Below are 230,686 nucleotides of genomic sequence, written 5' to 3' on the forward strand. Positions count from 1 at the left end.
TCTGCAGCAGGTCGGCGGAGGCAAGGCCGCCGGGATTAAAACTGGTGCGGCTGATCTCACCGGCAGCGGCGATCAGCTGGCGCAGCATGGAGCGCTCACGCACGATCTTGGCGTAGGCGACGATATTCGCTGCGGAGGGAGTGTTTTCGGCCAATTCCGCCAGGTAGGCAGGGCCACCCACTTCACCGAGTAGGTCGCGGCTGGCGAGGCCTTCGGCGAGGGTAACGATATCCAGGGGCTGTTCGCCATTACTCAGCTCACCCATAACCGCAAAGATCTTGCGGTGACTGGCGCTGAAGAAATCCTCTTCACTCAGCTGTTCGGCAACGGCATCAATACGGCCCGGGTCCAGCATCAGGCCGCCGAGCACAGACTGCTCCGCCTCTACCGAATGCGGCAGGGGTGAACTCTCTTCGCTGTGGATCTCTTCTTCAGGGGCGGCGTATTCGTCGATCATGGAACTTTACTGGATAGTAAAAACAAAACAGGCGCTGGACCCGATAGGGTGCAGCGCCCGATTGTAGCGCGGCTGGCGCCCGAAGCACCAACCGTTCGTCAACAAAACCTTACTCGGCTTCGATAACGACTTTAACTGCAGCAATTACGTCGGAGTGCAGCTGTACGTCTACGTCGTACTCGCCCACTTCGCGCAGCGCGCCTTCCGGCAGCTTAACTTCAGCTTTAGCTACTTCAACGCCACCAGCAGAGATCGCTTCAGCGATGTCGCGAGTGCCGATAGAACCGAACAGCTTGCCTTCGTCGCCAGCGTTAGCAGCGATGGTAACAACCAGGTCGGCCAGCTTGGTAGCGCGGCTCTCAGCTTCAGCCAGCTTAGCGGCAGCAGCGGCTTCCAGTTCAGCGCGCTTAGCTTCGAACTCAGCAATGTTAGCGGCGGTAGCAGCAATTGCCTTACCAGTCGGCAGCAGGAAATTGCGGCCAAAACCGGCTTTAACATCAACGCGGTCACCCACGTTGCCCAGTTTGCCTACTTTATCGAGCAGAATAACTTCCATCTCGGTTTCCTCAATTTCTGTATTGTGCGGGCGCGCTTATTTGGAAGAGCGTCCGCGAATATCTATCCAGCTATCTACCAGGGCCAGGCCGCAGAGGAAGCCCGCCAGGGGCAGCCCTCCAATCACCAGCATGATGTACATCGCCACCAGGGGACCTACCCCCCAACCGCGACTGGCAACCAACCAGTGGACCAGGGCAATACCAGCTACCACCATCGGGAACGCAATCACCGCTCCCCAAAATGCGTAGCCTGGGGTTACCAAGCTGACTACCCACAACAACATGCTTGTCGCTGACAGCCACAGGGGCAGGCGCAGCTGGTGGAACTCCTGGCGGAAACCGCCGGGGTTGTACAGCAGGGCCTGCCAGTAACGCCCCAGTACCAGAGCCAATGTGGCACTTATCGCCGAAATCAGGCTCAGGTAACCGGTAATTTGCAATTCACCCGCAAATATCTGCTTCAGTTCATCCATTGGAACAGTATTGGGCTGTTCCGCTGCATTCTCGACTGCCTGCAAGAACCCTTGCATCAGTCCTCCACTGAAGAGAGAGGTCAGCAATATGCCTGCTGCCGATACCGCCGTTACAGCCACCAGGCCAGTGGCCCAGGAGCGACTGCTGCGCAATGCCATGGCGCCGCAAAAAACTGCAACAAAATGGCCTGCGGATATACCAGTCACCAGTGGTGGTACATGACCACTCATACCCATAACGACAATCGGCAACAGAGCCCAGGCCAAAACCATCAGGCCGTCACTGCCGCCTCGACGCAAACTCACCAGAGCGAGAATTGCCGGGCTTATCAGCGGAATCCCCAACATGGTGAGGATTACCGCCCTGACGCGTCCGCGCATAATAAATTCAGCTACGGCGCGCATATCTAGATAGCTTCTCTATTAATGAGTCTAAGCAAACTGCGGCTTAGGCTTCGTGGCTGTCCGTGTACGGCAGCAGGGCCAGGTAGCGAGCGCGCTTGACCGCAGAGGCCAGCTGACGCTGATACTTGGCTTTGGTACCGGTAATACGGCTAGGAACAATTTTGCCAGTCTCGGAGATGTAGGCTTTCAGGGTATCGAGATCTTTGTAGTCGATACGCTTAACACCTTCAGCGGTGAAACGGCAGAACTTGCGACGACGGAAAAAACGTGCCATCTGATAATCCCCTTACTCTTCGCTTTCAGCGTTATCGGAAGAAGCTTCTGCAGCGTCGGAAGAAGCTTTCTCTTCTCCGGCGCGCTCGCGACGCTCGGTGCGCTCTGCACGGGCAGCTTTGCGCTCACGGCTTTCTTTTTCCGCTTTCATGATCGGGCTCTCTTCAGTGATCGCCTCGTCTTCACGAATTACCAGATTACGGATAACCGCATCGTTGTAACGGAAGTTGGTAGTCAGTTCCTCAAGGGCTTCTTCAGAACATTCTACGTTCATCAGAATGTAGTGAGCCTTGTGGATCTTGTTGATCGGGTAAGCCAGACGGCGACGGCCCCAGTCTTCCAGACGGTGAACCTGCCCACCGCTCTCCTTGATGGACGCAGTGTAGCGCTCCACCATGCCAGGTACCTGCTCGCTCTGGTCCGGGTGAACCAGGAATACAATTTCGTAATGACGCATTTTAGCTCCTTACGGGTTAATCAGCCTCTCGGACAGTCCGATGAGGCAAGGAGTACAACGGGCACGGATAAACCGGGCCCATTGCGGGCGGCGTATTCTAGGCAGTTGTGGGATTGGTTGCAAGTTGATCAATTAATTCAAGCCCAGTGCCTTCGCCCACCCAGTTGCAAGTTGATCAAGATGACCACCCTGCCACCTTTTTGATTTCCCTGATTTGGCGGATTGGGACACAGCACTGCGCGGTCTGGTCATGGGTTTGGCAAGCTGGCTTCGCCTATGATGCCGGACTGCTAACGGGAGAAGTACCATGCCCCAACAAACCCACCAATTAGAATTTGGCGCCTTCCAGGTACCAGTAACCACAGTACACAACGGCGAAGGCCCCCTGGTATTGGTACTTCCCGCGATGGGCGTACCGGCCAACCGCTACCGCCTGCTCTTGGAAGAATTGCAAAAGCTCGGTTACAGCACCGCTATCAGCGAACTGCCCGGCACCGGGGAGAGCCTACCGCGCCCGCACCGAAATGCCGACTACGGTTACAACGATCTGGTGTTTTCATTTATCCCGCAGTTAATCCAACTGCTGGAACAGCAATTCCCCCAGGGGCCAGCGCTGATTCTCGGCCACAGTATCGGCGGCCAAACCAGTACCCTGGCGGCCCGCGCCGGCCTCACCGGTAACGCCAAGGTTGTCAGTATCGCCTCCGGCCATGTGGACCACCGCAGCTGGAGTGGCCTGCACAAGTACGCCATCCTGCTCTTCGCCTCAATTGCCAGTGTGACCTCAAGCCTGCTGGGTTATTTCCCCGGTGCGCGCATGGGATTCGGCTGGCGCGAAGCGCGCAGGCTGATGAAAGACTGGGCCCGCTCCATATTTAGCGGTCGCTTTGCACCGGAGGATCGCTTTGGGCAAATGGAAAAGACAAGCCAGCCCACCCTGCATATTGCGCTGGACGGCGACCCCTTCGCCCCTATTCAGGCCGCCCGCAAATTAGCGGCAATCGTCGGCGGTGAAACCCGGGAGATGCAACCGACCTACCCCAAAGGCAATCCTCACCTCAGCTGGATCAAGAATCCCGCCCCCGTAGTTGAGGCGGTGCAGCAGTGGCTGCATAAAGATCCCGCTCTCAACTGATTTTCCCTTTTTCCTTTTTCTGTCTCTTTCCTGCATGGCTAAGAAAGTAATTCACAGCTTTCTCGGCCATGCATTAATAACACTTGTCTGCTCCCCCCTCTCCCACATCGCAACCAACAACCTTAATTGCTTTCCCAGTTTTCACGGTTCAGTTCCGATTGTGGCCAGTGAACCAATCTCTTGAGCGGTAAATTCACCACTCAAACGACATCGCTCAAGTAGGTTATCCCCATGAACAACAGCCCATTCAATACCTTCACCAAGTTGCACCAAACTGATTCCCCATTGATCCTGCCAAATGCGTGGGATGCCGCCAGCGCATTAATCTGCCAAAACACAGGCGCCCAAGCAGTGGGCACCAGCAGTGCCGCCGTCGCCTGGTCGCTGGGTTATGCCGACGGCGGTACCCTGCCAGTTGAGGAACACTTAAGCGCTATCGCACGAATTGCCCGGGTAACCTCTTTACCTCTGAGTGTGGATATTGAAGGTGGATATTCCCAAAATCCCAAACAGGTAGCTGAGCTGGCCTGTAACATGGTTGCGCTGGGCGTTGCAGGCATCAATATTGAAGATGGTAATGACACCCCCGAATCTCTTGGCGAAAAAATCAGCGCTATTCGCCAAGCGCTTAACGGCCGCCCGCTTTTTATTAATGCCCGTACCGATGTTTATCTCAATGCACTCGCCAGCGGTGATAAAGCGGTAAATATGTGTGCAGAGAGGTTAGAGCTTTATCAGAGTGCCGGTGCTGACTGCGGCTTTGTGCCTGGGCTCTCTTCCATTGAGGAGGCAAGGAGTTTGGCAGCGGGTATCGACCTGCCAATCAATATTATGCTGCTTCCGGATATGGCCCCTCTATCGGATTTTTCTGCCGCAGGTATAAAACGTTTTAGTACCGGACCGGCTTTATTCCAGTCTGTCTACGGGCACTTAAGCGAATCATTAAAGCCGCTGACAGTGGTTAAAAGTGATAACGGTTTGTTTGGCAATGCGCTGGACTACGGTACATTGAATTCTGCATTTGTTGAGAGTATTTAGAGAGAAGCTTATAGCCAGGGTATATCAGTTTATGGCTTTTAGCTATTTACGGGGATTCTTTAGCTAACCTTCTGCACAAAACAAAAAGATAAAATAAGAAAGGGTCAGAAGAAAATATTGGGGGTATATGATTCTAATAGCGGACTGGAACAGAAATCCCAATAAAAGATCCATCAGAAAACTGCTGCCACGCAAATAGCTATTACCGGGATACCCCACTAAAAATATGAAGTAATCTTTTGAGCTGCAAATAAAATATTATTTGTACGAGGTATATTTAGCAAAGCAGATGGATGCTAGACAGCTAATATATTTATCTTGGCAAGCCGACAATCAATAGCTACCTGATTGTCGGCTTAAGGCATACCAGTCTGTAATATCCACCAGATCAACCGGCAGCATTACCATCAGAAGTCAGTAAACCGCTCCCAATTCCAGCAATATAATTTCTATTTAATAGAAATCAATCTCACTGCTGTCGCCAGCCCCTGTTTCATCGCCCCAAGTCACCACAGACTTGTCATCTTTTATTGCTGCAAAGGATGAATAATTGGTAAAAACCTCCAACACCCCACTCTCTAATTGATCACTGACACTGCTAGTATCAGTATAGTCACTGAGCCCCCAACTAATTACCGATCCATCAGCTTTTAGCGCGGCAAAACCCACATTACTCGCACCACTATAGGGATAAATCATTGCCACATCTCCAGTTAACTCAGCACTAACCTCGCTGCTATCGCCACCCCGGTCAGAAGAACCCCAGGTAACGACCGAACCATCTGATTTTAAAGCGGCATAAGCATAATTAGCAGTAAAGAGAGTTTCGACATCGCTCGCAATCTGATCACTCACTTCACTACTATCGCCACCATAGCCAGAACCACCCCAGGTAACCACCGAGCCATCTGATTTAAGGGCTGCTATAGCTCCGGCAGTTGCAAATACATCAACAACACCGCTGGAGAGTTCTGTGCTCACAGTACTGCTATCGCCACCATAGCCAGATGCACCCCAGGTAACGACCGAACCATCTGACTTAAGTGCGGCAAAGGAAACTTCCGATGCAAAGATAGTTTCGACTTCACTGGAGAGTTCCGCGCTAACGGCACTGCTATCACCACCGAGATCCTCGTCCCCCCAGGTTACAACAGAGCCATCTGACTTAAGTGCGGCAAAAGCATATCTATTCGGAAAGACAGTCACTACATCACTGGAGATTTCTGCACTAACGTCGGTGCTATCACCACCTTCATCTTCGTCTCCCCAGGTCACTACAGAACCATCAGATTTCAGTGCAGCAAAAGCATCTTTGCTTGAGACAATAGCCACTACATCACTGGAGATTTCCGTGCTAACGTCACTGCTATCGCCACCGACAGTTGCGCTTCCCCAGGTTATTACGGAACCATCGGATTTCAGCGCTGCAAATGCATATTCTGATGAATAAATATTAACAACATTATCAGCTAGGTCCGCACTCACAGAGCTGCTGTCTCCACCATAATCAGCAACTCCCCAGGTAACAACAGAACCATCAGATTTTAATGCCGCGAAAGCAGAATTCGCAGAAAAAATCTCAATAACATCTCCGGTTAAGTTGCCACTAACCTCACTAAAGCTGACATAATCATCATCTTCATCATCGGGCCATGACACAACCGAGCCATTATTTTTTAATGCCGCAAACTTATACCGGGACGAAAAAATTTCACGCACATAGACAAGGTGTTCAATTTCCATATCCGCCGTTTCACCGCTAAAGGAGGCGGTCAAGGTAGCTGAGCCACTCTCCAGTGCGGTGATAAGGCCAGCCTCTACCGTCGCCAAGTTGGTATCGCTTATCGACCACTCCGCTTCTTCTGTAACATCTTCTGAGGAGTCATCGTCATAGTAAGCGGTGAGATAATATTGATCAAAATTTGAGGTATCCCTGTCCAGCTGTACGCTTTCAAGGATAGGGGCCAACTCAACATCCACCTCAGTATCCACCCCTTCATAGGAGGCATACAGAGTAAATGACCCACTATGTAGCGGGGTGAGCAGCCCGGCATCCACCGTTGCCAGGTCAGTGTCACTCACGGACCAATCCGCATCACCCGTAACATCAACGGAAGAGTCATCACTGTAGTAAGCCGTTAAAAAATACTGGTATTCATTCGAGCTATCTTGTTCCAGCCCAATACTTTCCAATGTAACGGTTTCTGTGGTGCCGTTACCGCCACTACTGCTTCCGCCACCACCACAAGCACTGAGTAGACCAACCGTGAGCGTTAGTATTCCCAGGCGTAAAATGTGCAAAATGTGCAAATGCCAAGACTGATATTGGCCTTTAATTCCATTCATATAAACCCCCTCCAATAAAGCCGTCATAATAAAAAGCCAAGTGCCATATAGCAATTAAAATGGCTTTCGAATTGCAAATATTTCGACTCACTCCAACTATATAAGCATCATAAAAATCAAAACATTAAAGGATAAAGCCCTACCTTTATATTTGAATAAATACGAACAAGATATACAGATACAGGAGTACCACTTAAGGCACTCAACCCCAATACCCTGGAGGTTTCCACTTACTATTGCGATTAAAAAACAATTTTTTAACCTGCATTTAGATCTATATTTTTATTGGAAAGCTTAAGCTGCGGTAAATTAGAGATAATTAAATACGGGCATTTAAAAATTAAACTCCGCCTTCCCCAAGAGGAATTTCACGAAAACAATATCGCTGTATAAAACTGGCAATCCGCCGATTATTATTTATCAAAAAATATAACCATGGCGAATCTAAAACCGCTAAGTATATCCGTAAAGCACGGCAACTGCCGCTAACCTATGGTTACGTTAATGAAGTCAAGGTATAAGTTTTGTAAACGAGTCTCTGAATAGTTCGGTAAGGCCTCTGGCTTTCAGAGGCCCCATAAACTTTCCTCAGTCCGCACATCTCATACAGGCTACTTAGCCGTTGCGCTGACGCACAGCCTCAAACAGGCAAACACCCGTGGCAACAGAAACATTTAAGCTGCTGACCTCTCCCGCCATAGGAATTTTAATCAGGTGATCGCAGTGTTCCCGGGTCAAGCGTCTCAAGCCGCTGCCCTCGGCACCCATAACCAGTGCCAGGGGGCCGGTCAATTGGCTTTGGTATACATCCTGTGTCGCCTCACCGGCTGCGCCATATATCCACACTCCCGCCTGTTGCAGCTGCTGCAGTGCGCGAGCCAAGTTAGTCACGGTAACAAAGGGCAATACTTCGGCAGCGCCGCAGGCCACTTTGCGGGCTGTTGGTGTCAGTCCGGCGGATTTATCTTTCGGCGCAATCACCGCATGTACTCCGGCAGCCTCTGCCGAGCGCAGGCAGGCACCCAGGTTGTGGGGGTCAGTCACGCCATCCAGCACCAACAAGAAAGGCGCTTCGCCGCGCTGATCCAGTTGTTTTAGCAGGTCGAACAGGAATTTTTCATCGTGAACTTTTGTTTTGCCAGAACAGATAGCAACAACACCCTGGTGATTAGCGCCATCCTCAACTTTTTCATCCAGCGCTCGCCGGTCAATAAAGCGCACGGCAATATCATTTTTTTCCGCCTGCTGGATTATTTTTTGCAGGCGCTGATCCTTGCGGCCACGCAGTAACAGAAGCTCCGATACATTCTGCGGAGAACCTTTTAGGAGGGCCTGCACTGCGTGCAGGCCATAAATAACTTCCTGACTCAATTTATTCCTCGATCACTTTTTCTTTTTACTGCTAGAAGAAATCTTTTTCTTCTTTTTTAGTTTACCCGAACGGGTTTTGGCGTTTTCAGCCTTTTGCGCGGCTTTACGGGCAGCCACTGCAGGCCGCTTTCCGCCCTTGCGTGTCGGGGTACGCTTTTTAATCTTGCGTTTGGGCTGGGCATCTTCGCCTTGCCCGCCTTCACCTCGCCTATTGAGCGGCTCTTTTTCCGGTTTTGCTACAGGGGCTTCAACTCTGGCCTCTACTGGCACAGCCTCATCTGAGCCCACCTTGCGCTTGCGGAAAGGCGAGGACTTAGCTGTTGTCTCGGTATGCTTGGCCCAGGGGTTAGCACTGGTATTGCTGGGTTTTTCTTTTTTATCGCGGCCCCGGCGCTCGCGTTCTAATTGATGTTCTACTGCCATTTCCATAGCGCGGGCACTCACCCGCGTACTCTCTTTCTTTTTCTTCGACTCACGCTTGGCGCGTGGGACCAGTTCATTCAAGGTGAAATCCACCTTGCGCTCTTCGAGATCCACCCGTGCAACCTGCACGGTGACAGAGTCGCCCAAATGGTAACGTTTGCCACTGCGCTCCCCGATAAGACGCTGGTGCGCCTGCTCAAAGCGGTAATAGTCTTTGGGTAGGGCGGTGACATGAATCAGTCCCTCCACGTAGAGATCATCCAACTCCACAAATAATCCAAAGCCTGTGACCGCACTGATAACGCCGGAATAGGTTTCGCCCACATGATCCTGCAGGTATTCACATTTAAGCCAGCTGAGCACATCCCGAGTCGCATCGTCGGCTCGCCGCTCTGTCAGGGAACACTGCTCCCCAAGTTGCAACATGGCCGGCATGTCGTAGGGCAAAATCTGCTCACGAGCAATCGGTTTGGCGCCGGGCACAGAGTGAACTTTTTTTGCCACCGCAGCTTGGTTGGCGCTGCCATTGCGTATCAACCAGCGCAGCGCCCGGTGCAGGAGCAAATCCGGGTAGCGGCGAATCGGGGAGGTGAAATGGGCATAGGCCGGGTAATCCAAACCGAAGTGTCCGCGATTCTCCGGCTGGTAAACTGCCTGGTTCATAGAGCGCAGCAGCATCACCTGAATAATATGCGCATCTGCACGGCCCTCGATCTGCTCCATCAGGTCCTGGAAATCTTTGGGCTGTGGCTCACCACCACCGGGAAGGCGCAGCCCCAATTCACCCAGGTACTCGCGCAAATTACTGAGCTTTTCCTCTTTGGGTGCATCGTGTACCCGGTAGAGTGCGGGCAGTTCCGATAGCTCCATCAGACTCGCAGCGCAGACATTGGCCGCGAGCATACACTCTTCGATCAGCTTGTGAGCATCGTTGCGCACCACCGGAATAATTCGCTCAATTTTTCGCTGGGCGTCAAATATTATCCGGGTCTCAGTCGTTTCAAAATCAATAGCACCCCGGCGTTCCCGCGCTTCGCGCAACGCCAGGTAAAGATCGTGCAGGTTATCCAAGTGTGGGGTAAGAGTCGCAAATTGCTTGCGGGCACCACTATCGCGGTTATCCCGCTCATCGAGTATTTGCCCTACCTGGGTATAAGTCAGGCGCGCGTGGCTGCGCATAACCGCCTCAAAGAAACGGTAATCCTGAATTTCACCGCTTCGATTGATGTGCATTTCGCACACCATACACAGCCGATCGACATCGGGGTTCAGGGAGCAAAGGCCGTTGGACAATTTCTCCGGCAGCATGGGTACAACGAAATCCGGAAAATAAACCGAGTTTCCACGGCCGTGCGCTTCCTCATCCAACGCACTACCCGGGCGTACATAGTGGGAAACATCGGCAATGGCTACCAGCAATTTCCAATTGCCATCGGGTAAAAGTTCACAGTAGACCGCATCATCAAAATCCCGCGCATCTTCACCATCGATAGTAACCAGTGGTAACTGGCGAAGATCCACCCGGGATTTCTTGTGGTCCTCAAGCACTTCATCGGCAATTTCATTGACCTCGGCCGTCAGTGCACTGGGCCAGGTGTGAGGAATTCCGTAGTTGCGAATCGCAACATCAATCTCCATACCCGGGGCAAGGTGATCACCGAGAATTTCGCTGACCTCACCTTGCGGCACTTTATCCCGGCCCGGTTGGGTAACAATTTTTACTACGACATACTGGCCGTGATCAGCTCCGGCGGTATCCTCAGAGGCCACCATAATATCCAGGTTAATACGAGGATTGTCCGGGCGCACAAAACAAATACCGTTTTCCCGGTACAGGCGCCCAGCCAGCTGCTCGGTATTGTGCTTGATCACCCTGACAACAGCGCCCTCGCGTTTACCGCGAAAACCTCCGGGCGTTTCCCGCACTAATACTTCGTCACCATCAAAGACTTTGCGCATCTGTCGGTGGGATAAAAAAAGATCGGTGCCGCCATCACTGGGGATAACAAAACCAAAACCGTCCCGGTGCCCCATAACCCGGCCGCGTATCAGGCTCATTTTATCTAAAACACCAAAATCACCGGCGCGGTTGCTGGCAATCTGCCCATCCCGGGACATGGCGATCAAACGGCGCCGCACCCCTTCGCGGCGATCCTCATCAGTTATTTCCAGTAAATCGGCCACCGCTTCCCAGGGCACAGGTTCCGCCTGCTTCTCAAGGACTTGTAACAAGTACTCCCGACTGGGCACGGGCTTTTCATATTTTTCCGCCTCGCGCTGGGCATGAGGGTCAACATTGAAGGGGTCTGAGGTATTTTTTTGAGTCAAAACAGCATCCGTTGTTGGGCAGTTGCCAGGGTTGGCAACCTCCGGAGATTATCCGGCCATAAAGAGAGGCGGCGCTGATGGTGGATTCCTGGTCAATAATTCGCCGCTATTGCACGCATTATAAGCGATTTCGCCGATTTTCCCGACCCAATAAAAAAATGTTGAAAAAAGCGCAACGCAGTCGTTGACACAGGGAGGGCAGATCTCTATAGTTCGCGTCCTCAACGGAGCACACGTTGATTTGCCCAGGTGGCGGAATTGGTAGACGCGCTAGCTTCAGGTGCTAGTGACCTAACGGTCGTGGAGGTTCAAGTCCTCTCCTGGGCACCAATTCCAAAAAGGCTGACTCGCAAGAGTCGGCCTTTTTTCGTTTGGGCGATTAATTTTCCGGCCTTCACTTTTAGCTCTCTCCTTCTCAAATCCCTGCCAGGAAAATTCCGGGCACAAAAAAGCCGGCCTGAAGACCGGCTTTTTGCAAAGGAGGGTTTACTTTAGTGCCCTGCACTGCCTCCATTAAAGTCCCCAAGATCTACAGCGATATCGCTGGGTGCATCGCTGGTACCCAGCTCCAGCTCAGCATCAAACTGAGGTGTGGTTTCCGACTCCTCAGCAGCCGAAGCTACAGCGGGACTCAGCTCTCCAGACTTGAGACGCATCTCAGGGGAGTTCACCGCATCGACACCACTACTGTAAGGCTTCACAGCGCTAAAGATCGCAGGGTCTACATGACTGAAGTCTTCTACCGCATTTTGAACTGCTGACTTGAGGCCTTGGGATGCCTGGGCACCAGCAACGGACTGCAGCTCATCACCAGTACTGGTAACCGTCGGGATCTGTCCAATAAAGTCGGGCTCATAGTAACTGACAGAATAGATATCCAGTGTATTGGTGACATCCATACGGAGAGGGTTAGTCGCCTCACCAATAATGGTCCACAGCTCAGTTTCCGTTCCCAGGGTCACAGCGGATGCTGTGATATGGGTATCTCCGTAAGTTTCAGCGGTCAAAGTGCCAAAGCTGGAGCTGGCCAGGGAGACAGTGCCCCGCCCTGCATCGATCTCGTCAATCACAAGATCTCCAGCAGCGAGCACACTGATATCGATATCCGCGCCCGAAGTGGCAACACCCAGGACACTAACATCCGTCTCAATATCTACATCGCCACCAACAACCAGTTCGGCACGATCAGCGGTCAAGCTACCGCCGATTGTGTCTGTTGAGCTGCTGGTGACATAAATATCGCCCTCACCATCGTAGCCCAACCGCATATCGCTGAACTGGAGTCCGGCCCCGTTTTTATTGAAGCTTTCGGATCTATTTCCGCCATCTTCAAAATCAAATGCACGATCGGTCAGGACGGTAATACTGTCAGAGGTGTTATCCAGATATTCGAAGCCTGTGAAGCTAAAGTTACCTACCTGGTTGCCACTGCTATAAATCTCCCAGGTAGCACCGGACAGGTTGTATTGGAAATCATCAGATCCGCCACCACCAGCAAGCTCTACATCCTGGCCAATATCAGTTTCTACCGTCAGCAGGTCATTGCCAGCACCAAGGGAAATACTGTCAATCACAGTGCCGGAGAAGGTGACGGTGTCACTGCCTGCACCAGTATCAATCCCGGTGAGTTCACCACCGTTTAAATTAAACTCGTCAGCACCGGAACCGGCAGTAATAGACTCGATACCGGTAATCGTGAGTGATTCCCCACCACTGGAAACTGTGTGTTCAGAGTCATTGATATCCCAGACGGCATCAATATCTGCACCATAAACAGTATCTGTACCGGAACCTGCAGCAACACTATCCAGGTCGGCAAACGTTACTCCGCCAATCGTCATGGTATCCAGATCGCTAAACTCATACTCACCATCGATATCCTGGCCAATATAACTTCCCGCCCCTTCTACGAGTTCGAGGTTATCAAAATAGACGGTCAAGCCATTTACTTCAGCCTCTACACTGCCTTCGACAAGTGAGTTGCCGGAGCTCGTGGAGGTCCAGGTAGCGCCATCCGCACTAACGGTGTCGCTACCACCTGCGCCATCTACCGTTTCCAGCCCACTGAAGTCGATGCCCGCAACACTGATATCGCCATCGGAGCTAAGGGTAAAGTCATCGTCACTGTCAGTGGCCACCAGGGTGTCATTACTACCCGACGTATTTACTTCTTCAAGGCCGGTAAAACTGATGCCCGCAGTTTCCAGTGCCTGATCCCCCTGCAACTGGAACTCAGCAGAATCGTAGGTGTTTGTCAGGACGGAAGTGACCGCACTGGAAATGTTATAGAAGGACAGTGAGCCAGCAGCTACCTGGTTATCAGTACCCGTTAATGACAGGCCATCACTGTAGGCGCTGGCATCCAGGCTATCATCACCGCCATTGCCATCCACCGCAGACATGCCGGATACGGTCATGCTGTAAACTTCTACATCCGCATCAGACTGGAGCACAAATGCATCATCATTGGTTGTAGCAACCAAATCTGCATTTACGGCGGTGAGATTATCGATGTTGGTAAAAGTGATGCTGCTGTTAACGGCTTCGTTATCAGTTCCCGTGAGGCTCCAATCTGCACCGTCTGCACCAGTAGCAGTATCATCACCCGTTCGAGCGTTAATGGTACTCAATCCGGTAAAGGCGATACCGTAGCTGGTCGCGGCATTATCACCATCTATAGTGAAGCTATCCGCGCCAGTAGTGCCTATCAGCGCTGAAGTCACAGCACTGACGATGCCATCAAAAGTCAGGCCAGCCACCGTTACCTGATTATCGGTGCCGGTAAGCCTCAAGCTATCGCTATAGGCGCTGGCGTCCAGGCTGTCATCACCACCCTGACCATCGACAGCAGACATACCGGAAACGGTCATGCTGTAGACTTCGATATCACCAGTCGACTGCAGCGTAAAGGCATCTGCACTGCTGCTTCCCAACAGATCGGCATCGGTTACAGCAAGGCTATCGACACCGGCGAAGCTAATGCCACTGCTGCTGGCTTCATTATCATCCCCTTCCAGAGTCCAATCAGCACCGCTAGCGCCAATAACACTATCGCTGCCAGAGCCCGCCTCAACGGTATCCACCTCGGTAAAGTTAATTCCGGCGACCTCTAAGGCATTATCACCGGTGATGGTGAAGCTATCCGCATCACTGGTACCGGTCAGCACTAAGGTCTCTGCATCTGAAATGCCGGAAAACACTAAGGTGCCGGCGCTGACTTTTTTATCCGTGTCGGTGAGGGTCAGGCCATCGGTAAAGTTCGTGGCATCCAGGATGTCATCACCATTGCCAACCACCTCGGACATGCCGGAGACCGTCATATCATTGACTTCGACATCGCCGCCAGAGGTTAGGAGAAACGTTTCTGTACTGTTGCTGTAACCCTCAAGGTTGGCATTGACGGTAACCAGGGTTTCCACGCCGGTAAAGGTGATACCGTGATTGGTCGCCTCATTAGTATCGCTTCCCAGGACCCAGTTTTGACCGCTGGCCCCGGTGACACTGTCTGTGCCATCCATGGCGTTAACGCTGTCAATATCGCTGAAGGCTATCTGATTGGCCTTCAGGGCTTCATTGCCTGTTACCTCGAAGGTATCGTTCCCCGCCGAACCTTCCAGGTCACCGCCACTGACACTCTCAATATCGCTGAAGGTGATTGAGCTTGTAGTCGCCTCATAGTCATCACCAGTCAGGGTTACGGTGCTGATCGCAGTAACACTGTCACTGCCTGTTCCCGCATCCCCCGCATCGACCGTGTCCACACTGCTAAAGTTGATGCTATTGGCAGTTAGGCTGTTATCACCGGTTACGACGAAGCTATCTGCTGAATCAGAGCCTTCGAGGCTATCCGCAGTGACGCTTTCAATATCACTAAACGTAATTAAGTTCGTTTCGGCTTCATAGGCTGTGCCGGTCAGGGTTACGGTGCTGATCGCGGTAACACTGTCACTGCCGGTTCCCTCATCCCCGGCATCGACCGTGTCCACACTGCTAAAGTTGATGCTATTGGCAGTTAGGCTGTTATCACCGGTCACGACGAAGCTATCTGCTGAATCAGAGCCTTCGAGGCTATCCGCAGTGACGCTTTCAATATCACTAAACGTAATTAAGTTCGTTTCGGCTTCATTGGCTGTGCCGGTCAGGGATACGGTGCTGATCGCGGTAACACTGTCACTGCCTGTTCCCTCATCCCCCGCATCGACCGTGTCCACACTGCTAAAGTTGATGCTATTGGCAGTTAGGCTGTTATTACCGGTCACGACGAAGCTATCTGCTGAATCAGAGCCTTCGAGGCTATCCGCAGTGACGCTTTCAATATCACTAAACGTAATTAAGTTCGTTTCGGCTTCATAGGCTGTGCCGGTCAGGGTTACGGTGCTGATCGCGGTAACACTGTCACTGCCGGTTCCCTCATCCCCGGCATCGACCGTGTCCACACTGCTAAAGTTGATGCTATTGGCAGTTAGGCTGTTATCACCGGTTACGACGAAGCTATCTGCTGAATCAGAGCCTTCGAGGCTATCCGCAGTGACGCTTTCAATATCACTAAACGTAATTAAGTTCGTTTCGGCTTCATTGGCTGTGCCGGTCAGGGATACGGTGCTGATCGCGGTAACACTGTCACTGCCTGTTCCCTCATCCCCCGCATCGACCGTGTCCACACTGCTAAAGTTGATGCTATTGGCAGTTAGGCTGTTATTACCGGTCACGACGAAGCTATCTGCTGAATCAGAGCCTTCGAGGCTATCCGCCGTGACGCTTTCAATATTACTAAACGTAATTAAGTTCGTTTCGGCTTCATTGGCTGTGCCGGTCAGGGTGACGGTGCTGATCGCGGTAACGCTGTCACTGCCTGTTCCCGCATCCCCGGCATCGACCGTGTCCACACTGCTAAAGTTGATGCTATTGGCAGTTAGGCTGTTATCACCAGTTACGACAAAGCTATCTGCTGAATCAGAGCCTTCAAGGCTATCCGCAGTGACGCTTTCAATATCGCTGAAGGTGATTGAGTTTGTAGTCGCCTCATAGTCATCACCAGTCAGGGTTACGGTGCTGATCGCAGTAACACTGTCACTGCCGGTTCCCGCATCCCCCGCATCGACCGTGTCCACACTGCTAAAGTTGATGCTATTGGCAGTTAGGCTGTTATCACCGGTTACGACGAAGCTATCTGCTGAATCAGAGCCTTCAAGGCTATCCGCAGTGACGCTTTCAATATCACTAAACGTAATTAAGTTCGTTTCGGCTTCATTGGCTGTGCCGGTCAGGGATACGGTGCTGATCGCGGTAACACTGTCACTGCCTGTTCCCTCATCCCCGGCATCGACCGTGTCCACACTGCTAAAGTTGATGCTATTGGCAGTTAGGCTGTTATTACCGGTCACGACGAAGCTATCTGCTGAATCAGAGCCTTCGAGGCTATCCGCCGTGACGCTTTCAATATCACTAAACGTAATTAAGTTCGTTTCGGCTTCATAGGCTGTGCCGGTCAGGGTTACGGTGCTGATCGCGGTAACGCTGTCACTGCCTGTTCCCTCATCCCCCGCATCGACCGTGTCCACACTGCTAAAGTTGATGCTATTGGCAGTTAGGCTGTTATCACCGGTTACGACAAAGCTATCTGCTGAATCAGAGCCTTCAAGGCTATCCGCAGTGACGCTTTCAATATCACTAAACGTAATTAAGTTCGTTTCGGCTTCATTGGCTGTGCCGGTCAGGGATACGGTGCTGATCGCGGTAACACTGTCACTGCCTGTTCCCTCATCCCCGGCATCGACCGTCGTCACGCTGGTAAAGCTGATATTTGCAGCATCCAAGGCGTTATCACCGGTGATGGTGAAGCTATCCGCATCACTGGTACCGGTCAGGGCTAAGGTCTCTGCATCCGAAATGCCGGAAAATACTAGGGTGCCGGCGCTGACTTCATTAGTGCTACCGGTGAGGGTCAGGCCATCGGTAAAGTTCGTGGCATCCAGGCTGTCACTACCGTCGCCAACCACCTCTGACATGTCGTAAACCGTCATATCATTGACTTCGACATCGCCGTCGGAGGTCAGAACAAACGCATCCGCATTGCTGCTACCCTCAAGGTTGGCACTCACGGCAACCAGGCTTTCCACACCGCTGAAAGTAATACTGCTATTGGTTGCTTTGTTATCTTCAGTAGTCAGGGCCCAGTTTGCACCACTGGCACCAGTCACACTATCGTCACCGTCTGCCGCATCAATAGTCGTGCCAAATCCTGTCACAGTAATCTCATTGGCTGTGACTTCTGTAGCGCTCACTACGACAAAAGTATCGTTATTGCTAGAGCCGGCCAGGGTGCCGGCAGCCGTAATACTTTCAATATCGCTAAAGGTAATGGAGCTTGAGGTTGCTTCATTATCATTGCCGGTCAGGCTTACGGTGCTGGTCGCAGTAACACTGTCACTGCCTGTTCCCTCATCCCCAGCCTTAACTGTCGTCACGCTGGTAAAGCTGATATTTGCAGCATCCAGGGCGTTATCACCGGTGATGGTGAAGCTATCCGCATCACTGGTACCGGTCAGCACTAAGGTCTCTGCATCTGAAATGCCGGAAAACACTAAGGTGCCGGCGCTGACTTTTTTATCCGTGTCGGTGAGGGTCAGGCCATCGGTAAAGTTCGTGGCATCCAGGCTGTCACTACCATTGCCAACCACCTCTGACATGTCGTAAACCGTCATCTCATTGACTTCGACATCGCCGTCGGAGGTCAGAACAAACGCTTCTGCACTAGAGGTACTCACAAGGTTGGCATTGACGGCAACCAGGGTTTCTACGCCGGTAAAGGTGATACCGTAGTTGGTCGCCTCATAATCATCGCTTCCCAGGGTCCAATTTTGACCGCTAGCCCCGGTGACACTGTCTGTGCCAGCCATGGCGTTAACGCTGTCAATATTGCTGAAGGCAATCTGATTGGCCTTCAGGGCTTCATTGCCTGTTACCTCGAAGGTATCGCTCAACCCCGAACCTTCCAGGTCACCGCCACTGACACTCTCAATATCGCTGAAGGTGATTGAGTTTGTAGTCGCCTCATAGTCATCACCAGTCAGGGTTACGGTGCTGATCGCAGTAACGCTGTCACTGCCTGTTCCCTCATCCCCGGCATCGACCGTGTCCACACTGCTAAAGTTGATGCTATTGGCAGTTAGGCTGTTATCACCGGTCACGACGAAGCTATCTGCTGAATCAGAGCCTTCGAGGCTATCCGCCGTGACGCTTTCAATATCACTAAACGTAATTGAGTTCGTTTCGGCTTCATTGGCTGTGCCGGTCAGGGTTACGGTGTTGATCGCGGTAACGCTGTCACTGCCTGTTCCCTCATCCCCGGCATCGACCGTGTCCACACTGCTAAAGTTGATGCTATTGGCAGTTAGGCTGTTATCACCGGTTACGACAAAGCTATCTGCTGAATCAGAGCCTTCAAGGCTATCCGCAGTGACGCTTTCAATATCACTAAACGTAATTAAGTTCGTTTCGGCTTCATTGGCTGTGCCGGTCAGGGATACGGTGCTGATCGCGGTAACACTGTCACTGCCTGTTCCCTCATCCCCGGCATCGACCGTGTCCACACTGCTAAAGTTGATGCTATTGGCAGTTAGGCTGTTATTACCGGTCACGACGAAGCTATCTGCTGAATCAGAGCCTTCGAGGCTATCCGCAGTGACGCTTTCAATATCACTAAACGTAATTAAGTTCGTTTCGGCTTCATAGGCTGTGCCGGTCAGGGTGACGGTGCTGATCGCGGTAACGCTGTCACTGCCTGTTCCCGCATCCCCCGCATCGACCGTGTCCACACTGCTAAAGTTGATGCTATTGGCAGTTAGGCTGTTATCACCGGTTACGACGAAGCTATCTGCTGAATCAGAGCCTTCAAGGCTATCCGCAGTGACGCTTTCAATATTACTAAACGTAATTAAGTTCGTTTCGGCTTCATTGGCTGTGCCGGTCAGGGTGACGGTGTTGATCGCGGTAACGCTGTCACTGCCTGTTCCCTCATCCCCGGCATCGACCGTGTCCACACTGCTAAAGTTGATGCTATTGGCAGTTAGGCTGTTATCACCAGTTACGACAAAGCTATCTGCTGAATCAGAGCCTTCAAGGCTATCCGCAGTGACGCTTTCAATATCACTAAACGTAATTAAGTTCGTTTCGGCTTCATTGGCTGTGCCGGTCAGGGATACGGTGCTGATCGCGGTAACACTGTCACTGCCTGTTCCCTCATCCCCGGCATCGACCGTGTCCACACTGCTAAAGTTGATGCTATTGGCAGTTAGGCTGTTATTACCGGTCACGACGAAGCTATCTGCTGAATCAGAGCCTTCGAGGCTATCCGCCGTGACGCTTTCAATATCACTAAACGTAATTAAGTTCGTTTCGGCTTCATAGGCTGTGCCGGTCAGGGTTACGGTGCTGATCGCGGTAACGCTGTCACTGCCTGTTCCCTCATCCCCCGCATCGACCGTGTCCACACTGCTAAAGTTGATGCTATTGGCAGTTAGGCTGTTATCACCGGTTACGACAAAGCTATCTGCTGAATCAGAGCCTTCAAGGCTATCCGCAGTGACGCTTTCAATATCACTAAACGTAATTAAGTTCGTTTCGGCTTCATTGGCTGTGCCGGTCAGGGATACGGTGCTGATCGCGGTAACACTGTCACTGCCTGTTCCCTCATCCCCGGCATCGACCGTCGTCACGCTGGTAAAGCTGATATTTGCAGCATCCAAGGCGTTATCACCGGTGATGGTGAAGCTATCCGCATCACTGGTACCGGTCAGGGCTAAGGTCTCTGCATCCGAAATGCCGGAAAATACCAGGGTGCCGGCGCTGACTTCATTAGTGCTACCGGTGAGGGTCAGGCCATCGGTAAAGTTCGTGGCATCCAGGCTGTCACTACCGTCGCCAACCACCTCTGACATGTCGTAAACCGTCATATCATTGACTTCGACATCGCCGTCGGAGGTCAGAACAAACGCATCCGCATTGCTGCTACCCTCAAGGTTGGCACTCACGGCAACCAGGCTTTCCACACCGCTGAAAGTAATACTGCTATTGGTTGCTTTGTTATCTTCAGTAGTCAGGGCCCAGTTTGCACCACTGGCACCAGTCACACTATCGTCACCGTCTGCCGCATCAATAGTCGTGCCAAATCCTGTCACAGTAATCTCATTGGCTGTGACTTCTGTAGCGCTCACTACGACAAAAGTATCGTTATTGCTAGAGCCGGCCAGGGTGCCGGCAGCCGTAATACTTTCAATATCGCTAAAGGTAATGGAGCTTGAGGTTGCTTCATTATCATTGCCGGTCAGGCTTACGGTGCTGGTCGCAGTAACACTGTCACTGCCTGTTCCCTCATCCCCAGCCTTAACTGTCGTCACGCTGGTAAAGCTGATATTTGCAGCATCCAGGGCGTTATCACCGGTGATGGTGAAGCTATCCGCATCACTGGTACCGGTCAGCACTAAGGTCTCTGCATCTGAAATGCCGGAAAACACTAAGGTGCCGGCGCTGACTTTTTTATCCGTGTCGGTGAGGGTCAGGCCATCGGTAAAGTTCGTGGCATCCAGGCTGTCACTACCATTGCCAACCACCTCTGACATGTCGTAAACCGTCATCTCATTGACTTCGACATCGCCATCGGAGGTCAGAACAAACGCATCCGCATTGCTGCTACCCTCAAGGTTGGCACTCACGGCAACCAGGCTTTCCACACCGCTGAAAGTAATACTGCTATTGGTTGCTTTGTTATCTTCAGTAGTCAGGGCCCAGTTTGCACCACTGGCACCAGTCACACTATCGTCACCGTCTGCGGCATCAATAGTAGTGCCAAATCCTGTCACAGTAATCTCATTGGCTGTGACTTCTGTAGCGCTCACTACGACAAAAGTATCGTTATTGCTAGAGCCGGCCAGGGTGCCGGCAGCCGTAATACTTTCAATATCGCTAAAGGTAATGGAGCTTGAGGTTGCTTCATTATCATTGCCGGTCAGGCTTACGGTGCTGGTCGCAGTAACGCTGTCACTGCCTGTTCCCTCATCCCCGGCATCGACCGTGTCCACACTGCTAAAGTTGATGCTATTGGCAGTTAGGCTGTTATCACCGGTCACGACGAAGCTATCTGCTGAATCAGAGCCTTCGAGGCTATCCGCCGTGACGCTTTCAATATCACTAAACGTAATTGAGTTCGTTTCGGCTTCATTGGCTGTGCCGGTCAGGGTTACGGTGTTGATCGCGGTAACGCTGTCACTGCCTGTTCCCTCATCCCCGGCATCGACCGTGTCCACACTGCTAAAGTTGATGCTATTGGCAGTTAGGCTGCTATCACCGGTTACGACAAAGCTATCTGCTGAATCAGAGCCTTCAAGGCTATCCGCAGTGACGCTTTCAATATCACTAAACGTAATTAAGTTCGTTTCGGCTTCATTGGCTGTGCCGGTCAGGGATACGGTGCTGATCGCGGTAACACTGTCACTGCCTGTTCCCTCATCCCCGGCATCGACCGTGTCCACACTGCTAAAGTTGATGCTATTGGCAGTTAGGCTGTTATTACCGGTCACGACGAAGCTATCTGCTGAATCAGAGCCTTCGAGGCTATCCGCAGTGACGCTTTCAATATCACTAAACGTAATTAAGTTCGTTTCGGCTTCATAGGCTGTGCCGGTCAGGGTGACGGTGCTGATCGCGGTAACGCTGTCACTGCCTGTTCCCGCATCCCCCGCATCGACCGTGTCCACACTGCTAAAGTTGATGCTATTGGCAGTTAGGCTGTTATCACCGGTTACGACAAAGCTATCTGCTGAATCAGAGCCTTCAAGGCTATCCGCAGTGACGCTTTCAATATCGCTGAAGGTGATTGAGTTTGTAGTCGCCTCATAGTCATCACCAGTCAGGGTTACGGTGCTGATCGCAGTAACACTGTCACTGCCGGTTCCCGCATCCCCCGCATCGACCGTGTCCACACTGCTAAAGTTGATGCTATTGGCAGTTAGGCTGTTATCACCGGTCACGACAAAGCTATCTGCTGAATCAGAGCCTTCAAGGCTATCCGCAGTGACGCTTTCAATATCACTAAACGTAATTAAGTTCGTTTCGGCTTCATTGGCTGTGCCGGTCAGGGTTACGGTGTTGATCGCGGTAACGCTGTCACTGCCGGTTCCCTCATCCCCGGCATCGACCGTGTCCACACTGCTAAAGTTGATGCTATTGGCAGTTAGGCTGTTATCACCGGTTACGACGAAGCTATCTGCTGAATCAGAGCCTTCAAGGCTATCCGCAGTGACGCTTTCAATATCACTAAACGTAATTAAGTTCGTTTCGGCTTCATTGGCTGTGCCGGTCAGGGATACGGTGCTGATCGCGGTAACACTGTCACTGCCGGTTCCCTCATCCCCGGCATCGACCGTGTCCACACTGCTAAAGTTGATGCTATTGGCAGTTAGGCTGTTATTACCGGTCACGACGAAGCTATCTGCTGAATCAGAGCCTTCGAGGCTATCCGCCGTGACGCTTTCAATATCACTAAACGTAATTAAGTTCGTTTCGGCTTCATAGGCTGTGCCGGTCAGGGTTACGGTGCTGATCGCGGTAACGCTGTCACTGCCGGTTCCCTCATCCCCCGCATCAACCGTGTCCACACTGCTAAAGTTGATGCTATTGGCAGTTAGGCTGTTATCACCGGTTACGACGAAGCTATCTGCTGAATCAGAGCCTTCAAGGCTATCCGCCGTGACGCTTTCAATATCACTAAACGTAATTAAGTTCGTTTCGGCTTCATTGGCTGTGCCGGTCAGGGATACGGTGCTGATCGCGGTAACGCTGTCACTGCCTGTTCCCTCATCCCCGGCATCGACCGTGTCCACACTGCTAAAGTTGATGCTATTGGCAGTTAGGCTGTTATCACCGGTTACGACGAAGCTATCTGCTGAATCAGAGCCTTCAAGGCTATCCGCAGTGACGCTTTCAATATCACTAAACGTAATTAAGTTCGTTTCGGCTTCATTGGCTGTGCCGGTCAGGGATACGGTGTTGATCGCGGTAACGCTGTCACTGCCTGTTCCCTCATCCCCCGCATCGACCGTGTCCACACTGCTAAAGTTGATGCTATTGGCAGTTAGGCTGTTATTACCGGTCACGACGAAGCTATCTGCCGAATCAGAGCCTTCGAGGCTATCCGCCGTGACGCTTTCAATATAACTAAACGTAATTGAGTTCGTTTCGGCTTCATTGGCTGTGCCGGTCAGGGTTACGGTGCTGATCGCGGTAACGCTGTCACTGCCTGTTCCCTCATCCCCGGCATTAACCGTGTCCACACTGCTAAAGTTGATGCTATTGGCAGTTAGGCTGTTATCACCGGTCACGACAAAGCTATCTGCTGAATCAGAGCCTTCGAGGCTATCCGCCGTGACGCTTTCAATATCACTAAACGTAATTGAGTTCGTTTCGGCTTCATTGGCTGTGCCGGTCAGGGTTACGGTGCTGATCGCGGTAACGCTGTCACTGCCTGTTCCCTCATCCCCGGCATTAACCGTGTCCACACTGCTAAAGTTGATACTATTAGCAGTTAGGCTGTTATCACCGGTCACGACAAAGCTATCTGCTGAATCAGAGCCTTCGAGGCTATCCGCAGTGACGCTTTCAATATCACTAAACGTAATTGAGCTCGTTTCGGCTTCATTGGCTGTGCCGGTCAGGGATACGGTGCTGATCGCGGTAACACTGTCACTGCCTGTTCCCTCATCCCCGGCATCGACCTTGGTCACATCACTAAACCTGATGCCTTTGGCCGTTAGACTGTTATCACCGGTCACCTCGAAGCTATCTTCTGAATCAGAGCCTTCGAGGCTATCAACACTCATAGTGTCAATATTACTAAACGTAATTAAGTTTGTTTCGGCTTCATAGTCATTGCCAGTCAGGGTCGCAGTGCTGATTGCTGTGATATTGTTATCACCACCACCCAAATCAACTTCTTCAATGCCAGAGAAGGAAATGGTATCGAGGGAAAATTTGTTGTCACCAGTAATGGTTATATCATCGTTATCATCTGACAATATAAATTTATCTGAATCACTGCTGCCTGTAATAGTACCGGCATTACTTACAGTAAGGTCGCCCAGAGTATTTATTGTTGCATCAGATCCGGTATCACTATACGAGTCATAACCTACGGTTAAATCAAAATTGTAAACATCGATAGTGCCTGAGTTAGTAAAAGCTCCGCCGGCCTGAATAATCAGGTCACTACTACCAGTGGCCTTAATAGTGGCTTTTGAATCGACTGTCACATCACTGTAAGAAGTTAGCGTGAGTGTTGTATCCTCGCTCCAGCTAATACTTTCATTAACTAGGATCCCGTAGCCCCCATCATTTCTTGACTCTCCTGTATCAGTGACATTAATTACATAATTATTATTCTCTAGTCCTTCTTCAATTGATCCTGCGGTAATACAGTTCGACGCATCGCCACAGTCACCGTCACCCACGATATCCATCCAACCCGGGTCCAACAACCAGGTGCCTGTCTCCCCATCCCCATAAGCAAGGGTGGAAACAAACATGTTGTCTTCATCCAGATTCAGGTAAATCTTGCCGGAAGTTTCTACCAGGCCGCCATCACCGCCGTCTTCCCCTGACTCGGCGAGAATCGTACCGCCAAAATCAGTAGTGTCATCGGCCCAGACAATAACGGTGCCACCATCGCCATCGCCAACACCGCTGGCATCGATATTGGCTTCTGCCGTGACCATGGTGGTTTCGGCATTGCGAACATCTTCATTATTCCCCTGGTAGTCGCCGCCAATAAGGACTTCACCACCGGAGGAAGTGCCACGGGCATCAATATTCCCGCTGACAACAACTTCATCACCCAAAATAGCAACGTAACCGCCACTGCCAGAGTCAGCGGCTACCGAAATATCTCCGCTGTGCTCAGCAAAATCGCCCTCCAGGACAACCTCACCACCGGCGCTGCCGGATGCATCCAGAGTTCCACTATTGACGACCCCGGAACCCGATCCAAACAGGCGGATCTTGCCTCCGCTGGTATCAATACCACGAGCGGTTATTGTGCCTTCATTGTTTACTGCGGCAGTAAACAGGTCGCCGGAAACACTGGCTTCCATCACAACTTGGGCGCCGTCAATGGAGCCTTCGTTTAATACGGCACTATCGAGGCCGAGGTCATTTTCCATAACCTCTTTAGTTACTTTGAGGCCGATCAAGCCATCCGCATCAAAAGTTAATAAAGCTTCATCAGCTGCTGCCAGGGTAACAAGTTCTGCACTGATTAAACCGCTAGAGGCATTTGTTACCTGCTTACCAACCAGGACTGCGCTGGACGCATTAATTACACCCCGGTTAATAACAACCCCTGAGGAACCCGACTCGCCTTTAAAGGCAAAATCGCCGTTCATAAAGTCTTCAGGGCTCATATCGAGCCCGGACGCGGTTATCGCACCGACATTAACTGTGGCTGTTTCGGTAAAGAGAACTCCTCGCGGGTTCACCAGGATAACGTGGCCGTTGGCTTCTATCGCACCTTGGATCGTGGTGACATCCTGATCCAGGATTCGGTTCAGTACGATAGAGGAGGAGTCCGGCTGCAGGAATTGAACCAGTTCCTCTTCACTTAAATTAAAAGAATCCCAGTCGATTGATAACAGGTCTGTTACCTGGTCGACCGTTGTTGTGGCCCCATCGACATCGATGGTGCCGCTACCGCCGGTTACCACACCGCCTTCAGGTCCAGCATGAACCATCGGACTGATCAGCCCTGCAAACAGGCCTGCATAGGCAAAACTTGATACCTTAATGGCACTTGCTAATTTTCTTAACTCAAGCTTTTTGTCTTTGGCTTTCATACCAGCACCTTGCGAAGAGGAACCTTGCTACTTTTAAGTTTCGAGGAAACAGTATTTGTTCAGTTATAAAAAACGGAGAAATCAGCGTAGACGGTGGGTTCGTCTTCACCAATTGCAATATTCGTTATCGAGGAACTCGACATAATTGGCCAAGCGACAGAGACCTTACTTGAGAAGCTGTCACTCCAATTCATCTTAAACAGCATTCCGCCTCCGGAGAATCGAGCCCAGTCATCCTCCACAGTTTCCTCGTAGTTATTCACATAGCCATAGCCCACATCGGCAATCAGAGCTACTTGGAAAATGTCATTTAAACGCTGATTAAACAGGATCGGGTTCATGAATTCAGGGAAGTTGAGGTACCACTCTGCGGTAACCACTGCCCCAATATCTGCAGAGAAATCTCTTGCTGAGAACGCGCGCACGCCATTGGCGCCACCGAGGGATAATTGCTCAAACCCTGGCAGATTACTCTCACTGTATTGAGCTCTTCCTTTCACGATTAACCTTGAACGATCATCAGTAAAAGGCATGGGTAAAAAGAGCAGTGAGCTGGTGTTAATTGCCAGTTTATTAAAGTCGTCCCCTCTTCCCTCTTCAACCGTATTTTGATGCTCACCATATTGTGCTGTAGCACTCAAAACATTGAGCATTGGAATGAAGCCACTGGAAAGGCTATCCATATAAAAACCGACTTCACTGCCATAGACGTGGTCATTAGTGAATTCAATAATGCCATCAAGGTCTGATTTCTTTTCTGTCAGACCGAAAGAGCCAGTGAGATTGAAGTCCCTGGAGCGTCGGAATTTATGGTCTAAAGACAATGCATAACTTTTATTAACACCGGAAATTTCCAGTAAGTTAATTACGTTATCTTCATCGGTCTCATCGTAAAGACTAAATTCATTATGATCGGCAGATATTTCCAGGCGGGTGCGAGGGCCAAATAACGGGAAGCTATATCTGAACTGGCCGAGGTCAGAACCAAAATCGTCATCTGACTCAGGGTTTGATTTCAAATATCCCAGGGTCAATGCATCACCAAACCCAAGGGGGTTCAACCAGTCGACAGTTGCGTAAAGTCGCTCACTACCGGTATACAGTGAACCGTGGTTATCAGCCCTGAAAGTTGCACGCCAGGAGTCTGATTCGCGCACTTTTAAATTGAGCTTGGTTTCACCAGGGTTATCCCCCGCACTGAAATACCCAGTAACATTTAATCCGGGCAAGTCGTTAAGTAAATATAACCCTTCCTCGATATTCTCATGATTTACCAGGTGGCCGCGCTGCTCTTCGAAGGGCTCCGCCAGTTTTTCGTCTGAGTAATTTTCGTTATCTTCTGCAACAACCTGTCCGAGGAGTCCCTCTTGTACGGTAAGAGTGACCACCCCATTTTCTACATCTTGAGCGGGAATTTGCACTTGGGCCAAAAACAGCCCCTGGCGACGATAGAAACTTGTCAGTTCTGCGGCGATCTCTTCGAGATCTCCATAACTTAAGCCTCTTTCTCTATTTTGTTTTTCAATTACACCGACCAGTTTCTTGAGCTCCGCTGGCCCCAAGCCACCTGGATTAAACTGGGCGTTCATGTTGCCGAGCAATATTGCCAGCTCTTCAAGGTTATCTACGGTGTAACCGCTAGCGAGAATTTGATCCTCTTTCATGAATTTTGCCCGAAGATCCTCTGCCATTTCCTCTACAACTTCTCGGGAAATACCAAACTCTGGAAACTCTTCTAAGCGGTGAAACTTGAATTCTTTTACAGTGATCCGCGGTCCCTGGTTCCTCTCGGAGACCTCAGGGATTTCAGTGTTTAAGTTGGGATCTTCTGCTTCATAAGTACGCTGCAGGAAATCTTTAGTTACATCCACCTCAGTAATTGTGGAGGTATCCTGATTAAAGGCTTCCCGGACCCGGCTGCGAAAACTGGATCCATCATCCTGGGCAAAAACCGGTACTTGCGATACAAGAAAGCCAGCACCAATAAATAATGCCAACTTACTTTTTTCTAGCCCAAGCATATTTCCCCCAGTCTTAATCTCTAAATTTTTAATCTAACCAACTTGACTATCGTATCGACATTCGCTGGTAATTGTTTAACCTAGTTAACATCTCTAACGATACGGAAACCGGTGAATTCGTCGGGCTGGCCATTATGGAGTTTCTTGGTTGTTGCCAGGCAGCGGCTCATCGGGTCAATACGACTTCCCCCGAGAGCAAGTAATTCACCTTCTGTACCCAGCCCCCACTCCTGGACATTACCTACCGCATTCAGCAGCCCAAATCCGTTGGAGGACCCGGCCCGGGTGGGAACCATTTCAGCGCCTTTTTCGATGCCGCCATACTTCAAGTGGCAGTTTCGATCCGCCACCTCGTCCTCTCCCCTGGCACTGGCGGCTGCAAACCACTCCTGTTCCGAGGGCAAGCGGTAACGATAGCCTGTCTCATCACTGAGCCAGCTTAAATAAGCCTCCGCTGTTGCCAGGGATAGGTTATTGGCCGGCAGCCCTGATGCAGCCGGGGTCTGCTCCCCGCATTGACCAGCTATACGGCAGAATTGAGCCAACTCGGTGCTGCTGACCTCGTACTTACCCACTGCCAGCGACCTGCCACTCAACCCTTTGATCACGACCATTGTCGGCCCTCTGCTACCATCCGCTAAGCGATCGCGGCAGGTATAGCGGTCGCCTCTGCGACCACTTCCGGGGACTAAATGGCCGCAGAAGTCCAACTTGAAATCTTTCAATGGTTGGTATGCAGGCAGGAGAGCCCTGAACTGATCAACCAGGACCTCTGTTTGAATTGGGTCTTTCATACCCAGGTTGGTTGCGCAATTCACAAGCTCTTCACCCACTACAGGGCGTATCTGCAAGGCTTTTGCACTATCCAGTTTTGCCAGGCGGGCCAACTGGGAGCCTACTGAGGAGGCGCTCATTGTAAAACCACAGGTAAGCGCCACTTCCATATCATCAAGAACAGCGTCGATCTGCTTTTGCTTGAGGGCAGCCAGACGGCGGCGTTCCGCGCGCTCTTCAGCCAAACGGATGCGCTCGGCCTCACGCTCTTCTGCAATCCGCTCCGCCTCTAGGCGCGCACGCAAGCTCTCTCTATCATTCGCCAGCTGAGTCTTGATAGCTTCAGCTTCTTTTGACTCGCCATACCAGTTGGCTACACCCGCTAGCATGACATCGGCCTGATCGAGGTTACCCAGATTTAACTGACCCGTTGCAGCGGCGAGGAAAAGTTCTGAGACCTGGCGACGGGAAGAATCCAAAAATTCTTTATCCACAGGGTTCAGCTCGGAGTATTCCTCTAACTCCAGCTGAAGATCCCGCTCCCAGGCTGGGGTCAAAATACTCAAGCCAATCAGCCGGGTGATAGCCTCTTTCTTGTCGCTAATGCGCCGGGCCAATAACTCCTGCTCATGCTTAAGCTCAAGCTCAACCCTGACTCGCTCTTGCTCTGCAGCATTTTGCTGCTGCAGGTGGCCGTAACCTACAACTGCGCCCCCCAGAACCATCACAAACGCACTGCCGAGCACCCACTTCCAGGCATGGCTAACAAAAAATGCCTGAACGAATTTATCAACCGTACTTGTACGATTTTCCCGCTTCAGCTCAAGTGCTGACTCAAGCGCCCGCCACTGCCGGCGGTTGAGCCCTTTGATCCGCTTGGGCCGTAAGCCTTGCTCCAAGGCTTTGTCTGCTGGCGTTTTGTTGTAAGGGTGGCGACCGCAGAACAGCTCGTAGGCAACACACCCCAGTGCATATACATCATCACTCGGTGCCGGCTCTGCCCCCTTGAGCATCTCAAGGCTCGCATAGGCCGGGGTGAGAGCTCCGAGAGTACCTGCATCAAATACTGTGGTTTCACCAGCCTTATTAGCGATGCCACCCTCAGAAACTGCTCGGGCAATACCGAAATCAAATACCTTTGCACCCTTTTTATTGGTGACAAAGATATTGCCCGGTTTAAAGTCTGAGTGAACAATCTTGTGGGAGTGGGCGTATATCAGGGCCTGGGAGATATCCCAAAATACCGAGCGGGCACGCTCTGGCTCCAGCCCCACATCCGCATGATCGCGTAACAACTTGTCCAACGGAGCACCCTCAAGGAACTCCATTGTCATAAATACGCGATCCCCATCACGGTCAAAGTCGTAAACCGTTACGATATTAGGGTGCGCGAGGGTCTGAGACTTCCGTGCTTCCCTCTGGAGGGAGATAAATGCATCAGGGTGCTTTTGGAAGTCATCATTAAGCAGCTTGATAGCGACATAGGGCTCGCTGTCATTGGCTTCCAACTTCCGGCGGTCCAGAGCTTTGTAAACCGCTCCCATTCCCCCTACACCCAGAAGCTTATCCAGCTCAAACCGGCCTTTGATCACCGTTTTGGTCACGGCATTTGAGCCGGCCGCCTCCAGAGGCTCAGACAATATAGCTGAATCGGCAGAGACCCCACCCAAAACCTCATCAACCCCAGCTGCATCCCCTGTTCGTCTTGGGGTGGACACAAAAACTGTCGCATCAGAGCTAAAACCGGCGGCAGCCGAGGGGATTACAGGTTGCGCACCTTTAACAGGTTGAGCACCTTTAATGGGGGGGTGATCATTGGCTCCGGTCTTATCCTGCTGGACAATGACGGTGATATCACCATCTTCTGTCAGCCCACTGGTAGATTCGCTCGAGCCCGGCGGAGTGCCACTCGGCCGAACAATACGTGTCTTATCGTTCAATTCCGCCTCCATGGAAAACCATTACGACACATCCAAATTCGCAAAAGCTTTGTTATTGGTCGATTGGGTAAGGCAATAAAGTAGGGTGCGAAGTATATCGAACAGCCTATGGGGCAACAATGAATCAATATTCAAATAAATTTGCCTTAACGCGCCATCAAACTATTATTCGAATCCAGCCCCCGAAATCATTGAGCATTACCTCTTTAAAGGGATGGATTACATATTATTACATAGCGAGTTTATCAAAATAGTACGGTTAAATGCTTTCAAATAGATGTTCGCCTGTCAATCAATATCCATGACCAAAATCATCAACTTAGCCTCAACAATGAGTTGTTAATTTTTATAAGTAAAAAAATAGTGTCAGAGTCAATTAGAGCAAACAGGCAGAATCCGTAACAGCTGAAAACCGCTTCGCGAAATTAGTGCCAGAGTCGATTAAATAACTAGAAAATTAGTTTTTTTTTCGCGTTCTCTTTGTTTAAATCACCTCAGTTGCTACCGCGACAACAACCTAAACAACTGCAAGTCGCGATGGTACGGAATTAACCACCAACATCACACGCCAACCAATGAGGGACACCCCATGGCTATTTACATGAACTACAACGACAAAGCTGTAAAAGGTAATGTTACTGCTTCTGGCTACGAAGACTGGATTGAAATTGACAATCTGCACTTCGGCGTTGGCCGTGGCATCACCATGGAAGCCGGCGCTATGGCAAACCGTGAAGCTTCTCGCCCAAGCCTGAGTGAATTAACTTTCAGCAAGCGCTTGGACGCAGCTTCCGGCGGCCTGCTCAAAGCTTCTGTAACTGGTGACGAAGGCGTTAAAGTAGAGATCCACGTAGTTCAAACCGGTGCGAACTCTGTTGAGAAGTATGCTGTTTACAAACTGGAGAACGTCCTGATTTCTTCTTACAGCACTTCAGCTTCTGCTGGCGGTCCTCCCTCTGAGTCTGTTGCTCTGAGCTACGCCAAAATCGAAACTGAGCTCAACCACGCTGACAAGAGCAACAAGAACCCAACCAGCATGCGTGTTGGATACTGCCTGGAAACTGCCAAGGCCCTGTAAGCCAGATCAAAGTGCGATCTGCTTACAAAATGGTCTGCGGAAACCCCGCAGACCATTGTCTGGCAGTTCTTTAGCTGAGCGCTTACCGAGCTTTCAGCTAAAGAACTGAATACACAAAACTATTACTACTCTCAAGGCACCGTAGGGATAGTAGGGGCTGCCCATGACTACATTAAATCAAGATAGAAGACTAATTAAGGTCGACAGCCCGCTCGGTACCGATGCGGTAATCGCTACCAACTTACAAGGTGAAGAGCATATATCCAAACTCTTCCGCTACGAAGTTCAGCTTCTCTCTGATGATCATGCCATAGACCAGAAAGATATCGTTGGTAAGGCCATCACCATCTCTGTACATCACTCAGAAACCCCTCGTTATATCAATGGTTACGTAACTCAGCTATCTCTTCGCGATGTTACCGCAGAAGGAATACGTAGCTATAGCGCCACAGTTCAACCGGGCCTGTGGTTTACCAGCCTCGGGGGCTCCAACAGAATCTTCGAAAAGAAATCAGCAAAACAAATTCTTGAAGAAGTTTTGGGTGAATACAGTAAGGTTATCAAAGTAAGCACCAAGTTAAATGCTGAATATATAACCCGCGAATACTGTGTGCAGTTCGATGAAAGCGATTTTGAATTTATCAATCGCCTTATGGCTGAAGAGGGAATCTCTTACTACTTCAAACACTCAAACGGGCAACACGAGCTTGTTCTCTGTGATGATAGCCAGGACTTCTATGACTGCGACAGCGAGCAAATAGAATACGATGGTGGAGGTAGCCACCCAACAAAAAATACTATCAGTAGCTGGCAGCGAAACTTTAATTATCACGGTGGCGGTTTTGAGTTAAAAGATTACTGTGAATTTACCGCTACAAAAGACAATAAGCAGCAGGTTAAAACCACCAGCCAGCTAAATGATGTCAGCAATTATTTGCGCGGAATGTATGGGTTAAACCACTTCCAGGCAGATGGCGAAAATAAACATAAATTTACCGATAGCTACCACAAGGCGCTCGCGGAGCGCTCCATGGAAGCGCAGGAAGCTTTATTTGACGTAAGCCATGGCCGCAGCGATTGCCCTTCATTTACAGCTGGCGGCCGCTTTAATTTTGATCACACTGTATCTTCAGAGAAAGGTAAGTATCTAATTACCTCTGTACATATCTCTGCAAGCGATAGTAATAGCGACGCGACTCATTTCCACAATACATTTAGCTGTATTCCTGCAACAGTAACACCAAGGCCTGAGCCCTCTATCTTTGCGAAGAAAGTTCACTCTCCACAGGTCGCACGGGTTCTTGAAGTTAAGGCTACAACCTCAGATAACTCTCAGGACCCCTATACCCAAATCAAAGTGAAATTCCCATGGAACTCACAGCAAAACAGCTGCTGGGTACGGGTAATGCAATCTTTTGCTGGAAAAAACTGGGGGGCAAACTTTGTTCCCAGGGTAAATCAGGAAGTTATTGTAACTTACATAAATGGTGACCCAGATAGGCCGCTGATTACTGGGGCTGTATACAATGGTGACAACCCAGGACCCAATTACACAGCAACTCAAAGCGGCTGGAAAACCGAGTACGAAAGTAGCGCCTTTAATGAACTTCGCTTTGATGATAAAGGCGGGAGTGAAGAAATTTATATGGAGGCAGGTAAAGACCATAACTTTGTCGTCCATAATGACCAAACAGGCAAGATAGAAAACAAGCAGACCCTAGAGGTTAAGCAGGATCGCTCTATTACGGTTACCGATGGCAGTGAAGTTGTTACCATCGCAAAGGGTGATCAAAAACTTAATGTCAGCAAGGGTAATCAGGTTGTAACTATCGGGTCGGGAAATCATACGCTCAAAGTCAGTAAGGGCTCGCAAACTACCGATGCTATGGGAGCAATTAAGATTACTTCCAAAGCATCTATAGAATTGAAAGTTGGCAGCAGCAGTATCAAACTAACTCCAGCTGGCATCACCATCAAAGGAACAATGCTCTCCTGTAAGGGCGACGCTACTGCGGAAGTTAAAGGTGGTGGCATGCTGACGCTGAAAGGCGGCGTCACCATGATTAATTGATGGGGAGATAGCAATGACAGACCTCATTAAAGTAGAAGCATTAACAGCCGATGAGCTTCTCAAGAATTTTGAAGTTAGTGACGAGGCAGAAGAACACCTGGTGCCAGATACCGCACCAGAAGTCAGTATAAACCGCCTTGTAGATGCCGGTTTATTTCCAGATGCAATTAAGCTATTAGCTCACGGCCTCCCTAAGCGGGAAGCCGTATGGTGGGCCTGTCTCGCTGCTCGAGACATCCAGGGGCCACAAACTGATGAAGACAATGTTAATGCTTTGAATGCAGCGGAGACTTGGGCGAAAAAGCCTAGTGAGGAAGCTCGATTACGCTGCAAGCTGTTTGGTGAAAAAACTAAACATAAAACTCCTGCGAGCTGGGCCGCTACTGCAGCAAGCTGGTGTCATGGCAGTTTAGCTGCTGAGGGTGAGCCTGTGGTAGAGCCACCCGAGCATCTATATGCTCACGCGGTCGCCGGCAGTGTCACTCTTGCTGCCGTGTTATCTGACCCTGTTGATCCAAATAAGAGATTCATGCGCTATATGGAGCAAGGCCTTGACCTGGCCAGAGGCGGAAATGGTAGGGCTGAGGGATAAATCATGGGAAAACCAGCTTCTCGTGTTGGTGATATGCACGTATGCCCAATGGTCACTGGCACTGTTCCCCATGTAGGCGGCCCAGTACTTAGCCCAGGAGCCCCAACTGTTATTATCGGCGGAATGCCTTCAGCCACTGTGGGAAGCAGCTGTACCTGTGTCGGTCCACCAGATAGCGTCGCAATGGGAAGTACAACGGTAATGCTGCAGAAAAAACCTGCAGCGAGAATGGGCGACACTACCGGCCATGGTGGAAATATAGTTATTGGCTGCCCTACAGTGTTAATAGGCGGATAAACTGGGACTATCTTGGCTGATTACTAATTTCGGCGTAACGGCATAGATAAAATTGGAGACCAACTCTCCCCCCAGGCAAGATCACCTCATATCTATAGTGAAGAACATTGAAACGTGTCCGCTTTTTTAAGTGGACCGTTCCAACGCATCGCAACCGCTAAACAAAGATAGCGGCTAAAAAATTGACCTTAATCCGCAAGGTAATATTTCTCGCGATATAAAAATATCGCCTTCTTTATTAAGATGTTTCGCCACCTGCAATGGGTGAGCTATTTCCCCATCAAAAATAATTTATATCAAGAAGTCTTTGCCAAGTATATTAAAGCTTACTTAGACAGACCGAGAACAAGCAATTCAACAGTCAGGCACTCAGTCAAAGCAAGCGGAAGCTGTCTAGCCGCTAGAGATACTCTATCAACTAAAACCTCAACCTTAAAAGAGAGGCAAGCCAATCTTATTCCGTTAAAATTAGCACAAAAATACCAATTAAATATAAACAATATGTTTATAACAACCACAGCATAATAATTAAAATATTTCACACAAAGCAAATACAACATATTCCAAAAGCGGAATATTTGAATATTTTTGAAAACAACATTTACCCAAATTAACCTAAGGCAAACTTAGAGTTAACAATACAAGCAATCAAACAACAATTACCTTAATCAAAAAGGTTTGAGCATTTCAGCATGCATAAAAAATATATATTTAATTTATTTTCAATATTTTTTCTATTAATTCTTGTGTCACCTGGAGGAACTTACGCTATGGCTTCTTTTAATCCTTTTAAAGCTTGTACATTTTCAGAAATGAAAATCAAGCTAACCTTAAATGGTAAGCCTATATCAGGAGCCCAAATTACACGCTCAATCCAATGGCAAAAAGAATGGGTAGATACCTTCACATCAGATGAAGATGGGGTTGCTGTTCTCCCAGCTAAGTTTTCAAACTCCTTAACCCAGGTCTTACCTGTTGAATTTGTTGTCTCTCAGGCTATTGACGTCAACTATGAAGATAAAAATTATGAGATCTGGGTTTATGCAAAAAGAAACCCCGGGGAAAACTCCGAAATGGGGAAACCTTTTAACTTAACTTGCGAGCTAACTGACGAAACCAGACTGGAAGAAGTATTCGATTCCGCCCTATTGACTTCATGCCAATTTAATTGAATAAAAACAAAAGGAGTAGATATATTATGCTGAGTCCGAAATATACTGCAAAACTTGCTGCAGATACTTACCTGGTAAAAGAAAGCAGGACAAGGAAATTATTCTATGAATTGTATAAAAATGATTTTGACATAGATGAAAAAATAACAAACAAAATAGATGCCGAGGCCGGCGCTTTTATTTTCTTGAAAAGCACTGACGCAAGAGGCATAGCGACCCTAGGAAAAGGACAACATAAAGGACAGGCTTTCTTTAGTATTTTAGGTACTGATAGCCTGTACGATCTATTAACAGACCTAAATACTGGAGTTAGGCGATTCCATACTGGTGGCGCTGTACACCAGGGATTTTATTATACTTTCGAATCTCTATTACCTCAGCTCGAAAGATTTGTACAAAACCTGCCTAGTGATATTCACACCATTAATTGCCTTGGTCACAGCCTTGGCGGAGCGATAGCTACACTTGCTGCAGATTGGCTATCATCCAATACAGAAAAATCTATAAAACTGTATACGTTTGGTAGCCCAAGAGTTGGGCTTGACCACTTCGCAAGCGGCTGTAAACGCAAACTTAAATCCGAAAATATTTATCGCGTTTACCATCGCGCAGACCCCGTTCCTATGGTCCCCACATGGCCGTTTATTCATGTTCCAAATGGTGGTACCGGGGATTTTGAATTACCGACCCCCAGCCACAACCCTGGAACTAATCACAGCAGTAAAACTTATGTAAAGTCTGTTTCCCCCAACGGAACCAGTCTAGATTGGGACACAGTAAGACTTAGAAAACCCAAAGGCAATATAGAAAAAAGCGTTGAAGCATGGTTAAGATCAGATGGAGTCCTATCCTTAACCTTAAATACAGCATGGATAGCTGGTGAAGCACTACTGTGGGTTCTTAAAAAGATAGCTCACCTTGCAGGAATTTCTCTGGTAGTGGCAGGTGGTACTACCTTCACGCTTCTCGATAGACTTGCGATCTTCCTACACAAGGCTTATGAAATCAGCAAGGACATCTCTTTCTGGGTATTGCGGCTTATCCGCAGATTAGCTCAGCTTATTGGTATAGCTGTTGTGGAGGGTGCCGATATCACTGTCTCCTTTATACGCATGATATTTTTACGCATGCACCATATGGTATCGGAATTGGTAATGAGAGCAGGCAGAGGCAACCAGTAAATTTTCATTAAAACCAGTTGTATCTTTATGGTTATTAGTGGTAACTAGCCCAGCAGTAAAATCTAACAGCATTACTGCTGGGCTAATTCGCTCTACGTTATTCTACGGTGTAGCTGAAATCTCCCTCTTCTGTAGCAGAGACTTTAATTGCTTTAACTTCTTCACCCCTTGCCATTTTATCCAGGCATTCACTCGCTAATTCTGGCAACAAGGTTTTGTTCAGAATTACTTCAATATTTCGAGCACCTGTATCTGCTTCGTGACAACGAGCAACAATGTTAATTAGAACATCTTCATCGTAACTGAAGGAGGCTCCGTAATGCTCATGAACACGCTTCTCGATCTTGCGCATGTTAATTCTGCAAATTTCTACCAGGTTCTCATCATCGAGAGGGTAGTATGCGATTACATTCGCTCGCCCAAGGAATGCGGGCTTGAATTTCTGCAACAAGTGCGGACGGATATTATCCATTAACACATCAGGCTCAGGCTTTTCTTCAACTTGATTAAAGATAGCCCTGATTGCATCCTCTCCCGCGTTGGAAGTCATTATTATCACGGTATTCTTGAAGTCGATGTCCCTTCCCTCACCATCCTTAATAGTGCCCTTATCAAAGAGGTTATAGAAGACATCCTGTACGCCGGGGTGAGCTTTTTCCATCTCATCCAGCAGGATTACAGAATAAGGTTTGCGACGTGCGGCTTCCGTGAGTACACCACCTTCTCCATAACCGACATAACCGGGAGGAGAGCCCAGGAGCATAGATACTTTATGCTCTTCCTTAAATTCAGCCATATTAATGGTTGTGATATTTTGTTCACCACCAAATAACTCATCGGCCAGTGCAAGAGCAGTTTCTGTCTTACCTACACCACTCGTACCACAGAACATAAACACGCCTACTGGTTTACGTGGATCTGTCAGTCCCGCGCGAGAAGTACGAATCGCCTGAGCTACTGCTTCAATTGCATGAGGTTGGCCAATAACACGCTTGTTCAGGCGCCCTGCCAAAGTTTTAACGGCGACAATCTCATCACTAACCATCTTACCAACGGGAATCCCGGTCCAGTTAGCAACCACCGCAGCAATCGCCTGCTCATCAACAGCAGGTTGCATTAATGGGGTATCACCTTGAATGGCCTCAAGCTCAGCAGTTAATGATTTGAGCTGTTGCTGATAATCAGCTAGCAGGGCTTCGTCTGGGGTTTCTTCACCGCCATCCTGAGCCTTCATAAACTCAACATCAATTTGGTCGCGGAGCTGTTGAATCTGCCCAATTAATTCATTTTCTTTAAGCAGCTGCTGCTCAAGAACCTCTAAACGCTCTTCTTCAGAGGATTTAAATTCTTTAAGCTCAGCCAATTGCTCTTCATGCTCACCCATTGCTGCGTTTTCACGCTCTAGTTTTGCTAAGGTGGTATTAGTACGATCAATATTAATTCGAGCATCCTCAATCGCACCTGGAGTAGCAGACTGACTCAGAGCGACACGGGCACAAGCAGTATCCAGCAGACTGACGGACTTGTCTGGTAGCTGGCGCCCTGGGATATAACGATGGGATAGTTTGACTGAAGCTATAATTGCCTCATCTAAAATTCGTACTTTGTGGTGCTCCTCTAGTGAGGTTGCAATACCACGCATCATGTCAATCGCATTACTCTCATCGGGCTCCTCAACCTTTACTACCTGGAATCGACGAGTTAACGCGGGATCACGCTCAAAGTACTTTTTATATTCTGCCCAGGTTGTAGCGGCTAAAGTGCGAAGTTCACCGCGCGCCAAAGCTGGCTTCAGAAGGTTTGCCGCATCGCCTTGACCTTCCTTACCTCCCGCACCAATCATCGTATGCGCTTCATCAATAAACAAAATAATTGGTGTAGCAGATGCCCGCACTTCTGAAATTACAGATTTCAGGCGGTTTTCAAACTCTCCTTTTACACTTGCGCCAGCTTGCAGTAAGCCCAGATCTAGCGTGCGCACTGCAACACCACGAAGAGGTTCGGGCACATCACCACTAGCAATACGAAGTGCAAAACCTTCAACTACCGCAGTCTTACCAACACCCGCCTCACCAGTCAGGATGGGATTATTCTGGCGCCGGCGAGTAAGGATATCAATACATTGGCGAATTTCTTCATCACGCCCAAGTACAGGATCAATCTCACCTTTTTTTGCTCTCTCGGTCAAATTGATGGTGTATTTATCTAATGCCGGAGCTTTAGAAGCTGCCGCAGCGACTGCTGCTGCACCATCACCCATATCTGCAGCTGCACTAATATGGCTGGATTCACCACTTTGCCCAAACATTGCACGAGCAGTTTCACGAATAGATTCCGGGGCGATTTCTTTAAGTTCTGGGCAAGACTCTAAAATTTGGCGACGAGAAGTTTCTTCCAATAAAAGCGCTGCCAATAAATGCCCAGAACTAATTGCTTTATGACCATAGTCAATGGAAGCCAACATCCAGGCATTCTTTGCAGCTTCTACAATGGTAGGAGACAAAGAAGGGGGACGGCTGCTACCAGCACGGAACCCGGCAATTGCAGTAGCCAGTTGCTTGGCAAAATTCGCCGGATTACAGTCGTGCTTTTCGAGCAAGTGGTACAAGTCGGTATCAGACTGGTCCAGTAGTTTTAACAACCAATGCTCTAGTTCAACATTGTACTGGTTCTGCGATAAACATAGCCCCGCAGCCCCTTCAAGTGAATCCCGCATATGCGGTGTCATGGTATCAACCAATCTCTTCAAGTCGATATTGATCACGTTGATTATCCTTTCCTAAATAATAATGTTGTTAATTGTACTTATGCAGCAGGTAAAGCTTCATCAGGTGGAATATTGTCTGCACTCAAGGTAATCTGAACCAGCCTCTCTCCATCTTGCTCACTGGCCATATGAGTATTCCATCCCAATAATGGCTCATTCTCAGCTTTTCTATTTAACTGAATTGGTGCTACTTGGCTGGTTGAAAGTGTCACTGACAACTCGAAATCCATTTCAATGCCAGCACTAAAACGGATAAATTCCTTAAGTGACTCTAATTTCTTCGTACCAGGTGCAATAGTCATATATTGCTCATAAGGCATTGACTCGATAATTACCTGGAATTTATTTTGGGCCTGGAAACAGTGCGTACCCAAAATGGTGTTTACACCCAGGCAATTATTAACCCCATTGGGCGCCTGAACGCTCGGCAAACGACACAGAATATCATCGGGCAATTCATCCCACTGCCCTTGAAACTGCTCAATACTTACAGATAAATCAAAGAAGTGCTTAATCATGCTGGATAAAGCAGTTGCTGAGCAGCGTCCACTGGAGAGGTGCCCACCCATGCCCACAAGCGCTTCGTCTGGCATGGGCATACGATAGCGCATTTCACTGGTCCCAAGCCCAGCTAAAGAAGCAAGAGCTTGGGTAAACTTGTCTGGCTCTCGGGAATTCTGTAAACGCTGCCGCTCATAATTCACCGGTAACTGATACTTATGCCAAGCCTGGTAAAAAAGTGAAATACTGCGGTGATTAAACATATCAAGGAAATCACGCAGCGCGGTACTTTTTTCTCTGAGTTCCCTTTGCACAAGCTCTGTCAGGTAATAAGGCAATACCCCCTGACTACCGATTAACCCCGTGAACCCCACTTCCATTTGCCATTGGTGTGAATCGTCTTCATTAGGGTCTTCATGCTCAACAGCCTTTTTCTCTAGACGCAGGACATCTGAGCCTGTAAAAGACAAATTAGGTTGGGAGCTAAATTTTATCAATTCTTTAGCAGGTGGAGCCGCACTGGCTATTGGCTCCTTATTAAAATTAGCACCTGCTAAATGAACCGCCCGCTCGACTAACCTTACCGCTTGAAAAAAATCAAAGTTATAAGGCTCTCGACGCAAGCGCTCAATTACAGTAACGCTTTTTCGCCGGCTCGAGGTGGCCATCGCTTCAACTCCCCATCCCTATCACTCATAGTGGCAATCAGTTTTGTAAATGAATTAATCGAGCAATAAAGCCCAAGAAAACGCTCTATTATACTGGCAAATAGCAATGGGCTTGTTCCATTTAGCATCATAGAATCAAGCTCAATTTCAACTTCTGTACCACGACACAACACTACACTTTGGTCAATTTGAATTGGTGCAGTGACGGGCTTGGTATTAAGCTTTAACAATGATTCAATCAGGTTGCGAGTGCTCGCAGAATCACGAAAATCATAAAGCCTAAATATTTCTTTTAGAGCATTACACCCTTCTGGTCCGGATAAAGATAGGTGATTCAAGTTTAGATGAGAGATAAGCCTCCAATACCCCCTCTCCCGACGAGGAGGCCTCAACGTTGCTGTTGGGGAGACCACACAACTAATTCGACTTACCGGTAAATCGCCATCAACAACTTCCAAGTAAGGCTGGGCATTACCATTGGGTAGCTTTTTAGCCAGATTTCTATTACAACAGGTTAGTTTTATATCTAAAGTCTGATCACTAATTCTATGTGGATTGAAATCTAGATCGACTAAAGTAATATCGATCTCAGACGCCTGCTCGTTTCGATGCTCGCCTTCAATTACATCTCTACGACGGCTATACCAGAAAGCCGACTGATCTGCGTGGTGTTTACTATGCTGAATACCATAGAAGGGCCGGTAATTAGTTACTCCTCCATCACCATCAGTCGCTGCGACTTGATCAATTGAATATATTTCCAGGCCTTCGCTGCGACGAGCATCAGGAACCACATGGTAATTATATTGCGTGTGACTGAGTGGTATCGGGTCTGCACTTTGCTTAAATAGATTTACAGCCGGAGCACATCCCAAAGCAAACATACTTGGGCTAAGTTGCTTTTCTAATTCTTCATGAGTCTCAGACAAGTAAAAATATAAATTTAATGTGTCTTCAAAATTCTCATTTAGAGCCTCACCAACATCAAGCACATCCAAAAATAAGAACTTTTCTGGAAAAGCAAAATATTCTGTGAGTAACCTATACCCTACAAATGCGGTATCAGGATATGGCAACAAGCCTTCGTCCGGACTAAGGCCCACTTGCTGTATTTTATCTGATGAGATAAAGGTCGGCTTAGGATCACTCTCTCCACTAGCAACAACAAGCTGTACACATTTACTTAAAATTAAATCATATAAGCTATATATGTGAGACGGCTGTCCACGCAAGAAGAAGCGTAGATTCTTTAAGTCCAGGTCAGAAAATTTCAAACTTGGGCTAAACGTTTTTAGCGATAGTTTTAGAACTGCGTTAGCTCCCTGAACGTCATTACAACCTGGCGCTATGAAAGGCCTTGGCATAAGGCTGGCGCTTACAGCCTGAAAAGGACAAATCTCTGCTGGGTAACACGTTGTGAATCGACAGGTTTGCCCATGAAAACTATCACTCTCCAGTAGAGTTTCTTTTTCTACAGGAGTTATCGCATCCAAATCCTTCTCGGGTTCAAACTGAACAATTGCACAGGATGGAATTGGGCGAAGATAGTGGGGATAAAGAGTCTCCAGCATTGCATCTGTTAACTCTGGGAAATCATCGCTTAGCTTTTGCTGAACTCTGGCATTCATATAAGCAAAACCAGACAGCAAACGGCCCACTAGAGGGTCATCGACCGTATCTGCATTTAGCTGAAGCCTAGATGCAGCAGCAGGGTGCATTTTTGCAAATTCAGCAGATGTTTGCTGAATAAATGCAAGTTCACGCTCATAGAGATCTATTAATTTTTCACTCATCACATAATCTCTGAAACATCAACCAGCTGGGTAACCGGATTGAGTGCCGAGTCAAATACAATTACTTCTGATGCTGGATTAACGTGTAATACTGCTTCCACCCGAAAGCGAATGCTCGGATCTTCAACATCTACCTGATCTTGGGTAGTCACTTTGACCGAGCGTATTCTCGGTTCAAAATTTAGAATTGTTTTTTCAATATCCCGGCAAAATTGTTTTCGGCTAGTCGCTGAAGTCAGGTTTACTGTTGATAGGTCCGGCAATCCATAGTTAACATTAGACTTCTGTAAATTTTCATGAGTTGCCGGCGCGGAAATACATTTGTATCGTGTATTGAATAAGTATTCCAAATCACGGCGCACCCCTTCGCGGAGCTGTCTCAACACTTGGTGAGATTGATGCACATCCATTTTATTAGACGATTGCAACAGTCGATCAAGCACCGGAGCCAATAAACGCTTTTCTCTCACCATAATAATTAATTAGCTCCTGCGCCAATTGTTGCCAGAGCTGTTGTAAGCTTCAGTTCGGATACAAGATGATCAACGGTATAATGGCTCTTAAGGTGAATAACACTTTGATAGCTACCTGCCTTTCCTGGCTCATCCATTACTTGAACACGAGATTCCCGCAGTGGATATCTAGCCTGCATTTCCCAGGAAAGATCATCTCTACCTGTCGTATAGTCATTTAACCAGCTCTGTAACTTCCGCTCGCAGTCTGCTGCATTCAAATAGGAGCCGACCTTATCCCTGATCATTACCTTGATATACTGAGCAAAACGGGAGGCGCAAAGGATTTGCTGTAACATCGAGCTAATACGCGCATTAGCTGTTGCAGCCTTAGTGGAATATTGCTGTGGCCTTTGTAGTGACGGAACACTATTAAAAGCGCTGTACGGAGTATCATAACAGTGACTTAGGCAAACATAGCCCAGTTCACTTAATTCTCTCTCTGCAAAATCAGTAATCAAAATCGAGGTAGCCATCTGAATCATGCCAGGACTACTATCTACTCGATAAGGCATCATCGGTAATTGAGTCACGAGCCCTCCGCCCAGGTGGTCGCGAGCAACCCCCCTGACATGTGAAAACCACCCAACCTCACTAAATTCTCGAATTAATACAGCACCTAAAGCAAAGCAGGCATTACCCCATAGATAATTTTGGTTATGTGACGCTCTTACCTGTTCTTGAAATCTCAGACCTCGATAGCAAGAAAACTCTTGATTATAAGGTTCCCTCATCAGTATTTGGGGGAGAGTTATCGCAATAAAGCGACTATCTTCCAAATCTCTAAGTCCACTCCATCGAATATATTCTTTTTGACGAAAAACCTCAGAAAAATTAATGGGCTTTGCCAGGTCTGAATACTTGTCGACACCAAAAAGCTGTGGTGCCGAAGAACAAATAAAAGGAGCAAATGCTGCAGCCGCCGTATGAGCTATACCTTGTAAGGTAAAAACATCGTCATAAGGATGGTCAGGTAAAGGACGGTGAGATACGTAGTAATCCCCAAGTAAAAAGCCAAAAGGCTCGCCTCCAGGGGTACCAAATTCTTCATTGTATACAAGGTGAAATAAGCCAGATTGATCAAAGTCTGGAGCTCTCTCAATATCTTTAGCCAAGTCCTTCCAACTGGCATCCAGGACTTTGATCTTGATATTGTCAGCGTGTGGTGTATCAAACACCAACAGGGATAAACCTCTCCAACTTGCTTCCAGCCGCTGAAACTTCTCGTTATGAATTATACGATTTAACTGATCACAAATTAACTCGTCCAGCTCTGCGATAATTCTACTTAAGTATTGACGAACGGAGTAATTCTCTCTATTTGCACAAGAGCACAATTCCGTTAGCCAGTATTCAAATGCAAAAAAATCATCCGGTTCTTGCAGAAATTTTCTGAGTTCATTCTGCTGCCCTCTCGCCAATTTTTTCGACAGAATATCAGATTGATTTTCTGCTATTTGGTCATGTCCTGCACGGGGCACCGGTATACTCCAACTAGAATTATTGTTTGAATAAATGACGATATAACTTAGACCTTGAATAAGGTCCTGTGAAGAGAAGGCCCCACCCAGAAGGGTGAGGCCAGAACATTATCCCGCAGATGGGATATTTGCCACCATGCGCAGAGATGTCGTCAATTCTTCCATCTGCAGCCAAGGCCTCAGGTAGGCTACTGCACTGTAACATCCGGGCTGACCAGGAATTTCTTTAACTTCCACCCGAGCCTCAGACAGCGGATATTTCGCTTTCATTTCTGCACTGGCATCAGGGTTAGCATTTGTATACTGGGAGATCCACTTATTCAGCCAGCGCTCACAATCACTCGCTTCCATAAAGGAGCCCACTTTATCCCGTGCCATTACTTTTAAGTAGTGAGCGATACGAGAAGTTGCCATCAGGTAAGGCAGACGTGCAGAGATTTCCGCATTGGCAGTTGCATCGGGGTCGTCGTATGCCTTTGGCTTTTGGGCACTTTGAGCACCAAAGAATACAGAGTAATCGGTATTCTTGTAGTGACACAGAGGCAGGAAGCCCTGAGCACTGAGTTCAGCTTCTCGGCGATCGGTAATTCCGATCTCGGTGGGGCATTTCTGGTCGAGATCACCATCATCACTCTTGAATACGTGAGATGGAAGCCCTTCCACTTTACCGCCACCTTCAGCACCACGGATAGCGGTACACCAGGAATTCTCAGCAAATGCTTTAGTCATGGTGGTACCCATAACATAAGAAGCATTCATCCAGCAGTATTGATCGTGCTCTGCAGGGCGGGAAACACCGTCTTCATCCACCTCGAACTCTTCAAAGTCAAATGCTTCAATCGGCTTGGTGTTAGCACCATAGGGAGTACGGGCCAGAGTGCGGGGCATAACCAGCGATACGAATCGGGAGTCTTCACTATCACGGAAGCTACGCCATTTAATATATTCGGCAGACTCAAAAATACCACCCAAGTCTCTCGGCTTGGAAAGCTCTGTATAGTCATCAAAGCCAAACATGCCGGCACCTGCCGCAGCAACAAACGGACAGAAGCCTGCCGCAGCAACATTGGACATCTTACTTAGGAGCTCGATATCTTCTGGATGACTGGTGAACTCGAAATCACCAATCATTACACCGTAAGGCTCACCACCAGCAGTGCCAAACTCTTCTTCATAAATTTTCTTGAAGGTCTGGCTCTGATCGAACTCAACCGCTTTGTCCAAATCGCGGAACAACTCGCGCTTGCTCAGGTTGAGCATACGAATTTTCATGGTCGCACCGGTTTCGGAATTCATTACCAGGTGATTTAGACCACGCCACGACCCTTCCAGCTTCTGGAATTTCTCGTCATGTAAAATCGCAGACAACTGCTTAGACATAGCTTTGTCAATCGCGCTTACAGCGCTCTTGATAGTCTGAGTCAGGCTGCGGTCCCAGGTAACAGTCCCCTTCAGGACCTGCTCCGTCAGATTCGCAAGTAAATCTTGCGCTTCTTGGGGAGCAGTTTGCTTGGTTGCGGCAATAGCCTGGTCGAGAAGGCTTGCTGACTGTTCTTCAGCCTCACTGCCTGCAACATTTTCTACTTCTGTACTCATTCTGAATCCTCTCCTTTATCCTCACCCAAGCCCAGCTGCTCAGAAATTGCGCTGACATTTTCAGTACTCTGAAGGATATCCTCGAGCACTTTCTCAAGCTCTTCTGAACGATCGGCCTTACTCAGCAAATCGCGTAATTTACTGCGGGCTTCTAGTAACTGTTTGAGAGGCTCAACCTGCCCAACAATTTTTTCTGGTGAAAAGTCATCCATATGGTTGAAGTCGAGATCAACAGCCATTTTGCTGCCGTCATCAGATAGGGTGTTCTCCACCTGAAGATTCAGCTTGGGATTTACTTTGCCCATCACATCGTTGAAGTTGTCGCGGTCGATTTGGACAAATTTACGATCTTTCAGCGCCTTACGATTCTCTGCGTTATCACCAGAGTAATCACCCATAACGCCAGCCACAAAAGGAAGCTCCTTTTTGACTTCGGCTCCGTTAGTTTCAACATCGTAAGTGATATGTACACGAGGCTTACGCACACGCTTAAGTTTATTGTGGATGCTTTCAGACATCTAAGGTCTCCTTTCCGACTTTAGGGACTGCTGTTCTTAGTTAATTACCAACCAGTGCTGGCTTCTTCTTGCGGTTGCTCACCCCAACCTTCATCAGAGACTGGCGCGGATACACCTTCACTAGGTGTATCTGCGGCAACCGCAGGAGCTGATGAAGTGCCACTTGTAGTCACTGGTGGGGTTATATATTTTTGTGTATCCGTGCCATCGAGGCGAACTCCCGTCAACTGCGAGTAAAGCGCCTTCGAATGGTCATCGGGTAGCAATTCAGACATCAGTTCAGACACTGTCATTCGTCCCCAGCCTATCAACCTTTCTAGGCCAGGAGCCAGCGGCGTATGGGGCTCATAAGTACGGAAATACTTTGCCGCCTGCTCGAGCAACTTTAAAGCATCTTCCCTGGATACCACTGGACCTGAGGGAATAGCCACTGCACCTGTAGAGACAGTAGCAACTGCAGCACCCGCTGCCTGTTCCTCACCTGTAGGCTCCTCAGAAGATTGCGACTCCAGCTCAACTTGAGCCTGCTCTAGAGATTCCAATTTGGCTTTATAAACAAAGCGGCTTGTTCTCAACACCTCATCCAGCAGGGATGAAATATTAGTGGAGGGAGGTGCATCATGGCCACAGCTTTGTCTCAAACTGTCATTGATTGCCTTGAAGTGCTCAATCGCTCCCTCAATTGTCTGAATCAGGTTCTGAGCCCATTCCGCGCTCGCGCTACTTACACATTGATCGACCTGTTCGTAGCTATAACCCAGAGTCTCTATTCGAGCAGCCTTCGCATCCTCATCTGCGATCTTGTCAGCATCTCGGGCCTGCTGATATTGGAAGAATGAGAAATCTCCATAATCACCTTCTGGGGTAATAGCGGCGCTGCGAATGGGCATCATCAAGGTGCCATCTCCACCATCACCATTCAGGCCCGTAATGGGGGCAACCTTGGTCTCAAGACCATCCTCGTCTGGCAAGGGGTACAGGCCTTCCCAGTGCTGCTCGATCAATGAGTCAATCAGTTGCAGGCCATCTCTTAAGCCAATAAAACCGTGCAGGCGAATCAAGGCTTCGGTATACCAACTGGCAACCTCCAAATCCTTGCTCTTTTTCCCGAGGATGCCTTCAGCGGCCTTGGCCACATCTCTCCACGGCGCTAACAGATCTGTATCTACATCGTCGAACATCGCTGAGCGCTCAGCGGCCCGCGCGCTGTTGCGTGCATCTTTGATCGAGTAGTAATCAGAAGTCGGCGAACGATCCTCTCGGATATCATCCCCTACGGGGTTATCCTCTGAGATTGGAGCAACTAGTTCATCGATATTTATCGTGTTTGGGAATGCCATCAAAAAAGGCCCTTATACCGAATCAAATCCTTTAATCAGAATTCTGAGAAGAGTACACGTTGTAGATATCTAATCAAGGCAAATAATGCGCTTGGTACCTATTACTTTAAAAAACACGTGCGGTTGACTATTTTACGCTATTTATTTTTGTTAAATTTTGGCTTCTTATTCCAAGCCATTACATAGGAACTAGTGTTGATTCGCAACTGCTCGGACTAGTCATAACTTTAAATGTGGCAAAAATATGCAAGAATTCAGATCTACTGTTTTCAAAGTTCTCTAAGGATGACCACAAAAACACAGAATAAAAACTATCCTGACACTCAAAGAATGTGACTAAGTAGCGAACTGGCGTTTTTGTTACCTCGGCAGACATCTCATAGATATGGCCATTTTGAGTGTTACTTATCAATGGTTCCGGCCCGGATATAAGGGCTCCGTTATCAACCCGAGTCAGGCACTGTTCTATTTGAGCTTTACCGAAATGGTCGACCGATAATTCCTGAGGAAGCTGAGACCGATCTTGCTTCAGCACAATTAAATAGCGGTTTAATTCTGGATTCCCCGCCTGAATTACCGCCTCGCCATTCAAATTGTCAAACTTTTGCCAGCCAACCGGAATACCAATTGAAATTGTCCCCGCTGCATTGCCCATAAATTCAAGAGCAGGAGGCAAAGGAGAGCCACCACAATTACTGGACTTTGCAGTACAGTGTATTAAATGATCATCCAAATTGAGCTGCGTATGCCAACCGGCCTCCCAGAATTTTTGCATTAGCTGGCAGGCTTCCACCCTGTCGTCAGTAATTTTAATTTGAGATTTCGTGCCTGTAAGAAGTCCTTTAATCTGACTGAACCCCAGTCCAAATTCACGACCTAGTGCGGCTATTGCATAGCGCCGCTCTACAGAACTTCTTATCTCCCCGGTAAAAACTATTCCATAAGACATACCAGTAACCTTAGCTTCCTGCTCTGATAATTTTTTGAAAAACCAGAACCTCTGATACGCTTTTTCTGACTTTGATCAGATCTTATACGTTTTCTTTCTTAATCGTTCTGGATCAACAATCCTTAAATTAAAAACCAAGCTCCCATCAATGAAGAACTTTTGAATAATTTTTTTTATGCAGCGCCCTTAGATTTGATGATTGAAGTAGCGAAAACAAATGTGCATAAATAAATGGTAGGCAACCTATATCGCGTAATTTTAAGAATTCTGTAGCTCCAAGCTTTCGCACCTTATCTTCCGAAATACAGTAAACTCCTTTCAGTTTATGTTTTGTTTCACCGGGCAAATCTATATTTATTTCTTGCTCTTTAAGTAAATCAAACTTCTGCAGCGATTCAACAAACTTCCAGGTTTGTAGTTTTTTAAGGTGTATATTTTCCAACTCTCTTTGCGCTGCTAAAAGGTGTTTACTTGGCTCTCCATTATGCTCAAACAAAGCAACCCCTTGAGAGCTGTCTTTACTCGCGCACAAGAGAGAAGACTCAACACAAACATATGCATTGGATAAGTCATCCTTTTTGTATCTCAAGTAAAAAGGATGACTGCGAATAGAAACGGGAATATAGTCCCCTTGCCATCGACCTTCTTGCCAAAAAAGATTTTCCCCTGGAGTTACGCCAAGCAGCGCACAACTTTCAAGTTTTCCCGTCTCTTTTGACTTTGTAAATATAATGGGGCTTGTACGAGAGACCGATATAAACTCAGACAATAGAATTGGACAAATATGTAAATTCTTACTATGTGAAAGATCATGCTTAAGCAATCGATAGTTTCTGTGTTTCTTCTTATCTAGAACAACCAACTGTCTCACGTCACCCCCTAAATCCCATCATAATTGTTGCTGTTGTCGCACACCTAGCATTGAGCTATAGAGCTCGGGGCCCGGCAGTGAGGGAGAAAGTAAAGCCGTCGGCGCCAAATGTTGTGAGCCCTCACTCCACCAAAGACTATAGGTTGAAAAGGTATTCTTTCCCATTTGCCCCAGTAACCCAGCAAAACTTCTTTCCAAGTTGTTTGATTGTCCTGAAGAAATTATGAAACCCTCCTGCGCTGGAGGCAGGGAAATAATGCCTGCCCCCTCAGGAGGAGGACTAAATGCCTCACATAACTGATCTGCATGCAACATATTTTGCAGGGCTGTAATTGCTAACTCAGATAAACTCTGGAACCAATTTTTAGCATCTGACATAAAAGCAAATGCATCTATTACAGGGGAAAGGGGCGTAGCAAATGTTAAAGGGAAGTAGCGCCCAACACTATCTACGCTAGGCACTAAAATTCCTGCCCATGCATTGGCGTCAATAACCCCTTTGCAGTGAACAAATCGCCAAATAGGGCTGGTCAAGTAGTAGTCCAGCCACTCTTGACCTACCAATTCACGCGATCCAAAAACGGCACGCTGAAGCCACTCATCCCATACCGAGACAAAACTGCCGGGCAGCTGCCGCTGAACAAAGTCCCCATGCCCAGGCAACTTACCAAAAATACCTACTGTATTCTGCAAATCACGTACTCCGTCTACAGGCTCTCAGGGCATCGATATCCACGCAGCAAGCTACGATCAAAAGGATTGTTAACATTAGATGCGATTAATTTAAATTGAGCTTTGCGCCCTTCCTCTGAGAAGGTAACAAAGTGCTCCGCATTGCTGCGTCCTGCTTCCAAGTCGGAACTCGCCAGTAATCTGTACCACGCCCAATCCCCTTCAAAGTGCTTACGATGTACCGTCTCGTTTAAATCTTCGAAGATGATACGCACACGGTTACTTTCACCACCTTGCCAAGTCAGCTTTTTAGCAGTTTTCGGGCCATGGGAATAAGGTACTCGCTGCTCACCTAACTCAAGTTCAAACAAGCGCACACTTGAGTCCAGTTTCGTTGGTTCAATACGGAAAGAATATGAAGCTCCCTCACCGATACTAAAGAAGGTTTTGCGGATACGCTCTGCTCTCCGAAGCTGAGAGAGTGCCTCTCGAGAAAGACTGATTCCCTGCCCTTCAACATACTTAATTTTCCAGTTTCTGGTATCCACAAAGGGCTTCAGATACTGATTAACAAATTTCTCTTCAATGCCCCCCGGCTTGAAGTACTGGTTAAACTCCATTACCGGCACTTCCTGCTCTCGGTCACTTCGTAGGGGGTATCGATTAGCCAAGCTATTGCTATAGCTTTGATACACTTCTTCTCGCCAAACGCGATTGATATGTGCTTTCGTCTTGGCCATTACAAGCCCCCAAGCACTATCAGCGATATCAGTTAACCACTGATCAAATGGTGCTGGCGCATTAGCAGCTTTGACCCGGAGTTGCTTAATGGCATCACTACCGCCTGCGAAGCGCGCTTTTGCTCGACCAAAAGCGGCCTGATTAGAATCTGGGGCGCTATCAATCTCCGTTAGATACTCCTGAATTTGATTGATCGTCGTAAGGTACTCTTGGATCCTAGCCGGCCGACCTTTTTCACTCTGGGTGATTCTTTGAATTTCTTCAAACCTCACATCCACGATGTTGGGCTTATAGTGATCCTGTAAAGCGCTAGTGGCGCCACCTAATGCTGCTTGCCCGAGTTTTCGAGTGGTGCTCGATACTGGTAAAGGTACTCCTGAAGCACCAACAGGTACCTCAGGGCGCAGAGTTAAGCGCGTGTTATCAGAGGTAATCTCCGTAATCGCCAACAATGGCGAATAGATCGGATCAGACAGTTTTGACAGGACATCCAGAGCTTGGGAGGTACTACCAAATCTTTGGATCTTGAACCCACCAATAAAGCCCTGCCAGCGCTGTAAGTACTCACCCAAATAGATTCGCTTCACTTCCTCACCGAGTTTTTCCCGATCGGCTTCAGTAAAGTCCTCTCCACTCAGATCACCGCCATAAATCCAGCGCTCTTCAGCCATATTTGTCATTAGCTGAGAGTCTGCTCCAAAGTCCAATTCTTTATAGCCAGCTTTGGTGTAAAGGAATGGGATCGTAAAGCTTGGACTATTGGCCCCCATACCAAAAATTTGCTGGGTGTCACCTCCAATTTCCTGGTAGAGGTCTACAGGAGTCAATCCGAAATCACTATTTTGTAACTGAGCAAACAAACGCTGAGGTACTGGGATTCGACGTAATTGCTGTCTTGCTCGAGCCACTACTCTTTCATTTGCCTCAATTGAACTGGGCAAAGGTTGAGTAAATAGCTGGTCCAGATGGTAACGTAGCTCTTCCTGCCGAGCCGCTTCACCTGGCAGTTGCCGCTCCCACCTTGATGTGTAATAAGCTTCTATAGTTTTCAGGTCCAGCTTATCCTTGTTGAAGAACATCAAATAGGTTTTGAGTGTACTTACCAGCGCAGGATCATTACTACCGAGACGACTCAGGTCACTTTCAATATCACGCAGCAAGGCGGGCAGGTAAATAAACTCTAGCTTATGTCGATAAAGATCATTTGCTGCCGTATCTATTCTGGTGTCATATAGCCCCAAATTAGCAATCCAAGGGTGCTCCTCGCGGTCATATACTGCGCTGGCACGCTTGAGAGGCTCGAGCAAGTTCAATGCACTGATAGGCGTAATACTTTTGCCCTTCAGCTCATTTTCCGCACCTTGGTATTCACTTAGGTTCTCACTGACTTCACCCATGGATAATTTGTTCTGCGCAAGGCTTCCACTCCACAGGAAAATGGCTCCGACAAAGCCGGCCGTTAAGGTGGCAAATACCCCCCGGCGCAACCAAAGATTGGCCGACTCAATCCGGCGATTAACGCCTACAAGCTCTGCCTCAGGAAAAACTACATCCTTAAGCAGCCTGTTTAAGAAAAAGCTCTTCCCAACACCTTGGAATTTCGGCCCTACACTTCGCTCCAACCCAAAGTCAGCGGTTACAGAGGACATCATTCGGTCAACAGGGCTACCTTCCTGTGTGCCACTGGTAAAATAAACTCCCCTGACCATCGGTACTGTTTCATAGCGATTTGGGCCAAAAGTTTGTTTTACAAAATCTGCCAGGATATCCGTTAGGCTCTCCATTCGAGCAGGGAAACCTTGCAGTAATGCCCGCTTCTCTATATTTCGTTCCTGATGAACACGCCATAAAACTCGCTGGTTCAAACGCTCTATCAGTTGCTCAAATTCACCTTTAAAGTTATCGAGAGGGGCACCAACTGTTGCATTGGCTTCGCGGGGGAAGCTCATTCCCCAAACTTGTTCACGCTCAGCTTGTGAGAGATTGTCGAAAAATTCAGTAAAACCTGCCACCAAGTCACATTTTGTGAAAGTGAGGTAGATAGGAAAACGAATTCCCAGCTCTTGCTGAAGTTCATTTACTCGCTGACGAAGAACTTTTGCTTGGTGTTGTCGCTGCTCTTCTGTTTGCACCATTAAGTCTTGCAAACTAATTGCAACCAAAGCGCCGTTAATCGGACGTCTACGACGATACCTTTTTAACAAGCTCAAAAAAGCCTTCCAGGCACTATTATCGTAAACCCGGTGGCTATCTTGGGTTGTATAACGTCCAGCAGTATCAATTAATACTGCATCATTGGTGAACCACCAATCACAGTTACGGGTACCACCTACCCCACCGAGAGCTTCTTTCCCATGACTCTGAGCCAAGGGAAATTCCAACCCGGAGTTCACCAAGGCCGTTGTTTTACCACACCCGGGAGGACCAATAATGATGTACCAGGGAAGTTGATAAAGGGATACCTGTCCCTTGTCTGACTTGAACCGGGCACTGCGTAACACACTCATTGCTTCACGGAAGCGACCTGAAAGGGCTTCCATCTCCTCAAGAGAGCGCTCTTCGTCTGGATCTGCAGAATCAGCTTCTTGGGACTCTTCAATGCCTTTAATTAAAGCTTGATTTTGGCGCCGTTCCACCAGCCACTGACTAAGGTTCCACACCAGCCAAATAGCAAAAATAAAGACGATAATCGTTAGCCGGACAGAGTGCGAAAGCGTGGCATTATCGCTGCCAAACTTAATGTAATCAGCCGCAAACCAAATAAGAAGGGAAAGGGCTGACAACCCTATAAACCCCAGCACCCACTTATTGGTAAAAAAATTACGCAAGTGTTTCATGAATTGCTCCATCTTCCAGAGTATCTATCGCACCCCGGATCAATATCAGCCCGAGTGTTACCCTTCCCCTTGCGGAGACTCACTATCACTTTTGGACAAATCTAAAATTTGGTCTGCGACTGGTGTCGTCGTTTCATATAACCACCAGCGATAACCACTGTAAGTTGCAACTAACAAGCCCAGGACCACACTCATAATCACCCATAGGGGAATGTAGTGAATAAGCCGTGACTTTCGCTCTACACATCCCTCCCAGCGCGGCGAAAGATCTCTATCCATTGGCTGCTTGTGTTGCTCAATTGTTCTGTACAGCTCATCACGAATTTGTTCTATCTGCTCATGCCCACGTTGCACGAGTCGATATTTGCCCTGAAAACCTAGGCTTAAACACAGATAAAAGAGTTCGAGCAATTCCAGATGACTTGCGGGGGTTTCCAGCATTCGCTGTAATATGACAAAACACTTCTCCCCACCAAATGTCTCCTTGTGGAATAGACTGAGCAGGGAGTGCTGGCTCCAACCGCTGGCAGTCCCCCAAGGTGTTGTCAAAACTACCTCATCTACAACAGTGCAAAGCAGATAACGGGCAGTTAGTACTGACTCTGGCGTAAGGGCAAGCTGCTTTGCTTCCCTTTCGAAGCTTTGAATTTCCGTGGTAAGCCGTTTATGCAGATCAGGAACATTAGCGTGATTCATTGTTGTACGTAACTTAATGATTACGCCTAACAACTTTGAGGCCGCAGATACTAACGGGTTAAGGCTATTGCGCACCTGGGCCTCGACAGGGGCATCCTGGCTGGCAAAGAATTGTGGCTGGGCCTGAGCTGCTGTCGGTGCCGCCGCAGCACCGGGTGTTGGAATCAAAACTGTTCTATCACCGGCATTGGGCGCTCGCGGCGGAGTAAAACTATCATTACTCATATCAATTATTCCTTATAGCCCAGAGTTCCATGGTCAATCCAGGAAACTCAGCGCCAAGATGTACCGCAAAACCGCCCGAACGAGTCATGGCTTGCCACAGTTCTCCGCTACGCTCGACTTCAAAGTAAGTAAACCCAGCATGGTAAGGAATTTGTCGAGGAGCTACAGGCAGCGGACGCAGAGTCAAACCAGGCAGCTGTGCAGAGATTAGCTCTCTAATCGCTTCGACAGGGGCGACCTTCGCCTGTGTCGGGAATCGGCTACGCAATAGGTCGCCAGGCATATCGGCTTTAGCAGCCATAATAAAGCTGGCCGACTTTAATAATGATGGGTCCGTAACGGGCGCAACATAAATTCCAAACTTGCGCTGAACCAACTCCATTGCGATCGCTGTTTGCTCCAGTACAGTGGACAGAGACTGCCTAAGCGCCGAAAACAATCCGGCAAAGCTAACCTGTAAATCTTCATGGGCATAAGCAGGAATTTCTGGAGGACGTTTGGACTGAGAAGTAAAAGTCGAAAGCTCACCGGCCAACTGGAGCAATTCAAGAAACAAGCTATGCGGATGCAAGCGAGGCTGAGCCGTAATTTGTTTCAAAAGAGGCTCAAAACGGTTTATTACTTGCAGCAATAAATAATCAGCAATTTCTGCAGAGCCACTACGACCACTATCACTTAGGCGATGGCCTAGAGCTGAACCTCGGTGATCAAGTAACCCTTTAACTTCTTCAATATACGCATTGATTACCGAGGAGGTCTCCGCATTTAGCAACGGCGGAATATAGTCAGCATCCAACTCCACCGGCTTTTCCGGTTGGCGCTCTTTAATTCGGGCAACGCCAACCGCAGCGTAACCGCTGAGGTCATCACTGCCCAACTTCAGACAAGCCCTTAACTTTCCGACCTGAATCCGTGCGGATTCACCGGATGACGCAGCACTATTTCTAGCGTCAAAATTCGAAGCCTGATAACGAGCCTGAGGGAAATCCTCTTGATCCCTAATAGACTCCTGGCTACCCGGGCGCTTCATCGGCACACACAGGTAAACTACTTCATCGCGAGTATTAACCGGAACGTCCAAAACATCCGGCAAATGCTCAGTCTCAGGGGCAAGTATCGGAGTGCCATCTGGAAAAACAGCTTTCACTCTCGATAGAGAAATTTTCCCCATCGATAACGGTTCGCTGTCAATTGCCAGTTCCACAATCCCCCAGGTGTAAGGTCCAAGGGGAGCTGTGCGCGCTTCGACAAGCTGTTCGAGATAGCGATCCTGTTGTTGAAAATGCTGAGGGCGCAAAAACATACCCTCGCTCCAGATCACCTTATTGTTTGCCGACATAAATGTTCCTTAGAAAAGCTCGCATAATATTTTTAGGGCAAAAGTTATTACCCTAGCAATAACTTTTGCCCTACTGAGATTGCTGCATATCAGGGAGCGTCTTTTTCATTCGTTCATAATCTTCTTTGGAGATAGTCACTGTATCTCCATTTTCATCATCGTCACCGCGAGTAGTCAGCTTTGCCCTGCGGCGCTTGGCAATATCTTCGGGCGAACCAATTCGCGTATCGGCAAGCGATACCTCATATTCATTTTTCTTGTGATCTGTAATTGGCAGCACCATTAATGCCTGAGCATCTTGATACTGTACAAACTCCGCTAATAGACCGATATATTTAACATCTGGTGTAAGTGCCAGTTCTTCTATTCGCTGCTCTCCCGGAGCGAGTTCCTTGAGAATCACCGTATCAATCAAGTCATTACCCAAACGCGATTGCGCATTTTCATAAAGATTCAGGAAGTCTTCACGAGCAAACTGGCGCTCATCCGCAAGCATAAATACTCGGATAACGACGGGTGAAGCTCGGCCATCATCATCGGGGTTTATATCATTTTGCGTTTCAACAACTAATTCGAGGCTGGTATCCAGGTTTAACGTTCGCCTTGTCGTTTGACAACCGACAACTGCGACAGTCAGAACCGCTATTAAACTGAGTTGAAATAGTTTCTTAATCGACACAAGCAATTCCCTCTTTTTCGTCAACTTATTAATTTGTAATATTTCGAGCATTTTTTAACTCTGATAACTGATTTTCATATGTAACTGCAAATTCATCACCAAATAACTTGCGATAGCAATTATCTGGATCACCTACTAGCTCCCTGTAAATTGCAGTGAATCCTTCCCATTTTTTTGCATTTTTGTTTCCAAAAACACCGGAAGTATTTCCCAGTCTCCGCTCAATGTTCTCAGGGCTAAAGAATTTGAGCATGGCACTGTAACCAGCTCTCATTCCAGCCAAAACCGCAACTTGATGATCTGACAAATCATCAAAACTATCTTTCACTGCCTCAGCCGGATTCATAAACGCACCGGTACCCGCAAACATAGCTTCCAGAGCATCCCTTTCTGTAACACTGAACTTCAGAGGGTTGTTGGCCTCTGTTTGAATCATGGTTCTCTGAACACGCAACTCATTCTTAATACTGTTTCGCGCGCGTAAAAGGTCAATGAGACGAGCCACCGTCTCTCGCACAATCTCTGCAGCTTGTTGGTCCGCCTGTTGTAATTGGGCTGGATTCATATTCAGGCCGAGGGTGGAGGCAAAAACACTACCCCCAGAGGCTCCCATGGGTTGTGCAGCTGGCGGCTGTTGCAAATGCGAAAATTGTTGGGCCTGAGTTGCCATATCAGGTTGCGGGGGCACCATATTGGGTTGCGGGGTTGCCATATTCGGTTGCGGAGTTGCCGGCCCCGTACTAAACCCTGGAGCGCCATCGACTTGCTGCCCCTGCATAGCAGCAAAAGAACCAGCGAAGGGGTTATCCTGCGCTGGTGGAGTTACTGGCTGCTGGGTAACCTGCACGGGCGACTGAGGCTGCGCAAGCTGGGGCTGGGGCTGGGGCTGGGGCTGGGGCTGGGGCTGTATAGCCTGAGGTTGTGGTATCGGAGCCACCACAGGCTGCGACATTTCCTGGAATCCCCCCATTGGAACTTGGGGCTGGGGAGGTGCCATTTGAGGTTCGGGCACTGCAACTGTTTCAACAACAGGCTCCGGCACCGGCTGAGGGTTTAGCTGCATTGAGTGCTGGTCAGCTGGTACATGGTCTTCTGCACTTCCATCTTTCCACCACTCATCATCAGACCACTGATTACCCGATTGCTGTTGATCAGTAGAACCTAATAACCCTCCCATTGGTGATGCTTCTGGAGCACCACCAGCGAGGCCGGACTGACTAAAGGTGGCAAGCGGATCTAGGGGAGCCGATTCCGCAGTAAGGAGGCTATCGCTGGAAGGGGTATTACTCTGACCGCCTAACCCCACTGAACCCCACTCCCCGGTTTCAGCAGCACCTGTAGGTGCGCCTGAACCCGGCTCAAGCCAACTATCTAATTCCTTTGCTTCAGCCTGGCTTTGCATTTTTGCCATGGCATCTGCACTAAACGTTGTCCGATCCGAGGTATCGAGAAAATCTGCACTGCCCAGCCCTTTGGGAAGCTCCCCTTGCTCTTTGGGCTTACGCAATGAAACTTTTAATTTATATTCTCCGAGAACGATAAGATCGCCCTCTTTTAATGGAACCTGGTTTCCCTTCCCTAGCGGATTTTCCGAATCATTGTAATAAGTACCATTAGTACTTGTATCTACCAAAAAATATTGATTTTCAGCAAAGGAGATCTGTGCGTGCTTTGAGGAAACCACCCGATCCGGATCAGGTAAAACCCAATAATTATCGGCAGAGCGACCCAGACTGCCACCAGCTTTCGTGAACAGTTTTGTATGTTTAAGCATATTGGCGCCAGAAGGGTCGGCCAATACAGATAGAATTAGATCCATTTATTCCTGACTCACAATAGTGGTTTATTCAAGGTCTTCAGGTAAATCTTTTGCTGATTTAATTCTGCAAAAATCCAGTCCTTGGGCAGTTAAGCCCAAGGACCTTTGAGTGTACCGCCCCCGAGGGAGTTAAAACGTGGAAGAATTACCTGATCACTGCCCTGTACCGAACGCATGGTACTAATGCCCGCCTGCATAAACTTTGCAGCTGAGCGATCTGTCAGTAGTGCTTCTGCGCATGGAGTTAACAACTCCCCATGCGGTAACTTGCGTAAATGAAGGGGCAAATTCTCATAACTTGCGGATGATGGAGTCTGTAGCTTGCCAGTCAGAGAAAAATCTTGGCAAACAGCTAAAGCCAACAGGTAAACACTATTTCCCCAAAGATAATATTCATGCCCCTGTTCAGAGGTTAACTCTTCAAAATCAAAAAACTCGGTAGTCGATGTATCTTTTCCAAAGGGAAGTCTCAGCATAAACCTGGGAGCTGCCAGTGCTACATGTTCACTAGCGGAGTATTCCCGTACAGCCTGCCAACTTTCTGCAAACTGATCACTCAAGGGGTAATACCAATCATCTGGGTCTACTGAACCCGATAAATTTGGACATCCCGCTAGTTTTGGATCTCCCCCCAGTAAGAGAGCACTATTTGCCGCTTCTGCTATCGTCGACAAATCTATCAAAAGATGCAGATCTCGCTCTTCATCAGTAATGAAATAGTCACCTATGACCAGGTTGTAGGGAATATTTCCTGCCGCGGTTTCGCGCTCAACCAACAATTTAAATGTCTGTGATTTTTCCAGATCACTTTCAGCTTCAGCAAAATCAGCAAGGAGTTCTTCTTTGCTGACATCTATTAAATAAAAATCCAGATTTCCATGCTCTTCCACACGCCTTAACAAAAGCTGCAGGCTCAACCAGCTGGCCTCCAACTGGCGAAAATCACTGTGATGCATCAATTTACGCATTGCATCAGAGGTAGCCTCAGCCAGTGCATTTAAGTACTCAGCTTGACGGGGATCTTCACTTTTCTGCACATAAGGGGCGACAATATCTTTTATAAGCTGGTCAACCTGGAAGGTACTTTGCCCCTCTTTAGCATTGCGTTCACGGCCCGCAGCCAGAATCTCATCCAGGATTGACTGCTCACTGTTACGCGCTTCCAAGCCTGGCTGAGAAGCCAACTCTGGCTTCCACTGTTGAATCTCTTCAGCAGCTTGCTGGAATTGGCGAGGGTCCAGCAATCTGCGCTCCAGCTCAATAAACTTCTTAAATAAGGGCAGACGGCTATATAAATAATCTGGGTGCAAATCATCGAAACAAGGTAGACCCAAGGGGCGGTCCAATACGGGTAGCTGTAATCTCACCGCCAGATCTGCAAAAACCCCCTCAAAAGTATCGCGGTTCAGCAGATATACCCTTCGACTGGAAATCGTATCGGGTTCACACTGACGACGACTTGCCCTTCCACTGAAGTCACCCAGGATTGCTACTTTCAATCGATCAGTGCCTGAATCCATAACTGTTTTTTCCTTATTGTTATCGCCAAGGATCTGAAATCCCGCTGAAATGCTGGGCCTACTCACAATTTGTCACCTGCTGACAGGGCTTAATCGCCCTGATTATTTTGACCTGTTAATGCCTACTGCTCATTTTGGGGCTTCAACTAGGCAGTATCTACAGCTTCTTTTTCGCTTTTATTTGCCTTTTTGGGCCGGCCCCGTTTAAGCGGTCGCACCCTTTGGTTAACGATCTGTTCAATTTTCTCTTTAAATGCATCCCCGCCAAGTACATGGCCTAACTTAATCGTTTCAGCGATGTAGTCGAGCAGCTTTCGATCAAAACTGTACTGAAACAACTCTCTGTAGGATTGCGCCCGCTCCACCACAGTGTCGCCAAGAGACAGATATAAACGATGATCTTTAATCAAATTATCTTTTTTAATATTCACATGGTGGTTAAAACTTGACCACTCATAATTCTCTAGGGAGTCTGCCAATCCCAAATACAAGGGGCGCAGCTCTACATACCGGTAGCAAGTCAACAAGTACGCGTCAGAATCAATCAAGCTAGACTTGTATCGCCCTCGCCACAGAGTCCCTGAACGCTTATAGCGGTGGTTTATAAACTGCACATAGCGGCGCCCAAGGGATTGCATCATAGATGATATCCCATCCAGTATCCTGGGCGTAGCTATGATCTGGATCATATTAGGTAATAAAACATATGCGTGAACGTCAACGCCATATTGGTCTGACGCGTTACGCAAACTAATCAAATAATATTGATAATCTTCTTCATCATAAAAGCAGGGCAGATTGTTGTGTCCAACCTGCACAATATGCTGAGGAACATTTATCAAATTGAGCCGGGGCAAACGAGGCATTTTGCCTATAGATCCTTTGTTATCAGGCGTAAAGCCTTTTCTGTAGAGGGCATAAAGCCCTTATTATCGCAAATCAGTGAAAAGTATTTCAAACTTGGCATTCGGGCAAGTTAACATTACCCTCGGTGATCGGCTGTATTACTATTACGCCGCATTGTAATGCTTTTTATTAAAGGGGAGTTGCACCAGACATGGATCAAATTAGTCTGGCGGTCAACGGGCGCACTGACATTGGTCAGGTTCGTGAGGAAAACGAAGATAGTATTCGCTGGCACGCGTCGGCGGAGCAGCCCTTTGCCTATATTGTGGTAGCCGATGGCATGGGCGGTTATACGGGCGGTGCCACCGCCAGTAAAATCGCAGCTGAGACAGTTCAAGCCCATCTCGATGACCTGCTGAAACATACTTTTTTCTCCTGCACCTCTGAACAACAACAGCTTATATTGCGCGCGACCCTTATAGACGCAGTAAACAGCGCAAATACAGCCCTCATCAACACTAAAAACCTAAACCCCCAGTTCTCTAACATGGGGACAACACTGGTTGCTGCGGTTATGTGGCGCGACTTTTTAATTGTTGCGCACGTTGGGGATTCTCGCGCGTACCTGTGGAACAATTATGGATTGCAGCGTCTTACAAGAGATCACAGTGTTGTACAGGAGATGATTGATTCTGGTCAATTGACCCCCGAACAGGCCAAAGAATCCAATATTCGCAACCATATTACCCGTGCCTTAGGCGTTTCCAATAATGTGGAAGCGGATATTAACAGCTGGAAACTTACACAAAACGCACTCCTTTTGTTATGTAGTGACGGCCTCACCGAGTATCTTGATGATCACGCGATAGAGCGTGTGCTAGCTACTCATCGACCAGCGCTGGAATGCGTATATCGGTTTATTGACGATGCGAATCGCCTCGGAGGGCGAGATAATATTACTGCGGGAATACTGGAATACTCCTCGCAGCCACTACACCAGATTCTCCCTCACGAACAAAATGTTACTGAACGTCCCAAATCCCCAGACGTAACAATTCGAAAGTTACACCGCTAATTTGATCTACCGGATAATGCAATATGACACCGGAACGTCTTACCCAGCTGATACCCCACTTACTCGACACGCTCACCCCCCCCGAAATCAACCTTTCCCACGAGAGCCCTGCATCAGCCGCACGCTGGCTCTCCCAGATTGAACAAATACCAGAAAATTCGATAAGCAATCTACAGAGGGAGGATATTTGGCCTGAGCTGCCACAGATAACCGCCAATCGTTACAGTATTGATTCGGCACCTGTAGTGCCCCTCTTGTATGAAGCTGACAGCTTTCCAACCCAATTAACCAACACTCCTGGCGTTAACCCTGCAAATGAGGTAATTCCAAGCCTGGAACGTTCACATCAGGTCGCTGGGCATATTATCAGCGCAACTGGGGAAGTCGCTTTTGAGCGGACAGATGTAACCATTCCTGGACCATTGCCATTTGAGTGGAAACGCTACTTCCGATCATCCCTTAGTGAAGACGTCGGTATTGGTGCCGGTTGGCGGCACTCTCTAAGTGAAAGACTTGTTGTGCATGACAATAGTGTCAAGCTAATCACCGCAGAAGGCCGGTCTGTAAGCTTCAAATTACCTGCCATTGGACACGGCAGCTACAACCGCTTTGAACGGTTGATGCTATTTAGGCAGAGCCTACACAGTTATCGTTTGACGACATTTGATCAACACCACAAAATTTTTCGCGCTGACGGTGTAAATAGTGCCCTCCCCCTTGCAGAGATAAGAGATCAATTTGGCAATGCATTAACAATTGACTATGAAGAAGGCTTACCTAAAAAAGTAGTCAGTTCATGGGGCCGTGTTATTGAATTTCATTGCCAGAACGGTCATATCTCTAACTTAGTAAATAGTCATGCCGTAGAGGGGCAAAACAGCCTCTGCAGTTACAATTATTACGAGGGCCAGCTACTCGAAAGTTGCAGTGGACTTAGTAAGGAGAGCTACCAATATAACAACACACAGCTAGTTCACCTGAAAAACAGCCATTTCGGAAGCTATAGATTTACATATGATGCGTACAACCGGTGTCACTTACTCAACTCGAATGAGTTAACCACTCACTTAAGTTGGCACGCGAGTAATAATACCTGCACTATCGAGCCAGAACTTTCCAGTCCAATTTATATACGCTTCAATAAGTACGGCCAAAGAATCTCTAAACAGCAACAAAGCCGCACCCTTACCTGGCTATTTGACTCTTATGGCAATCTCTGTGAGGAGATAAAGGCAGATGGCAACAGGCTTTTTTATCGTCATGATGAATTCGGCCGACTGGTTCGCTCCACCTCCAACAACAGTAGCAGTCGATATCTTTATGACGATCGAGGCTACCTGAGTGCAGCTCTCATTAACGATGAGACATTGTGGCATTACCAGTTTAACGATCAGGGGCGCCCAGAACGCATTATCGATCCGGCAAAACAAACCTGGAAGTTTCTCTACACAGATCGGGGCCAACTCACACAGATTCAGGACCCCGAAGGGGGCAAAGTAGACTTCAGCTGGGATGGGCAAGGTCAACTACAAACGGTACGTAGGGAAGAGAAACAACTGGGGTTTGAGTACGACCACTGGCAGCGAATCACTTCAATAAAAATGAATGGCGAAGTATGGAGTGAATGGAGTTATGGTAATGCCGGTGAATTGCGTGAAGCCCGCCTCGGTATTCACCAATACGGTTTGGACTACTCCGATTGCGGCCTGCCCAATGCCATTCATGGAGATAGCGGCCAAAGCATCCTTTGTGATTATGACAACGCCGGCAGGCCCACCTATATCAACTTTGCCGATGGCAACAATTGGAAGCTAAGCTACTCCCCGAAAGGCGAACTGACCTGCCTGGAGAGCCCGGCGGGAAATTACTATTGGAAATATGACAGCCACGGGCAATTAACTAGCCATAAAGCCCCTCAGGATCGGATCTGGCGCTGGCACTACAATATCAACGGTAGCCTGCATGAGTATTGTGATAATGATTCCCGCTGGTACTTTAATTACAATAACAGCGGAGAATTAACCAGTATTCGCAATAACAGCGGCCAAAATAGTGAGTTCCACTACGACCAACAAGGCAGGTTGGTTCAAGCAGATAACTCGCTCTCCTCCGTTCGCTTCAAATACGATAGTCGCAGTCGAGTGATTGCGGAACATCATGATAGTGCCGAGATCCGGGACTTCAGCCTTCAGTACCAGTATGACAACCGTGGTTGGCTAAAGAGTGCCAGTTCTGACAACCTCGATTTGTCTTATACATTTGCCCCTTCTGGGGCTCTGTATGGGATCGATGCCAACGGCGAAGCCATAGTGCGTACCGAGCCTACAGATCGGGGCATCCTGCAGGTTCAGGGAGAAATTCGCAGCAATCACAATTATTCATTTGGGCGCTTGATTGGCCTGGAATGTGGTCAAACCCTTTCCTGGCATTTTGATAAATCCCCCTCTCTACAAATGACCAACCCCCTGCGAGCTCAACAAAGTCCGCCACAATCCCAAACCGAAAGCGATAAGCGTGGCAATGTTATTTGCGAGCGCAATATTCCTGGCCGAAAAGACTATCAGTATCAATACGATGGCTGGGGCCTAATGAGCCATGCGGAGTGCGGGGAGTTTAAAACTTACTTCCGCTACGATCCTTTTGGCCGGCGGCTAAGCAAAACCTGCACTCACCGAAAATCCACGCGCCAACGGCGTGTTGTCACTATCTGGAGTAGCCTTGGTATTTGGGGGGAAGCTCATAATATTGACGGCAAATCCCGAGGCCTAAGCCACTGGATTCACCAACCTCAAACCAATGCCATCTTATGCCAATGGACTACTGACAACATCGAATACTACCTTTCCAACCCCGATGGAAAACCGCTGGCGATTTTCGATGCCCAAGGCACCGTGCAATGGTCCCAAGGTGGTGAGACCGGGGAAAAAGGTAAGGACCCCCACAATCAGGGGCCTAGCGCCTGGCGGGGAACTAACTTGCTCGCGGATGTAGAGACCGGGCTGTGGTACCACCCCTCAGGCTACTGGAGCCCTGCCCTCGGTATCTGGCTAAATGGGGACCGCTCTCATAACTTGACGACTTCTGCCCAATCAATCGGGCAGCTGTAGCGAAGTACTCGGGCAGCTGCATCAACATTTGCTGCCCGGGTCAACTCTTATCTGCCTATACACTATGGGAATATCTATTTGCCCGTGAGTGTTATGGAAGAGCGCTCGGATTTTGAGATCGGTGGGGTCCATGTCGCCAGGGGCGAGTCCTGCCATATTGATCTGCCCGTTGTGCGGCTTTACACAAGCACAGAAATGGCAATCCCGGTTTATGTGCAGCGCGGTAAAAAAGATGGCCCCAGGATGTTCGTTTGTGCCGCCATACACGGTGACGAACTCAACGGTATTGAAGTAATAAGCCGGCTTATCCAAAGCGGCCGCTTGAAGTCATTGCGCGGGACCCTGGTTGCAGTTCCAATGGTTAATGTTTACGGGGTACTGCAGCACACTCGCTATCTACCTGACAGGCGCGACCTAAACCGCTCGTTCCCAGGGTCGGCAAAGGGGTCTCTCGCCGCACGTATGGCTCACGTCTTCCTCAAGGAAATAGTCACCAAATGCGACTATGGCATCGACTTACACACAGGAGCCGTACATCGCAGTAACCTTCCCCAAATTCGCGCTAACTTGGACGACGAGCAAACCCGAAAACTCGCCAAGGCCTTCGGTGTTCCCGTGCTACTCAACGCTTCTATTCGCGACGGATCCCTGCGCCAAGCAGCCGCGGATCTCGGGGTGAGAGTATTACTGTATGAAGCTGGTGAAGCCCTGCGCTTTGATGAACTCAGTATCCGCGCGGGTGTTAAAGGTGTGATCAATGTGATGAAGCACCTGGAGATGTTGCCGCAAACCCGAAAGACAAATGTGATAGAGCCATTTGTTGCTCGACGCAGCGGTTGGCTTCGCGCGGGGGATAGCGGTATCGCCAATCATCTTAAGGCACTCGGGGACCAGGTCTACCGGGGCGACCTACTGGCGACCATTGCAGATCCATACGGCCAGGAACTGGACCAACTGACCTGCGATGAGGATGGAATCATTATTGGGCGACAGAATATCCCTCTGGTCCAGGAAGGCGAGGCGATGTACCACATCGCCTACTTCCGTGAACCCAAGGGTGTTGTCGAGAACCTGGAACTACTCCAGGATACGCTCCTACCGGATGAGAACTTTTAGGGAGTCCCTATTGTTTCTTCAACAACTCCAGGACTTCCCTGCTCGGGTAGCCCTGAACTTCAACGCCGGCACTCTTTTCAAATTCACTCACCGCTTTGCGGGTACCCGGACCTGCCTTGCCATCAATTTCTCCGGTGTAAAACCCTTTTTGTTTGAGCAACTTCTGCAACTCCTCCACTTGAACACTATCCAGTGGAGTAAATGGGCGCTTCCAATCATTTACCAAAGGCGCACCGCCGCCAATCCGGTCTGCCAACAGGCCTATAGCTATCGCATAGCGATCTGAATTGTTGTAACGCTTGAGGACAAAGAAGTTCTTGAACACTAAAAATGCCGGGCCATTGCGGCCGTCTGGTAACTTTAATTCGGCAATGGCTTTCTTGCTGGGAAAGGGCTCGCCATTGGCTCGTGTGACGCCGAGCTTCTCCCATTCGGCTACCGACATCTTCCCTGCAGGCATTTTACGAGCGGGAATCTTGACCTCATAGCCCCAGGGTTTTCCTCGCTGCCAACCGTTACTGGATAGCAGGTTGGCGGCAGTCGCGAGCGCATCCGGAATGGAGTTCCAGATATCCCGTTTACCATCACCATCGATATCCACCGCATAGGCTTGATAACTGGTGGGAATAAATTGGGTATGCCCCATAGCTCCGGCCCAGGAGCCCAACAAATGCTCACCCTCGATATCACCGGCCTGCAAGATTTTTAGCGCGGCCAGCAGTTGCTGACGGCCAAACTTTTTACGCTGGGGATCCGCATAGGCGAGTGTTGCCAGTGAGCGAATGACACTGCGCATTACCTTGTCGTTGCCGAGGATGCCGCCAAAACTGGATTCCACAGACCAGATCGCAAGCAGGATATTGGGGTCCACCCCGAAGCGCTTCTGGATCTTATCCAGCCAGGGCTTCATTTTCTCCTTTTCCCGCTTGCCTCGCTCAATCGCTCTCTTTTGCACCCGGTTATCAAAGTATTGCCATACCGGAGCTTTGAATTCAGGCTGATAGGCTGCACGATCCAGAACCCATTGGTCTGGAGAAGTGATTCCTTTAAAGGCTTGGTCGTAAACCTCCGCGGAGATTCCACTCTTGATCGCGGTTTTACGGAACTCCTTTACCCACTGTTCGAAGGCCGGATCGGCCTTCTCTTGTGCATGGGTACTGGAAACCAGGAGAACCGCGCTTATCGCGAGAATGGCAGACAGATATTGAAACCATTGCAGTTTGGGCATGGAGTTACCTTCGACACAACTTTTGCTCGCTCAAGGGTAGAACGAGCCACTCTTATCCGAAAGGTGGATTGGCCGATAACCGTTGAACTTCCCACCTACTATTAAACTGGACAGTCACATGAGAGGGAAGTTCGTGCTGCTCACCTTTAGGGTGAGCTCTGCCGCAAAACGGGAAGATTAGGGAATGACGTAAAACAGCACCGCAAAGAAGTGCAAAATACCGCCCGCCAGCACAAAGAGATGCCAAATCGCATGGTGGAAGCGCAGGCTGCGCCAGAGGTAAAAAGCGATTCCACCGGTGTAGCAGAGACCACCGAGAACTAACAGCCACAAACCGCCAGTTTCCAGGCTGTCCGACAGCGGCTTGATCGCCGCCACCACGACCCATCCCATCAAGGCACTGAGAGTAATAGACAGAGCTCGGATCTTCTTCAGCGGGGTGAACTGAATAATCAATCCGATCAGCGCGAGCCCCCAAATAATACCGAACAGCCACCAACCCCAAGGGCCCCTCAGGGTAACCAGGGTGAAGGGAGTATAGGTTCCAGCAATCAATAGAAAGATTGACGAGTGGTCCAGGGTCCGCAGTATTGCTTTGGCGCCGATATGGCTGACTGCGTGGTACAGCGTGGAGGCTAGGAAACAGAGTATCAGGGTGGAGGCATAGACGCTGGAGCTGACAATATGCCAGGCGTCCCCGCGCAGGGCAGCAAATCCGGTCAATACACCCAGACCGGCAATCGCCAGAAGCGCTCCAACACCATGTGTCACACTGTTGGCGATCTCTTCAGCAAAACTGTAACGACTGGCAACGGAAACGGAAGATGACATAAATTAGCCCGGTTAAATTCAGGTCATAAGCCTGCGTGTAGTGCACGACCAATAACTTGGAACAGGTCTAATGATCAGAGGCCTCACTTAAAATAGCAAGGCCATCACCAGACTGCACATTCACAACCGGGCGGTCAGGGCTTAAACGCTAGCGTTGTGAATACCCATTTCGCACAAAGCGGAAGATTCGCGAACAATGGTTTCGTTGCGATCGGGGCCTGTAGAAACAATGTCTACCGGAGCGCCCACCAGCTCTTCGATTCGAGCGATATAGGCGCGTGCATTGGCCGGCAAATCCGCTTCACGACGCACACCGACAGTGTTCTCTGTCCAACCGGGCATAGACTCATAAACCGGCTCGACACCTTCCCAACCTGCAGCATCAAATGGTACTGGGACTTCTTCACCAGCGCTGTTGCGGTAGCCCACACAAACCTTTACCTCCTCGAGACCATCGAGAACATCCAGTTTGGTCAGGCACAGGCCAGAAATACTGTTGATTCGGATCGCGTGGCGCACAGCAACAGCGTCAAACCAACCGGTGCGGCGCTGGCGGCCAGTAGTAGCGCCAAACTCGTGACCTTTTTCACCCAGGTGACGACCAACTTCGCAGTCCAGCTCGGTAGGGAATGGGCCACCGCCAACGCGGGTGGTGTAGGCCTTGGTAATGCCCAATACATAATCCAGGTACAGAGGACCAAAACCAGAACCAGTAGCGGTACCGCCAGCAGTGGTATTAGAGGAAGTTACGAACGGGTAGGTACCGTGGTCAATATCCAGCAGGGAACCCTGGGCGCCTTCGAACAGGATATGCTCTCCGTTCTCGCGCGCTTTGTGCAGGTGATCGGCAACGTCGGTGATCATCGGCACCAGTTGCTCGCGCCAGATCTTGGCCTGCTCAACGGTGTCCTCATAACTGACCGGGTCAACTTTGTAGTATTCGGTCAGAGCGAAGTTGTGGTAATCAATCAGCTCTTTCAGCTGGTGGCAGAAGTTATCCCAGTTGCACAGATCACCCAGGCGAAGACCGCGACGAGCAACTTTATCTTCGTAAGCGGGACCAATACCGCGACCTGTAGTACCGATCGCTTTGGCGCCGCGTGCTTTTTCACGGGCCTGGTCGAGGGCAACATGCACAGGCAAGATCAGCGGACACGCCGGGGAAAGACGCAGGCGCTCGCGCACAGGAACTTCGCGCTCTTCCAGCTCAGCCATCTCTTTCAGCAGCGCCTCCGGGGAGAGCACCACACCATTGCCGATCAAGCAGGTTACGCTGGGGCGCAGGATACCGGAGGGAATCAGGTGCAGTACGGTTTTTTCGCCATCGATAACCAGGGTGTGGCCCGCATTGTGACCACCCTGGAAACGCACTACCAGCGAGACCTTCTCGGTTAGCAAATCGACAATCTTGCCCTTGCCCTCATCGCCCCACTGGGTACCCAGTACTACTACGTTCTTGCCCATCTGTATAAATCTCTAAACTCAGGTTTTTCTCTGCGGGAGCCGGGGCCCCACATAAATGGATGTCTGCGGGTAGGCCCGCGCGATAATAGGCACATCCACTGCGCCCGAAAAATCAGTCTCGTGGTTTTACTACCCACGAATCACCCTCAGCAACCAACTCTCGGTCACAGCGGGAATCCAGTTCACTATCGGCACCACCAGCAAGGGCTGTGATGACCACTTCACCTTGAGCCCGCAGCTCGTGAATCGCCTTCCACAGTTCAGCGCCCTGGGAGCCTCTGACATCTGGCGCCAATATCGCAGCGCCCTCTTCAACGGCAGTGCTGCCCAGATTACTCAATGCCACCAGGTCACTACTGAAGCCTGTTGCTGGGCGATCGCGCCCAAACACGGCTCCGATACCGTTGTAGCGTCCACCATTGGCCAATGCCTGGCCGTGGCCCGGTGTGTAGGCGGCGAATACCAGACCTGTTTCATAGTCGTAGCCGCGTACTTCACTCAAATCGAAGAACAGTGTCACCTCTGGATAGCGCTCATTCAGAGCCTCAGCTACCTGCCTCAAATCGGAGACTGCCGCCAGCAAATTTTGCGGGGCTCCAGAAAAGAGTTCGCGGGCCTTATCCAGGCATTCCCGTCCCCCAACCAGCCCCGGGAGCGCCTTCAGCCACTCGGCAGCCTTCTGGTCGCCAACATTCTCCTCGACCCACTCGCACAGATCAGCAGTCGCCTTGCTCTGCAACATGGCCAACAGGGCGCTGCGCTGCTCGTCATTGAGGCCCGCCGCTTCAACCAGACTCTGGTAAATCGCGACGTGGCCCAGGTCCAGGTGCACTTGGCTGACACCCGCTACCTGAAGGCTTTGCAGCATCAGCGAGATCACCTCAAGGTCTGCACCGAGGTTGTCCACACCAAACAGTTCGGCGCCAACCTGTATCGGCGCTCGCGAACCCATCGGGGTTCGCGGCTTGGTGTACACCACCTGACCGGCGTAGCAGAGGCGGTTGGCGCCTCTGCGGGGAAAGCTGTGGGCATCAATCCGGGCAGTCTGCGGAGTCATATCCGCGCGTATACCCAAAGTGCGTCCAGATATCTGGTCGGTAACCTTAAAGGTGCTCAGATCTACATCATGGCCCATCCCAATCAGGAGGGACTCGGTGAATTCCAACATCGGCGGTATCACCAACTCGTACCCCCAGCAGTGGTAGAGGTCCAGTAGTTGGCGGCGCAGAGTCTCCAATTGCACGGCATCCGCAGGCAGAATTTCTGCAATGCCATCCGGTAACATCCAGCGATCGGCTTGAGTCATGATGAAATGAATTCGTCAGCGAAGAAATTGCGGTGCCACAGCGCTTGCCACAAACGAGCCGCAGCACTTCCCACAAAAAAACCGGGCTGGGCCCGGTTTGCGTGATTTTAGCATCAAGTGCTAACAGGAAGGTAGGGTTATCGAATCTAACCCGGCGCCTATAGCACCAGTTGCCCAGTGCTACACAGCATTTTCAGCCCTACTCTCCTTTCGGGTCTTTCAGGTAGCGGAAGAATTCGCTATCTGGATCGACCAGCAGCATATCAGACTTGCTCCGGAAGGACTCCTTGTAAGCCTGCAGACTGCGGGTAAAGCGGTAAAACTCCGGATTCTTGCTGTAGGCCGCAGCGTAAATAGCTGCCGCCTCTGCATCACCCGCACCGCGTAACTCTTCCGCCTGGCGGTAGGCCTCAGACTCAATCACCACTCTTTGGCGATTGGCATTAGCCTTGATACGCTCACTGGCCTCCTGACCCTTGGCGCGATGATCCCGCGCCTCCAGCTCACGACCAGCGCGCATACGCTGGAACACAGACTCGGAGACTTCCGGTGGCAGGTCAATCCGCTTGACGCGCACATCAATCACATGCACTCCCAGGTCATCCTGAGCCACCTTATTCAGGTTCTTGGTGATCTCCGCCATCAACTCATCGCGCTCGCCACTGACTACCTCATGCAGATCGCGCACACCAAACTCGTTCCGGAGCTGATCATTGATCCGCTCCGACAGCAGGCGCACCGCATTGCGATCGTCACCACGAGTGGCGATATAAAACTTATCCACATCAGAGATTCGATATTTGGCATACGAATCAACCATCATGAATTTGTTTTCACTGTTGAGCATACGAACGGGGCTGGAATCCACCGTCTGAATACGCGCATCAAACTTGCGCAACCTTTCCGCAAAAGGGATTTTGAAGTAGAGACCCGGCTCGGTGTAGGTGCGCACCAGCTCACCAAAGCGCAGTAACACGGCTTTTTCAGTCTCTTTCACTACAAAGGCGCTGGAAGAAAGTACCAATACTCCAACCAGGATGACAACAATGATACCCAGTGTTTTGTTATTCATATCATCCCCTCCTAGCGAATAGTCTGACTGCGACGGGTGCTGGCGTCATCCCGACGAAGGCGCTCAATAACACGCTGATAGACTTCCTCAATCATTACAGGCGAGGTGTCCTGGCTTTGGGCTGCTCGCGCTGCTCCAGCGCCGCCTTGTGCCAATTTATCTAGTGGCAGGTACATCATGTTATTGCCGCCCTCGACATCCACCATCACCTTGGAGGTGTTGGCCATCACGTCCTGTACCGCATCCAGGTAGAGACGCTCGCGGGTAACTTCCGGGGCACGCTCATATTCAGCCAGCAGTTTCTCAAAGCGCACAGCTTCACCTCGGGCACTCTCGATGACGCGGGCTTTGTATGCCTCGGCCTCTTCGATAATGCGCTGAGCCTGACCGCGGGCAACCGGGATTATCTGGTTAGCATCAGCCTGAGCTTCATTTTGCAGACGCACCTCGTCCTCACGGGCTTTGGTTACATCGTCAAACGCATCCTGCACTTCGCGCGGCGCCTTAGCATCAGTCAGGTTAACCACATCAATGCGTATACCGGTCTGGTACAGGTCCAGATATTCCTGTAATCGTTCCTGCGTATCGGCAGATACTTGGGTCCGGTTCTGGGAAATCACACCGTTTAAAGTGAGAGAGCCCACCACGTGACGAAGGGCGCTGTCGGTGGCTTCCTGCAAGCTCTTCACCGGATCGCGAACACGCAGTACAAAAGACTCAGCATCCCCAACCTGCCACTGCACAGTGAGTACCACTTCTACGATATTGGCGTCTTCGGTCAGCATCTGACCGGTAGTGCGCTCGGTACGCACCTCAGTCATATTGACCTTGGTGACGTTATCGATAAGCGGCGGATTCCAGTGCAGGCCAGCAGATTCCGTGGAGTGGTATTTGCCCAGGCGCAAAACAACCGCCTGTTCGTTGGCGTTGACCTGGTAAATCCCCAGGCCGCCATAAATCAATACGGCGAGACCAATAACCAGTACCCAGGGAAATTTGACAGAGTCGCCACTTGGGCTGCCGCTGCCACCACCACCAAACAGGCCACCTAGTTTCTGCTGAATTTTTCGCAGTAGTTCATCGAGATCGGGCGGGCCTCCATTATTGCGGTTACCGCCACCACCCCAGGGGTCTTTATTGTTACCACCCGGCTCATTCCAGGCCATTTAACTTACTCCAACTATGATCACTTAATCTTTTACTTCGGCGGATTCTAGCATCCATTGCCGACAAAATATTGCCGACAGGCCCTAGCCTGAGGCAAGTGGGCAGTCTGCGGAGACCAATCCCGAACAAATTCGACTAAAGGTCGCAATATGACCTGAATTTTAAAATCAATGTTTATACAACAACTACTCGGCAATGGGTTCTTCCAAAACCCATTCCGGCGCGTCATTGCCAGCAATATGTGGCGCCAGCAGACGCTGGAAATCACTACGCGGCAATAATATTTGCAATTCACAGTCACCATTGTCGCGGTAGACTTCCGACTGCACCGCATTAATTTCAAATAGCTGCGCTCGCAGCCTGGACTGATGAGGCTTCACTACCAATTGCCCGCGCACCATTTGCTCGCCCAGGCGCTCGGCAATAGCCTCAATCAAAAGCTCACAACCCGCACCCGTTACCGCAGAAAGCCAAACTGCCCGGGGTACACCCTGATCATCCCGGTCTATACGCGGTTCAAAATCTGCCAGCAGATCAATTTTGTTATAAACCACCAGTTGCGGCAGTTCCGAAGCATCAATTTCTTCCAGAACCGTTTGCACTTCTTCCATCAGGTGTAACCGATCATCTGCTGCGGAATCCACCACATGTAGAAGCAACGTCGCACTGGCGGCCTCTTCCAGGGTTGCCCGGAATGCCTCTACCAGTTTATGCGGCAAGTGGGAGACAAATCCCACCGTATCAGCCAATACCATGGCGCCAACATTGGGTAATTCAACCCTGCGCATAGTCGGGTCGAGGGTGGCAAACAATTGGTCCCTGACATAGACATCTGCATCGGTCAGGCGATTAAACAGGGTCGACTTGCCCGCATTGGTGTAGCCAACCAGAGATACGGTGGCCATTTCTGCCCGGGAGCGCGCGCGGCGCCCCTGCTCCCGCTGGCGGCGTACCTTTTCCAGCCGCTTCTCGATGGAGTCTATGCGCGCGCGCAGCAATCGCCGGTCTGTCTCCAACTGGGTTTCACCGGGTCCACGCAGGCCTATACCACCCTTTTGCCTCTCCAGGTGGGTCCAGCCTCGTACCAGCCGCGTTGCCATATGGCGTAGCTGGGCCAACTCCACTTGAAGCTTACCTTCGTGAGTTCGCGCACGCTGGGCAAAAATATCCAGAATAAGCCCTGTGCGATCCAGCACCCGGCACTTTAATTCGCGCTCAATATTGCGCTCCTGACTCGGAGACAGGATGTGATCAAAGATAACCAGGGCGGCTTCCTGATCCTTGACCACCTGGCGAATCTCCTCCAATTTACCTCGGCCAACAAAAGTCTTTGGGTCTGGAGTGGCGCGCTGGCCGAAAATAAAACTGACAGGATCTGCTCCGGCAGATAGGGCCAACTCCTCAAATTCACGAGGGTCGTCGGGACTGTCGATGGCGGAGAGTTCTAGGTGTACCAGTACTGCGAGCTCACCGGATTCCGGTCGATCGAAAAACAATGGGAATTCTCTATTGCGAAAAGGGCGTGATAAGCCCTGACTGAGGTGACAACCGGCAAGCCCTGCAAGGGGCTCACCGAGCTGCTGGCGCCCCGGCAAAACGGGGTGCAGGTGAAATTGATACGGATCTTTTAGCTAAAGGATTCGCGCTCACCGCCTTCACCATTACCCTCGCCGCCGTGCTGGGCTGCGGGATTCAATAGCGGTACGCGCACTGCACGCGACGGAACAACCGTAGAAATGGCGTGCTTATACACCATTTGGCTCACAGTATTTTTGAGTAACACCACGAACTGGTCGAAGGATTCAATTTGCCCTTGGAGCTTGATGCCGTTTACCAGATAGATAGAAACCGGAATACGCTCTTTGCGCAATACGTTGAGGTAAGGGTCTTGTAAGCTGTGCCCTTTTGACATCTTTTTTCTCCTTGTCAAAAAGCTGAATGCGGTATGCAGGCCGCAATCGCACCCGCGAAGAGCGCGGATCAAAAAACGACTGAGGTTGAATACGCGTATAAGTAGTGTAGTAGCGAGCCGGAAAAGGCCGGACTCTGTGAAAACTGACTGAACGGGCTTGTCGTTTAATAGCCCAACCACGTTATGGATGCTTAAGCGAGAAATTTCAAGGCTTCAGCCAATATTTCGTCATTCTCACGCACCCCACCTTGCTCATCCTGAGTGTACAAAGTTAGCAGGTCTGGCCAGCGCCGCAGCCAGGTTAACTGGCGCTTGGCAAGCTGCCTCGTCGCCGCAATTCCAGCGGCCACCATATCATCGTAATCGGTTTGGCCTTGCAAGTGTTGCCAAACTTGTCGATATCCCACCGCGCGAATTGCCGGTAAGTCCTCGTGCAGGTCTCCCCGATCCAGCAGACCCTGGACTTCATCAATAAAGCCCGCCGCGAGCATCTTGCGAAAACGCAGTTCAATACGCTGGTGAAGCAGGGAGCGATCGCGGGGCATAATGGCCATCTGGCACACCTGGTACTGCTCCTGTATTCCCCCAGCTTCCTGCTCGCGACGCAACTGCGAAAGCGGAACACCAGTGAGGCGGTAAACTTCCAGTCCCCTTTCGATACGCACCGAATGGTTGGGATGTAGCTCTGCCGCCAACTGCGGGTCCACCTGGGCCAGCTCCGCATGCAATACAGGCCACCCTTCACGCTCTGCGCGAGCTTCAATTTCTGCTCTCACCGCTGCGTCCGCCTCAGGCAATTTTGCCATGCCTTCCAACAGAGCGCGGAAATACAACATAGTTCCGCCAACCAGTAATGGCACTTTACCAGCGGCGGTAATTTCTGCCATAGCTTCCAGCGCATCTTTGCGGAAACGACCTGCCGAATAAGACTCAGACGGGTCACAGATATCGATCAAACGGTGAGGGTATGCAGCTAGCTCTTCTACTGAGGGCTTGGCCGAGCCGATATCAAGGCCTCGATATACGAGAGCAGAATCAACACTAATTAATTCCACGGGCAAACGATCGGCGAGCGCCATGGCCAGATCCGTTTTGCCGGAGGCCGTTGGACCCATCAAGAAAATTACACGGGGCTTATCACCCGGCAAGCTGTTATTCAAACTACCACCCACTTCTGCCGCGTACCTATTGGCCGCGCATAAACCACTTATCCATATCTGCCAGTTTAACCTGGGTCCAGGTCGGGCGACCGTGGTTGCACTGGCCACTGCGCTCCGTGCGCTCCATATCCCGCAGCAGAGCATTCATTTCAGGGATTGTCAGACGTCGGTTTGCGCGAACAGAGCCATGACAAGCCATTGTCCCCAGCACTTCGTTGATACGCTCACCAATACGGGCACTGTCGCCTTCGCCGAGCAGGTCTGAGAGTACATCGCGCACCAGCTGTTCCACTTCCGCACCGTGTAGCATTGTGGGTACCTGACGCACCAGCAAAGTCTCCGGGCCGGCCCGCTGCAACACGAAACCAAGCGCGGTAAACACCTCGCTGCGCTCCTCGAAGCAGTCCGCTTCCCGCTGGCTGACAGCCAGACTCACTGGAACCAGGAGGGGCTGAGCCTGAATTCCACCGGCCGCATAAGCCACTTTCATCTGCTCATAGACAATGCGCTCATGGGCAGCGTGCATATCGACAACAACCATCCCGTGCTCGTTTTGCGCGAGAATATAGATTCCATGCAACTGCGCCAGAGCAAAGCCCAGCGGCGGCACTTCGGATTCGCTTTCAGTGCCCGCACCGGCCCCTATGGTCGTCCCGGAAGATGCTTGGGGCACGGGCACTGGCCGGCTGGTAGGAGCATCCTGCGGCTGTTGTGTCGCTGGGGATGAGTCCTGATACGGTTGGTGCAGAGCGCCGTAAGCGTTCATCTGCTCGCGCAAATTTGAGGGCGAGGGGCGATTGCTGAGTGGCATTTTATGCTGCCCGGCAAATTCACCGGCCTGCAAACCCGTGACCTGTTCCTGGCGCTCCTGCTCTGGCTCGCTTTCTGTTTCCTCTTTCTGCCCCGGACGCACATCCGCCAGGGCCCGGTGCAAACTGCCAAACAGGAAGTCGTGTACCAGGCGACTATCGCGAAAACGCACTTCGTGTTTGGTCGGGTGCACATTCACATCGACGGAAGCCGGGTCCAGCTCCAGATAAAGTACAAATGCCGGATGGCGACCGTGGTACAAAACATCGGCGAACGCCCGGCGCACCGCGTGGCTGACCACCTTGTCGCGAATAGCCCGGCCATTGACATAAAAGAATTGTAAGTCGGCCTGGGAGCGCGAGAATGCGGGCTCCGCAACCCACCCCCACAGGCGCAGGCCGCTGCGCTCCACATCGATATGCAGCGCATTCTGCATAAACGCCGGCCCACACACCTGGGCGACACGGCGCTCCATTTCCACCCGCCCGGTGCCCGCGCGCAGATTATGCACACCCTTGCCGTTGTGGCGCAGGCTGATAGAGACATCAAATCTGGACAGCGCCAAGCGCTTAATTGTCTCGTCAATGCGATTGAATTCTGTTTTTTCTGTGCGCAGGAATTTCCGCCGAGCGGGCGTATTGAAGAACAGGTCGCGCACATCCACCGTGGTGCCACGGGGGTGAGCCGAGGGCGCGAGCTGTGCCTGCATGTCGCGGCCCTCCGCACTTACCTGCCACCCCTTGCCACTTTCATCGCGGCTGCTGGTCAATGCCAGACGCGCCACCGAGGAAATACTGGCGAGGGCCTCGCCGCGAAAGCCCAGGGTGGCCACCGCCTCCAGATCCTCCAAAGCGTGAATCTTGGAAGTCGCGTGGCGGGCCAGGGCCATTGGCAGGTCTTCCCGCTCTATGCCCTTGCCGTTATCGCGCACTTTCATGCGCTTGCTACCTCCGCCGTCCACATCGACCTCTAGCCGTGTAGCGCCCGCATCCAGGCTGTTTTCCAGCAACTCCTTGATTACTGATGCCGGGCGCTCAACTACCTCACCGGCGGCAATCTGGTTGGCGAGGCGGGGAGAGAGTTGCTGGATTTTATCGTGCATGAATCTGGCCTGTTAATGCTGCAAGGACCGCTCGACACTGAGGTCTCAGCCGGAAGGAATACTCAGGGTCTGCCCCACTCGAATCACGGAGTTCTTGATGCCATTCGCTCTCATCAGGGCGGCGACGGAGATATTATATCGCGCCGCGATACCCGAAAGGGTCTCCCCGCGAGCGATAACGTGGTTGCGAGACTTATCGCTCTGGTTGGCGGCGAGCCAGGTATCCGCCGGGGGGCGGCTCTTAAAGTGCGCCACTATACCGTCACTGAGCTTTTGCGCCAGCCTGCGCTGGAAACTGGGATCGCGCAGGCGTTTCGCTTCCTGGGGATTGGTAATAAAACCCGTCTCCACCAAAATTGAAGGCACATCCGGCGAACGCAGCACCGAGAAATTGGCCTGCTCCACCTGTTTTTTATGCAGGTGAGTGACGGTACCAATCTGTGACAGCACACTGGCGCCAATATCCAGGCTGGCATTCATGGTGGCAGTCATTGAGAGGTCGAGCAATACGCCGGCAAGGGTGTCATCCTTATCGCCCAGGCTCAAACTGCCGGCACCACCGATAAGGTCGGACTCGTTTTCCCGCGCGGCCAAAAAGCGGGCGGTTTCACTGGTTGCCCCCCGGGAGGAGACCGCATAGACCCCCGCGCCACGGGCATCTTTGCGGGTAAAGGCATCGGCGTGGATCGACACAAAAAGGTCCGCACGCATATTGCGCCCAATTTTTACCCGTTCCCGCAGAGGGATATAGTAATCCCCTGTGCGCACCAGTTTGGCAGTAAAGCCCTTCTCACCGTTTATCTTTTTGTGCAGCTGTTTGGCAATCGCCAGCACCACATCCTTTTCCCGCAAGCGACCGGGACCGGAAGCCCCGGGATCTTCCCCGCCGTGCCCAGCATCAATGGCGACAATGATATTGCGTTCACTACTGACCTGCTCCAGCGTCTTCTCGCTGCCTTTAACCTCGTCGTAAAGGTCAATCACCAATCGATCCGGCAGGTTTTCATGGCGCCGCAGGGCAAAGCTGCGCGGATTCGCCTGCTGCTTTAGGTCCAATACAACCCGTAGATCTTTTTTATTCTGACGGGCATGGCGCACCCGGGCGATCGGCGTCTTGTCCAGGTCCAACTTGTCCAGCTCAGCCTTCAACTCGGTATCAGAGAGATCGACAACCACCCGGTGGGGGTCCTTGAGGGTAAATAACTTGTGCTCTGCCGGGCCGCTTAAATCAAAAACCAGACGCGTATGGTCGGGTGCTCGCCAGACGCGCACACCTTCCACTTGCGTCGCAGAAGCTGGCAGGAAAACTGCCAGCCACAGCGCGACAACGAACAGAGACCGCCACATAAAACTCATTACTTCCCAGCCCCTTTGCTTATTGGTATCAGTATTTCCCTGCGTTCAGGTCTTTTCAGGATGCTCGCAGCAGCTTTTGCAGCAGGTCTATTACCCACTCACCCTGGGGCGAGTGCGCGATTAACCTGAGCTGGCGGCCGCTTTCCGGTACTTCCAACTCAACTTCCAAGTCTGGAGCCGGCAATATGCCCTCACCCCGCTCGGGCCACTCTACAAGGCTCAAGCTCTGAGCAGAGAAATAATCCCGCACCCCCATAAACTCCAACTCTTCCGGGTCACCCAGACGATAGAGGTCGAAGTGGTAAACCCGGTGAGCCTCGAGTTCGTAGGGTTCCACCAGGGTGTAGGTGGGGCTCTTTACCGCACCCTCGTGCCCAAAGGCCCTCAGTACCCCCCGGCAGAAAGTTGTCTTTCCCGCGCCCAGCTGGCCATTTAAATACAGCGTCAATCCCTGTTGCAGGCCCGCCGCGAGACAGGCCTGCCCGAGCGAGCTGCCGCCGGATACGGTGGCTGCTTCATCGGCCAAATGTAATTTGAATTCACTCGCCATCAATCTACCAAACGTCTAATCCAGGGCAATAAATCCGTAGCGAGTAATCCCCGCATACCCTCTTCGGCAGCGCGATTACCCGCCTCTCCGTGTAACCACACCGCCAGTCGGGCAGCCTCCACCAGCGGCAAGTACTGGCCAATCAATGCTGCAACAATACCGGTGAGGAGGTCTCCCATACCACCTGAAGCCATACCCGGGTTACCGCTGTTGATCAGGTCAACACCACCATCGTGTGCAATCAGGGTGCCTGCGCCTTTTAATATCACCACGCCACTGAATTTTTGCTGAACTGCAATAGCAGCTGCGCGCGGATCGGCGAGCACCTCGGCGGTGTCACAACCCAGAAGGCGGGCGGCCTCGCCCACATGTGGGGTTAACACCCAGTCATCCCGCCGGACTCCGGCCAGAACCCGGCCCTCAGCGAGAATATTCAATGCATCGGCATCTACGACCAAGGGCGCCTCAGCTCGGCCGGCTCGCGCCAGCAGCTGCTCACTCCAGGGGGAGCGTCCCAAACCGGGGCCCACTGCAATCACGCTGGGGCCTTTGAGCAGCGGTTCCAGCTCCTGCCCGGAAATCACCGGATGAGCCATCACTTCTGGACTGCGAGTTAACGCTGCGGACAAATGCTCAGGGCGGGTCGCCAGGGAAATCAGCCCGGCTCCACAGCGCGCTGAGGATTGCGCAGCCATCAATGCGGCACCGCCAAATCCGGTATCACCGCCGACAACCAAAATATGGCCAAATTGGTTTTTAAAGCTATCGGCAGCGCGCGCTGGCAGGCGACGGATGGCATCAGCCTCGTATCGCATAACCAAAGGCTCAACTGCTCGGTAGGCAGCCTCAGGTGCCCCCAAACCTTCGAAAATTACCTCTCCGCAGAGCGCCGGGCCGCGACCGCAGTAGAGCCCCATTTTGCGTCCGATAAAAGTCACCGTCATATCGGCACTGACCGCCTCGCCGGCACTGCCGGTATCGGCACTCAGACCGGAGGGGATATCCACCGCCAACACCGGGCCGGGGCTTTTGCGGATTCGCTCAACCGCATGCGCCACGCCGGAGCGCAGCTCACCGCTAAAGCCCGTTCCCAGCAATGCATCCACAATCAGTGTATTGGCGTCTGCCGTATCCAACTCTGCGAGAGAGTTCACCACCTGGACACCTTCCCGGCAGGCGTACTCATAGGCCTCCCGGGCATCGCCACTCAGGTGCTGAGGATCGGTACACGCATAGACGCTGACCGGGATTTTCTTTTGCGCGGCGAGGGCGGCAATCACATAGCCATCCCCACCGTTGTTCCCACCACCGCAGAAAACCTGGAGGCGGCCGATCTCCGGCCAGCGCCTGCGTAGATGTGAAAAAGCCGCGCGACCAGCGCGCTTCATCAGTTGAATGGAGGGGATTTCCAGTGCAGCAATCGTCTGTCGATCCAGCTCACGTACCGACTCGGCACTGTATAGAGGTTGAGGCGTGTCCATGCAGCTCCCGCGATGTGGTCAAGAATTCATCTGTGGCAAAATAGGCAATTACATCGCCATCGTTTGCGCCAATCGCAAAGTATACCGCCCCGGCCAGGCATTGTGCTTGCAGGGAATATCGAGCCGCTTTATCTATGACCGAATCACTGCTCGCCGACTTAGCCCAACAGATCAAAATTTGGGGCAGAGAACTGGGCTTCCAACAAGTGGGTATTACCGATTGCCAGCTGGAGGAGGAAGGGGAACGCCTACGCGCCTGGATTGATGCGGGCTATCACGCTGATATGGACTGGATGGGCGCTCACGGTGAGAAACGCTGGCGCCCCGAATTATTGGAGCCGGGAACACTGCGGGTAATCAGCGTGCGTCTGGACTACCTGCCGCCGGACACCCAGCCGATTAAAGTGTTGAAGGATTCGAGTAAGGCCTATGTATCCCGCTATGCGAATGGCCGCGATTACCATAAGTTGATCCGCAAACGCCTGGCCAATCTATCAAAGCAAATTGATACCTATTGCGCCCAGCGGGGCATTGAATCGAAAGGTCGGGCTTTTACCGACAGCGCCCCGGTAATGGAGAAGGCCCTGGCAGCCAAGGCCGGCCTGGGCTGGATTGGTAAAAATACGCTGGTACTGAATTCGACCGCCGGCTCTTACTTTTTCCTCGGCGAAATCTACACCAACTTGCCACTCCCCATAGATATCAGCGAGGAGCATGATCAGTGTGGCGACTGTGTCGCCTGCCTCAGGGTTTGCCCTACCGATGCCTTCATCGATGACCGCACCCTGGATGCGCGGCGCTGCATCTCCTACCTCACTATTGAAAACAAAGGCCCAATCCCTGAGGAATTTCGCGAGCCCATCGGCAACCGAATATACGGCTGTGACGACTGCCAGATAGTGTGCCCCTGGAATAAATTCGCCAAGCCCACCAAGGAAAAAGATTTTCATCCCCGACACGGACTGGACAATGGTGAGCTACTGAAGTTGTTTACCTGGAGCGAAGAGGAGTTCCTGCGCAAGACTGAGGGTTCGGCCATTCGCCGAATCGGCCACGAGCGCTGGCTGCGCAACCTGGCTGTTGCCTTAGGCAATGGGGAGGCCACGCCCGAAGTCATCAATACCCTGGAGAGTGCGCGCGCCGGCGCCACGCCCCTGGTTCTGGAGCATATCGATTGGGCGCTGGAGCGGTTGCGCAGCGGGCGCAGGCGCAAGCGTAAAATCAAACGCAAGCCCGCTGGCTAATCGGGAGTGGGGGTCAGAGGCGGAAAAAAGTCTCGCGGTAGTGGCGCAATTCCTCAATAGAATCGCGGATATCGTCGAGCGCCAAATGGCTGCTGTGTTTTTTAACTCCATCCAAAACCTCCGGGCGCCAGCGACGAGCCAATTCCTTCACCGAGCTGACATCCAGGTTGCGATAGTGGAAATAGGATTCCAACTCCGGCATATATTTCACCAGGAACCGGCGATCCTGGCCGATAGAGTTGCCACACATGGGAGATGCTCTCTCAGGGACCCACTGTCGCAAGAACTCCAGGGTCTCCCTCTCCGCGCCCCTTTCGGAAATACTGGATTCTTTGACCCGAGCTACCAGCCCGGAACCACCGTGCTGTTCGGTATTCCATTCATCCATTGCATCTAGCAAGGCATCGCTCTGGTGAATGACCATTGAGGGACCCTCGGCGAGAATCTCCAGGCGTGAATCCGTCACGACTGTGGCAATTTCAATAATGCGCTCTTTGTCCGGATTCAGGCCTGTCATCTCCAGGTCAATCCAGATCAGGTTGTTCTGATCCACAACGGGTCTCCTCAAACTTTCCGCGCAAGTTACCGCAACTACCCTGCAATAGCTATAATCCGCCGCTAGTCTCCAGGTGCTAGTGCATGAGTAAACGCAAATTAAATCGCCGCCAACAGTGGCGTATCAACAAAATCCAGCAGGAACGTGAAGCCCGCGCCCGCAAGCGTGAGCAATCTGCCGAAGAGGCCCTGGAAGAGGGGCAACTGGAGCAGGAACAGATCGGCCTGGTTATCGCCAACTATGGCACACAGGTTTTAGTGGAGAGCGAGAGTGATCCGAGCCTGCGCCAGCGCTGCCATTTGCGCGCCAATATCGAAACCCTGGTGACCGGCGATCGCGTTGCCTGGCACCCTGCCAGCGAAGACAGCGATGGGGGCATTGGTGTTATCGGCGCGCGCCTGCCGCGCAATTCCGAGCTGCAAAGACCCGATCGCTACGGCGACCTGAAAACTGTTGCAGCCAATATCGATCGCATATTGATCGTTATCGCCCCCTACCCTGAACCCTTTGCCAATGCTATAGACCGCTACCTGGTAGCCGCAGAGACCACCGGCATAGCACCAATGCTGCTGCTCAACAAAACCGACCTGATCGATGAGCGCAATCGCGATTCATTGGAGGAGCTACTCGCCCCCTACCCGGAGCTCGGCTACCCGGTTTTACGGTTATCGACCAAAACTGGCGAGGGCCTGCCGGAGCTGCTGGAAACCCTTGCGCAAGGATGTAGCGTTTTTGTAGGGCAGTCCGGGGTGGGCAAGTCATCCCTGGTCAACGCACTGCTTCCCAGTGCCGGCGCTCGCACCGGTGCCCTTTCAGAGGCCACACAGAAGGGGACTCACACCACTACAGCGGCGGAACTGTTTCACCTGCCCAGTGGGGGTGATCTGATAGACTCCCCAGGCATTCGCGAGTTTGGACTCTGGCATATGGAGGAGGCCGCCCTACTGGAAGGGTTTGTGGAATTCCGACCATTTATAGGACACTGCCGCTTTCGCGACTGCCGCCACCAGGGCGAACCCCGTTGCGCTATCCAGGAGGCTCTGACCGATGGAAAAATTAGCGAGCGTCGCATGAATAGTTTTCTGCATTTGCGCAACAGCCTGGAATCGGAGAACAAGTTTTGAAACTGATCATCGAAGCGGATGAGCTCGCGACTCAGCTTGAGCGCGAAGAACTGCTGATTGTAGACCTCAGCTCACCCCACAATTACCTCAACGGCCATATCCCAGGGGCCGTTCACCTGCCGTTCCAGGCGCTGATGGCTGGCACCGCGCCCGCACCGGGCAAACTTCCCGGTATCGAACAGCTGACCCAAGTATTTCAAGCTATCGGCTTGAAGCCGGAACAACATGTGGTCGCCTGTGACGACGAAGGTGGCGGTTGGGCTGGGCGCTTTTTGTGGACCCTGGAAATGATAGGCCACCGCAATTACAGCTACTTGAATGGTGGCATGTTGGCCTGGCGAGGCGCCGGCCTTCCTCTCACTACCGAGGCACCGGATATCGAGCCGAGTGATATTCAAATCACCGTCAACAGCACAGCTGCGATGGACGCCCAGCAAATCCAGGATCAACTGGGCAATGATGAACTCCTTGTTTGGGATGCTCGCTCACCCCAGGAATATCGCGGTGAGCGGGTCCTGGCCATGAAGGGCGGTCATATCCCGGGAGCAATCAATTGCGAGTGGACCCAACTGATGGACCCGCAAAAAGACTTGCGTATTCGTGCGGATGCCCGCGAATTCCTCGCTGCACTGGGAATTGATAGCTCACACAAGATTGTCACCCACTGCCAGAGCCATCACCGCTCCGCTTTTACCTGGTTAGTGGGCAAGTCCCTGGGATTGGATATCCGTGCTTATCCAGGCTCCTGGAGTGAGTGGGGCAATTTGCCCAATACGCCGGTACAGCAGTAGATACATTGAGAAAAGACGTAGATTTATGAACCCTAAACTTTTTGCCGCCCTGCAATACCTAACGCCGCAACACGCACTCTCCCGTGCAGCCGGTTGGTTGGCGAATACAGAACTCAAGTGGATCAAAGATCCTTTCACCCGCTGGTTTGTGGAGAAGTACGGTGTAGATATGCAGGAGGCCAAAGAGAGCGACTGCACTGCCTACCGCACCTTCAATGAATTCTTTACCCGCGAGTTGGTAGACGGAGCCCGCCCCATTATCGAAGGGCAACACACCCTCGCCAGCCCCGCCGACGGCGCCATCAGCCAGCTGGGCCAGATCCATAACGGCCGTATTTTCCAGGCCAAGGGTCACGACTACAGCCTGGTTGAACTGGTGGGTGGTGATCCCAAGGTGGCCGCGCAATTTAATGACGGGCACTTCGCCACCGTGTATCTGTCACCGAAGGATTATCACCGTGTGCATATGCCCATGGCCGGCACCCTGCGCAGCATGACCTATGTGCCCGGACAACTCTTCTCTGTAAATACGGTAACTGCAGAAAACGTTCCGCGCCTGTTCGCGCGCAACGAGCGTCTGGTCTGCGTATTCGATACGGAAGCCGGCCCTATGGCAATGATCCTGGTGGGTGCAATGATTGTCGCCGGTATCGAAACCGTATGGGCCGGACAAGTCGCTCCAATCCAGCGCAAAGTCATCAATACGGATTATCTGGAAAAGGCACCTGTCCACCTGGAGAAAGGTGAGGAGATGGGACGCTTTAAGCTGGGCTCTACCGTCATTATGCTATTTGGCGCAGACCAGGTGAGCTGGCTCGACCAGCTTGAAGCCGAGTCTCCCGTGCGCATGGGTGAGCATTTCGGAAATTTACTATCCGGCAAGGACTGATTAATAAGGAACAGCGGCAGTCTTTAGGAGGTTCCTAAACTGCCGCCTCGGGAAAAAAGAACGTTTATTTTGTCAGGCGCGTCAGCAGCTGCCCCAGTCGGCCACCGCGGAATAAATAATTGTCGCGAATATTCGCCGCATCCACCTGGGGGTAAGCTCCGGGTTCTATATCCCTGAGGATACTGATCTTTTCCTCGACACTCATCTTGCCACGCTCGATAAGCTTCTGTTCTCGATCCTCAACTTCAGCTAAGTCACACAGGCGAGGCTTGCTGAGCGTCTGTTTTTGCCCATCGAGAACGATCATTACCTTTGGTCGCAAGCGCCGGTCGTAGGTCTGTTCCACCACCACGCCGACTTCTCCGGTGGACAACTCCACCTGAGTACCCGTGGGATAGAGGCCAATAGCCTGAATGAACTCCACTACCAACTGTTCCTGGTAGGCGATACCTCTCAGGTCATACAACTTGGCAACTGCCCGGGATGGCGCTACCGGCTCACTGGAACCTCTTGGATTAGTGGCTTCATCATAGAAAGTCACTATTCCGCACATGCGCGCCAACACTGAAATCCTGTCACCGCGCAAGCCCTCAGGGTAACCACTACCATCGTGGCGCTCGCAGTGGGCACTAATGACTTCGATAACCTTCGGATCTATTTGTGGGTCTGCCGACAGCATCTTGACGCTGTGCTGCACAAACTTTCGATACTCCAATTCACTGCGCGGGTCGCGCTGCTTCATCTGCAGCACTTCCCCGTCGATAGCCAGCTTGCCTACATCCTTCAGCAGAGTAGCCACCCCGAGCTTTAGTAAATCACTGCGTGAAAGACCGATATGGCGGCCGAATAGCACCGCCCAAATACTGGCACGCACCGAGTGACTGTAGGTGTGCTCATCCTTATCTCGCACACGAGCCAGCCAGGCAAACGCATCGGGACTGCGCAGCACACTTTCTACTAAATCCTCAACGACTTGGTTGACCTGCTGCACCGGTATGGGCCTGTTGTTGGAGACAAGCCCCATTACCTCATTCATACCATAGAGGATCTGGCCGTGGAGCTTGCGCGCATTACTGGCTTCCCGTTGCGCCGGCTGCGGAGGGGGGTATTTTTTATGGGAAACAGTGACAGGTTTGCAGGGGATAGTGACCGCTGTGCGGCCGGAAGCACGGCCCTTTGCGGAAGTGTCGCTGCCCCCGAGTAATCGTCGCAGGGTAACTCCGGCACTGCCGACAGTTTTGTGTATATCGACATAAACAAACCGGCAGTATTTCTGTAGCTGCCGAATTTCTTCCAAATCGCGGATATAAAAACCCTGCAGCGCAAATGGAGTGCGTGTCCAAGGCCTGTCGAGCTTGGAGACAAACATGCCGCGCTGTAAATCACCGACAGAAATTTTTGCTTGTTCGATTGCCACTGGGGAAGGTGCCGACAACTGTAGTTAACGCTAAAACGCTGCCCTGAAAGACCCCGTGGCGTAAGATCCTCGGTCCTCTGGGCAAGCTCACCTTTATATCATGGAGAGATATTAAGGTTCACCCGCCCAAAGTGAGACTGTATTCACAGACTCAGGGATCAGTGGCCAATTTAGGCGTGATATTGGGCTGACAGCTCTACCACAGCTTCAATCATGGCTCCGGCATGTTTGGGATCTACCTTCGGGGTAATTCCGTGACCTAAATTGAAAACGTGGCCACTACCCTGACCAAAAGACTTCAAAACAGCCGCCACTTCTGTGCGAATTCGTTCGGGACTCGCGTAGAGAACAGCTGGGTCCAAGTTACCTTGCAGGGCCACCTTGTCTCCCACTCGGGCGCGGGCACTGCCAATGTCTGTAGTCCAATCCAAGCCCAGGGCGTCAGCGCCGGTATCAGCCATTGCTTCCAACCACTGACCGCCTCCCTTAGTGAACAGGATGGCCGGCACTCGACGACCGTCGATTTCTTTAATCAGCCCCTGGAGAATTCTCTGCATATATTTCAGGGAGAATTCACGATAAGCACTGTGGCTGAGTGCCCCGCCCCAGGTATCAAAGATCTGTACGGCCTGGGCTCCAGCGCGAATCTGGGCGTTCAGGTAATCGGTAACAGAGTCGGCCAGCACCGTGAGTAACTGGTGCATCAGCTCAGGGCGGTTGTAGAGCATTTCCTTACAGCGGGCAAAATCCTTGCTGGAGCCACCTTCAACCATATAAGTCGCCAGCGTCCAGGGGCTGCCGGAGAAGCCGATAAGCGGCACGCGACCATTCAACTCGCGGCGGATGGTGGACACGGCATTCATCACATAGTCCAAATCCTTTTCGCTGTTCACCACTTCCAGGGCTTCGATATCAGCCGCCGTGCGCAGGGGCTTGTGGAACTTCGGGCCCTCTCCTTCAGAGAAATAGAGGCCCAGGCCCATGGCATCGGGAATAGTCAGGATATCGGAAAACAGAATGGCGGCGTCCAGCGGGTAGCGCTCCAGAGGTTGCAGCGTTACCTCACAGGCCAGCTCAGTATTGCGGCACAGATCCATAAAGCTGCCAGCTTCGGCGCGGCTGGCTCGATATTCCGGCAGGTAGCGCCCCGCCTGTCGCATCATCCACACGGGCGTTCGATCCACTGGCTGGCGCAGAAGGGCGCGAAGAAAGCGGTCATTTTTCAATTCGGACGGTTTGGTATCAGACATAGGCACACCGAGCGGGCTAAAAAAACGGGCATTGTACAGGGGCTTGGCCGCTATACACAGGGTGGCAAAGATATTGCGAGGTGCCTATTGGGACTGGCACAAATGTGCACGGAATAATTGGGCAGTGAGGGACCGTGCCCCCACTGCAAATCAGAAACGATTAAATATCCAGGTAATCGAGAATACCTTCACCGGCCTGGCGCCCTTCCCAGATAGCTGTCACTACCAGGTCCGAGCCGCGCACCATATCGCCGCCGGCAAAAACCTTCTCATTGGAGGTCTGGAATTTGTATTTTTGTTTTTCTGGAGCGACGACACCACCCCAGTCGGCAACTTCAATATTGTGCTGCGGAAACCACTCTGCCGGGCTGGGACGGAAGCCAAAGGCCACCAGAACGATATCCGCCGGGATAATTTCTTCAGAACCGGGCACCACCTGAGGGCGGCGGCGGCCGTTTTCATCGGGCTCACCGAGCTCCGTAGTGACCACTTTAACCCCGGCCACCTTGCCATCCCCAACGATCTCAACCGGCTGGCGATTGAACAGGAACTGTACGCCCTCTTCCTTGGCATTGGCCACTTCCCGGCGCGAGCCAGGCATATTTTCCTCATCGCGGCGGTAGGCACAGGTTACGCTCTTAGCACCCAATCGAATCGAGCTGCGGTTACAGTCCATGGCGGTATCACCACCACCGAGAACCACCACGCGCTTGCCCTCAACCGAAACAAATTCGGAAGCATCGCGCTCCCAGCCCATATTGCGATTTACGTTGGCAATCAGGAATGGCAAAGCATCGTGAACACCAGGCAGATCTTCACCGGGGAAGCCACCCCTCATGTAGTTGTAAGTGCCCATCCCCATAAAGACAGCATCGTAGTCATTGAGCAGCTGCTCAAAACTGATGTCCTTACCCACCTCAGTATTGAGACAGAACTCAACGCCCATCTCAGTAAAGACCTCCCGGCGCTGCTGCATTACCGACTTTTCCAGCTTGAATTCGGGAATACCAAAGGTAATCAGGCCACCAATTTCCGGGTGCTTGTCGAACACCACTGGCTGCACGCCGTTGCGCACCAAAATATCAGCGCAGCCCAGCCCAGCCGGGCCGGCACCAATCACCGCTACTCGTTTACCCGTTTTCTCAACATGGCTTAAGTCCGGGCGCCATCCCAGGGCGAAGGCTGTATCAGTAATGTACTTTTCCGCATTGCCGATGGTGACCGCACCAAAGCCATCATTGAGGGTACATGCGCCCTCACAGAGGCGGTCCTGGGGACACACCCGGCCACAGACTTCCGGCAGGGTATTGGTTTCGTGGCAGAGTTCAGCTGCCTCAATAACATTGCCCTCGCTGATCAGCTTCAACCAGTTGGGAATGTAGTTGTGTACCGGGCACTTCCATTCGCAATAGGGGTTGCCACAATCCAGGCAGCGGTGCGCCTGGCTGGCCACCTGTCGCTCGCTGAAAGGCTCATAAATTTCAACAAACTCGCCGGTGCGGGTGATGATGTCCTTCTTCGGCGGATCGATGCGACTTACGTCGATAAACTGGAAGTCGTTGTTCAGTCTGTCTTTCATACTGTTTCTCCACCCCGCCTTTATTCGCCGCGCTTGCGCACGTCGGAAAGAAGATCTGCAAGGCTCGCCGCCTTTGGTTTAACCAGCCAGAAACGGCTCAAGTAATCATCGAAGTTATCCAATAACTCGGCGCCCCAGGCGCTCTGGGTCTCCGCCGCATACTCCTCGATAACTTCGCGCAGGTGACTCTGGTGTGGCTCGAGAATTTCGCTGCTGATTCGGCGCAGCTCGATCAACTCATGGTTGCAGCGATCAAAGAAATCCCGCTCCATATCCAGGACATAGGCGAAGCCACCGGTCATACCGGCGCCGAAGTTAAATCCGGTGCGCCCGAGAACCGCGACCATACCCCCGGTCATATATTCACAGCAGTGATCTCCAGCCCCTTCGACTACCGCAAAGGCACCGGAGTTGCGCACGGCGAAGCGCTCACCGGCACAGCCCGCCGCAAATAGCTTGCCACCCGTGGCGCCGTAGAGACAGGTATTGCCGACAATACTGGTTTTCTGGGAGGCGAACGAGCTACCTTGCGGTGGTCGTATAACCAGCTTGCCGCCGGCCATGCCCTTACCCACATAGTCGTTGGCATCACCATCCAGGTACATTTCCAGACCACCGGCATTCCACACTCCGAATGACTGGCCGGCGACTCCTTTGAGGCGCAGTTTCACCGGAGCTTCAACCATGCCCTGGTTACCGTAGCGCTTGGCGATCTCGCCAGACAGGCGCGCACCTAAGGATCGGTCACAGTTGGTCACGTCGTAGCTGAACTCGCCACCTTTAAAGCCTTCGATGGTAGGCAGGATATCCGCCACCATCCGCTCCGCCAGTTCGCCCTTATCCCACGGATCATTGGTCGCGGACTGACAGGTTTGCGGCTTGCTGTCCAACAGCTCATCCGTATGTAATAGAGGCGCGAGATCCAGCTTTTTCTGCTTGTCAGTTTCGCCATCCAGCACGCGCAGTAAGTCCACACGCCCCACCAACTCTTCCAGGCTGCGCACCCCGAGCTTGGCCATCCACTCGCGGGTCTCCTCGGCGACAAAACGGAAGAAGTTCATCGCCATTTCTGCGGTGCCGATATAGTGCTCGTCACGCAGGTCCTTCTTCTGGGTGGCGATACCGGTGGCACAGTTATTCAAGTGACAGATCCGCAGATACTTACAGCCGATCGCCACCATGGGTGCCGTACCAAAGCCGAAGCTCTCAGCGCCGAGAATTGCCGCCTTGATCACATCGAGGCCAGTTTTCAGGCCGCCATCGGTTTGTACCCGAACCTTGCCGCGCAAATCATTGGCACGCAGGGTCTGGTGGGTTTCCGCCAATCCCAGCTCCCAGGGCGACCCGGCATAGCGAATCGAGGTGATTGGGCTGGCTGCTGTGCCGCCGTCGTAGCCGGAGATGGTGATCAAATCCGCATAGGCTTTGGCAACACCCGCAGCAATGGTGCCAACCCCGGGCCGCGATACCAGTTTTACCGAGACCAAGGCATCGGGATTGACCTGTTTGAGGTCGTAGATCAGCTGCGCCAAGTCTTCGATGGAATAGATATCGTGATGCGGCGGCGGGGAAATCAGGGTCACACCGGGCACCGAATAGCGAAGCCGCGCGATCAGTTCGTTGACCTTGCCACCGGGCAGCTGACCGCCTTCACCGGGCTTGGCGCCCTGGGCTACCTTAATTTGCAATACCTCGGCATTTACCAGGTAGTGCGGTGTTACGCCAAAACGACCGGAGGCAATTTGCTTAATCTTGGAGACTTTATCAGTGCCAAAACGGGCAGGATCTTCACCGCCCTCGCCACTGTTTGAACGCCCACCCAGGCGATTCATCGCTTGAGCCAGGGATTCATGGGCTTCGGGGGACAGGGCCCCCAGGGACATGGCCGCCGTATCAAAGCGACGCAAAATCTGCTCTGCCGGCTCCACATCTTCCAGAGCTACCGGTTCGATGTTCTCCTTGAAGTCCAGCATATCCCGCAATGTCGCCACCGGGCGCTGGTTAACCAGCTCCGCGTAGTCCCGCCACGCGGCATAGTCACCGGTGCTGGCAGCGCGCCGCAGGGTAGTCACCACATCCGGGTTAAAAGCGTGATACTCCTGGCCGTAGACAAACTTGTGCAGGCCGCCGGGGGAAACAGGTTTGCGGGCTTTCCAGGCAATTTCAGAGCGGGCCGCCATATCGGCTTGCAGCTCGGGGAAGCCGGCACCTTCAATGCGAGTGGGCGCTCCGGGGAAACACAGGTCCACCACATCCTTGGAAATACCCACCAGCTCGAACAGCAGTGCGCCGCGATAAGAGGCAACGGTGGAAATGCCCATCTTGGACAGGATCTTTAACAGGCCCTTGATAATGCCGTTGCGGTAATTTTTCTGCGCCTCAGCGGCATCCAGCAGCAATTCACCGGTATCGATCAGGTGATTGATAATGCTGTAGGAGAAATACGGGTGTACTGCGGTGGCACCGACACCAACCAAACAGGCCAACTGATGTGCATCGCGGGCGCTGGCGGTATCCACCACAACATTGGAGTCACAGCGCAAGCCCGCATGTACCAGGTGGTGGTGCACCGCGCCCGTCGCCAGCAGTGCATCGATTGGCAAGTGCCCCTCTCGAATATCGCGATCGGACAGTACTACAATCACAGCCCCCGCCCGCACTGAGGCCTCAACTTTGGCGCAGAGCTGTTCAATCGCCGACTTGAGGTCCTGTTCAGCGGGGTCGTAGTTCAGGTCGAAGATCTCCGCTTCGAAGCCCGGGCGATCAAGGGATAAGAGTGCCGTGTACTTCATATGGGAAAGTACTGGCGAAGACAGGATCACCCGATCCGCGTGCTCGGGGGTTTCCTCAAATACGGATTTCTCTCGACCCAGGCAGGTCTCCAGAGACATCACCACGGTTTCCCGCAGGGGGTCAATTGGCGGGTTGGTTACCTGGGCAAACTGCTGGCGGAAGTAGTCGTAGAGCGAGCGGTTGTAACGGGACAAAACCGCCATCGGCGTATCATCGCCCATTGAACCGACCGCTTCCTGCCCCGCCTCAGCCATGGGCCGGACGACTTTATCGCGCTCTTCCAGGGAGGAGCTGAACAGCTTTTGGTAAACCTTGAATTGCTGGTGGGAGAAGTTGTTGTCCACCGGCGCAGTAACCAAAGTAGAGCGGATACGGCGTGCTTTATCCTTGAGCCAACGCTTATAGGGCTGTGCCCGCTTGAGCATATTATCGATGTCAGCGGTGTGGTAGAGCTTGCCCTCTTGGGTGTCCACCGACAGCATCTGCCCCGGTCCAAGGCGGCCCTTAGCCACAACATCTTCAGGGGCATAGTCGTACACGCCCACCTCGGAGGCCACAGTGATCAGGTCATCCTTGGTAATCACCCAGCGCGAGGGGCGCAAGCCGTTGCGGTCCAGGGTACATACCGCATAGCGGCCATCGGTCATCACCAATCCAGCCGGCCCATCCCAGGGCTCCATATGCATGGAGATATATTCGTAAAAGGCGCGCAGGTCCGCATCCATTCCTTCAACATTTTGCCAGGCCGGCGGCACTAGCATGCGCACGGCCCGGTGCAGCTCCATGCCGCCCGCCAACAGCATCTCCAGCATGTTGTCCAGGCTGGAGGAGTCGGAACCCTCACGGTTAACCAGGGGCACCAGCTCATTCAGCTCTGGAATCAGGTCAGTGGCAAATTTACTGGTGCGGGCAACAGACCAGTTGCGATTGCCGGTAATAGTGTTGATCTCGCCATTGTGTGCCAGCAAGCGGAATGGCTGAGCCAGGGGCCAGCGGGGCATGGTATTGGTAGAAAAGCGCTGGTGGAAAACACAGATCGCGGTTTCCAGGCGCGGGTCGGCCAGTTCTGGGAAAAACTTGGGCAGATCAGCCGGAATCATCAGGCCTTTGTAGGAGAGGACACTGGTTGAAAGGCTGGCGATATAGACTTCGCTACTTAAGCGCAACTCGGCTTTGCGACGGGCCACATACAGACGGGCATTGAATTTCGCCTCGCCGAGGGGCTCGTCCGCATCGTTGATCAGCAGTTGCTCAAAGTGCGGCAGGCAATCCCGGGCAATAGGGCCCAGGCATTCCGGGTTAGTCGGTACGGTGCGCCAGCCGACGGTCTTTAGGCCCTGAGCTTGCAACTCAGTTTCGAGAATTTTGCGGGCTTTATCGGCCTCGGCTTGATCGAGTGGGAGCATGATTGATCCCACTGCGTAGGTTGCTGTCAGCTCAGCACCAAACAGGGTCTTGGCTTCTGCGCGAAGGAAAGCATCCGGCTTTTGCAGCAAAAGACCACAACCATCACCGGTTTTACCATCGGCGGCAATACCGCCCCGGTGGGTCATGCAAGTGAGGGATTCGATGGCCGTCTGCACCAACTTGTGACTTGCCACACCGTGCAAATGAGCGATCAGACCAAAACCGCAGTTGTCCTTAAACTCATCCAACTGATACAGACTGCTACCCATAGAATTCCTCGTCGCTATCGATTGGGGGACCACTGGCGCTTAAAAAAGAAGTGCCTGATATGGGCGAATGTCACTTTAAGCTTCGCGCTACGCTCTCCTGCGGTCCCTTGGAAAAAGATCCCGAGATAAAAAAAGCCCTCTGCTGGGGCTTTTTTTGTTGTTATTGGCGGTTTTTTGCCCCGCCTTTCCTTTCGGGGGGGCGCAATATTACTTGCCCAACACTACATTTTCAACTTTTAGCAGTGTATTAGTCTGTCAAATCAAACAAAACCAAACTTATCTTCTAGCAGTCAATCTTTCTGGTACTCAATCCTATTTTTAAGACAATAAGAGCAGGGTTATCACTCAGCACCACAGTTTTTCAGTGCATTTATAATCATTTTTCTAGGGGTATCATCGACAATAATTGCTTCTCCCAGCGCCTTTAGCAGTACCAAACGCAATTTTCCGTCCAACACCTTCTTATCCACCTGCATTACTTGGAGGAATTCATCGGTTGTCATACCTTCCGGTGCCTGCTGCGGCAAATCAGCCGCCTCTAGCATCACTCGCAACCGCTCCACCAGCTCTGCATCGATATCTCCGCGCAATCTGGATAACTCCAACGCCATAACCATGCCGGCGGCAACGGCCTCACCGTGTAACCAACTGCCATACCCCTGGACTGCCTCAATAGCGTGGCCGAAGGTATGGCCAAGATTCAGTATCGCCCTACGACCACTCTCGCGCTCATCACTGGCAACAACATCCGCCTTGTCGGCGCAACAGCGCTCAATAGCGTAAGCCAGTGCTGCGGGCTCCCGCGTTAGTAACTTTTGTAAATTCTCCTCGATCCATTCGAAGAATGGGCTGTCACAGATCAATCCGTATTTAATGACCTCGGCGAGGCCTGCGGAAAATTCACGTGCAGGCAATGTGGCAAGGGTATCGGTATCCGCAAGGACAAGGCGGGGCTGGTGGAAGGCGCCAATCATATTTTTACCAAGAGGATGATTAACGCCGGTCTTTCCCCCAACAGAGGAGTCAACCAAAGACAGCAGGGTAGTCGGTACCTGAATAAAGTTAACCCCGCGCTGATAACAGGCTGCAGCAAAACCGCACATATCTCCAACGACACCACCGCCCAACGCGATTAGTGTCGTAGTGCGGTTGTGACGCTTTTCCAGCAGCACATCAAAAATTCGATTCACTGTGTCGAGTGATTTAAAAGCTTCACCATCGGGAAGCTCGACAACATCCACTTTATCGAGCCCTTTTAGCCCTTCCAATAATGTCGCCAAATAAAAAGGAGCAATAGTTTCATTGGTAACAATGCAAACTTGCCGGCCTTTAATGTAAGGGAGGATATATTGCGCGTCACCGAGCAAACCTGAACCAATAATTATCGGATAACTACGCTCGCCGAGTTCTACGTTAAGGCTTTGCATACTGCTCTCAATCCCCTAGTGCTTATCTCAACAGAAGTGAGACGCACTTTAGCACAGACGCTTGGGACTAATCGGACAGCAGGCTGCCTAAGTGTTCTGCGACCAGGAGGGATGCTTGTTTGGGGGAGAGGTCATTGGTGTCGCAAATAATATCTGCAACCTCACGATACAGAGGTTCGCGCTCCTGCAAAATTTCCGCAATACGCTGACGGGGGTTGGGTACACGAAGCAACGGGCGATTGGTATTCTTTGAAGTACGCTCCAGAAGCTGATCGATATTGGCCTGCAAATAAACTACATGGCCATATTTTTGTAGCTGGCGTCGATTCTCCTCGAGCAAAACTATTCCGCCACCGGTACCGATAACCTGGCACTCACCCTGGCAGAGCTCTTCCAATATTTCACTCTCACGACGGCGAAATCCGGCTTCGCCTTCTACATCAAAAATCCAGGGAATATCCGCACCAGTGCGCTCTTCCAGCACTTTGTCGGTATCGGCAAAAGGCAGCTGCAATTGCGCTGCCAACAACCTGCCGATCGTAGACTTGCCGGCCCCCATGGGGCCGACCAGGAAAATAGAGCGGGTGATCACTTAGAGTAGAAAGCCTCGTCTTCAAGAATACGCGGTGTGATAAACATCAGGATCTCACGTTTATCGTCCGTGCGTATAGTCTTCTTAAACAAGTTACCGACATAAGGGATATCTCCCAACAAAGGAACTTTTGTTTCACTCTCTACGACGGTACCTTCAAAAATACCACCGAGAACAATTGTTTCTCCATTGCGAACCAGTACCTTCGTAGCTAAGGTATTGATATTAATCGAGGGAACCTCGCCATCCCCCACACTGACATATTCTCCAATACTATTCTGCTCAATATTTAAAGACATAATAATATTGTTGTCTGGAGTGATTTGAGGGGTCACATTCAGCTCTAATACCGCCTCCCGGAAAGTAATTGAAGCAGCTCCAGAAGAGGTAGTTTCCTGATAGGGAATCTCAACACCAGACTGAATATTGGCTTCTTGTTTATCTCCAGTGACAACTTTAGGCTGGGAGACTACTTCGGCCAACCCACTGTCCTCTAGGGCTGACAACTCCAATCCAAGGTAAAAATCATTTTTCAGTATTGCATAAGCAATACTACCTGCTGGGTTAGCCACCCCCAGATCGACTAGGAGCGGATCAAAGTCTCCTCCACTCAAGCTTCCCAATGCTTGATCTTCATCTAGAGAAACACCGCCAGCGCCCACACCATAAGTACTATCATTTACATCAGTTCCATCTACAAAATCCCACTGCACACCCAATTCACGCTGGAAGTCGCTAGTAGCAGTAACAATTCGGGCTTCAATCATTACCTGACGAATAGGGATATCAATTACTTCGATCAACTCTCGGAACTGAGCAATCTTATCTTCGGTATCAGTTAGAATGATAGTGTTTGTACGCTCGTCTACAATTGCACTGCCACGAGAAGACAACATAGTTGGAGTATTTGCGGAACTGTTACTAGTGCCGCCACCAGCAAATCCTCCTTGGCTGGATCCACTATTCTGCCTTCCAGAAAAAAGCTCGAATAGCTCTCCCGCATCGGCATAACGAACACTAATATACTCCGTTCTCAGCGGGGCTAACTCTTCTAACTGCTTGCGAGTCTCCAATTCTTGGCGCTCTCTCTCAGCTATTTCCGCTGCTGGAGCAACCATAATAACACTGCCTTCCTGACGCTTATCCAAACCTTTGGCTTTCAGAATTAGAGCCAGGGCTTGATCCCAGGGTACTCCATCCAGCCGAAGTGTAATTCGCCCCTGAACAGTATCACTCGCCACTAAATTAAGATCAGTAAAATCTGCAATGACCTGTAGAACTGAACGAACTTCGATGTCCTGGAAATTAAGAGACAGCTTCTTTCCATCAAACTGAAATTCTTTTTCTTTCTCCCGAATTTCTTGAGCGGAAAGAGGTTTGACGCTAAGCACATATTCAGTATCTGCTTGATAGGCCAAATAATCGTATTCAATATCACTTGGATCTACAGAGATAACCGTATTACGGCCATCATAATCCACAGTAATTGAGCTTACGGGGGTAGCAAAATCCGTGACGTCCAGTCTCTGGCGTAAACCTTCTGGCAGCCCTGCCCCAAGAAAGGTTAAATAGATTTTTCCGTTTGTGCGTTCAACATCAATGTTTACCGCAGGGTCAGTCAGGCTAACGATGACCTTACCCTCACCCTCCTCGCCTCTACGAAAATCTACATTGTTTACGGCTACATTACCTGCAGATTGAAACTGTTTTTCCCCACCTAAATCCAAACCACTGTCATGTGCATTTGCATTTGCATTTGCAACCTGATTAATAACCTGAACCTCATTTTCTGAAGTTTCAGACCCTATTTCCATCACCAACTGATTACCCTGGCGCTCACTTGAGTACACCGGTAGCTCATCAAGGTTCACTATCAGGCGCGTGCGGTCTTCACCAGAAACTATCACGGCACTTCGAGCGGCACCAATTCCAAGAGAGTATTTTTTTTGCGGGAGCGCACTTTCAACCCCAGCAAAATCTAAAACGATTCTAGCAGGCTGCTCTATTGTATAGCCTGTCGGCTCCGGGGGAGCCTCACTAAAAGTCAGCCGAAGTTGGACTCGGCTCCCAGGAAGTTCAGCAAACTGAATATCATTAAGCTGGTTTATTTGAGCATGCGCGACCGAAAGCATTGATAGACCAACCAGAATCAGTTGGAGTCGAGCCATAAAAAAGGCGAACTGCTTAATGTTCATTATCCGTTGTCCCTCTCTTCCAACGTCAGTGCCCGTGGCCGTTCAATCCAGCCTCCGGTACCATCCGGGATAATTTCTAAAATATCTAGCTGTGCATTAGTGGCATTTACCACTCGGCCATGATTTTTTCCAAGATAGTTACCAACCGTAATACGGTGAATCCCTCCGGCACCATCATTAATCAAGGCCCAGATCTGACCATCCTGGGACAAACTTCCGACCATCGATATTGCATCGATGCTAACTCCTTCCAGCAACTCTCGTTGGCGAGTTAAGTCCGGAGCAATATCAAGCCTGCGCCCAACTATCCGTTGCTCAGACTCAAGAACAGGGCGAGTAAAAGGACTTCTTTGCGCAGCAGCAGCGTAAATATATGGGCTGTATGGAGTAAATGTAGGAATAGGTTCAATTTGCCCCTTTGGTCGACTCTCCACTTTAGCCATGCGGTCGCGCAACTCGGTATAGTCAGAGCTGGAATCACACCCGGCAATGACTAAAAAGGCGGCTACAATCGCGAGGTTTTTAATCATCCCTCTTCACCCTGATCTTTATAACGATAGGTCTTGGCGTTAATCGTCATACTGAGCAAACCGCCTTCTTTATCATTTACGATCTTAAAATCGTGTAAAGTCACTATTCGGGGCATACCCGCAATACCACTGACAAAAGCTCCAAATTCATGGTATCCACCTTTAACAGATATCTGGATTGGCAATTCCACATAGAATTCTCCAACCCGCTCTCTCTGCAGGTCAATATCATTAATCGTTAGGCCACTTCCACGACCATATTCATCAATATCTTCAAGAAGTCCTGGCACTTCAGTATCTTTAGGAAGCTGTTCAAGCAATGCTCCAAAAGTTAGATTCATTTCTTTTAATTGAGCTCGATAGGCATCCAAATTAGCAGCCTGCTTTTGCTTACTCTCAAACTGTTTAAACAGTTGCTGCTCTTTACTCTCTGCAAGTTCCAGTTGTCTATAGCGCTCATTAATCAAAGCGTAATAACCGAGGCCCGTAATCACCGCCGACACAATAATTAGTAGTGCTATGCGTCCAGGTAGGGGCCAAACTCCCATACGGGAGAGCTCGATATCACTGAGATCAAGCTCGTTTATCTGCTTTAGCGTTTCTGCCAATGCCATGGTCCGATCCCTTATTTTTTCTCAGTGCCTTGTTCTTCATCCTGCTTTCTGCCGGTAACGTTAACCGTCAATTTGAAAGAACTTGCTTGTTCACCAAATCTTGGGCTCGCGGTAACTCCAGCTAAAGCCGGCGACTCATACCAATCAGACTGGTCAAGATTCCGCATAAAGGAAGAAACACGATTATTAGACTCTGCCACACCCGAAATAGATAGCTTTTTCCCCTTCCGCTCAATTGAATTAAGCCATAGTCCCTCTGGAGTAGCTTGTACTATTTCATCAAAATAACGCACAGAAAGAGGCCTGTTCCCTTGCAACTCCTGGATCACCCGCATACGGTCAATCAGCTCCTGCCGGCGTTTCTTGAGATCCTTAATCTCTCTTACCTGAATATCTAGCTCTTTAATCCTGTTCTTCAGAATCTGGTTATCTGCATTTTGGTCGACTATTTGTGCATCGACAGTCTTCATCCAGCCAAATACAGCAGCGGCCACTATAAGAACAACCACGACTATTATTTGCTGAAATTCTTTTTGCTTTTGTGCGCGATACTCTTGGCGCCAAGGCAGAAGGTTAATCTTTGCCATATCAGTAATCCTTCTCCCTCATCGCCAAACCAGTGGCAATCATCAATGAGGGGGCCTCATTTGCTAACGCCTGGCGATTTACCCGTGAAGACACACTCATTTTCAGGAATGGATTAGCAACTAAGGTAGGGCGGCCCAATTTCTCACTAATCAGCTCCCCAATCCCCTCCATAGCGGCAACCCCACCTCCTAGAAGGATATGGTCAACATCACTATATGAAGTAGAGGAATAGAAAAACTGCAAGGACCGGGTTACCTGTTGCACTACTGCATCGCGGAACGGCTCCAATACCTCAGCGAAATAATCATCGGGCAGCCCGCTCCCCCCCTGGCGTTTTGCTAGGCTCGCCTCTTCAGCTGAAAGGCCATAACGACGTTGAATCTCATCGGTAAGCTGGCGCCCTCCAAAGAGTTGTTCACGGGTATACACCGTTTTGCCATCCACAAGAACCGACAAGGCACTCATCGTCGCCCCAATATCGATTACCGCAACTACCAGTTGCTCTTGCGGGGGAAGTTGATCTTCCAGTAGCGTGTAAGTGCGCTCAATAGCGTATGCCTCAACATCCACTACACCGGGTTCCAGCTCCGCCTCTCCCAACGCTGAGATCCGCTGCTCAATATTTTCTGTACGGCACGCCGCGAGCAGGACCTCCATTTGGCCTTCCCCTTTTTCAGAAGGCCCCTGCACCTCAAAGTCCAGGCTGACTTCTTCAAGTGGATAGGGAATATACTGGTCAGCTTCAGCAGCAATCTGAGACTCTAAATCATCATCAGTAAGGTCCGCTGGCATTTCGAGGGTCTTGGTAATCACTGCTGATCCAGACACCGCAACGGCCGCTTCTCGCAAGCGTGTCTTGGAGCGTCGTACAACTTTGCGAATAGCCTCAGCCGTCGCCCCCACATCATTGATATTCTTATCAACTACAGCATTGGGTGGGAGAGGTTCCACGGCGTAACTTTCGACACGATATTTGTCGCCGTTGCGACTTAGCTCCAGCAACTTGACCGCAGTAGAGCTAATATCGAGTCCCAACATGGCCTTGGGGCCTTTGCTCAGAAAAGGGAAAATTCCCATTTTTTCTTATCTTTTCCGTGGGTTATGAGGGTTTGATGTTATAGCACTTTAAATTAACGCTTCAACCTGCATTTGCATAGGTAATAGCGCACAATATTCGTATAATTATTCACCTAATCACTTTGATGAAGTACACAGAAGCAGTTTCATGACCGTAAAAGCCCGCAATCGTCTGCTCGCACTGCTTTGGCTCGGCCTTGCCGGTGTAGCCGCTACAGCAATGGCCCTGGCCAGTATCTATCTCTACCTCAAACCGGGGTTGCCCTCAGTGGAGAGCCTCCGCGATATCCGCTTACAAACCCCTCTTAGGGTCTACTCACGGGATATGAAGCTAATCGGTGAGTTCGGTGAAAAGCGGCGCAACCCTATCACGATCGAGCAAACGCCAGAACCCTTTATCAAAGCGATTCTCGCCGCTGAGGATGCAAGCTTTTACTCCCACAATGGTGTTTCCATCAAAGGTTTGATGCGGGCGGCCTCGCAGCTGATTAAGACCGGCTCTATCCAGTCTGGTGGTAGTACACTGACAATGCAGGTGGCGCGCAACTTCTTTCTCAGTCGAGAGCAGCGTTTTGTGCGCAAGTTCAATGAAATTTTGCTATCGCTGCAAATCGAGCAAGAGCTGACCAAGGACGAGATCCTCGCCCTTTACATCAATAAGATCTTCCTTGGAAACCGCGCCTATGGTTTCCAGGCTGCAGCTCAGGTGTATTACGGCAAAGATATCAAGGATCTGAACCTGGCTCAGTGGGCTATGATGGCGGGACTCCCCAAAGCGCCATCAACCTTCAACCCTCTCGCCAACCCCTCCCGAGCCTTGGTGCGCCGCAACTGGATCCTGATGCGGATGCTCGATCTCGGCTATATCAACCAGGATCAATATAACCAATCTATCACTGCGCCAGTAACAGCCAGCTATCACAGCCGCGACCTCGACCTGGATGCGCCCTATATCGCCGAGATGGCACGGAAGGAGGCGGTAGACCTCTTTGGCGACAACGCTTATACCGACGGCTACCAGGTCATAACAACGGTAGACAGTCGCCTGCAGGAGTCGGCTCGCAATGCGCTTCAGCATGGTCTGGAAACCTATGATGCGCGCCACGGCTATCGTGGCCCAGAACAGCGTCTTGCACCAGAATTGCTGCAAGATAGCGACCAACTTATCGATTTACTCAACGAGATTCCGATTCTCGGCGGTTTGGAACCCGGCGTTGTCACCGCAGTAGAACCCAAGAAACTTCAAGTTCAACTGAGAGATAGGCGCGTAATTGAATTGCCTTGGAGCAATGGGCTCAGTTCTATCAGGCCCTATATTTCTGAGAGCGCTCGGGGCGCTCGCCTTCAGTCCGCTGAAAAAATGTTTGCGCCCGGAGATGTTATTCGGCTGCGCAAGGTCGTTAAGGAAAAGAAAGAGAGCAACTCCAGTAGCGAGATGATCGCCACTGCTGTAGATGAGCCCCTTCAGGCCGATCCGTTTGCGGATCCAGAGAGCGGTGATACCAAGCCTGCTGAACCCCAGGTGACCGAAGAGTGGGTTCTAGCCCAGGTCCCGGAAGCACAGGGCGCCCTGGTATCTATTGAGCCCGAAGATGGGGCTATCCGCGCCCTTGTCGGTGGTTATGACTTCCGCCAGAGCCACTTCAATCGGGCCACTCAGGCTGCCCGGCAACCCGGCTCCAGCTTCAAGCCCTTTATTTACGCCTCGGCGATCGAGCGCGGATATACAGCGGCGAGCATTATCAATGATGCCCCGATTATCTTTGAGGAAACCAACCTGCAAGATGTATGGCGGCCTGAAAATGACGGGGGGACCTTCCTCGGCCCAACCCGCCTGCGTATGGCGTTGTACAAGTCCCGCAATATGGTCTCAATCCGGTTGCTGCAATCCCTAGGACTGGACTACGCCCTGGGCTTTGTCGAAGGCTTTGGGTTTGAGCGCAGCAAGCTCGCCCGCAACCTGACCATTGCTCTAGGTAGCTCCGCTCTCACGCCCTTGGAGATGGTGCGAGGCTATGCCGCCTTCGCCAATGGTGGCTACCGAGTGGAGCCCTACCTGGTTGACCAGGTATTGGATGTTAATGGCGAAGTCCTGTATCAGGCACTGCCTCTCACTGTATGCGATAACTGTCCCGAGCCAGGCACAGGCTCTGAAACTCTGTCCGCTGAACCCGTCGATCTCGCGGAATTACAGCTGGAAGGACAAGGGGTCGATCAAGGTGAAGAGCCAGCAGAGCTACACGTACTGCCCGTTGGCCCCCTCAACCCGAGCAAGAGCCAAGCGCGTCCTCGCGCTCCGCGAGCCATGTCCGCAGAGACGGCATACATAATGGATTCGATGCTCAAGGATGTTATCAAAAAGGGTACCGGGCGCCGCGCTCTGGCGATGAAGCGCGGTGATATTGCCGGAAAGACCGGAACCACCAATGGTCCACGGGATGCGTGGTTCTCGGGTTACAGCCCCTACCTGGCAACCAGTGCCTGGGTTGGCTTCGATTCCTATGGCGAACTGGGTAAAAATGAATACGGTGGCTCAGCCGCCCTGCCTATCTGGATCGATTTTATGAGCAGTGCCCTCGAAGGTCTTCCCGAGCGCCACCTGGCTCAACCAGATGGCATAGTTACGGTACGCATCAACCCTCAAAATGGCTTACGCACCTCTTACGGCGGCATGTTTGAGATATTCAGAACCAACCGGGTGCCGGGCCGCGAAGTGTATAACCCATATCGCAACCGATACACCGATGACGATATGGATATGCCCAGCCAGGATGGCCGGGAAGATTCTTTACCGGAAGAGCTGTTCTAAGCGAACAGCCCAATCAAAAAAGGGGCCTCAGGCCCCTTTTTTGGTGATACATCGCAAAACAACTCAGTCACTGCGATAGCGCAAGCAGGCCCGCTCTAATCCCTGCAGGTCGGGAATAACCGCCTCCTCACCAGAAAGCGCCACATGCATTAACTCTCCAGGGCTTAGCGGCTGCTCTCGCAGTGCCAACTCCTCAGGGGTAACCCGTACCAGGCGCGGAGTGCCGCGCAAGAGCAATGCAAAATACGGCAGCTCACCATCGGGATTTCCCGTACTCAGCACCGCAATACGCCCCTCTTCTGCAACTGCTCCCAAGGCACCACCACGCATCACTTCAAAAGATACCACCGGCAGGCGCTGTTCCCGCCAAATCAGATCTCCCAAATACCACTCGGGTACATCTTGAACTGCCATCGGCGTCTGCATTGCAACAACCTCTGAGAGGCTGTCCACCGGCACCAGCAGCTGCCCCTGCTCAAGGGGCAATAACAGGCTGCTCACTTCCTGGGGGACATCTACCGGCAGCGCTTCAACTTCACTCATTGCCTATCTCTATATTATTCCTGATATTTGCCGTCTCAGCTTCCGACAGCTTCGGCATCCGCGTACTCACGAATAGCCGCCAGCAGTACATCTTCCTGGTAAGGCTTACCCAGGTAGTGGTTAACTCCCAGGGACATAGCGTGATCGCGGTGCTTATTACCGGTACGCGAGGTGATCATTACGATAGGAATATCGCGCAGGCGGCTGCTGGAGCGAATATGGCGGGCAACCTCGAAGCCATCCATACGCGGCATCTCAATATCCAGCAAGATCAGATCCGGGATCTTATCTTGCAGCTGGATAACCGCATCCTGACCATCCTTTGCAGTGCTAACCAGATAGCCCTCTCGCTCCAGGAAGCGCGTAGTTACCTTGCGCACTGTAACCGAGTCGTCCACAACCATAACGGTCTGCTGGCGCGCCTCCTGCTCGGACTGCACTTCAGGCTCTTCCAGAATTTGAAGCTGTGGCACTTCCGGCCTTGCCAGCTGAGTGGCCTGGCGACGCAGCAGGGCGTGTGCGTCGAGAATCACCACGACGCTACCATCACCAGTTACCGTTGCACCTGATACCCCTTGAACCCCGGAGAACTGCGGGCCGAGGCTTTTAACTACAATCTCGCGGCTGCCCTTAATGGCATCTACCTGTAATGCCATAGCGTGCCCTTCCGAGCGCACCAACAAAACGGGCAGTTGCATATCATCGACACTGAGCTTGGGTTGAGCACCAGACTTCAGCAGAGTACCGAAATAGCTAACCTGATAGAGTTCTCCCGCGTATTCGAAACGCGCATCATCTGAGCGATAGTAGTGCTCCAGCTCAAATGGGCTGAGGCGCACAATACCTTCGATGGTATTCAGCGGCAGTGCAAACAGGTCATCGCCAATTCGCACCATCAAAGCGCGGTTAACCGAAACTGTGAAAGGCAGACGAACGACAAATTCTGTTCCTGCGCCTGCTTCTGAATTGATGTGAACGCTACCACCAATCTGCTTCAGCTCGGCGGATACAACGTCCATGCCCACACCCCGGCCAGAGATCTGGGTAACTTTTTCTGCAGTGGTAAAACCGGCCTGCAGAATGAACTGAAGAATCTCATTATTCGAGAGCTCAGCATCCGGCCTCATCAGGCCATTTTCCACCGCCTTTTCCCTTACGCGGATCAAGTTGACACCGGCACCATCATCGCGGATGGTGAGGACAACTTCACTGCCCTCCCTTTTCAGCGCCACATCAATACGCCCACGCTCAGACTTGCCGGCAGCCAAACGCTCCTCTGGCATTTCAATGCCGTGGTCCACAGCGTTGCGCAGCATATGTTCCAGCGGAGCAACCATACGCTCCAACATGGACCTGTCCAGCTCGCCTTCCACGTTGGAGAATCCCAACTCGACCTGCTTGCCCAGCTCAGCACTTACCTGGCGCACGATGCGACGCAGGCGCGGTACCAGACGGGAGAAAGGTACCATGCGGCTGCGCATCAGTCCTTCCTGCAATTCGGTGTTTACTCGAGATTGCTGAAGCAACAGGGTCTCTGTATCCCGTGCCTTGTTATTCAGGGTGGAGCGCAGCTCCATCAAGTCAGATGTGGACTCCAGCAGGGAACGGGATAATTGCTGAATAGACGAGTAACGGTCCATTTCCAGCGGATCGAAGTCGCCGTCCTGTTCTGCCAACTGCTCCTGGCGGAACAGGATCTGAGCTTCGGTCTCGCGGTCCAGGCGGCGCAGCTGTTCGTTGAGACGCACCAGCGTCACATCCATCTCGTCCAGGGCGAGACCGAACTCACTCATCTGCTCTTCAAGACGACCACGGGAAATTGCAGTCTCACCGGCGAGGTTTACCAACTCCTCCAGAAGTTCAGCAGCGACACGCACCATCTCCTGGGGCTGGTTCCGGGTCGGTGCCGCTACCTCCTGCTCTGCATTACCGGCCTTGCGGATAAACGGCAAAACGTTATCACTTTCCTGACCTACAGCAATCTCGGGTAGCTGCGTAGCAACTACATCAGTATCCGGCTGAGTACTCTCGGCCGCAGTGACTTCATCACCTTGTTCCGCATCCGCTACGAGAACAGTTTCTTGAGGTTGTTCACCTGGAGCTTCAGATTCAATAACTACTTCTGCAGCTGCCGAGTTAGCCGGTTTCTGATCCGCCCAATCGGTGCTGACCAGCTGTACAAAAGCATCAAGCTGTTCACCAGCCATCCACGCGCGAACTGTCTCTACTCCATCGGCGAGACGATCGTGGATACCATGGGCATTGGCGAAGAAATCTGCGGAGGGCCGATCGTTGTCGCGCATGCCCTCGATCACCGTTTCAAAACGGTGAGCTACTTCACCCAGCCCCATTAGGCCAGCCATACGTGCACCACCTTTAAAGGTGTGCAATACACGCTTCAGGGCCTCACCTTGCTCGCGACCTTCCGGCTCCTCTTCCCAACTCTGGATCAGTTCCTCCAGCTCATCGGTAAGATCTCCCGCCTCCTCCATAAAGACATCGACAACATCCGGGTCAATGTCTGCCAGCAACTTCTGTAAATCGACTGATTGAGCGGAATCCTGTGATGACACCTCGCTACCCGGTTGCTCGATAACCAGGTCGCCAGCAGGTTCAACTTCCGGTACATAGAAGGGTTCTTCAAATTGAGAGACATCCTCAACGGCGGCCTCAACTTCTATGGCCTGCAATTGAGGAATTTCCGAATCCTCAGCCTCACCACCGAGAGATTCCCCATCGTGCGACACCTGTAATACAGGTGGCTCAATCCACTCATCAGGGGAAGCATCTGAAACCAGAAGCTCGGTTACTTCCGTGGGCTCCGGCGCCTGCTCTTCAGGCTCGGCAATAGCCAGTGCTTCGCTATCGATTCCCAGTTCATTGAGGTCGTAATCATCTTCAGCTGAAGAGCTAGTTTCCTCACCCTGAGCCAGGTAGCGAAGCGCCTCTTCCACAGCTTCACTGACTTCAGGGAGGTCTTGTGCTGCTGCTACTGCATCGATTAAATCAAGTAGCTCGTTGTGTCCCTGCTCAAGAGAGGCCCATAGCGCTGGCTCCTGCTCAAGATCACCAGCAAGGACTTTGCGATAAACATTCAGCAACAGCTCAGCGAGCTCGGCCAGGATCGACAACTGCGCCCGGCTGGCCGCCTCCTGCAGAACATTGAGTTCGTCAGCGACCAATACAACACGACTTTTATCTGCCGGGTCGGCGCGCCACTCAGTCAGCATTTGGTCTGCATCAAGCAGCACCCGCATGCCATCAGCCATCAAGACTTCGAGAAGCTGGGGATCGACCGCGCGAGGTTCATTCGCCTCGCGCTCGCGAATCAAGTGACCTACAGAGCGCTCCTGCAATTCAGCAACGCGAGCAAGAAACTGTTCCGATTTCTCTATTGCGAGAGGCTCTGAAGAGCGAATCTGTTCCAGCACTTCACGCACATAGGTGGCGCTATCATTGATCAGATCAAAAATATCTGCATCGATAGGCACCTGATAAATACGCAGCTCTTTAGCGAAGCGCTCCAGTGGCGCCATAATTTCGGCAACCACTTTGACTTCCGCCATATGTGCGGAGCCTTTTAGTGTGTGGAGTGCCCGGTGCATTGGATCGCTGGGAACACCATACAAAGGCGCGGCAGCCTGCATATCCAACAGATACTCATCTACGACATTGAGGTGCGTCTCTGCCTCCTGGGCAAAAATTTCCCAGAGTTGAGCCAGGTCTTCTCCGGTGTCCTCAACAACGTCAACTGCCGCGACACCGCCTGCACTTTGGGCTTCCAGATCAGCGGGCATCTCTCCCGCACTCAGCTGCTCAGCCCAAGCTTGTAACTGCAGGGTAAGCTGCTGATCGGGGTCGCTCTGTCCGTGTTTAAACGCCTCAATCATTGAGGGGAACTTCTGATACACCTGCTCAATCAGGTATACATGGGCAGGCCCGGGTTTCACACTGCCATCGATAACCCGGTTGAGCATATTCTCCACAGACCAGGCCAGTTCACCAATATCCAGGGCCTCGACCATACGGCCCGACCCCTTCAGGGTATGGAAGCCCCGACGAAACTCTACCAGGGCATCCTGATTGGCAAAATTGGCAGCCCACTCCGGGAAGTAACAACTGATATGCGCAAGAACTTCCCCGGCTTCTTCCAGGAAGATCTCGATAATTTCATCGTCAATCAGGCTCTCAGTGTCATCACCGAGTTCCTCCGTCGTATCCGCGACCTCTGCAACTGCAGCAACCGGCTCAGCCTCAGCAGACTCTACCATCGGTGCAGCTTCAATGAAGTCAGCAATCTCAGCAGGCGCTTCCTCAGCTTCAGGAGCCTCTATCCCAGTTTCAACTTCAAGTACCGGAGCAGCTTCAACCTGAGGAGCCCCATCAGAGAACCAAGACTCCTCCGGAACAGACTCTCCATCGATTTCCAGCTCGGACTCCACAACAGAATCTGCTTGATCGACAGGCAGCTGCAAAGTTATGGCAGATGACTCTTCCGCATTTATTTCAGCTTGAGAGTCCAGAGATTCGTCAGAAACCGCAGTGGCTTCGTCATCGGGGATTAAATCGTAATCAATAAGATCTGGCAGTTCGGGTTCTGATATCGGGGGCGCTTCCAGACTGGCGTCGGCCTCACTCTCGTCGACGATCTTCAGCGAAACGCCCAAAGCCTCTACGCTATCTTCAGCCAGTGCCAAAAGCATTTCTGCATCAGCCAGACCTTCCGCACGACGCTCCAGGTAGTATTCAACACTGGTAATGGCATCTGCCAGAGTATCCAGCATTGTCCATTCGGGCTGTTCTCCAGCCTCAATCAGGGAGCTGCCAATATAGCGGTTGCAAGCGGAGATGATTTCACCCGCTCGCTGGTAACCCACCATTTCGAGACCACCACAGACTTCCTGTAAACGCTGTGGCACACGGCTCAGGTAACTGATATCCCAGTGGCTGGCCACATACTCCATGACCGCTTCTTTTACCGCTTCCAGACCGAGTCTGGCCTCGCGTAATACAGAGTCAGTGGCGTCGCCCATAATGGGCTGCTCATCGTCGACTTTTTTATTGCGATCGACAGTGGCGGCAAGCGCTGAATCGAGCTGAACCAATTCCCCGGCGGCACGCATCAGGTACTCTTCAACGTCACTACCACGGGAGGCGTCGCGAAGGTCTTCGTAGACACTGCGAGCGCGAACCCGCTGCGCCTCCAATCCCAAAATACCGAGTGTATCCGCGAGACGCTTGGCCACTGCGGCAGTGTCAGACAGCGAGGGTTGTTCTGTATCAGTTGTACTGGGCTCCAGTGCTTCACGCACCAACTGCAGTTCATCGCGCACTGCAGCAATTGCACTGCCTAAGGCTTCTGGCCCCATCGCCAATACGTCTTCAGTATCCGGGCGAGGCGTACCGGGAACCGCCTTATCTAGTGCGAAGCGCTGGTAGAGTTTCTCGCAGTGCGGCCCATTCGGACCGGCGAGGTAGACATAAAAAAGTAGGTTGCGCAGAAAGTCCTGATCCAGGCGCGCATCCAATACCTTTGCGCCACGCCCCTGCAACAACCTGAATTCAATATCCACCTTGCGCAGTAAATGGCGCAGTGCGGGCTGCACATTAATACGGTGCTCGCCGAGCGCCTCCAAAATACCGAACAGTACTTCCCACAGGGATTGGCGACAGCTGCCACTGTAGAGCAGCTGCATTTTTTCAATAATTTTGGTGAGGTAAGCCAGGCTTTCGCCACTGTTTACATCCCGGATCAGACCCGCAGCCGCAACGTGATACATCTTGCGCAACTTGGTGACCAGGTCATTTAAACGGGCGCTATCGGCAACGAGGGGCTGGCGCTTTCCAATCACCATTGCCAATGAAGACAGTTCTGGCGAGAAAAGCGCTCCTTCACTGATCAATCGCTCGCGGCGCACTGCGCGCAAGTCATTCATCAGGGGAAGTAAGAGAACGGCATTGTCACGACGCTGAAAAGAAACCTTTTCGAGGTAAAGGGGCAACTCCAGCAATGCGCGCATCAAAAATTCGCGCGTCTCGTCGGTATTTTCAACCGCACCAGTGGCTAGGGCCTGGATAAGTTGCTCCATCTCTTCTGCTAACATCGCGGCACCACTGAGCTGTGCCATATGCAAGCTGCCGTGCACCTGGTGCACCAGCGACAAGCTGTTTTGCAGAAGAGAGGCACCCGTATCGGGTTCTACAGCGAACGTCTCAAGAAATTGGCGCGCTTGTGCCAAAGTCTCGTTAATTTCACCGATCAGCCAATCCAAGGCCATGAAGTTCGGATTGTCGTGACTCACGCCAAGTCCCCAATAATTTATTCAGTACTCAAGCGCTACAGTTTTCTGCGAGAAAAACTCGCGGATTTATCGGAAGCAATTCCGTGCGCCCCTTTTGCGCCCGGCCAACTTTCATAATGGCCGGGCATTATTGTGTGGGTTAGGCCAGGGCCCGGTCTTCGCGGGACTCCAATGAATGAGTATCTTCACCTTCAATAGCGAAAGTATCTGTATCCATTTCCGGCAACTCCACGTCATACAGCTCGCTGTTGCTTTCAACACTTTCCTCTTGCGGAAGTTTGAAACCGGCAACGGATTCGCGCAGTGCGCTGGCAGTTTGCGCCAAGTTACCAATGGACTGGGCGGTAGCTTGGGTACCCGCAGAAGTCTGCGAGGTAATTTCCTGAATCACGTTCATCGTGTTGGAAATGTGGCCTGCAGACGAAGCCTGCTGACGAGCAGCGTTAGAAATGTTCTGAATCAACGATGCCAGGTTGTTGGATACACTTTCAATTTCTTCCAGTGCAACACCCGCATCCTGGGCCAGACGAGCTCCACGTACCACCTCACTGGTGGTTTGTTCCATGGAGATTACCGCCTCGTTGGTATCGGACTGAATCGCTTTTACCAGACCTTCGATCTGCTTGGTTGCAGCTGCAGAGCGCTCCGCAAGTCGCTGTACCTCATCCGCAACCACCGCGAAGCCTCGGCCGGCATCACCGGCCATACTCGCCTGGATCGCGGCATTCAATGCAAGAATGTTGGTCTGGTCGGCAATGTCGTTAATCAAACTTACGATATCGCCAATTTCCTGGGAGGATTCACCCAGGCGCTTAATTCGCTTGGAGGTATCCTGAATCTGCTCGCGGATGTTATCCATGCCTTTGATGGTGTTCTGTACCACCTTGGCGCCATTACTTGCGATATGTACCGAGCGCTCGGCTACCTGGGCAGATTCAGAGGCGTTGGCAGATACCTGGTCAATGGTGACCGCCATTTCGTTAACCGCAGCGGAAGCTCCGGCGATCTCCTGCGCCTGGTGTTCAGAGGCCTCGGCCAAGTGCAGTGCAGTCTGCTGGGTTTCCTGGGACAAGCCAGATACTTCCTGTGCAGCACCATTAATCCGCGATACCAGCACACGCAGCTGGTCAATAGTAAAGTTAATGGAGTCGGCAATCGCACCAGTAAAGGCTTCGGTTACCGTTGCAGAGGTGGTCAAGTCACCGTCGGCGAGGTCGGCCAGCTCGTCCAGCAGCTGCATAATCGCGTGCTGGTTACGCTCGTTGGTATCTTCCTCTTTTTTCAGGTTTCGGCGGGTACCGGAGAATGCCATCGCCATCATACCGAAGATCAACAATACGAAGACCAAAGCCAGTGCAGCAATGGTCAAGTTGTTGGGCTGGCGATCATCTGAAAGGTTTACGATTCGGTCATTCAGCGTACTCAATGCTTCGATCAGCTGGGGAGATGACGCGATAATGCCGTCAGAGGCCTGGCGGGTAGCAAACAGGGCCGGAGTTGCTTCGAAGATATCCCGTACGGAGGTACTTACGAAGCCGAACAGCTCAGTAATTTCATCCAGTGAGTGGCGAGCCTCTTCATCAGTAATACGGGAAATCCCCATCACCACATCGCCGCTCTTCATGCCGTCAACCACCTTACCGAAAAGACTGGCGTCGGTATTAAACTGGTCAGCGGCGGCTTCGGCATCATCACCACCTTGGAGCATTTTATCGATATTTCGACCAATACGCTCCGCACGCCATACCTGTAACTGGGCCTGTTCCACCTGATTTGCCGGGGCGTTGTTAGCCAGCAGAATTTCTACAATATTGTTGTGCTCCGCCTGCAGTTCAGGAAGCGAGTCACTCAGCGTTGAAGCGATATCGTTAAGAAATACGATGGTTTCCTGGTTGCCGATAATCGTGTCAACCTGCTCGCGCAAGCTGCGCCAAACCTTGTCGTAAGCAGACAGCTGCGCGCCCAGAGCACGGCGACTATTGTCGTCCATTCGCTGAAGCTGGTTCCAGGCAGTAGCCATTTCTTCGGTAACGTTTTCCAGTTCGGCGAAAGCCTCACTGTCACCCGCAGTAGCCGCCGGCGCATAGGAAACTACCTGATAGGAAAGGGCCCGCAACTCGGCAACTTGCTGCAGATATTGTTTATCCTGCTCGTCTCGAGTCTGTACCAAATAAATACTGACAATAAGCCCCGCCAGCGTGGCGAGTACCAGTAGACCTAATACCAGCGCGGCAGGATTACTGCGCAACGCGGAAAAGGAACTCTGGGAGCCTGGTTTCATAATTTACTCCTAGCGGGCCATTGCATTAGGCCGGTTTAATACCACTTTAGTTTTAACGCTTTAATGACAAGACCCCTCAGTCAGTGCTGCACATCCCTGCACTAATTGCGGGCCACCCGGTCGGCCACCCTCGGCTACCGGAAAGAAAGAACTGGATTAGTCAGCGTAAAGCTGCATCCATAAAACGCGCATCGTTGATCAGTGCCCGCATATCGAGAACGAGCCAACGTTGCTGCTGTAAAACAAACTGGCCGTGCACCATTGGCGCAAATGGTGCACTCAAATCTGTCGGTGCCTCACGGGCATACTCAAACGCCAAGTGCTGCATCCCAAACAATTTATCCACGATAAGCCCCACGTAGGTCTTATCCCTCTCGAGCACCAAGACACGACGTTGCTGGCGCGGGCCTGAGAGGTAGCCACCATAAAAAGCAGCGAGATCAATAAGGGGAAGCAGGCGACCACGAACATTAGAGACGCCTTTTACCCAAGGCTGAGCGCCGGGGATAAAGGTGTGCTGTGGCACTTCGAGCAATTCCACAACGTCATCCATAGAGGCGACAAAGTGGTTATCCAGAAGAGAGAAACCGATACCGGTCCAGTAGGGTTTGATTTCCCGGCGGCCGGGCAGACCGGTGGCCTGCGCTTTGGCGCGCCGTGCAATATCAACCAGAGCTAAGTAAGGTGTTTGTGACTGCACTTTTCGCAGCTGGCTATTAGGCCAACACCTCCCCGATCGCATCCAGCAATTTACTCTCATCGACAGGTTTGGTCAGGTAAGCCCTGGCTCCCTGGCGCATACCCCAGACACGGTCTGTATCCTGATCTTTGGTAGTTACCATAATGATCGGAATTTCGCCGGTATTGCTGTCTTTACTCAATTGGCGGGTGGCCTGGAAACCGTTGAGACCCGGCATCACAATATCCATCAGGATTAGATCGGGGCGTTCGGCGCGGGCTACTTCAACTCCGCTTTCACCGTTGGGAGCGGTGATTACTGCGTGGCCATTTTTTTCAAGAATGGTTGTCAGCTTATGTGTTTCTGTAGGAGAGTCATCAACTATTAGTACTCTTGCCATCATTTCCCCCATGACATCTTTTCGGCAACAACTACTGCGCTCGGCGGTTTTTGTTGTGATTATCCTCGCTAGCATGTGCCGAAATGCACTATGACTACCGATAGTGTGGGTACAAAAATTAATCGGCCTGTAGCAACCGGAAAATCTGTACTCTAATTAAATTTTGGTACCGAGCTTGTGGGCACAATGCCCACAATGGAATCCGTTATCTATATTTTCTTTTTCTGTTAGCCGCTTATGCGGCATGGTGCGGCTTGGCATGAGCGGAAATAGCACCCAGCAGCTCGCTCTTACTAAAAGGTTTGGTCAGATATTGATCGCAACCAACAACACGCCCTTTTGCCTTATCGAACAAACCATCCTTACTCGACAGCATTACAACAGGGGTGGAGCGGAATTCGCTGTTATTTTTTATTAACGCACATGTTTGGTAGCCATCCAGGCGCGGCATCATAATATCGACAAAAATGACATCCGGACGGGAGTCCGCGATTTTTGCTAACGCATCAAAACCGTCTGTCGCGGTGACCACGGTACAGCCCGCCTTTTGCAGCAACGTCTCCGCAGTGCGGCGAATTGTCTTACTGTCGTCGATCACCATGACAGTCAGACTTTCCCAGTTAAGCTCCATAGTCTTTTTTGAATCCCCTGTTTACTTATTTTCGGGCACGCGAAAACTTTAGTTGCGCCCTTTTTTCAAACCGCTTGCGGGGTCCGGGCGCCTAGCCTGGCGAAGGTCGCACGCTGAGACGAACTTTTATCACAGAACCCCAGGCGAATCTAGCTGAGTCGACACACTGCAGGCGACACAGTTCAAATTATCACCACTTATGCATTCATTGGAGGTATTGCGTTAAGAAGGTTGCACCTTCGCAAAGCTGCTCTTACCTTATCTATCCAACAACGCTGGTAGCGGCCACAAATTTGGGAGCAAAACCAGTGATAACTGGGATAGAAATACCCAACGATTTGGAAACCCGTATGAATTATTCCCTCGGTGTGGTGATGGACCCCATCGCCCAGATCAATTTTAAAAAAGATACGACGCTTGCACTGTTACAAGCCGCACAAGATTGTGGTTTCCAGCTGTTTTATTTCGAGCAGAGCCATCTTTACCTGGAGAATGGGCGCGCAACTGGGCGCGGCTGCCCTATGCAGGTTTTTGACGATGCGAATCGTTGGTTTTCTCTGGGAGAGTCTAGAGAAATGCCACTCGGCGACCTGGATGTAATCCTGATGCGTGTCGACCCCCCCTTTGATAATGAATATATTTATTCCACTTATATTCTCGAAGCCGCAGAGCGCGAAGGTGCAACGGTAGTCAACAAGCCCCAGGCACTACGCGACTGCAATGAGAAAATTTTTGCGACAAGTTTCCCCCAGTGTTGCCCACCGGTTCTAGTTAGCCGCGATATGACCAAACTGCGGGAATTCCACCAAACCCATCAAGATGTCATTTTCAAACCTTTAGATGGTATGGGCGGTGCAGGAATTTTCCACTGTAAACCTGACGGCGCCAACCTGGGAGCGATTCTGGAAATGCTCACCGATCACGGCCGCCAGCAAATTATGGCGCAACGCTACATCCCCGAAATCAAAGACGGGGATAAGCGTATCCTGGTCGTTAACGGTGAAGCAATTCCCTACTGCTTGGCGCGAATTCCGGAAGCGGGGGAAACTCGTGGCAACCTTGCAGCCGGCGGACGCGGTGAAGCACGTCCCCTCACCGATAGGGACCGCTGGATCGTTGAGCAAGTCGCTCCTACTTTGAAGGAAAAAGGTCTGTTATTTGTCGGGCTGGACGTTATTGGTGACTACCTAACAGAAATTAACGTCACCAGTCCCACCTGTGTACGGGAAATCGATGCCGCTTACAATACAAACATCGCAGCTCGACTAATGAGCGGCATCACACACCTGTTGGCACAAAAAAGGTAAACTGGGTGTTTGATAACCCTCAGGGCGATTTACCACTGGGTACAAGGCTGTGTGATATACACGCCCGAATAAGTAGTAGTTGATAATAGATAATGAATTCCTCTGCCAACGCGACACAACTTCACGCAATACAACGTGATCGCTTTGTGTTCTCATTATTTCTTGCCGTCGCCCTGCACGTGCTAATTATCTTTAAGCTGGTTATTAACAAGCCGGAAGGGGCTCAGGCGCCGCCAACGCTTGAAGTAACACTTTCTCTGCAAAATTCCGCTCAAGCACCTGAGGATGCCTATTACTTGGCACAACACAACCAATTAGCCAGTGGTACTGCTGACTCTCCCAAAGAGTTATCCACTAAGCGCCGTGCAGAGTTTGCCGATACGCAAATTCATCGAGTAAACCCGTTACCCCAACAACAAGCTGCACGACCAGCTGAACAGCGACGCCTATTAGTTACCACAATTGGTGAAAGTCCGATTCAAGCTCCCGAACTTTCAGCGGAAGACAAGTTTTCTACGGAAAAACGCGGCGATGCTCCCAATGACCTGCCACTGAGTAACCCAAGAATAGCCAGCTTAGAGGCGCGCCTCGATAAAATTCGCCAGACTATTGCCGAGCGCCCCAGAGTTCGCAGGCTAACTTCTGTAGCTACCAGGGCTTCTGCAGATGCTGCATATTTACATGAGTGGCGCCAGAAAATAGAAGCTGTTGGCAACGATAACTTCCCGGAAGAAGCCCTGGAGAAACAAATTAGTGGCGAACTGCGAATGATGGTTAGACTACTTCCCACCGGAGCAGTCGAAAAAGTTGTTATCCTTCAATCTTCTGGTGAGCGTATTCTCGACGATGCGGCCCAACAAATTGTGCGACTGGCTGCACCTTTCGCCCCATTCCCAGCAGAGATAAAGAGCGAAGTGGACCGACTGGAAATCATCCGGACCTGGCAATTCGAAAGAACCGGGGGACTCACTACTTCTGCAGGGGATCTGCCCAGCCGAGGCTAAAATAGGCTTTCAACTGGCGGTTTATTAGTGATCTATGCCGAATTCGAATATTGATAGCGACCTGACTCACGGAAACCTGCGCGGCCAATTCCTTCTGGCCATGCCCGGCATGGAGGACCCGCGCTTCAAGCACGCTATCGCACTGATTGTTGAGCACAATAGCGACGGTGCCATGGGCATAGTGATCAATATGCCCAGTAAGGTGCACTGGCACGAGGTGTTCGAGCAGCTGTCTCTGGAGGATCTCAGCTTGCGCGGTGACGAACCAGTTCTACTGGGCGGTCCCATGTCACCAGAGCAGGGATTTGTACTGCACGGCACCGGCATGCACTTCGACTCTACCACCGAAATCAATTCAGATATCAGCCTGACTGCCTCCAAGGACATCCTCGAATCCCTCGCCGCAGGGCGCGGCCCTGACGATGTACTACTCGCCCTCGGCTACGCGGGCTGGGGGCCCGGTCAGTTGGAGCAGGAGCTGACAGAAAACGCCTGGCTGACACTGCCGGCAGAGCCCGAAACCCTATTCGCCACACCGGTCGAAAAACGCTGGCAAAGCGCCGCCGCCCGCCACGGCATCGATCTTTCCGGCCTCGGCTCCCAAGCTGGCCACGCCTAACAGAAAAATTACTGACCCCTATGAATAAACCCGTCACAGCGCTAGCTTTTGACTTTGGAACCCGCTCTATTGGCGTAGCTTACGGCCAGAGCCTTACCGGTGGAGCACGGGAACTGGCCCCACTACCCGCCAAAGATGGCAAGCCCAATTGGGACTCCGTCGAAGGCCTGATCAAAGAGTGGCAGCCCCACCTTTTACTGGTTGGCCTCCCCCTCAATATGGATGGCAGCGAAAGTGAATTTGGCGTGCGTGCGCGAAAATTCAGCCAGCGCCTGCACGGTCGCTATGGACTACCGGTAGAGCTGATCGACGAGCGTTTAAGCACTCGAGCCGCCAAGGAAGAGGCCAACGAACGCGGACATCGTGGCAACTACGCACAAGACCCAGTGGACTCAATAGCCGCACGGATAATTCTCGAAGACTGGCTGCGCACCAGGGGCTAGCCCCTCGGCTACAGAGAGCCTCACTGCATTGCGACTCTGTTAGAATGGCCGCTTCAACCAATAAGTGATTGAGCCGCATGTCTATAGATCGTATTCGCATTGCCACCCGACAGAGTGCTTTGGCCCTGTGGCAGGCCAACTATGTCAAAGACCGCCTGCAACAAGCGCATCCGAAACTTCTTATCGAGTTACTGCCCCTCACCAGCCGGGGTGACCAGGTTTTGGACATCCCACTAACCAAAGTGGGCGGCAAAGGCCTGTTCGTTAAAGAACTGGAAGTGGCGATGCTCGAAGGCCGTGCGGACATCGCAGTTCACTCGATGAAAGATGTCCCCATGGAATTCCCCGAAGGACTTCACCTGCCGATTATTTGCGAGCGTGAAGACCCCCGCGATGCCTTTGTCAGTAATATTTATGACAGCCTTGATGACCTGCCCGAGGGAGCAGTAGTCGGCACTTCCAGCCTGCGCCGACAATGCCAATTACTTGCCCGTCGCCCGGACCTCAAAGTCACCTTTTTACGGGGCAATGTGAATACTCGACTGGCCAAGCTGGATGCCGGCGATTACGACGCAATCATCCTCGCTGCGGCCGGACTGCTGCGACTTGAAATGCCGGAACGCATCCGCAGCTTCCTGGCAACGGACACCCTGCTCCCCGCTGGTGGACAGGGCGCAGTGGGTATCGAGTCGCGCCGCGATAGCGAACTGGAAGCCTTGATCCAACCGCTCCACTGTCCGGAAACAGCAGCCCGACTCAGTGCGGAGCGCGCCCTGGTTAAGCGCCTCAACGGCGGCTGCCAAGTGCCTATCGGTTGCTATGCCGAGCTGGATGGTGACACCCTGTGGTTGCGCGGACTCGTTGGCAGTCCCGATGGCAAAACCATGATACATGCCGACTGTCGTGGCCCTGCCGCTGAGGGAGAGCGCCTGGGTACTGAGCTCGCGGAACAGTTACTGGCCGATGGTGCCGATAAAATCCTCGCCGCTATCTGATATGAGCGATCTCACCTCCGACCTGCTGCAAGGTAAACGTATTCTCAGTACGCGGCCAACGCAGCAGGCTGATAACTGGTGTGCGCTACTGCGCGGCCTGGGGGCCGAGGTAGATAACATCCCCATGCTCGATATAGAGCCAATTGAGGATCAAGCTGCCATACAGGCCTTAAAAAACTCAATCCTCGATTTCGATCAAACGGATGTCGCGATCTTTGTTTCCCAGAACGCCGTGCGCTACGGCGTAGACTGGCTTGAAGACTATTGGCCACAACTACCCCAAGGACCTCGCTTTTTGGCGATCGGCGCGGCAACCGCAAGCGCCCTGGAGAAGCGCGGTATACCCTGCGAGCAAAGCGGCAATACGATGAACTCCGAGGAGTTGCTGCGCCTACCCTGGTTACAGCAGTTGGACGGGAAAAGAGTTCTTATTTTTCGCGGCTCCGGTGGCCGCCCTCTTATCGGCGACACCTTGAGTGATAGGGGTGCGCGAGTAACTTATTGCGAACTCTATCGGAGAGTGCTGCCACCGGAGGCTGCAACCTCCCTGGCTGAGTATAAATTCCAACCCGATATTATCAGTGTGCACAGCGGTGAAACACTCGATAACCTGGTTACCTGTATCCGCCAGATAAACCGCAATACACTCTTTGAAACCGCTCTTATCTGCCCGAGTATACGAGTTGCCACTCGGGCAAATGAGCTTGGTTTTGCCCATTGCTATAGCGCGCTAAATGCCGGCGATAACGCTATGCTGGAAACACTGCGTAAAGCCCTCGGCTGATTTGCTATCGAATTCTCGACCGCTTTGCGCTAAAAATCTTAAAACGGCGTTTAGCCCGCTATTAAGGCTCGCGCCACTCGTTATAATCTGACGACATTTTCCACCTGCGCCGCCATACCCATGACCGATAAAAAAGATCAAAATATAGCCGCGACCAATGAGCCCCTGGAAAACACAAAGCCTGTAAAAGGCAAAAGTAATTTCGCCAAAGCCTCAGAGGAAAAAGCCTCTACGGGTAAAGCCAGCGGCGGTGCTGCGGCCAGTAGATCCAATGGGCTGTGGTGGTGGCTACTGTTCATCCTCATTTTGATTGCTGTGGCCTCACTGGCCTGGTTTAACTCTCCTCAGCTGCGCGAACACCTTGGCGCTTACCTCAACTATCTACCCGGAAAAACGGCAGCCCCGGAGAGCACCACCACTATTACCCCTGCAACGGAAGTGCCGGTTGCCGCTGAAAACACCACCCAAGCGCCGACCTCCAATATCACTTCGGAAACCCCAGCTGCTACCCCTGCCCCAACTGAACCCCAAACCCCCGATTATTCCGGGGAGTTCAATCAGCTGGAGCAGGCCGATGCCAATTTACGCAATCACCTGGAGCGACAAAATCGCACTATCGCCCAACTGCAGCAGCAACTGGCTTCCATGCAGCGCAGTGTCACCGCACAGGAAAACCGCTTGGGTCAGCTGGGAAATGTAAGCCGCGACGATTGGCAATTGGCTGAGGCAGATTACCTGTTGCGTCTAGCCAACCAACGCCTGCTTCTCGAAGACGATAGTCGCGCTGCGCTGGGGCTTGTCGAGCGCGTGGACGAGATATTGCGCGATGTGGACTTACCGGATCTGTACGGGGTACGCCAACAACTTGCCCGCGATATCACCTCACTGAAACTGGTCCAAAACATCGATCGCCAGGGTTTATACCTCCGTCTCAGCGCCTTGGAAGAACAGCTAATCCGCACAAATATTCAACCGCGATTCGATATGGCTTCGGCAGAACAACAACCCAGTGAAGAGCAGCCCAGCGTTGAGGAGAGTGCCCCCCTGTGGAAGCGGGAGTGGCACAACTTCACCCGCTTTATGCGCGAATCGGTACGCCCCATTGATGGAGATATCAACCCGGTAATGCTGTCCCCACAGAGTGAAGCTCGCTTTCGCCAGACTCTGCGCCTATATATGGAGCAGGCCCAACTGGCATTGCTTCGCGGCGATACCACGGTTTACAGGGACGCTCTGGATAGTGCGCGGTCGCTACTACTCAGTTATGGCACTGCCAGTCCGCAGCGCGATGCGCTGGCCCAACAACTGACGGAACTTAGCAAACAGCGTATCCAGGTCGAAATGCCTGACCTCAGCGCCTCCCAGCTTGCCCTGCGCAATTATATTGAGCGCTTACACAAAACATCCGGCACCGCCACACCAACTGCCTCGCAACAGGAGGAGAACCAGTGAAAAAACTGTTCTTCACCGCTCTGGTACTACTGCTGCTCGGCGCTTTTCTACCGGAGGCTATTAACAATTATCCCGGCTACCTGGTAATCGGTATTGGCGGTGAGCTGAATAAAGGCTACGAGATGAACCTCTGGTTCGCAATGTTCTCGCTGGCAGCAGCCCTAATTATCCTGTTCTTTGCCATTTGGCTGGCTCGCAGTATCTTTCGCGGATTCCGAGGTAGTGTCGACCGGCTGAGATTTGGTCGCCAGCGTGTAGCGCGCCGACGCCTGACCAGCGGCTTGGTGGAATTTATGGAGGGCAACTGGTCCCGGGCGCGCCGTCAGCTGCTGAAGAGCGCCCCTCGATCTGAAGCCCCGCTGATCAATTATTTGGCGGCAGCGCGCAGCGCCTTTGAGCTGGGCTTTCGTGAGGAGGCCAATGAATTACTCGCCAAAGCGGAGGCCTGTGGTGAAGATACCCGCCTGGCTGTAGCCCTAAGCCAAGCTCGTATGCAGCTCCTCGATAAACATTACGAGCAGTGTATTGCCAGCCTGGAGCGCGCCAAGCAGCTCGAGCCGAAACATCCTGCCCTGTTACAACTTCTCAAGCAGGCTTATTACCTTCTGGGTGACTGGAGCCGTCTTCGCGCATTACTGCCCGAATTGGAGAAACATGCGAACATGCCCGAAGCTGAGCTGCACCAGCTTGAACTCGAGGTGTATCAACATCAGCTGACCGAAGCAGCTAATCGCAAAGATATCGATAAATTACACGATACCTGGCAAAGCCTGAGTGGCCGCTGGCAACGCAATGAAGCCCTGCGCAGTCTCTACGCACAGCAACTGCATCGAATTGGCGAAGACACAGAGGCAGAGAAGCATTTGCGCTGGCTACTCAATCGAGCTTGGGACCCCAATCTTGCCGAACTATACGGCTGCCTGGTGGGGGCCGCCCCTGCGGCACAAATATCAGCAGCTGAAGGTTGGCTGAAAGAGTATGGGGAGAGTGCCGCACTGCTAACCTGTCTCGGACGTCTCTCAATGCGCAATGAACTTTGGGGCAAAGCGCAGCAGTATTTCGAGAAAAGCCTATTGTTGCGCCAAGATCCCGCTACCTCCGCTGAACTGGCTCGCTTATTTCAATCCCTTGGGGAAAAAGACAAAGCAGCAAAACTCTATGAGGAAGGTTTGCTACAAGCAGTCAAGGACCTGCCCCAGTTGCCTATGCCCAGCCAAGGCACTCCCCTACTGGGCGCACACGCCTGAGCCATCCCCCCTGAAAGGCCGACGGGCCTTTCAGCCACCCCCCAATTGCGCCTATAGTGAACTCCCGTTTACCAATAAGGACACGGCTGTGACCCTCTTTGTGCGCTACATAGTTGCCTTACTTTTTACCGCCAGTGTGTTTTTTACCGGCCATGCATCTGCTGAATATTCAATAACGCCTCAAGATAAAGCCTTAACTGATTACGAATATCCCTATCCAGTTCATCACTTTCATTTCGAACAACAGGGGCAGCCACTGGCAATGACCTTTATGGATGTACCGCCTGCAGAGGGTAAAAATGCAAGAGGAACGGTACTCCTGTTGCACGGAAAGAATTTTTCGGCGGCCTACTGGAAGGAGACTATCTCCCAACTCAGTCAGCTAGGGTACCGGGTTATAGCACCGGACCAGATCGGTTTCGGAAAATCCAGTAAACCGCTTACCCAATATACTTTTCAGGGGCTTAGCAACAATACCAAGGTTTTATTGGATAAATTGAAAATAAGAGAGGTTATTGTAGTTGGGCACTCTATGGGAGGTATGCTGGCTACCCGGTTTACCCTGATGTACCCGGAGCGAGTCAAAAAGTTAGCACTTGTAAATCCTATAGGCCTTGAAGACTGGAAGCGATGGGTTCCCTATGAACCTTTGGACCAAGCCATTGCTCGCGAGAAAAAGCAAACTCCAGAATCTATCAAACGCTACATGAGTAAAGCCTACTTTTCTGAGCAGTGGCGCGAAGAATATAACCCTCTACTGGATATTCAAGCTGGCTGGACCCTGGGACCCGATGCGGCTCATATGGCAACCGTGGATGCCCTAACCTCCGAAATGGTATTCACTCAACCGGTACTTTATGAGTTTGCCAATATCAAGGTGCCCACCCTACTGATTATAGGTACCCGAGATCGCACAGCTATTGGCCGCGCCCGCGCGCCTGAAGCTGTACAAGAAAAGTTAGGGCGTTACGATCAATTGGGCAAGCGTACAGCAGCAGAAATCCCCAAAGCCGAATTAGTTGAGATGGAGGGGGTTGGACATTTACCCCAGTTCGAAGCCTTTCCAACTTATATTGATGTTTTAAGTAAATTTCTTGCGGCTCCTATTGGAAAGTAGGACCTACAGCCTGCCCAGTATAAACCCAATCTAGGAAACATATCATTGGCACGGAGATTGATGTGTAGAGCATCCATTTTCAGAAAGTTATAGCTTGTACGCAAAGAAACTATTAGTAATCAATGATAGTGCAAATGGCGATTTAACATTCAATAAGTCGCCGCTTGCAAACTTTCTACGAGAATTTATTTCGTTTTTAAACAGCCCAGGGCAAACCCACAAAAAGCAGCATGGCAAAATAAGTAATTACCCCTTGTAAAAGGGCAATTAGAATAGCTTTTAAAAAACCCGTACCAAGTACCAGCATATAGGCAATAGCAGCCAGGGGAATTGTCATTAAAATTCCAGCGCTATCCGTCACACCCGGCAACATGCCGCCAACAATTCTTTGAATAATTAGGGCCAATAGCAAAGCGAAAAGACAATAAAATACACCCGTATTTTTCGCCCCCAACATGGCAGCTGCCAACTTCAGAGGCAGAACAAGAACTGCCACCATAATAATTACAAAAATAATTAATTCCATTTGTTACCTCTCCATTTAATTTTAGTTATTTACTCACTTCCAACTTCTACCGTTTCCCAACTCCAGGAATTAGATATCCACTTGTTTTCAATGCAGCATGTCGTCATACGCAAAAACACAACCCGGGCATAGCGCGCACTGTCACCCTATGCCAATAAGCTGGCAGCAGCATGCAAATTCAGTCGCGAATCATACTTATATAAACCAAAACCACAATAAAGTTCACAAATAAAAAAGCTGGCGCGAATTTCGCTCCAGCTTTGAGAAATAATACATCTAAACTATCAGTTAATAACGATTTGGCAGCTTATTTACGTACCAAGGTCAGGGATGAGGGTAACTGCTGCCCGTTCTTCAAGTAAGTCTCTTCCCGCTGTAACTTGCCGTTACCTAACCAGGTCAAAGTGAGACTATCCAGACGACTCTTACTGTCCAAAGTAAAATTAGTTACATCCTTGAAAGAGAATGCCAAACTATTTTCAGCACTATTTTTTTGCCAACTTAGCCTGGGCTGATTACCCTGGGGACAATAGTGCGTCACTATTAAATTATCATTATCCAAGTGGTAGACCGTCAGGGAATGTTGGCGCCCGTTATAGAGCCAACTTTCCAGTACTACACTTCCCCCAGCTGTACCGGTAAAACTAATAACAAAATCGTCATTTTCCGCTCCTTCCTCTCTCCACTCTCCAGCTAGCCCTTTGATCTTCTCAAAAATTGCCTCTGCATCATTATCCTGGCTGGCAATCACAGGCTGAAATATTGCTATCCCCAAAAATAGAACTACTAGTTTTGATAAATTTCCTATCATATTCCCGTCCAACCTTAGAAAAACACACAACAAGCCCCCTCAAAATAGAAATTTCAGGAGTGGTTATTCCACAGTTGTTTTTTTATATTTTAATGAGACGAATAGCAACACGCTTCATCGCATTGGCCGACATAATATCCATATCTCTGCTCATCAAGAAGATAAACTATATTTAATTTCCAATTCAAAAATAAATGGCGACAAATACGCTCGGATTAGCCCCCACACTTTTATTCTGGCAATGGCTATTCAAGGTATGGCTGCATACCAAATAACTACAGATATAAACTCTTCGATATTATTATTTCCAGTATTTTATTCCTGCTCACTTGGTAGTAATACCAAAATACGAAAACAGCTATCTCTATCAGGCGTACTAAATAAATTCTCCTCATTAAAGTATTCCTTATAGTTAATTCAGAGCCACGGTCGAGCCCATACCTGACTGCGACGCCAGCAATAAAAATTATATATGTAGAGAAAGAGGAAAAATAAAGAGTGACCGCTAAGCGGTCACTGTACTGAGCGCCACCAGAGGCGCTTATTCGGACGGGAGTACTGAGAATATAACGCCGTGCTTATTCGAGACCCAATTTAGACCATATTTCATCAATCTTTTTAACCACATTCGGGTCGCGCTCAATAGGTACACCCCACTCACGATTAGTTTCACCTTCCCATTTATTAGTCGCATCAAAACCTATTTTTGAGCCTAAACCGGAGACCGGTGAAGCAAAATCCAAATAATCAATCGGAGTATTTTCTACCATCACCGTATCCCGCGCCGGGTCCATACGTGTGGTCATCGCCCAGATTACATCTTTCCAATCCCTGGCATTGACGTCTTCGTCAGCGACAATAACAAATTTGGTGTACATAAACTGACGCAGGAAGGACCAAACACCCATCATTACCCGCTTGGCATGACCCGCATACTGCTTCTTCATGGTGACCACGGCGAGACGGTAAGAGCATCCCTCCGGCGGCAAATAGAAGTCGACAATTTCAGGAAATTGCTTTTGTAGGATTGGCACAAAAACCTCGTTTAAAGCCTCTCCTAAAATCGCAGGTTCATCCGGTGGACGCCCGGTATAGGTGCTGTGGTAAATGGGGTTTTTACGGTGCGTAATCTTCTCTACCGTAAATACAGGGAAGCTGTCCACTTCGTTGTAGTAACCGGTGTGGTCTCCATAGGGCCCCTCATCAGCCATATCATCGGGATAGATAAAGCCTTCCAGAACATATTCGGCACTGGCAGGCACCTGAAGATCACTGAGAAAGGCATCGGTCACTTCTGTCTTATCCCCCCGCAACAGGCCGGCAAAGGCATACTCAGACAAAGTATCCGGCACTGGGGTAACGGCCCCCAGAATTGTGGCGGGATCGGCACCCAGGGCAACAGCTACCGGATAGGGTTCACCGGGATGCTTCTTGCACCAGTCCCGATAATCCAGCGCCCCCCCGCGATGACTGAGCCAACGCATAATCAGGCGGTTCTTTCCGATTAATTGCATCCGGTATATGCCCAGATTTTGTCGTTTCTTCTCAGGCCCTCGGGTAATTACTAAGGGCCAAGTGACCAGCGGAGCGGCATCTCCCGGCCAGCAGGTTTGGATTGGCAGCTGATGCAGATCAACCTGATCCCTCTCAAGGACTACCTGTTGGCAAGCTGCACCCTTTACGACTTTTGGCCCCATATTCAGGACCTGCTTAAAGACCGGCAACTTCTCCCAGGCATCGCGGAGATTTTCCGGTGGCTGCGGCTCCTTGAGAAAAGCCAGCAGTTCTCCCACTTCACGCAGTTCGGCAACACTCTCTCTTCCCATCCCCAGGGCGACTCGCTCTGGTGTTCCGAAAAGATTGGCAAGAACTGGGGTCTCAAAGCCTACCGGGTTCTCAAACAACAATGCAGGCCCCTCAGCTCGCAATACGCGATCGGAAATTTCTGTCATTTCCAAAATGGGGTCAACAGGGTGCTTGATTCGTTTTAGTAGGCCGCGCTTTTCCAGCAACTTAATAAAGTCGCGTAGATCTTTATATTTCATGGGCTAACAAGGCGTGACTATAAACCAGAGCGCAGTGTAAAACAGAAGGCGCAGGATGGGTAACAACACACCAACTGGAATGAAGAGAGAGGCGGGAGGGAGTCGCGGCTCGCAAGCCTAGGCTGCGAGCCGCGGAAATAATAAGCTTTTTACAGCTTAGAAGCGGGGGCGACGCGGACGATCTTCGCGAGGCTTAGCTTCGTTAACGCGGATGTTACGGCCAGACAGCGGTTGGTCGTTCATCTCTTCGATAGCTTTGCGCGCTTCATCGTCGTTAGGCATTTCTACGAAACCGAAGCCTTTAGAGCGGCCAGTCTCACGGTCGGTGATAACAGTAGCCCGAGAGATCTCTCCGAATGCACCAAAAGCTTCGTGCAGGTCGTCAGAGGTTACCGCGTAGGCCAGATTTCCAATATAGATATTCACAAAAGGTTCTCACTAGGTGTGTGGGCTGTCGTGCAGTCACAAATGGATAACCAGCTCCACCAGATTAACCATTTGAGATTGGCCCTTTGCGGAGAAATAAACCCCTGGGCCAATTCAGTAAGGCGCGTTGCCTAAAATCCATATCAAGCGCCACAATGTGGAACTTTATATGCCTAATGGCTCGCCTTTTCAACAGTAATAGACGCAATTAATCGTCTTATTCTGCTCCTAATAAATAAAGAGCGCCTTTTTAGGCGCTACTTTATATACAAAAATTATTTCCGTTTCATGGATAGGAAGAATTCGTCATTTGTCTTGAAATCTTTCAATTTATCCACTAGGAATTCAGTCGATGCAACATCTTCCATATCGTGTAACAGCTTACGCAAAATCCACACTCGCTGCAGCTCGCCCTCAGGCATTAACAGCTCTTCCCGGCGAGTGCCGGATCTGCGCACATTAATGGCCGGATATACGCGTTTTTCAGCAATTTTGCGATCCAGCTGCAATTCCATATTACCGGTACCTTTAAATTCCTCGAAAATCACTTCGTCCATTTTCGAGCCGGTATCGATAAGTGCAGTAGCAATAATAGACAGACTTCCGCCTTCTTCAATATTTCGCGCTGCCCCAAAGAAGCGCTTCGGGCGCTCTAAGGCGTGAGCATCAACACCACCGGTTAATACTTTACCGGAGCTAGGAACTGTTGTGTTGTAAGCGCGAGCCAGGCGGGTGATAGAGTCGAGCAAGATAACCACATCTTTCTTGTGCTCAACCAGGCGCTTGGCTTTTTCAATTACCATTTCCGCAACTTGTACGTGACGTGCCGGCGGCTCATCAAAAGTAGAGGCAACAACTTCACCGCGCACGGAGCGCTGCATTTCTGTCACTTCCTCAGGACGCTCGTCAATCAGCAGTACGATCAAATGGCACTCTGGATTATTGCGCGTAATGGCCTGTGCCATATTTTGCAACATAATCGTTTTACCGGCCTTCGGCGGCGCAACAATCAAGCCGCGCTGGCCTTTCCCGATTGGAGCTACAAGATCAATAATACGACCAATCAGGTCTTCGGAGGAGCCGTTTCCGCACTCGAGGGTGAGGCGATCGTTGGGGAATAGAGGAGTGAGGTTTTCGAAAAGAATTTTGTTACGTGCGTTTTCCGGTTTGTCAAAATTAATTTCGTTAACTTTTAATAAGGCAAAATATCTTTCACCTTCTTTCGGTGGGCGAATCTTTCCGGAAATTGAGTCACCCGTACGTAAATTAAATCGGCGAATCTGACTTGGAGATACATATATATCATCCGGTCCCGCAAGATAAGAGGAGTCAGCAGAACGCAAAAATCCAAAACCATCTTGAAGGATTTCTAATACGCCGTCGCCATAAATATCTTCACCGCTTTTGGCGTGGCGCTTGAGGATATTGAAAATAATATCCTGCTTGCGCGAACGGGCCAGGTTTTCAAGGCCCATGCCTTTGGCTATTTCAATCAACTCTTCAATGGGTTTGGTTTTTAATTCGGAGAGATTCATACCAATTGCTTATTAATGTTTCTGTTGTCATATGGCGCGGACACGCCTGAAATTTTGAGGAGGGGTTTGATATTAGAGATTAGCTCGTTTATTTACCCGATACACCTAGGTACCTTTTCCTACCAAGACCACAGTACTCAGTAAACTTTTGCTCTCCATAATCAATTTATGGAGCATTATCAGAACAAGTTCAACTCGAGGAGTATACGCGCCGGGGATGGTCAGGGACCCTGTGGAGGGGCGTTTTGTCAGCTCGTCTCATTTAATTCAAGACCGCTGAACTATTTCAGAATTACAGCCAGTATAACGGGTGTTTCCAATCCTGCAAAGAAATTTACCCCCTTTGCAGGATGGAAACGACAGTCTTACAGCTGACCGTCGATAAACTCAGTCAGCTGTGCGCGGGACAGTGCGCCGACTTTAGTGCCTTCGACATTGCCGCCTTTGAACAGCAGCAGCGTGGGGATACCACGGACATTGTATTTGGCCGGGCTCTCTTTATTCGCATCAACGTCTACTTTTACGATCTTCAACTTATCGCCGTAGTGGCCTGCGAGGTCTTCCAGCACTGGAGCGATCATCTTGCACGGACCGCACCACTGTGCCCAAAAATCTACCAACACCGGGCCTTCAGCTTTGAGAACTTCTGCTTCGAATTCAGCGTCAGATACGTTGACGATTGAGTGCTCGCTCATATTGCATTCCTGTTCTTTAGTTACTCGATGCGTGGGCACCGCCAACGCATCTTCTCACGGTCACAGCGGTGGTTATACAGCTGCGATGCACCATTGCCCTCAAAATTGGGGCGCAAAATGGGATTTCAAGTCTTTCCTGCCACAGACTTACGCCTGCTCCAGGAAGCGCTGCAAAATCTCATCGATATAGTCAAAGCCAAAAGCCGTGGCAGCAATCCGCTTATCCAGACGCTCTACAAGCTCCATTGCCATCAGGGTAGGCCATTGTTTTTGCAGCTCGGACATCGGCAATCCGGTGTAGCGGGTGAAAGTATCACTGGGAACACCATCCGCCAGGCGAAGGGCATTCATAAGAAACTCCAGTGGCAAATCCTCATTCTCAACCCTGTCAGTATGGGGTTCAGACAAGGCACTATGCAGCAGCTCGGGATGTTGCCTGGAGATAGACAAGTAGTCCCTCGGAGTGCGTGTGCGACGACTGCGCAGAATTTGCCCAGTTTCAGCTAGGGTTACCTTGCCATGAGCACCGGCACCAATCCCCAGATAATCTCCGAATGACCAATAATTAATATTATGGCGGGATTCAAGTTCGGGTTTGCTATAAGCCGACACCTCGTAACGACGATAGCCCTCGGACGCCAGTAGTTCGCGTCCGCTGCCCTGCATACTGGCGATCAGCTGGGAGCCGGGGGTGACTGGTGGCGCACTGTAGAATGCAGTATTTGGCTCAATCGTTAATTGGTACCAGGAAATATGCTCTGGAGCCAAGGAAATTGCTCGGCGCAAATCGCCAAGGGCTTCCACCTCGGTCTGATTGGGCAATCCGTGCATCAGGTCGAGGTTAATATTGTCAAAGCCCGCACGACGCGCCATTGCCAGGGCACCTTCGGCCTCTTCTCCGCTGTGAATACGTCCCAACTGTTGTAGCTGATTGGAATCGAAGCTTTGCACTCCAATAGAAAGACGATTAACTCCAGCAGATCGATAGCCAGTGAACTTGGCTTGTTCAAAAGTGCCGGGGTTGGCCTCCAGGGTTATCTCGACCCCCTCAGCAAAACCCACCACCTGCTCAGCAGCCTCCAGGATCTGCCCAATTGCTTGGGGGGAGAACAGGCTCGGCGTACCACCACCAAAAAAGATGGACTGCAATTTTCGCCCCTGCACCCAGGGCAACTGGCTGATCAGATCCAGGCGCAACTGCGCCACATACTCGGATTCCGGTAGGGCGTAGTCCGAATTAGCCCGGTCTCTATCAGCCTGGTGGGAGTTGAAATCACAGTAGGGACATTTGCGCACACACCAGGGGATATGGATATACAGGCTCAGCGGTGGCAGCTGTAATTCAGCAATCTGATCAAGCAAGGTCGGCACCCTGCATATTTTGCTGCCATAAAAGCTCAAATTGAGACATAGCCTGGGCCCTGTGGCTCAGTCGATTCTTCAAGTCTCTCGGCAGTTCAGCGGAGGTCATTCCCTCAGATTCAACAAAGAACAGCGGGTCATAACCAAAACCCTGCTCTCCCGCCGGCTCCCGCAAAATTGTCCCGCTCCACTTTGCACTAGAGACCAAAGGCACCGGGTCATCCCATTGCCGCACAAAAGCCAGCGCGCAGTGGAAACTGGCAGTGCGATGCTTAGATTCAACATCAACCATGGCCTCCAATAACTTCGCATTGTTTTTTTCATCAGTCGCCCCGGCACCTGAGTAGCGTGCAGAGTAAATTCCCGGCGCACCACTCAATGCATCTACCGACAGCCCGGAGTCATCGGCTAATGCCGGCAGGCCACTGATACGGCTGGCGTGGCGGGCCTTAATCAAAGCATTCTCAATAAAGCTCAATCCGGTCTCATCAGCGTCACTCACCCCAAATTCAGATTGAGGAAGAACCTGTATATCCCATGAGGCGAACAGCTGTGAAAACTCACGAAGTTTGCCGGCATTACCGCTAGCAAGAACAATTTTATTTACCATATTGCTTCAAACAAAAAGCGGGCCTCGGCCCGCGGTGAATCTTTAAGAAGGGGTTTCGACCAGCTCTCAGCCAACGGAACCTTGGCAGATATCTATCGGTTCAGTCTGCGACGGAAAGTGATCGTCTCACTTTTACCATTGGGCAGCTTAATATCTACGTTAAAAGTAAGGGTTTCCTCATCCTCAAAACGCAGGGGCGCGAGATAGTAAACAGCATCCCCTTCCCGAATTTCTTTGAACTTAAGTGGTCTTGACTGCTGGATCAGGTTGGTAGCTGTACCAGACATCTCAGCGCTGAGGCCATGAGTTCCGCCCTCTTTCTTGACGACAGAGACATTTACATAGGCCCGATCTTTTGCTCGAGCCAACTGGTACTGACGGGCGATATCCGGCTGGATAAAATCGCTATTGAACACTGAATAGACTACTCGATAGTCGCCAAAATCAGCGTAGTTCTTAATCGTACGCGCTTCTTGCGCGGCAGCGCCGACAGATAAAAATAGCAAGGCCACAGAAGCAGCCAGGGTAAGGATGCGTTTCACGCTCCACCTCCAGTTGTTATAGGCGCCACCTCTCCCGGCAGGTTTGGTGGTCAATTCCAGTCAGGCCCTCTCAGGAGTGCCTTTCTCGATCTATTTATCGCGCCAAAGTCCTCCACAAAAGAGCTGGCGCAAATCTTAGTTTAGCGAGTTAGGTGATAGATGGCTGTCTCACCAAACAAATTTGGTAAAAAGTCTTTGAATGCCCGCCCAACCATGGACTCAGAAACCACTTGCCGATGCAGAATCGCCCAGCCATTTTCCCGGCATAACACTTCAAAGTCTGTAAAAGTACAAAAGTGAATATTGGGAGTGTCATACCATTCGTATGGCAATAAGTCGGATACTGGCATGCGCCCGGAGAATGCGAGGTGCCAGCGGGCCCTCCACTGCCCAAAATTGGGAAATGTAATAATGCAATCCCGCCCAACCCGGAGCATTTCCTCTACCACTAAATGAGGCTGACTCAAGGTTTGCAGTGCCTGGGTCATCACCACAGCATCAAAGCTGCCATCAGCAAAATTTCCCAGCCCTGTATTCAGATTTTGCTCGACAACATTGACCCCACGGGCCACACATCGCTCTATTTGCTCGGGATCAATCTCCAGGCCATAGCCTTTCACATTTTTATTTCTCCCCAGCTGATCGAGCAGTGCACCATCGCCACAGCCAAGGTCGAGAACCCGGCTGTGGGGAGCGATCCATTCCTGGATCACATCCAAATCTATCCGCATCAGTACACCTCCTCAGCAATTTCTGCCACAACTCTCTGCATATAGGCACGAAATACACCTTCATAACGACCATTAGGCAGCAGGAAGGCATCGTGTCCCATTGCTGACTCTACTTCGGCATAGCTGACTGGAATATCCGCGTGCATCAGGGCATCGGCGATTTCCCTCGAGCGCTCCGGCGCAAAGCGCCAATCAGAAGTAAATGACACCAATAAAAACCGGCACTTGGCATGGGAGAAGGCCTCTACCGGGTCATCCCCATATTCCCGAGCTAAGTCGAAGAAATCCAGCGCTCGAGTCATCAGAATGTAAGTATTGGGGTCGAAGGTGGTGGAAAAACTGGCTCCCTGGTAGCGCAGATAGCTCTGTATCTGAAACTCCACCTCTTCATCCGACCCCTGTTGAAAGCTGCCGCTGCGCAATTCTCGACCAAACTTGCGCCCCAACCCGTCGTCGGATAAATAAGTGATATGTCCGATCATACGCGCGACGGCCAGGCCTCTGCGGGGTAACTTATCCTGTTGGAGGTAGTGCCCATCGCAAAAGTCCGGATCGGATGTTATCGCCTGGCGTGCGGTCTCATTAAACGCGATATTCTGTGCAGATAACTTCATGGCAGAGGCAATCACCACGCAATTACGCAGGCGCTCAGGGTATTCCAGTGACCAGCGCATTGCCTGCATTCCACCGAGACTGCCGCCAACAACCGCCGCCCACTGTCGAATGCCTAGCATATCCGCCAGACGCGCTTGGCTGTGGACCCAGTCGCGGACACGCAGTGATGGAAAATCCGGCCCCCAGGTAGTGCCGGTATCCGGGTTGATGGATACGGGGCCGGTAGATCCGTGGCAACCGCCGAGATTATTAACGGACACCACAAAGAAATGATTAGTATCTATCGGCTTACCCGGACCGATATAGTGGTCCCACCATCCCGGGCGCTTATCGTCAGCACTATGTCGTCCCGCAGCATGATGGTGCCCAGACAGGGCATGGCAAATCAGAACTGCGTTAGTCTTTTCCCTATTGAGTTCACCGTAAGTCTCATAAACCAGAGTGTAATTTTTCAGTACTCGGCCACAGGCCAATTCCAGCGGTTCACTAAAGTGATGGCTTTTAGGCTCAACAAGGCCCACGGAGCCTGGGTCACCGGTAGTTGCGGTTTGGGCTTCCGCAGAAGCGATAGGATTTTCCGTTGACAAGGCACTGTATCTGTCAGGTTGATAGGTGCTGCCTGGCAAATTGCCGAAGCAGTCAGTGAATAAGATCACTGCAACTTATAACAAATGCCAGCCAGAACCAATATCAATTAGTACCCGGTTCAAGTGATTTGGGAGGCTTTCAAAGGCGTAACATTGTGCGCACGCGGCGCCGGTGCAACAGGCTGTGGCGCTGAACTGTTGTGCCGCAGTAGATCCTCTAGCGCCACCAGCGCCTTATCATTTCGTTGAACCTCATCCTCCAGTGTTCGAAGATCAGTACGGCGGCTGCGAGTTTTCTGCTTTAACTCGGTAAGCTTAATCAGATGGCGATTAAGTAATTGCTTCTGGTATTGCGCGTGCTGCTTGAGGGGTTCGAGAGCCTGCTCCAGCCAGCTCTCAGCATTGTTACTCATTTCGTCGTAAAGCCTACCCACTTCGCTGGCAAGCGTAGTAATAAAGCGCTCACTGAGACGATTGCGACGCGCCAGTAGTAACTGCGGAGACCGCCTCAGCTGTGCGGCCTGGCGATGCAACCCGCGCAACGCAAAGCGGAATTTGCGAATGGTGAAATACTGCTCGGCATCATCCACTTTCTTTAAACTGGAGCGCTCGAAAACAGCGTCGAGCAAGCGATTAGCCTGATCCACTTCCCGCTCAAGATTGGAGAGTTGGTGATCCACTCCCTCCATAAAGGTATCAATAGCCTTGGCCATTCCCATGGGCGTCCAACGGCGATTGAGAGTAGCCAGGGTATCGTCAATCAGCGCCTGCAACTGCTGCCTGGAAATCGGCGTCAACAGCGATGCACTCTGTCTAGAGAGCATTCTCTGGCTCGACTTAAGTGTCAGCAACTCCTGATGGCAAAGCTTATGTTGTTCACGAACAGTCACCTGCAGCTGCTCTAACTCTGCAAGCTGTTCAGAAGTATTACCACTGTTACGCTGTAAGTGAGCTAGTGCCGCACGCCCACTATTTAAGCGACGCTTGAGTAGATCGCGGGTATCAGCCATCAAGGTAAGCGCTTGATGTAGTGAGCGGTGTTCTGCCATTTTATGACGATGCTCTAACAGACGCTGCACCAACATCCGCTCAAACTCACCAAAGCGGCTGTTTCGGATCAAATCCGCATCTCGTTGCTGTCGCCCCAGCAGGGCCATCTTTGCAGATACCCCTGCAACACTTTCTTGCGGCAGGGAGAGGAGACGGGCTACTTCTGCACGCATGCGGCGCAACAGTAACTCAGCGTCCTCTTCGGGGTCATCCCATAGCACATCCATCTTGTTTAGCAGTGCCATCACAGAAGTTCCGCGATGCTCCTGCAACGGTGCCAGGTGAGTCTCCCACATGCTCATATCAGTGCCACTTACGCCCGCATCAGCGGCCAACAAGAAGGCAACAGCCTGAGCACCAGGTAAAGTGCTCAAAGTGAGTTCCGGCTCATTGCCGAGGGCATTCAGCCCGGGAGTGTCGATAATACGCAAACCTTGATCTAACAATGGATGCGGCAAGCAAATCAGAGCAAAACGCCATGCTGGGATTTCGACAAGATTCCCTTTGCCATCCAGATGGCGGCGGTCAAAACCGTAGCGGGCCGCCTCTTCCGGCATTACTGACTTGGTTGAGGCAACCTTTAACAAAGTCTCCCTGGTCGCCTCTGGATCATTGGCATCAAACTCGTGAGTTACCCACTTTTGCGGTATTCGACGGAAACTTTCGAGACTGGTATTTGTTGCCAGGGTCTCAATTGGGAGTAGCCGCAAGCTAGCCCGTTCACCACCATCACTGAATATTTCGGTTGGGCACATCGTCGTACGCCCGGGTCGTGAGGGAAGTAAACGCTGGCCGTAAGTTTGCGACAGCAGCGCGTTGAGCAACTCCGTTTTCCCACGTGAAAACTCCCCGACCAAAACCAGGGTAAACTGGTCGTCGGCGAGCAAGGCGCGAGCCTGTTGTACAACCTGGCAAGCACCTGCAGAGTTGGAAAAGTGCTGCTCTAGCCATTGACTGAAGTGGGCAAATTGGCGATCGAGATTTTTTTTCCAACGGTCGTAGTCGGAAATATGCTGGCGTAAATGTGCGTCTTCCATTTCACGATGTTCTTTTTATTGAGACCCAATGACTACCGGCCGCCCCCTAAGACGAGGGAAAGGGCCGTCAATTGATAGTATTAGAGTCTAACATCGCGCCAGGTGCGATCCAGTGTGCGTAGGTGAAGAAATGTTCAGCCGGTCACAATTTAGAAGCGGCCCCACAGGAATATCTGAGCCTTTCGAGGGGGCGTAATGCAAAGTGTGGACCGGCGGGCAAGCCCCGAACCGAGAGTAGGTTGAGGCTGCAAAGATATTGTTGGGTGGTACAGTGGCTATTTAAAAGCCGGGGATATGCCAAAACAGGCTGTAGACAAAAGCAGGCATATTGGCCATTTGGGCAAAACCAATTAGCAGTCTGTTAATCACAGTGAGCAGGATAAAGACAAATATTGGGCTGATATCAATCACCCCCAAAGGCGGAATCAGGCGCCGCACAGGCCCGCAGAATGGCTCCAGGAGTTGGTGCAGTAAAATTAGAATTGGATGGCCGCTATTCGGCGCAATCCAGCTGGCAACGATAGAGACCAATAAACCGACAAACACCATCGCTATCACAGTGGAAACACAGCCGATCAACGACCACAGCAGAGCACTGAGGGGGTTTACCAAACCGTAACCTGCCATCACAGCGCAAGCCATAATCATCGCCCAACCGACTATCAACGCCAGCACTACGGAGGCCATATCAACGCCAAAAAGTCCTGGCACCACTTTGCGCAACGGCAGCAGCAAAGGGTTGGTAACCTTCACAACTCCCTGAGATATGGGGTTATAAAAATCCGCACGGCCCAACTGCAATAGGAAACGCAATAACACGGCGAAAAGGTACAAAATGCCCAGTATGCCCACGACATAAACGCCGATATCGCTGAAGGTATTGACCATGGATAAACCCTAAACAAAAAGATTTTTAGCAGCCACCGCTGCACCTACCCAATTGGATCGGAACCTGTTACCGATCCAATTCCTTTGCCATTTCCGTCGCCCGCTCCTCGCAATCGCGCATGGCATCGGCCACTAACTGCGGCAACCCACCCTTCTCGAACCGTTGAACAGCTCGCTCAGTGGTTCCACCTGGTGACATCACATTGCGCTTCAACTGGGCGACGTCAACATCGCTGGCGACCGCCAGTTTGGCGGCGCCCAGGGCAGTTTGCAACACAAGGCGCTCCGCATCCGCACGAGCAAGGCCACCGGCGGAAGCCGCATCAATCATGGCCTCCATAAACTGGAAAAAGTAAGCCGGTGCCGATCCCGCTACCGCAATCACCTGGTCGATGCCACGCTCTTCCTCAACCCAGTAGGAGATACCCACCGCATCGACAATGCGCTCGGCAAGTTCCTTCTGTTCACCCGTTACCTTGCTATCGGCATAGAGACCGGTAACTCCGGTTTGCACCAGGGCCGGGGTGTTAGGCATAGCCCTGACAATAGGGAGGTGTATTCCCATCCAACGGTGGTAAGCCGCGAGCGGGATTCCTGCAGCAAAAGTGATAATCAAGGGCGAGCAATCCACCAAATGGGGTTTCAGTCCTTCACAAAGTTCCCGCATAACCTGCGGTTTCACCGATAGCACAATTACATCGGCATCGACAATAGCGGCAATATTGTCGTCACTAATAGCTACCCCGTGGCTCTCGGCAAAAGCATTGAGTTTATCCCGATCACGGCCTGTAGCAGTGATCTGGTCCGCCGGATAACCGGAGGCCACCAAACCACCGATCACTGCCCCCGCCATATTGCCGGCGCCACCAATAAAAACCATCTTAGGGTTCGCTGTACTCACTCATATCACCTTGGGCGGTTGCAAAATTTAGTCGCATTCTCCTCCTGGGAGGATTCATTAATATGTGGTCGTTCAAGCCCAATAACAAGACACACAAGGCGATAGTCTTAGTTAGAAGAGGGAGCTATTCAATTAGCTTCATTTGGCTAAGTAGCGCTATCAGAATAGAGAAACAAGCATCAACGAAACAAAAAAGGAAATGTTTCCACAATCGCAATCAAGTTAAGAACAATCGCCAGTATCCAAAGCCAATAGCGGCTCTTATCTCCGAATATCCCAGTAACTGCCGAATTCAAAAAGCCGGTAACCAATGAGATTTTGGGAGAAACAAATGCAATCAGGCAGATAAAAGCCAACCACTCAAGCGCTACCCAAGTCACCAGCACACTATTCGTTACAGACAGAGATAGCACCGCGCTCACTGACAAAAGCAGCAGCAATACATCTACAGTCCCAGATTTTGTCATCCCGTATCCCAAAAAAATCTACTTGCGTACTAATTCTGTCATGCAGAATAGTTTCGTGCCCCAAAAATATCTGTGCCGATACGCACAATAGTGGCGCCGCTGGCAATAGCAGCCTCCATGTCTTTAGACATCCCCATGGATAGAGTATCTAAGGCCTGCTCGGGAAATGCTTCGCGAAGACTTCGCAGCAGCCCTGCCAACTGGATAAATGGTTTTTCCTGCTCAAATACATTGTCACGAACAGCGGGAATCGCCATCAAGCCGCGCAGGCACAGCCCCGGCAATGTCATCACTTCACGCGCCAGAGCCACCAAATCCTGTGGAGCTATGCCAGACTTGCTCTGCTCGCCATCGATGTTCACCTGCAAGCAGATATTGAGTGGCGCCATGTTACTGGGGCGCTGCGCCGACAGGCGCTGGGCGACTTTTAAGCGATCCACCGTGTGTATCCAATGGAATCGCTCCGCCACAGCTCGACTTTTGTTCGATTGCAGCGGCCCGATAAAATGCCAGTGAATATCCAGGTCGGACAGGGCATCCTGCTTTTGCAGGGCTTCCTGTAAATAATTTTCGCCAAAGTGATGCTGGCCAGCTGCAAAAGCGATCCGCAAGTCTTCCGCCGGCCGTGTTTTGGAAACCGCCAGTAGAGTAATTTCTGCGGGGTTGCGATCGCAGTTGTTGCAGCATGTCACAATCCGCTCACCTACTGCATTCAGGTTTTCGACGATTGTCTCTTTGCGCATATACTGATGCCCTTACCGATTTGAGCGGCGATTTTACCTGAGCCCAAACAAGAACCATAAGGTAGCAGTATGGATATCACTGAACTCCTCGCCTTTAGCGCCAAGCAAAACGCCTCGGACTTACACCTCTCGGCGGGCCTGCCGCCGATGATCCGTGTCGACGGCGACGTGCGCCGTATCAACCTGCCCTCAATGGAGCACAAGCAGGTACACGGCCTAATCTACGAGATCATGAACGATAAGCAGCGCAAGGATTACGAAGAACTACTGGAAACAGACTTTTCTTTTGAAGTCCCCGGTGTCGCCCGCTTTCGTGTAAACGCCTTTAACCACAACCGAGGTGCCGGCGCCGTATTCCGGACCATTCCCTCCAAAGTTCTCACTATGGAAGACCTGGGAATGGGTCAGGTATTCAAGCAGATTTCGGATACTCCCCGTGGCTTGGTGCTGGTAACCGGGCCCACGGGTTCCGGTAAGTCCACCACCCTGGCGGCGATGATGGACTACATCAACGACAACAAATACGAGCATATCCTCACCATCGAGGACCCGATCGAATTTGTGCACGAATCCAAGAAGTGCCTGGTGAACCAGCGGGAGGTACACCGGGATACCCACGGCTTTGCCGAGGCACTGCGCTCTGCACTGCGTGAAGACCCGGATATCATTCTCGTGGGTGAGATGCGGGACCTGGAGACCATTCGCCTGGCGCTGACTGCGGCAGAGACCGGTCACTTGGTATTCGGCACCCTGCACACCACTTCCGCCGCCAAAACCATTGACCGTGTGGTGGATGTATTCCCGGCGCAGGAGAAAGCCATGGTGCGTTCAATGCTATCGGAATCCCTACAGGCCGTTATCTCCCAGACGCTGATGAAGAAAAACGGCGGTGGCCGGGTCGCTGCCCACGAAATTATGCGCGGTACCCCAGCCATCCGTAACCTGATCCGCGAAGACAAAATCGCGCAGATGTACTCGGCCATCCAGACCGGAGCCAGCGTCGGCATGCAGACCATGGACCAATGCCTGGAAGACCTGGTGGCACGTCGCATCATCAGTCGCGAAGTGGCTCGCGAAAAAGCCAAGATGCCGGAGAACTTCTAAACGGCCAAAACCCGCCCCCAATCTGGGGAAGAAAAGTCGAGATAAAACGCGGTAATCACCATGGATATTGAAAGACTTCTACAACTGGTTGTAGAGAAGGGCGCTTCGGATTTATTTATCACGGCGGGCGTCCCGCCCTCCATCAAACTGCACGGCCGAGTGGTGCCCTGCAGCAGCACCGCGCTCACGCCAGAGAAAGCGCGCGAGCTGGTGGTGGGAACCATGAACGAGAAACAGCGGCGCGAGTTTGCCGAGCAAAAGGAATTGAACTTCGCGATTGCAGTGCGCAACGTGGGGCGTTTCCGGGTATCGGCCTTCTTTCAGCGCAATCTGGTGGGTATGGTGCTACGTCGCATCGAAACCAAAATCCCCACTATCGATGGACTCGGACTACCCGACGTACTCAAAGACCTGGCCATGACCAAACGCGGGCTGATCATTTTTGTGGGCGCCACCGGTACCGGTAAGTCCACATCCCTCGCCTCCATGATCGGCCACCGCAATGAGAACACCAAGGGCCATATCATCACCATTGAGGACCCGATCGAATTTATCCACCAGCATCGCGGCTGTATTGTGACCCAGCGCGAAGTGGGCCTGGATACCGAGTCTTTCGATGTAGCCCTGAAAAACACTCTGCGTCAGGCACCAGATGTTATTCTGATCGGTGAGGTACGCTCCCGTGAAACCATGGACCACGCCATCGCTTTCGCCGAGACCGGCCATTTGTGTCTGTGCACCCTCCACGCCAACAATGCTAACCAGGCCCTAGATCGGATCATTCACTTCTTCCCGGCAGACCGCCACAAACAGTTGTTTATGGACCTGTCCCTCAACCTGAAGGCGATGGTGGCCCAGCAGCTGGTACCGACCCCCGATGGCGATGGCCGCCGTGCCTGCCTTGAGATCATGATCAATACCCCACTGATGTCGGACCTGATTCGCAAGGGCGAAGTGGATAAGATCAAGGAGTTGATGAAGCGCTCTGGTGAGCAGGGAATGCAGACCTTCGACCAGGCACTCTACGAGCTCTACGATGGAGGAGAAATTACCTATGAGGATGCCCTCTCCCACGCCGACTCTGCCAACGATTTGCGCCTGATGATTAAACTCAAATCCGAATCCGATGCCGAGTACTTAAATAGTGCCGCTGGAGAGTTGAGTCTGCAAAATGATTCAGAGTACGGAGACGGTGGTCCTCAACTCTACTAGCCCCCGATCCAGCCAGATCAAAACCGTTTACAGGCCCCAGGCTTGTAAACGGTTCTCACCCGTTATAGTCCACTGCGGACATCTCTGCGGAGCAAAAGCTGATCCCGCCCGATAATAAATATCCTTGTTGGCCTCTACTTGCAACGCTTTTATTGGAGGAAACATAACCTCTCTCTGAGCCTCCGAATTCCTGCGAAAATCCCGTTTATAGAGTGGACAGTCAAAGTGAATAAAAAGTCGCTTTGATCACTGGCGGCAACCGGATCATCGGTACCACTACAGCCCGATTACTCGCCCTGATGGGATACCAAGCTGCCATTAGTTACCGGCCGCTTAAGCAGCAAGTAAAGGAGCTGCCGATACACTGATCGTCGGTCTACTCAATTGGGAAGTTGCCGATGACGGTGTTCGCGTAAATGATGTAAGACCCGGGTTTATTTATATTGATATGCACGTTGATGGTAGCAACGTCCAACTTTACCATCGGTTCACTTATTGATATCGCAGGTGTGAAGTGGGAATAAAAGTTAGGTAAGAGGCCGTTTTTTCATAAACCCAGGCAGGCGCGAATAATCAGGGTATGTTTTTGGAATTAATGGTGGCAACCGTACTCGCTGTTTTTATCCGCAGAAGTATTTAAGTTCTAACACATCTCTGCGATTAGGCCTTTTACCGAAGGCAGCATACGCCGACTCACCAGCGGCGCTGCTGTTACACCGTCCAGCTCTACCCGGTAATTTGTACCATCCCGTCTCAACCCGGCTATATATTGTACGGCCACCAGCGCACTGCGATGTATACGCACGAATCGCTGCCCAAACTCACCCTCTAACTCTTTTAATGACTCATCCAGAATGGTCTCTCCAGCGGGGTGGTAGGCTACAACATACTTGCTGTCGGCGATCAGGCAACGGATAGAGTCTACATCCAGCAACTCTACCCCCAGGCGACTAATCGCCTTGATACGGCTCCGACCACTGAGCTCCACCTGATCCTGCTTAGTTAACAACTGCTGCTGCGGCTTACTCAGACGCTGCGCTTTGGAAACTGCCTCCCGCAGCTGTTCAACATTCACAGGTTTTAATAGATACCCAACCGCTGAGGTGGCAAAAGCGGGCAAAGCAAACTCATCGTGAGCAGTGCAGAAAATTATTGCCGGCGGACACGCAAAACTGGATAACTGCTGAGCCAATTCCAGGCCGCTACCACCGGGCATTTCAATATCCAATAGCACAAGGTCCGGGTCGAGGTCGCGGATCTGTGATAATCCAACTTCAATATCTGCCGCTTCTCCCACAGCAATACAATTATCAATCTTCTCCAACTGCCGGTGCAGACGGGCACGAGCCAAAGGCTCGTCATCAATAATCAGTACGCGCAATTGGGTCACTCCATCACCTCGATAGTTTTCTTGGATTTTATGGTGGTCTCTGTTTCCCGCCGGTCCACTTCCCGGGGAGATAAGGGTAGCTGTAGTATGACCCGATACCGGCCCTCCTCCCGACAAGCGGTAAATTTGAAGCGATCGCCGTAGTACGCAGTGAGACGCTGGCGAATATTCTCTGTCGCCATGCCATTACCAGCCTTTGTCGAAACTGCACTGCCCTGCGGCAATGGGTTTTCAATAACAACCTTGAACATGCCCTCCTCTTGCGAGAGTTGCACGCTAATCTCCCCGCCTGCCCGCAACTGTGCCACACCGTGCAACACCGCATTCTCCAATAGGGGTTGAAGCAACATACTGGGCAGCTGAACCTTATCCAGGCCCGCGTCTAGCTGCCAACTCTGGCGCAAACGCTCCCCCAGACGCAGGGCTTCAATCTCCAAATAGCGTTGGGCTAGAGTAATCTCTTGCGCTAAAGGCACCAGCTTTGGATCGGCGAGGCTTGCACGAAATAATGCACATAAATCCTCGACCAACCGCTCCGCGCGATCAGGATCAACAGCGATCAAACTAGCCAGACTGTTCATACTGTTAAAAAGGAAGTGGGGGCGAATCCGCGATTGAAGTGCCTCGATTCGGGCGCCGAGCTCCGCCTGCTGCTGGTTGTAGAGTTGCTGTTGAAGATAGGCGTAGCGCAATACCACTCCCGCACAAATAGCCCCAAGCAGGCAGTCGCCCGCAAACCCCCAGCTGTCAAAGCTGGTCTGTAACAGCACCGCGCGCAGGGAGCGCTGCACTGCCATCACCAATATGAGCACCGACAGCACTGCAATAAAACTCAAGCCGCCAGCGAGTTTGTGGGGCATTTTCGCCAGGCTCGGCCGAAGTCGGCAAAGTAGCGCGGCCGAGGGCAATATCACCCACTGGATCACCAGAGAGATCAGCCCCAGGCGCTGCCAGCTGAATTCCGGTAAACCATCCAGGGCCAGGACCAGTACCAATGCCAGCAATTCCCCCATCAATACCAGTACCGCCAGAGAGGTGACACTACAGAGGTCTGGCAGAAACGGAAGCTGCCCAGGTAGCGCAGAATCCTTATCTCCTGTGCGATATTTTCGAATTTTCTGCGTTATAATGCCCGACGGCCAGGGGAATGACATGCAGTTGTTATTCTTGATTGTCCCAAAGTTCCAAGCGCAAGATATCACCAAGCTCCCCAGCCTTTCATCTCACTGCAGCCAGGAAAACCATGAGTAACGAAAAATCCCCCTCCGAGTCCGCCAACAATCCTGCCGCCAAACTCTGGGGCGGCCGCTTTAGTGAAGCCACCGATGCCTTTGTCGAGCGATTTACCGCCTCGGTGACTTTTGACCAGCGCATGGCCATGGAAGACATCCAGGGATCACTTGCCCACGCGCAGATGTTGTCAGAAGTGGGGGTATTAAGTGCTGATGAATATCACAAGATAGCCGACGGTCTGAAGGGCATCGCCGAAGAGATAAAAGCGGGAGAATTTCCCTGGTCTGTGCAGCTCGAAGATGTCCATATGAATATCGAAGCGCGCCTGACCCAACGCATTGGTGCCACTGGCAAGAAACTGCATACCGGCCGCTCGCGCAACGATCAGGTGGCAACCGACATCCGCCTGTGGCTGCGTGGGCGCATCGATCTAATAGCTGCCGAACTAACCCGCCTGCAAAATGGCTTGGTCGATTTAGCGGAGCGCGAAGCCGATACCATTATGCCCGGCTTTACTCACTTACAGAGCGCGCAACCGGTGACCTTTGGCCACCACTTACTGGCCTGGAATGCCATGCTGAGCCGGGATTTCGAGCGCCTGATGGATTGCCGCAAACGGGTTAACCGCTCACCGTTGGGGGCCGCAGCACTGGCCGGCACCAGCTATCCGATCAATCGCGCACGCACGGCGGAGCTGCTGGGCTTCGATGCCCCCACAGAAAACTCCCTCGACTCAGTCAGCGACCGGGACTTCGCTATTGAGTTTTGTGCTTTCGCCGCGCTGCTGCTAACCCATCTGTCTAGGGCCAGTGAAGAGCTGGTGCTGTGGACCTCCAGCCAGTTCGACTTTATTGACCTGCCCGATCGCTTCTGCACCGGCTCCTCAATTATGCCGCAGAAGAAAAACCCCGATGTTCCGGAGCTGGTGCGCGGAAAAACCGGCCGGGTTAACGGCCACCTGATTGCACTGCTGACACTGATGAAGAGCCAACCGCTGGCCTACAACAAGGACAACCAGGAAGATAAAGAGCCGCTATTCGATGCCGCCGATACCGCTCTGGATTGCCTGCGCGCATTTGCCGATATGGCGCCGGCACTGAAGGCAAAAAAAGAAAATATGCTGGAAGCTGCGGCCAAGGGCTTCTCCACCGCGACGGATCTGGCCGATTACCTGGTACGCAAAGGGGTGGCCTTCCGCGATGCTCACGAAATTGTCGGGCAGTCCGTATCCTTTGCTATTGAACAGGGTAAAGATTTATCCGAACTCAGCCTGGCCCAACTACAACAGTTCTCAACAGAAATTGGCGAAGATGTATTTGAGGTGCTGACTTTAGAGGGCTCGGTTGCGGCTCGCGATCATATTGGCGGTACCGCACCAAACCAGGTGCGCGCGGCCTGTAAACGCGCACGGGAAGAGATTTCGCAGCGCACTTAAGCGCTGTTTAAGCGGATAATCCGAGGGAAACCTGTTCGCCTTGCTGCTCGCTCAATACGCGGTCGAGCAAAGTCGGCAGGTCCTCACCGGTCGTGGTGCACTTCCAACCGGGGTTTTCAAAAGAAAGGTGGTAGCCACCGGATTTGGCGGCGACCCACAGCTCGCGGTTGGCGGACTGGCGCGAGAGAATTACCTGGCTGCCATTGTCTTCCAGGGTCAGGGTCAGCACCGCATCACTGCGTTCGTAGTCAATATCCCAATCGCAGTGATCGAGTGCATCCTCAATACCGATTAGAGTCTGCTCCACAGCCGCATCATATTCCGCTTGGCTCATCTTTGGTTACTTCTGTTACCGTGTAATGTGTTGAATCAGGTGGGCCGCTATACTATCAGGCTTTTGCCGGTTGCCGCTGCGAATCTCCGACTCTCAGGATGTTATCGATGCTCAAAAAACGACTCTCTCTATTAACCATCACCATCAGTGCCACCGCACTGTTACTGGGCTGTGGCCAAAAAGGTCCTCTCTATCTTCCACAGGACCCCGCCATGCCCGCCTCCAATATTCCAGGTGGCCCGCCGGAGACAGTACCCACCAGTGGTGCAGCACAACCGGGCGAGCCCGGCTCCGCAGCAGAGCAAGCGGTGGAAACCGTTGATGAAATTGAATCTGAAGACGGCTATGGGCCCGACTTTGATATCGATGACACCATTGAGACCGGCCCGACTATCGAAGTCGACGACGAATCGGGCACAGCGGATGACTCCAATGTCGAGGAAGATTTAGAAGAGTAAGAACCGGTAATATGAGAGAGTTTAGTTATCGCGACGGTAGCCTGTGGGCTGAGCAAGTTTCACTGGAACAAATAGCCGAGAATTTCGGCACCCCCACTTATGTCTACAGCCGCGCACACTTTGAACGGCAATATCGGGATTACGCCGAGGCCCTCGGCAATCGTCCCGGCCTAATCTGCTACGCAGTAAAAGCCAACAGTAACCTGGGCATTCTGTCAGTGCTGGCACAGCTGGGGGCGGGCTTTGATATTGTTTCCGGCGGGGAACTTGAGCGAGTGTTGCTCGCCGGCGGCGACCCATCGCGAATCGTATTTTCCGGAGTGGGTAAAACCTCAGAGGAAATGCGGCGTGCTCTGGACGTTGGAGTGCACTGCTTCAATATTGAATCAGAAGCGGAAATTGACCGCCTTGAGCGCGTGGCCGCAGAGTGTGGCAAGACCGCCCCAATTTCCATCAGGGTCAATCCCGATGTGGATGCCCAAACCCACCCCTATATTTCCACCGGCCTCAAAGAAAATAAATTTGGTATCGCCATAGACAAGGCGATCGAGGTTTATCAGCACGCAGCGGATTCTGAGCACCTGAAAATTACCGGTGTGGATTGCCATATCGGTTCCCAGCTCACCGAAGTCGCCCCCTTCCTGGATGCACTCGATCGCCTGCTGGTCCTTATCGATCAGCTCGCCGAGCTGGGAATTACCCTGGAACACCTGGATCTGGGCGGAGGCCTCGGTGTGCGTTATCGGGGTGAGGAACCACCCCCTGTCGGGGATTACCTGGCGGAGGTCCACAAGCGTATCGGCGAACGCAATTTATCCCTGATTCTCGAACCCGGCCGCTCCATTGCCGCCAACGGCGGCGCCCTGCTGACCCGGGTCGAATACCTGAAGCGTACCGAAGAGCACAACTTCGCTATCGTCGATGCCGCCATGAATGACAACCTGCGTCCGGCCCTTTACCAAGCATGGCAGGATATTGTGCCAGTGACACCGGACGAGAGTGAAAGTACCCTGTGGGATATTGTCGGTCCGGTATGCGAAACGGGCGACTTCCTGGGTAAAAACCGCTCCCAATCTCTGCGAGAGGGGCAACTGTTAGCCATGTTGTCGACCGGTGCCTACGGTTTCACCATGAGTTCCAATTACAACAGCCGCTGTCGCGCCGCTGAAGTACTTGTGGATGGCGACAAAACTTACCTGGTGCGTGAGCGGGAGACTTTTGCTGACTTGGTTCGCGGTGAAACCACTGTCCCCAAAAAAGCCTGATCAGCTACTTGCATCGCAGTGGGGTCCATTTTTCAGCCCGGGCCCCAAACCGCAGCTAACGCCGCGGAAAATCAGTACGAATAGAGAAATGGAATGCGCGTTAAATTCAGCAAGATGCATGGGCTCGGCAACGATTTCGTGATGCTCGACGGCGTCAGCCAAAAAATTAAACTGACCCCGGAAAAAACTCGTCGCCTGGCAGACCGCTGCCTCGGCGTGGGCTGCGACCAGGTACTGCTGGTGGAGCCGCCCCGCACACCCGAGGCGGATTTTCGCTATCGCATATTTAACGCTGATGGCAGCGAAGTGGAAAATTGCGGCAATGGCGCCCGCTGCTTTGCCCGCTTTGTACGTGAACGCCGCCTTACCGGTAAGAAAAATATCCAGGTAGAAACTGCCGCCGGTTTACTGCACCTGAGAGTGCTGGACGGGGATCAGGTTAGTGTCGATATGGGAGCACCAGTCCTTGAGCCCCAAAAAGTACCTTTTTCCGCCGATCGCCGTGCAGAGTCCTATCCCCTGGAAGTGGACGGGGAGACCTTCACCATTGGTGCTGTATCCATGGGAAACCCCCACGCGGTTCTGCTGGTGGAAGATATCGCTTCCGCACCGGTAGAAAGACTCGGGCCCCTAATTGAACGCCACCCGCGGTTCCCACAAAAGGTCAACGCTGGCTTTCTGCAAGTGGATACACGCACCGAAGCCCGGCTCAGGGTATTTGAGCGCGGCGTTGGCGAAACTCGTGCCTGTGGCACCGGCGCCTGTGCCGCCATGGTATACGCTCGCCTGCGAAACCTGGTGGATGACAAAGTCCAAATTCAGCTCCCCGGCGGCACACTGACAATTCACTGGAGCGGACCCGGCCAGCCAGTTACTATGACCGGGCCCGCAACCACGGTTTTTCACGGGCAGATTATTCTCTAAACAATTGTCCGGGTATTTGGCAGTAAACCCGCCACAAGCGGGTACGGGATAACTCAGAGAGCAGAACGCTTCGCCACATCAGTTGTCCGATGCCCCATCCCCGTGCCAGAAAAAGCAAACACAATGGAACACACAGACGCCAATCAGCCCCCCGAAGAGATTGCCGGCGACACTCACAAGGAAACCCAGCGTGACGATAAACTGCTGGCACGGCAGGTAGCTCGCTACCTGATTCAAAACCCGGAGTTCTTTGAAGAGCGCATGGAACTGCTGGAAACCATCAAGTTGCCGCGGGAAAATGGCAAGACCGTGTCGCTGATGACCCACCAAACGAATTTGCTGCGTGAGCGCAATATCGAAATGCGCCAGCGCCTCGACCAGCTCTTGCACAACGCCCGGGACAACGACCAGTTATTTTTCAATAGCCGCCGACTTATCCTGGCACTGCTGGAAGCTGAAAATATCGGTGAAGTCACAGAAGCTCTCTATGCCAGTTTCGCCGCTGACTTCAATGTTGAGTTCACCAGCCTGACTCTGTTCGAGCCATTATCTGCTCCCCGCCAAAGCCTGGGACAAGTTCAGACCAGCACATTTTCCGATGCCGAGACGGCAATTGGCGGAATACTTCGTAACGGCCGCCCCATCTGTGGTGTTTTGCGCCAGCGGGAAAAAGAATTCCTATTTGCAGAAAAAGCGCAATATATCGCTTCAGCTGCCGTAGTTCCTTTGGGCAATCAACTTGGCACTCTAGCGGTAGGCTCTGCTGATCCCCAGTACTACCGGTCTAGCCTGGGTACTTTATTCCTATCCTATATCGGCGAAGTCCTGGAGCGCCTGCTACCGAAACTGCTCAATCGGTAAAAGCTCTGAGAGGCTGAGAGGGGTTTGGCCAACTGTCACTCCTCCTGCTGGAGGAGCAACAGCGACCAGAGAGATTAGATAGGGCGGCTGCCATATTTTGGCTGCGGTTTGCGCGGGGGGTCGGCGGTAACTTCTGGATCAACTTCACTAATCGCGCCGCCACCGGCGAGAAACTCCTCTACATCGGAACTTAACTGGCTTCTGGCGCGCTGGCGAGAGGTGATACTGCGTTCTTCTGCAAATTCCTCGGAGTCCTTGCTGCGAGAGTTCTTACCCTGATCTTCATAACCATCTTTCATAGCTAAAACCCTGTAACCTTTACTCCTGTTACAGAGGGAGTACCTCTGTGCCGCCCCTTTCCCGCGGCATCTACAAAACTGACAACCACTTTTCAGTGGCGATCCCCTACCGCGTCAATAGCGGCGATTAATTTATAGGCAGTTCCCCACCCCCGTGCCAGTAACACAAGGAGGAGGCTGTAGAGTTTTTTGTTGGGAAATGAAATGGGAATATTTCAGTTAGTTATGCAGATTTTTGCGCCTGCACCGGTAGCAGGTATTTCAAGCAAAATAGATAACAAAGATCGAAGGCGAGATAGCGGGACTTATCAGAAGTGCGTATAAAGCCCCTTGCGGGGCTTATGATACTCAATCGCTACGTTATGAAAGAGTTATCAAACAGGTTACACAGCTTCGCTACCGGTTTCACCGGTACGGATACGAATGACTTCTTCGAGAGCCGTGATAAAGATTTTGCCGTCACCGATTTTGCCGGTTTGCGCCGCCTTGGTAATTGCCTCAACAGCGGAGTCCACCATCTCGTCATCAACAGCGAGTTCCAATTTTACCTTCGGTAGGAAGTCCACCACATATTCGGCGCCACGATAAAGCTCTGTATGGCCTTTTTGACGCCCAAAACCTTTTACCTCGGTGACGGTCATTCCCTGCACACCCACTTCAGACAGGGCAGTGCGTACATCATCCAATTTGAAGGGCTTCACTACAGCCGTAATCAATTTCATCTTGAGTATTTCCCCTGATTCGTCCTCGTCGAGAGAACCTTACCCAGGCCACTGCCCCGCCTATGGGGCAGCACCGACACTGTTAACTTACTTGTTCATAAATTCCGGGTAAGCTTCCATTCCACATTCAGTCAAGTCAACACCCTCTTGCTCTTCATCTTCGCTCACACGGATACCAGTGACGAGCTTGAGCAGGTACCACACCGCCAGAGAGCTAACAAATACCCAGCCAAAGATGGTCAATGCACCAATCAACTGCCCACTGAAACTGGAACCGTCGTTCGTCACGGGTACCAATAACAAGCCGAGCAAGCCGACAACACCGTGTACTGAAATAGCACCCACCGGATCATCGATTTTCAGCTTATCCAGGGTGATGATAGAGAAGACCACTAGTACACCAGCGATCATACCGAAGAGGGTTGCCTGCAATGCAGTCGGGGTCGACGGCTCCGCTGTAATTGCCACCAGGCCGGCCAAGGCACCATTGAGCAACATGGTCAGATCAGCTTTGCCAAACAGGATACGGGCGGTGATCAGTGCAGCAATAGCACCACCAGCAGCAGCCGTATTGGTATTCACAAAGACCATAGCGACGGAGTGTGCACTGGCAGCATCGCCCAGCTTCAGTACGGAGCCACCGTTGAAGCCAAACCAGCCCATCCACAGGATAAAGGTACCCAAGGTTGCCAACGGCAAGTTAGCACCGGGAATAGCATACACCTGGCCATTGGGACCGTATTTGCCTTTGCGCGCGCCCAGTAGCAGGACACCAGCAAGCGCAGCCGCTGCACCCGCCATATGCACGATACCGGAACCGGCAAAATCAGAGAAACCGAGATCACCCAGGTTATACAGGCCGAAAACCTCTTTGCCACCCCATGTCCAGGCACCTTCCAGCGGGTAGATAAAACCAGTCAAAACTACTGCAAATGCCAGGAAGCTCCACAGCTTCATACGCTCGGCAACCGCACCAGACACGATAGACATGGCGGTAGCTACAAAGACCACCTGGAAGAAAAAGTCTGAAGCCCCGGAATAAACGGAGTCACCCTCAAAACCATTTTCTGCAGAATCGCTGAGGACGCCTTCCAGACTAAACGCCTCAATACCGGACAATGCCCAGCCACCATCGTACATAATGGCGTAGCCAGTCAGCAGGTACATAATGCAGGCAATCGCAAACAGGGCCACATTCTTGGTGAGAATTTCCGTGGTGTTTTTGGAGCGCACCAAGCCGGCTTCCAGCATGGAAAAGCCGGCGGCCATCCACATTACCAGGGCGCCGCACATCAGAAAGTAAAAAGTATCAATTGCATACTGCAATTGAAAAATTTGGTTCTCCATATTCCTCTCCGTTCAAATCTGGATATTTATTAAAATTATGTTTTCGGTTTTTAATTAAATTGCTGCATTACCGGTTTCTCCGGTACGTATGCGCACGACCTGCTCAAGCTCTGCGACAAATATTTTTCCGTCACCGATCTTGCCACTCTGCGCGCTAGAACCAATTGCTTCGATAACCGCATCCAGTTGCGAATCTGCCACCGCTATTTGCAGCATGGTTTTCGGAAGAAAATCCACCACATACTCTGCGCCGCGATACAATTCCGTATGCCCTTTTTGGCGACCAAAGCCCTTCACTTCAGTGACCGTTACACCATTAACCCCCGACTCCCGCAGGGCATCTCTCACAGCATCCAGCTTGAAGGGTTTAATGATTGCAGTGATTAATTTCATGGTATTCCCCTAAAGAAAACGAGCCCTCGCATTAACGAAGGCCCTTTTGTATTACCAGGTATAAGTCGCGCCGGCGAGCAATGTAGGTTCGCACCAGTCAGTCTCGTAACATTCGCTATCGCTAACATCGGTGCCCACGAAAGAAGCGCTCAGGCTCAAGCCACCAAATTCTTTACTGAGGGAAACGGAGTAATCGATATAGGAATCAGATCCATCGAGAAAACCTTCTTCTTCAAAGAGGTTTAATCCCAGATGTAGATCGAGAGAAAGATCTGAGGGAAGAGCGAAACTATATTCCGCATAAGGGTAATAAAATTCACCGGTATCCGCCCAATAATCATCGGAATAGGCAAACCCCAACGTTAAATCTGAAAAACTCAGGCTGCCGTATATTTCCTGATAATCTTCATCGGCATTTCCGCCGTGATAGGCGTAATAGATGTAGCCAACATCAAAGCTGACACTGTCATTGATATCTCCGCTATAACCGCCGTAAAAATCCTGTTCATAATCGGTTTCATCGGAGCCGTAATCAAAATCCACTTGGGATGCCCAGGTGCCAATATAAATGCCGTTTCCAAAATCAACATCGACACCACCCTGTAATGCGGGGCCTCCATCAGTCTGGCTAATACCACGGAATCTATAGTCAGAAACTAGACCCACATTGGCACTAATGCTGGGACCGCCCTCGGCAGCCATCGATAAATTTGCAGCGCCCAGTGCGAGAACGGCACCGGTGACGAGAGTGGCAACTTTATACATTTTATTTTCCACTTTGATCCTCCAAGGCTTTTGAAGCTGTTTTTTCGAGTGCTTTTATGGCGCCGCCTGCAATCAGTCCTTCACTGTCGGGTGTGACAGAGGGTCGCTTGCGTCTCGTGAACTGCTACTTTCCCAGACTCCCAATGATCGTTAATGGGACACCTGCACAGATTGTTTGCAGACTTGATGCCAACACCGCAACCGCAAGCAAAATCAATAAGTTAGGAGTAATTGAATTAGTAAAATTCGTACGAATAGAAACTCGGAGGCAAAGTGCTGCACCAACATGGAACTGCCTTTCTTCCTTTGCACTGAAGTGGGGAGGTAAAGATTAAGGTGCGCTCAGAACGGTGCGCTGTTAGGCTGCTTTTTCCAAAAAATGCACTGGGTTACAATCCCGTGCTATTCATATCCATCTTATTTAGCGAGGAAATGCCCGTGGCAGCAGATAAACTGCAACAGCTGCTGAAAGAGCTACAACAACAGGGCGCCGTGGTGACCAGTGACTTGCGCAGTGCTCTGGAGGTATCACTGGATAAATTGCCATTGGTCTCCCAGCGAGAGTTCGACACTCAGGTGGAGATACTGCGCCGGACCCGGGAAAAGCTGGCACGACTCGAAGATAAGGTCGAAATGCTGGAGCAAGCCCTGGCGCAGAGAGACAGCGCCGCCAAGGACTAAGCCCAGGGAGCCACTTCAAGGATGAAATCGTGAGCCTCTCAGTCACCTACTCCCGAGCTCAGCTCGGGGTCTCTGCACCTCTGGTTACCGTAGAAACCCACCTGGCAAATGGCCTCCCTGCTTTTCATATTGTGGGTTTACCGGAAGCGGCGGTGCGGGAGAGCCGCGATCGTGTCCGCAGCGCCCTAATCAACAGTCATTTCGACTTCCCCCAGCGCCGTATTACCGTGAACCTCGCCCCCGCCGACTTACCCAAGGAAGGTGGCCGCTACGATCTGGCCATCGCCATCGGCATTCTCAGCGCCTCGGGACAGGTTCCCACCGAAACTCTGGAACGCTATGAATTTATTGGCGAGCTAGCACTCACCGGCGCCTTGCGGGAAGTAAGTGGTAGCTTACCGGCAGCCGTGGCCTGCACCAATGAAGACCGTAAACTCGTTGTGCCTACCGAGAACGGTGCGGAAGCCGCGCTGGCAACCGGCGAAGTCAGCATTGCCAACTCCCTACTGGAAGTTTGCGCCGAACTTCATGGGCGTGAATCTATGCCCAAAGCTGTTGCAGAGCCTATTGCCGAAGAGCACCTGTGCGCAGACTTAGCCGATGTGCGCGGCCAACTAAAGGCCCGCCGTGCTCTCGAAGTGGCAGCAGCCGGGAGCCACAATCTGCTTTTTTACGGTCCGCCCGGCACCGGCAAAACCATGCTGGCCAGCCGCCTGCCAGGAATATTGCCCCCGCTGACAACTGAAGAGTCATTAGAAGTAGCGAGCGTTTACTCCAGCGCAGGCCTACCTCACCAGAGCCTGCGCCCTTTCAGGGCCCCGCACCACAGCGCCTCACCAACAGCGCTGGTCGGTGGTGGCAGCACCCCAAGGCCCGGTGAGATATCCCTCGCGCACCGGGGAGTCCTATTCCTTGATGAGATGCCCGAATTTCCCAGGCACGCCCTGGAGATACTGCGGGAACCCCTGGAGAATGGTGAAGTGCGTATCTCCCGCGCCCGAGCCCAAGTCACCTACCCCGCCCACTTTCAGCTGGTCGGGGCTATGAACCCTTGCCCTTGTGGCTATTTAGGCGAACCCCGCTGTCGCTGTACCCCAGACCAGATAGATCGATATCGTAACAAGCTCTCAGGCCCTCTGCTGGATCGTATCGATATGCAGGTAGAGGTGGGCGCTATGAATGCTGTGCAATTACAGGATTCAGCTCCCGGAGAAACTTCCGATACCGTGAGAGAGAGAGTTTGTGCCGCACGCCAGCAACAAATACAGCGGCAAGGTAAGACAAATAACCTGTTAAAAGGCGCAGAGCTGGAAAAGCACTGTGCCTTGGGGGAAAAGGAGAAACACCTCTTACGTCAATCGGTGGAAAAACTGGGGCTATCCGCGCGTAGTTACCATCGGGTCCTTAAAGTAGCCCGAACCTTGGCAGACCTTGCTAATTTTGAACATATAAGTACTACTCAAATTGCTGAGGCACTAGCCTATAGAAATCTCGACCGAAGAAATGTAATTGCTTTATCAAACTAGTCAAAAACCTGAGTTATAAAGTAGATAGTTATTAACCCTTTCCAATCCCTATCAATATTTAGGATTAAAATCAGTATCTAAATACTGTTATTATTTTCTATATAAAATTAGCTCTAATTAATACGTAAGTACGTACTCATAAAGGACGAGTCGATGATAAAAATTAACCCCATTTTATCATTATTTATCACTATATTTATTAGTATTTTTTTAACTGGCTGTGGTGGTGGTGGTGGTGGTGGTGAGAAGTCTGACTCATCGTTGAGCCAACAAAATTTGACATTCGCCTATACTGGTTCAATTGATTTATATCTTGGCGACAGTTTACAAAATACTGCAACTGGGCAAGGCTCAGGCTTAATCGCTTATAGTTCTAATAATCCAGAAATAGTCACTGTTGATTCAGAAGGCTTAATCACTGCTATAGCCGCAGGCTCAGCTACCATAACGGCAAATATAGATCAGGACAATCAATACTTTTCCGCTTCATCTAGCTATCAAGTTAACTCTGAAATAAAAACAATCAGTATGACTGCGTGGGTAGGCAAATCTGATACTAAAATTCAGTTTTCTGAGTCAGATGACAATATCTTATTTTATCGTAGCGCTGAGAATGAGTGTAATCTAGAAAGCTATAATACTTGTAAAAATGGGCAGTTAAGTACTATCAACGGTCAAATAGTTACCGATACAGCTGCCACTCTCTCCCAGCCAGCTTTCTACAATCTTCTTTCTGATACTTCAAAAGCCTCTGTCACAGTAACTACTTCAGAATTTTCTGGGAGAGAAGGACACCAGGTAATAGCTTTTAAAGAAAAACTTTGGCTCATCGGTGGTTATGATGGTTTGGAATACCAAAATGATATCTGGTCCAGTAATGACGGAATTATTTGGGAACTACAAACCAAAAATGCACCTTTTCCTCTAGCCAGGTCCCCTAAAGCCGCCGTATACAATAATAAATTATGGGTTGTTCTAGGTCCTATTAGTAACCCTGAAAATAATGAGATTTGGTCATCAGATGACGGCATTACCTGGGAACTGGTTACGGATAATCCCAATTTTCCGAGTCGCATTACACAGAGGTTTATTACTCACGATGATAAATTATGGATCATTGGTGGTGCGTATAGAGATTCAACAGGGGACAATTTTCACAATGATGTATGGTCGTCTACTGATGGAGTCACATGGACGCTTGTTACAGAAGACCTCTCATTCTTAATCGGATGGGCTGCAGAAACAATTAGTTTCAACAATAAACTATGGATGATCGGCGCCCTGGGATTTGATTTCACAAAGAGTGAAATTTGGTCATCAGAGGATGGAGAACATTGGAAACAGGTATCAGAAGAGACCCCATTTATGGCGAGAGAAGACCACCAACTAGTATCCCATGACAATAAGCTTTGGGTAATTGGTGGCAGTGAAGGTGGCAGCCCAAATAATATAAACGATATTTGGTCATCAACAGACGGGGTTAGATGGCAGCAAGAAACCGAAAGTACTCCTTTTTCATCCCGTGAAAACCATCAAGCTATTAGTTTTACTGGAAAAATATGGTTAATTGGAGGTCGGTCAGGTGGTATGTTTAGTGGGTTAAGAAATGACATCTGGTCATCTATAGATGGTGTGAATTGGCAACAACACACAAAAACTGATGAGATACCACCAAGAACACAACATCAAGCTATTTATTATAAAAATAAATATTGGATTATTGGTGGTTCTGGAAGTTCAAAGAATGATATCTGGTCATCTAGTAACGGGGCAGATTGGACACTAGCGACAGACAGTCCAAATTTCCCTTTCAGTTTTCGACATCAAGTCGCGATCCACAATAAAAAAATGTGGTTAATTGGAGGTAATGACGGAGCATGTTGCGAGCAATCTCACGGATTAAAGAATGACATTTGGTCATCTATTGATGGAATAGATTGGAAGTTAGAGTCAGAGACTCCTGGATTCTCAGCCCGGTTCGGCCATCAACTCATAAGTTACGATGAGCGGCTATGGCTTATTGGAGGTACCGAAGATTATGGCGATACAGAAAAAAAAGATATCTGGTCATCAATAGATGGTATTAACTGGACACTTGTCACAGATAACCCTCCATTTATATCTCGTCACTTTCATCAGGCACTCAGTTTCAATAATAAAATTTGGGTTTTTGGAGGAAAAGGGGACTTAGGTTCAGATGATGTCATGTGGTCATCTACCGATGGTATCAATTGGTCAAAAGAAACGCTTAACCCAATATTTAATACTCGTTACGATCACCAATTTGTAGCCTTTAAGAATAAGCTATGGGTAATTGGGGGATGGGACACAGAAGTGGCGGAATATACCAATGATATATGGTCTTCTAAGGATGGGGTTAACTGGACTCTGGAAACCTCTTCCGCCCCCTTCTCAGCCAGAGGCTCTCACCAAATAGTGAGCAATGGTGACCATCTATTACTTATTGGGGGTCAGGGTGAGGGAATAAATAATGACATATGGAAATCAGAAGACGGTATCCAGTGGCGTAAGCTTTACAAACGCCAAGTTTATTTTGCCGCTCCAAGGTAGCTCATTACTAGTTTCGTGCAATCATCATTTCTGTGGCTCCTAGTTGAGCCACTGCTATCTCTACAATGTTAAGTAAACCGACTGTTCTCCTCCACTCCTTACATTAAACTGACCCACAAGTAGTTTGACAACCCACCCCATTTGATTATCATGATAACTATATTCCATAGAGAGTGACGTTTATGGCTATAAATTTATTCATTATTGCCAAGATTTCTCCCAAGACAGAGTTCTTTGACCAAGCCAAGCAGGCCATCCTGTCCATAGTGGCTAAAACATTGGAGGAAGAGGGCTGCCTGCAGTTTTCTGTGCACGAGGACGGGGAAAACCTGTTTTTATACGAGGAGTGGCGCAGCCAGGAAGACTTGAACAAGCATTACGCTATGCCCTATATCGCTCCGATATTCGAAGCCTATCAAGAGTGGCTAAAAGAGCCTGTGGAGATCAATAAGCTGGAGAGGTTAGCTTAAAACCCTTATGTTTTTTCTCAAAGAACTTCCCTCACAACAGATGGTTGAGGGATATTCCAAACGATTTTCTGTAAAAGATCCCACTGCCGTTCAGGACGCCCTTACCATGATGCGGGATGCGAGTCTGCTATTGCGGGAGCTGGAGGGGTATTTTTCTGAACACGGAACCTCCCAGCTGCGCTTCCTGGTAATGATCGTTATCGACCGGGAGCCTCAAAGAGATAGTTTGCTGGCTTCAGAAATCGCAGAGCGCATCGATGTTTCTCGCCCGGTAATGACACGAACCTTGAAAAGCATGGTGGAAGATGAGCTCATCGTTATGGAAGCAGACTCCAGCGATGGCAGGGCAAAATGTGTAGCACTATCCAAGAGTGGAAAACAATTTTTACAAAAAATCTTACCCGGGTATTTTAAGACAATTTCTAAATTTATGGAGGAGTTGAACAAATGAAGAAACCGATACTACACGCCCTGTGCATCTGGGCATTGGTTTACCCTATTGTTACTCTATTACTTCTAGGGATGCAAGCACTGGAATTGCAAATTGCAATTGGTTTAAAAGCGCTAATAATGACCGCTATTCTGGTCCCACTAATGTATTTCTATCTTGTGCCAAAGGTACATCAATTTTTGGCCCGGCATTAATTTGTCGAGCCATGTTTTGTAGCGCCAACATCTAGTCAGCTGGATCTTTCTCAGCTTCCAGCTTTTCACTTAATTTTTCTTCTGCTTTCTCTGCATATTGATGACAGCTGACTGATTTTTTCTGTATAGCTTTGTTTTTAAACTCCCAACCGCTGGCAGGTGCATGAGGGGTAAGTAGTAAATCACAAGGTAAATCCCGCACACGGGCAAAGCTTGTGCGGAAGTCCTCTACGATATTGGGATAGCGGCGATTATCAATCAGTTGATAACCGGGCGCTGTAAGGCTATCCACATAAGCTATATCTTTAGTTTTACCATCAACTTTGTCTTCCCAGGTCCAGGCCATACTGCCTGGTGTATGGCCTGGGATAAAATGTACGCGTAGACGCAAATCCCCTAGAACCACTTGCTCGCCATCGTGCAGGATACGATCCGCCTTTATTGGCGGATATAAAAGTTCGTCGGCAAAGTGAATATCATTGGCACCACCGCGAGCCATTAACACCGCTGACTCGGCATTGGTTACCACCTGTGCACCAGTTACGCGTTTTAGCTCAGCTATAGAACCAATGTGGTCTGCATGAGCCTGACTGTGCAAGATTATTTTGAGATCCGAGGGGGCGACTCCCAACCTGCGCATATTCTCCAATAAATGCTCAGCCGTCTGCTCCATGCCACCGTCAATTAGAATCGATCCCTCTTTGCCTTTTAATAACAGTGAGGTAATTCCCTCGGTACCTATTTGCCATGTGTTATCTGCAATCTTTAGAGGCGCTACTGGCTGGCGCCAGGATTCTGGTACTTTATAGGTTGCCAGTTGTGGTAATACAGCAAAATTTTCCGCTGCCGAAAAACTGGAATAAGCTGCCATTACTATTGCGGCTAATTTGATTCTTATCTTCATCCACTATTCTCTATATTTCTGCACCAGATATAAAAACAAAAGCTTCACTTAATACAGTATTTTTAACCTCTGAATTCAGTCAAAACTATAAGCCATCAGGAAAAATTTTAATTTCCTGTAGTTTATGGTTTCTATTGCCTCCCCAAAAAAGCTTGATCCCATCTGAGCGCTGAAAATCTTGAATCGAGGCCAGTCAAATCAAATCTTTTGCCACTCATCAGCACTCAATCGATAAAGACAATGCCGCTGTAAATTACTGTCATTAGGGACCAAAGGGTGCTCAAAGACAAGAGAGTCTCTCTGCATCCCAAGCCGCTCCATCACCCGCTGGGAACGAAGGTTTTGTAGTGCAGTAAAGGAAACGACTTCGCTGAGATTCAGGGTATTAAAAGCTACATCCAAAGATGCTTGTGCAGCTTCACTGGCATAGCCTTTTCCCCAATGGGGAAAGGCCAAGCGCCAGCCAATCTCTACCGCTGGAGTGAAGGGCAAATCTTCGGTCACATTTTTCATACCGACAAATCCGAGAAACTCGTTGGTGTCTCTCAGCTCCAAGGCCCAAAAGCCCCAGCCGTACTTCTCAATATGCGTAATACTGCGATCCACACCGGCATCACTCTGCTGTCGCGTCAGCAATGATGGGAAGAACTCCATCACCCTTGGGTCGGCATTCATTTCCGCGAATACAGACTTATCGTCCTCTCGCCACTGGCGCAGCTGTAAGCGTTCGGTCGTGGGTTGTATTAATTCAGGCATGAAATATTCGCGCTATTCAATATTTTGTTTCTGCTGAAAATCTACAGACGGTGCGACCATAAAATCGCACTGATCCAGCCATTTTCGCTGCCCTGGGTAAGCCGCTTCCTCAAAGCCCAATTTCTGGTAGAGGGTCCGTGCCGCTAGATTAGTACGCAGGACAAATAAAGAGCACTCGATTGCATCCAGGGCTCTGGCTCCTGTTTGTGCAAGCTGTACTACCAGCGAACGCCCTAATCCGGCTCCGCGATGATTGGGGGAGACAATTAAGCGACTTAGGTGGCAGCGACCCAGGTGTTGGTAATACTGCCCAAAAGCCAGCACATCGCCGCTACTGTCCTGAAGTGCGTAGCTGGGCAACTCCGGCCAGCGACAATCCTCCAAGAAGGACCTCCCCTCGAACGGAAACCTGAAATCGGGACCACCCCACTGTTGGCACTGCTCCCTATCAGGTAGCCAAGACATCAATGTTGGGAATTGCCACTCTTCCATTGGCTTCAGTCTCAAATTATCCACGGCAATTCTCCTTAAAATTACTTGCGACTCTTTGCCAGCCATCTATCTAACTGATCGGCAAAAGCTTTGCGGTCCGCCTGGCTAAGGGCCGGTGGTCCGCCGGTATGCACACCGCTGGAGCGCAGGGTATCCATAAAGTCCCGCATATTCAGGCGCGCGCGGATATTGGCTTTGGTATAGCGCTCCCCACGGGGATTAAGGGCTTCAGCACCCTTGTCGATCACCTCTGCTGCCAGGGGGATATCGCTGGTAATAATCAGGTCCCCCGCCTCGCAGCGCTGCACTATCTCGTTATCCGCCACATCAAAACCCGCTGTCACTTGCACGGAGCGAATATAGCGCGACGGCGGCACCCGCACCGCTTGGTTAGCAACCAGTGTCAATTCTGTGGCTGTGCGCTCAGCGGCGCGAAACAGGATTTCCTTGATGGCGACTGGGCAGGCGTCGGCATCGACCCAGAGTTTTGTCATGGCTATACAACCTTTTCGAGAGTATCGGGCGGTGCACCCTCATCGCATTTCTTGCAATTGAGCTGGAATCCCAGCATGGACTCGCGCCCTTGTTCAGTGATCACCCAGGGCCGGTTGGTCCAGGGAGGATTGTGGCGTACATGTTGGAAGTGGCCACAGGCGAGCTCCGCCACCCAGTGATTCTCTTCATCCAGGTGGTAGCCGGCGATGGGTTGTTGCATGGGGTTACACAAGCAGGGAATAAGGCGCAGTTATAGCCAATCCCAATGGCAAAGTATACGTGTGGCCGGTGGTTCGCACTGGTACTGGGATGATTCGAGCCAAGACTGCTAGAATCTCCCGCTTTTCCGCGACGCGAAGATGCAGCCCCATCTATGACCCAGCTCAACCCCCGCCAATCCGAAGCCGTGAAGTATGTCGATGGCCCTTGCCTGGTACTGGCCGGTGCCGGCTCCGGCAAGACCAGCGTAATCACCCGCAAGATCGCCTACCTGATCGAGCAGTGTGGCTACGCCGCGCGCAATATCGCCGCCCTCACCTTCACCAACAAGGCGGCACGGGAGATGAAAGAGCGGGTCAGCAAACTGCTGGCAGGCCCGGATGGCAAGCGTTCCAAGGCGAGTCACGGTCTCACCGTATCCACCTTTCATAACCTTGGGCTGAATATCCTGCGCAAAGAATACCGCGCCGCCGGCTTTAAGCCCGGCTTCTCCATCTTCGATGCGGAAGACGCCCGCGCCCTGATCAAGGAGCTGATGCTCAGGGATGGCGACCTGGATACAGACCTGTTGGATCGGGTACAAAACCAGATCTCCAATTGGAAGAACGATATGCTCACCCCGCGCCGTGCCTTGGAGCAGGCACAGAGCCCCGGTGAGCAGGCCATCGCTATCGCCTACGATCGCTACTGCGAAGCCCTCAAGGCCTACAATGCCGTCGACTTCGACGACCTGATCCTGCTGCCGGTACAGTTGTTCGACAAAGACCCGGAGTTACTGCAACGCTGGCGCAAGAAGATTCGCTACCTGCTGGTGGACGAATATCAGGACACCAACAACTCCCAGTACCTGCTGGTGAAGCTGCTGGTGGGCGGGCGCGGCGGCCTCACAGTGGTGGGAGACGATGACCAGTCTATCTACGCCTGGCGCGGCGCGCGCCCGGAGAATATGAGTGCGCTGAAGACCGACTTCCCCAACCTTCGCCTGATCAAACTGGAGCAGAACTACCGCTCCACCAGCCGCATCCTCAAAGTGGCCAACCACCTGATTGCCCACAATCCTCACGAATTCGACAAAGCATTGTGGTCCGATCGCGGCCTGGGTGAGGAGATCCGCGTGCTCAAGGTGGCTAATGAAACTGAAGAAGCAGAACGAGTCGCCAACGAGGTTTTCCTGCAAAAGAGCCGTCGCGGCTGCAAATTTATGGATTTTGCCGTGCTCTATCGCGGCAACCACCAGGCGCGCCTCCTTGAGATGAAGCTACAGGAGCACCAGGTTCCCTACCAGATGTCCGGCGGTACTTCCTTCTTCGCCCGCGCTGAAATCAAGGACGTGATGGCCTACCTGCGCCTGTTGGTGAATCCGGATGATGACAACGCATTCCTGCGCATTATCAATACCCCGCGTCGCCAAATAGGTACCAGCAGCCTGGAAGCCCTGGGCAACTACGCCAAGGGCCGCGAGATCTCCATGTTCAAAGCCTGCTCGGAGCTGGGCTTTAAGGAGCATATCAACGAGCAGGGCTACGAGCGCCTGAATCGCTTCGCCCTGTGGCTCGAAGGGGTACAGCGCAACTGTCGCGATACCACTGCCAATGGCGCCCTGCGCGAGATGCTGGAAGATATCGACTACGCCGGTTGGCTCTCGCAAAACGCCAGCAGCGAGAAGGTGGCCGAGAAGCGCATGGAAAATGTGTATTGGCTGCTGGAGAGCCTCAACAAGATTATGGAGGGCACCGACGATGAGCTGGAGCAGGATATTCGCCTGGAACAGGCCATCTCCAAACTGATCCTGCGGGATATGCTGGAGCGCCAGGAAGAAGAGGAAGCCACCGATAAGGTCAGCCTGATGACCCTGCACGCCGCCAAGGGCCTGGAATTCCCCCACGTGTTTATGATCGGTATGGAAGAGAACTTACTTCCCCACCGCAACAGTATTGAAGACGACAACATCGAAGAGGAGCGCCGCCTCACCTACGTGGGTATCACTCGCGCCCAGCGCACCCTCACCATGACCCTGGCGGGCAAGCGCAAACAGTTCGGCGAAACTCAGGACACCACACCCAGCCGCTTTATCGATGAGCTACCGGAAGAGGATGTGTTGCTGGAAGGATTTGGTAAGGCGACGCCGGAGCAGAATCAGGCGAAGGGAGAGGAAACTCTGGGGTCTTTGTTGAGTATGTTTGATTAGTTCAAAACTATTGTACCTACGACACAAGTACCCAATATCCCAGGGCCGCCCTTCAGCGGCCTTTTCCTTTCTACAACTTAACGACCCGCAAAGGTGTCACGAAGCTGCTCAAAGGAATCTCAGGTATCTTATCGGCTTTTTAGTGCCTCTAGCGTTTTACGATACTTAACCAGTACCTTCTCGGTTGCCCTTTTAACTTCGGCTGGAGTCGCAACCTTCACAATACGTCCTAATACTTCCTTATCTTAGACCTGAACAGTTCCAGTCTTAGTTTTTTCTGTGTAAACCTGATTCATTTAAAGCCCGCCTAGTGTTTCTCAATATTCTTGTAACCCTACGATCCCAAAAATTTTTACAGTAAACAACGGTAAATCCATGGTGCCCTATTAATTCAGCCTAGGAACACTCACTGACGGCGAATCAGCAGCACCTAGATAGTGAGAATGAATATCAATAATTATCCACAAATAAAAAAGGCCACTCAATGAGCGGCCTTTTTTCAATAGGAAACAGCTTACTTACTATTATCCACCATGTAATTCACAGCAGCCTTGATCTCGTCATCGCTACAATCCATACACAGGCCTTTGGCCGGCATGGCATTAATACCGTTAATGGCATTGTTATAGAGAGTATCCATGCCCTTAGCGATACGCGGTGCCCAAGCTGCGGCATCACCGAATTTAGGCGCACCTGCAACGCCCATTGCATGGCAGGTCTGGCAGCTTGCGTTGTAGATATCCTGGCCACTGCGAGCAGCACCGCCGCTAGCACCTTCAGGTGCCGCCGCTACTGCCGCCGCACACTCTTCACCTTTCATGCAGGTTTCACCTGCCGGAGCAATTCGCTCTGCGATTTCTTCATCGACAGACTGCTGGGCCACTGCTGTAGCCACACTGACGGCCAGTGCCGCCACAATTCCCAAAATACGCTTCATCATATTCCCCCAAAAGGACCGAAGTGAGTTGGCCCACAAACGTTCAAAATATCGTCGCAAACTCCTACGCGGCGCATTATAAGCACTGCATCGCCACCTGCCAAAGACTATATAACCCAATAGAATGTCCTTTAACCCTACCCCCAGCTTCTGTATAATCCGCCTCCCATTGGCACAGATAGCCAATTAAACCGCCCGTAGCTCAGCTGGATAGAGCGTCGCCCTCCGGAGGCGAAGGTCAGAGGTTCGAATCCTCTCGGGCGGGCCGTATATAAAAAAGCCCGCTTATGCGGGCTTTTTTATATATGGCTAACTCCCAGGGTTTTGTTCGAACTCAGGTTCGACTCGGAGGCAGCAAAGCTGCCGCAGAGCAGCGAGCCCAACGGGCGAAGCTAATCCTCCCGCACATCACTCGCATAAGCAGGCTTCCTTATATATGGCTAACTCCCAGGTTTCGCTCGAACTCAGGTTCGACTCGGAGGCAGCAAAGCTGCCGTAGAGCAGCGAGCCCAACGGGCGAAGCTAATCCTCCCGCACACCACCCGCATAAGCGGGCTTCCTTATATATGGCTAACTCCCAGAGTTTTGTTCGAACTCAGGTTCGACTCGGAGGCAGCAAAGCTGCCGCAGAGCAGCGAGCCCAACGGGCGAAGCTAATCCTCACACACTACCCGCATAAGAGGGCTTCCTTGTATATGGCTAACTCCCAGATTTCGCTCGAACTCAGGTTGGACTCGGAAGCAGTAAAGCTGCCGCACAATACCAAGCCCAAAGGGCGAAGCTAACTTTCCTGTCAGAATTATTCACTTCAATTTTAAACTCACAATAAATCAAAAGACTTTATAGCGGCCATAAGTGAAACCATTCTTGTCTCATATTTGATTTATGTGATTCAAATAGGTAGATACATTAAGCTATTACGAAAAATTTTATGCCAAGCACTAGATAATACAATTAAGTTACTAATTAGATGCTTTAGAAGACCACACCCAAAATGTAATCTAATGTACTCTCTTGATCGCTTCCTGCAAGGATGCTTTCTTGCTTAAATAGTATAAATATCTTAGCACTTTGGATAATTTAATCTAAAAATGAAAAACCTTACATGATTTGTCAAGGAGGTTACGTAATGGAAATAATATCTGTATGGCTTATTGAGCACAAAGCATCGCTTGATGAGTTTTCTCCAATGAATGAAGATGGCTCTGAATTCATGGTTGGAACAGGATTTGTTCCAGCCAGCAGCCAAGAAGACGCTATGTCTTTATTTGAGCAATACCTTGATAAGCAGGGTATGAAAATATTGGAGCTGAAAAGCTGCAAGCAATACGACCCTGCTGATTTTTCCGAATCTAGTAAAGATGACAAACGTGTAATGCTTGCGGCATCCAGCTCAATGGAAGATGAGCAGATCCGCTATATAGGCATTTCTTCTGAAGCAATGGACTGCGATGAGGTAGGGAGGCATGAACAATAATCCTAGAGGTGCTATGACCTTCGCCGAAGGTATGTATGACTACAAAGTTGATGTAGATGTTATTTTTAACAATGGCAGAGACAAAAAAGATTTTGTCTTAAGGACCAGCTTATGCTCATACTCTGACTGGAAAGCAAACTATTGTAAGGGTGCATCACCTTTTAAACTTTTTGTAAAAGGTGCAGAGAGAAAAGCAGCTATCGTTGATCGTGAACTATGGGTATTTGAAATTGATGCAACTAATGTTGCTGATATTATCGTAGCAGTAACCATAGCATCCGAATACTTCAGAGTCAGTCCTGCAGATATCATTGGCAATATTTATGTAAAAAACTTAAATGCCGAGTTTGAGCGGGATATGCAACCCCAAGCTTTGGTCAATGCAAATAAAGGTCTATATCAAAATACTTGCAGTGCAATAATTGCAGCTGCCAGAAGCCTTGGGTATGCGGGGCCTCTAAATTTTTGGGTGTTTAGCAATAGCAAAAACCCAAAAATACGCCAACAAGCCCTACATGATGCTTTAGTTGCGGGTGGAGCATCCAACGTATCTACAGACCCAATATCACATAAATATTGGGTAGGTAGTAATGACGGCTTCGCCCAAAGAGAAATAAAGACTAATCTACATTTGGCCAAGCTAAATATTTGAGCAACTCAACCTTTTGCAAATAAGAAGATGTAAATAATTTTATTGGAAGCTTCCAGTAATGCTGGAAGCCCCTACGCCAACGGCACCCCCAAAGGCTCAATCACCACCTGCTCCCCAGCCTCTACACTGCCACTCTCTCGCGCTAAAACGATAAAGCAGTTAGCAGCAGCCAGACCGGAAAGAATATGGCTCCCCTGGGTACCAACCGGTTCTACTACCAACAACCCATTTTCATCACTGCCATAAACACCCCGCTGGAAATCGGTTCGGCCGGGCTTTTTCTTCAGGGGTTTTAACAGTTTCGCCTGTAAGGTCTGCGGGCCAGTCCACTGATCGCCTTTCATCACACTCAAGGCGGGCACGGCCAGCTGGTAGAAAGTTACCAGGGCGGAAACCGGGTTGCCGGGTAGGCCGAAGAACGGGGTTCCCTGTAGGAAACCAAAGGCAAAAGGTTTGCCGGGCTTCATCGCCACTTTCCAGAAGCCGATCTCTCCCAGTTCCTCCAACACTTCACGGGTGTAATCCGCTTCGCCAACGGAGACTCCACCAGAGGTAATAATGGCATCGGCCTCTTCGGAAGCGCGCTGCAAGGCATCCGTAATGGCCTGTTTGTTATCGGGCAATATACCCAAGTCCAAAACATCCAGGTCCAGCTGTTCCAGGGCGGATAACAGGGCGATGCGGTTGCTATCGTAAATATCGCCCTTACCCAGGGCTTCACCGGGCTGACGCAATTCATCGCCGGTGGAGAAAAGTGCGACTACCGGTTTGCGCACGACTTTCACTGTGCCCACTCCGGCAGCGGCGAGCAGGGCAATATGAGGAACGCTAATGCGCTCTCCGGCCTTAAGGAGGCTATCTCCTTCGGCTACGTCTTCACCGCAGCGGCGGATATGGTCGCCAGTGCGAACTTCGCAATTTATTCGTATCGACTCCCCTTGGGCATCGACATTTTCCTGCATCACTACCGTATCTGCACCGGCCGGTACTGCGGCTCCCGTCATAATGCGTACGCAAGTGCCGGGGTTTACCACACCGTCAAAAGGTGCTCCGGCGAATGATTTGCCGATCAGCTCCAGCGGCAAGCCACTGGCCAGGTCTTCGAAGCGCAGGGCGTAACCGTCCATTGCGGAGTTGTCGCAGGGCGGTAGGTTTACTGTGGAGATAACATCCTTAGCCAATACCCGACCGGCGGCTTGTGCCAGGGGCAAAGTCTCAGTGCCACTGATTGAGCTCAGTGCCTCAAGAAGTTTTTCGCGGGCGCTTTCGATGGGCATCAGGCCCGGTTGGCTACAGCAGTCGATAGTGGGCATGGACAATATCTCTTACTTCATTCCTTTGTAGTTGGGAAAAATCAGTGGCTGCGGTTTTGCGATTCCGGTCGCTTTTGATTAACCATCCACACAGCGGCTTCCACCCGGGAGCGCATGCCCAACTTTTTCAATAAGTGTTTAACGTGAACCTTTACAGTGGCATCACTGATATCCAATTCACGGGCGATTAACTTGTTACTGAGGCCATCGGCAATCAATTGCAAGATCTGGTACTCACGACTTGTGAGCGTCGACAGGGTATCCGCACCGGAATTGTCCGGCTTGCGCAGGGCGGAGGCGAGGATCTCGGTCAGGCGCTGGCTGATAGCGAGCTTGCCGTGTGTGGCCTGGATAACCTGATCGAGAATATCTTCCGGCTCCATATCCTTGAGCAGGTAGCCATCGGCACCGGCGCGAATACAGGAAACCACGTCCGCGTTGTTATCGGACACTGTCAGTATCACGATGCGTGAAGCTACATCGGCCGCGCGCATTGCCCTCAGGGTATCCAGCCCATCCATACCGCGCATATTCAGGTCCAACAGAATAAGGTCCGGCTCATGCTGTTTGGCCAGCTCCAACGCTTCCTCTCCGCTACTGGCCTCGGCTACTAACTCCAAGCTGGGCTCCATAGCAAACAATTGCTTGAGACCTTTACGAAACAGAGGATGGTCATCAACCATCATTACCGTGGCAGAAGAAGTCATGGGGTGTCCTGCTTCATTGCTGTAAGTTGTACTAATTCTGAACAGTGACTTTAACACAGGGCTCAGTGCCTGCGCTTACCCCCAAAGGGGTAGCTATTACGCGCGGGGGCAAAAGGGTTACTTACTGTTGGTAATTGAGCAGGGATACACCCCGGCCCATAGTGGCTGGACGAATCATTTCGAGGAGGAGTGGCCGCCGTGTCTGACATCTACGAGTGGGCCCCAGAGGACAGCAAATTCTGGCAGTCCAAGGGCAAAAAAATCGCAAACCGGAATTTGTGGATATCCATTCCCAGTTTGCTGTGCGGCTTCGCCGTATGGCTCTACTGGGGCATTATTACCGTTCAAATGCTCAACCTTGGCTTCCCCATTGCCAAAGCCGATCTGTTTACCCTGATGGCAATTGCCGGCCTCACCGGCGCTACCCTTCGAATACCCAGTAGTTTCTTTATTCGATTGTTCGGTGGGCGCAACACTATTGTATTCACCACGGCCCTGTTGATGATTCCCGCCCTCGGCACCGGTATCGCACTGCAAAGCAAGGACACCCCACTGTGGGTATTCCAGTTGCTGGCACTGCTGTCTGGTATTGGCGGTGGTAACTTCGCCTCTTCCATGTCCAATATCAGCTTCTTTTTCCCCAAGGAAAAGCAAGGCTTGGCACTTGGCCTGAATGCGGGCTTGGGTAACTTCGGTGTTACCACCATGCAGATCCTGGTACCGCTGTTTATGACCTTCGGTGCTTTCGGCGCTGCTGGCGGCGATCCCATGACCCTGGTGAGCAGCTCTGGCTCTCTGATTGGTAAAGTACCAGCCGGTTCTGAAGCGTGGATTCAAAATGCCGGTTTTGTATGGCTGCTGTTCCTGGTTCCACTGGCCTTTGTCGGCTGGTTCGGTATGAACAACCTGCGCACCGACGAAGTAACCCCGGATGTGGGCAGCTCTATCGGCGCGATGTTGAAGATGACCATGATGTTGGGAATCGGCCTCTTCACCGCAATCACAGGTCTGTGGCTGTTGCTTCCCGAAGCGGCCAACGGTTCAGGCTGGGGGGTGCCCAAGGAAATCGTTCTGGTACTGGTAATCGCCGCTACCGTGTTCGGCTTGAAGCTTCTGCCCGGTGAGATTAAAACCAGCTTGCAGCGTCAGTACCGTATCTTCAACAACAAGCACACCTGGGTGATGAGTGTCATTTACACCATGACCTTTGGCAGCTTTATCGGTTTCGCAGCGGCCTTCCCCCTGGCTATCAAGGTCATCTTCGGATACAGCCACGTAATGGTGGACGGGGTTATGACTCACGATACCATCAACAACAATGGCCCCAGCGCCCTGATGTACGCCTGGATGGGTCCATTTATCGGCGCTCTGATTCGCCCGGTAGGTGGTTGGATCTCCGACCGCATCGGCGGAGCCCTGGTTACCCAAATCTGTGCTGCAATCATGGTGGGTAGTGCCCTGGGTGTGGCTTACTACATGAAGGCCGCCTACGGCTCAGCCACTCCGGAAGAGTTCTTCCTGCCCTTCTTCCTCCTGTTCCTGGTGCTGTTCGCCGCTACCGGTATCGGCAATGGCTCTACCTTCCGCACCATCGCCATGGTGTTCCCGAAAGAGCAGGCAGGCCCGGTATTGGGATGGACCTCAGCAGTTGCCGCCTACGGTGCCTTCTATATTCCCAAGGTCTTCGGCGAGCAGATCAAAGCCACCACTCCGGAATACGCTCTGGCAGGCATTGCCATCTTCTACGCGGTTTGCCTGGTAGTTAACTACTGGTTCTACCTGCGCAAAAACGGTGAATTCTACAATCCATAATTTGGTCTCACGGGCGGGGAACCGCTGTTGCGGGGAGGTTTAACCTCCCCTTTTTTATTTCACCTGAACCAATATCGGCGTTATATCCGAACCTTCAAGCAGGCTGGAAATCAGCTGCCTATCAGTATCCCTGCGATAGTAGATCGTCACTTCATCCAAGTCTTCAACGGTCGGCATCGTCGGGCATAGATGCCTGGCAATAGCCATACACATCTGCTCATAAAAATCTAAATCGTGCAGCTTATCCAGATAGATATGGCCCCCTGCGATATCCTCAGCACTAACCGTATGGTTGTAACCTACGGGAGCCTGAAGATAGTAGGCCTGCACAGTAATAGATCCATCTGCATTTTCAGTGACTTCGTATTGGACAGGTCTGCCGCAGATACTCTGTTGGTACCCAATAAGATCCTCCGCAACTGAGGCAAGACTGTCATCCGTCTCAATGGTGCTCTCAATTTCACTGTAGACCTGATGGATAGCTTCAAGGCAGCTCAAGCAAGACTTAACACCCGCTTCTTGCAGCTCTGGCAGCAGTTCTGTCGCCATATCTTCAAGTAATTGCACCAGCTTTTCTGCCGAGATGGCGTCGCGAAAATAGTAAGAGCCTTCTCTCTCAATCGCCAACTGGAAGATTTTTAGCTTGCGCTCCGGGCAATAGAAATCGAGGTGGTAGAGAGGCTGTTCTGAATCGGATGTTTGGTTATTCAGCTCTACCTTGCCCAAATACGGAATAAAGAAGGTAAAGGACCAATACTCCGGGCAGTGTATAAATCGCCGGCAATGCTCTTTGATATAACCGGGTAAATGTTGAAGATCAAAAAAATAGGCCAGATGGTAGTTACCACCCTGGTATTCCACTATGGAGTCGTAGTTATAGAACGGGTGCTCGCCGTGGAAATCTATCTTAACTTTCTGCCCACTGGCTGCGCGGCAAGCCAGATGAAAGTACAAGGCATCGTCTTTGTAAGTAGAGTGGATAACGATAGCGTCGCCCTTTCGGCGAAGCTGATAGCGGAAAGCATCGACCCGGTAGGGCTCACAATCCTCAGGTAGCTCGACAATTTCCAGCCCACCCGATTCCAGGCGGCTTACTCGATAGTTGTGCCCGCCTTCTTCTATGCAGCGAGTAAGTACCGGGTGTAGATCCTCAATGGTCACAGCTTTCGCTAAAGGTAAGCCCTCGACCTGTGCTTTTTCCCGGTAAAACTTATCGCTCTCGTTAAAGAGGGAAATTCCCAACAGAACGCCCATAGGAGCACCACTAAGTTAGCTAGTATTCAAACTTAGCAAAAAAATTGCTGGGGTTTTAGGGATTGAAGAGATGCACTTTCAGAAATTACCCTGAAACTACTTACAAACCGGCAAGACTACCGGCCTTAAACTGGGCAAAGTAGGTAGTGCCTTCACGCAGTTCTAGGCGCTCGCAGGAGAGACGGGAAATATCTGCGTAGAACACCTGATCAGCAGCAGCTAACTGCAGGCGAATGCGGCCATCGGTAAGGTTCTGCTTAGCAACTAAAGTTACCGGCAGGCAATTGAGGATACTGGAAAGTCCCGGCTTCTCCACACTAAGGCTGATATCTCCAGCTTCCAGCAGAAAAGCTGCGGTATCGCCTTTTCGATAATGGCCTGTCACCCTATCTGCAAAGATGGAAATCCCACCTAAATCCAAAGTGAGCAAACCATCGCTTAGGGCTTCCACTCGCGCTTCAATCCGGCTGCGACAGCTATCCCCTACGCCGTGGCTATCCAGGCGCTGGGCAATTTCAGGTAAAGGAAGTGGTGCGGACAAATTGGCAGAATCCATCCACAAACAGCGCTGGGCCAGAAGCTGGATTTCATCAAAGTCGTGACTGGTCCAGATTACCAGTGCCGGATATCGGACCCAGAAATCCCGTAGGGTCGGCAATAGGCGCCGCAGTACTTGGGCGCGGTCAACCGCTGAAAGCGGCTCATCAAATAATTGCAGCGGCGCGTTGTTAAAAAGCTGACGTAATACAGCCACACGCTGGGCTTCTCCACCAGAGAGTAACTCCACCGGCTGATATAGCAGCGGTTCAATACCAAAAGCCTTTAGCTGCCGACCACACTCTTCCTCGGACAATGGCCTGCGGCTGTAACGGCGGGCTAGTGCCAGGTTATCTGCCACCGACTGGCCGGCAAACAGGCGGCTATCCTGAAAGCCTAAAGAAAGTGTTCTTTTGTGGGTAACCAGGGCGCGGCGTCCGCGCTGCCAAACCGTATTGGCAAAAGTGATATTGCCACGGCAGTGACGCTGGCCCGCCAAAGCAGCCAGTAATGTGCTCTTGCCACTGCCGGAGGGACCGGTAAGGCCAAAAATTCCAGAGGCTGGCAGCTCTAATTGCCAGGGAGTCGCAGCGTTAAGCGGAGTCACCAGCCCTGTAACACTCAGTCCGGTAGAATCAGAAGTGGTAGACGCAGTACCGAATAGGGGCAAGGTGATTTCCATTAGCCCAGTACCCCCATTACCGGTTTAGCCTGCTCGTTGTTCGATCCGCGCGGGGCCAAACTATGTCCCAGCCAACGGGCAGCGAGGAGCAGTACCGTAGTAATTCCCATCAACATCAAAGCCAGCCGGTGCGCCGCACCGTATTCCATCGCCTCCACATGTTGATAAAGAGCAATAGAAACCACCTGGGTCTCACCGGGAATAGAGCCACCAATCATCAGCACTACCCCGAACTCACCCAGGGTATGGGCAAACGTTAAAGCGCAGGCACTCACAATAGCGGCGCGACTCGCCGGCAAAAGAACTTTTAATAGTGCCGCCCAGGGCGGTATACCCAGCACTGCGGCAGCCTGGGTCAAGCGCTGGCCATTGGCATTAAACGCGGCCAACAGCGGCTGCACCATAAACGGCAGGGAATAAATTACTGACGCAAATACCAGGCCGGTAAAGGAAAACACCAAAGGGCCATCAAAAAGTTGTGACAGCCACTGCCCGGGGGCATAGTTAGGGGAAAATAAAAGCAGTAAATAAAAACCCAAAACCGTGGGTGGCAGTACCAGCGGCAGGGTAATTAATACCTCGATACCGTGGCGCCAGCGGCTCTGCCATTGGCTCAATTTCCAGGCCAGGGGCACGCCGATAATAAACAGGAGCAAGGTAGTTAAGCCGGCCAATTTTAAAGTTAGCCACAGGGCCTGCCAGTCGGCAGCGGCGATACTCATGAGCCACTCCTTCCATCTCTACTTCGATATTGAGTCGGTAAAACACCGTAACCCAAGTGGTATAACTGCGCCTGCACTTCCCCTGAACGTAAATAGTTAGCGAGGGATTGTGCCTTTTTAGGTCGGCGACTCTGGGTGGGAATCAGCAGCTGCTGTTCAATGGGTTTATACAAATGCTGCGGCAACAGCCAATAGTTATCGCGGCCGGCTGCTTGCATCTGGCTGGCGGCGACAAAGCCCAGCCGGGCATTGCCGGAATCCAGCATTAAATAGGCTTGGCCTGCATTGTGGGCCCGGGCCAATTGAGTTTGTTTTTTCTTCCACAAATCAAGGCTTTGCAGCGCTTGCCGTGCGGCACTGCCGAATGGCGCTACTTTCGGATCGGCTAATACAATTTTATCGGGCCAGGTTTGCAGTAACTGCTCGATATTCGATTCCGATTTTGGGTGCCAGAGAGCCAGTAAACCCAGGGCGTAAGTCTGACGACTGTTGCCCAGTGCCCCGCCCTGCTTTTCCAACAGTTCAGGTCGCTCGCGATCGGCAGACAGGAATAAATCAAAGGGCGCGCGGTGCGCTATTTGTTGGTAGAGCACCCCGGAGCTGCCGCTACTGATTTGCACCACACAGGCATGGCGACGCTCAAATTCCGGCAGTACCTCTTCCAGTGCCGGGCGGAAGCTGGCCGCTACCGCCACCCGCAAGGTGCAGTTATCCGCATTAACCGGCAGCGCGATGGCCACCAGTAAAGCGGATAGCAACAGGCTCAGCCGGCGGACCACTTTTCCATCTCCGCAACATCACTGGCCCGGGCTTCGACCCAGCGCTCTGAAGGTTTACCGGACTCATCCGCTACCGCTTCGCGCTTCCAGAAAGGCGCCTCAGTTTTGAGGCGATCCATGATGTATTGGCTGACGGCAAAGGCGGCCTGACGGTGGGGGCTGGTAACGCCGACAAAAACAATCTCATCGTTGATCTGCATGGGGCCAACCCGGTGGACAATAGTCACACGCCCCAGGGACCAGCGATCGCGGGCATCATTAATAATCCGTTGCAGGCTTTTTTCGGTCATGCCCGGATAGTGTTCCAGGGCCAGGCCGCAGACATCACTACCGGCATTGAAGTCCCGCACCGAACCCACAAACAGGGCGCAGGCACCATCACCACTGTTGCCTTGCAGCGCAGTATATTCAGCCGCTACGTCGAGGGGCGTTTCACAGACTTCAATACGATCAACGGCTTTCATATTGGCACCACTAACCGCCGGTAACCGGCGGGAAAAATGCAACTTCATCCCCAGCCTTCACCTGGGCTCCGGTTTCTGCCAGCTCCTGGTTCAGGGCCATACGAATATCATCCCTTTGCAGGTGCGGGCTCCAATCCGGGTGCTGTTCACATAGGGTTTTGCGCAACTCGCTGATACTGCCGGAAAAGTCCTTCAGGGTAGTCTCGCCCATGCCCAATTGCTGGCGCAGACGCGCGAAAAACAGAACCTTTACCATCGCTTTACACCTCTGAAATTTTTACGCCTTATCTGCGGCATCGCCGCGCCAGTGGCCGCGCTTACCGCCGGTTTTTTGCAGCAGGCGGGTCGGGCCGATTTCCATCGCCGGGTCCACGGCTTTGCACATATCGTAAATGGTCAGCGCCGCTACCGAAGCTGCGGTTAACGCTTCCATCTCAACGCCAGTGCGCCCGGCCAAGCGGCAGAAAGCGGTGATATGCACACTGTGTTTTTCCGGCTGTAATTCGAAATCCACCGCTACTTTGGTCAGCGCCAGTGGATGGCACAGGGGAATTAAATCCGAGGTTTTCTTCGCGGCCTGGATGCCGGCGATACGAGCTACAGAAAGCACGTCACCTTTTTTATGCGCCCCTTGGCTCAGCAGTGCAAAAGCCTCTGCACTCATACTGATACTGCTCTCGGCCAGGGCGCTGCGGTCAGTGATGTCCTTCTCGGTAACATCCACCATGCTGGCTTCGCCGCGCTGGTTTAAATGGGTTAATTGGCTCACAAATTACCCCCGGCTCTCGCAGGGCGCGCTGGCAAAGCGCACATGGGGGATAAAGTTACAGGGCTTGTGGCGGGCATCCAGCTGCTCCAGCAATATGCCTTCCCAAGCCGTGCGGCAGGCTCCGGTGGAACCGGGCATACAACATATCAGCGTGCGATTAGCCAGGCCGGCGAGCGCGCGGGACTGAACGGTGGAGCTGCCGATATCCCCCAGGGAAATATGGCGGAACAGCTCGCCGAAGCCGTCGACGGTTTTGTCGAACAGCGGACTCAGAGCTTCCGGCGTGGAGTCGCGATCGGTAAAACCAGTACCACCGGTCACCAATACCACCTGCACTTTGGGATCGGCAATCCAGGCGGAGACCACCGCGCGCATCTGGTAAACATCGTCCGGGGTAATGCGCTTATCTGCGAGCTGATGGCCGGCAGTTTTGAGGGCTTCCACCAGATACTGGCCAGAGGTATCAGTCTGCTCGTTGCGGGTATCGGATACGGTAAGTACCGCGATATTGAGCGGTACAAATTCTTTGCTAGCGTGTGCGGACATAATCAGTGGTCTCTCAAAAAACTGTTTTCTGGAGTTTTATCCGGCGTACTCAAACCGAGATAATCTGCCGGCGTATTGATATTGCGATGCCAATCGCCAGCACTTTTTATGGGTATGGATTTGGCCCCCAGGTGACGCAGCAGCGCGCCGACAGAATTGCGCGCACTGCCTTCGACGGCACGGCGCAAATAATCCAGGCAGTCGCCATTTAAAGGCAGCCACAGGGGAAAAAAGAAGTTTTCAAAATAACAGGGCCGGCCACTTGCCTGCCCCTCGGCCAATAACTCTGCGAGGTGCTCCCGCCCGAGCAGGGGCATATCGACCGGAATCACCAGGGCCGCATCAGCACCGGTTGTCAGGGCCACCGAATAAAGGCCGCCCAGTGGACCCCGCTCTGGCACCAGGTCTTCAATCGCTCCGGGGCGAGCGCCGCTGGTGACGACTTTTTCCAGCGGAAGCTCACTCAACAATGCCTCTGCATGCTGCAAAAAATTGCCCTGTTGGGGGTGGGCCAGCAGGGCCTTATCGCGGCCCATCCGGCTGGAGCGGCCGCCGGCCAGCACCACGCCGATTGTCGATTTACTAACAAGAGCCCTGGCCATAACCCTAGCCCCCCAGCATCGCCAGGTTGCGGGTAGCGCCGGTAAAACCTTCATGCAGCTGATGGCCTGCGGTCTTATCGACTATCAACTCGCGGATATGAGTTGCCAGTGCCTCGCTATCGCCATCGGCGATGATTTCGCGCATATCAAAGCCCTGGTCGGCAAACAGGCACAGGTGCAGCTTGCCCTGGGCCGATACCCGCAGGCGATTGCAGCTTGCACAGAAGTCCTTGCCGTAAGGGGTAATCAGGCCGATACGACCGGCGTAATCCGGGTGGAAATACTCCCGCGCCGGACCGGCATCGCGGGTGCGGATCACCTGCTCCCAGCCTTCCCGCAGCAGCAGGGTTTCTATATCGCCGCCGGAGACATGGTTGCTGGCGAAGAACTCGCGGTTATCGCCGGTGCGCATCAATTCAATAAAACGCAGGGTCACCGGAGTCTCGCGAACCCAAGCGAGAAAGTTATCCAGCTCGGCCAGGTTGTACTGGCGCATCAGCACTGCGTTGACCTTGGTATCGATACCCAAGGCCAGGGCGCGATCCAGCCCTGCTAAGGCTTTATCCAGGCGATTGTGGCCGGTGATATGGTGGAATTGAGCTGGGTCGAGGCTGTCGATACTGACATTCACCTGATCCAAGCCCGCGCGGTGCCAGTCGTCAATCTGACTGGGCAGGCGGTAACCGTTGGTGGTGATGGCTAAGCGGCGAATCTTATCGCTAGCGCGCACGGCTTCGAGCAGCGGCACCAGGTCTTTGCGCAGGGAGGGCTCTCCGCCAGTAAGGCGTACCTTTTCCGTACCCAGGGAAGCGAAAGCGCGCACCAATGTGCCCACCTCGGCCACCGAGAGAGGATTTTCCCCTTCCAGGGAACGTCCGCAACCGATGCCCTCGGGCAGGCAGTAGTTGCAGCGGTAATTGCAGATGTCCGTCACGGACAGGCGCAGGTAATAAAACCTACGGCCAAAATTGTCTTGTAACATTAAACGCCTTTCCAATTTCGGGAGGCCGCGCAGTTTCCCGCTAGACCCTGGTGGCCGGTACGGCCACGGTCCCGGCACCTTGCAACGTCAATAAAAAATGGCGCTGTTTAGGTAGCGGGACTCGGTGTTTAAACTGATGTCAGTGTATCAAGCTGGTTAATTTATGCTTGGGGCAAAGGTGGTACTCCCTTGGCGCTCGAATTGATGTCCCTTTAGGGACATCAAAATGTGGAGCTTCAGTCGATTATAATTTATAGATCAGAAAATCAGGTTCAAGGTGCGGGGAAAACCCCGGCCGAAGCCGGGGGCCTCGCTAAGGAGTTCTTTCAGCCGCTTAGAAATTAGCTGTTACCATGATCCAAAGCTTGTCGGTGTCAGCATACGCTGTGGAGTCATCATCAGCATCGAAAGCGGCGTACTTAACCAGAGCGGAAATATCCTCGGTGATTTTGCGCCCATAGCTCAGGTTCCACTCATCTCCGTAACTTTCAGAACCCTCGGCCGCTTCAAAATTGTGATAGGTCAAACCCAGCTTGCCGCCGGCCACTTTCATGGAACCGCCAACATACAGATCTTCAACACCATCAGCGGGGGTTCCCAGGAATTTATCAGTGAAACCCTGGAATTTATGCAAGGTTGCCAGCGGGGTTTTAAAACCAACGTCATTGTCGGAACCCAAAACTTCATAACCGAGTTTTGCCGCAACTGGACCCAGATCAGCCCCAAGCTCTGCCAGGTAATAATTGGCACTATAGTCATACTGGTTATCACCAATATCTGACTGGTGCGCATAACTCAGGTTGGCTTTTACCGGACCGAATTTACCTTTGTAATCTACCCCATAAGTGCGGCTGGCATTATCGGTGAGATCTTCCAGATCCAGGTTGTAAACAAAAGCGCTGATTTTATGGTTTTCAGCTACTGGATAAATCGCGTGTAGCAGCTGGATGTCGCCGCCCATATCGGAACCAGCACTGTCTTCACCGAAAATACGGTTAACGTTGTAGACGTAGCTATAATCCAGCTGGAAACTATCGGCACTGCCATACTGATAACGCACACCATCGTAGGTCTGCTCGTTTTGTCTCCAGCCAACACCGCCGACAAATCTTTGCCCATCCAGGTTAATGCGCTGGCGGCCGGCGGTAATTATGGAATTCTCACCGCTGTAGCGAATGTAGGCCTGGTTAATTTCAGTTCCTTCCGGATCAGCCACCACCGGATATCCATCTTCACCATTAACAGTGGAGTTGTAGCTGTCATTGCCAACCGCAGTTACATCATCCATTTCCAGGAAGCTGGTAAAGCCACGGTAGCTGCCACTGCGCCAGTTGAGACGGGTTCTTAAAGTGGATGCAACTGCTTCATCATCGATACCATCCTGATCAACAGTCTCTACGCGGTAACGCAGATTCAATCCGACTTCACCGGATTTCAACGCATCCACCAGAGTGGCATTTTCACTTTCCTGCGCAGCGGCCTGCAATGCGACAGTGCTGCATGCCCCCAACAGTAAGGCACCGAGAATTTTTGGGAATTTGGAAACGGTCATGACGCTTTTCCTTTGCAACAACGGAGTGAACAGTGACAAATTACAATTTTTCAGACTCGACTGAAACCATAGATTTTTTCCTGCCTAATTAATCTTTACTCCCTAGCCTTTACTCAGGCGTAATCCCTTATTGGTAGTGGGCACTACCTATCCGGCAAAGCCTCGGTTTCGCTGGTTTCCTCAAGCAGGAAATTATTTTGCTGTGCGTACTGTAAACGCTGCATATAATTTTCTCTTTGAATCGCCAAATACATAACCAACATACAAATAGCGAGCACACCGTAGAGCAGCATAAAGGCCGCACTGTGGATACCTACTAAGTCCTGAGCGATACCAAAAAGAACAGGCAGGGTAAAACCACCGAGGGCACCAATAGTGGCTACGGTACCGCCAACACTCCCCATATGCGCGGGGAAATTATCGTGCAGCGCTTTGTAAACAGACGCGCGGCCAAATCCCTGGGCGATACCGATAACCAGTAGCAGTAAAGTGAACAGCTCAATACCCACTTCAATATTTAAATGCACATCCCGTTCCACCCCGTGAATTGTCATGCTGGTGGGCGGATAACTGAGGAAGAAAAGACAGACCAGGCAGGTCCAGAAAACACTCCAATTGACGGTGCGCGCACCGTAGCGATCGGCAAACCAACCCCCTAAAGCGCGCAGTGAACTGGAAAGGGCCACAAACAGCAGGGTGAGTGCCATTGCTACCGGTGTACTGACTTGGTATACCGACAGATAGTAATTCGGCAACCACAATAAAAGCGCGAGAAAACTGCCAAAAACAAAGTAATAGTAGAGCCCATAACGCCAAACCCGGATTTGCGTTAGCGGCTTTAAATGACTGCGCAGATCCGGTTTTCCCCGGCTGCGCATATAGCGGGTTTCCTCTGGTGCAAAAAATTCGAATAAAACCATCATCAGGATAATCCCGGCTCCATAAGCCGGCCCTATCCACTCGCGGCCAAACCAATTTTGAATGGCTGGAGCCAATGCCAAGGTAATTGCAGCTCCTGCATTTCCTGCACCAAAAATGCCCATCGCAGTACCCTGCCGCCCTCTTTCGAACCACGGGCTGATATAGCGAATCCCCAAAACAAAAGACACCCCGGAAATACCCAGCCACAACCCCGCCAGCAAATGGGCCCCGTAGCTATCGATAAAGGGCAACAAAAAGAGCACCGGCAACAACAACAGCATCTGCAATAAAATCAGCTTTTTCGCAGAAAAATATTCCACCAGTAATCCCACCGGAAAACGCAACAGCGCCCCACTCAAAATCGGCGCAGCCAGTAGAACCCCGTATTCAGTTGCAGACAGATCCAGTTGCCCGCGAATCTCTACCCCCAATACCGCGTAGAGCGTCCAAACAGAAAAGTTAGCGGCGAACATGGCCGAGGCAAATATCAGCGCGCGCCCGGCGAGTTGCTGTGTATATTGCACGGCAGGCATCTCCAAAATATTGGCTGTCGAAAATTAATTGCCACCCCGGTTATGCACCGCATTGAGCCCGCGCCCCAGATAAGTGATCACAGAAATACAGCGGGGGCGAGAAATCTACAGAGGCAAGCTACTGGCAAGATGCACAAAAAATCGGCTAGCGACAATTACTCCCAAAAACCCTTTTTAATCATTATCAATTTCCGCCAAGTACCCCCACAGGGGTAGAAACGCACTAAAAACCGCCCCTACCCATTCCAAACTACTAACCCCAAGGGGTTACTCCCTTCCAACTACAAATCGATTTCCCTTCCACTTACCCCTTTTGCGCGCTTTCCCTCTGGCGCTGCTCAAATACTATCGGTCATGACCCTATCCACCTTTAAAGTTCTGTGAAGCCGGAGAAAATAGTCATGAGTCAATCCAGCGGCCTCAATTTATTTAATTGGGGCGATCCCAAAATAAAGACGCTGCACGTTACTTGGTTTGCGTTTTTCCTGACTTTCGTGGTGTGGTTCTCCCACGCTCCGCTGATGGTCTTTATCAAGGAAGCGTTTGACCTCACCAGCCAGCAAGTAAAAGCCCTGTTAATCCTCAATGTGGCACTCACCATCCCCGCCCGTATCATTATCGGTATGCTGGTGGATAAATTGGGGCCGCGCCTGGTGTACAGCGGGCTGCTGATGACCTCATCTTTAATCTGTTTGGGCTTTGCCACCGCAGACAGTTATGAATCCCTGGCCCTGTTCCGCTTCCTGCTGGGATTTGTGGGTGCCGGCTTTGTAATTGGTATCCGCATGGTGGGTGAATGGTTCCCAGCCAAACAAGTCGGCCTGGCAGAAGGTGTTTACGGCGGCTGGGGGAATTTCGGTTCTGCTGCCGGTGCCATGACCCTGCCCACCATCGCCCTGCTGTTCGGCGGTGAAGACGGCTGGCGCTATGCCCTGGGCCTCACCGGCATCATCGCCGGCCTGTACGGCATCATCTACTACCGCGTTGCCCGCAACACTCCTAAAGGTTCCACTTACTTCAAACCGAAAAAGAGCGGCGGCCTGGAAGTGACCAGCAAGCGGGATTTCTACTTCTACCTGCTGATGAATGTGCCCATGTACCTGGCACTGGCAGCGCTGGCTTACAAACTGTCTCCCAGTGGCGTAGCCCTGCTGAGCCAGAATGCCACTTACGCAATGTGGGGACTGCTGGTAGCACTGTTCGCCTTCCAGACCCGTATGATTTGGAATGTAAACAAAGACCACCTGCGCGAAGGTGTGCCCGAGCTGGAGAAATACAACTTCAAGCAGGTAGCCATCCTCGACCTGGCCTACTTCGTCACCTTCGGCTCAGAGCTGGCCGTGGTTTCTATGCTGCCCCTGTTCTTCCTGGAAACCTTTGAGGGATTGAGCCCGGTGAAGGCCGGCCTGCTCGCCTCTGGCTTCGCCTTTATGAACCTGGTGGCTCGCCCAACCGGTGGATACTTCTCTGACAAACTGGGACGCCGCCGCAGCCTGATGTTCCTGATCGGCGGCCTGGCAGTGGGTTACTTTGTACTGAGCCAGATCAACGGCGGCTGGTGGATTCCCGCTGCGGTAGTTGCCACCATGTGCTGCTCTTTCTTCGTGCAGGCCGGTGAGGGTGCCGTATTCGCCGTCGTACCCCTGGTGAAGCGTCGCATGACCGGGCAGATCGCCGGTATGGCCGGAGCCTACGGCAACGTGGGTGCGGTTACTTTCCTTACCGCCCTGTCTTATGTCAGCTACAGCCAGTTCTTCCTGATTATCTGCGGCGCAGCAGCGGTGATCTTCTTCGCCTGCCTGTTCCTGGAAGAGCCCAAAGGCAATATCGCCGAAGTGCTACCGGATGGCACAGTGCAACTGATCAGCGTGGAGTGATTGGAAAGCAGTTATCCAGCAACAAACGCAAAGGAGGGCCAATGGCCCTTCTTTGTTTTTCGCCGTTGGTCTGAGGGGACGAAAAGAGATAGGAGAAAGCTGTGAGCGAAACCAATTCCGGGGTGCAAACAGAAACCGAGGCAAACCCCGAAGCCCAGACACCGCGATTGAGCCACGGCCTCTGCACCAGTGCCGGCATCAAACCGCAGAATGAAGATGCCGCAATCTACCACTGGCCAGACAACCCGCACTTACAGGAATACCTGGGCGCAGTCGCCGCACTGGCAGACGGCGTCAGCTCTGCCGAAGCCGGCGCCCTCGCCAGCCACACCGCCACCGAGCAGTTTGTGCGGGACTACTACAAGGTGCCGGATACCTGGTCTGTGGCCCACGCCGGACAGAAAATCCTCGCCTCCATTAACAGCAAGCTATACCGCAAGAGCCACGACTTTCCCCAACAGGAAAAGGGCTTCCTCTGCACCTTCTCGGCCCTGATTTTTAAATCCCGCACCGCCCACTATTTCCATATCGGTGACAGCCGTATCTATCACCTGCGCGGTGACAACCTTAAATGCCTCACCCGGGACCACAACATCACCCTGGCCCATCGCCAACAGATGCTATCCCGCGCGCTGGGAATGGATACCGGCCTGCAAGTGGATTACGGCCAGCTCAGCCTGGCTAAGGATGATGTACTGCTGATTACCAGCGACGGCGTGCACGACTTTATTAAACAGGATCTACTGCACGAGCTGCTGGCAGATACCCAACTAAGCGAACAGGAAACAGCGGAAACCCTGGTGCGCCTCGCCGAGGAAAACGGCAGTGACGATAACCTCTCCGCATTAGTGGTAAAGGTAAAAGCATTGCCACAAACCACTCTGGACGACTACAGCCGCCAGCTTACTCGTCTGCCATTTCCCCCGGAGTTGGAACCGGGCATGGTATTGGATGGCTACCAGGTGGAACGGGAGCTGTTCTCCTCCCAGCGCAGCCAGTTGTACCTGGTGCGCGACAGTGCCACCGGGGAAATCCTGGTAATGAAAACCCCCTCGGTAAATTACGAGGACGATATCCACTATATCGACCGCTTTATTCAGGAGGAGTGGATAGGCCTGCGTATTCGCAGCCCCCAGGTAGTGCGCCTGCACCGGCAGACCCGCCCACGCACCGCGCTCTATTACCTGATGGAGTATGTGCAGGGCAGCACCCTGGAGCAGTGGATCACCAATAACCGCTTTCCCAAACCGGCGGAAGCGTTTCGTATCCTTAAGGAAATTGCCACCGGACTACAGGCCTTCCACGATCAGGAAACCATTCACCAGGATTTGCGCCCAGCCAATATCATGATCGACCGCAACGGACGGGTAAAAATTATCGACTTCGGCTCAGTTTATGTAGCCGGCAGTGCCGAGATTTTTCGCCCCCTGGAGCACCCGGAAGCGCTGGGCACCGCCAGCTACTCCGACCCCCACTATATCCTTGGGCACAACAGCGGTATTCGCGGCGATGTCTATGCTCTCGCCACTATTGCCTACGAAATGTTTACCGGAGAACTGCCTTACGGCGAGGAAATCGAAAACTGCCGCTCCCACACCGACTTCGAACGCCTGCGCTACCGCACCGCCAGCCAGTTTAATCCCGTAGTCCCCATCTGGTTCGACCGCGCCCTGGAGCGCGGATGCAGTATCGACCTGGAACAGCGCTATTCCACGCTTACAGAGTTTATGCGCGACCTGGCCAATCCCAACCCGGACTACTTGAGGGAAGATCCTACTGAGAAAGGGGATGCTTCCCTTTTCTGGAAGATCCTTTGTGGGATTTGGGTGGCTACTTTGTTGGCGGTGGCGGCGTTGTTTTCGTCTAGCGCTTAAGAACTGTGTTGCCTAGTGTGGAGGTCCCTACTTGTAAATAGGCCAACTCAGAATATGTATAAAGCAATCTGATTAGGCTGATTGCTTTAAAAGTGTTTCATGTATCAGACCGCGTTTTACTTAGTTTCAACATAGCTCGACATTTGACGATTTTTAAGTTCCCATAACTAAAAGCATCCACAATATATTTAGTACCAATACCGACTAACATACTAAAACTTACCTTTATATAGCCAGATTTTTTCCTTGGAATATATTAACAAGTGATATGATGCCGTATTCTTTGAATTCACTGTTAGGGCTTAAGGATAATTTCGTGCTACTAAAAGGTTTCCTAATTACCACTCATGCTAAGCCAATTTTTAGTAACCTTTCCGGCATCGGCGGCGTCCGAAGAGAGACGTAAACCAGTCTTGGAATGAGTGCCGATAAATCAAACCTCCGATTAAAGCGATATTGAAATTCTGCCAAATAGCGCTGTGCATATTTCGGCCTAATAGAATGGTAAGTACTACGCAGTGCACTCTTTAAATTACCAAGTACCGTATTTACCCAATAGAACTCAGGCTCTTCAACAGAAGCTCTGCCACCACCACAAACAATTTTGTCATGCACACAACCGGCCTCCTTAATGGCATTGAAGCATGGAAGACCATCTGAGATGACTGTGCTGCCACTACAAAGGGATTTTTTACTCCAGGTTGAAATTTCACTGCTTTTGAAGCCCTTGATAATTGAGAGCTTAATACGGGTTGGATGTCCCTCCTTGGTTGTTTCAACGGCAGCTACAAAGGGAGTTTTACCCTTGGCTCCGCGCCCCGGTTTGCATCCAGTACGCTCACCACCGAGATAGGCATCATCTAGTTCAATAAAACCGGATAGTTTGTATCGCTGGTCTCGCTCCATCATCACTTGCATGAGTTTCTGCTTCATGCGCCATGCTGCGTTGTAAGAGATGCCCAGATGTCGAGATAGCTCCATACAGGAAATACCCTTCTTATCCTGTGTAATCAGGAAGATACCGAGAAACCAGGTGGTAAGGGGGAGCTTCGTAGAGTCAAAAATCGTACGGGAGGTAATCGATGTCTGACGTCGACACCGGTTACATTGCTTAAGCTTGCGATAAGCGAGGTCGCAATGCTTGTCATGTCCGCAGTGAGGACAACTAAAGCCATTGGGCCAACGCCATCGCGACAGCGCATCGAAGCACTGTTCCTCGCTGCCGTACATTTTGAGGAATTGGATCAAACTAATCCCCTTCTGAAACTGTACCTTGTTGCGAGCCATGCTGTATTCCCTTGCAGATCAACGAGATATCTGTATTTATATACAGTTAAGATTGACTTAGCAAGAGTGGTAATTAGGAAAGGTTTTGGTTTTTCAGGCTATCGAAGTATTGGCGATGAGTTAGTCAGGATAGGGCCACTCAAAAAGGTAAATTTGATTATTGGGCAGAATAATGTTGGGAAATCTAACATTGTTAACTTCCTAAATAATCAGTATGCCTATTTTTTTGAAAAAGCAAAGAATCAACAAAACATTGTCAGAAGCCCTAAGGAAAATCCATTTTTAGATATTGATAACCACATATCAAATAAAAAAGCTCAACATCGAGTATCATTCCCATTATTTGAAGATGACATTGAAAAATATATTAATAGTAAACTACCAAATGAAAGAGAACATGCTATCCCCCGCAAACTAGCATGGAAAATCCTCGATTCCAAACATTTTATGATTGATGGGGCCGCTTGGTTCACATATATATCGGGAAACCCCAATGGTCCGTTTAAATTAGATATCAACATTAATGAGGTATTTCGAGAAATAACTGAAAACGAATGGCTGCAGTTATGGTATGGACTAACTCAAAAGAGAGGGGGTGATGTTAAAGCTCATTGGGTACCGGAATCAATTCAAAAACTAGCCTATTTACCGAAGTCAATACCTAACATTGAGGTAATCCCCGCAATCAGAAAAATTGGAAGCGCCGGAAGTGCCGCCAATGATTATAGCGGTGAAGGAATAATTGAAAGAATTGCAAGAATTCAAAACCCACCTCTTGCCCAGCAAGAATTAAAGAAAAAATTTGCTTCTATTAATGGCTTCATACAAGAGGTCCTTGAGAATACGACCGCTGAAATCGAGATACCATATGACAGAGATATGATACACATACATATGGATGGCAAAACACTGCCATTGGAGTCACTAGGAACCGGTGTTCATGAAGTGGTTATTATTGCGGCAGCATCCACATTACTCGATGAAACAATAATTTGCGTAGAAGAGCCAGAACTACATTTACACCCATTACTTCAGCGTAAATTAGTCAAATATTTATCAGAAAAAACAGAGAATCAATATTTTTTTACAACGCATTCTGCTCATTTGCTAGATGCAGTAGAATCAGAAATATTTCACGTCACACAAATTGACGGTGTTTCAAATGTTGAAGCTATTTCTAGCACCAAACAGCGTTCAAATATATGCAATGATCTTGGCTATAAAGCCTCTGACATATTGCAGGCAAATTGTGTAATTTGGGTGGAAGGACCATCAGACCGAATATACCTTAATTACTGGCTTGGAGCTCATTCACCAGAGTTAGTTGAAGGTGTTCATTACTCGATAATGTTCTTTGGTGGTAGATTATTTAGCCACATAACTGCCCTTGATCAAGATATTGAAAATGAAGCAGCAGATGATTTAATTATTGTAAGAAAACTAAATAGAAATACGGTCATAATGTTTGACAGCGACAAAGATAAGTCTAGGGCGCGCATCAATGCTACAAAACAACGATTGAAAACCGAATTTAATTCAGGACCAGGATTTGCTTGGGTAACAAAGGGGAGAGAAGTAGAGAATTACTTAAATTTCGATAAAGTTGAAGAAAGTGTTAAAGCTGTTCATGTATCAGCAAGCGAAATTATAAAAAAAGGTGAATGGGAAAATCTTCTCAAGTATAGAAAAAAAGGTAGCAAAGAAGAGAGAACTGCAAGTAAAGTAAAAGTTGCACGTCACTACGTTAGCAATAATCCTGCCGAGTTAAATGTTTTAGACTTAGAGGACCGCATGAATCAATTGACTAGTTTTATACATAGTGCAAATGGCGGTGAAATATAAAAAGTCGGCTATAAACATTAGCCAATATTCTAAAAACATTTGACACTCGAAAAACTTGAACTTTTGACACAAATTAATCTTTTAATAAAATTAATAGTGGGAGAATGGAGTAATGCACAATCTTTTATAGGTAAGGTTGGGCACCCTTCCAAAAAATTAATGGACTTTGCAAATGCTGTCCTTACAGGAATTCCACGACCTGCCAACTTATCCAAAACACTTTTAGTCGAAAAGCTTGTATTTAGACATTAAAAAGAAATAAGACCTATATACAGCGATAAAAATAAAATACAAAAATCAAACCTATATCGATATTTTTCAGAACCTAATAATTTAATAGACCAGATCATACTTACTCTAAGGCTTACAAGAGAAACATTATTGATTCAACACAACTTACTGGAGAAATTAAAAGGTTCTTCATACACATTGCCAAAAGATATGGAGCTTAAATTCGGACAACTTAAATAAAAATAGGCTGTGAAATCTCTTAAGCACTTGTTTTAAGCTTCATATAGACGTACTGTTTAAGAATAACATTTTTAAGAAGACCTGCCATGCATATTAAAAAAAGAAATAGTGTTAGAACTGCTTATGAATTAGAAGATTTATGCAAAAATATTTTGGATGCAAATAATTGGAAAGTAATAGATCAAAATAATGAACTCGGTAAGGAAATTGACATTATTGCCCAAGAACCTACTGGCCAGAGCAAAGTCGCATTTGAAATAAAATATACACGTAATACTACATACCCTACATCTGCTTTAAAAGCGTCCGCTATAAGGCTAGTTAATGATGCTCGCCTTATGAATATAGAAAAAGCCGTACTGATAGTTGCAGCAGATATAAAACAAGAAATACAGCTAATAGTAGAAAACGAATATAACATTCAGGTAATCAATCTTGATGGTTTAATATCGCTAGCTAGTATTGATTTAGAGTTATTGGGGCGACTGTCAAATTTATGTGAAGTAGATTTATCTAATAGGAAGCTCCAAAGTAATATTAATGGCATATTGAACCCAAAAAAAATTGACCTTTCATCGGAAGGAAGTGGACCATCACAGAATGAAATTAACGGGGCTGAACTTAAAGAAAAGCTAAATTCGATTCAGCCTGGACGAGAAGATTGCTATCACTATGAAGATACTATGGAGAATATTCTGAGATATCTTTTTGATGGAGATTTAAAAGGTTGGCAACGACAGAAAAGAACAACGGATGATTTACACAGATATGATTTAATTTGTCGAGTTGTGGATAAATCCACAATGTGGAAATTTGTCTCATCAAACTTAGATTCAAGATATATCTTATTTGAATTTAAGAACCACAAAGACAAAATATGTCAATCACAGGTCTACTCAACTGAAAAATATCTCTTTGAAAAAGCCAAACGAAAAGTTTGCTTCTTAATTTCTAGGAAGGGCCCGTCAGATAACGCTCTGGTTGCGTGTCAAGGAGCAATGAGAGAACATGGGAAATTAATAATAAATTTAGATGATAAAATTATAATAGATTTAATAGATAGCAAGATATCTGGAAATGACCCAAATGAAACCCTCTTTAAGGAAATAGACGATTTCTTAATGAAGTTACCTAGATGAAACTACATAATAAGAAAATTCAGGTGATGCTAGCAGCTCACCTGAATTAGGCATTATCTAATCGCAACTGGGGGTCAACGATTTCCATTCTCAAGTGCCGATTTCTTTCGGGCCCGTATATATATTTCTTCACGATGAACAGGTAGAGATTTAGGAGCACGTATCCCAATCTTCACCTGATTTCCCTTAACTTCCAACACTGTAACTGAGACATTGGCTCCAATCCTTAGGTTTTCACCTGTCCGGCGCTTTAAGATCAACATAGTTATTTCCTACTGATACTCAAACCATGGGTAAACCCTCCTTAGTGGAAGGCTGAGAAAGTAACGTTGTGAGGAAATACGGGTGGTGCGCGGGAACGGTAGGCATAGAAGAAGAAAAGGCAGGCACAACGCTCCCGGAGCTTGGGAAATCGCCCCAAGCCGCTGAGTGTACTCCACTTTATTGAAGACGAGCGGGTTTCTAGCGTATGATCCATATAGCCATTTTGATACTTTGCCTATCAATTTGGTTAGCTGGCCCCTGGTGTTGCTGCACCTTGGGTCAGCGCCTTTTACTGTCTCTTACGTCACGCTACCGTTCTCCTGTGAGAAGATGGTTCTTTAGAAAACTTTTAGATATCTTGATTCTCTCGAATCCCTTTGGTCTTTGGCCATCGGCCTTCAAAAGCCCACCCAATTCCGGCCAAAATACCAATAAATATCAATCGATTTTACGCAGCTTTGACACTAAAACAAACTGAATAAAATCCAATAAGATCATTTTTGTGCCTATATTTTTATGTGTTCACACTGTGGAAATTTTCAGTTGTCCATAGAAAAAGGGGATTGGATAGGTAGTTTTCTCCAGTTGTAACATTGGAATTCATGAATCAACTAATCACCAATACCACCGCTCTATGAGTTTGCCAGTCTTATATCGATATAAAAGACCTCACTACCTAGGTATCTTGTAGCCTTTGAAAATATTGCTATGGGTTATCGATGACCACCCTATTTTTAGTGGCGACGATATTTTCGTTAAGTACTTAAATCTTGGCCGCTTGGTACGATAGACCATTCTGGTTAATATTGTTGATTCAGAACGTCCTTTGATTAAGGTGATCTCCCATTATTGAAATATGTTGGCAAGTGGTATAATCCAGCTTCTTTTGAACACCCTGTTAGGCACCACAATGAGCACTATTGCAGGCTTCAGTCCTATCGCAGATAAAGCATCTCGTATTCTAATTTTAGGTAGCATGCCGAGTGAGCTTTCACTCGAATACAGCCAGTATTATGCCAACCCCCGAAATGCATTCTGGAATATCATGGCTGGCATTGTTGGCTTTAGTGCTGAGTTACCCTATGAAGCTCGTATAAAGGCATTAAAAGCATCAGGGATCGCACTTTGGGATGTACTTCATACTTGCGTTCGTTCAGGCAGCCTTGATAGCTCTATTAAATCAGGCTCTCGGGTTCCAAATGACTTTCAATCATTCTTTGAAAAGTATCAAAATATTTGTAAAGTTGGGTTCAACGGAGTAGAGGCAGAAGAGAGCTTTAATACTTATGTTAAACCCAATATAAACTGTGAAACTATTAGCTTTGTTCGCTTGCCTTCATCAAGTTCTGCTTATGCAGTAACCTTGGAAAATAAAATTGAAATATGGCAAGAGAAACTCACTCCCTAACAAACGGCGACATTATCATACGTCTCAAAAGACGCGCTTCGCTCGCCTGAGTAACGAGCATATGCTCAATATAAAACAAAACTAAGGAGATCTAAATGGGTATTGATGAATATATAGAAAAAGATGTAACTGATACGGAATCCATTTTGAATTTCGTAAACTCGATCGAAAAAAACAAGTCGGAATTAGTTTTATCGACTAAAGGGAAGGTTGTTGGGGCGATACTTACAGCTGAACAATACGAATGGTTTCTTGACCAAATAGATGCTCAGCAGGATATTGAAGAAATTAATAGCCGCTCAAAGGATAGGCAAGGATCTCAGAGTTTAGATGACTTTAAAAAGGAGCTGGATAAATGATCGACAGTGAAGATAAAAAGCTTACAAATGAAGAAAGAGCTGAAATTGCTAAGCGAAAGCTGGAAATGGAAATCCAAAAAAAAGCAAATCAAGTAACTTCACTTTCTGAACTTAAAAATGAATTAAGAGAACCAAATAAAGGGAATTGGTAATGGCATATGATGTAGTAATTCACCGTGAAGCAAAAAAGGATATTAAAAAACTACATCCTCAAATTAGGGACCGTGTGATTTCGGCATTAGAAGCAATCTCTGAAGACCCAAGGCTTCATGGATCTATTCAACTATCTGGTTACTCTGACTTATACCGGTATAGAGTGGGGCATCATAGGATTGTATATAGGATTAATGATGGTGAATTGGAGGTTTTAGTATTGGATGTAAAGCCGAGAGGCGAAGTATATAAAAAGTACTAATATAAAAAGATTGTATTGCCTTTAAAAGGTATGGGCTGGGACGGCTTACACTACGTGTTGTACCGTCTTAGCTCTTATATTCTCGTATTCTGTGCTATGAATTAGCTCTTAAACTAACTTGAATGCTATAATTTTTTGGCTGCATTTTAGCCCCTGAAAACTGAAAACTGAAAACTGAAAACTGAAAACTGAAAACTGAAAACATATCGTACGTCCGGCTCCTCAAGCAAAAGACTTACACATATTTTTATATTCAAAAGGCTTAAGTTCGAAAAAGACAGAAATAAAAAGGGCCACTATTTCTTAACCGTTACAGATCAAACGCTTCTTACTCAGTTAGTTTCAAAACTTAAGATTGTTGCCCCAAGAATGGCGTTAATAAGAGAAGGTTTTTCTTACCTATGATTACTTATAAATTTCCTGAAGAAAAAGAATACGCGGAGTTCTACGCAAAAAAGTTAGATGATGAACTTATCCTGCAATTCCTTCAAAATGGCATTATTTTAAACAAATCTCAAGCCGAGCATATCTGTCGTTTCTTTTGGGCTATGGTAGATGCATCAATTGAGGGCGAAAATAACGGAGTAAAGCTTCAATGGAATGAAGGAGCTGAATTTTGGAACGGGAAAATAATGAACTCTATTTCAGCACACCTTGAAGCCCTAGGCTATGAAGAAGAATGGGAAAATGAAGTCGATAAACAATAAGCATAACTTATAACAAAAACGTAGTATTCTAGTGTACACGCTTAGAGGGTTATAGTTATCCGAACCCCAGCAATTAACAAACCGCTGTAGTTCCATACGTTGGTCGATGCGGCGTTATGAGTAATTAGGAATTTTACGCCAATAAATACAAATACGTTATTATCGAGGTTTTTTAGACTGGAGTGGTTCCCCATTTTTAGAGTATATTCCCGGGTGCTATGATGAGGTTTTTTGAATACGCTGTTTATATGTCTTTCAAACCACTAATCTAATGAGAGCCAACCAATGAATAAAGCTAGCGTCGATGAAATAAAATCACTTCTTTCCGACTGGGCCGAATCAACTCGCCAAGATAAAAAAGACAAAATCTTGGAAAATCATCAACCAGAAGCGGTCATCTTTGATGTCCTGGCTCCCATTAAGTATGAAGGGAAGCTTGCGTACAGAAAGAGCTTTGATGAATGGCAGCCACCTTTCGCCATTCCATGCCTTTTCGAGCTATCAGAACTAAACATTCAAGCGGGAGATGACACGGGTTTTGCTCATTGTCTTATAAATTGTGGAGGTACCTTACCGGACGGAAAACAGGTTAAAGACACCGTTCGCGCAACCTTTTGCTTTGTTAAAACTAAGGATTCATGGCAATTTGCTCACCACCATATTTCGTCGCCAATGAAGGTTGGTAAGTGAGCCGAAACTTATAGCAAGGGAAACTATACTGAACACCCATAGGTCAGTGGTGTGCTTAGTTACATAGATACCTCTCATATTTTTTACAAATATCAGCTGGCATAATAATAAATATCGCTCTATTCAGAGTGCATTTAGACTCTTGATATTTGTCAGTGGATGATATGATACAGCTTAGTTTGAATACGCTGCTGTATAAAAGGAGGGGCCGTGGAAGACTCTAGGTTTTGGGATATTGTTGAAAGCGTTACAAATCGAGTTTCTGATATTGAAGACATTTTCGAGGGGTTAGTTGAGGTTGTAAGCAAACTCACCCCTAAAGAAATTATCGCATTCAAGCAAAAGCAATATGAGGTAAGTGACCTCGTTTATCGTTGGGATATTTGGGCTGTAGCCTATATCTTAAATGGTGGCTGTTCCGATGATGGCTTTACTTATTTCAGGGCCGGCTTGATCTCTGGTGGGCGAGAGAAATTTGATGCAGCACTTAAAAATCCTGAATCGCTTGCCGATTGGCTACCTGAAGACTTCGAAGCGGAGGACTTCATGTATATAGCTAATGATGCCTACGAGAAGGTCACAGGAAAGGAGTTTCCTTATGACCGCCTTACTTCTGAAGGCAGAGATGATCCCGTTGGCGAAGCGTGGGATGAGGACGATTTACCCAAGCGATATCCTGCTTTATATAGTAAGTATTTTTAACTTCGGGTATTGTCCATAGTAAAACTATATACAGTAAGCAGATTTCCCATCGTTTGATTTCATAACGAGCGTTATGTTCGCACAAGACGAGCAAAAAGAAAGCTGCTACTTGATTATGGGGTTATCTTGCGAAGCAAAGTGAATAAAAAATTACTCGGCATACTCCCTGGTATAGGGGCCTATGTCTATACCTTGGCAACTCAAGAAACTTTATCAGCCTCCAGCGTATTTGGATGGTTGGCATACTCTATATCCATTGGATCAATAATATTCTTTGCCATCAGTGCCCCCTATGATAAGCAGAGCTCATTCACTGTCTTTGGCCGAAATCAACGCTATAGGACTGCTGTACCCGTTATCCCAACCAACGTAGCACTCAGTATCGTTGGGGCTATAGCAGCCTCTCTAACAATCAGTTTTGTTCTCTACCATGTCAGCCAGTAGCCACTTAATAAGGCTTGCAGGCAAGACAGTCTACTCCTCCTACCTTCATCTGCAGTTATTATCTACTAGGCAAAGCTTAAATTCCCATGTCAACTCTAGAAGTAAGTAAATGAAAGAAGTCATCCCGATATCTGAGCAGCAAGCAAAAGCGAAATTGGTAGAGCTTCAAGGAGCAAAGGTCTCTTATGCCTGGAGAGGGCATGGAAGCGCAATCTTTTTGGAGTTGGGTGAGCTGACCCAGTCGAAACGAGGAAATAATCCTTCCGGTGATCAAACAATAATGATTGAATGGTCATGGCGACTGGAGAATAAAGATTCAATATTACTGGGAAGCTGGAGTGACCCAGATGAAATCAAACGGTTCCCAAAATTATTAGTTGACACCAATATAAAGAAGATCGATTTCTTTAGCCGAATTCCTGAACTAGAGATATCACTGAGCAAAGACCTATGATTGCTGACGTTTATGACGGAGAAAGCGTATCCTGAGTGGTCAATCAGGTTTAAAAATGGACAGTGGCTATATTATGACAAAGGTTCTTTCAACATTGAAACAACAAGTGCATAGTGAATTTTCACAAACAGATTTTAGATTTTTAAATAGCATTCTCTAATACGAATTTATATATCAATAAAGATGAAATTTAAGTTTAAAAATATAACAATCTTGTCACTTTTTTTAATGCTACTATCGCCTTTTTCATTTTCTTGCACTGCAATTGATAGTGTCAGATTTTATGAAACTGAAGTTGAGGTTGTATTGCGAGAATGGAACCAAAAGGGATTTGGCAATAAGATCGAAACCTCTACGATAACGATAATAACCGCACCTGATTATAAAGGTGATATCGTTATTCTACGCAATAATGACGAGAAGTCCGGTTTCATTGCGGAAGTTTACAAACCAAAACCGAATGCACTGAACCCTGATCTATGGAAGTTTGTAACTGGTAATGTTGAAAAATCCATAGTGAAACAACCTAACGGCACATTCCATTTATCTGAGATGATTGATAACGGGGTAAGGGTTGAGATTATTAATCTTAATAATAAAAGCTTGAAACCAATGAATTTCTCAGAAAGTGGTTAAATTATCAGTTTCATTTATAGTGAAATTGCTTACAAGCTTGGATATAACAAGTTCCTCGGTAAAGCAGGCTCTAATTACCAAAATCAAGCAGATCTTTTAAAGAGAAGATAGTATTATCTCAAGAATAGATATAAAGTCATACAACTATAGGCATGATGAAGCGATCAGTCACAGTTATTATTGGGTTAGGCATTCTGCTATTCGTGGGCGCTTTATTGCTTTCGCAACCCATAGCTTGCAGCACAGATTACGAGTTTCAAAAATCCCTTGTTGTAAAACATATTGAATCTAAAGGTTGGCCAATAAAACATCTTACTCCAATGAATAATCCTGATAACAGTTGCCAAGCAAGTTTTCTTTATAGATCAGACAATCAACACGTAAAGTTTGTTGTTGTCGCCGGCACTAAAGTGACATGGTGGGACTTCAATGAACGCGATTAATAGAAATTCCAAAAAACTGGCACTATTGAACAGCTAGTTATGTATCAAGTAGGAAGAAATGAATGGCAATAAAATGCCCTGAATGCAAGTCGAAAAATGTAGATGAAGTATTCCCCTTTAGTTTTTCTAAGTCGCGCTGCCCAGATTGTGGTTTTGAATACATTTTAAGTATTTGGTACCGCCTATCTGTTCATACGTTTTTGTGGTCGGTGCTGATATTCTTAGTCATTCCTTTTAACTTTATTGCGTCAGCTGATAATGTTTCTAATACAGTAGGGTTTACATTGATTGGCTTGATGATGATTTGTCCTATGGCCTACTGGTATATCACGTATACATGCTATCGAGTAGAAACTCCCAATAGGGTTAGTAAAACCAATTTTTTGATTTTTTGGGTTCTTACAGTGGCAACATATACCCCAGCAGTTATCTATATGGCAGGCTCTAATGCATAACAATGCGCTGTATGTCAAAGGCCAACTTTGTGCATTTTTACCCAGTCGCTGCGCTCCCATTATCGTGCATAAAGCGTCCAAAACTGTCCGCAGCTGAACGTGGCGATATTAATCAATTACTAACATCAGCCTTAAACTAAAGAAGAAGAAAATTGAAATATCTATTCCTGACTCTTATCTTTCTTACCATTTTCGGCTGTGCTTCTCAAGCGCCGAGAGAAATTTTGTTACCGAAGATCATGAATATTGAAGGTAAGAATTTCATTTCTGCAAATGTATTCAAAGAGTATGAATTAGAAATAAGCAGGCCAAAGGGTGGTGAATTCACTGTAAATATACCAGAAAAGGAAGCACCAAATTACTATGCATGCGGTGGAGTTTACTGGGACGAGTCCCTATATGCTCAAAAGATTCTAGAAGAAGCAGATTTAGTATTGGATTTTAAGGGCGTGAAAGAAGTTTGGGTCCCAATTGAAGGCGAGCCTAAAAAACTATATATTTTCGAAGTTCGGTAGTATAGCGAGTTTCTGTATCCGATTGTGTACACTTTTTTCGCCATACTGAAGCAGGACGGATTCATTCCGATAGGACAATAAGGAATCAATACCTTATGAGAATAGCCACATTATTTATATTGCTTTTTTTCGCTACATTTAGCTATTCTGAAGAGATTACCAATTGCCCCCAAAAACTTCAACGAATTGAAGGATATGACCCTAGTTATCCAATCCGAGAGAGCCGACAACCTGTAGATGGCTGGGTAGTTCTAACCGCTCGCCTTAATCCAGATGGGGAATTAGAAGAAGTCGACATTGTAGAATCAGTGCCACATAAATTTTTTGATCAATCTGTTTTAAATGCTGTAAGCAGTTGGAAGTTCGACTGGTCGGGTAGCTGGTGTAAGTATAAAACTAAGATTATCTTCGTATTTAGTGGCTTGTAGTGGCACACCAGATTTGGCCACTTGACTTTGAGTGGTATTATCACGCTCAACAGAATCAGATGGAATAGTGACCAAGTCGAGCAAAAAACATTTTCCTCCCGGATTCCGTTGGGAATCTGCGCAGCTTGTAGTCGACCAAAACTATACGATGAAAGAAGCTTACGAAGCCATGGGAGTAAGCAAGTCTACGATAGAGTCGTGGGTTCGTAAGCTTCGCTGAGTGCGAGATAGAAAAGCACCTGAAAGTATCGCAATCACACCTGACCAGCTACGCATTCAAGAGCTCGGGCGATAGCTTAGATGGGTTGAGGAGGAAAGAAATTCTAAAAAGGCTACGGCCCTCTTGATGTCTGACTCGCTGAAAAATTCACGGTAATCGAGCGATTGCAGAAATGCTATGCTTTTTAAAAACTGAGTGAAGTATTTAGTGTACACCGGAGCTGCGAGACAGGCCTCATGAGCAAGAGCCAGAAGAAATGCAATTGTAGGCTCTAATTAGAGCCGCCTATAAAGTTGGCAACAGCTCAGCCGATACCGCGCTGGACAGTGAATAAAGCTACTTGGCCTAGAAAGCGCTCAACTACCGAGCCATCGATACAGGAAATCCGAGCAGCCACATATTGATGTGCCGAATTATCTAGACCGGAAGTTCGATGTAGTTGAACCCACGGCGATATCACGTATATGTGGATAGGAACTCGCTGAGCATATCTTGCCGTAGTGTACGTAAACCTGTTGGGTGGGCGTTTGATTCTACCCATCAACAACGGACACACCGCTAAGCGACTAGTTGTTCCTCAAACGCCTCGGGGCTGGGATAGCCATTGGCGCTGTGTAAGCGATTTCGATTGTAGTCTATCTCTATATACTCAAATACGGTTTCTCGCATGAGGCACCTCGCAGGAAAGCGGTTACCATGGATTGCTTCTACCTTAAGTGAGTGGAAGAACATTTCGGCACAAGCGTTATCATAGCAATTACCTTTGGCGCTCATGCTGCACCACAGATCATAAGCTGTAATTAAAGATTGATAATCTTTAGAGCAATACTTACTTCCCCTGTCAGTATGCACAATAACATTCGTAGGTTTCTTACGGCGCCACAAAGCTGATCCTACCCACCAACGACGGACACTCTCTTAAGCGATAAACTACGCAGCAGAGGTGCTCTATGACAAGATCAAATAAACCAACCAAAACCACTCGTAAACAGTACTCAGAGGAGTATAGAAAGGATGCCCTAGCACTTGCGCTCAAAGTTGGGGTAAGCGTTGCCGCTAAACAGCTTGGGTTACATCCTTCTCAGATTTACGGATGGCGAAGCAAGGCTAAGTTACATCAGAGCCGAGGGGATGCCGAGAGAGAGCTGGCCACAGAGAATGCTCGCCTTAAGCGGCAGCTGGCTGAGCAGGCAGAGGAGCTGGCGATCTTAAAAAAGGCCGCAGCGTACTTTGCAAAGAGCCTGAAATGAGGTACGCCTTCATGCAAATGCACAGGCATGAATTCAGCATCAAAGCGATGGCCAAGGTATTGAACGTATCTCGCAGTGGGTTTTACGACTGGGTGTCAAGATCGGCCGGCCAATCCAGGTACCAGCAGTACCGAATGCAGCTCGATAGCTTGGTACAGCAGCGCTTTATAGCCAGTAAAGAACGTAGTGGCTCTCCTCGCCTGACGAAGGAGTTGGCCAGTGAGGGGAGTAAATATAATCAAAAAACAATTGCTGCCAGCATGCGTCGACAGGGCCTACGGGCTAAAGCCGCCAAGAGATATAAAGCCACAACCTATTCAAAACATGGTCTGCCAGTAGCTCCAAATCTGCTCGAGCAGAACTTCAATGCTGAAGGGCCGAATCAGAAATGGGCTGGGGATATAACCTACCTGAGAACGGAAGAAGGTTGGTTATATCTGGCTGTAGTGATAGACCTATATAGTCGGCTAGTTATTGGTTGGGCGATGTCAGAAACGATGACAGCTACATTGGTCTGTGACGCTCTTCAAATGGCTTTATGGCGACGTAAGAAACCTACGAATGTTATCGTGCATACTGACAGGGGAAGCCAGTATTGCTCTAAAGATTATCAATCTTTGATTACAGCTTATGGTCTGCGGTGCAGCATGAGCGCCAAAGGTAATTGCTATGATAACGCTTGTGCAGAAACATTCTTTCACTCACTTAAGGTAGAAGCAATCCATGGTAACCGCTTTCCCACAAGGTGCCTCATGCGAGAGACCGTATTTGAGTATATAGAGATAGACTACAATCGAAATCGCTTACACAGCGCCAATGGCTATCTCAGCCCTGAGGCGTTTGAGGAACAACTAGTCGCTTAGTGGTGTGTCCGTTGTTGATGGGTAGGATCAAAGCCATTTAAAGAGCGTCACAGACCAATGTAGCTGTCATCATTTCTGACATCGCCCAACCAATAACCAGCCGACTATATAGGTCTATCACTACAGCCAGATATAACCAACCTTCTTCCGTTCGTAGGTAGGTAATATCCCCAGCCCATTTCTGACTCGGCACTTCCGCATTGAAGTTCTACTTGAGCAGAGTTAGAGCTACTGGCAGACCATGTTTTGAGTAGGTTGTGGCTTTATATCTTCTGCCTACTTTAGCCCGTAGGCTCTGCCGACGCATGCTGGCAGCAACTGCTTCTTGATTATATTTACTCCCCTCACTGGCCAACTCCTTCGTAAGGCAAGGCGCGCCACTACGTTCTTTACTGGCTATAAAGCGCTGCTGTACCAAGTTATCGAGCTGCATCCGGTACTGCTGCTGCTTGGATTGGTCGGCCGATCTTGACACCCAATCGTAAAATCCACTGCGGGATACGCCGAATACCTTGGCCATCGCTTTGATGCTGAATTCATGCCTGTGCTTTTGTATGAAGGCGTACCTCATTTCAGGCTCTTTGCAAAGTACGCTGCGGTCTTTTTTAAGACTGCCAACTCCTCTGCCTACTCAGCCAGCTACCGCTTAAGTCCAGCATTCTCTGTGGCAAGCTCTCTCTCGGCATCTCCTGGCTCTGATGTAACTTTACCTTACTTCGCCATCCGTAAATCTGGGAAGGATGCAACCCAAGCTGTTTAGCGGCAACGCTTACCCCGACCTTAAGCGCCAGTGCTAGGACATCCTTTCTATACTCCTCCGAGTATTGTTTACGAGTGGTTTTGGTTGGATTACTTGGTCTTGTCATAGAGCACCTCTGCTGCGTAGTTTATCGCTTAAGAGAGTATCCGTCATAGGTGGGTAGGATCATTGTAATTCTCGGAGATCTTTAGAGCTTGGGTAGCCGCCGTATTGTAAGCTGCCCCTGTCATACAAGCTAAGAAATAATAAAAATATTTAAAGTCGTAAACGTCGCTAATTTAGTAGAACTTTATACTTATCATGAAGCTTTAATCACTAAATGTCGTAGTATTAAAGGCAAATAGCTGTTTATGGAATATACTAAAAAATATTAAGGACGTCTGAAAAAATTGTATTCCTTAAAAATAGGACATACCGATAGAACCCTCATGAAAAATTAATAAAATAAAACAAATTTTTTAAAGATGATACACAAATCAAAATAAGTATCACAACAAAGTGAAAAAATAACAATATTCATCTTGGGCTAAACACTCCTCAACTATTCACTGCTATACGGTAAGCTGGATATCCACCCCATTGCCAGTTTGACATTGCCATATTGCATATCTACTCCCAAAATATGAACGTATAACTATTACCCACTTCTTTAGTAATAATGCAAGTTTTCCCTAAATTCCTGGTTAAGATTCGAAGAGTTAGCACACGTAGTTAGATCACAAATTGGTTACTTGTGAAAGCAAATTTCGTGTGCTAATACCGATAACGCTCTGTTAATTTTTGTCAATTACATATTCACCTTATCTTTATACTTGCCATGCACCCCTTGTTTTGCGTATTTTATCGCAAAGAGAGGTTTCATCATTGCTGGGTAAGATCTTATCAAGTTTACACATAGTAAACCGATCCGCATGGAAACTAGAGATCAATGGTCTGAAAACAATAAGCAGTCGTACATATGGATGAAGTAATACAGAGACGCAAGCTACCCTTAAAAAAAGCAACAATAGTAATAGGGGCTCTGATACTTGTAGCTCTGATAGTTGTCTCAATATCAGGTAACCCGGCCTCAATTGAGGTAGATACTAAAAGACTCGTTATTTCTCAAGTCGAAGAAAAGATATTTAGCGAGTATATCCCAGTAATTGGTACGGTTACGCCTCAAACAACTGTCTATTTAGATCTACAAGAAGGCGGTATCGTCAAGGAAATATATATTCAGGGGGGGACACTGGTTCAAAAAGGAGATGTTATTCTCCAGCTTGCTAATGCTAGTGCGCAAAAATCAAATGTTGACTCCGAATCGCAAGCTCTAAGAACACTTAATGACCTAAGAACTCAGAAAATTAACTTAACCCAACAGTACTTGCAGAGTAAGGAAAATCTTTTAGATCTAAATAAGCAACTACTTGATGCTCAAAGGCTATTTTCAAAGTTAACTAAGCTTTACGAAAATGATGGGGCTAATATCACACAAAATGAATATGAAGAAGCCCGTGATATGGTTTTATATCTCAAAAAGAAAATTGAGTTAAAAGAAGAACGCATCAAACAAGAGAATACTTTAAGATTACAACAAGAAGAACAAATTGATGATTCTATTAAAAGGTCAAATAGAAGTTTAATTATTCTTTCGGATATTATGAACAGCTTGGAGGTAAGAGCACCTATAAGTGGGCAATTGTCATCCATGAATGCAGAAATCGGGCAGAGCTTTAATCGTGGGCAGCGTGTCGGACAGGTGGATAAGTTAGACCACTTTAAAGTGCGTGTAAAAATTGACCAGTACTATATATCCCGGGTATCAGAAAACCAAAGTGGTCATTTTAAATTTAACGGTAAAAATCACGAAGTTATTTTAAGTAAAATATATCCAGAGGTTATTGATAATCAGTTTATTGCTGATATGGACTTCATCGATGGCTTTCCTATTGGAATTAAACGAGGTCAAACACTCAGTATAGATTTAGAGCTTGGAAATGCATCTACCACAAAGACTTTAAAAAAAGGTGGGTTCTATCGCTATACAAGTGGAAAATGGGTATATCGGGTATTAGAAGATGGCTCTGGAGCAAAAAAAGTAAAAATCACACCAGGGCGTCAAAACCCTCAAACATTTGAAATTCTTAATGGTTTAAGTGCTGGTGACAAAATCATAACCACTAATTATGAAGATTTTGGCGATGCAGACGAAATAACGTTCAAGTCACCAATTCAAGGATAAATTACTTTATAGCAAGTGTCAGGGAGTTAGCTCTGGCATAGCTGTTACTTCTGACAAATAAATTATGCTCAATGGGAAAGTTCACAAACTGAAGTGGGTTGGTAACTTGGATCAAGCACAAACAAATTCGATAAATTATTATAGCAGCTAAAAATGATTTAACAGCGCCATTAAAAGTATAGCGGTTATATTTAACTTTAAATATAAGTTTTACTGTTAAGGCCCTAAATATTAACACAAAAAAGGTATTGGCAATGCGAAATAATACTATAAACATGCTGGAAAGAATTCACTTTGAAGTTGCGGATATATGCCTAATTAAAAACACCATTATTCAGATTCAATACCATCTATAAAGGTTAATTTTGGTATACCCTCAAGTAAAATTTTATGAATATGAAGTTGTAAACTTCTAACAAAAAATATTTAAATAAATAAATTAGGCGAAACTAAGGCAGGCAAATGACGAATTCACCAGTTATCCTTATCGACAATCTAAAAAAAATATTTCTTACAGAGGAAGTAAAAACGACTGCCCTGAACGGAGTTAGCTTAGAAGTTCAAAAAGGGGAATTTGTAGCCCTTATGGGCCCATCTGGATGTGGGAAATCCACTCTGATGAACATATTAGGACTTATCGATAATCCTAATTCTGGTAGCTACAAGTTTCTAAATGAGGAAGTCGGAAAATATAATGAAAGGCAGCGGGTTCGTTTGAGGAAAGAAAACATAGGCTTTGTTTTTCAAAGCTTTAACCTTATCGATGAACTAACTGTATATGAGAACGTAGAACTACCATTGCTGTATAACAAAGTACCAAGCTCAGAAAGAAAAGCAAAGGTAGAAGCAGTTATAGCAAAAATGGATATGACTCATCGTATTCACCACTTCCCGATGCAGCTATCTGGCGGTCAACAGCAGCGGGTTGCCGTTGCTCGTGCACTTGTCCACTCTCCGGACATAATTCTGGCTGACGAACCTACTGGTAACTTAGACTCAGTCCATGGCGAAGAAGTTATGAAAATATTTCAGCAACTTAACTCTGAAGGGACGACTATCGTAATGGTTACCCACTCAGTGAAAGATGCTACCTATGCCCATCGGGTTATTCGCCTTCTCGATGGGAAAGTCACAGAAGAGGAGATAGCTGAGGTATCACTAAATGTTTAAGAATTACCTACTAGTCGCATTACGAGGCCTGTCTCGCGAAAAAGTATATGCCGGTATAAACCTCATAAGTTTATCTTTGGCTGTTGGCTGCTGCTTAATATTATCTCTCTATATCCGTAGCGAACTCACATATGACAGGCACCATGAAAATCACAATAGTATTTACCGCGTTACAAATGAAATTTTCAACCGAGGAAAAGGTGAACGATTTTCCATCACTTCTCAAGCGCTGGGGCCATTACTAGTAAAGGAATACCCAGATATAGGTGAATATGTTCGCTTTAAATCAATGGGCAAAACTCTTCTAAAAACTGAAGATAATGAGGCATTTTGGCAAGACGTCATAATGGCAGACCCAAACGTATTTGATGTGTTTACTCATGAAATAATATATGGAAATACAGAAGATGCATTATTAGACCCATATGCAATTATTATTAGTCAAAGGACATCTGACTTCTATTTTGGTAATGAAAACCCTGTTGGTAAAACTCTGTATACAGATACAGGGAGCTATCAGATAAAAGCCGTTTTCCGTAATCTTCCAGATAATACTCATTTAAAGTATGACATAGTTATGTCTACTAAACTCCTCGATAACCTGGGGCAAGGTGATGCAACACTTACACCTAGGCGGCTATTTTACATTGGATTCATGACATACTTTCATCTGGCAGATACATACTCTGAATCAGATTTACAACGAATTCTCGCAGAATTTAATGAAAAAATCATGACTGAACCAGGTAGAGAGTTTGAACTAACCATAGACTTTCATACTCAGCCCTTACTAGATGTTTATTTTTCTAGTGGTTGGCAAGGTGGCCCTCCGAGTGGAAATATATTTTTTATTTACGGATTTATTGCTGTAGCAATATTTATTCTATTGGTAGCCTGTATTAATTATACAAACCTAGCAACAGCCAGAGCTACGAAACGAGCTAAAGAAGTCGGTGTACGTAAAGTTCTAGGCGCAGAGAAATTTCAGTTAATTTGTCAATTTTTAGGTGAGTCAATTGTATATACAATTTTGGCATTTATAATAGGTATCATTGGAGTAAAACTTGCTGAAACTTATACACCATTAGTCTACTTGCTTGATAAGCTTAGTCTTGTTGACTTCTCAGAAGACAAGTTATTTCTATGCGCTCTCTTTTTTGGAGTTAGCATTGTCGGTATAATAGCCGGAGTTTATCCAGCTTTCTACTTATCATCTATACCTCCAGTTGCATCACTTACAGCAAATAAAAAAGCATCTGCTAATCGAATAAGTATTCGACAGGTATTAATCTTTATTCAATTCTTTGTATCAATCAGTGTTGTAGCTTGTACATTGATTATGGGGCAGCAAATGCATTATGCAGCTAATAAATCCCTAGGATACCAACAAGAAAATAAGCTCGCTATTCAACTATATGGTGCGGAGGCAATCCAAAAAATCCCACTTATAAAAAATGAACTTATGGCAGATCCAAATATTCTCGGCGTCGCTGAAACTTCATTTGTTCCAGGTAGCGGAGCGAGAATTAGTCTTATGAAAATTGAAAACAATGAAGGGGAATTTGAGAAAGTTGGCCTCTTTCACATGACTGTTGGAGATGAGTTTGTCGATGTAATGGGGTTGGATATTATTAAGGGGCGAGGGTTCTCTAAAGGACAGTCTTCCAATGAGCAAGGTGCAGTACTGGTCAATGAGACATTGGTCAAAACTCTTGGCTGGGATAATCCATTAGGAAAACGAGTCGAGATGTTCAATGCTACAGTTATAGGAGTGGTACGTGACTTTCATGTAGGTTCATTACATGACCCTATTCCATCCCTTATTCTACGTCCGTTTAATATTGTTGATTATTCAAGCTTGTCTAGCTCCCAATTAAGCATGATGAATAGAACTCTGGCTATAAGTATTAAAAATACTAATGTTAGAGATACTATTGATAAAGTTGAGAGCGTAGTATCACAGTTTGACCAAGAACATCCATTTGAATTCAAATTTTACGACAATCTTCTTCAGGAACTATATGCCGATGAGAGCAATTTAATGAGCTTAATCGGTATGTTTGCCGCAATTTGTATATTCATTTCATGTCTGGGTTTATTTGGTTTATCAGCATTCACAACGGAACAAAGAACCAAAGAGATTGGAGTTCGAAAGGTTCTTGGTGCATCAACGTATCAAATAATTTATATGCTAGTCAAACCACAAATGATTTTAGTAATAATCGCTTCATTTGCTGCCTCTCTCACTTCTTATTGGATAATGAATGATTGGCTTAATACATTTGCTTACAGGGCAGATATTGAGATTTGGATCTTTATCCTAGCCACCCTCATTGTTGCAACAGTTGCATTTATAACGGTGGTATTACAATCCGCAAGTACTGCAAATGCTAATCCAGTAAAATCTTTAAGATATGAGTAATATTGATTTCTAAATGTAAATCATTTTACCTTTTGAACCATATACTTGAACCCGCTCTATAAATTGGAGCGGGATTGTTTTAACTCAAGTGGATAATGCTTCTTGTGGATATAAACTCAATTTGGAGTATAGCCTATGACTAACTATTTAGTGTCGGTAGTCTTACCTTATAGTAATAATAAATGTAGCTTGTTAAGTACTTTAGAATCACTTCAGAATCAGAGTTTGTGTTCTTTCGATTATGAAATAATTGTAGTAGATGATGGGTGTCAAGACGACAATATAGAGCAATTGATTTATACAAAGATTCCTGATGCCAAGATTAATTATTATAGTTATTCTGACAAAAAGGGAGCTGCTTACGCGCGAAATTTTGGATGGAAAAAATCTACAGGACAAATAGTTATTTTTTTGGACTCAGATCAAATCGTTAAATATAATTTTGTAGAACAGCATTTAACTTTTTTTGATGCAATACCAAGTAGTGAATCTATAATTCAAATAGGTTTTAGAAATGAGGTTGATATAAATACTCATGCCGGTGATAAAAAAAATTATAATAAAGTGACCCATAAAGATCCAAGGTTTTCCATATTTGAATGGTATTCTGAAAATATGCAAATGCTTTTAGGAGCATGGCACCTTTGTTTTTCACATAATATCTCTATCAGGCGAGAAGATCTTGAAAAATATGGTGGATTTGACGAGGACATTTTTTCTGGGTGGGGCTTAGAGGATAGTGAGTTCGCATATAACCTATCAAAAAATGGCGTTAAAATTGCGTACAACCCTAATATATTAGTGTATCATCTTAGCCATCCTGTAAGCTGGAATTCCGACAGCGGCTACAAAGCTTGGAACAATAATTTACAAGCTTTTATTGAAAAACATCCAGATTATCCTGTAATAGCTCAATCAATATTTAGTGAATTTTTTAATCCTGAAAAAAGGCGACATCACATACAAAAAGGTGATGATAGGCCATGGATTTCTTGCTATCGCAAATTTGAGGAAGTAATTAGGACATTTTTTGGATACAGGAAGTATAACAAAGAAATAGTTATGAAGAACCCAAGATGGAACGATATAATCCAAAAATTAAATCAATTTCCCGATAAAGATATAACAGTTCTAGTGCCAAAAGGGGACATAGAGCTAATAGCTAAAATTCAACTATCTAAAGTCACTGAGCGAATTGCACTCTTCACATACTAATTTAGTTTAAAAAATAAATATTTACAATCCAGCAACGCCTTTTCGGTGCCTATGTCTACATCTATCAACTTTAATTTACCTCACATCAACACTATTACTAAGAATTTAAGTGTGTGAAGTACATCTATTCCAATTATCCCAATAGATATTTGATAGTTTGAGGTAGGTAAGACAATATCAGCCAGATATCACACACAGTCTAAAATTTAAGTAGAACTCGTAAATAGGATCATACCCAAAACGGCTCTTAGATTTGTCACCTTGATTATAATGGCTACCCAAATTTTCAAGGTGACTTCCTAAAAATAGCTGGATTCACTCTATCAAGCTTTTTCTAAAGTAGTAGTATGTCCTTTAGACTGATGTAACCAAAATCGCGAATAGACACCACCCATCTCTATAAGGGATGAGTGGGGGCCTTGCTCAACGATAGTACCATTTTCAATCACAACTAACCTATCGAGCTTTGATAAAGTTGATAGCCTATGCGCAATGACAATTACTGTACGTCCTGTCATCAATTCATCTAGATTCTGTTGGATCGAATTCTCAGCTTCTGAATCTAGTGCAGACGTGGCTTCATCCAATATTAATATAGGTGAATTCTTCAAGAACGCTCGTGCTATTGAGAGTCTCTGCCGTTGCCCCCCACTAAGGGTAACCCCACGTTCACCTACATGCGCTTCATATCCTCGTCTACCCTGGGAGTCCTCCAGAGATAAAATGAAATCATGTGCAAAAGCTCGTTTTGCTGCTTTAATTATATCCGAATCTGATGAATTGGGACTTCCGTATCGTAAGTTTTCCCAGATAGATCGATTCATTAGAGAGACGTCCTGGCTCACTACAGCAATATTTTTTCGTAAACTATCTTGACTGACGGTGCTTATATCTTGGCTATCAATCAGAATTCTACCACCCTGAATGTCATACAACCTAAGAAGTAACTTAATAAGTGTTGATTTCCCGGCTCCCGAGGGACCTACAATTCCCAATCTCTCACCCGCATTAATCTCTAAATTTAGGTTCCGTATTACAGTATTACTATTATCATATCCAAAACTAATATTGCTGAATTCAATTGATCCGTAGGATAGATTTAGTGGCTGAGCTGAAGATTTATCCTGGACATCCTTTCGCTTCGTGAATGTAGTAATGCCGTCCTTAATCATCCCGAAGTTTTCAAAAAGGGACGAAGTTTCCCACATTATCCAATGGGAGATGCCGTTCATTTTTAAAACTAGAGCACCTGCAGCCGCTATAGCGCCTGTGGTTATAGCGCCTTTTGACCAAAGAAGAATACAAAGAAAACCTACACTCAAAATAAGGAACGTACTCAAAATCCATACACGGCTAGTAACTCCGGTTGCCAATCTACTGTTCTTATAGCTTGAGGTGAGGAGTAATGACATCGCGTTTCTAGCATAGTTTCTCTCTAACTCAGCACTAGAAAATAGTTTTACCGTCTCAATGTTTGAGTAGGTATCAACAAGTCTTCCAACTAAACATGAATTAGCGTCCGCCCTTTCTTTTGCGGCTAGAGCCAATGTTGGTAAAGCCCTGTAGAGTATGAAAAAGTATGCCAGTAGCCATATCAAGAAGGGAACAACTAAATATAGGTTTAGGGCTGCAACTAAGCCAAGCGAACTAACTAGGTAAATACAAACATACAGGACACCGCAAATCATTTTCCTTGTGGCTTCTTGCATAGCAAATGCAGTCTGCATTAACTTTGTTGCTAGCCTTCCGGACAATTCATTATTGTAATAATTCAAGCTATGTGTGAGTAATTGGCGGTGCAGAGACCAGCGAATACTCATAGGAAAATTTGTTAATATGGTTTGATTTATAAACAGTGTTTGTAGAATTGATAGTGCAGGTAGTGCAACTAAAGTACAACCTGCCCAGATTAGAACATTATCTTCTGTGAATGAGAATGCTGTTTCCGGGGTGTGATCATCCAACCAGTCAACAACTCCACCAACTAGACCATAAAGAGACACTTCTAAAATCGCGATAGTAGCGGTCAAAACTGCGGCGACTAGGATATATTTCTCTACCCCCCTAGTGTAATATCTGAAAAATTTAACAAATTGATTAGATGGTGTGTCTTCTGGCCAGTTCGGAAATGATGCGAGTAAACGTTCAAAAAAGAAATACATTCTTTAGTCCCAGAGAATTTATGTTATGGAACAACTATGGAAAGGCTGTGCTTAGTTCAACACCTTTCGGCGCTATGCTCAACACAAGACAGTCTAACTTTAGTGCTTCTATAAATTTCAAGCAAATAGTGTGGATAGATGCAATCTGTATTTTGGAACGTAAGTGCGAAAATTTTTGTGAAGTGTATCTTGCTTAAAATTCCAGAAGAAATGAGCATACTAAATAATTACTTCCAGCCGCACAAAAGTTTCTGGAAATCAGGGAGATCTTAGTGAAATATCTACCAGTCATATCTGTAATTATTCCTGTTTACAATAAAGAAAAAACTATAGAACGCACATTAATTTCTGTTTTTCGTCAAGAATATCGATCAATCCAGGTGGTAATCATTGATGATGGCAGCACTGACGATAGCACCATAGTTATTCAAAATCTGCAGAAAGAACACCATGCAATTGAGTTTATTAGACAAGAGAATACAGGTCCGGGACATGCACGCAATGTTGGACTAGATCGTGCCACCGGTGATTATGTTGTTTTTTTAGATGCTGATGATGAATGGGAACCTGACTTTCTCACTCATGCAGTCAATACTTTCCAAGAACATAAAGATATTAATGTCTACGCTGCCTCGCACTACCGAACATCTAGCGGTCAAAAAAAGTCTTATAGTGAATTTTTTAGTGAGTTTGGAGTACCAAGAGGAAAGTTTAAGGTAACTTCATCTATGTCTGTATATTCACTGCTAGGATTAGTTTGGTTTTTCCATTCAAGTATGATTGTATCAAAAATTTCAACAATAAAGAGATACGGTGGATTCTACGATCACAATAAATCCGTTTTTGGGGAAGATTCATACTTGTGGATACAAGTTCTGCTTAATGAGACTGGATTTTGCGAACTTGAACCTTTAGGTTGGTATCATACAGAAGATTCTTCTCTTTGTGGAGCGGGACCAGGGCTTGAAAAGGCTGCATTTCTTAGATTTCCGGAAAGATTAAGGGAAACCTGCCCAGAGTCCATGAAAGATCTACTTGAGAAACTTCTTGGTGTATTTAATCTGTTATATATGCTGTCTTCACTAGGTAAGACGCGAAATAAAATTCAATCAGCTCTCAGTAGCTATCCTGGACTAAAATCCCTAAATGATGGTAAGAAATTTGAGTCTACAATCAGAAAAATAGATAGTCAGCTACTTGAATTGTCAGACCAATTAGAAGTGATAAATTTTACACGTGGCCCCAAGCTTAATGGGCCGTGGTGAAAGATTCAAACTATATGTTCTTTATTTATCTATTTATAGATAGTGATAGCTATTTGATTTGGGATAGAATCAATGGAAATTTCGAAATTGAGCATTATTTATAATATAAAATATTAAGAATTTGATTCTTTTGATAAAAATTAACTTAGCAAGATCAATTTTAGAAATTAAATCTAAAAATATAAAATTTTTCGGTTTAGTGAAAAATTATCACTTTGTTACCAAAGAGACTAAGAAATAAAGTATAAATGTAAAGGGTTTTCACGGTACTTATATCCAAGGAATAATTTTTTAGTTTAACTCCGACCTGTCAAAGAAAGGAACAAAGGTGGCTTTTGAGTATAGTCACAGACTGAGGATGTCGCTTGTGGTAACAGTCTGTCCGCTAGGACATAATAACACACTCAAACCATTATTTGATAAAAATACACCCAATAAAGCCATATTGGATGCTGTATTTAATGGGACAATTACTGGCCGTGCCTATGTCGATACAGAGAAATCGCCAGCGCAGGCAATACTAGTATCAGACTTTCTGAAATGCGCTTTTATAAGCACAAATTGTACGACTGAATTTTTAGTTCAGTTTTCGGCCTTACATTTATCAAACGGTTTAGAGTATATATTTACGCACGAATATTTATTTTTTGAATTAGAGAAATATCTCGACATATCAATCCGAAAGGAATTTATTCGAGATCCCTTAAAACCCATACCTATCTCTGGCCGTATAGCTAGCATACCAAGCATAGAGCAATTTTACTCTGCTCAGTGGAAAGATATCTTCACACCATGTTGTGGTGATTTTAATACCTTTATATCAAATCATATTGCTATTTATGAGATTAGGCACGGGATTATCGTTAGTGAAGGTTATGCGATTTGTGGAGAAAATATAGCTGAACTCGGTGCCATTTCACATGCTGAGTTTCGTGGTCAAGGCGGGGCAACCACAACCTGTTCACATATTTTGTCTTTTTGTAAAAAAAATAATTTAACACCTGTCTGGACATGTCGAGCGGATAACTCTGCTTCTATCGCCACTGCCTACCGTTTAGGTTTCGAGCATCATCGAGATTATATGTTTGCTAGGTGGCAGAGGTCTTAGCTTGTACAAAAATACATCTTTTCCATTTTTCGCTGTCTAAAGTTATGAGGGATAATATGCGGCGCTCAAAAAATGCCTACTGGATACCGACAAATCGATGTGTAATGCAGAGTCTTAAATCTTATGCACACGAACTTAGTGAATGTGCACCATATATTCCAATGATTATTATGGATTCCGGTGATAAGGAAATAGAAGCACACAATGAACAAGCTGTTAAATTTGTAAACAAAAAATATAACAATATAAAAATATATCATTTTAATCAGGAAGAGCAGGCTAAAGTTATTAGTAAAATTCTGCATCACGCTGGTTATGAACACCTTTTCAAATTGTTCATACATTCAGGGGTTAATTACGGTGCAGTAATGAACCGAATATTTCTGCTAAGTGCAGCAATGAATATAGATATAATTCACCGCCGTGACTCAGATACTCATCTCCAACCTAACTGCCCTTTTCCAATTGAAGCTGAAATACAGCTCATGAATTGTAAGGGCAACTATGTGGCAGGAAGTGGATATGTGGGAGAATGGAGCCTAGATCTTAAACCTTTTATTAAGCAAGATGCTGCTCTATTCAGTGTATTTTTTTCTGCTTTAGGTGTCCCTGAAGATCTGCACGATCAAGCATTTAATTGCTTGGAAAGCGGCGCTAAAAGTTATTTTAAAAACGATGACTTTAACAAAGCGAATACGGAAGGGTTTTATTACCCTGATGCTGGAAACTTTGTTTTGAAAGATCTTCATAAAGAGTTTCCATGTCTACCATCTGATGCAATATCATCTGATTACTTCATGTTTCGCATGGCATATGCATTTGGTAAAAATGTAATTTTTCATGAGCGTAGGGTAAGCCATAAATATCACGATAAACGAAACAGTAATTATAATTCATATATTAAATCATTGATTAAATACAGCGATATGCGCCCAATTTATTGGAGCTTGAAAGATGAGATTTACGATATTTCTGACCAAATAAATAAAACATGTAACACATCAAGAAATAAATATATCGCAGACATAATTGTCAATAAGTCTCAAGATAATATTAATCACCGAATAAAAAATATTGAAAACATAGCCTCAGAATTTATCTCGAAAGTATACCCAGAGGCGGCCAAAGATATTTTAGAAAATAGCGATAGAATTATAGAAGATTGTAACAATGATTATCAAAATCATGCCCATTTACTCTATGCATGGCACAAAATTATAGCTTCCGCAAATAAAATATCTTTCGAGTTGTAAAACCTAAATTAAATGCAAATTTATGGCTATAATTTTGAGAATGCAAAATGAACAATAAAACACATATTAAAACTGATGATTTTAATCTAAATAGCCTTTGGGATAATATTTTTCCATATGTAAAAAATAGGCCTGCGATCTATTTCAAAGAGAATACAATTTCTTATTATGAGTTAAATAATCGCATATGTAGACTCGCTAAAAAGTTAATTGATAATGGAGTAAGTCGAGAATCCATTGTGGCCGTTCATTGTGCTCGAGGCCCCGACGCAGTAATAGCTCTGCTTGCTATTATTCGAATTGGTGCAGCATATCTTCCTTTGGAACCTGCATTACCACTGCAAAGGAAAGAATTTATTCTTCAAGATAGTAATCCGGCCTTGGTCGTCATTGATAGTCATGAAAATAGTTTGTTTAATCTTTCAGGTATCAATGAGATAAATATTAATGATATTTACTATCCAAACCAGCTAGAAACAATAAACTTCAAAAATTGTACTTATAAAAATACTCTTGCATACGTAATATATACTTCTGGAACTACTGGCAAGCCAAAAGGGGTTCTAATTGAACACGCAGGAATCACAAATTTTCTTCTAACCTATAAAAAGATATTTTCAATAACTCCAGACGATCGAATCGTTCAGTTTGCAGCATTATCATTTGATGCATCTATATCTGAGATTCTAATGGCCTTACTCAATGGTGCTTGCTTATATATATTACCAGATGAAATACGTAAAGATGCACTACTTACTCAGCAATATTTGAAAGAGAATCAAATAACTATTGCTACTTTGCCTCCTCAGTTTTTGTCTTGTATTGAGCCCTCTTTAACTGAACTTAGGACAGTTATAGCAGCCGGCTCACCGTCAAATTGGAAAACAGTAAATCGCTGGAAACCATTTGTTAAGTACTACAATGCATATGGTCCATCTGAAGTAAGTATTGGAACTACTGTTTCTTTAGTGAATACCTGTGAACATATGAATGGCCCTGTACCCATCGGTACCGCTAATGATAATCTGGAACTATTTGTACTAGATAAGAACGGAGATCTAGTAAATTATGGTGAGGTAGGAGAGCTATGCATTGCAGGCATCGGCCTTGCACGTGGCTACTTAAATCAAGAAAAATTAACTAATTCAAAATTTATTCCGGCAAGTAATTCTTTTCCTCGCTATTACAAAACCGGAGACTTAGTAAGGTATCGTACTGACGGGCAATTTGAGTTTATAGGAAGACTTGATGACCAAATTAAAATAAGAGGACATAGAGTTGAGTTAAAAGAAATTGAAACTGTACTTCAAACATTTTCCACCATCAAAGATGCGTTTGTGTCTGCCGAAAGTAGAGGAGATGACACTGAGATAATCGCTCACATAATACTGCATAATCAGAAAGAGATCACCTCAGTAAAAGAAGAAATAAGTTCAATACTTCCTCAATATATGTTACCCCAACATATTATTAGTGTCGACAAATTCCCATTAACCATAAATGGTAAAGTTGATGCCTCAGCTTTACCCACGCCTAGTATATCTGAATTCTCTGGTGCGTTCCTACTACCCACACAAAATAAAGGAATGAGTTTATTTGTTGACGCTATTTCTTCAATACTCAAAATTGACAAATATAAAATCCCTGCTGAATTTAGCTTTACACAGCTCGGTGGTGACTCAATTAAGGCTATTCAAGTATGTAGTATTTTAGCAAAATACGACCATTTTTTAAAAACAAGTGACCTAATGGAATCGCTATGTCTAGATGATGCTATAAAAAAAATTACTCTAAACTTTAAAAGACCATTGCAGGAGACGTTAAGTGGCGAATTACCTCTCAACCCTATTCAGAAATGGTTTTTTGAACATGCTATCGATGGCTACAATCATTTTAATCAAAGCGGGTATATTAACTGGCATTGCACACTTGATTTAGATTTGGTGCAGAAAACTCTTAATTATTTATACGCTTATCATGATGGTTTAAGAACTAGATTCAAACTTAATCAATCTAAAGAATGGATTGCATCTATAGGACAACCTAAAGCTGTTAGCTTAGAGAGCTTTGATTCTGGGAATATAAATTTACTTTATGAAAAAGCAACTGAAATACAAAGTCAATTTGATATCGAGAAAGGTGCTTTGTTGCATGCTTGTCTATTCAATGGGAAACATCTACTAATTTCTATTCATCATTTAATTATAGATATGGTAAGTTGGAGAGTTTTGATTGATGATTTCCATTCAATATATAAAAGCCTAGAAGCAGGAAAGCAGCCTTCTCTTCCCAAGAAAGGTCATGATGTTAGACTTTGGATTGAGTCTTTAACTCAATATGTAAATAGTAAAGAGGCAGCCAGGGAGGTTAGTTATTGGGAGAACATATGTCAGACCGAAACCCAGTCAATTACGCGCGACAATAATGACTTTGTGAATACTGCAGGACTAAGCTCGCTTGCCACTTTAAAGGTCGATATCGATACCACTTCTAAGCTGAAGGGAGCTGCGAACAAAGCTTTTAATACGAAGGTAAATGAACTTCTACTTGCTTCATTCTCCCGAACTTTGGCTCAATGGAATGGAGAAGGTAAGTACGGTATTAGTCTAGAGGGGCACGGTAGAGAAGATTTCGGTAAGAACCTGGATGTTGGGAGAACCGTTGGCTGGTTTACAACCTTTTTTCCTGTGATTCTAAATTCGTCATTATCAACTGAAGTCGGTACGACTATTCGTGAAATTAAAGAACAAATTCGTTCAATTCCTAAAAATGGATTTTCATATACTGCACTAAGATATTTATCTTCTCCGGAGATTAAATCAAAGCTCGAAATGAAACGCCCTATTCAGATCGTTTTCAATTATTTAGGCGAGTTTGTAGAGCAAGATCCACTTGATCGGAAAGGGAACCTCTCACTTGGAATGGAGTTCGATAGAAATTATCCCAGGCCTGATGAGCTAGAATTTAATTTATATATCTCAAATTCCATCCTAAATATTGAATTACGCTACCCGCTTGAAGCATTCGAGGAGGAATCAATTAATGAGCTACTAGCTATCTTTTACGAATGTATTAAAAGCTTAGTAAAAACCTGTGTCATAACTAAAAATACTCAATTTAGTCCATCCGATTTTCAAGTTGCTTATTTGAACCTGGATGAGTTTGACCGGTTAATGGCAGATTATCCTGGCACGACAAATATGTATAGTCTGTCTCCTACATTAAGAACAATGTTGCTAGATGAAAAAAAGGGGAGGCTAAGTGGGTACCATGTCCAGCACGAATTCGAACTCTCCGGAGATTTTGATACATCACGTTTTTATCAAGCCCTTTGCTATATTGTAAAAAAGAATGAGTCTCTCCGCAGTATTTTTACAAAGGTTGGATCGGATAAAGGTATCCAGCTTGTACTCTCCAACATTGAAGTTGAATTTGAATCCTATGATTATCGACTATATGACAAAGATACTGCAGATCAAAATATAATTAATTTATTACAGAAAGATCGTAAAAAGGGGTTTCAGGTTGATTTGGTCCCTCCATTCCGTATCTATGTATGCTTTATTCCTCACGATAAAGTTAGAGTTATTTGGAGCTTTCACCATATTATTATGGATGGATGGTGCTGCGATATTCTATGGAATCAGTTAAAGTCAGCTTATTTTGATTCATATACTGCCATTAATTCTATAGCGCCATTACAAACTTTCCACGACTGGGTTGCGAAACAAGATAGTGAATCGTCAATTGAATATTGGCGTAGAGCCCTTGAAGGTTATGAATCAATTGCATCACTGCCTTGGTCGACGCCACTTATAAATACAGGAAAAGATGAAATTCTGGAAGAGCACATTAGGATTTCCAAAAGGGAAGTTTATGCCATTACAGAAATAGCATCTTCACAACACGTAACCGTTAGTACAATTTTGATGTCTATCTGGGGATTACTATTAGCTAGATATAACCAATTAAAAGATATTCTATTCCTTCAAGTTGTATCTGGCCGCTCATCACAGGTGCCTGATATTGATAAGATGCTAGGGTGTTTTATAAACACTATACCAAGACGTGTTAATCTTAATAACAATAATTTGTTTAAAGATCTCCTTAAACAATATAGTCAGCAGGTTAATGAAAGTAATTCATATGATTATTTAGCTTCAACTGATATTTTGGCAACACAGAGAATTTCTACAAATCGCTTTGATCACATCGTCAGTATTGATAATTTTAACTCTGGTGAACCTGGAGGCGAATCACCTTGGAATATAGAAAGAAAAAAATGCATAGAAGGTATTGCTTTTCCTCTAACTCTTGATATCCAATTAGGCGATACTATTGATATATCAGTTGCCTATTCATCAACATCCTACTCGTCTGAGTCTGTCAAAATTACTCTAGCTCATTATATAGAGCTTCTACGATATTTTATTGATAATCCAAATTGTCATCTGGATGACATTCAACTCCCTAGTTATCAGCCAGGGAATCTATCTGGTCAGCAACAGCTCAAGGTTCAAGATGAAGATATTACGCCATTACTAATTGATTTAATTGATGACTCTATGTCACGTAATGCTAATCGCACTGCTATTCTTTGGAAGGATAAAGAAGTGTCATATGCTGATCTTTCTTACCAGACAGCTGTGATTTCTAATCGGTTGATTGCTCTAGGCATCACCCAGGATTCATTAGTCGGCATTCACATATCTCGCAGTCCAAAGCAGATAGCTGCAATACTTGCCGTTTTATATGTTGGCGCAAGTTTTGTTCCCTTAGATCCATTCTATCCAGAAGAACAACTCAAGATAATTATCAAATCGTCTGATCCAGATTTAATTATTACAAATGACCATCACCTTGCATGTAAAACACTAGGAAATTTTTCACTTTTGACTCTTTCCACCCCGGGAAATACGAGTATAGATCTAGTAAACCATCGCTCCCAAAAGTCATTTAGAGTTTCAAATTCTAACCGTCATCCACTTATGATTCTATTTACGTCGGGATCAACTGGAACTGCTAAAGGTGTAAAAATTCTAAATCAGGGGATTGTAAATCACTCGAGATATTTTGTAGATCGATTAAATATACGCAATAGTGATAGGATTCTTCAATTTGCATCAATAAATTTTGATGCGGCCTATGAAGAAATTTTTCCATCATTAATTGCTGGAGCTTGTTTGGTACTTCGTGATAGTAATATTGTTGAATCTTTTGAATCATTTCATGAGCAAATTTACAAGCAAGATATTACTATACTTGATCTTCCTACAGCATATTTTAATCAGTGGTCTGATTATATTTTTTCAAATGTAGTTCCAGATTACTATACGGAGAAATTAAAATCGGTCGTAATTGGGGGAGAAGAGGCACTTACTGATTTTGTACGGAAGTGGATTCTTAGTATGAAAAATTCAATCTCTCTTTTTAATACCTATGGTCCTACAGAGGCTACTATTATATCTACTTTATACGAAGTTCCAAAAGTAGCTCCTGCCGAAAATTCAGTAATACCAATAGGGTCTGAGATAAACAACACTGTATGTTACGTGCTTGATAGCAAACTTCGTGAAGTTGCACTGGGAGAGGTCGGCGAATTATATATATCCGGACTGGGCGTTGCGGACGGATATGTAAATGATGATGCTAAAACGAATACTTATTTTCATTTACTTCCTGAAAAGAAAAGTAATAATTTATTTTATAGGACGGGCGATATTGTTAGGAGAAATGAATTTGAAGAGCTTATCTTCATTGGACGCAATGATAATCAAGTAAAACTAAGAGGACAGCGTGTTAATCTCGATGAGATAGAAACATGCATTAATTCACTTTCATTTGTAATCTGTAGCAAAGTACTTATTAAGCAAGATAAAAATGGGCCATCCATTGTTGCTTGTATTCAAGCAAATGATTCGTGGACAGCGAAGAACTTGAAATCTCTGCTATCTACAAAACTTCCAGATTTCCTAATACCCAGTAAATATATAGCTGTATCAACATGGCCTTTATCAGCTAATGGGAAACTGGATTCTAAGAAGTTGCTAGCCAAACCTTATGTTATCGATAAAATGGTTGAAGAGCCACCGGCAAGTTCTATAGAAATACAACTAGCAAAAATATTTGAAGATGCACTTGAAACAAAAAATATTTCGTTAGATGAAAGCTTCCTATCTCTAGGCGGGCATTCTCTTCTGGCCATTAAAGTTGTAAGTATGATTAATCAGGAGATGAATTGTTCTATCCATATTAAGGATTTATTGGAGGCTCAAAGTATTCGTGATCTTTCACGACTACTGATATTGGGATCATATAAAGATATTGATCCCCTGATATCCTTGAAAGATGGCGAAAATAGATCAATTTTCATGGTTCATCCAGTAGGTGGTCATATTACGTGTTATCTACCTTTGGTTGATATTTTCCCTAAAGGTATTTCACTATATGCTTTCGAATCTATTTATCAGAAGCAGCCTGTCCATAAAAAACTCTCAGTTGAGGAAATGGCTAAAATCTATGCAGAAAGATTATTAGCCACTAGAAACAATCAGAGAATTATTTTAGCTGGCTGGTCCATGGGGGGGATTGTAGCAATGGAAATGGCTAGAATCCTGCATGAAAATGGTGTTGATATAGAAAAATTGATATTAATTGATTCTTGGGTTCCAGATTTAATTCCAGTGCAAAATAGTTCCACCGAAAAACTTTTCAGTTTCTTTAAAGATATTCTAGCCGGAGATCTTGAAGATAACATAACAGATATTATCAAATCAGCTTCTTTACAGATATGGCATGAACATATAACGAAAACTCGAAATATAGGTATATCCTTTGATGATTGTAGGCGACTATTCAATTCATATTGTAATAATGAAATCGCAATGCTTCAGTATAAACCAAAAACCTATAGAGGTGACATTTCGTTAATTCGTGCAGCTCAACATGGGTTAAGTCATAATGTCCAAAGTGATTTGGGTTGGTCAAAATACTGCCCCAACCTCAACATTATAAATTTGGAAGCAACACATTATAGCATACTAGCTCAACTTTCAGCTGAGCACTTTCTTGAATAGAACTTTAAATAGGATATTAATTTATATATTAAAAATATGTTTTTTTGGCATTTAATTAATAGATTTTATCTTTGGTAAATAATGAAAATTTCAACTGAAACATTACTAAAAAGAATCCCATACGTGGAATTAAAAGATAATTTGCATTCAATTATCCTATCTGAAGAGCCTGTAATTATTACAAATGCACTTACAGGTAGTAACTTATGTTGCTGGGATTTTGATTACCTTTCAAAGATGATGGCAGGAACCAAAGTTAACGTTTGCCAGGCAAAAAATAGCATTTATTCTGTTAATCAAAAAAGTGGGAAGTCCCATGAAGAAGCTATTCGAATTCGCTTTGATGAATATGTCAAAATTATTACGGGGGAGAAGGCAAATGATGGACGTACATATATGCAAATGGGATCTTTTAAAGGGGAATTTTCTCATCTATTTCAGGATATTGAAGTCCAAAGGCTTATTCCAGAAAAAATTCTAAGTTCTGCATACCTTTGGGTTGGTCCAGGCGGAACAGTATCGCCGCTTCATTATGATCCAGAAAATAATTTTCTAATTCAAGTGAAGGGTTCGAAACGGTTAATATTATTTCCCCATCGTTATATACCTAATTTATATCCATACGACGAATATGAATGTAGCCATCCACATTTACTTCAGGCTGATATTACATCACCTGACTATAATCTATTCCCTGCAATGAAAAATGTTGAAGCAACAGAGGTTGTCTTAAAAGAAGGGGAAATGTTATTCCTTCCAAGTGGATATTGTCATCAAGTGCACAGTGAATCTCCCTCGGTAAGTGTAAATTTATGGTGGTCAACCTTGGATTGGCAATTTCTTAAGCCTCACAATACTAGATTATTTTATTGGGGACGAAAAAATCTATTCAATCGAATTACCTCTACAATTCTTGAACAATATAATTCTATCCCTGATTTAGGGTATGCATTAATCGAACTGGGCAATATTAATGCAGCTTGTTTATTTCATTTTGCACTAATTGAACGTTTAAGAATAAAGATAAATGAATTTGAAAATGTTTATAAACGACTTTCTAGTGCAGTAAGTAATCTTGGGCAGACAAGTGATCTGGATAAATTTGAAATATGTTTAAATACTAACAATCTGCTAGTTAAACATTTAAATAGTATTTCCGCTGAATTCAATTCCAGCAGGAGTACTTCAATATGGGCAACATGAAATATTTCGCAACAATTTTTATTTAGGTCAAATGCTATAGATAGTTAAGGCCAATAAATATAATCGGAATAAGTATATTTATAATTTTTTCATTTTAAAACATTTAGCAAGCACTGAAACACTGAAGTTTTTTTGATTTAGTAATTAGTAGGATTTGAGATGTTAGATATTTTTAGTCATGACCTAGATGCAATTAGAAATAGATACGGCAACCAGTCACTTCATCGTGTTGAGAAAATGTTCGAGACACAAAGTTACCGAGATCCGATGCAATCAGATGCAAAATATATATTACCAGAGCTTTCTACCGCGCCATGGCTAGAAACTAGCACTTTCCCAAAACTTGACCCTCTTATTAGTGCACTAAATAATGGAGCAAAAGATATTAAACTCGAAATAAATAGGGCATTAAATGAACAGAGGTCAGTGGTTGAAAAATATGATCACTATCTTGGCTGTCAGCCGGACTGGGAAGCTATCTATCTTTTTAAAGAGGGTAAACCGGTTCACAAGATGGCAGAAGTCATACCAACTGCATGGGGTATATTAAATCGGGAACTTAGGAATTGGCATTGTCCATTACTTGAAGTGCATTTTTCAATTTTACATCCAGGCGCTTTGATAAAGCCACATTGTGATTTGTGGAATTTTTCAATTAATCTTCATTTAGCTATAGATATCCCAGAAGATGACTGCGGTATTATTGTTGCAAATGAACACAGGAATTGGGTTGAAGGTGAATGCCTTCTATTTGATTACTCATATATTCATGAAGCGTATAACAACTCTAATAAGTCACGTATTTGTTTACTAATGGATATTTGGCATCCAAACGTCACTCAAGCAGAAAGAGAAGCGTTGGTAGTGATTATTAGAAAAATACGAGAAATGCTCAACTGAGTAACGATAGCTAAAATCCATGCGGGTGTTTTAACACAAGTACTGCATGGATATAAGGCAAAACCATTTCGACCAGCTTTCATTATTCAAAATTAATTTTCTGGTCGAAATACTCAAAAATAATTATTCCTAGTAATCTTAAGATGCAAACAATTTACCAAAGCTATATCCATATTTATACGAAAGTATTCTTATCTACGATATCTTGGTAACAAGATAAAGTATAACTGCCTCCAATGTATTTTTTCCTGCTTACTCTATTGCAATAAGGTAATCCTAGTCTTTATCACGTATGCCCCGAGTAGGGGGCAGAGCCTTTTATATGATATGTCCAAAGTTGGATAAAGAAATAGGTAGAAGGGTTATCCCACCTCCTACATCTCACCATAAACATGATAAATCTCCGGCACCTGGCCGCGATCATCCATCCGCATACCCAGGTCCCGAATCAGACCGTCACGAATATCGTAGATCCAGCCGTTCAGGCTGAGGCGTTGGCCTCGGTCCCAGGCGTGCTGGACTATTTTGGTCATGGCTAGGTTTTGTACCTGTGCCATTACATTCAATTCACAAAGGCGCGCTGAGCGAGATTCTTTTTTGTGTTGGTTAATTTATCTAAAGCTTTTACTTACAGTAGGCCGGTTTTTTGGGGCCACGGGTAGATTCATCCCACCGATGGTTGAATTTAAAGTAAATATAATATCGTGAATTTAATTCAACCATCGATGCTATTTTTAATCCAAATTTATATTAGGTGATCAAATTCACCTTTTTTAAAGGCTGCTTCCACATAGTAGATTGTTTTTTCATATATCCCCAGCTGCACATCATCGAACATTTCTTCATGTTCTTCACTGAAATTTGGATGTTCTTCATCGTAATAAGGATACATAAGCCTAGCCTTCTTCTTCTCAATCACAGCCAAATCAATAAGAGCCTCAGCTTCCTCTCGGCTTAAAAATATAGGTGGCTTCTTCTCCGCAGTAGGAAATGCGTCTTTTAGAGCCTGATATCCCTCTTTCTGCACAATTTGAGCAATTTCTTCAACAAGCTCAACAGGCATAATTACTTCACGCTTAATCATGTAATTGTTTTTTTAGATAAAGTGCCGGAATTGTACTGCTTTTTACCCGTCGAAAAATAACTAATCACGAAAGCACTGTAAAGCGACAGATGGAAGTTAAATATGAGGAAATTTGGAGCCAAGCTGCATTATGTATGTTGAGCGTCGATAGCCAGGAAGGAGTTTAGACTTCACCCCTCCTCCTGCACCTCACCATAAACATGATAAATCTCTGGCACCTGGCCACGGTCGTCCATCCGCATTCCCAGATCTCTAATCAGGCCGTCGCGAATATCGTAGATCCAGCCGTGCAGGCTGAGGCGTTGGCCTCGGTCCCAGGCATGCTGGACTATTTTGGTCATGGCCAGGTTTTGTACCTGTGCCATCACATTTAATTCACAAAGGCGCGCTGAGCGGGATTCTTTATCGAGAGATTCCAGCTCTTGCCGGTGGCGGACGTAAACATCCTTGATATGGCGTAGCCAGTTATCCACCAGGCCACATTCGCTGTGGCCCATGGCGGCCTGGACTCCGCCGCAACCATAGTGGCCACACACCACCACGTGTTCAACCTTGAGTACTTCCACTGCGTATTGCAGCACCGAGAGGCAATTAAAGTCTGTGTGTACCACCACGTTGGCAATATTGCGGTGAACGAACAGCTCCCCCGGTGCCATGCCCACAATCTCGTTGGCGGGCACGCGGGAATCGGAGCAGCCGATCCATAAATACTTGGGTACTTGCAGGCGGCTCAGGCGTTGGAAAAACTCCGGGTCCTGTGCCGTCCTATCCTCCGCCCAGGCGCGATTGCGTGCAAACAGCTGGCGAATTTCTGCCACCTCAGTGGGCCTCCCCCGATAAATCCAGCCCAGAGATTTGCGCGGCCTGCACCATTTTTTGCAGGTAGTCGCTGGTCATCTGGCGGCGGCGTTTTTCGGTCAGGTATTCCTCGATGCGCTCCGAGACATACTCGTATTCCAATGGGCGGCCTGGTTCGCATTGCTCTACATAAATCAGGTGCACACCGTAGGGGGTCTCCACGGGTTCCGCTACCAAACCGGTGCCCTGCTCGAACACTGCACGCTCGAAGGAGGCGACGGTGTCACCGCGTCCTACCTGGCCGAGGCTACCACCGGCTTCGGAGGAGGAGCAGGCAGAGTGGGATTGGGCTAAACGAGCGAAAGATTGTAGCGGATTGGAGTCGGCGCGAATCTGTTCCAGCATATTCTCGGCTGCGGTGCGTGCCTTGGCGCAGGCCTCGGAGTCATCCGGTGCGGCCGGGATCAGGATATGGCGCACTTCTGCGAGGGGATCGGAGCGGAACTTATACGGGTGGGCTTCGAAGTAAGCGCGGCACTCGGCGTCGGTTGCCGGGTTCACTTGTAGCTCGCCTTTTAATAGATCTGAGACTGCGCGATCGAAAGCCTCACTGTGCAAGTCTTCATCGGCAGCGCAGAGACCCTGCCCTGCAGCTCGATCTCGTAACAGCCAGCCGATAACCAGAGCGCGTGCGGCGCAGTAGATCGCCTGACGCGGAGAATCGGCAGGCTGGTACTGCATCTCTTGGTAGATCAGGTCGGCGGGGATTTCAGTTCCGTTGACGGCCACTACCTCGGCCATCTCAAATTCGCCGCCGGCAGCATCAGTGGCCAGTAATGTATTCATGACTCAACTCCACACTGGGCCCGCTCATGGCGGGCCATTTAATAGTTACAGGGACTAACGCGCGGCTTTGGCGCGAACTACCTGGTAATTGCGGCGGAAGTACTGCACTGGAACACTCCATACGTGTACCAGGCGGCTGAAGGGGAACAGCAGGAACAGGGTCATGCCGAGGAAAATATGCAGCTTGTAAATGATGTTCACTCCGCTGATTGCAGCAGCTGCACCGGCACCATCTAGCGTGACAATGGACTGAGCCCAAGCCATCAGTTTGAGCATTTCAGCACCGTCCATATGGCCGGCAGATACCACAATACTGATCAGGCCGAGGATCAATTGCGCGTAGAGCATCAGCAGTATGGCCAAGTCCATTTTGGAAGTGGTGGCGCGTACGCGCTTGTTGGTGAGGCGGCGCTTAACCAGAATAGTGAGACCGATAAAACAGATCACCCCGAAGAAACCACCGATCCCCATTGCCATCATCTGCTTGGTGGAAGCTTCAATGCCGAGGAAGTGCCAAACCGCTTTGGGTGTGAGTAGGCCGACAAAGTGGCCCGCGAGAATGGCGATCACCCCGATATGGAACAGGTAACTGCCGATGCGCAATTGCTTGCGCTCCAACAACTGACTGGAGCCGGTGCGCCAAGTGTACTGGTCGCGGTCGTAGCGGATCAGGCTACCCACCAAAAATACCGTGAGGGCGACAAAGGGATAGATGGCGAAGAGCAGCGTATTCAGATAGTTCATCTTGTTACTCCTGTGGTGCGGGCTGGGCAGAATTCTGCGCGGCGTTGGCCCAGTTAAGGGGCTGGCCGTCGCGCAGCTGCGCATTGCTGGGCCGCGTTATTGACTGGTCGCAATTGTTGGCGCCGCTAAAGCTAACGGCCTCTTCCTCCCAGATCTTGTCCAGCGCCTCGGGGGTATCGTCACGTTCTTCGTTGGCGACTTCTTCCTTGAGTGCTGTCAGATCGACATATACCCCGGCCATCTGCAAGAGCGCATCCATCAGCAGGTGATAGGGACTCTCACGCTTGGACAGACGCGCGCTCAACAGGGCTATCACATGGGTAATATCGTGAACCCAGCCGTAGGCTGCTTCCCCCTGGGTGGCACAGAACTCTAAGTAGGTGGGCAGGTAATCCGGCAGTTCGCGCTCATTCAGCTCAAGGCCGGCGCTGCGATAGCGCGCGGTCAGGTCTACCATGGCTTGCCCGCGATCACGGGATTCGCCGTGGATATGCTCGAAGATATGCAGGGATACAGCGCGGCCGCGCTCGAACAGACCGTCGTATTCGCTCTGCCAATCGAGCGCATCCATACGCTCGTAATGGGAGATAAATGCCAGCAGCTTGTCGCGCAACGGAGCATCCAGATCCTCGGATTCAGCCAACCAGCTGGTCAGCTCATCCAGGTGCGCCACCAGCTCATCGGACGGGTAATCCAGCAGGCGGGCGATCAGGTTTAGTACTTTCATCGGTATTCTCCGCTCGACCTTAGTCGACTACTTTGGCGGGTATTACTTCGCGCACTGCGTGCTGCTTGCCACCGAAAATATTGGTGCTGTCGTTGCCGGTGCTACAGCCGTTGCCGAAGCTGAAACCACAGGAGGACTTCATGTCGTAGGCGTTTTCGGCGTAGGCCTTATGGCTTGAGGGCACCACGAAGCGATCCTCGTAATTGGCCAGTGCCATGTAGCGATACATCTCTTCTACCTGGGCTACGGTCAGGCCAGCCTCTTCCAGCAATTCGCGCTCCTGAATGCCGTCCACATGGATGCCACGCATATAGGCGCGCATCACAATCATGCGTTCCAGGGCACGGGCCACTGGCTTCTCGTCGCCGGCGGTGAGCAGGTTGGCCAGGTATTGCAGCGGGATACGCAGGGTGGAGAGATCGGGGATCTCGGCGCCGCGACCCACGGTAACGGTTTCCACTTGGCCGGCCTGTACTGCGTTCTGGATCGGAGACAGGGGTGGCACATACCAAACCATGGGCAGGGTGCGGTATTCCGGGTGCAGCGGCAGGGCGATCTGCCAGTCGATGGCCATCTTGTACACCGGAGATTTCTGCGCAGCTTCGAGCCAGGCTTCGGGGATACCTTCGGCGCGGGCAGCTTCCTGGACCTTGGGATCGCTGGGGTCGAGGAAGATATCGCACTGGGCCTGGTAGAGCGCTTTTTCGTCTTCTACAGAAGCGGCTTCCTCAATGCGGTCTGCGTCATAGAGCAGTACGCCCAGGTAGCGGATACGGCCTACACAGGTCTCGGAGCAGATGGTTGGCTGACCCGCCTCGATACGTGGGTAACAGAAGATACACTTCTCAGATTTACCGGTTTTCCAGTTGTAGTAGATCTTCTTGTAGGGGCAGGCGGATACGCACATGCGCCAGCCGCGACATTTGTCCTGATCGATCAGAACAATGCCGTCCTCTTCGCGCTTGTAGATGGCACCGCTGGGGCACGCAGAAACACAGGCCGGGTTGAGGCAGTGTTCGCACAGGCGCGGCAGGTACATCATGAAGGTATTTTCAAATTCACCGTAAATGTCGGCCTGCACCTGCTCGAAGTTTTTGTCCTTTTTACGCTTCTCGAATTCGGTGCCGAGAATCTCTTCCCAGTTGGGGCCCCATTCGATTTTTTCCATGCGCTCGCCAGTAATCAGCGAGCGCGGGCGGGCTACCGGTTGGTGCTTCTGCTCCGGAGCCTTGTGCAGGTTCTGGTAGTCGAAGTCGAACGGCTCGTAGTAGTCGTCGATCTCCGGCATATCCGGGTTGCCAAACAGGTTGGCTAGTACGCGGTGCTTGCCACCGATCTTCGGCTGCAATTTACCGTTCTTCTTGCGGGTCCAGCCGCCGTTCCATTTGTCCTGGTTCTCCCACTCTTTGGGGTAGCCAACACCGGGTTTGGTTTCGACGTTATTGAACCATGCGTATTCAACCCCCTCGCGGGAGGTCCACACATTTTTACAGGTCACCGAGCAGGTGTGACAGCCGATACATTTATCGAGGTTCAGCACCATGCCTATCTGGGCTCTAACTTTCATTGCTACACCTCCTCTCGCGTCGGCTCTTTGACGTCTTCACCATCGAGCCAATCGACCTTGTTCATTTTCCTGACCACCACAAATTCATCCCGGTTACAGCCCACAGTGCCGTAGTAGTTGAAGCCGTAGGACTGCTGGGCGTAGCCACCGATCATATGGGTGGGTTTCATCACCGCGCGGGTTACGGAGTTGTGGATACCGCCCCGGGTACCGGTAGTTTCCGCTCCCGGTGTATTCACGATGCGCTCCTGGGCGTGATACATCATGGCCATACCGTCGGGCACTCGTTGAGATACCACTGCGCGGGCAGCAATGGCGCCGTTGACGTTGAAGATTTCGATCCAGTCGTTGTCTTCAATACCCGCCAACTTGGCGTCGTACTCACTCATCCAAACGATGGGTCCACCGCGAGACAGGGTGAGCATCAGCAGGTTGTCGGAGTAGGTGCTGTGAATGCCCCACTTTTGGTGCGGGGTGATCCAGTTCAGCAGGATCTCCTTGTTACCGTTCGGCTTCTGGTTCAACACCGGTTGCACGGTTTTCAGGTTGATCGGCGGCTTGTACACACACATGTTCTCGCCGAAGTCA

187 protein-coding genes, 2 tRNA genes, 2 pseudogenes and 1 riboswitch (2 of these 192 running past the window's edge) are annotated in these 230,686 nt (G+C 49.1%); of the genes and pseudogenes, 72 read left to right on the forward strand and 119 right to left on the reverse strand.

All coding sequences use genetic code 11. The features are described from left to right. The 5 genes from dnaB to rpsF form a co-directional block, all read right to left on the reverse strand. Positions 1 to 457: the start of a replicative DNA helicase gene (dnaB, locus tag ACJJIW_RS04650; protein ID WP_282930237.1), read on the reverse strand. 986 nt of this gene lie to the left of the window's left edge; only the first 457 of its 1,443 coding nucleotides appear in the window; it begins with the start codon at positions 455 to 457; its stop codon lies beyond the left edge, outside the window. 109 nt (positions 458 to 566) lie between these two features. Further along, positions 567 to 1,013 (reverse strand): 50S ribosomal protein L9, encoded by a 447-nt coding sequence (rplI, locus tag ACJJIW_RS04655; protein WP_282930238.1) that lies wholly within the window; start codon positions 1,011 to 1,013, stop codon positions 567 to 569. Between the two features lie 36 nt (positions 1,014 to 1,049). Then, complete coding sequence (locus ACJJIW_RS04660; protein WP_444892616.1) at positions 1,050 to 1,892, reverse strand: hypothetical protein; 843 nt, start codon at positions 1,890 to 1,892, stop codon at positions 1,050 to 1,052. A gap of 43 nt (positions 1,893 to 1,935) precedes the next feature. Then, a complete protein-coding gene (gene rpsR, locus ACJJIW_RS04665; RefSeq protein ID WP_108731487.1) occupies positions 1,936 to 2,166 on the reverse strand; it encodes a 30S ribosomal protein S18 in 231 nt (76 codons plus the stop codon). 12 nt (positions 2,167 to 2,178) lie between these two features. Continuing rightward, positions 2,179 to 2,622: a 30S ribosomal protein S6 gene (gene rpsF / locus ACJJIW_RS04670; protein WP_282930240.1), complete on the reverse strand. Its 444-nt coding sequence runs from the start codon at positions 2,620 to 2,622 to the stop codon at positions 2,179 to 2,181. Between the two features lie 307 nt (positions 2,623 to 2,929). Here rpsF and ACJJIW_RS04675 point away from each other — a divergent pair, with 307 nt between their 5' ends. Both ACJJIW_RS04675 and ACJJIW_RS04680 read left to right on the forward strand, forming a co-directional pair. Further along, the gene (locus tag ACJJIW_RS04675; protein ID WP_444936793.1) at positions 2,930 to 3,757 is read left to right on the forward strand and encodes an alpha/beta fold hydrolase; all 828 of its coding nucleotides are present in this window, start codon (positions 2,930 to 2,932) and stop codon (positions 3,755 to 3,757) included. A 231-nt stretch (positions 3,758 to 3,988) separates the two neighbouring features. Then, the gene (locus ACJJIW_RS04680) at positions 3,989 to 4,795 is read left to right on the forward strand and encodes an isocitrate lyase/PEP mutase family protein (RefSeq protein ID WP_444936794.1); all 807 of its coding nucleotides are present in this window, start codon (positions 3,989 to 3,991) and stop codon (positions 4,793 to 4,795) included. 453 nt (positions 4,796 to 5,248) lie between these two features. Here ACJJIW_RS04680 and ACJJIW_RS04685 read toward each other — a convergent pair whose 3' ends face one another. The 3 genes from ACJJIW_RS04685 to rnr form a co-directional block, all read right to left on the reverse strand. Further along, positions 5,249 to 7,141 (reverse strand): RCC1 domain-containing protein, encoded by a 1,893-nt coding sequence (locus tag ACJJIW_RS04685; RefSeq protein WP_444936795.1) that lies wholly within the window; start codon positions 7,139 to 7,141, stop codon positions 5,249 to 5,251. A gap of 615 nt (positions 7,142 to 7,756) precedes the next feature. Beyond that, positions 7,757 to 8,512, reverse strand: a complete 756-nt coding sequence (rlmB, locus tag ACJJIW_RS04690; protein WP_444936796.1) for a 23S rRNA (guanosine(2251)-2'-O)-methyltransferase RlmB — start codon at positions 8,510 to 8,512, stop codon at positions 7,757 to 7,759. A gap of 12 nt (positions 8,513 to 8,524) precedes the next feature. Then, on the reverse strand, positions 8,525 to 11,263 hold the full coding sequence (rnr, locus tag ACJJIW_RS04695; RefSeq protein WP_444936797.1) for a ribonuclease R: 2,739 nt from the start codon (positions 11,261 to 11,263) through the stop codon (positions 8,525 to 8,527). Positions 11,264 to 11,506: 243 nt separating this feature from the next. On the opposite strand from rnr, the gene ACJJIW_RS04700 reads away from it, so the two are divergent. Then, positions 11,507 to 11,593: transfer RNA gene (locus ACJJIW_RS04700), tRNA-Leu, on the forward strand. Between the two features lie 161 nt (positions 11,594 to 11,754). Here the strand turns inward: ACJJIW_RS04700 and ACJJIW_RS04705 are convergent. From ACJJIW_RS04705 to ACJJIW_RS04715, 3 genes are all read right to left on the reverse strand, one after another. Continuing rightward, positions 11,755 to 26,142, reverse strand: coding sequence for a filamentous hemagglutinin N-terminal domain-containing protein (locus tag ACJJIW_RS04705; protein ID WP_444936798.1), 14,388 nt, complete (start codon positions 26,140 to 26,142; stop codon positions 11,755 to 11,757). A 59-nt stretch (positions 26,143 to 26,201) separates the two neighbouring features. After that, positions 26,202 to 28,163: a ShlB/FhaC/HecB family hemolysin secretion/activation protein gene (locus tag ACJJIW_RS04710; protein WP_282930247.1), complete on the reverse strand. Its 1,962-nt coding sequence runs from the start codon at positions 28,161 to 28,163 to the stop codon at positions 26,202 to 26,204. An 80-nt stretch (positions 28,164 to 28,243) separates the two neighbouring features. Continuing rightward, complete coding sequence (locus tag ACJJIW_RS04715; protein ID WP_444936799.1) at positions 28,244 to 30,877, reverse strand: bifunctional serine/threonine-protein kinase/formylglycine-generating enzyme family protein; 2,634 nt, start codon at positions 30,875 to 30,877, stop codon at positions 28,244 to 28,246. A 589-nt stretch (positions 30,878 to 31,466) separates the two neighbouring features. On the opposite strand from ACJJIW_RS04715, the gene ACJJIW_RS04720 reads away from it, so the two are divergent. The 6 genes from ACJJIW_RS04720 to ACJJIW_RS04745 all read left to right on the forward strand — a co-directional run bounded on the left by ACJJIW_RS04720 (position 31,467) and on the right by ACJJIW_RS04745 (position 37,268). Next, positions 31,467 to 31,955 carry an Hcp family type VI secretion system effector gene (locus tag ACJJIW_RS04720; RefSeq protein WP_282930250.1) on the forward strand — a complete coding sequence of 163 codons (489 nt, stop codon included), beginning with the start codon at positions 31,467 to 31,469 and terminating at the stop codon, positions 31,953 to 31,955. A 163-nt stretch (positions 31,956 to 32,118) separates the two neighbouring features. Further along, the gene (locus ACJJIW_RS04725; RefSeq protein ID WP_282930251.1) at positions 32,119 to 34,026 is read left to right on the forward strand and encodes a type VI secretion system Vgr family protein; all 1,908 of its coding nucleotides are present in this window, start codon (positions 32,119 to 32,121) and stop codon (positions 34,024 to 34,026) included. Between the two features lie 13 nt (positions 34,027 to 34,039). After that, positions 34,040 to 34,618 (forward strand): DUF6931 family protein, encoded by a 579-nt coding sequence (locus ACJJIW_RS04730; RefSeq protein ID WP_108731475.1) that lies wholly within the window; start codon positions 34,040 to 34,042, stop codon positions 34,616 to 34,618. A 3-nt stretch (positions 34,619 to 34,621) separates the two neighbouring features. Next, positions 34,622 to 34,915 (forward strand): PAAR domain-containing contractile injection system baseplate protein, encoded by a 294-nt coding sequence (locus ACJJIW_RS04735; protein WP_282930252.1) that lies wholly within the window; start codon positions 34,622 to 34,624, stop codon positions 34,913 to 34,915. A gap of 692 nt (positions 34,916 to 35,607) precedes the next feature. Further along, positions 35,608 to 36,087 carry a DUF6795 domain-containing protein gene (locus ACJJIW_RS04740; protein ID WP_444892611.1) on the forward strand — a complete coding sequence of 160 codons (480 nt, stop codon included), beginning with the start codon at positions 35,608 to 35,610 and terminating at the stop codon, positions 36,085 to 36,087. A 26-nt stretch (positions 36,088 to 36,113) separates the two neighbouring features. Continuing rightward, entirely contained in the window at positions 36,114 to 37,268 is a 1,155-nt protein-coding gene (locus tag ACJJIW_RS04745) for a lipase family protein (protein WP_282930254.1), read from the forward strand. A gap of 97 nt (positions 37,269 to 37,365) precedes the next feature. Here the strand turns inward: ACJJIW_RS04745 and tssH are convergent, their stop codons facing one another. The 18 genes from tssH to ACJJIW_RS04835 all read right to left on the reverse strand — a co-directional run bounded on the left by tssH (position 37,366) and on the right by ACJJIW_RS04835 (position 61,658). After that, positions 37,366 to 40,032: a type VI secretion system ATPase TssH gene (gene tssH / locus ACJJIW_RS04750; RefSeq protein ID WP_444892610.1), complete on the reverse strand. Its 2,667-nt coding sequence runs from the start codon at positions 40,030 to 40,032 to the stop codon at positions 37,366 to 37,368. Positions 40,033 to 40,073: 41 nt separating this feature from the next. Further along, on the reverse strand, positions 40,074 to 41,204 hold the full coding sequence (gene tssG / locus ACJJIW_RS04755) for a type VI secretion system baseplate subunit TssG (RefSeq protein WP_282930256.1): 1,131 nt from the start codon (positions 41,202 to 41,204) through the stop codon (positions 40,074 to 40,076). After that, positions 41,168 to 42,997: a type VI secretion system baseplate subunit TssF gene (tssF, locus tag ACJJIW_RS04760; protein WP_282930257.1), complete on the reverse strand. Its 1,830-nt coding sequence runs from the start codon at positions 42,995 to 42,997 to the stop codon at positions 41,168 to 41,170. The genes tssG and tssF overlap by 37 nt, the downstream gene beginning before the upstream one ends. After that, positions 42,997 to 43,470 carry a type VI secretion system baseplate subunit TssE gene (gene tssE / locus ACJJIW_RS04765; RefSeq protein ID WP_282930258.1) on the reverse strand — a complete coding sequence of 158 codons (474 nt, stop codon included), beginning with the start codon at positions 43,468 to 43,470 and terminating at the stop codon, positions 42,997 to 42,999. Before tssE ends, tssF begins: the two co-directional genes overlap by 1 nt. Positions 43,471 to 43,475: 5 nt before the next feature. Further along, positions 43,476 to 44,990: a type VI secretion system contractile sheath large subunit gene (tssC, locus tag ACJJIW_RS04770; RefSeq protein WP_282930259.1), complete on the reverse strand. Its 1,515-nt coding sequence runs from the start codon at positions 44,988 to 44,990 to the stop codon at positions 43,476 to 43,478. A gap of 108 nt (positions 44,991 to 45,098) precedes the next feature. Continuing rightward, positions 45,099 to 46,586, reverse strand: a complete 1,488-nt coding sequence (tssC, locus tag ACJJIW_RS04775; protein WP_282930260.1) for a type VI secretion system contractile sheath large subunit — start codon at positions 46,584 to 46,586, stop codon at positions 45,099 to 45,101. Further along, positions 46,583 to 47,104: a type VI secretion system contractile sheath small subunit gene (gene tssB, locus ACJJIW_RS04780; RefSeq protein WP_282930261.1), complete on the reverse strand. Its 522-nt coding sequence runs from the start codon at positions 47,102 to 47,104 to the stop codon at positions 46,583 to 46,585. Before tssB ends, tssC (ACJJIW_RS04775) begins: the two co-directional genes overlap by 4 nt. Positions 47,105 to 47,148: 44 nt before the next feature. Next, positions 47,149 to 48,444, reverse strand: a complete 1,296-nt coding sequence (tssA, locus tag ACJJIW_RS04785; RefSeq protein ID WP_282930262.1) for a type VI secretion system protein TssA — start codon at positions 48,442 to 48,444, stop codon at positions 47,149 to 47,151. A gap of 178 nt (positions 48,445 to 48,622) precedes the next feature. Next, entirely contained in the window at positions 48,623 to 49,393 is a 771-nt protein-coding gene (locus ACJJIW_RS04790) for a hypothetical protein (protein ID WP_282930263.1), read from the reverse strand. A gap of 145 nt (positions 49,394 to 49,538) precedes the next feature. Then, positions 49,539 to 50,264: a SapC family protein gene (locus ACJJIW_RS04795; protein WP_282930264.1), complete on the reverse strand. Its 726-nt coding sequence runs from the start codon at positions 50,262 to 50,264 to the stop codon at positions 49,539 to 49,541. A gap of 18 nt (positions 50,265 to 50,282) precedes the next feature. Then, on the reverse strand, positions 50,283 to 50,957 hold the full coding sequence (gene tagF / locus ACJJIW_RS04800) for a type VI secretion system-associated protein TagF (protein WP_282930265.1): 675 nt from the start codon (positions 50,955 to 50,957) through the stop codon (positions 50,283 to 50,285). 14 nt (positions 50,958 to 50,971) lie between these two features. After that, on the reverse strand, positions 50,972 to 54,514 hold the full coding sequence (tssM, locus tag ACJJIW_RS04805; RefSeq protein ID WP_282930266.1) for a type VI secretion system membrane subunit TssM: 3,543 nt from the start codon (positions 54,512 to 54,514) through the stop codon (positions 50,972 to 50,974). Positions 54,515 to 54,571: 57 nt separating this feature from the next. Beyond that, the gene (gene icmH, locus ACJJIW_RS04810) at positions 54,572 to 55,435 is read right to left on the reverse strand and encodes a type IVB secretion system protein IcmH/DotU (RefSeq protein ID WP_282930267.1); all 864 of its coding nucleotides are present in this window, start codon (positions 55,433 to 55,435) and stop codon (positions 54,572 to 54,574) included. 1 nt (position 55,436) lies between these two features. Then, positions 55,437 to 56,774, reverse strand: coding sequence for a type VI secretion system baseplate subunit TssK (gene tssK, locus ACJJIW_RS04815; RefSeq protein WP_282930268.1), 1,338 nt, complete (start codon positions 56,772 to 56,774; stop codon positions 55,437 to 55,439). A gap of 70 nt (positions 56,775 to 56,844) precedes the next feature. Continuing rightward, complete coding sequence (gene tssJ / locus ACJJIW_RS04820; RefSeq protein WP_444892605.1) at positions 56,845 to 57,504, reverse strand: type VI secretion system lipoprotein TssJ; 660 nt, start codon at positions 57,502 to 57,504, stop codon at positions 56,845 to 56,847. Beyond that, the gene (gene tagH, locus ACJJIW_RS04825; RefSeq protein ID WP_444936800.1) at positions 57,482 to 59,272 is read right to left on the reverse strand and encodes a type VI secretion system-associated FHA domain protein TagH; all 1,791 of its coding nucleotides are present in this window, start codon (positions 59,270 to 59,272) and stop codon (positions 57,482 to 57,484) included. Before tagH ends, tssJ begins: the two co-directional genes overlap by 23 nt. 89 nt (positions 59,273 to 59,361) lie before the next feature. Beyond that, complete coding sequence (locus tag ACJJIW_RS04830) at positions 59,362 to 60,858, reverse strand: type VI secretion system contractile sheath domain-containing protein (RefSeq protein WP_282930272.1); 1,497 nt, start codon at positions 60,856 to 60,858, stop codon at positions 59,362 to 59,364. 80 nt (positions 60,859 to 60,938) lie between these two features. Next, a complete protein-coding gene (locus ACJJIW_RS04835) occupies positions 60,939 to 61,658 on the reverse strand; it encodes a transposase (protein ID WP_282930273.1) in 720 nt (239 codons plus the stop codon). Positions 61,659 to 61,849: 191 nt separating this feature from the next. Between ACJJIW_RS04835 and ACJJIW_RS04840 the strand changes: the two genes are divergently transcribed. The 3 genes from ACJJIW_RS04840 to ACJJIW_RS04850 all read left to right on the forward strand — a co-directional run bounded on the left by ACJJIW_RS04840 (position 61,850) and on the right by ACJJIW_RS04850 (position 66,936). Beyond that, positions 61,850 to 62,713 carry a Stp1/IreP family PP2C-type Ser/Thr phosphatase gene (locus tag ACJJIW_RS04840; protein WP_282930274.1) on the forward strand — a complete coding sequence of 288 codons (864 nt, stop codon included), beginning with the start codon at positions 61,850 to 61,852 and terminating at the stop codon, positions 62,711 to 62,713. 23 nt (positions 62,714 to 62,736) lie between these two features. Then, complete coding sequence (locus ACJJIW_RS04845; protein ID WP_444936801.1) at positions 62,737 to 65,820, forward strand: DUF6531 domain-containing protein; 3,084 nt, start codon at positions 62,737 to 62,739, stop codon at positions 65,818 to 65,820. Positions 65,821 to 65,913: 93 nt separating this feature from the next. After that, positions 65,914 to 66,936, forward strand: coding sequence for a succinylglutamate desuccinylase/aspartoacylase family protein (locus ACJJIW_RS04850; protein ID WP_444937348.1), 1,023 nt, complete (start codon positions 65,914 to 65,916; stop codon positions 66,934 to 66,936). Between the two features lie 7 nt (positions 66,937 to 66,943). On the opposite strand, the gene ACJJIW_RS04855 is transcribed toward ACJJIW_RS04850, so the two are convergent. From ACJJIW_RS04855 to ACJJIW_RS04915, 13 genes are all read right to left on the reverse strand, one after another. Beyond that, positions 66,944 to 68,164 (reverse strand): lytic murein transglycosylase, encoded by a 1,221-nt coding sequence (locus ACJJIW_RS04855; RefSeq protein ID WP_282930277.1) that lies wholly within the window; start codon positions 68,162 to 68,164, stop codon positions 66,944 to 66,946. Positions 68,165 to 68,341: 177 nt separating this feature from the next. Beyond that, positions 68,342 to 68,995 carry a PAQR family membrane homeostasis protein TrhA gene (gene trhA, locus ACJJIW_RS04860; protein ID WP_282930278.1) on the reverse strand — a complete coding sequence of 218 codons (654 nt, stop codon included), beginning with the start codon at positions 68,993 to 68,995 and terminating at the stop codon, positions 68,342 to 68,344. A gap of 141 nt (positions 68,996 to 69,136) precedes the next feature. Beyond that, positions 69,137 to 70,459, reverse strand: coding sequence for an adenylosuccinate synthase (locus ACJJIW_RS04865; protein WP_282930279.1), 1,323 nt, complete (start codon positions 70,457 to 70,459; stop codon positions 69,137 to 69,139). 112 nt (positions 70,460 to 70,571) lie between these two features. Continuing rightward, positions 70,572 to 71,765: an ATP phosphoribosyltransferase regulatory subunit gene (locus ACJJIW_RS04870; protein ID WP_282930280.1), complete on the reverse strand. Its 1,194-nt coding sequence runs from the start codon at positions 71,763 to 71,765 to the stop codon at positions 70,572 to 70,574. Between the two features lie 199 nt (positions 71,766 to 71,964). Next, positions 71,965 to 72,837, reverse strand: coding sequence for a protease modulator HflC (hflC, locus tag ACJJIW_RS04875; RefSeq protein ID WP_282930281.1), 873 nt, complete (start codon positions 72,835 to 72,837; stop codon positions 71,965 to 71,967). Positions 72,838 to 72,848: 11 nt separating this feature from the next. Continuing rightward, positions 72,849 to 74,003 (reverse strand): FtsH protease activity modulator HflK, encoded by a 1,155-nt coding sequence (hflK, locus tag ACJJIW_RS04880; RefSeq protein WP_282930282.1) that lies wholly within the window; start codon positions 74,001 to 74,003, stop codon positions 72,849 to 72,851. Positions 74,004 to 74,189: 186 nt separating this feature from the next. After that, on the reverse strand, positions 74,190 to 75,500 hold the full coding sequence (gene hflX, locus ACJJIW_RS04885; protein WP_444936802.1) for a ribosome rescue GTPase HflX: 1,311 nt from the start codon (positions 75,498 to 75,500) through the stop codon (positions 74,190 to 74,192). 131 nt (positions 75,501 to 75,631) lie between these two features. Further along, positions 75,632 to 75,916 (reverse strand): RNA chaperone Hfq, encoded by a 285-nt coding sequence (hfq, locus tag ACJJIW_RS04890; protein ID WP_020413623.1) that lies wholly within the window; start codon positions 75,914 to 75,916, stop codon positions 75,632 to 75,634. Between the two features lie 191 nt (positions 75,917 to 76,107). Beyond that, positions 76,108 to 77,031 carry a tRNA (adenosine(37)-N6)-dimethylallyltransferase MiaA gene (miaA, locus tag ACJJIW_RS04895; protein WP_444937349.1) on the reverse strand — a complete coding sequence of 308 codons (924 nt, stop codon included), beginning with the start codon at positions 77,029 to 77,031 and terminating at the stop codon, positions 76,108 to 76,110. Between the two features lie 70 nt (positions 77,032 to 77,101). Next, entirely contained in the window at positions 77,102 to 78,988 is a 1,887-nt protein-coding gene (gene mutL, locus ACJJIW_RS04900) for a DNA mismatch repair endonuclease MutL (RefSeq protein ID WP_444936803.1), read from the reverse strand. Positions 78,989 to 79,033: 45 nt separating this feature from the next. Next, complete coding sequence (locus ACJJIW_RS04905; protein WP_444936804.1) at positions 79,034 to 80,344, reverse strand: N-acetylmuramoyl-L-alanine amidase; 1,311 nt, start codon at positions 80,342 to 80,344, stop codon at positions 79,034 to 79,036. A 55-nt stretch (positions 80,345 to 80,399) separates the two neighbouring features. Beyond that, positions 80,400 to 80,894 (reverse strand): tRNA (adenosine(37)-N6)-threonylcarbamoyltransferase complex ATPase subunit type 1 TsaE, encoded by a 495-nt coding sequence (gene tsaE, locus ACJJIW_RS04910; protein WP_444936805.1) that lies wholly within the window; start codon positions 80,892 to 80,894, stop codon positions 80,400 to 80,402. Next, the gene (locus ACJJIW_RS04915; protein ID WP_444936806.1) at positions 80,894 to 82,375 is read right to left on the reverse strand and encodes an NAD(P)H-hydrate dehydratase; all 1,482 of its coding nucleotides are present in this window, start codon (positions 82,373 to 82,375) and stop codon (positions 80,894 to 80,896) included. Before ACJJIW_RS04915 ends, tsaE begins: the two co-directional genes overlap by 1 nt. 134 nt (positions 82,376 to 82,509) lie before the next feature. Here ACJJIW_RS04915 and queG point away from each other — a divergent pair, with 134 nt between their 5' ends. Continuing rightward, on the forward strand, positions 82,510 to 83,619 hold the full coding sequence (gene queG / locus ACJJIW_RS04920; RefSeq protein ID WP_444936807.1) for a tRNA epoxyqueuosine(34) reductase QueG: 1,110 nt from the start codon (positions 82,510 to 82,512) through the stop codon (positions 83,617 to 83,619). Positions 83,620 to 83,632: 13 nt separating this feature from the next. Here queG and orn read toward each other — a convergent pair whose 3' ends face one another. Then, positions 83,633 to 84,172, reverse strand: a complete 540-nt coding sequence (gene orn, locus ACJJIW_RS04925) for an oligoribonuclease (protein ID WP_444936808.1) — start codon at positions 84,170 to 84,172, stop codon at positions 83,633 to 83,635. An 86-nt stretch (positions 84,173 to 84,258) separates the two neighbouring features. On the opposite strand from orn, the gene rsgA reads away from it, so the two are divergent. Genes rsgA through asd form a run of 3 tightly spaced genes read left to right on the forward strand, consistent with a single transcriptional unit; the run spans position 84,259 to position 86,979 of the window. Beyond that, on the forward strand, positions 84,259 to 85,299 hold the full coding sequence (rsgA, locus tag ACJJIW_RS04930) for a small ribosomal subunit biogenesis GTPase RsgA (RefSeq protein ID WP_444936809.1): 1,041 nt from the start codon (positions 84,259 to 84,261) through the stop codon (positions 85,297 to 85,299). Then, positions 85,296 to 86,090, forward strand: a complete 795-nt coding sequence (locus ACJJIW_RS04935) for a sulfurtransferase (RefSeq protein ID WP_444936810.1) — start codon at positions 85,296 to 85,298, stop codon at positions 86,088 to 86,090. Before rsgA ends, ACJJIW_RS04935 begins: the two co-directional genes overlap by 4 nt. A gap of 25 nt (positions 86,091 to 86,115) precedes the next feature. Continuing rightward, positions 86,116 to 86,979, forward strand: a complete 864-nt coding sequence (gene asd / locus ACJJIW_RS04940) for an archaetidylserine decarboxylase (protein WP_444892592.1) — start codon at positions 86,116 to 86,118, stop codon at positions 86,977 to 86,979. Between the two features lie 64 nt (positions 86,980 to 87,043). Here the strand turns inward: asd and ACJJIW_RS04945 are convergent, their stop codons facing one another. From ACJJIW_RS04945 to ACJJIW_RS04995, 11 genes are all read right to left on the reverse strand, one after another. After that, complete coding sequence (locus tag ACJJIW_RS04945; protein WP_444892591.1) at positions 87,044 to 88,396, reverse strand: cyclic di-GMP phosphodiesterase; 1,353 nt, start codon at positions 88,394 to 88,396, stop codon at positions 87,044 to 87,046. A 170-nt stretch (positions 88,397 to 88,566) separates the two neighbouring features. Further along, positions 88,567 to 89,646, reverse strand: a complete 1,080-nt coding sequence (gene hemE, locus ACJJIW_RS04950; RefSeq protein ID WP_413664086.1) for a uroporphyrinogen decarboxylase — start codon at positions 89,644 to 89,646, stop codon at positions 88,567 to 88,569. Between the two features lie 160 nt (positions 89,647 to 89,806). Next, entirely contained in the window at positions 89,807 to 91,225 is a 1,419-nt protein-coding gene (locus ACJJIW_RS04955) for a glutamate synthase small subunit GltD family protein (RefSeq protein WP_282930294.1), read from the reverse strand. A 20-nt stretch (positions 91,226 to 91,245) separates the two neighbouring features. After that, positions 91,246 to 95,694 carry a glutamate synthase large subunit gene (gltB, locus tag ACJJIW_RS04960; RefSeq protein WP_444936811.1) on the reverse strand — a complete coding sequence of 1,483 codons (4,449 nt, stop codon included), beginning with the start codon at positions 95,692 to 95,694 and terminating at the stop codon, positions 91,246 to 91,248. Between the two features lie 341 nt (positions 95,695 to 96,035). Continuing rightward, entirely contained in the window at positions 96,036 to 97,121 is a 1,086-nt protein-coding gene (gene aroB, locus ACJJIW_RS04965) for a 3-dehydroquinate synthase (protein ID WP_282930296.1), read from the reverse strand. A gap of 67 nt (positions 97,122 to 97,188) precedes the next feature. Next, complete coding sequence (gene aroK / locus ACJJIW_RS04970) at positions 97,189 to 97,710, reverse strand: shikimate kinase AroK (protein WP_282934602.1); 522 nt, start codon at positions 97,708 to 97,710, stop codon at positions 97,189 to 97,191. Continuing rightward, positions 97,710 to 99,908 carry a type IV pilus secretin PilQ gene (locus ACJJIW_RS04975; RefSeq protein ID WP_444936812.1) on the reverse strand — a complete coding sequence of 733 codons (2,199 nt, stop codon included), beginning with the start codon at positions 99,906 to 99,908 and terminating at the stop codon, positions 97,710 to 97,712. Before ACJJIW_RS04975 ends, aroK begins: the two co-directional genes overlap by 1 nt. Then, positions 99,908 to 100,438 carry a pilus assembly protein PilP gene (locus ACJJIW_RS04980; protein ID WP_282930298.1) on the reverse strand — a complete coding sequence of 177 codons (531 nt, stop codon included), beginning with the start codon at positions 100,436 to 100,438 and terminating at the stop codon, positions 99,908 to 99,910. The genes ACJJIW_RS04975 and ACJJIW_RS04980 overlap by 1 nt, the downstream gene beginning before the upstream one ends. Then, positions 100,435 to 101,052 carry a type IV pilus inner membrane component PilO gene (locus tag ACJJIW_RS04985; RefSeq protein WP_282930299.1) on the reverse strand — a complete coding sequence of 206 codons (618 nt, stop codon included), beginning with the start codon at positions 101,050 to 101,052 and terminating at the stop codon, positions 100,435 to 100,437. The genes ACJJIW_RS04980 and ACJJIW_RS04985 overlap by 4 nt, the downstream gene beginning before the upstream one ends. A gap of 11 nt (positions 101,053 to 101,063) precedes the next feature. After that, complete coding sequence (locus ACJJIW_RS04990) at positions 101,064 to 101,639, reverse strand: PilN domain-containing protein (protein ID WP_282930300.1); 576 nt, start codon at positions 101,637 to 101,639, stop codon at positions 101,064 to 101,066. A 1-nt stretch (position 101,640) separates the two neighbouring features. Then, positions 101,641 to 102,717 (reverse strand): pilus assembly protein PilM, encoded by a 1,077-nt coding sequence (locus ACJJIW_RS04995; RefSeq protein ID WP_444936813.1) that lies wholly within the window; start codon positions 102,715 to 102,717, stop codon positions 101,641 to 101,643. Between the two features lie 148 nt (positions 102,718 to 102,865). On the opposite strand from ACJJIW_RS04995, the gene ACJJIW_RS05000 reads away from it, so the two are divergent. After that, positions 102,866 to 105,526 (forward strand): penicillin-binding protein 1A, encoded by a 2,661-nt coding sequence (locus tag ACJJIW_RS05000; RefSeq protein WP_444936814.1) that lies wholly within the window; start codon positions 102,866 to 102,868, stop codon positions 105,524 to 105,526. A 63-nt stretch (positions 105,527 to 105,589) separates the two neighbouring features. Here the strand turns inward: ACJJIW_RS05000 and ACJJIW_RS05005 are convergent, their stop codons facing one another. The 6 genes from ACJJIW_RS05005 to pilG form a co-directional block, all read right to left on the reverse strand. Next, positions 105,590 to 106,069 (reverse strand): chemotaxis protein CheW, encoded by a 480-nt coding sequence (locus ACJJIW_RS05005; protein ID WP_282930302.1) that lies wholly within the window; start codon positions 106,067 to 106,069, stop codon positions 105,590 to 105,592. A gap of 35 nt (positions 106,070 to 106,104) precedes the next feature. Further along, on the reverse strand, positions 106,105 to 112,371 hold the full coding sequence (locus tag ACJJIW_RS05010; protein ID WP_444936815.1) for a hybrid sensor histidine kinase/response regulator: 6,267 nt from the start codon (positions 112,369 to 112,371) through the stop codon (positions 106,105 to 106,107). Positions 112,372 to 112,510: 139 nt separating this feature from the next. After that, complete coding sequence (locus ACJJIW_RS05015) at positions 112,511 to 114,652, reverse strand: methyl-accepting chemotaxis protein (RefSeq protein ID WP_444936816.1); 2,142 nt, start codon at positions 114,650 to 114,652, stop codon at positions 112,511 to 112,513. A gap of 160 nt (positions 114,653 to 114,812) precedes the next feature. Next, a complete protein-coding gene (locus ACJJIW_RS05020; protein ID WP_282930305.1) occupies positions 114,813 to 115,352 on the reverse strand; it encodes a chemotaxis protein CheW in 540 nt (179 codons plus the stop codon). Between the two features lie 16 nt (positions 115,353 to 115,368). After that, positions 115,369 to 115,731, reverse strand: coding sequence for a twitching motility response regulator PilH (pilH, locus tag ACJJIW_RS05025; protein WP_108731421.1), 363 nt, complete (start codon positions 115,729 to 115,731; stop codon positions 115,369 to 115,371). Between the two features lie 235 nt (positions 115,732 to 115,966). Continuing rightward, positions 115,967 to 116,362 carry a twitching motility response regulator PilG gene (gene pilG / locus ACJJIW_RS05030; RefSeq protein WP_020413651.1) on the reverse strand — a complete coding sequence of 132 codons (396 nt, stop codon included), beginning with the start codon at positions 116,360 to 116,362 and terminating at the stop codon, positions 115,967 to 115,969. Positions 116,363 to 116,712: 350 nt separating this feature from the next. On the opposite strand from pilG, the gene gshB reads away from it, so the two are divergent. The 9 genes from gshB to ACJJIW_RS05075 all read left to right on the forward strand — a co-directional run bounded on the left by gshB (position 116,713) and on the right by ACJJIW_RS05075 (position 125,330). Continuing rightward, positions 116,713 to 117,669 (forward strand): glutathione synthase, encoded by a 957-nt coding sequence (gshB, locus tag ACJJIW_RS05035; RefSeq protein ID WP_444937350.1) that lies wholly within the window; start codon positions 116,713 to 116,715, stop codon positions 117,667 to 117,669. Between the two features lie 92 nt (positions 117,670 to 117,761). Further along, a complete protein-coding gene (locus ACJJIW_RS05040) occupies positions 117,762 to 118,673 on the forward strand; it encodes an energy transducer TonB (protein ID WP_282930306.1) in 912 nt (303 codons plus the stop codon). A gap of 34 nt (positions 118,674 to 118,707) precedes the next feature. Then, positions 118,708 to 119,292 carry a YqgE/AlgH family protein gene (locus ACJJIW_RS05045; RefSeq protein WP_282930307.1) on the forward strand — a complete coding sequence of 195 codons (585 nt, stop codon included), beginning with the start codon at positions 118,708 to 118,710 and terminating at the stop codon, positions 119,290 to 119,292. Between the two features lie 20 nt (positions 119,293 to 119,312). Then, positions 119,313 to 119,735 (forward strand): Holliday junction resolvase RuvX, encoded by a 423-nt coding sequence (gene ruvX / locus ACJJIW_RS05050; RefSeq protein WP_413664071.1) that lies wholly within the window; start codon positions 119,313 to 119,315, stop codon positions 119,733 to 119,735. 77 nt (positions 119,736 to 119,812) lie between these two features. Continuing rightward, on the forward strand, positions 119,813 to 120,730 hold the full coding sequence (gene hemC, locus ACJJIW_RS05055; RefSeq protein WP_444936817.1) for a hydroxymethylbilane synthase: 918 nt from the start codon (positions 119,813 to 119,815) through the stop codon (positions 120,728 to 120,730). A gap of 1 nt (position 120,731) precedes the next feature. Further along, positions 120,732 to 121,514, forward strand: coding sequence for a uroporphyrinogen-III synthase (locus ACJJIW_RS05060; protein ID WP_444926451.1), 783 nt, complete (start codon positions 120,732 to 120,734; stop codon positions 121,512 to 121,514). Positions 121,515 to 121,634: 120 nt separating this feature from the next. Next, positions 121,635 to 122,966, forward strand: a complete 1,332-nt coding sequence (locus ACJJIW_RS05065; RefSeq protein WP_444936818.1) for a uroporphyrinogen-III C-methyltransferase — start codon at positions 121,635 to 121,637, stop codon at positions 122,964 to 122,966. Continuing rightward, positions 122,963 to 124,213, forward strand: coding sequence for a heme biosynthesis HemY N-terminal domain-containing protein (locus tag ACJJIW_RS05070; protein WP_444936819.1), 1,251 nt, complete (start codon positions 122,963 to 122,965; stop codon positions 124,211 to 124,213). The genes ACJJIW_RS05065 and ACJJIW_RS05070 overlap by 4 nt, the downstream gene beginning before the upstream one ends. 88 nt (positions 124,214 to 124,301) lie before the next feature. Next, on the forward strand, positions 124,302 to 125,330 hold the full coding sequence (locus ACJJIW_RS05075) for an alpha/beta fold hydrolase (protein WP_444936820.1): 1,029 nt from the start codon (positions 124,302 to 124,304) through the stop codon (positions 125,328 to 125,330). Between the two features lie 196 nt (positions 125,331 to 125,526). On the opposite strand, the gene ACJJIW_RS05080 is transcribed toward ACJJIW_RS05075, so the two are convergent. From ACJJIW_RS05080 to ACJJIW_RS05155, 16 genes are all read right to left on the reverse strand, one after another. Beyond that, entirely contained in the window at positions 125,527 to 125,856 is a 330-nt protein-coding gene (locus ACJJIW_RS05080) for a hypothetical protein (RefSeq protein WP_413664065.1), read from the reverse strand. Positions 125,857 to 126,163: 307 nt separating this feature from the next. Further along, positions 126,164 to 126,667: a hypothetical protein gene (locus ACJJIW_RS05085; protein WP_444936821.1), complete on the reverse strand. Its 504-nt coding sequence runs from the start codon at positions 126,665 to 126,667 to the stop codon at positions 126,164 to 126,166. A 578-nt stretch (positions 126,668 to 127,245) separates the two neighbouring features. After that, on the reverse strand, positions 127,246 to 128,712 hold the full coding sequence (gene ubiD / locus ACJJIW_RS05090) for a 4-hydroxy-3-polyprenylbenzoate decarboxylase (protein WP_444936822.1): 1,467 nt from the start codon (positions 128,710 to 128,712) through the stop codon (positions 127,246 to 127,248). A gap of 156 nt (positions 128,713 to 128,868) precedes the next feature. After that, positions 128,869 to 129,138, reverse strand: a complete 270-nt coding sequence (gene rbp / locus ACJJIW_RS05095; protein ID WP_020413665.1) for an RNA-binding regulator — start codon at positions 129,136 to 129,138, stop codon at positions 128,869 to 128,871. A 275-nt stretch (positions 129,139 to 129,413) separates the two neighbouring features. Then, positions 129,414 to 130,673: a transcription termination factor Rho gene (gene rho, locus ACJJIW_RS05100; protein ID WP_108731406.1), complete on the reverse strand. Its 1,260-nt coding sequence runs from the start codon at positions 130,671 to 130,673 to the stop codon at positions 129,414 to 129,416. A 365-nt stretch (positions 130,674 to 131,038) separates the two neighbouring features. Next, on the reverse strand, positions 131,039 to 131,368 hold the full coding sequence (trxA, locus tag ACJJIW_RS05105; protein ID WP_282930316.1) for a thioredoxin TrxA: 330 nt from the start codon (positions 131,366 to 131,368) through the stop codon (positions 131,039 to 131,041). A gap of 147 nt (positions 131,369 to 131,515) precedes the next feature. Beyond that, on the reverse strand, positions 131,516 to 132,730 hold the full coding sequence (gene hemW / locus ACJJIW_RS05110) for a radical SAM family heme chaperone HemW (protein WP_444936823.1): 1,215 nt from the start codon (positions 132,728 to 132,730) through the stop codon (positions 131,516 to 131,518). Continuing rightward, positions 132,723 to 133,340 carry an RdgB/HAM1 family non-canonical purine NTP pyrophosphatase gene (rdgB, locus tag ACJJIW_RS05115; RefSeq protein ID WP_444936824.1) on the reverse strand — a complete coding sequence of 206 codons (618 nt, stop codon included), beginning with the start codon at positions 133,338 to 133,340 and terminating at the stop codon, positions 132,723 to 132,725. Before rdgB ends, hemW begins: the two co-directional genes overlap by 8 nt. A gap of 92 nt (positions 133,341 to 133,432) precedes the next feature. Beyond that, entirely contained in the window at positions 133,433 to 133,882 is a 450-nt protein-coding gene (locus tag ACJJIW_RS05120) for a DUF4426 domain-containing protein (protein ID WP_413664060.1), read from the reverse strand. 140 nt (positions 133,883 to 134,022) lie between these two features. Beyond that, positions 134,023 to 134,613 carry a methionine biosynthesis protein MetW gene (gene metW, locus ACJJIW_RS05125; protein WP_444936825.1) on the reverse strand — a complete coding sequence of 197 codons (591 nt, stop codon included), beginning with the start codon at positions 134,611 to 134,613 and terminating at the stop codon, positions 134,023 to 134,025. Continuing rightward, a complete protein-coding gene (metX, locus tag ACJJIW_RS05130; protein ID WP_444937351.1) occupies positions 134,613 to 135,797 on the reverse strand; it encodes a homoserine O-succinyltransferase MetX in 1,185 nt (394 codons plus the stop codon). The genes metW and metX overlap by 1 nt, the downstream gene beginning before the upstream one ends. A gap of 137 nt (positions 135,798 to 135,934) precedes the next feature. Beyond that, on the reverse strand, positions 135,935 to 137,902 hold the full coding sequence (locus ACJJIW_RS05135; RefSeq protein WP_444936826.1) for a dynamin family protein: 1,968 nt from the start codon (positions 137,900 to 137,902) through the stop codon (positions 135,935 to 135,937). Positions 137,903 to 138,181: 279 nt separating this feature from the next. After that, the gene (locus ACJJIW_RS05140) at positions 138,182 to 138,790 is read right to left on the reverse strand and encodes a YggT family protein (protein ID WP_282930322.1); all 609 of its coding nucleotides are present in this window, start codon (positions 138,788 to 138,790) and stop codon (positions 138,182 to 138,184) included. Between the two features lie 67 nt (positions 138,791 to 138,857). Next, on the reverse strand, positions 138,858 to 139,691 hold the full coding sequence (proC, locus tag ACJJIW_RS05145) for a pyrroline-5-carboxylate reductase (RefSeq protein WP_444936827.1): 834 nt from the start codon (positions 139,689 to 139,691) through the stop codon (positions 138,858 to 138,860). Between the two features lie 179 nt (positions 139,692 to 139,870). Beyond that, positions 139,871 to 140,158, reverse strand: coding sequence for a hypothetical protein (locus ACJJIW_RS05150; RefSeq protein ID WP_444936828.1), 288 nt, complete (start codon positions 140,156 to 140,158; stop codon positions 139,871 to 139,873). Positions 140,159 to 140,196: 38 nt separating this feature from the next. Then, positions 140,197 to 140,901: a YggS family pyridoxal phosphate-dependent enzyme gene (locus ACJJIW_RS05155; RefSeq protein WP_282930325.1), complete on the reverse strand. Its 705-nt coding sequence runs from the start codon at positions 140,899 to 140,901 to the stop codon at positions 140,197 to 140,199. Between the two features lie 69 nt (positions 140,902 to 140,970). Here ACJJIW_RS05155 and ACJJIW_RS05160 point away from each other — a divergent pair, with 69 nt between their 5' ends. Together ACJJIW_RS05160 and ACJJIW_RS05165 are read left to right on the forward strand one after the other, a co-directional pair. Then, entirely contained in the window at positions 140,971 to 142,005 is a 1,035-nt protein-coding gene (locus ACJJIW_RS05160) for a type IV pilus twitching motility protein PilT (protein WP_108731395.1), read from the forward strand. A gap of 60 nt (positions 142,006 to 142,065) precedes the next feature. After that, positions 142,066 to 143,217, forward strand: coding sequence for a PilT/PilU family type 4a pilus ATPase (locus tag ACJJIW_RS05165; protein WP_108731394.1), 1,152 nt, complete (start codon positions 142,066 to 142,068; stop codon positions 143,215 to 143,217). Between the two features lie 643 nt (positions 143,218 to 143,860). On the opposite strand, the gene ACJJIW_RS05170 is transcribed toward ACJJIW_RS05165, so the two are convergent. Then, positions 143,861 to 144,607 carry a LytR/AlgR family response regulator transcription factor gene (locus ACJJIW_RS05170; RefSeq protein ID WP_282930326.1) on the reverse strand — a complete coding sequence of 249 codons (747 nt, stop codon included), beginning with the start codon at positions 144,605 to 144,607 and terminating at the stop codon, positions 143,861 to 143,863. Continuing rightward, the gene (locus tag ACJJIW_RS05175) at positions 144,604 to 145,761 is read right to left on the reverse strand and encodes a sensor histidine kinase (RefSeq protein ID WP_444936829.1); all 1,158 of its coding nucleotides are present in this window, start codon (positions 145,759 to 145,761) and stop codon (positions 144,604 to 144,606) included. The genes ACJJIW_RS05170 and ACJJIW_RS05175 overlap by 4 nt, the downstream gene beginning before the upstream one ends. A gap of 89 nt (positions 145,762 to 145,850) precedes the next feature. Between ACJJIW_RS05175 and argH the strand changes: the two genes are divergently transcribed. After that, a complete protein-coding gene (gene argH / locus ACJJIW_RS05180) occupies positions 145,851 to 147,275 on the forward strand; it encodes an argininosuccinate lyase (RefSeq protein WP_444936830.1) in 1,425 nt (474 codons plus the stop codon). A 7-nt stretch (positions 147,276 to 147,282) separates the two neighbouring features. On the opposite strand, the gene cyaY is transcribed toward argH, so the two are convergent. Then, positions 147,283 to 147,609, reverse strand: coding sequence for an iron donor protein CyaY (gene cyaY, locus ACJJIW_RS05185; protein WP_282930329.1), 327 nt, complete (start codon positions 147,607 to 147,609; stop codon positions 147,283 to 147,285). 107 nt (positions 147,610 to 147,716) lie between these two features. On the opposite strand from cyaY, the gene lptM reads away from it, so the two are divergent. The 4 genes from lptM (at position 147,717) to ACJJIW_RS05205 (ending at position 151,117) form a co-directional block, all read left to right on the forward strand. Then, positions 147,717 to 148,067 carry an LPS translocon maturation chaperone LptM gene (lptM, locus tag ACJJIW_RS05190; protein ID WP_444936831.1) on the forward strand — a complete coding sequence of 117 codons (351 nt, stop codon included), beginning with the start codon at positions 147,717 to 147,719 and terminating at the stop codon, positions 148,065 to 148,067. Between the two features lie 11 nt (positions 148,068 to 148,078). Next, complete coding sequence (gene lysA, locus ACJJIW_RS05195) at positions 148,079 to 149,332, forward strand: diaminopimelate decarboxylase (RefSeq protein WP_444936832.1); 1,254 nt, start codon at positions 148,079 to 148,081, stop codon at positions 149,330 to 149,332. A gap of 93 nt (positions 149,333 to 149,425) precedes the next feature. After that, positions 149,426 to 150,256, forward strand: a complete 831-nt coding sequence (gene dapF / locus ACJJIW_RS05200; RefSeq protein ID WP_413664046.1) for a diaminopimelate epimerase — start codon at positions 149,426 to 149,428, stop codon at positions 150,254 to 150,256. 123 nt (positions 150,257 to 150,379) lie between these two features. Beyond that, on the forward strand, positions 150,380 to 151,117 hold the full coding sequence (locus tag ACJJIW_RS05205; RefSeq protein WP_444936833.1) for a DUF484 family protein: 738 nt from the start codon (positions 150,380 to 150,382) through the stop codon (positions 151,115 to 151,117). Between the two features lie 74 nt (positions 151,118 to 151,191). Here the strand turns inward: ACJJIW_RS05205 and ACJJIW_RS05210 are convergent, their stop codons facing one another. The 5 genes from ACJJIW_RS05210 to ACJJIW_RS05230 form a co-directional block, all read right to left on the reverse strand. Next, positions 151,192 to 151,416: a hypothetical protein gene (locus ACJJIW_RS05210; protein ID WP_108731384.1), complete on the reverse strand. Its 225-nt coding sequence runs from the start codon at positions 151,414 to 151,416 to the stop codon at positions 151,192 to 151,194. 383 nt (positions 151,417 to 151,799) lie between these two features. Continuing rightward, on the reverse strand, positions 151,800 to 152,138 hold the full coding sequence (locus tag ACJJIW_RS05215) for a P-II family nitrogen regulator (protein WP_108731383.1): 339 nt from the start codon (positions 152,136 to 152,138) through the stop codon (positions 151,800 to 151,802). Between the two features lie 87 nt (positions 152,139 to 152,225). Further along, complete coding sequence (gene amtB / locus ACJJIW_RS05220) at positions 152,226 to 153,485, reverse strand: ammonium transporter AmtB (RefSeq protein WP_444936834.1); 1,260 nt, start codon at positions 153,483 to 153,485, stop codon at positions 152,226 to 152,228. A 54-nt stretch (positions 153,486 to 153,539) separates the two neighbouring features. Next, positions 153,540 to 153,878, reverse strand: a complete 339-nt coding sequence (locus ACJJIW_RS05225; protein WP_282930336.1) for a P-II family nitrogen regulator — start codon at positions 153,876 to 153,878, stop codon at positions 153,540 to 153,542. A 51-nt stretch (positions 153,879 to 153,929) separates the two neighbouring features. After that, positions 153,930 to 154,655 carry a TorF family putative porin gene (locus ACJJIW_RS05230; RefSeq protein WP_444936835.1) on the reverse strand — a complete coding sequence of 242 codons (726 nt, stop codon included), beginning with the start codon at positions 154,653 to 154,655 and terminating at the stop codon, positions 153,930 to 153,932. 420 nt (positions 154,656 to 155,075) lie between these two features. On the opposite strand from ACJJIW_RS05230, the gene ACJJIW_RS05235 reads away from it, so the two are divergent. The 6 genes from ACJJIW_RS05235 to ACJJIW_RS05260 all read left to right on the forward strand — a co-directional run bounded on the left by ACJJIW_RS05235 (position 155,076) and on the right by ACJJIW_RS05260 (position 160,536). Beyond that, positions 155,076 to 155,324 (forward strand): accessory factor UbiK family protein, encoded by a 249-nt coding sequence (locus tag ACJJIW_RS05235; RefSeq protein ID WP_282930338.1) that lies wholly within the window; start codon positions 155,076 to 155,078, stop codon positions 155,322 to 155,324. Between the two features lie 29 nt (positions 155,325 to 155,353). Next, complete coding sequence (locus ACJJIW_RS05240; RefSeq protein WP_444936836.1) at positions 155,354 to 156,850, forward strand: YifB family Mg chelatase-like AAA ATPase; 1,497 nt, start codon at positions 155,354 to 155,356, stop codon at positions 156,848 to 156,850. A gap of 153 nt (positions 156,851 to 157,003) precedes the next feature. Then, positions 157,004 to 159,421 carry a Kelch repeat-containing protein gene (locus ACJJIW_RS05245; RefSeq protein ID WP_444936837.1) on the forward strand — a complete coding sequence of 806 codons (2,418 nt, stop codon included), beginning with the start codon at positions 157,004 to 157,006 and terminating at the stop codon, positions 159,419 to 159,421. Positions 159,422 to 159,603: 182 nt separating this feature from the next. Further along, on the forward strand, positions 159,604 to 159,891 hold the full coding sequence (locus tag ACJJIW_RS05250; RefSeq protein WP_444936838.1) for a putative quinol monooxygenase: 288 nt from the start codon (positions 159,604 to 159,606) through the stop codon (positions 159,889 to 159,891). A 7-nt stretch (positions 159,892 to 159,898) separates the two neighbouring features. Further along, a complete protein-coding gene (locus ACJJIW_RS05255) occupies positions 159,899 to 160,342 on the forward strand; it encodes a MarR family winged helix-turn-helix transcriptional regulator (protein WP_444892557.1) in 444 nt (147 codons plus the stop codon). Next, positions 160,339 to 160,536 carry a putative antibiotic biosynthesis monooxygenase gene (locus ACJJIW_RS05260; RefSeq protein WP_282930358.1) on the forward strand — a complete coding sequence of 66 codons (198 nt, stop codon included), beginning with the start codon at positions 160,339 to 160,341 and terminating at the stop codon, positions 160,534 to 160,536. Before ACJJIW_RS05255 ends, ACJJIW_RS05260 begins: the two co-directional genes overlap by 4 nt. 31 nt (positions 160,537 to 160,567) lie before the next feature. Here the strand turns inward: ACJJIW_RS05260 and bla are convergent, their stop codons facing one another. The 5 genes from bla to ACJJIW_RS05285 form a co-directional block, all read right to left on the reverse strand. Further along, positions 160,568 to 161,440, reverse strand: coding sequence for a subclass B3 metallo-beta-lactamase (gene bla / locus ACJJIW_RS05265; protein ID WP_444936839.1), 873 nt, complete (start codon positions 161,438 to 161,440; stop codon positions 160,568 to 160,570). A gap of 198 nt (positions 161,441 to 161,638) precedes the next feature. After that, on the reverse strand, positions 161,639 to 162,196 hold the full coding sequence (locus ACJJIW_RS05270; RefSeq protein WP_444936840.1) for a GNAT family N-acetyltransferase: 558 nt from the start codon (positions 162,194 to 162,196) through the stop codon (positions 161,639 to 161,641). A 12-nt stretch (positions 162,197 to 162,208) separates the two neighbouring features. Beyond that, positions 162,209 to 162,712 carry a GNAT family N-acetyltransferase gene (locus ACJJIW_RS05275; RefSeq protein ID WP_444936841.1) on the reverse strand — a complete coding sequence of 168 codons (504 nt, stop codon included), beginning with the start codon at positions 162,710 to 162,712 and terminating at the stop codon, positions 162,209 to 162,211. 17 nt (positions 162,713 to 162,729) lie between these two features. Then, positions 162,730 to 163,182: a YaiI/YqxD family protein gene (locus ACJJIW_RS05280; protein WP_152450565.1), complete on the reverse strand. Its 453-nt coding sequence runs from the start codon at positions 163,180 to 163,182 to the stop codon at positions 162,730 to 162,732. Between the two features lie 2 nt (positions 163,183 to 163,184). Beyond that, complete coding sequence (locus ACJJIW_RS05285) at positions 163,185 to 163,403, reverse strand: DUF3565 domain-containing protein (RefSeq protein ID WP_252084134.1); 219 nt, start codon at positions 163,401 to 163,403, stop codon at positions 163,185 to 163,187. A gap of 153 nt (positions 163,404 to 163,556) precedes the next feature. Here ACJJIW_RS05285 and rep point away from each other — a divergent pair, with 153 nt between their 5' ends. Then, entirely contained in the window at positions 163,557 to 165,590 is a 2,034-nt protein-coding gene (rep, locus tag ACJJIW_RS05290) for a DNA helicase Rep (RefSeq protein WP_444936842.1), read from the forward strand. A 514-nt stretch (positions 165,591 to 166,104) separates the two neighbouring features. On the opposite strand, the gene ACJJIW_RS05295 is transcribed toward rep, so the two are convergent. Next, a complete protein-coding gene (locus ACJJIW_RS05295; RefSeq protein ID WP_282934606.1) occupies positions 166,105 to 166,527 on the reverse strand; it encodes a c-type cytochrome in 423 nt (140 codons plus the stop codon). 191 nt (positions 166,528 to 166,718) lie between these two features. Here ACJJIW_RS05295 and ACJJIW_RS05300 point away from each other — a divergent pair. The 3 genes from ACJJIW_RS05300 to ACJJIW_RS05310 all read left to right on the forward strand — a co-directional run bounded on the left by ACJJIW_RS05300 (position 166,719) and on the right by ACJJIW_RS05310 (position 168,656). Then, positions 166,719 to 166,792 (forward strand) — tRNA-Arg (locus ACJJIW_RS05300). 864 nt (positions 166,793 to 167,656) lie between these two features. Then, positions 167,657 to 168,004, forward strand: coding sequence for a hypothetical protein (locus tag ACJJIW_RS05305; RefSeq protein WP_444936843.1), 348 nt, complete (start codon positions 167,657 to 167,659; stop codon positions 168,002 to 168,004). After that, positions 167,994 to 168,656 (forward strand): hypothetical protein, encoded by a 663-nt coding sequence (locus ACJJIW_RS05310; protein ID WP_444936844.1) that lies wholly within the window; start codon positions 167,994 to 167,996, stop codon positions 168,654 to 168,656. The genes ACJJIW_RS05305 and ACJJIW_RS05310 overlap by 11 nt, the downstream gene beginning before the upstream one ends. 71 nt (positions 168,657 to 168,727) lie before the next feature. Here the strand turns inward: ACJJIW_RS05310 and moeA are convergent, their stop codons facing one another. Then, positions 168,728 to 169,969 (reverse strand): molybdopterin molybdotransferase MoeA, encoded by a 1,242-nt coding sequence (moeA, locus tag ACJJIW_RS05315; protein WP_282930376.1) that lies wholly within the window; start codon positions 169,967 to 169,969, stop codon positions 168,728 to 168,730. 41 nt (positions 169,970 to 170,010) lie between these two features. Further along, entirely contained in the window at positions 170,011 to 170,676 is a 666-nt protein-coding gene (gene narL / locus ACJJIW_RS05320) for a two-component system response regulator NarL (RefSeq protein ID WP_108731363.1), read from the reverse strand. A gap of 198 nt (positions 170,677 to 170,874) precedes the next feature. Here narL and ACJJIW_RS05325 point away from each other — a divergent pair, with 198 nt between their 5' ends. Further along, positions 170,875 to 172,488, forward strand: coding sequence for an MFS transporter (locus ACJJIW_RS05325; protein WP_282930377.1), 1,614 nt, complete (start codon positions 170,875 to 170,877; stop codon positions 172,486 to 172,488). Positions 172,489 to 172,542: 54 nt separating this feature from the next. Here ACJJIW_RS05325 and ACJJIW_RS05330 read toward each other — a convergent pair whose 3' ends face one another. From ACJJIW_RS05330 to ACJJIW_RS05385, 12 genes are all read right to left on the reverse strand, one after another. Continuing rightward, positions 172,543 to 173,742: a hypothetical protein gene (locus tag ACJJIW_RS05330; RefSeq protein ID WP_444936845.1), complete on the reverse strand. Its 1,200-nt coding sequence runs from the start codon at positions 173,740 to 173,742 to the stop codon at positions 172,543 to 172,545. A 100-nt stretch (positions 173,743 to 173,842) separates the two neighbouring features. Beyond that, the gene (locus tag ACJJIW_RS05335) at positions 173,843 to 174,961 is read right to left on the reverse strand and encodes an ATP-binding cassette domain-containing protein (RefSeq protein ID WP_444936846.1); all 1,119 of its coding nucleotides are present in this window, start codon (positions 174,959 to 174,961) and stop codon (positions 173,843 to 173,845) included. Continuing rightward, on the reverse strand, positions 174,961 to 175,683 hold the full coding sequence (modB, locus tag ACJJIW_RS05340) for a molybdate ABC transporter permease subunit (RefSeq protein WP_282930380.1): 723 nt from the start codon (positions 175,681 to 175,683) through the stop codon (positions 174,961 to 174,963). The genes ACJJIW_RS05335 and modB overlap by 1 nt, the downstream gene beginning before the upstream one ends. After that, a complete protein-coding gene (modA, locus tag ACJJIW_RS05345; RefSeq protein ID WP_444936847.1) occupies positions 175,680 to 176,462 on the reverse strand; it encodes a molybdate ABC transporter substrate-binding protein in 783 nt (260 codons plus the stop codon). The genes modB and modA overlap by 4 nt, the downstream gene beginning before the upstream one ends. Next, on the reverse strand, positions 176,447 to 176,974 hold the full coding sequence (moaE, locus tag ACJJIW_RS05350; RefSeq protein ID WP_444936848.1) for a molybdopterin synthase catalytic subunit MoaE: 528 nt from the start codon (positions 176,972 to 176,974) through the stop codon (positions 176,447 to 176,449). The genes modA and moaE overlap by 16 nt, the downstream gene beginning before the upstream one ends. Continuing rightward, positions 176,937 to 177,182, reverse strand: coding sequence for a molybdopterin converting factor subunit 1 (moaD, locus tag ACJJIW_RS05355; protein WP_282930382.1), 246 nt, complete (start codon positions 177,180 to 177,182; stop codon positions 176,937 to 176,939). Before moaD ends, moaE begins: the two co-directional genes overlap by 38 nt. 21 nt (positions 177,183 to 177,203) lie before the next feature. Then, complete coding sequence (gene moaC, locus ACJJIW_RS05360; RefSeq protein WP_282930383.1) at positions 177,204 to 177,695, reverse strand: cyclic pyranopterin monophosphate synthase MoaC; 492 nt, start codon at positions 177,693 to 177,695, stop codon at positions 177,204 to 177,206. 3 nt (positions 177,696 to 177,698) lie between these two features. Continuing rightward, the gene (gene moaB / locus ACJJIW_RS05365; protein WP_108731355.1) at positions 177,699 to 178,241 is read right to left on the reverse strand and encodes a molybdenum cofactor biosynthesis protein B; all 543 of its coding nucleotides are present in this window, start codon (positions 178,239 to 178,241) and stop codon (positions 177,699 to 177,701) included. Between the two features lie 2 nt (positions 178,242 to 178,243). Beyond that, positions 178,244 to 178,843: a molybdenum cofactor guanylyltransferase gene (gene mobA / locus ACJJIW_RS05370; RefSeq protein ID WP_444936849.1), complete on the reverse strand. Its 600-nt coding sequence runs from the start codon at positions 178,841 to 178,843 to the stop codon at positions 178,244 to 178,246. 4 nt (positions 178,844 to 178,847) lie between these two features. Next, a complete protein-coding gene (moaA, locus tag ACJJIW_RS05375; protein WP_282930385.1) occupies positions 178,848 to 179,825 on the reverse strand; it encodes a GTP 3',8-cyclase MoaA in 978 nt (325 codons plus the stop codon). Beyond that, a riboswitch (molybdenum cofactor riboswitch) is annotated at positions 179,814 to 179,964 on the reverse strand. Its footprint overlaps the gene before it by 12 nt. Positions 179,965 to 180,159: 195 nt before the next feature. Further along, positions 180,160 to 181,377: an alginate export family protein gene (locus ACJJIW_RS05380; RefSeq protein ID WP_282930386.1), complete on the reverse strand. Its 1,218-nt coding sequence runs from the start codon at positions 181,375 to 181,377 to the stop codon at positions 180,160 to 180,162. A 143-nt stretch (positions 181,378 to 181,520) separates the two neighbouring features. Next, positions 181,521 to 182,822: an MFS transporter gene (locus tag ACJJIW_RS05385; RefSeq protein WP_444936850.1), complete on the reverse strand. Its 1,302-nt coding sequence runs from the start codon at positions 182,820 to 182,822 to the stop codon at positions 181,521 to 181,523. A 410-nt stretch (positions 182,823 to 183,232) separates the two neighbouring features. On the opposite strand from ACJJIW_RS05385, the gene ACJJIW_RS05390 reads away from it, so the two are divergent. Together ACJJIW_RS05390 and ACJJIW_RS05395 are read left to right on the forward strand one after the other, a co-directional pair. Then, positions 183,233 to 184,708 carry a NarK family nitrate/nitrite MFS transporter gene (locus tag ACJJIW_RS05390; protein WP_020413728.1) on the forward strand — a complete coding sequence of 492 codons (1,476 nt, stop codon included), beginning with the start codon at positions 183,233 to 183,235 and terminating at the stop codon, positions 184,706 to 184,708. Positions 184,709 to 184,809: 101 nt separating this feature from the next. Further along, on the forward strand, positions 184,810 to 186,582 hold the full coding sequence (locus tag ACJJIW_RS05395) for a bifunctional protein-serine/threonine kinase/phosphatase (protein WP_444936851.1): 1,773 nt from the start codon (positions 184,810 to 184,812) through the stop codon (positions 186,580 to 186,582). A gap of 345 nt (positions 186,583 to 186,927) precedes the next feature. Here ACJJIW_RS05395 and ACJJIW_RS05400 read toward each other — a convergent pair whose 3' ends face one another. Continuing rightward, positions 186,928 to 187,869: an IS1595 family transposase gene (locus ACJJIW_RS05400; RefSeq protein WP_444935446.1), complete on the reverse strand. Its 942-nt coding sequence runs from the start codon at positions 187,867 to 187,869 to the stop codon at positions 186,928 to 186,930. Positions 187,870 to 187,935: 66 nt separating this feature from the next. Here ACJJIW_RS05400 and ACJJIW_RS05405 point away from each other — a divergent pair, with 66 nt between their 5' ends. Together ACJJIW_RS05405 and ACJJIW_RS05410 are read left to right on the forward strand one after the other, a co-directional pair. Next, positions 187,936 to 189,711, forward strand: coding sequence for an AAA family ATPase (locus tag ACJJIW_RS05405; RefSeq protein ID WP_444936852.1), 1,776 nt, complete (start codon positions 187,936 to 187,938; stop codon positions 189,709 to 189,711). A gap of 557 nt (positions 189,712 to 190,268) precedes the next feature. Beyond that, positions 190,269 to 191,321: a YraN family protein gene (locus ACJJIW_RS05410; protein WP_444936853.1), complete on the forward strand. Its 1,053-nt coding sequence runs from the start codon at positions 190,269 to 190,271 to the stop codon at positions 191,319 to 191,321. A gap of 74 nt (positions 191,322 to 191,395) precedes the next feature. On the opposite strand, the gene csrA is transcribed toward ACJJIW_RS05410, so the two are convergent. Then, a complete protein-coding gene (gene csrA, locus ACJJIW_RS05415) occupies positions 191,396 to 191,584 on the reverse strand; it encodes a carbon storage regulator CsrA (protein ID WP_444936854.1) in 189 nt (62 codons plus the stop codon). Positions 191,585 to 192,495: 911 nt separating this feature from the next. Between csrA and ACJJIW_RS05420 the strand changes: the two genes are divergently transcribed. The 13 genes from ACJJIW_RS05420 (at position 192,496) to ACJJIW_RS05480 (ending at position 199,241) form a co-directional block, all read left to right on the forward strand. After that, complete coding sequence (locus ACJJIW_RS05420; protein WP_282930394.1) at positions 192,496 to 192,993, forward strand: DNA-deoxyinosine glycosylase; 498 nt, start codon at positions 192,496 to 192,498, stop codon at positions 192,991 to 192,993. A gap of 95 nt (positions 192,994 to 193,088) precedes the next feature. Further along, entirely contained in the window at positions 193,089 to 193,352 is a 264-nt protein-coding gene (locus ACJJIW_RS05425) for a hypothetical protein (protein ID WP_282930395.1), read from the forward strand. Continuing rightward, positions 193,349 to 193,504: a hypothetical protein gene (locus ACJJIW_RS05430; RefSeq protein WP_282930396.1), complete on the forward strand. Its 156-nt coding sequence runs from the start codon at positions 193,349 to 193,351 to the stop codon at positions 193,502 to 193,504. The genes ACJJIW_RS05425 and ACJJIW_RS05430 overlap by 4 nt, the downstream gene beginning before the upstream one ends. Beyond that, positions 193,504 to 193,767 carry a type II toxin-antitoxin system RelE family toxin gene (locus ACJJIW_RS05435; RefSeq protein WP_282930397.1) on the forward strand — a complete coding sequence of 88 codons (264 nt, stop codon included), beginning with the start codon at positions 193,504 to 193,506 and terminating at the stop codon, positions 193,765 to 193,767. Before ACJJIW_RS05430 ends, ACJJIW_RS05435 begins: the two co-directional genes overlap by 1 nt. 401 nt (positions 193,768 to 194,168) lie before the next feature. Continuing rightward, positions 194,169 to 194,474, forward strand: coding sequence for a hypothetical protein (locus ACJJIW_RS05440; RefSeq protein ID WP_282930398.1), 306 nt, complete (start codon positions 194,169 to 194,171; stop codon positions 194,472 to 194,474). A 285-nt stretch (positions 194,475 to 194,759) separates the two neighbouring features. Beyond that, positions 194,760 to 195,164: a YybH family protein gene (locus ACJJIW_RS05445; protein WP_282930399.1), complete on the forward strand. Its 405-nt coding sequence runs from the start codon at positions 194,760 to 194,762 to the stop codon at positions 195,162 to 195,164. Between the two features lie 210 nt (positions 195,165 to 195,374). Continuing rightward, positions 195,375 to 195,866 carry a DUF4240 domain-containing protein gene (locus ACJJIW_RS05450; RefSeq protein ID WP_282930400.1) on the forward strand — a complete coding sequence of 164 codons (492 nt, stop codon included), beginning with the start codon at positions 195,375 to 195,377 and terminating at the stop codon, positions 195,864 to 195,866. Between the two features lie 138 nt (positions 195,867 to 196,004). Then, a complete protein-coding gene (locus tag ACJJIW_RS05455) occupies positions 196,005 to 196,310 on the forward strand; it encodes a hypothetical protein (protein WP_444936855.1) in 306 nt (101 codons plus the stop codon). 109 nt (positions 196,311 to 196,419) lie between these two features. Further along, a complete protein-coding gene (locus ACJJIW_RS05460; protein WP_282930402.1) occupies positions 196,420 to 196,764 on the forward strand; it encodes a hypothetical protein in 345 nt (114 codons plus the stop codon). 183 nt (positions 196,765 to 196,947) lie between these two features. Next, on the forward strand, positions 196,948 to 197,400 hold the full coding sequence (locus ACJJIW_RS05465) for a hypothetical protein (protein ID WP_282930403.1): 453 nt from the start codon (positions 196,948 to 196,950) through the stop codon (positions 197,398 to 197,400). Between the two features lie 505 nt (positions 197,401 to 197,905). Continuing rightward, positions 197,906 to 198,298, forward strand: a complete 393-nt coding sequence (locus ACJJIW_RS05470; RefSeq protein WP_444936856.1) for a hypothetical protein — start codon at positions 197,906 to 197,908, stop codon at positions 198,296 to 198,298. A gap of 152 nt (positions 198,299 to 198,450) precedes the next feature. Next, entirely contained in the window at positions 198,451 to 198,813 is a 363-nt protein-coding gene (locus ACJJIW_RS05475; RefSeq protein WP_282930405.1) for a hypothetical protein, read from the forward strand. A 95-nt stretch (positions 198,814 to 198,908) separates the two neighbouring features. After that, complete coding sequence (locus ACJJIW_RS05480) at positions 198,909 to 199,241, forward strand: energy transducer TonB (protein WP_282930406.1); 333 nt, start codon at positions 198,909 to 198,911, stop codon at positions 199,239 to 199,241. A 778-nt stretch (positions 199,242 to 200,019) separates the two neighbouring features. Here ACJJIW_RS05480 and ACJJIW_RS05485 read toward each other — a convergent pair. Then, positions 200,020 to 200,349, reverse strand: a pseudogene (locus tag ACJJIW_RS05485) (IS3 family transposase); the annotation flags it as partial. A 62-nt stretch (positions 200,350 to 200,411) separates the two neighbouring features. On the opposite strand from ACJJIW_RS05485, the gene ACJJIW_RS05490 reads away from it, so the two are divergent. Further along, positions 200,412 to 201,574, forward strand: a protein-coding gene (locus ACJJIW_RS05490; RefSeq protein WP_282932943.1) for an IS3 family transposase whose coding sequence is annotated in 2 segments (ribosomal slippage) — positions 200,412 to 200,670 and positions 200,670 to 201,574 — 1,164 coding nt in all. Because the reading frame shifts where the segments join, the coding sequence is not laid out codon by codon here. Positions 201,575 to 201,614: 40 nt separating this feature from the next. Here the strand turns inward: ACJJIW_RS05490 and ACJJIW_RS05495 are convergent. The 3 genes and pseudogenes from ACJJIW_RS05495 to ACJJIW_RS05505 all read right to left on the reverse strand — a co-directional run. Further along, positions 201,615 to 201,782: pseudogene (locus ACJJIW_RS05495) on the reverse strand (DDE-type integrase/transposase/recombinase); the annotation flags it as partial. Next, positions 201,783 to 202,145, reverse strand: coding sequence for a hypothetical protein (locus tag ACJJIW_RS05500; RefSeq protein WP_444936857.1), 363 nt, complete (start codon positions 202,143 to 202,145; stop codon positions 201,783 to 201,785). 34 nt (positions 202,146 to 202,179) lie between these two features. Further along, a complete protein-coding gene (locus ACJJIW_RS05505) occupies positions 202,180 to 202,440 on the reverse strand; it encodes a transposase (protein ID WP_444936858.1) in 261 nt (86 codons plus the stop codon). Positions 202,441 to 203,292: 852 nt separating this feature from the next. Between ACJJIW_RS05505 and ACJJIW_RS05510 the strand changes: the two genes are divergently transcribed. The 4 genes from ACJJIW_RS05510 (at position 203,293) to ACJJIW_RS05525 (ending at position 209,365) form a co-directional block, all read left to right on the forward strand. Beyond that, positions 203,293 to 204,558, forward strand: a complete 1,266-nt coding sequence (locus ACJJIW_RS05510; protein ID WP_282930407.1) for an efflux RND transporter periplasmic adaptor subunit — start codon at positions 203,293 to 203,295, stop codon at positions 204,556 to 204,558. Positions 204,559 to 205,020: 462 nt separating this feature from the next. Next, positions 205,021 to 205,728 carry an ABC transporter ATP-binding protein gene (locus ACJJIW_RS05515; RefSeq protein WP_282930408.1) on the forward strand — a complete coding sequence of 236 codons (708 nt, stop codon included), beginning with the start codon at positions 205,021 to 205,023 and terminating at the stop codon, positions 205,726 to 205,728. Beyond that, the gene (locus tag ACJJIW_RS05520) at positions 205,721 to 208,150 is read left to right on the forward strand and encodes an ABC transporter permease (RefSeq protein ID WP_282930409.1); all 2,430 of its coding nucleotides are present in this window, start codon (positions 205,721 to 205,723) and stop codon (positions 208,148 to 208,150) included. Before ACJJIW_RS05515 ends, ACJJIW_RS05520 begins: the two co-directional genes overlap by 8 nt. A 135-nt stretch (positions 208,151 to 208,285) precedes the next feature. Continuing rightward, positions 208,286 to 209,365 carry a glycosyltransferase family 2 protein gene (locus ACJJIW_RS05525; RefSeq protein ID WP_444936859.1) on the forward strand — a complete coding sequence of 360 codons (1,080 nt, stop codon included), beginning with the start codon at positions 208,286 to 208,288 and terminating at the stop codon, positions 209,363 to 209,365. 323 nt (positions 209,366 to 209,688) lie between these two features. Here the strand turns inward: ACJJIW_RS05525 and ACJJIW_RS05530 are convergent, their stop codons facing one another. Next, positions 209,689 to 211,527, reverse strand: a complete 1,839-nt coding sequence (locus tag ACJJIW_RS05530; protein WP_444936860.1) for an ABC transporter ATP-binding protein — start codon at positions 211,525 to 211,527, stop codon at positions 209,689 to 209,691. Positions 211,528 to 211,799: 272 nt separating this feature from the next. Between ACJJIW_RS05530 and ACJJIW_RS05535 the strand changes: the two genes are divergently transcribed. The 6 genes from ACJJIW_RS05535 (at position 211,800) to ACJJIW_RS05560 (ending at position 224,332) form a co-directional block, all read left to right on the forward strand. Next, on the forward strand, positions 211,800 to 212,792 hold the full coding sequence (locus ACJJIW_RS05535) for a glycosyltransferase family 2 protein (protein WP_282930412.1): 993 nt from the start codon (positions 211,800 to 211,802) through the stop codon (positions 212,790 to 212,792). Between the two features lie 367 nt (positions 212,793 to 213,159). Further along, positions 213,160 to 213,900, forward strand: a complete 741-nt coding sequence (locus ACJJIW_RS05540; RefSeq protein WP_444936861.1) for a GNAT family N-acetyltransferase — start codon at positions 213,160 to 213,162, stop codon at positions 213,898 to 213,900. Between the two features lie 56 nt (positions 213,901 to 213,956). Beyond that, positions 213,957 to 215,153 (forward strand): DUF6271 family protein, encoded by a 1,197-nt coding sequence (locus ACJJIW_RS05545; protein WP_444936862.1) that lies wholly within the window; start codon positions 213,957 to 213,959, stop codon positions 215,151 to 215,153. Positions 215,154 to 215,200: 47 nt separating this feature from the next. Next, positions 215,201 to 222,229: a non-ribosomal peptide synthetase gene (locus ACJJIW_RS05550; protein WP_444936863.1), complete on the forward strand. Its 7,029-nt coding sequence runs from the start codon at positions 215,201 to 215,203 to the stop codon at positions 222,227 to 222,229. A 123-nt stretch (positions 222,230 to 222,352) separates the two neighbouring features. Further along, positions 222,353 to 223,432, forward strand: a complete 1,080-nt coding sequence (locus tag ACJJIW_RS05555) for a cupin-like domain-containing protein (RefSeq protein ID WP_444936864.1) — start codon at positions 222,353 to 222,355, stop codon at positions 223,430 to 223,432. Positions 223,433 to 223,591: 159 nt separating this feature from the next. Continuing rightward, positions 223,592 to 224,332: an aspartyl/asparaginyl beta-hydroxylase domain-containing protein gene (locus ACJJIW_RS05560; protein WP_282930418.1), complete on the forward strand. Its 741-nt coding sequence runs from the start codon at positions 223,592 to 223,594 to the stop codon at positions 224,330 to 224,332. Positions 224,333 to 224,706: 374 nt separating this feature from the next. On the opposite strand, the gene ACJJIW_RS05565 is transcribed toward ACJJIW_RS05560, so the two are convergent. The 8 genes from ACJJIW_RS05565 to ACJJIW_RS05600 all read right to left on the reverse strand — a co-directional run. Continuing rightward, positions 224,707 to 224,943, reverse strand: coding sequence for a carbonic anhydrase (locus tag ACJJIW_RS05565; protein WP_282934608.1), 237 nt, complete (start codon positions 224,941 to 224,943; stop codon positions 224,707 to 224,709). A gap of 134 nt (positions 224,944 to 225,077) precedes the next feature. Further along, a complete protein-coding gene (locus ACJJIW_RS05570) occupies positions 225,078 to 225,416 on the reverse strand; it encodes a hypothetical protein (protein WP_444936865.1) in 339 nt (112 codons plus the stop codon). Positions 225,417 to 225,586: 170 nt separating this feature from the next. Next, positions 225,587 to 226,234, reverse strand: a complete 648-nt coding sequence (can, locus tag ACJJIW_RS05575) for a carbonate dehydratase (RefSeq protein ID WP_444936866.1) — start codon at positions 226,232 to 226,234, stop codon at positions 225,587 to 225,589. A 1-nt stretch (position 226,235) separates the two neighbouring features. Next, the gene (locus ACJJIW_RS05580) at positions 226,236 to 227,060 is read right to left on the reverse strand and encodes a peptidylprolyl isomerase (RefSeq protein WP_282930421.1); all 825 of its coding nucleotides are present in this window, start codon (positions 227,058 to 227,060) and stop codon (positions 226,236 to 226,238) included. A 54-nt stretch (positions 227,061 to 227,114) separates the two neighbouring features. After that, the gene (gene narI / locus ACJJIW_RS05585; protein ID WP_282930422.1) at positions 227,115 to 227,804 is read right to left on the reverse strand and encodes a respiratory nitrate reductase subunit gamma; all 690 of its coding nucleotides are present in this window, start codon (positions 227,802 to 227,804) and stop codon (positions 227,115 to 227,117) included. Positions 227,805 to 227,808: 4 nt separating this feature from the next. Next, positions 227,809 to 228,531, reverse strand: a complete 723-nt coding sequence (narJ, locus tag ACJJIW_RS05590; protein ID WP_282930423.1) for a nitrate reductase molybdenum cofactor assembly chaperone — start codon at positions 228,529 to 228,531, stop codon at positions 227,809 to 227,811. A gap of 19 nt (positions 228,532 to 228,550) precedes the next feature. After that, positions 228,551 to 230,098: a nitrate reductase subunit beta gene (narH, locus tag ACJJIW_RS05595; protein WP_282930424.1), complete on the reverse strand. Its 1,548-nt coding sequence runs from the start codon at positions 230,096 to 230,098 to the stop codon at positions 228,551 to 228,553. Positions 230,099 to 230,100: 2 nt separating this feature from the next. Next, positions 230,101 to 230,686 carry the end of a nitrate reductase subunit alpha gene (locus ACJJIW_RS05600; protein WP_282930425.1) on the reverse strand. Its footprint extends 3,185 nt past the window's final position, so the window shows 586 of its 3,771 coding nt (coding positions 3,186-3,771); its start codon lies beyond the right edge, outside the window — the gene reads right to left on this strand; its stop codon occupies positions 230,101 to 230,103.

Source organism: Microbulbifer maximicatervae (SeqCode), assembly GCF_052467815.1.

Coding starts and splice junctions, on each gene's coding strand:
- rplI (WP_282930238.1), bottom strand. CDS start 1,013: ATGGAAGTTATTCTGCTCGATAAAGTAGGCAAACTGGGCAACGTGGGT.
- ACJJIW_RS04660 (WP_444892616.1), bottom strand. CDS start 1,892: ATGCGCGCCGTAGCTGAATTTATTATGCGCGGACGCGTCAGGGCGGTA.
- rpsR (WP_108731487.1), bottom strand. CDS start 2,166: ATGGCACGTTTTTTCCGTCGTCGCAAGTTCTGCCGTTTCACCGCTGAA.
- rpsF (WP_282930240.1), bottom strand. CDS start 2,622: ATGCGTCATTACGAAATTGTATTCCTGGTTCACCCGGACCAGAGCGAG.
- ACJJIW_RS04675 (WP_444936793.1), top strand. CDS start 2,930: ATGCCCCAACAAACCCACCAATTAGAATTTGGCGCCTTCCAGGTACCA.
- ACJJIW_RS04680 (WP_444936794.1), top strand. CDS start 3,989: ATGAACAACAGCCCATTCAATACCTTCACCAAGTTGCACCAAACTGAT.
- ACJJIW_RS04685 (WP_444936795.1), bottom strand. CDS start 7,141: ATGAATGGAATTAAAGGCCAATATCAGTCTTGGCATTTGCACATTTTG.
- ACJJIW_RS04705 (WP_444936798.1), bottom strand. CDS start 26,142: ATGAAAGCCAAAGACAAAAAGCTTGAGTTAAGAAAATTAGCAAGTGCC.
- ACJJIW_RS04710 (WP_282930247.1), bottom strand. CDS start 28,163: ATGCTTGGGCTAGAAAAAAGTAAGTTGGCATTATTTATTGGTGCTGGC.
- ACJJIW_RS04720 (WP_282930250.1), top strand. CDS start 31,467: ATGGCTATTTACATGAACTACAACGACAAAGCTGTAAAAGGTAATGTT.
- ACJJIW_RS04725 (WP_282930251.1), top strand. CDS start 32,119: ATGACTACATTAAATCAAGATAGAAGACTAATTAAGGTCGACAGCCCG.
- ACJJIW_RS04730 (WP_108731475.1), top strand. CDS start 34,040: ATGACAGACCTCATTAAAGTAGAAGCATTAACAGCCGATGAGCTTCTC.
- ACJJIW_RS04735 (WP_282930252.1), top strand. CDS start 34,622: ATGGGAAAACCAGCTTCTCGTGTTGGTGATATGCACGTATGCCCAATG.
- ACJJIW_RS04740 (WP_444892611.1), top strand. CDS start 35,608: ATGCATAAAAAATATATATTTAATTTATTTTCAATATTTTTTCTATTA.
- ACJJIW_RS04745 (WP_282930254.1), top strand. CDS start 36,114: ATGCTGAGTCCGAAATATACTGCAAAACTTGCTGCAGATACTTACCTG.
- tssG (WP_282930256.1), bottom strand. CDS start 41,204: ATGGCCACCTCGAGCCGGCGAAAAAGCGTTACTGTAATTGAGCGCTTG.
- tssF (WP_282930257.1), bottom strand. CDS start 42,997: ATGAGTGAAAAATTAATAGATCTCTATGAGCGTGAACTTGCATTTATT.
- tssE (WP_282930258.1), bottom strand. CDS start 43,470: ATGGTGAGAGAAAAGCGTTTATTGGCTCCGGTGCTTGATCGACTGTTG.
- tssC (WP_282930260.1), bottom strand. CDS start 46,586: ATGAGTACAGAAGTAGAAAATGTTGCAGGCAGTGAGGCTGAAGAACAG.
- tssB (WP_282930261.1), bottom strand. CDS start 47,104: ATGTCTGAAAGCATCCACAATAAACTTAAGCGTGTGCGTAAGCCTCGT.
- tssA (WP_282930262.1), bottom strand. CDS start 48,444: ATGGCATTCCCAAACACGATAAATATCGATGAACTAGTTGCTCCAATC.
- ACJJIW_RS04790 (WP_282930263.1), bottom strand. CDS start 49,393: ATGTCTTATGGAATAGTTTTTACCGGGGAGATAAGAAGTTCTGTAGAG.
- tssM (WP_282930266.1), bottom strand. CDS start 54,514: ATGAAACACTTGCGTAATTTTTTTACCAATAAGTGGGTGCTGGGGTTT.
- icmH (WP_282930267.1), bottom strand. CDS start 55,435: ATGAGTAATGATAGTTTTACTCCGCCGCGAGCGCCCAATGCCGGTGAT.
- tssK (WP_282930268.1), bottom strand. CDS start 56,774: ATGTCGGCAAACAATAAGGTGATCTGGAGCGAGGGTATGTTTTTGCGC.
- tssJ (WP_444892605.1), bottom strand. CDS start 57,504: ATGCTCGAAATATTACAAATTAATAAGTTGACGAAAAAGAGGGAATTG.
- tagH (WP_444936800.1), bottom strand. CDS start 59,272: ATGGATCTAATTCTATCTGTATTGGCCGACCCTTCTGGCGCCAATATG.
- ACJJIW_RS04835 (WP_282930273.1), bottom strand. CDS start 61,658: ATGCCTCGTTTGCCCCGGCTCAATTTGATAAATGTTCCTCAGCATATT.
- ACJJIW_RS04840 (WP_282930274.1), top strand. CDS start 61,850: ATGGATCAAATTAGTCTGGCGGTCAACGGGCGCACTGACATTGGTCAG.
- ACJJIW_RS04845 (WP_444936801.1), top strand. CDS start 62,737: ATGACACCGGAACGTCTTACCCAGCTGATACCCCACTTACTCGACACG.
- ACJJIW_RS04850 (WP_444937348.1), top strand. CDS start 65,914: ATGGAAGAGCGCTCGGATTTTGAGATCGGTGGGGTCCATGTCGCCAGG.
- ACJJIW_RS04855 (WP_282930277.1), bottom strand. CDS start 68,164: ATGCCCAAACTGCAATGGTTTCAATATCTGTCTGCCATTCTCGCGATA.
- trhA (WP_282930278.1), bottom strand. CDS start 68,995: ATGTCATCTTCCGTTTCCGTTGCCAGTCGTTACAGTTTTGCTGAAGAG.
- ACJJIW_RS04865 (WP_282930279.1), bottom strand. CDS start 70,459: ATGGGCAAGAACGTAGTAGTACTGGGTACCCAGTGGGGCGATGAGGGC.
- ACJJIW_RS04870 (WP_282930280.1), bottom strand. CDS start 71,765: ATGACTCAAGCCGATCGCTGGATGTTACCGGATGGCATTGCAGAAATT.
- hflC (WP_282930281.1), bottom strand. CDS start 72,837: ATGAATAACAAAACACTGGGTATCATTGTTGTCATCCTGGTTGGAGTA.
- hflK (WP_282930282.1), bottom strand. CDS start 74,003: ATGGCCTGGAATGAGCCGGGTGGTAACAATAAAGACCCCTGGGGTGGT.
- hfq (WP_020413623.1), bottom strand. CDS start 75,916: ATGTCAAAAGGGCACAGCTTACAAGACCCTTACCTCAACGTATTGCGC.
- miaA (WP_444937349.1), bottom strand. CDS start 77,031: ATGGGTCCAACGGCCTCCGGCAAAACGGATCTGGCCATGGCGCTCGCC.
- mutL (WP_444936803.1), bottom strand. CDS start 78,988: ATGCACGATAAAATCCAGCAACTCTCTCCCCGCCTCGCCAACCAGATT.
- ACJJIW_RS04905 (WP_444936804.1), bottom strand. CDS start 80,344: ATGAGTTTTATGTGGCGGTCTCTGTTCGTTGTCGCGCTGTGGCTGGCA.
- tsaE (WP_444936805.1), bottom strand. CDS start 80,894: ATGGCGAGTGAATTCAAATTACATTTGGCCGATGAAGCAGCCACCGTA.
- ACJJIW_RS04915 (WP_444936806.1), bottom strand. CDS start 82,375: ATGGACACGCCTCAACCTCTATACAGTGCCGAGTCGGTACGTGAGCTG.
- queG (WP_444936807.1), top strand. CDS start 82,510: ATGACCGAATCACTGCTCGCCGACTTAGCCCAACAGATCAAAATTTGG.
- rsgA (WP_444936809.1), top strand. CDS start 84,259: ATGAGTAAACGCAAATTAAATCGCCGCCAACAGTGGCGTATCAACAAA.
- asd (WP_444892592.1), top strand. CDS start 86,116: ATGAACCCTAAACTTTTTGCCGCCCTGCAATACCTAACGCCGCAACAC.
- hemE (WP_413664086.1), bottom strand. CDS start 89,646: ATGTCTGATACCAAACCGTCCGAATTGAAAAATGACCGCTTTCTTCGC.
- ACJJIW_RS04955 (WP_282930294.1), bottom strand. CDS start 91,225: ATGAAAGACAGACTGAACAACGACTTCCAGTTTATCGACGTAAGTCGC.
- gltB (WP_444936811.1), bottom strand. CDS start 95,694: ATGGGTAGCAGTCTGTATCAGTTGGATGAGTTTAAGGACAACTGCGGT.
- aroB (WP_282930296.1), bottom strand. CDS start 97,121: ATGCAAAGCCTTAACGTAGAACTCGGCGAGCGTAGTTATCCGATAATT.
- ACJJIW_RS04975 (WP_444936812.1), bottom strand. CDS start 99,908: ATGAACATTAAGCAGTTCGCCTTTTTTATGGCTCGACTCCAACTGATT.
- ACJJIW_RS04980 (WP_282930298.1), bottom strand. CDS start 100,438: ATGATTAAAAACCTCGCGATTGTAGCCGCCTTTTTAGTCATTGCCGGG.
- ACJJIW_RS04985 (WP_282930299.1), bottom strand. CDS start 101,052: ATGGCATTGGCAGAAACGCTAAAGCAGATAAACGAGCTTGATCTCAGT.
- ACJJIW_RS04990 (WP_282930300.1), bottom strand. CDS start 101,639: ATGGCAAAGATTAACCTTCTGCCTTGGCGCCAAGAGTATCGCGCACAA.
- ACJJIW_RS04995 (WP_444936813.1), bottom strand. CDS start 102,717: ATGGGAATTTTCCCTTTTCTGAGCAAAGGCCCCAAGGCCATGTTGGGA.
- ACJJIW_RS05000 (WP_444936814.1), top strand. CDS start 102,866: ATGACCGTAAAAGCCCGCAATCGTCTGCTCGCACTGCTTTGGCTCGGC.
- ACJJIW_RS05005 (WP_282930302.1), bottom strand. CDS start 106,069: ATGAGTGAAGTTGAAGCGCTGCCGGTAGATGTCCCCCAGGAAGTGAGC.
- ACJJIW_RS05015 (WP_444936816.1), bottom strand. CDS start 114,652: ATGAAACCAGGCTCCCAGAGTTCCTTTTCCGCGTTGCGCAGTAATCCT.
- pilH (WP_108731421.1), bottom strand. CDS start 115,731: ATGGCAAGAGTACTAATAGTTGATGACTCTCCTACAGAAACACATAAG.
- pilG (WP_020413651.1), bottom strand. CDS start 116,362: ATGGAGCTTAACTGGGAAAGTCTGACTGTCATGGTGATCGACGACAGT.
- gshB (WP_444937350.1), top strand. CDS start 116,713: ATGAATTATTCCCTCGGTGTGGTGATGGACCCCATCGCCCAGATCAAT.
- ACJJIW_RS05040 (WP_282930306.1), top strand. CDS start 117,762: ATGAATTCCTCTGCCAACGCGACACAACTTCACGCAATACAACGTGAT.
- ACJJIW_RS05045 (WP_282930307.1), top strand. CDS start 118,708: ATGCCGAATTCGAATATTGATAGCGACCTGACTCACGGAAACCTGCGC.
- ruvX (WP_413664071.1), top strand. CDS start 119,313: ATGAATAAACCCGTCACAGCGCTAGCTTTTGACTTTGGAACCCGCTCT.
- hemC (WP_444936817.1), top strand. CDS start 119,813: ATGTCTATAGATCGTATTCGCATTGCCACCCGACAGAGTGCTTTGGCC.
- ACJJIW_RS05060 (WP_444926451.1), top strand. CDS start 120,732: ATGAGCGATCTCACCTCCGACCTGCTGCAAGGTAAACGTATTCTCAGT.
- ACJJIW_RS05065 (WP_444936818.1), top strand. CDS start 121,635: ATGACCGATAAAAAAGATCAAAATATAGCCGCGACCAATGAGCCCCTG.
- ACJJIW_RS05080 (WP_413664065.1), bottom strand. CDS start 125,856: ATGGAATTAATTATTTTTGTAATTATTATGGTGGCAGTTCTTGTTCTG.
- ACJJIW_RS05085 (WP_444936821.1), bottom strand. CDS start 126,667: ATGATAGGAAATTTATCAAAACTAGTAGTTCTATTTTTGGGGATAGCA.
- ubiD (WP_444936822.1), bottom strand. CDS start 128,712: ATGAAATATAAAGATCTACGCGACTTTATTAAGTTGCTGGAAAAGCGC.
- rho (WP_108731406.1), bottom strand. CDS start 130,673: ATGAATCTCTCCGAATTAAAAACCAAACCCATTGAAGAGTTGATTGAA.
- trxA (WP_282930316.1), bottom strand. CDS start 131,368: ATGAGCGAGCACTCAATCGTCAACGTATCTGACGCTGAATTCGAAGCA.
- rdgB (WP_444936824.1), bottom strand. CDS start 133,340: ATGGTAAATAAAATTGTTCTTGCTAGCGGTAATGCCGGCAAACTTCGT.
- metW (WP_444936825.1), bottom strand. CDS start 134,613: ATGCGGATAGATTTGGATGTGATCCAGGAATGGATCGCTCCCCACAGC.
- ACJJIW_RS05135 (WP_444936826.1), bottom strand. CDS start 137,902: ATGGAAGACGCACATTTACGCCAGCATATTTCCGACTACGACCGTTGG.
- ACJJIW_RS05140 (WP_282930322.1), bottom strand. CDS start 138,790: ATGGTCAATACCTTCAGCGATATCGGCGTTTATGTCGTGGGCATACTG.
- ACJJIW_RS05150 (WP_444936828.1), bottom strand. CDS start 140,158: ATGACAAAATCTGGGACTGTAGATGTATTGCTGCTGCTTTTGTCAGTG.
- ACJJIW_RS05155 (WP_282930325.1), bottom strand. CDS start 140,901: ATGCGCAAAGAGACAATCGTCGAAAACCTGAATGCAGTAGGTGAGCGG.
- ACJJIW_RS05160 (WP_108731395.1), top strand. CDS start 140,971: ATGGATATCACTGAACTCCTCGCCTTTAGCGCCAAGCAAAACGCCTCG.
- ACJJIW_RS05165 (WP_108731394.1), top strand. CDS start 142,066: ATGGATATTGAAAGACTTCTACAACTGGTTGTAGAGAAGGGCGCTTCG.
- ACJJIW_RS05175 (WP_444936829.1), bottom strand. CDS start 145,761: ATGTCATTCCCCTGGCCGTCGGGCATTATAACGCAGAAAATTCGAAAA.
- argH (WP_444936830.1), top strand. CDS start 145,851: ATGAGTAACGAAAAATCCCCCTCCGAGTCCGCCAACAATCCTGCCGCC.
- cyaY (WP_282930329.1), bottom strand. CDS start 147,609: ATGAGCCAAGCGGAATATGATGCGGCTGTGGAGCAGACTCTAATCGGT.
- lptM (WP_444936831.1), top strand. CDS start 147,717: ATGCTCAAAAAACGACTCTCTCTATTAACCATCACCATCAGTGCCACC.
- lysA (WP_444936832.1), top strand. CDS start 148,079: ATGAGAGAGTTTAGTTATCGCGACGGTAGCCTGTGGGCTGAGCAAGTT.
- dapF (WP_413664046.1), top strand. CDS start 149,426: ATGCGCGTTAAATTCAGCAAGATGCATGGGCTCGGCAACGATTTCGTG.
- ACJJIW_RS05205 (WP_444936833.1), top strand. CDS start 150,380: ATGGAACACACAGACGCCAATCAGCCCCCCGAAGAGATTGCCGGCGAC.
- ACJJIW_RS05210 (WP_108731384.1), bottom strand. CDS start 151,416: ATGAAAGATGGTTATGAAGATCAGGGTAAGAACTCTCGCAGCAAGGAC.
- ACJJIW_RS05215 (WP_108731383.1), bottom strand. CDS start 152,138: ATGAAATTGATTACGGCTGTAGTGAAGCCCTTCAAATTGGATGATGTA.
- amtB (WP_444936834.1), bottom strand. CDS start 153,485: ATGGAGAACCAAATTTTTCAATTGCAGTATGCAATTGATACTTTTTAC.
- ACJJIW_RS05225 (WP_282930336.1), bottom strand. CDS start 153,878: ATGAAATTAATCACTGCAATCATTAAACCCTTCAAGCTGGATGCTGTG.
- ACJJIW_RS05235 (WP_282930338.1), top strand. CDS start 155,076: ATGCCCGTGGCAGCAGATAAACTGCAACAGCTGCTGAAAGAGCTACAA.
- ACJJIW_RS05245 (WP_444936837.1), top strand. CDS start 157,004: ATGATAAAAATTAACCCCATTTTATCATTATTTATCACTATATTTATT.
- ACJJIW_RS05250 (WP_444936838.1), top strand. CDS start 159,604: ATGGCTATAAATTTATTCATTATTGCCAAGATTTCTCCCAAGACAGAG.
- ACJJIW_RS05255 (WP_444892557.1), top strand. CDS start 159,899: ATGTTTTTTCTCAAAGAACTTCCCTCACAACAGATGGTTGAGGGATAT.
- ACJJIW_RS05260 (WP_282930358.1), top strand. CDS start 160,339: ATGAAGAAACCGATACTACACGCCCTGTGCATCTGGGCATTGGTTTAC.
- bla (WP_444936839.1), bottom strand. CDS start 161,440: ATGAAGATAAGAATCAAATTAGCCGCAATAGTAATGGCAGCTTATTCC.
- ACJJIW_RS05270 (WP_444936840.1), bottom strand. CDS start 162,196: ATGCCTGAATTAATACAACCCACGACCGAACGCTTACAGCTGCGCCAG.
- ACJJIW_RS05280 (WP_152450565.1), bottom strand. CDS start 163,182: ATGACAAAACTCTGGGTCGATGCCGACGCCTGCCCAGTCGCCATCAAG.
- ACJJIW_RS05285 (WP_252084134.1), bottom strand. CDS start 163,403: ATGCAACAACCCATCGCCGGCTACCACCTGGATGAAGAGAATCACTGG.
- rep (WP_444936842.1), top strand. CDS start 163,557: ATGACCCAGCTCAACCCCCGCCAATCCGAAGCCGTGAAGTATGTCGAT.
- ACJJIW_RS05295 (WP_282934606.1), bottom strand. CDS start 166,527: ATGAAGCGTATTTTGGGAATTGTGGCGGCACTGGCCGTCAGTGTGGCT.
- ACJJIW_RS05305 (WP_444936843.1), top strand. CDS start 167,657: ATGGAAATAATATCTGTATGGCTTATTGAGCACAAAGCATCGCTTGAT.
- ACJJIW_RS05310 (WP_444936844.1), top strand. CDS start 167,994: ATGAACAATAATCCTAGAGGTGCTATGACCTTCGCCGAAGGTATGTAT.
- moeA (WP_282930376.1), bottom strand. CDS start 169,969: ATGCCCACTATCGACTGCTGTAGCCAACCGGGCCTGATGCCCATCGAA.
- narL (WP_108731363.1), bottom strand. CDS start 170,676: ATGACTTCTTCTGCCACGGTAATGATGGTTGATGACCATCCTCTGTTT.
- ACJJIW_RS05330 (WP_444936845.1), bottom strand. CDS start 173,742: ATGGGCGTTCTGTTGGGAATTTCCCTCTTTAACGAGAGCGATAAGTTT.
- ACJJIW_RS05335 (WP_444936846.1), bottom strand. CDS start 174,961: ATGGAAATCACCTTGCCCCTATTCGGTACTGCGTCTACCACTTCTGAT.
- modB (WP_282930380.1), bottom strand. CDS start 175,683: ATGAGTATCGCCGCTGCCGACTGGCAGGCCCTGTGGCTAACTTTAAAA.
- moaE (WP_444936848.1), bottom strand. CDS start 176,974: ATGAAGTTGCATTTTTCCCGCCGGTTACCGGCGGTTAGTGGTGCCAAT.
- moaD (WP_282930382.1), bottom strand. CDS start 177,182: ATGGTAAAGGTTCTGTTTTTCGCGCGTCTGCGCCAGCAATTGGGCATG.
- moaB (WP_108731355.1), bottom strand. CDS start 178,241: ATGTCCGCACACGCTAGCAAAGAATTTGTACCGCTCAATATCGCGGTA.
- mobA (WP_444936849.1), bottom strand. CDS start 178,843: ATGGCCAGGGCTCTTGTTAGTAAATCGACAATCGGCGTGGTGCTGGCC.
- moaA (WP_282930385.1), bottom strand. CDS start 179,825: ATGTTACAAGACAATTTTGGCCGTAGGTTTTATTACCTGCGCCTGTCC.
- ACJJIW_RS05380 (WP_282930386.1), bottom strand. CDS start 181,377: ATGACCGTTTCCAAATTCCCAAAAATTCTCGGTGCCTTACTGTTGGGG.
- ACJJIW_RS05390 (WP_020413728.1), top strand. CDS start 183,233: ATGAGTCAATCCAGCGGCCTCAATTTATTTAATTGGGGCGATCCCAAA.
- ACJJIW_RS05400 (WP_444935446.1), bottom strand. CDS start 187,869: ATGGCTCGCAACAAGGTACAGTTTCAGAAGGGGATTAGTTTGATCCAA.
- ACJJIW_RS05410 (WP_444936853.1), top strand. CDS start 190,269: ATGCATATTAAAAAAAGAAATAGTGTTAGAACTGCTTATGAATTAGAA.
- csrA (WP_444936854.1), bottom strand. CDS start 191,584: ATGTTGATCTTAAAGCGCCGGACAGGTGAAAACCTAAGGATTGGAGCC.
- ACJJIW_RS05420 (WP_282930394.1), top strand. CDS start 192,496: ATGAGCACTATTGCAGGCTTCAGTCCTATCGCAGATAAAGCATCTCGT.
- ACJJIW_RS05425 (WP_282930395.1), top strand. CDS start 193,089: ATGGGTATTGATGAATATATAGAAAAAGATGTAACTGATACGGAATCC.
- ACJJIW_RS05430 (WP_282930396.1), top strand. CDS start 193,349: ATGATCGACAGTGAAGATAAAAAGCTTACAAATGAAGAAAGAGCTGAA.
- ACJJIW_RS05435 (WP_282930397.1), top strand. CDS start 193,504: ATGGCATATGATGTAGTAATTCACCGTGAAGCAAAAAAGGATATTAAA.
- ACJJIW_RS05440 (WP_282930398.1), top strand. CDS start 194,169: ATGATTACTTATAAATTTCCTGAAGAAAAAGAATACGCGGAGTTCTAC.
- ACJJIW_RS05445 (WP_282930399.1), top strand. CDS start 194,760: ATGAATAAAGCTAGCGTCGATGAAATAAAATCACTTCTTTCCGACTGG.
- ACJJIW_RS05460 (WP_282930402.1), top strand. CDS start 196,420: ATGAAAGAAGTCATCCCGATATCTGAGCAGCAAGCAAAAGCGAAATTG.
- ACJJIW_RS05465 (WP_282930403.1), top strand. CDS start 196,948: ATGAAATTTAAGTTTAAAAATATAACAATCTTGTCACTTTTTTTAATG.
- ACJJIW_RS05470 (WP_444936856.1), top strand. CDS start 197,906: ATGGCAATAAAATGCCCTGAATGCAAGTCGAAAAATGTAGATGAAGTA.
- ACJJIW_RS05480 (WP_282930406.1), top strand. CDS start 198,909: ATGAGAATAGCCACATTATTTATATTGCTTTTTTTCGCTACATTTAGC.
- ACJJIW_RS05500 (WP_444936857.1), bottom strand. CDS start 202,145: ATGAGGTACGCCTTCATACAAAAGCACAGGCATGAATTCAGCATCAAA.
- ACJJIW_RS05505 (WP_444936858.1), bottom strand. CDS start 202,440: ATGACAAGACCAAGTAATCCAACCAAAACCACTCGTAAACAATACTCG.
- ACJJIW_RS05510 (WP_282930407.1), top strand. CDS start 203,293: ATGGATGAAGTAATACAGAGACGCAAGCTACCCTTAAAAAAAGCAACA.
- ACJJIW_RS05515 (WP_282930408.1), top strand. CDS start 205,021: ATGACGAATTCACCAGTTATCCTTATCGACAATCTAAAAAAAATATTT.
- ACJJIW_RS05520 (WP_282930409.1), top strand. CDS start 205,721: ATGTTTAAGAATTACCTACTAGTCGCATTACGAGGCCTGTCTCGCGAA.
- ACJJIW_RS05525 (WP_444936859.1), top strand. CDS start 208,286: ATGACTAACTATTTAGTGTCGGTAGTCTTACCTTATAGTAATAATAAA.
- ACJJIW_RS05530 (WP_444936860.1), bottom strand. CDS start 211,527: ATGTATTTCTTTTTTGAACGTTTACTCGCATCATTTCCGAACTGGCCA.
- ACJJIW_RS05545 (WP_444936862.1), top strand. CDS start 213,957: ATGCGGCGCTCAAAAAATGCCTACTGGATACCGACAAATCGATGTGTA.
- ACJJIW_RS05550 (WP_444936863.1), top strand. CDS start 215,201: ATGAACAATAAAACACATATTAAAACTGATGATTTTAATCTAAATAGC.
- ACJJIW_RS05560 (WP_282930418.1), top strand. CDS start 223,592: ATGTTAGATATTTTTAGTCATGACCTAGATGCAATTAGAAATAGATAC.
- ACJJIW_RS05570 (WP_444936865.1), bottom strand. CDS start 225,416: ATGATTAAGCGTGAAGTAATTATGCCTGTTGAGCTTGTTGAAGAAATT.
- ACJJIW_RS05580 (WP_282930421.1), bottom strand. CDS start 227,060: ATGAATACATTACTGGCCACTGATGCTGCCGGCGGCGAATTTGAGATG.
- narI (WP_282930422.1), bottom strand. CDS start 227,804: ATGAACTATCTGAATACGCTGCTCTTCGCCATCTATCCCTTTGTCGCC.
- narJ (WP_282930423.1), bottom strand. CDS start 228,531: ATGAAAGTACTAAACCTGATCGCCCGCCTGCTGGATTACCCGTCCGAT.
- narH (WP_282930424.1), bottom strand. CDS start 230,098: ATGAAAGTTAGAGCCCAGATAGGCATGGTGCTGAACCTCGATAAATGT.